This window comes from Streptomyces sp. NPDC046335, assembly GCF_055587985.1.
In genome coordinates this window covers 569338-733798 of the sequence record NZ_JBVJFF010000001.1, presented here as the reverse complement: position 1 = coordinate 733798, position 164461 = coordinate 569338, and the positions used below count along the sequence as shown (strand labels likewise).

General features: G+C 72.0%; 144 protein-coding genes, 3 tRNA genes and 3 pseudogenes (1 of these 150 cut by a window edge). 81 read left to right on the top strand and 69 right to left on the bottom strand.

Annotated features, from left to right (window positions below; translation table 11 throughout):
* Window positions 1-180 precede the first annotated feature (180 nt).
* The 5 genes from ACZ6JY_RS03260 to ACZ6JY_RS03240 form a co-directional block, all read right to left on the bottom strand.
* Window positions 181-1326, bottom strand: a complete 1146-nt coding sequence (locus ACZ6JY_RS03260; RefSeq protein WP_469191674.1) for a DUF475 domain-containing protein — start codon at window positions 1324-1326, stop codon at window positions 181-183.
* Window positions 1327-1390: 64 nt separating this feature from the next.
* Window positions 1391-1966 (bottom strand): TerD family protein, encoded by a 576-nt coding sequence (locus ACZ6JY_RS03255; RefSeq protein WP_469191672.1) that lies wholly within the window; start codon window positions 1964-1966, stop codon window positions 1391-1393.
* Window positions 1967-2097: 131 nt separating this feature from the next.
* Window positions 2098-2673 carry a TerD family protein gene (locus tag ACZ6JY_RS03250; RefSeq protein ID WP_062781869.1) on the bottom strand — a complete coding sequence of 192 codons (576 nt, stop codon included), beginning with the start codon at window positions 2671-2673 and terminating at the stop codon, window positions 2098-2100.
* A 112-nt stretch (window positions 2674-2785) separates the two neighbouring features.
* Entirely contained in the window at window positions 2786-3244 is a 459-nt protein-coding gene (locus ACZ6JY_RS03245) for a peroxiredoxin (RefSeq protein ID WP_447037177.1), read from the bottom strand.
* A 272-nt stretch (window positions 3245-3516) separates the two neighbouring features.
* On the bottom strand, window positions 3517-3948 hold the full coding sequence (locus ACZ6JY_RS03240) for a DUF3052 domain-containing protein (protein ID WP_447037180.1): 432 nt from the start codon (window positions 3946-3948) through the stop codon (window positions 3517-3519).
* 379 nt (window positions 3949-4327) lie between these two features.
* Here ACZ6JY_RS03240 and aceE point away from each other — a divergent pair, with 379 nt between their 5' ends.
* On the top strand, window positions 4328-7060 hold the full coding sequence (gene aceE, locus ACZ6JY_RS03235; RefSeq protein ID WP_469191669.1) for a pyruvate dehydrogenase (acetyl-transferring), homodimeric type: 2733 nt from the start codon (window positions 4328-4330) through the stop codon (window positions 7058-7060).
* Window positions 7061-7303: 243 nt separating this feature from the next.
* Here aceE and ACZ6JY_RS03230 read toward each other — a convergent pair.
* Window positions 7304-7528: pseudogene (locus ACZ6JY_RS03230) on the bottom strand (peptidase inhibitor family I36 protein); the annotation flags it as partial.
* Between the two features lie 81 nt (window positions 7529-7609).
* Here ACZ6JY_RS03230 and ACZ6JY_RS03225 point away from each other — a divergent pair.
* Complete coding sequence (locus ACZ6JY_RS03225; protein ID WP_469191667.1) at window positions 7610-7753, top strand: hypothetical protein; 144 nt, start codon at window positions 7610-7612, stop codon at window positions 7751-7753.
* Window positions 7754-8021: 268 nt separating this feature from the next.
* Here the strand turns inward: ACZ6JY_RS03225 and ACZ6JY_RS03220 are convergent, their stop codons facing one another.
* A complete protein-coding gene (locus ACZ6JY_RS03220) occupies window positions 8022-9632 on the bottom strand; it encodes an MFS transporter (RefSeq protein ID WP_469191665.1) in 1611 nt (536 codons plus the stop codon).
* A gap of 115 nt (window positions 9633-9747) precedes the next feature.
* Between ACZ6JY_RS03220 and ACZ6JY_RS03215 the strand changes: the two genes are divergently transcribed.
* From ACZ6JY_RS03215 to ACZ6JY_RS03185, 7 genes are all read left to right on the top strand, one after another.
* Window positions 9748-10383: a TetR/AcrR family transcriptional regulator gene (locus ACZ6JY_RS03215; protein ID WP_469191663.1), complete on the top strand. Its 636-nt coding sequence runs from the start codon at window positions 9748-9750 to the stop codon at window positions 10381-10383.
* A gap of 177 nt (window positions 10384-10560) precedes the next feature.
* Window positions 10561-11772 carry an alpha/beta hydrolase gene (locus ACZ6JY_RS03210; RefSeq protein ID WP_469191661.1) on the top strand — a complete coding sequence of 404 codons (1212 nt, stop codon included), beginning with the start codon at window positions 10561-10563 and terminating at the stop codon, window positions 11770-11772.
* Window positions 11773-11847: 75 nt separating this feature from the next.
* Window positions 11848-12723 carry a DUF4429 domain-containing protein gene (locus tag ACZ6JY_RS03205; RefSeq protein ID WP_469191659.1) on the top strand — a complete coding sequence of 292 codons (876 nt, stop codon included), beginning with the start codon at window positions 11848-11850 and terminating at the stop codon, window positions 12721-12723.
* A 115-nt stretch (window positions 12724-12838) separates the two neighbouring features.
* A complete protein-coding gene (locus ACZ6JY_RS03200) occupies window positions 12839-14206 on the top strand; it encodes a sensor histidine kinase (protein WP_469191657.1) in 1368 nt (455 codons plus the stop codon).
* Window positions 14203-14874, top strand: a complete 672-nt coding sequence (locus ACZ6JY_RS03195) for a response regulator (protein ID WP_469191655.1) — start codon at window positions 14203-14205, stop codon at window positions 14872-14874. The genes ACZ6JY_RS03200 and ACZ6JY_RS03195 overlap by 4 nt, the downstream gene beginning before the upstream one ends.
* A 156-nt stretch (window positions 14875-15030) precedes the next feature.
* Window positions 15031-16206 carry an alpha/beta hydrolase gene (locus tag ACZ6JY_RS03190; RefSeq protein ID WP_469191653.1) on the top strand — a complete coding sequence of 392 codons (1176 nt, stop codon included), beginning with the start codon at window positions 15031-15033 and terminating at the stop codon, window positions 16204-16206.
* Window positions 16203-17510 (top strand): acyltransferase family protein, encoded by a 1308-nt coding sequence (locus ACZ6JY_RS03185; RefSeq protein ID WP_469191651.1) that lies wholly within the window; start codon window positions 16203-16205, stop codon window positions 17508-17510. The genes ACZ6JY_RS03190 and ACZ6JY_RS03185 overlap by 4 nt, the downstream gene beginning before the upstream one ends.
* 53 nt (window positions 17511-17563) lie before the next feature.
* Here the strand turns inward: ACZ6JY_RS03185 and ACZ6JY_RS03180 are convergent, their stop codons facing one another.
* Both ACZ6JY_RS03180 and ACZ6JY_RS03175 read right to left on the bottom strand, forming a co-directional pair.
* Complete coding sequence (locus ACZ6JY_RS03180; protein ID WP_469191649.1) at window positions 17564-18577, bottom strand: aldo/keto reductase; 1014 nt, start codon at window positions 18575-18577, stop codon at window positions 17564-17566.
* Window positions 18578-18583: 6 nt separating this feature from the next.
* Window positions 18584-19054 carry a MerR family transcriptional regulator gene (locus tag ACZ6JY_RS03175; protein ID WP_469191647.1) on the bottom strand — a complete coding sequence of 157 codons (471 nt, stop codon included), beginning with the start codon at window positions 19052-19054 and terminating at the stop codon, window positions 18584-18586.
* A 254-nt stretch (window positions 19055-19308) separates the two neighbouring features.
* Here ACZ6JY_RS03175 and ACZ6JY_RS03170 point away from each other — a divergent pair, with 254 nt between their 5' ends.
* Entirely contained in the window at window positions 19309-20124 is an 816-nt protein-coding gene (locus ACZ6JY_RS03170; RefSeq protein ID WP_469191645.1) for a serine hydrolase domain-containing protein, read from the top strand.
* A gap of 181 nt (window positions 20125-20305) precedes the next feature.
* Here the strand turns inward: ACZ6JY_RS03170 and ACZ6JY_RS03165 are convergent, their stop codons facing one another.
* Window positions 20306-20971, bottom strand: a complete 666-nt coding sequence (locus tag ACZ6JY_RS03165; protein WP_469191643.1) for a pirin family protein — start codon at window positions 20969-20971, stop codon at window positions 20306-20308.
* Between the two features lie 488 nt (window positions 20972-21459).
* Here ACZ6JY_RS03165 and ACZ6JY_RS03160 point away from each other — a divergent pair, with 488 nt between their 5' ends.
* The 5 genes from ACZ6JY_RS03160 to fabF all read left to right on the top strand — a co-directional run bounded on the left by ACZ6JY_RS03160 (window position 21460) and on the right by fabF (window position 26375).
* Entirely contained in the window at window positions 21460-22659 is a 1200-nt protein-coding gene (locus ACZ6JY_RS03160; protein ID WP_469191931.1) for a PucR family transcriptional regulator, read from the top strand.
* Between the two features lie 95 nt (window positions 22660-22754).
* Window positions 22755-23666, top strand: a complete 912-nt coding sequence (locus ACZ6JY_RS03155) for an ACP S-malonyltransferase (protein ID WP_469191641.1) — start codon at window positions 22755-22757, stop codon at window positions 23664-23666.
* Between the two features lie 28 nt (window positions 23667-23694).
* Window positions 23695-24696 carry a beta-ketoacyl-ACP synthase 3 gene (locus ACZ6JY_RS03150; protein WP_469191639.1) on the top strand — a complete coding sequence of 334 codons (1002 nt, stop codon included), beginning with the start codon at window positions 23695-23697 and terminating at the stop codon, window positions 24694-24696.
* Window positions 24697-24793: 97 nt separating this feature from the next.
* A complete protein-coding gene (locus ACZ6JY_RS03145; RefSeq protein WP_030777934.1) occupies window positions 24794-25042 on the top strand; it encodes an acyl carrier protein in 249 nt (82 codons plus the stop codon).
* Between the two features lie 70 nt (window positions 25043-25112).
* The gene (fabF, locus tag ACZ6JY_RS03140; RefSeq protein WP_469191637.1) at window positions 25113-26375 is read left to right on the top strand and encodes a beta-ketoacyl-ACP synthase II; all 1263 of its coding nucleotides are present in this window, start codon (window positions 25113-25115) and stop codon (window positions 26373-26375) included.
* A 119-nt stretch (window positions 26376-26494) separates the two neighbouring features.
* Here the strand turns inward: fabF and ACZ6JY_RS03135 are convergent, their stop codons facing one another.
* Window positions 26495-26989, bottom strand: coding sequence for a DUF3145 domain-containing protein (locus ACZ6JY_RS03135; protein WP_469191635.1), 495 nt, complete (start codon window positions 26987-26989; stop codon window positions 26495-26497).
* Between the two features lie 343 nt (window positions 26990-27332).
* On the opposite strand from ACZ6JY_RS03135, the gene ACZ6JY_RS03130 reads away from it, so the two are divergent.
* Together ACZ6JY_RS03130 and ACZ6JY_RS03125 are read left to right on the top strand one after the other, a co-directional pair.
* Complete coding sequence (locus ACZ6JY_RS03130; RefSeq protein WP_469191929.1) at window positions 27333-28244, top strand: SGNH/GDSL hydrolase family protein; 912 nt, start codon at window positions 27333-27335, stop codon at window positions 28242-28244.
* Between the two features lie 26 nt (window positions 28245-28270).
* The gene (locus ACZ6JY_RS03125; RefSeq protein ID WP_469191633.1) at window positions 28271-29260 is read left to right on the top strand and encodes an aldose epimerase family protein; all 990 of its coding nucleotides are present in this window, start codon (window positions 28271-28273) and stop codon (window positions 29258-29260) included.
* Between the two features lie 17 nt (window positions 29261-29277).
* On the opposite strand, the gene ACZ6JY_RS03120 is transcribed toward ACZ6JY_RS03125, so the two are convergent.
* The 3 genes from ACZ6JY_RS03120 to ACZ6JY_RS03110 are packed head-to-tail and all read right to left on the bottom strand — an operon-like array spanning window position 29278 to window position 33055.
* On the bottom strand, window positions 29278-31734 hold the full coding sequence (locus ACZ6JY_RS03120; protein ID WP_469191631.1) for a beta-glucosidase: 2457 nt from the start codon (window positions 31732-31734) through the stop codon (window positions 29278-29280).
* A 46-nt stretch (window positions 31735-31780) separates the two neighbouring features.
* Window positions 31781-32176 (bottom strand): RidA family protein, encoded by a 396-nt coding sequence (locus ACZ6JY_RS03115; RefSeq protein ID WP_469191629.1) that lies wholly within the window; start codon window positions 32174-32176, stop codon window positions 31781-31783.
* Window positions 32177-32236: 60 nt separating this feature from the next.
* A complete protein-coding gene (locus ACZ6JY_RS03110; protein WP_469191627.1) occupies window positions 32237-33055 on the bottom strand; it encodes an NAD(P)-dependent oxidoreductase in 819 nt (272 codons plus the stop codon).
* A 49-nt stretch (window positions 33056-33104) separates the two neighbouring features.
* On the opposite strand from ACZ6JY_RS03110, the gene ACZ6JY_RS03105 reads away from it, so the two are divergent.
* Window positions 33105-34091, top strand: coding sequence for a LysR family transcriptional regulator (locus ACZ6JY_RS03105; RefSeq protein ID WP_469191625.1), 987 nt, complete (start codon window positions 33105-33107; stop codon window positions 34089-34091).
* Between the two features lie 66 nt (window positions 34092-34157).
* Complete coding sequence (locus ACZ6JY_RS03100; protein ID WP_469191623.1) at window positions 34158-35060, top strand: aminoglycoside phosphotransferase family protein; 903 nt, start codon at window positions 34158-34160, stop codon at window positions 35058-35060.
* Window positions 35061-35076: 16 nt separating this feature from the next.
* Here the strand turns inward: ACZ6JY_RS03100 and ACZ6JY_RS03095 are convergent, their stop codons facing one another.
* Window positions 35077-35709, bottom strand: coding sequence for a LysE family transporter (locus ACZ6JY_RS03095; protein ID WP_469191621.1), 633 nt, complete (start codon window positions 35707-35709; stop codon window positions 35077-35079).
* Between the two features lie 405 nt (window positions 35710-36114).
* Here ACZ6JY_RS03095 and ACZ6JY_RS03090 point away from each other — a divergent pair, with 405 nt between their 5' ends.
* Entirely contained in the window at window positions 36115-37353 is a 1239-nt protein-coding gene (locus ACZ6JY_RS03090; protein ID WP_469191927.1) for a pyroglutamyl-peptidase I, read from the top strand.
* 19 nt (window positions 37354-37372) lie between these two features.
* Here ACZ6JY_RS03090 and ACZ6JY_RS03085 read toward each other — a convergent pair whose 3' ends face one another.
* A complete protein-coding gene (locus ACZ6JY_RS03085) occupies window positions 37373-38191 on the bottom strand; it encodes an EI24 domain-containing protein (RefSeq protein ID WP_469191619.1) in 819 nt (272 codons plus the stop codon).
* Window positions 38192-38363: 172 nt separating this feature from the next.
* Here ACZ6JY_RS03085 and ACZ6JY_RS03080 point away from each other — a divergent pair, with 172 nt between their 5' ends.
* Window positions 38364-40943: a M14 family zinc carboxypeptidase gene (locus ACZ6JY_RS03080; RefSeq protein WP_469191617.1), complete on the top strand. Its 2580-nt coding sequence runs from the start codon at window positions 38364-38366 to the stop codon at window positions 40941-40943.
* On the top strand, window positions 40940-42100 hold the full coding sequence (locus tag ACZ6JY_RS03075) for a serine hydrolase domain-containing protein (protein WP_469191615.1): 1161 nt from the start codon (window positions 40940-40942) through the stop codon (window positions 42098-42100). Before ACZ6JY_RS03080 ends, ACZ6JY_RS03075 begins: the two co-directional genes overlap by 4 nt.
* A gap of 90 nt (window positions 42101-42190) precedes the next feature.
* On the opposite strand, the gene ACZ6JY_RS03070 is transcribed toward ACZ6JY_RS03075, so the two are convergent.
* A complete protein-coding gene (locus ACZ6JY_RS03070) occupies window positions 42191-42619 on the bottom strand; it encodes an organic hydroperoxide resistance protein (RefSeq protein ID WP_469191613.1) in 429 nt (142 codons plus the stop codon).
* A gap of 134 nt (window positions 42620-42753) precedes the next feature.
* Window positions 42754-43788 carry an NADP-dependent oxidoreductase gene (locus tag ACZ6JY_RS03065; RefSeq protein WP_469191612.1) on the bottom strand — a complete coding sequence of 345 codons (1035 nt, stop codon included), beginning with the start codon at window positions 43786-43788 and terminating at the stop codon, window positions 42754-42756.
* A 129-nt stretch (window positions 43789-43917) separates the two neighbouring features.
* Between ACZ6JY_RS03065 and ACZ6JY_RS03060 the strand changes: the two genes are divergently transcribed.
* Window positions 43918-44382, top strand: a complete 465-nt coding sequence (locus ACZ6JY_RS03060) for a MarR family winged helix-turn-helix transcriptional regulator (protein ID WP_469191610.1) — start codon at window positions 43918-43920, stop codon at window positions 44380-44382.
* Window positions 44383-44475: 93 nt separating this feature from the next.
* Here the strand turns inward: ACZ6JY_RS03060 and ACZ6JY_RS03055 are convergent, their stop codons facing one another.
* Both ACZ6JY_RS03055 and ACZ6JY_RS03050 read right to left on the bottom strand, forming a co-directional pair.
* Complete coding sequence (locus ACZ6JY_RS03055) at window positions 44476-44685, bottom strand: DUF397 domain-containing protein (protein WP_469191608.1); 210 nt, start codon at window positions 44683-44685, stop codon at window positions 44476-44478.
* 11 nt (window positions 44686-44696) lie between these two features.
* Window positions 44697-45488 (bottom strand): DUF5753 domain-containing protein, encoded by a 792-nt coding sequence (locus ACZ6JY_RS03050; RefSeq protein ID WP_469191606.1) that lies wholly within the window; start codon window positions 45486-45488, stop codon window positions 44697-44699.
* Window positions 45489-45823: 335 nt separating this feature from the next.
* On the opposite strand from ACZ6JY_RS03050, the gene ACZ6JY_RS03045 reads away from it, so the two are divergent.
* Window positions 45824-46285: an ATP-binding protein gene (locus tag ACZ6JY_RS03045; RefSeq protein WP_469191604.1), complete on the top strand. Its 462-nt coding sequence runs from the start codon at window positions 45824-45826 to the stop codon at window positions 46283-46285.
* 16 nt (window positions 46286-46301) lie between these two features.
* On the opposite strand, the gene ACZ6JY_RS03040 is transcribed toward ACZ6JY_RS03045, so the two are convergent.
* On the bottom strand, window positions 46302-47012 hold the full coding sequence (locus ACZ6JY_RS03040) for an SCO2400 family protein (RefSeq protein WP_469191602.1): 711 nt from the start codon (window positions 47010-47012) through the stop codon (window positions 46302-46304).
* A gap of 166 nt (window positions 47013-47178) precedes the next feature.
* On the opposite strand from ACZ6JY_RS03040, the gene ACZ6JY_RS03035 reads away from it, so the two are divergent.
* Complete coding sequence (locus ACZ6JY_RS03035) at window positions 47179-48048, top strand: YwqG family protein (protein ID WP_469191600.1); 870 nt, start codon at window positions 47179-47181, stop codon at window positions 48046-48048.
* Window positions 48049-48076: 28 nt separating this feature from the next.
* Here the strand turns inward: ACZ6JY_RS03035 and ACZ6JY_RS03030 are convergent, their stop codons facing one another.
* Window positions 48077-49390 carry a PucR-like N-terminal domain-containing protein gene (locus tag ACZ6JY_RS03030; RefSeq protein ID WP_469191925.1) on the bottom strand — a complete coding sequence of 438 codons (1314 nt, stop codon included), beginning with the start codon at window positions 49388-49390 and terminating at the stop codon, window positions 48077-48079.
* Window positions 49391-49426: 36 nt separating this feature from the next.
* On the bottom strand, window positions 49427-49579 hold the full coding sequence (locus ACZ6JY_RS03025) for a hypothetical protein (protein ID WP_447037225.1): 153 nt from the start codon (window positions 49577-49579) through the stop codon (window positions 49427-49429).
* A gap of 229 nt (window positions 49580-49808) precedes the next feature.
* Here ACZ6JY_RS03025 and pgfA point away from each other — a divergent pair, with 229 nt between their 5' ends.
* The 10 genes from pgfA to ACZ6JY_RS02975 all read left to right on the top strand — a co-directional run bounded on the left by pgfA (window position 49809) and on the right by ACZ6JY_RS02975 (window position 62082).
* Window positions 49809-50843: a cell envelope lipid trafficking protein PgfA gene (gene pgfA / locus ACZ6JY_RS03020; protein WP_469191598.1), complete on the top strand. Its 1035-nt coding sequence runs from the start codon at window positions 49809-49811 to the stop codon at window positions 50841-50843.
* 300 nt (window positions 50844-51143) lie between these two features.
* Entirely contained in the window at window positions 51144-52316 is a 1173-nt protein-coding gene (locus ACZ6JY_RS03015; protein ID WP_469191596.1) for a glycosyltransferase family 4 protein, read from the top strand.
* Entirely contained in the window at window positions 52317-53045 is a 729-nt protein-coding gene (locus tag ACZ6JY_RS03010) for a class I SAM-dependent methyltransferase (protein ID WP_469191594.1), read from the top strand.
* A complete protein-coding gene (locus tag ACZ6JY_RS03005) occupies window positions 53042-57394 on the top strand; it encodes an alpha-(1->3)-arabinofuranosyltransferase (protein WP_469191592.1) in 4353 nt (1450 codons plus the stop codon). The genes ACZ6JY_RS03010 and ACZ6JY_RS03005 overlap by 4 nt, the downstream gene beginning before the upstream one ends.
* Entirely contained in the window at window positions 57391-58776 is a 1386-nt protein-coding gene (locus tag ACZ6JY_RS03000; protein ID WP_469191590.1) for a condensation protein, read from the top strand. The genes ACZ6JY_RS03005 and ACZ6JY_RS03000 overlap by 4 nt, the downstream gene beginning before the upstream one ends.
* A complete protein-coding gene (locus ACZ6JY_RS02995) occupies window positions 58773-59510 on the top strand; it encodes a class I SAM-dependent methyltransferase (RefSeq protein ID WP_469191588.1) in 738 nt (245 codons plus the stop codon). Before ACZ6JY_RS03000 ends, ACZ6JY_RS02995 begins: the two co-directional genes overlap by 4 nt.
* A 17-nt stretch (window positions 59511-59527) precedes the next feature.
* Window positions 59528-60433, top strand: coding sequence for a hypothetical protein (locus tag ACZ6JY_RS02990; RefSeq protein ID WP_469191923.1), 906 nt, complete (start codon window positions 59528-59530; stop codon window positions 60431-60433).
* Window positions 60430-60660: a Trm112 family protein gene (locus tag ACZ6JY_RS02985; RefSeq protein ID WP_469191586.1), complete on the top strand. Its 231-nt coding sequence runs from the start codon at window positions 60430-60432 to the stop codon at window positions 60658-60660. The genes ACZ6JY_RS02990 and ACZ6JY_RS02985 overlap by 4 nt, the downstream gene beginning before the upstream one ends.
* Complete coding sequence (locus ACZ6JY_RS02980) at window positions 60657-61460, top strand: FkbM family methyltransferase (RefSeq protein WP_469191584.1); 804 nt, start codon at window positions 60657-60659, stop codon at window positions 61458-61460. Before ACZ6JY_RS02985 ends, ACZ6JY_RS02980 begins: the two co-directional genes overlap by 4 nt.
* On the top strand, window positions 61441-62082 hold the full coding sequence (locus ACZ6JY_RS02975) for a hypothetical protein (RefSeq protein WP_469191582.1): 642 nt from the start codon (window positions 61441-61443) through the stop codon (window positions 62080-62082). Before ACZ6JY_RS02980 ends, ACZ6JY_RS02975 begins: the two co-directional genes overlap by 20 nt.
* Here ACZ6JY_RS02975 and ACZ6JY_RS02970 read toward each other — a convergent pair.
* From ACZ6JY_RS02970 to ACZ6JY_RS02950, 5 genes are all read right to left on the bottom strand, one after another.
* Window positions 62066-62950, bottom strand: a complete 885-nt coding sequence (locus ACZ6JY_RS02970) for an ATP-grasp domain-containing protein (RefSeq protein ID WP_469191580.1) — start codon at window positions 62948-62950, stop codon at window positions 62066-62068. The genes ACZ6JY_RS02975 and ACZ6JY_RS02970 overlap by 17 nt on opposite strands.
* Before the next feature lie 121 nt (window positions 62951-63071).
* A complete protein-coding gene (locus tag ACZ6JY_RS02965) occupies window positions 63072-64139 on the bottom strand; it encodes a YeiH family protein (RefSeq protein WP_469191578.1) in 1068 nt (355 codons plus the stop codon).
* Window positions 64139-64708: a cysteine dioxygenase family protein gene (locus ACZ6JY_RS02960; RefSeq protein WP_469191576.1), complete on the bottom strand. Its 570-nt coding sequence runs from the start codon at window positions 64706-64708 to the stop codon at window positions 64139-64141. Before ACZ6JY_RS02960 ends, ACZ6JY_RS02965 begins: the two co-directional genes overlap by 1 nt.
* Before the next feature lie 116 nt (window positions 64709-64824).
* Entirely contained in the window at window positions 64825-65730 is a 906-nt protein-coding gene (locus tag ACZ6JY_RS02955) for a LysR family transcriptional regulator (protein WP_469191574.1), read from the bottom strand.
* Window positions 65731-65876: 146 nt separating this feature from the next.
* Entirely contained in the window at window positions 65877-69560 is a 3684-nt protein-coding gene (locus ACZ6JY_RS02950) for a S8 family serine peptidase (RefSeq protein WP_469191572.1), read from the bottom strand.
* A 324-nt stretch (window positions 69561-69884) separates the two neighbouring features.
* Between ACZ6JY_RS02950 and mreB the strand changes: the two genes are divergently transcribed.
* From mreB to ACZ6JY_RS02935, 3 genes are all read left to right on the top strand, one after another.
* Window positions 69885-70922, top strand: coding sequence for a rod shape-determining protein MreB (mreB, locus tag ACZ6JY_RS02945; RefSeq protein ID WP_469191570.1), 1038 nt, complete (start codon window positions 69885-69887; stop codon window positions 70920-70922).
* 113 nt (window positions 70923-71035) lie between these two features.
* The gene (locus ACZ6JY_RS02940) at window positions 71036-72628 is read left to right on the top strand and encodes a sensor histidine kinase (protein WP_469191568.1); all 1593 of its coding nucleotides are present in this window, start codon (window positions 71036-71038) and stop codon (window positions 72626-72628) included.
* A gap of 72 nt (window positions 72629-72700) precedes the next feature.
* Entirely contained in the window at window positions 72701-73441 is a 741-nt protein-coding gene (locus tag ACZ6JY_RS02935) for an SDR family NAD(P)-dependent oxidoreductase (RefSeq protein ID WP_469191566.1), read from the top strand.
* A 75-nt stretch (window positions 73442-73516) separates the two neighbouring features.
* Here ACZ6JY_RS02935 and ACZ6JY_RS02930 read toward each other — a convergent pair whose 3' ends face one another.
* The 3 genes from ACZ6JY_RS02930 to ACZ6JY_RS02920 form a co-directional block, all read right to left on the bottom strand.
* The gene (locus tag ACZ6JY_RS02930; RefSeq protein WP_469191564.1) at window positions 73517-75481 is read right to left on the bottom strand and encodes an ABC transporter permease; all 1965 of its coding nucleotides are present in this window, start codon (window positions 75479-75481) and stop codon (window positions 73517-73519) included.
* A 131-nt stretch (window positions 75482-75612) separates the two neighbouring features.
* The gene (gene modA, locus ACZ6JY_RS02925; protein ID WP_469191921.1) at window positions 75613-76407 is read right to left on the bottom strand and encodes a molybdate ABC transporter substrate-binding protein; all 795 of its coding nucleotides are present in this window, start codon (window positions 76405-76407) and stop codon (window positions 75613-75615) included.
* Between the two features lie 31 nt (window positions 76408-76438).
* Window positions 76439-76837, bottom strand: a complete 399-nt coding sequence (locus tag ACZ6JY_RS02920) for a TOBE domain-containing protein (RefSeq protein ID WP_469191562.1) — start codon at window positions 76835-76837, stop codon at window positions 76439-76441.
* A 167-nt stretch (window positions 76838-77004) separates the two neighbouring features.
* Between ACZ6JY_RS02920 and ACZ6JY_RS02915 the strand changes: the two genes are divergently transcribed.
* A complete protein-coding gene (locus tag ACZ6JY_RS02915; RefSeq protein ID WP_469191560.1) occupies window positions 77005-78135 on the top strand; it encodes a YihY/virulence factor BrkB family protein in 1131 nt (376 codons plus the stop codon).
* A gap of 96 nt (window positions 78136-78231) precedes the next feature.
* Here the strand turns inward: ACZ6JY_RS02915 and ACZ6JY_RS02910 are convergent, their stop codons facing one another.
* Window positions 78232-79566, bottom strand: coding sequence for a PucR family transcriptional regulator (locus ACZ6JY_RS02910; RefSeq protein ID WP_469191558.1), 1335 nt, complete (start codon window positions 79564-79566; stop codon window positions 78232-78234).
* Window positions 79567-79732: 166 nt separating this feature from the next.
* On the opposite strand from ACZ6JY_RS02910, the gene ACZ6JY_RS02905 reads away from it, so the two are divergent.
* Window positions 79733-80605 carry an SGNH/GDSL hydrolase family protein gene (locus ACZ6JY_RS02905; protein WP_469191556.1) on the top strand — a complete coding sequence of 291 codons (873 nt, stop codon included), beginning with the start codon at window positions 79733-79735 and terminating at the stop codon, window positions 80603-80605.
* 35 nt (window positions 80606-80640) lie between these two features.
* Complete coding sequence (locus ACZ6JY_RS02900; RefSeq protein WP_469191554.1) at window positions 80641-81513, top strand: bile acid:sodium symporter family protein; 873 nt, start codon at window positions 80641-80643, stop codon at window positions 81511-81513.
* Window positions 81514-81587: 74 nt separating this feature from the next.
* Here the strand turns inward: ACZ6JY_RS02900 and ACZ6JY_RS02895 are convergent.
* The 3 genes from ACZ6JY_RS02895 to ACZ6JY_RS02885 all read right to left on the bottom strand — a co-directional run bounded on the left by ACZ6JY_RS02895 (window position 81588) and on the right by ACZ6JY_RS02885 (window position 81987).
* A tRNA-Ile gene (locus ACZ6JY_RS02895) sits at window positions 81588-81661 on the bottom strand.
* 175 nt (window positions 81662-81836) lie between these two features.
* Window positions 81837-81909, bottom strand: a tRNA-Asn gene (locus ACZ6JY_RS02890).
* Window positions 81910-81914: 5 nt separating this feature from the next.
* A tRNA-Asn gene (locus tag ACZ6JY_RS02885) sits at window positions 81915-81987 on the bottom strand.
* 215 nt (window positions 81988-82202) lie between these two features.
* On the opposite strand from ACZ6JY_RS02885, the gene ACZ6JY_RS02880 reads away from it, so the two are divergent.
* The 4 genes from ACZ6JY_RS02880 to ACZ6JY_RS02865 all read left to right on the top strand — a co-directional run bounded on the left by ACZ6JY_RS02880 (window position 82203) and on the right by ACZ6JY_RS02865 (window position 87856).
* Window positions 82203-82502 (top strand): YtxH domain-containing protein, encoded by a 300-nt coding sequence (locus ACZ6JY_RS02880; protein WP_469191552.1) that lies wholly within the window; start codon window positions 82203-82205, stop codon window positions 82500-82502.
* A 78-nt stretch (window positions 82503-82580) separates the two neighbouring features.
* Entirely contained in the window at window positions 82581-84011 is a 1431-nt protein-coding gene (locus ACZ6JY_RS02875; protein ID WP_469191550.1) for an FGGY family carbohydrate kinase, read from the top strand.
* 189 nt (window positions 84012-84200) lie between these two features.
* Window positions 84201-85934 carry an ABC transporter ATP-binding protein gene (locus ACZ6JY_RS02870; RefSeq protein WP_469191548.1) on the top strand — a complete coding sequence of 578 codons (1734 nt, stop codon included), beginning with the start codon at window positions 84201-84203 and terminating at the stop codon, window positions 85932-85934.
* Window positions 85934-87856: an ABC transporter ATP-binding protein gene (locus ACZ6JY_RS02865; RefSeq protein WP_469191546.1), complete on the top strand. Its 1923-nt coding sequence runs from the start codon at window positions 85934-85936 to the stop codon at window positions 87854-87856. The genes ACZ6JY_RS02870 and ACZ6JY_RS02865 overlap by 1 nt, the downstream gene beginning before the upstream one ends.
* A gap of 2 nt (window positions 87857-87858) precedes the next feature.
* Here ACZ6JY_RS02865 and ACZ6JY_RS02860 read toward each other — a convergent pair whose 3' ends face one another.
* The 5 genes from ACZ6JY_RS02860 to ACZ6JY_RS02840 all read right to left on the bottom strand — a co-directional run bounded on the left by ACZ6JY_RS02860 (window position 87859) and on the right by ACZ6JY_RS02840 (window position 95063).
* Window positions 87859-89169, bottom strand: a complete 1311-nt coding sequence (locus ACZ6JY_RS02860) for an RNA polymerase sigma factor (RefSeq protein WP_469191544.1) — start codon at window positions 89167-89169, stop codon at window positions 87859-87861.
* A gap of 140 nt (window positions 89170-89309) precedes the next feature.
* Window positions 89310-91208, bottom strand: coding sequence for a DNA primase (gene dnaG / locus ACZ6JY_RS02855; RefSeq protein WP_469191542.1), 1899 nt, complete (start codon window positions 91206-91208; stop codon window positions 89310-89312).
* Between the two features lie 43 nt (window positions 91209-91251).
* Window positions 91252-92514, bottom strand: coding sequence for an NAD(P)/FAD-dependent oxidoreductase (locus ACZ6JY_RS02850; RefSeq protein WP_469191540.1), 1263 nt, complete (start codon window positions 92512-92514; stop codon window positions 91252-91254).
* 164 nt (window positions 92515-92678) lie between these two features.
* Complete coding sequence (locus ACZ6JY_RS02845; protein ID WP_469191538.1) at window positions 92679-94031, bottom strand: deoxyguanosinetriphosphate triphosphohydrolase; 1353 nt, start codon at window positions 94029-94031, stop codon at window positions 92679-92681.
* Window positions 94032-94079: 48 nt separating this feature from the next.
* Complete coding sequence (locus ACZ6JY_RS02840) at window positions 94080-95063, bottom strand: sirohydrochlorin chelatase (protein WP_469191536.1); 984 nt, start codon at window positions 95061-95063, stop codon at window positions 94080-94082.
* 287 nt (window positions 95064-95350) lie between these two features.
* Between ACZ6JY_RS02840 and ACZ6JY_RS02835 the strand changes: the two genes are divergently transcribed.
* On the top strand, window positions 95351-96151 hold the full coding sequence (locus ACZ6JY_RS02835; RefSeq protein ID WP_469191534.1) for a SanA/YdcF family protein: 801 nt from the start codon (window positions 95351-95353) through the stop codon (window positions 96149-96151).
* A gap of 221 nt (window positions 96152-96372) precedes the next feature.
* Entirely contained in the window at window positions 96373-98565 is a 2193-nt protein-coding gene (locus tag ACZ6JY_RS02830; protein WP_469191919.1) for a molybdopterin oxidoreductase family protein, read from the top strand.
* Window positions 98566-98652: 87 nt separating this feature from the next.
* On the opposite strand, the gene ACZ6JY_RS02825 is transcribed toward ACZ6JY_RS02830, so the two are convergent.
* The 3 genes and pseudogenes from ACZ6JY_RS02825 to cutA all read right to left on the bottom strand — a co-directional run bounded on the left by ACZ6JY_RS02825 (window position 98653) and on the right by cutA (window position 99936).
* Entirely contained in the window at window positions 98653-98952 is a 300-nt protein-coding gene (locus tag ACZ6JY_RS02825; protein ID WP_469191532.1) for a DUF6355 family natural product biosynthesis protein, read from the bottom strand.
* Between the two features lie 250 nt (window positions 98953-99202).
* Window positions 99203-99610 (bottom strand): annotated as a pseudogene (locus tag ACZ6JY_RS02820) (gamma-glutamylcyclotransferase family protein); the annotation flags it as partial.
* On the bottom strand, window positions 99607-99936 hold the full coding sequence (gene cutA / locus ACZ6JY_RS02815) for a divalent-cation tolerance protein CutA (protein ID WP_469191918.1): 330 nt from the start codon (window positions 99934-99936) through the stop codon (window positions 99607-99609). The pseudogene ACZ6JY_RS02820 and the gene cutA, both read right to left, overlap by 4 nt.
* A 124-nt stretch (window positions 99937-100060) precedes the next feature.
* Between cutA and ACZ6JY_RS02810 the strand changes: the two genes are divergently transcribed.
* From ACZ6JY_RS02810 to ACZ6JY_RS02800, 3 genes are all read left to right on the top strand, one after another.
* A complete protein-coding gene (locus tag ACZ6JY_RS02810) occupies window positions 100061-100858 on the top strand; it encodes an aminotransferase class IV (RefSeq protein WP_469191530.1) in 798 nt (265 codons plus the stop codon).
* Window positions 100859-101450: 592 nt separating this feature from the next.
* Window positions 101451-102002, top strand: a complete 552-nt coding sequence (locus ACZ6JY_RS02805; protein WP_469191916.1) for a hypothetical protein — start codon at window positions 101451-101453, stop codon at window positions 102000-102002.
* Window positions 102003-102264: 262 nt separating this feature from the next.
* Window positions 102265-102987 (top strand): class F sortase, encoded by a 723-nt coding sequence (locus tag ACZ6JY_RS02800; RefSeq protein ID WP_469191528.1) that lies wholly within the window; start codon window positions 102265-102267, stop codon window positions 102985-102987.
* Between the two features lie 24 nt (window positions 102988-103011).
* Here ACZ6JY_RS02800 and ACZ6JY_RS02795 read toward each other — a convergent pair whose 3' ends face one another.
* The gene (locus ACZ6JY_RS02795) at window positions 103012-103794 is read right to left on the bottom strand and encodes a sulfite exporter TauE/SafE family protein (protein WP_469191526.1); all 783 of its coding nucleotides are present in this window, start codon (window positions 103792-103794) and stop codon (window positions 103012-103014) included.
* 253 nt (window positions 103795-104047) lie between these two features.
* Between ACZ6JY_RS02795 and ACZ6JY_RS02790 the strand changes: the two genes are divergently transcribed.
* The 9 genes from ACZ6JY_RS02790 to ppdK all read left to right on the top strand — a co-directional run bounded on the left by ACZ6JY_RS02790 (window position 104048) and on the right by ppdK (window position 116455).
* Window positions 104048-105307: an NAD(P)/FAD-dependent oxidoreductase gene (locus ACZ6JY_RS02790; protein WP_469191524.1), complete on the top strand. Its 1260-nt coding sequence runs from the start codon at window positions 104048-104050 to the stop codon at window positions 105305-105307.
* 1 nt (window position 105308) lies between these two features.
* Window positions 105309-107885, top strand: a complete 2577-nt coding sequence (nirB, locus tag ACZ6JY_RS02785) for a nitrite reductase large subunit NirB (protein WP_469191522.1) — start codon at window positions 105309-105311, stop codon at window positions 107883-107885.
* Window positions 107882-108229 (top strand): nitrite reductase small subunit NirD, encoded by a 348-nt coding sequence (gene nirD / locus ACZ6JY_RS02780; protein ID WP_469191520.1) that lies wholly within the window; start codon window positions 107882-107884, stop codon window positions 108227-108229. The genes nirB and nirD overlap by 4 nt, the downstream gene beginning before the upstream one ends.
* A gap of 31 nt (window positions 108230-108260) precedes the next feature.
* The gene (locus ACZ6JY_RS02775; RefSeq protein ID WP_469191519.1) at window positions 108261-108845 is read left to right on the top strand and encodes a TetR/AcrR family transcriptional regulator; all 585 of its coding nucleotides are present in this window, start codon (window positions 108261-108263) and stop codon (window positions 108843-108845) included.
* 108 nt (window positions 108846-108953) lie between these two features.
* Window positions 108954-109736 (top strand): SDR family NAD(P)-dependent oxidoreductase, encoded by a 783-nt coding sequence (locus tag ACZ6JY_RS02770; protein ID WP_469191517.1) that lies wholly within the window; start codon window positions 108954-108956, stop codon window positions 109734-109736.
* Between the two features lie 151 nt (window positions 109737-109887).
* On the top strand, window positions 109888-111144 hold the full coding sequence (locus tag ACZ6JY_RS02765; protein WP_469191515.1) for an ABC transporter substrate-binding protein: 1257 nt from the start codon (window positions 109888-109890) through the stop codon (window positions 111142-111144).
* A gap of 71 nt (window positions 111145-111215) precedes the next feature.
* Complete coding sequence (locus ACZ6JY_RS02760) at window positions 111216-112118, top strand: carbohydrate ABC transporter permease (protein ID WP_469191513.1); 903 nt, start codon at window positions 111216-111218, stop codon at window positions 112116-112118.
* A gap of 170 nt (window positions 112119-112288) precedes the next feature.
* The gene (locus tag ACZ6JY_RS02755; RefSeq protein WP_469191914.1) at window positions 112289-113125 is read left to right on the top strand and encodes a carbohydrate ABC transporter permease; all 837 of its coding nucleotides are present in this window, start codon (window positions 112289-112291) and stop codon (window positions 113123-113125) included.
* 591 nt (window positions 113126-113716) lie between these two features.
* Complete coding sequence (gene ppdK, locus ACZ6JY_RS02750; RefSeq protein WP_469191511.1) at window positions 113717-116455, top strand: pyruvate, phosphate dikinase; 2739 nt, start codon at window positions 113717-113719, stop codon at window positions 116453-116455.
* Window positions 116456-116613: 158 nt separating this feature from the next.
* Here ppdK and ACZ6JY_RS02745 read toward each other — a convergent pair whose 3' ends face one another.
* The 7 genes from ACZ6JY_RS02745 to ACZ6JY_RS02715 all read right to left on the bottom strand — a co-directional run bounded on the left by ACZ6JY_RS02745 (window position 116614) and on the right by ACZ6JY_RS02715 (window position 123107).
* Window positions 116614-117813, bottom strand: a complete 1200-nt coding sequence (locus ACZ6JY_RS02745; RefSeq protein ID WP_469191912.1) for an NAD(P)/FAD-dependent oxidoreductase — start codon at window positions 117811-117813, stop codon at window positions 116614-116616.
* Between the two features lie 27 nt (window positions 117814-117840).
* On the bottom strand, window positions 117841-118032 hold the full coding sequence (locus tag ACZ6JY_RS02740) for a ferredoxin (RefSeq protein ID WP_469191509.1): 192 nt from the start codon (window positions 118030-118032) through the stop codon (window positions 117841-117843).
* A 26-nt stretch (window positions 118033-118058) separates the two neighbouring features.
* Window positions 118059-118928 carry a fumarylacetoacetate hydrolase family protein gene (locus tag ACZ6JY_RS02735; RefSeq protein ID WP_469191507.1) on the bottom strand — a complete coding sequence of 290 codons (870 nt, stop codon included), beginning with the start codon at window positions 118926-118928 and terminating at the stop codon, window positions 118059-118061.
* Window positions 118925-119842, bottom strand: coding sequence for a 3,4-dihydroxyphenylacetate 2,3-dioxygenase (locus tag ACZ6JY_RS02730; protein WP_469191505.1), 918 nt, complete (start codon window positions 119840-119842; stop codon window positions 118925-118927). Before ACZ6JY_RS02730 ends, ACZ6JY_RS02735 begins: the two co-directional genes overlap by 4 nt.
* Window positions 119835-121355, bottom strand: coding sequence for an aldehyde dehydrogenase family protein (locus tag ACZ6JY_RS02725; protein ID WP_469191503.1), 1521 nt, complete (start codon window positions 121353-121355; stop codon window positions 119835-119837). Before ACZ6JY_RS02725 ends, ACZ6JY_RS02730 begins: the two co-directional genes overlap by 8 nt.
* A gap of 169 nt (window positions 121356-121524) precedes the next feature.
* Window positions 121525-122103: a MarR family winged helix-turn-helix transcriptional regulator gene (locus tag ACZ6JY_RS02720; RefSeq protein WP_469191502.1), complete on the bottom strand. Its 579-nt coding sequence runs from the start codon at window positions 122101-122103 to the stop codon at window positions 121525-121527.
* Window positions 122104-122309: 206 nt separating this feature from the next.
* A complete protein-coding gene (locus ACZ6JY_RS02715; RefSeq protein ID WP_469191501.1) occupies window positions 122310-123107 on the bottom strand; it encodes an acetoacetate decarboxylase family protein in 798 nt (265 codons plus the stop codon).
* A gap of 350 nt (window positions 123108-123457) precedes the next feature.
* On the opposite strand from ACZ6JY_RS02715, the gene ACZ6JY_RS02710 reads away from it, so the two are divergent.
* Together ACZ6JY_RS02710 and ACZ6JY_RS02705 are read left to right on the top strand one after the other, a co-directional pair.
* Window positions 123458-124780: a glutamine synthetase family protein gene (locus ACZ6JY_RS02710; RefSeq protein WP_469191910.1), complete on the top strand. Its 1323-nt coding sequence runs from the start codon at window positions 123458-123460 to the stop codon at window positions 124778-124780.
* A 33-nt stretch (window positions 124781-124813) separates the two neighbouring features.
* The gene (locus ACZ6JY_RS02705; RefSeq protein WP_469191499.1) at window positions 124814-126088 is read left to right on the top strand and encodes a cytochrome P450; all 1275 of its coding nucleotides are present in this window, start codon (window positions 124814-124816) and stop codon (window positions 126086-126088) included.
* 78 nt (window positions 126089-126166) lie between these two features.
* Here the strand turns inward: ACZ6JY_RS02705 and dusB are convergent, their stop codons facing one another.
* Complete coding sequence (gene dusB, locus ACZ6JY_RS02700) at window positions 126167-127300, bottom strand: tRNA dihydrouridine synthase DusB (RefSeq protein ID WP_469191497.1); 1134 nt, start codon at window positions 127298-127300, stop codon at window positions 126167-126169.
* Between the two features lie 110 nt (window positions 127301-127410).
* Between dusB and ACZ6JY_RS02695 the strand changes: the two genes are divergently transcribed.
* Window positions 127411-128868 carry an MFS transporter gene (locus ACZ6JY_RS02695; RefSeq protein WP_469191495.1) on the top strand — a complete coding sequence of 486 codons (1458 nt, stop codon included), beginning with the start codon at window positions 127411-127413 and terminating at the stop codon, window positions 128866-128868.
* Between the two features lie 34 nt (window positions 128869-128902).
* Here the strand turns inward: ACZ6JY_RS02695 and ACZ6JY_RS02690 are convergent, their stop codons facing one another.
* Window positions 128903-129439 carry an allene oxide cyclase barrel-like domain-containing protein gene (locus ACZ6JY_RS02690; RefSeq protein WP_469191493.1) on the bottom strand — a complete coding sequence of 179 codons (537 nt, stop codon included), beginning with the start codon at window positions 129437-129439 and terminating at the stop codon, window positions 128903-128905.
* A gap of 153 nt (window positions 129440-129592) precedes the next feature.
* On the bottom strand, window positions 129593-130030 hold the full coding sequence (locus ACZ6JY_RS02685; RefSeq protein ID WP_469191491.1) for a VOC family protein: 438 nt from the start codon (window positions 130028-130030) through the stop codon (window positions 129593-129595).
* 78 nt (window positions 130031-130108) lie between these two features.
* Between ACZ6JY_RS02685 and ACZ6JY_RS02680 the strand changes: the two genes are divergently transcribed.
* Window positions 130109-130912 carry a helix-turn-helix domain-containing protein gene (locus tag ACZ6JY_RS02680; RefSeq protein ID WP_469191489.1) on the top strand — a complete coding sequence of 268 codons (804 nt, stop codon included), beginning with the start codon at window positions 130109-130111 and terminating at the stop codon, window positions 130910-130912.
* A 37-nt stretch (window positions 130913-130949) separates the two neighbouring features.
* Here the strand turns inward: ACZ6JY_RS02680 and ACZ6JY_RS02675 are convergent, their stop codons facing one another.
* On the bottom strand, window positions 130950-132332 hold the full coding sequence (locus ACZ6JY_RS02675; RefSeq protein ID WP_469191487.1) for a glycine--tRNA ligase: 1383 nt from the start codon (window positions 132330-132332) through the stop codon (window positions 130950-130952).
* A gap of 187 nt (window positions 132333-132519) precedes the next feature.
* On the opposite strand from ACZ6JY_RS02675, the gene ACZ6JY_RS02670 reads away from it, so the two are divergent.
* The 4 genes from ACZ6JY_RS02670 (at window position 132520) to ACZ6JY_RS02655 (ending at window position 135910) form a co-directional block, all read left to right on the top strand.
* Window positions 132520-133527 (top strand): metal ABC transporter substrate-binding protein, encoded by a 1008-nt coding sequence (locus ACZ6JY_RS02670; RefSeq protein ID WP_469191485.1) that lies wholly within the window; start codon window positions 132520-132522, stop codon window positions 133525-133527.
* A gap of 45 nt (window positions 133528-133572) precedes the next feature.
* Window positions 133573-134352: a metal ABC transporter ATP-binding protein gene (locus tag ACZ6JY_RS02665; protein ID WP_469191483.1), complete on the top strand. Its 780-nt coding sequence runs from the start codon at window positions 133573-133575 to the stop codon at window positions 134350-134352.
* Between the two features lie 197 nt (window positions 134353-134549).
* Window positions 134550-135437, top strand: a complete 888-nt coding sequence (locus ACZ6JY_RS02660; RefSeq protein WP_469191481.1) for a metal ABC transporter permease — start codon at window positions 134550-134552, stop codon at window positions 135435-135437.
* Between the two features lie 17 nt (window positions 135438-135454).
* A complete protein-coding gene (locus tag ACZ6JY_RS02655) occupies window positions 135455-135910 on the top strand; it encodes a Fur family transcriptional regulator (protein WP_469191908.1) in 456 nt (151 codons plus the stop codon).
* Window positions 135911-135978: 68 nt separating this feature from the next.
* On the opposite strand, the gene ACZ6JY_RS02650 is transcribed toward ACZ6JY_RS02655, so the two are convergent.
* The 4 genes from ACZ6JY_RS02650 to ACZ6JY_RS02635 form a co-directional block, all read right to left on the bottom strand.
* Window positions 135979-136800: an isoprenyl transferase gene (locus ACZ6JY_RS02650; protein WP_469191479.1), complete on the bottom strand. Its 822-nt coding sequence runs from the start codon at window positions 136798-136800 to the stop codon at window positions 135979-135981.
* A 58-nt stretch (window positions 136801-136858) separates the two neighbouring features.
* On the bottom strand, window positions 136859-137608 hold the full coding sequence (gene recO, locus ACZ6JY_RS02645; RefSeq protein ID WP_447037317.1) for a DNA repair protein RecO: 750 nt from the start codon (window positions 137606-137608) through the stop codon (window positions 136859-136861).
* 75 nt (window positions 137609-137683) lie between these two features.
* Window positions 137684-137905, bottom strand: coding sequence for a hypothetical protein (locus ACZ6JY_RS02640; RefSeq protein WP_469191477.1), 222 nt, complete (start codon window positions 137903-137905; stop codon window positions 137684-137686).
* A complete protein-coding gene (locus tag ACZ6JY_RS02635; protein ID WP_469191475.1) occupies window positions 137902-138144 on the bottom strand; it encodes a hypothetical protein in 243 nt (80 codons plus the stop codon). Before ACZ6JY_RS02635 ends, ACZ6JY_RS02640 begins: the two co-directional genes overlap by 4 nt.
* A 115-nt stretch (window positions 138145-138259) precedes the next feature.
* Here ACZ6JY_RS02635 and ACZ6JY_RS02630 point away from each other — a divergent pair, with 115 nt between their 5' ends.
* The 3 genes and pseudogenes from ACZ6JY_RS02630 (at window position 138260) to ACZ6JY_RS02620 (ending at window position 139437) form a co-directional block, all read left to right on the top strand.
* On the top strand, window positions 138260-139093 hold the full coding sequence (locus tag ACZ6JY_RS02630; RefSeq protein WP_469191473.1) for a helix-turn-helix domain-containing protein: 834 nt from the start codon (window positions 138260-138262) through the stop codon (window positions 139091-139093).
* Window positions 139075-139158 (top strand): annotated as a pseudogene (locus ACZ6JY_RS02625) (DUF397 domain-containing protein); the annotation flags it as partial. The gene ACZ6JY_RS02630 and the pseudogene ACZ6JY_RS02625, both read left to right, overlap by 19 nt.
* Window positions 139153-139437 (top strand): DUF397 domain-containing protein, encoded by a 285-nt coding sequence (locus tag ACZ6JY_RS02620; RefSeq protein WP_469191906.1) that lies wholly within the window; start codon window positions 139153-139155, stop codon window positions 139435-139437. The pseudogene ACZ6JY_RS02625 and the gene ACZ6JY_RS02620, both read left to right, overlap by 6 nt.
* Here ACZ6JY_RS02620 and ACZ6JY_RS02615 read toward each other — a convergent pair.
* From ACZ6JY_RS02615 to ACZ6JY_RS02605, 3 genes are all read right to left on the bottom strand, one after another.
* Entirely contained in the window at window positions 139424-140896 is a 1473-nt protein-coding gene (locus ACZ6JY_RS02615) for a membrane-associated oxidoreductase (protein WP_469191471.1), read from the bottom strand. The two genes, ACZ6JY_RS02620 and ACZ6JY_RS02615, sit on opposite strands and share 14 nt — an antisense overlap.
* A gap of 25 nt (window positions 140897-140921) precedes the next feature.
* Window positions 140922-141707: an isocitrate lyase/PEP mutase family protein gene (locus ACZ6JY_RS02610; RefSeq protein ID WP_469191469.1), complete on the bottom strand. Its 786-nt coding sequence runs from the start codon at window positions 141705-141707 to the stop codon at window positions 140922-140924.
* 85 nt (window positions 141708-141792) lie between these two features.
* Entirely contained in the window at window positions 141793-142284 is a 492-nt protein-coding gene (locus tag ACZ6JY_RS02605) for a cupin domain-containing protein (protein WP_469191467.1), read from the bottom strand.
* Between the two features lie 164 nt (window positions 142285-142448).
* On the opposite strand from ACZ6JY_RS02605, the gene ACZ6JY_RS02600 reads away from it, so the two are divergent.
* Window positions 142449-143357 carry a LysR family transcriptional regulator gene (locus ACZ6JY_RS02600; RefSeq protein WP_469191465.1) on the top strand — a complete coding sequence of 303 codons (909 nt, stop codon included), beginning with the start codon at window positions 142449-142451 and terminating at the stop codon, window positions 143355-143357.
* Window positions 143358-143403: 46 nt separating this feature from the next.
* Entirely contained in the window at window positions 143404-144081 is a 678-nt protein-coding gene (locus tag ACZ6JY_RS02595) for an AIM24 family protein (protein ID WP_469191463.1), read from the top strand.
* A gap of 67 nt (window positions 144082-144148) precedes the next feature.
* On the opposite strand, the gene ACZ6JY_RS02590 is transcribed toward ACZ6JY_RS02595, so the two are convergent.
* Window positions 144149-145426 carry an aspartate aminotransferase type Ic gene (locus ACZ6JY_RS02590; RefSeq protein ID WP_469191461.1) on the bottom strand — a complete coding sequence of 426 codons (1278 nt, stop codon included), beginning with the start codon at window positions 145424-145426 and terminating at the stop codon, window positions 144149-144151.
* A gap of 241 nt (window positions 145427-145667) precedes the next feature.
* Between ACZ6JY_RS02590 and ACZ6JY_RS02585 the strand changes: the two genes are divergently transcribed.
* The 5 genes from ACZ6JY_RS02585 to ACZ6JY_RS02565 are packed head-to-tail and all read left to right on the top strand — an operon-like array spanning window position 145668 to window position 152339.
* Window positions 145668-147326 (top strand): ABC transporter substrate-binding protein, encoded by a 1659-nt coding sequence (locus ACZ6JY_RS02585; protein ID WP_469191904.1) that lies wholly within the window; start codon window positions 145668-145670, stop codon window positions 147324-147326.
* Window positions 147327-147363: 37 nt separating this feature from the next.
* Entirely contained in the window at window positions 147364-148323 is a 960-nt protein-coding gene (locus ACZ6JY_RS02580; protein WP_469191459.1) for an ABC transporter permease, read from the top strand.
* A 31-nt stretch (window positions 148324-148354) separates the two neighbouring features.
* Window positions 148355-150376, top strand: a complete 2022-nt coding sequence (locus ACZ6JY_RS02575) for a dipeptide/oligopeptide/nickel ABC transporter permease/ATP-binding protein (RefSeq protein ID WP_469191457.1) — start codon at window positions 148355-148357, stop codon at window positions 150374-150376.
* Window positions 150373-151413, top strand: a complete 1041-nt coding sequence (locus ACZ6JY_RS02570; RefSeq protein ID WP_469191455.1) for an oligopeptide/dipeptide ABC transporter ATP-binding protein — start codon at window positions 150373-150375, stop codon at window positions 151411-151413. Before ACZ6JY_RS02575 ends, ACZ6JY_RS02570 begins: the two co-directional genes overlap by 4 nt.
* The gene (locus ACZ6JY_RS02565) at window positions 151410-152339 is read left to right on the top strand and encodes a dihydrodipicolinate synthase family protein (RefSeq protein WP_469191453.1); all 930 of its coding nucleotides are present in this window, start codon (window positions 151410-151412) and stop codon (window positions 152337-152339) included. The genes ACZ6JY_RS02570 and ACZ6JY_RS02565 overlap by 4 nt, the downstream gene beginning before the upstream one ends.
* 17 nt (window positions 152340-152356) lie before the next feature.
* Here the strand turns inward: ACZ6JY_RS02565 and ACZ6JY_RS02560 are convergent, their stop codons facing one another.
* From ACZ6JY_RS02560 to leuA, 5 genes are all read right to left on the bottom strand, one after another.
* Entirely contained in the window at window positions 152357-153025 is a 669-nt protein-coding gene (locus ACZ6JY_RS02560; protein ID WP_469191451.1) for a response regulator transcription factor, read from the bottom strand.
* Window positions 153022-154269: a sensor histidine kinase gene (locus ACZ6JY_RS02555; RefSeq protein ID WP_469191449.1), complete on the bottom strand. Its 1248-nt coding sequence runs from the start codon at window positions 154267-154269 to the stop codon at window positions 153022-153024. The genes ACZ6JY_RS02560 and ACZ6JY_RS02555 overlap by 4 nt, the downstream gene beginning before the upstream one ends.
* 72 nt (window positions 154270-154341) lie before the next feature.
* Window positions 154342-156432 carry an MMPL family transporter gene (locus ACZ6JY_RS02550; RefSeq protein WP_469191447.1) on the bottom strand — a complete coding sequence of 697 codons (2091 nt, stop codon included), beginning with the start codon at window positions 156430-156432 and terminating at the stop codon, window positions 154342-154344.
* Between the two features lie 158 nt (window positions 156433-156590).
* Entirely contained in the window at window positions 156591-157274 is a 684-nt protein-coding gene (locus tag ACZ6JY_RS02545; RefSeq protein ID WP_469191445.1) for a TerB family tellurite resistance protein, read from the bottom strand.
* Window positions 157275-157529: 255 nt separating this feature from the next.
* Window positions 157530-159251, bottom strand: a complete 1722-nt coding sequence (leuA, locus tag ACZ6JY_RS02540) for a 2-isopropylmalate synthase (RefSeq protein WP_469191443.1) — start codon at window positions 159249-159251, stop codon at window positions 157530-157532.
* Window positions 159252-159609: 358 nt separating this feature from the next.
* Between leuA and ACZ6JY_RS02535 the strand changes: the two genes are divergently transcribed.
* The 4 genes from ACZ6JY_RS02535 (at window position 159610) to ACZ6JY_RS02520 (ending at window position 163683) form a co-directional block, all read left to right on the top strand.
* Window positions 159610-160689 (top strand): M4 family metallopeptidase, encoded by a 1080-nt coding sequence (locus tag ACZ6JY_RS02535; protein WP_469191442.1) that lies wholly within the window; start codon window positions 159610-159612, stop codon window positions 160687-160689.
* Between the two features lie 43 nt (window positions 160690-160732).
* Window positions 160733-160999, top strand: a complete 267-nt coding sequence (locus tag ACZ6JY_RS02530; RefSeq protein ID WP_469191440.1) for a protealysin inhibitor emfourin — start codon at window positions 160733-160735, stop codon at window positions 160997-160999.
* Between the two features lie 96 nt (window positions 161000-161095).
* Window positions 161096-162448, top strand: coding sequence for a GH1 family beta-glucosidase (locus tag ACZ6JY_RS02525; RefSeq protein WP_469191438.1), 1353 nt, complete (start codon window positions 161096-161098; stop codon window positions 162446-162448).
* On the top strand, window positions 162445-163683 hold the full coding sequence (locus ACZ6JY_RS02520; protein ID WP_469191436.1) for an MFS transporter: 1239 nt from the start codon (window positions 162445-162447) through the stop codon (window positions 163681-163683). The genes ACZ6JY_RS02525 and ACZ6JY_RS02520 overlap by 4 nt, the downstream gene beginning before the upstream one ends.
* Window positions 163684-163873: 190 nt before the next feature.
* Here the strand turns inward: ACZ6JY_RS02520 and era are convergent, their stop codons facing one another.
* Window positions 163874-164461: the 3' portion of a GTPase Era gene (era, locus tag ACZ6JY_RS02515; protein ID WP_469191434.1), read on the bottom strand. 375 nt of this gene lie beyond the right edge of the window; the window shows 588 of its 963 coding nt (coding positions 376-963); the start codon falls outside the window, past its right edge; its stop codon occupies window positions 163874-163876.

Sequence of the window (164461 nt, the reverse complement as noted above, 5' to 3'; positions counted from 1 at the left end):
TCACGAGCTCCGTCACAGAAGACACCGCCCCCCCCTGTTCCTGGTTTTTCGCGGGAGGGTGGGGGTAGAGCGGAGAGGCCCTTCCTTTTCCCCCCGCCCCGCTCAGAGCGTTCCTCGCCCTGACTGTCGTCACACTCCGGAGCACGGAATCGGACAGCTCGGCGAGGGATTCGGTCAGCGTCAGACGCCGGACGACACCTCGGTCTTCTCCCCTGCTCCGGCTGCCCCTTCGGCCGCCGCCAACCTGCGGTTGCGGAGAACGGAGGAGATGAAGGACCAGGCGATCAGGATGACACCGACGGAACCGGTGATGACCTCGTGGATCTCGTACTGGATGGTGATCAGGAGGATCACGGCGAGGGCGCCGATGGCGTAGTGCGCGCCGTGCTCCAGGTAGACGTAGTCGTCGAGGGTGCCCTGGCGGACCAGGTAGACCGTGAGCGACCGGACGTACATGGCGCCGATGCCGAGGCCGAGCGCCATCAGGACGATGTCGTTCGTGACCGCGAAGGCGCCGATGACGCCGTCGAAGGAGAAGGACGCGTCGAGGACCTCAAGATAGAGGAACATGAAGAACGCGGCCTTGCCCGCCATCACGACGGCAGGAACCTTCTTGCCGGCCTTGACGGCCTCTTCCTCGGCCTCGTGCTCCCGCTCCTCCTCCTCTTCGAGTTTGTTCTCGAAGTATCCGGAGAGGCCGCCGACGATCAGATACGTGATGAGGCCGGCGATCCCGGAGATGAGGACCGTCTGCGCCTTGTCCACATGAGCGCCGCCGTGCTGGTGGGCGTGGGTGGCGAAGGTCATCGCGGTGACCATGAGCACGATCAGCGCGATGCAGACCGACAGCATGTCGACCTTGCCGAGCTTGGCGAGCGGACGCTCGATCCAGCCGAGCCACTTGATGTCCCGGTCCTCGAAGATGAAGTCGAGGAAGATCATCAACAGGAACATGCCACCGAAGGCGGCGATCGACGGGTGGGCGTCGGTGACCAGCTGCTGATACTGGTCCTTGTCGTTGAGGGCGAGGCGGACCGCCTCGATCGGGCCGGTCTTCGCACTGATGGCGACGATCACGACCGGGAAGACCAGGCGCATGCCGAAGACCGCGATCAGCACGCCGATGGTGAGGAAGATCTTCTGCCAGAAGGCACTCATCTTCTTCAGGATTCCGGCGTTGACCACCGCGTTGTCGAAGGACAGCGAGATCTCGAGGATGGACAGGATTGCCACGATGCCGAAACCTGTCCACCCCCCATAAAGCACCGCGGCCACCAGGCCGAGCGCGGTGACCGCGAACGACCAGCCGAAGGTTTTCAGAAGCACTGGCTACCCAATCGTGTGTGTACGGGCTCCCGTATAGCGGTCTCCCCCGCGCCGGTCCCCTGCTTTACGAAACGTTGACCCCGAAGTCTAGAGCGATGCCTCGCAGACCCGACGCGTACCCCTGCCCGACTGCACGGAACTTCCACTCGCCGCCATACCTGTACACCTCGCCGAAAATCATCGCGGTCTCCGTCGAGGCGTCCTCGCTCAGGTCGTAACGCGCCAGTTCCTGGCCGTCCGCCTGGTTCACCACCCGGATGAAAGCGTTGCTGACCTGGCCGAACGTCTGCCCGCGATTGTCCGCCTCATGAATCGAGACAGGGAAGATGATCTTGTCGCAGTTCACCGGAACCTTGGAGAGGTCGATCAGGACCGACTCGTCGTCGCCGTCACCCTCACCGGTGAGGTTGTCGCCGGTGTGCTCGACGGAGCCGTCCGGACTCTTCAGGTTGTTGTAGAAGATGAACCACTCGTCACCGAGGACCCGGCCCGCGTCGCACAGCAGCGCGCTGGCGTCGAGGTCGAAGGGGGCGCCGGTGGTGGAGCGCGCGTCCCAGCCGAGGCCGACGAGGATTCTGGTGAGATTCGGTGCGGCCTTGGAGAGGGAGACATTGCCTCCCTTGGCGAGTGTGACGCCCATGCTGCTGGTCCTCCCCGGTTCGAACAGGAACACGTGTCCTCATGGTGACGGGGCACGTGGTGGCGAGCACGTCCGGCGCCGCACTCGTCTGGGTGCGGCGCCGGACGACCTGGGTGAAGGGCGGGCTCGGCTCAGACGTTGACGCCGAAGTCCTGCGCGATGCCGCGCAGACCCGAGGCGTAACCCTGGCCGACCGCGCGGAACTTCCACTCGGCGCCGTGGCGGTACAGCTCGCCGAAGACCATGGCGGTCTCCGTCGAGGCGTCCTCGGAGAGGTCGTACCGCGCGATCTCGGCGCCGCCCGCCTGGTTCACGACGCGGATGAACGCGTTGCGGACCTGGCCGAACGACTGCTGGCGGGTCTCGGCGTCGTAGATCGAGACCGGGAAGACGATCTTCTCGACGTCGGCGGGGACCGCCGCGAGATCGACCTTGATCGCCTCGTCGTCGCCCTCGCCCTCACCGGTGGTGTTGTCACCGGTGTGCTCGACGGAGCCGTCGGGGCTCTTCAGGTTGTTGAAGAACACGAAGTTCTGGTCACTGCTGACCTTGCCCTCCGCGTTCGTCAGGATGGCGCTGGCGTCCAGGTCGAAGTCCGTACCGGTGGTGGTACGGACGTCCCAGCCGAGGCCGACCAGAACCGCGGTCAGGCCAGGCGCCTCCTTGCTCAGCGATACGTTGCCGCCCTTGCTGAGACTGACTCCCACGGGTCCTCCCAATTGGTGTCCAGGGGCGGGGAGCCCCAAGCGTTGCGTGTCATCGGATCAACGTGTGGATCCTAGTGACCGGTTCCCGGCCGCGAGCGAAAACGAGGCTTGCTCAGAGCGTTTCGAGCGCCTTGACGTACTCGTTCAGGTCACGGGCGTCGGGCAGTCCGTTGACGACACTCCACCGCACGACGCCCTCCTTGTCGATGACGAAGGTGCCGCGCACCGCGCAGCCCTTCTCCTCGTCGAAGACGCCGTAGGCCCGGCTGACCTCGCCGTGCGGCCAGAAGTCGGAGACCAGCGGGTACTCCAGGCCCTCCTGCTCGGCGAAGACGCGCAGGGTGTGGATGGAGTCGTTGGAGACGGCGATGAGCTGGGTGTCGTCGTTGACGAACTTCGGCAGCTCGTCACGGAGCGCGCAGAGCTCGCCGGTGCAGACGCCGGTGAACGCGAACGGGTAGAAGAGCAGCACCACGTTCTTCTCGCCGCGGAAGTCGGCGAGCCTCACGGTACGGCCGTGGTTGTCCTTGAGCTCGAATTCCGGGGCCTTGGTGCCGACCTCGATCGCCATGAGTACGCATCCCTTCGACGGAGCCCCTCGGCCGGGGCTGTTCGGGTGATACCACCCTACGTGCGCCGATCTTCGCCCATGCGGGGCGGTGGTCCGCGGTCCTTGTGAGGCGCTATGCGGCGCTATGAGGCGTTGGGAGGTGTTGGGAGGTGTCCACGCGCGCGTGAGGCCCTCACCGACGGAGTCATCGGTGAGGGCCTCACGGTGTCATCTGGTGGGATCGTCGCAGCTCGGCGCGATCCTGGAAGGCGCGCGGCTCGGCGCGAGCGTGGTCAGCGCTTCTTGGCCGCCGCCTTCGGCGTGACCAGGCGGGTGCCGCTCCAGTCCTTGCCGGCGTTCGTGCTCTTCGTCTGGGACAGGCCCGCGGTGGTGGCGGCCTCACCGATGTCGCTCGGCTCGACGTAACCGTCGCGGCCGGTCTTCGGAGTCAGCAGCAGAATCTGGCCGCCCTCCTCCATGTACGCGATGGCATCCACCAGCGCATCAGTCAGGTCCCCGTCGTCCTTACGGAACCAGAGCACCACGGCGTCAGCCACGTCGTCGTAGTCCTCGTCGACGAGCTCTGTGCCCGTGGCCTGCTCGATGGCCTCGCGGAGCTCCTGGTCGACGTCGTCGTCGTAGCCGATCTCCTGGACCACCTGGTCGGGCTGGAAACCAAGCCTTACGGCAAGGTTCGTCTCCGCGTGGTCCGCGGTCGCGCTCACGGATTGCCTCCTGATCATGTTTTTCGGAAATGCCTTCAGCCACGCGCGTGCGCGGGGCGTTGGCCGTAGTCCACACGGGCGGGGCGGATCGCGCAAGTACCCGGCCGCCGAGACCGCCGAAACGGTGACGTTCCCCGTCGTGTCGCCGCAACTGCCGCCTCATCCGTACGAGACCGAACGGCTCAGCGAAGCGGCTAGGCAGGATGGGCGTATCGTTGCGATTTGGTCGAGCCTACCGCAGGGTCGCCGGTTCAACGTCTCGGTTACCTACTCGGTTACCTATCGGTAGAGATGACGTCCGCGTTCGTCGGGTACACGATGGACAGCGGTGCAAGGCCAGGCAGAACCCAGGCGAGAGCCCCAACAGCGAAGGAACAGCGTGGCTTCCGGATCCGATCGCAACCCGATCATCATTGGCGGCCTGCCCAGCCAGGTCCCGGACTTCGATCCCGAAGAGACCCAGGAGTGGCTTGACTCGCTTGATGCCGCGGTCGACGAACGCGGACGTGAGCGGGCCCGCTACCTGATGCTCCGGCTCATCGAACGCGCACGCGAGAAGCGTGTGGCGGTTCCCGAGATGCGCAGCACGGACTACGTCAACACGATCGCCACCAAGGACGAGCCCTTCTTCCCCGGCAACGAGGAGATCGAGCGCAAGGTCCTGAACGCGACCCGCTGGAACGCCGCGGTCATGGTGTCGCGGGCCCAGCGCCCCGGCATCGGCGTCGGCGGCCACATCGCGACGTTCGCCTCCTCCGCTTCTCTCTACGACGTGGGCTTCAACCACTTCTTCCGCGGCAAGGACGAGGGCGACGGCGGCGACCAGATCTTCTTCCAGGGGCACGCCTCCCCCGGCATCTACGCCCGCGCCTTCCTCCTCGACCGGCTCTCCGAACAGCAGCTCGACGCGTTCCGTCAGGAGAAGTCCAAGGCACCGCACGGCCTGTCGTCGTACCCGCACCCGCGCCTCATGCCGGACTTCTGGGAGTTCCCGACGGTCTCCATGGGCCTCGGCCCGCTCGGCGCGATCTTCCAGGCCCGGATGAACCGCTACATGGAGGCCCGCGGCATCGCCGACACCTCCAAGTCGCACGTCTGGGCCTACCTCGGCGACGGCGAGATGGACGAGCCCGAGTCCCTCGGCCAGCTCTCCATCGCCGCCCGTGAGGGCCTGGACAACCTCACCTTCGTCGTCAACTGCAACCTCCAGCGGCTCGACGGCCCGGTGCGCGGCAACGGGAAGATCATCCAGGAGCTGGAGTCGCAGTTCCGCGGCGCCGGCTGGAACGTCATCAAACTCGTCTGGGACCGCAGCTGGGACCCGCTGCTCGCCCAGGACCGCGACGGCATCCTGGTCAACCGGCTGAACACCACCCCCGACGGACAGTTCCAGACGTACGCGACCGAGACCGGCGCCTACATCCGCGAGCACTTCTTCGGCGACGACCAGCGGCTGCGCGCCATGGTCGAGAACATGTCCGACGAGCAGATCCTGCACCTCGGCCGCGGCGGCCACGACCACAAGAAGGTCTACGCGGCCTACGCGGCGGCCAAGGCCCACAAGGGCCAGCCGACGGTGATCCTCGCCCAGACGGTCAAGGGCTGGACCCTCGGCCCGAACTTCGAGGGCCGCAACGCCACGCACCAGATGAAGAAGCTGACGGCCGCCGACCTCAAGGGCTTCCGCGACCGTCTGCACATCCCGATCCCGGACAAGCAGCTGGAGGACGGCGCCCCTCCGTACTACCACCCCGGCCGGGACTCGGAAGAGATCCAGTACATGCACGACCGCCGCAAGAGCCTCGGCGGCTACGTCCCGACCCGCGTGGTGCGCGCCAAGCCCCTGCGCCTCCCCGAGGACAAGACGTACGCGGTCGCGAAGAAGGGTTCGGGCCAGCAGTCGATCGCCACCACCATGGCGTTCGTCCGCATCCTGAAGGAACTCATGCGGGACAAGGAAATCGGCAAGCGTTTCGTGCTGATCGCTCCCGACGAGTACCGCACCTTCGGCATGGACGCCTTCTTCCCGAGCGCGAAGATCTACAACCCGCTCGGCCAGCAGTACGAAGCCGTGGACCGCGAACTGCTCCTCGCCTACAAGGAGTCCCCGACGGGCCAGATGCTGCACGACGGCATCTCCGAAGCCGGCTGCACCTCCTCTCTGATCGCCGCGGGTTCGGCCTATGCCACCCACGGCGAACCGCTCATTCCCGTGTACGTCTTCTACTCGATGTTCGGTTTCCAGCGCACCGGCGACCAGTTCTGGCAGATGGCCGACCAGCTCGCCCGCGGCTTCGTCCTCGGTGCGACGGCCGGCCGCACCACCCTGACCGGCGAGGGCCTGCAGCACGCGGACGGCCACTCACAGCTGCTCGCCTCGACCAACCCCGGCTGCGTCGCCTACGACCCGGCGTTCGGCTACGAGATCGCCCATATCGTCCAGGACGGCCTGCGCCGGATGTACGGCCCCGACAGCGAGGACGTCTTCTACTACCTCACCGTCTACAACGAGCCCATCCAGCACCCGGCCGAGCCGGCGGACGTGGACGTCGACGGCATCCTCAAGGGCATCTACCGCTTCAAGCCCGGCGAGCAGGGCGCCATTCCCGCGCAGATCCTGGCGTCCGGCGTCGCCGTGCCGTGGGCGGTCGAGGCCCAGCAGATCCTGGCATCGGAGTGGAACGTCAAGGCGGACGTCTGGTCGGCGACCTCCTGGAACGAGCTGCGCCGCGAGGCCGTGGACGTGGAGCGCCACAACTTCCTGCACCCGGAGGAGGAGCAGCGCGTCCCGTACGTGACACGGAAGCTCTCCGGTGCCGAGGGCCCGTTCGTGGCCGTCTCCGACTGGATGCGGAGCGTCCCCGACCAGATCGCCCGCTGGGTGCCCGGCACGTACCAGTCGCTCGGCGCGGACGGCTTCGGCTTCGCCGACACGCGCGGCGCTGCCCGCCGTTTCTTCCACATCGACGCCCAGTCGATCGTGGTCGGTGTGCTGACCGAACTGGCCCGTGACGGCAAGCTCGACCGCTCCGTACTGAAGCAGGCGATCGACCGCTACCAGCTCCTCGACGTCGCGGCGGCCGACCCGGGCGCGGCGGGCGGCGACGCGTAGTCATTTCCTGGCCGGAGGGTGACGGGCGTTGGGCCCGTCGCCCTCCGGCGTTCTCAGGACGGGCCGGTCGTGGTGGTCGCCCCGGCCGCCGTCTCGAGCGTCGCGCGGTCCGGCCCGCTCCGAGGCCACGTCCGGTCTCGTGAGCGAGGGTGCACGCGCGTGTTCTGTCCGAAGCCCGTCATCATCGTTCCTCGCGTCGGCCGACATCGGCCGGTTCGGGCTCTGTGTGCCGAGTACCCGCATTCAGCTCTCCCAGACTTTGAAGGCCCGGACGCGGTAAGGGGAGTCGGGAACCCAGGTGCCGCCACCCGGGTAGGTGTCGAACTCGCCCGTCTCCGCGCACTCCGTGGACTGGTAGGTGGTGACCGGTCGGCCGGTGCGGTTGGCCAGGGCCTGGGCGCCGCTCCCCGCCGGCAGCGCGATGCAGCTCTCGATGTCGATGTCGGCCAACTCGTATGTCTTCCGGGTCCCTTCGAATCCCGCCTTCTCCCAGAGGCAGAGCTCGCCTGCTCCGCAGTCCCGGAGCGTGGGTGGGGCCGGGCCAGGGCCGTGGCCGCCGCCACGGTGCTCGCGGGCGTCAGGATCACCGCGGCGAGTGCGGCGGCGGTGAGAGTGGCGGTGGCGAGAGTGGCAGTGGCGGTGGCGGTGGCGGGAATGGTCGTACGCATCTTCTTCAACCCCCGTGTGGAGTAGCTCGGTTGTCCCACTGTGGTGTGGGACGGGTCTGCCACCGTGGGTGGCTCGGTCGTCCGCGGCGTGCGGATCGCCTGCCTGAACTGTGGACCGGCCGAGCGGGGCTTCGGAAGGGCTTTAAGGGGTGCGTCACCCTGATACATGAAAGCCCCCCAGGTTTTCCCTGAGGGGCTTTCCCTGACATCCGCAGTCAGACGGCTCTCGAGGTCCGCCGGAATGCTGTGGAGGTCTGCCAGATGCTGTGGAGGTCTGCCGGATGGCGGCCGGGCTAGATGTGGCCCACGCCCGCACCGGCCTCCGCGTTGGCGCCGCGCTTGGTGAGGAACGCGACGAAGACCGCGACGACCGCGACGCCGGTGGCTACCAGACAGGCCAGGCCCATGCCCGACATGAAGGTGTCGTGCGCGACCGAGGTGATCTGCTCGACGACCGACGGCGGCGCCTTCGGCGGCACCGGTGCCAGGCCGACCTGGACGGCCTCGGCGGCCTTGTCGAGGTCGGTCTCACTGAGCGGCGGGAGCTTCGCGTCGGCCCAGTTGCCTGCCAGGTCGCTGTCGACCTTGGAGGCCATGACGGCACCGAGGACGGCCGTGCCGAGGCTGCCGCCGATCTGCATCGCGGCCTGCTGGAGGCCGCCGGCCACGCCGGAGAGCTCCATCGGCGCGTTGCCCACGATGACCTCGGTCGCGCCGACCATGACCGGGGCGAGGCCGAGGCCGAGGAGCGCGAACCAGAGCGACATCAGACCGCTGCCGGTGCCTGCCTCCAGCGTGGACATGCCGAACATGGCGATGGCCGTGAGCGCCATGCCGCCGGCCAGCGGGATGCGCGGGCCCACCTTGGTGATCATGGCTCCGGCCAGCGGCGAGCCCACGATCATCATGCAGGTGAGCGGCAGCAGGTGCAGACCGCTGTCGACGGGGCTCATGCCATGCACGTTCTGCAAGTAGAAGGTGACGAAGAAGAGGCCGCCCATGAAGGCGATGGCCATGAGCACCATCAGGACCACACCGGCGGAGAGCGCCACCGAGCGGAACAGGGCGAGCGGGATGAGCGGTTCCTTGACCTTCGACTCCCACACCGCGAAGAGCACGAAGCTCAGCACGGCCACACCGATGAACGTCCAGGTGAGGCCGTCGCCCCAGCCCCACTCGGGCGCCTTGATGAGCGCCCAGACCAGGCAGAACATGGCAGCCGAGAGCAGCACGATGCCCAGGACGTCGAAGGACTTGGGGGCGTTCTCGGCCCGGTGGTCCTTGAGGATGACCAGGCCGAGCACCAGGGCGAGGACGCCGACCGGCACGTTGATGAAGAAGACGGACTGCCAGCTGACGTGCTGGACCAGGAGACCGCCGAGGATCGGGCCGCCCGCCGTGGAGGCGCCGATCACCATGCCCCAGATGCCGATGGCCATGTTGAGCTTCTCGGCCGGGAAGGAGGCGCGCAGCAGACCGAGCGCCGCGGGCATCAGCAGGGCGCCGAACAGGCCCTGGAGCACGCGGAAGGTGACCACCAGGGCGATGCTGTCGGAGAGGCCGATGGCGGCTGATGCGGCGGCGAAGCCGACCACGCCTATCAGGAAGGTCTGGCGGTGGCCGAAGCGGTCACCCAGCTTGCCCGCGGTGATCAGCGCGACGGCGAGCGCCAGGAAGTAGCCATTGGTGATCCACTGGACCTCCGCGAAGGTGGCGCCGAGGTCCTTCTGGATGGCCGGGTTGGCGATCGCCACGATGGTGCCGTCCAGGGCGACCATCATCACGCCGATGGCGACGGAGAAGAGCGTCAGCCAGGGGTGGCCGCGGAGCCCCTTGGCCGGGGTCGGAGCGGACGCGGGCTCCGGCGCCTTGTCCGCCTGTTCGACGGTGGTCTGACTAGTCATATGACGAGATTAGTGACAGCGACTGACAGTTGACAAACCAATTCACTAGTCGGTAACTGTCACGTGGCTCACAGGTAGGCTGAGCCGCGCAAAGAGGCGAAACGAGGACCAAGGTGTGAACTCCGGACCGGGACTGCGGGAGCGCAAGAAACAGCGCACCCGGAACGCGCTCCTGCGCGCGGCGCTCGAACTCTTCACCACCAAGGGGTACGAGGAGACCACCGTCGACGAGATCGCCGAGGCGGTCGACGTGTCCCAGCGCACGTTCTTCCGGTACTTCGCGAACAAGCAGGAAGCCGTTTTCGCCGTCCAGGAGATGGTCGAGGCGCGATTCGTCGAGGCACTGCGTGAGCGCCCCGCCCACGAAGCTCCCCTTGTGGCGCTGCGCGAGGCCGTGCTGGGCGCCTGGGAGGCGATGGGGCAGTCGATCGAGGAGGTCGTCCCCGTCGAGCTGCACATGAGCACGTACCAGATGATCGAGTCGACGCCCTCCCTGCTCGCCGTCCACCTGCGCCACTCCATCGAGACCGAGGACGAGGTCGCCCGCGTCATCGCCGAGCGCGAGGGGCTGGACATGGAGACCGATCCGCGACCGCGGGTGGCGGTGGCGGCGTTCAGCGGTGTGATGCGCGTGACCGGCAGGCTGTGGGGCGCGGGCGAGGACACCAGCCTGGAGTCGATCCGCCGGCTCACCGGGGAGTATCTCGATCACCTGGGCCCCGCGCTGGCCGAGAACTGGCACTCCCGGTAGCGGTCGCAGCCGTCCGCACGGGCGCTCGAACCCCCAGGGGGAGCCTCCGAAGTCGCGCACGGAGCGTGAGCAAGCGAGGTCGCAGTGCGCCCGCTATGCCTCGATTAGGCACCTGGAAACGTGATCTGTCTCACGCGATGCACGGTATGCGTCACGATTCTCCTAGGGTGTTCCGCAGTGACTTCCTTCGACTCCTCACCCCAACTCAACGCCTGGCGCGCTCTCCTTGCGCTCGCGGTCGTGTTCGTCATGCTGGCGACGACGGGCTGGACCGCGGTGCGCAAAAACAGAGGCGGCTCATCGCCTCTGGAAGCAGCGGTCACCGCGTGGGAGCACGGGAACATCGACGGGCGCGCCCTGCCCGACGCCGACGCTCCCGTCTCCCGGCTCAACCACTTCTTCGCCTCGCTCGACAAGCGGCAGCGGTACCGGCTCGCCGCGCGTTACCCCTTGGCGGTCGGCAACATGAACGGCGCGCCCGTACAACTGCGATATCGCGCCAACCGCATCGCACTGGGGCAGGCCCGCGAGGTGGAGCGGGACCGCATGCACGACAAACGCCTTTCCCCGCTGGGGAAGCAGGAGGCCGAGCGCCGCATGAAGCGGTTCGGCGTCATGATGCACCCGGAGCGCCAGGTCTTCGCCTTCGACCCCATGGGCTCCGGCCGCATGGCGGAAGTCTTCGGAGACCTCGACAAGGCCCGCCGCGTCTCCGTTGTGGTGCCCGGCGTCGACACCAATGTGCTGACCTTCGAGCGGACCTTCCGCAAGTACTCGGCACCGGTGGGGATGGCCAAGGCGCTCTACCGCGCGGAGCACACGGCGAGCCCACGCGCGCGTACCGCCGTGATCGCCTGGGCCGACTACACCGCGCCTGTCGGCATCGGCGTGGACGCGGCCACGGCCATGCGTGCCGAGAGCGGGGCCGTGCGCCTGGACTCGATGGTGCGTGGCCTGCCCGGCCGCTCCCCGGTCGCGCTGTACTGCCACAGCTACGGCTCCGTGGTGTGCGGTGTGGCCGCGCGGACCCTGCCCGCGCGGGTGACGGACATCGCGGTCGCGGGCAGCCCCGGCATGCGGGCCGACAAGGTCTCGGAGCTGGGCACTGAGGCCCGGATCTGGGCCGCACGGGACAGCGACGACTGGATTCAGGATGTGCCGTACATGGAGGTCGGCGGGATCGGCCACGGCGCCGACCCGGTGTCGGGCGGTTTCGGGGCGCGGGTGCTGTCCGCCGCCGGCGCGAAGGGTCACACCGGCTACTTCGAGCCGGGCACGGAGAGCCTGCGCAATTTCGCCGAGATCGGCACCGGAACATATGACGGTGTCCGGTGCGCGAGTCGGGACGACGCCTGCCGGGAAGGCATTTCCGGCGCGGCAGCGGCCTGACGCGCGTAGAAATCGATGGAACAGCGGGCCGCCACAGGAGGGACGGAGGCGCGCGTGCCGCCTACGATGAGCCGCATGGGTGACGTACTGGCCGGATTTCATGCCGCCTGGGAGTTCGGGTCCGACTCCGTGCTCATCCGCTTCGAACGGGGAATCCGCACACCGAAGCTCTTCCAGGCGCTCGGTGAACGGCGTATCCCGTATGAGGCGATCGCGGCGGTGACTCTCTCCCCCGGCAAACGCGGGACCGTGGTCCTGCATGCCGTGCCGAGACCGGGCGCCGATCCACTGATGGAAGCCGCGGCCGGCCAGCTCAAGGACGGCTGCGACCCCTACCGCCTCGTGCTGCCCGCCGAGCGGGAGACGCTGGCCGAGTACTACGCGGACGAGCTGCGGGCCCAGCTCCGGCCCGACGACGGCGAGCCCGTCGACCGCTATCTGGTGGCCGCGCCCGAAGCGCCGCAACAGTTCAAGGCGTACGACGGGAAGGCGTCCTTCGACGGCAAGCAGGTCTCCTTCCGGTGGTTCTGGACGGGCGCCTCGTCGGCGAAGTGGAAGGCAGGCGACCAGAGCTTCGCCGTCTCCGACCTGACCGGCATCGAATGGCGCTCTCCCGAGCTCTTCGAGGGACACCTGCGGCTGCTGCCCCGGGACGCCTCGGCGGTGCGGCCCGGTCAGGCCGACCAGGACCCGGCGGCCGTCGTCTTCGGCCTCGGCTACGGCCCGGTCCACGAGTCGCTGCCGTTCGCGGCCTCGGTCCTCGCGGCGGTACGGACGTCCGGCCCCGCCCTGCCGCCCGACGGCGTCGGCGCCACCACGGCGGCCGTGACCCGGCGCGACCCGGCGGACATCGCGGACCGCATCCGCCACCTCGGCGAGCTGCACCAGGCAGGCCTGCTCACGGACCAGGAGTTCACGGCGAAGAAGGCCGAGCTGCTGGCGGAGCTGTGATCCGCGCGGCCACGAGTGCCGGCTGCGGAGCCGCGGTGATACCGGGGTATGAGGTGCGGTCCAGCCCCCTGGTATGACGGCACGAGGAGGGCGGGACGCCTACGCTGATCGGGCCATGAACAGCGCATCCTCGACACCTCACGACCAGAGGCCCCGCCGTCCCGCCCCGGAGCCGGACAGCCGCGGGACCGGTGTCCGACGTGCGGCGGCCGCGGTCTTCGACGGTCTGCGGACCGCGGGAGTCTCGCTCTCGACACCGGCCGTATCGACCGAGCCGCTGCTCGCCGACGCCCCCAAGCGCTGGGTGCGGCTGCTGCCCCAGGTGATCGCGTTCGGCTTCGTCGTCGTCCTGATCCCGGTCACCGTGCAGGTGCTGACGAACGACTACGGCGTGGGCGGCGGTCTTGCGGGGGCCCTGGCCGTGGCGCAGTCCGCCCCGCTGCTCCTCGCGATGACCCGGCCGCTCCCGGCCTGGTGGATCGTGATCACGGCCGACATCATCGGTGCGATCGTCACGATGTCCGCCGACGCCGGGCGCCCGGCCCCCTGGACCCCCGCGATCGTCGTGGGATACGTGGTCCTGTGCTGCGCGCTGTCCCTGCGTGAGAGCCGCCGCACGCTCCTTGGCATCTGGATGGTCACGGTCGTGTCCGGGCTGGTGCTCGGTGCGTTCAGCGGCGAGGGGAGCCAGGACACCGGCGTGCTGCTGATCGTGCTGAGCGGATCCGTGCTGCTGCTCGGCACGCTGCTGCGCGAGCGCGGCGACGCCCGGCGCCGACTCGTCGAGCAGGAGACCATCAGCGAGGCGGAGCGCGCCCAGCGCACGCTTCTGGAGGAACGTGCGCGCATCGCCCGCGAGTTGCACGACGTCGTCGCCCACCACATGTCGGTGATCACGGTCCAGGCCGACTCCGCGCCCTACCGGCTCGACGGTCTCCCCGAAGCGGCCCGCGAGGAGTTCGGCAGCATAGCGGCGAGCGCCCGCGAGTCCCTCACCGAGATGCGGCGGCTGCTCGCGGTGCTGCGCAGCGAGGGCGCGAACGGCGAGCGGTCGCCACAGCCCGGCCTCGACCGGTTGCCGCACCTGGTCGAGGCCACAGTGCGAGCCGGCATACCGATCGACATGTCACGCCCCGAGCTCGCGATCCTGACGCACCTGGCCGACGTGTCCCCGGCCGTGGACCTGTCCGCCTACCGGATCGTGCAGGAAGCCCTGTCGAACGTGATGCGCCACGCGCCGGGCGCCCGCACCAGGATCACGGTCAGTTTGGACGACCAGTACCTACTGGTCCTCGTCGTCAACGGCCCCTCCGGCGAGCCGCCCGCCCCACTGGAGGGCAGCGGTACGGGCCATGGGCTCGTCGGCATGCGCGAGCGCGTACGGTTGGTCGGCGGCACGGTCGACGCCGGGCCACTGCCCGACGGCGGCTTCCGCGTCGCCGCCCGGCTCCCCCTCCTCCCGAAGGGCTCCGGCACCGCATGACCATCCGCGTGATCATCGTCGACGACCAGAACATGGTGCGCGCGGGATTCGCCGCCCTGCTGGCCGCGCAGAGCGACATCGACGTCGTGGGCGAGGCGGCGAACGGCCAGAAGGGCATCGAGGTCAGCCGAAGCACCCACCCCGACGTGGTCCTGATGGACGTCCGCATGCCGGAGCTCGACGGACTCAGCGCCGCCCGCGCCCTGTTGGACCCGCCGCCGGGAGTGGTGCACGTGCCCAAAGTGCTCATGCTGACCACCTTCGACGTCGACGACTACGTGTACGAGGCGCTGCGCGCCGGAGCCTCCGGATTCCTCCTCAAGGACGCGCCGCCCGCCGACCTGATCTCTGCCGTACGCGTGGTGGCGTCCGGCGAGGCGCTGCTCGCCCCGTCGGTGACCCGGCGCCTGATCGCGGACTTCGCCAAGCAGCGACCCGCTCCACGCGAGTCGCTGCGGCTCAACGGTCTGACACCGCGTGAGACCGAGGTACTGGTGCTGATCGCACGCGGCCTCTCCAACCAGCAGATCGCCGAGCGCCTGGTGCTGGCCGAGCAGACGGTGAAGACCCACATCGGCCGTGTCCTCAACAAGCTGGGCCTGCGGGACCGCGCCCAGGCTGTGATCTTCGCCTATGAATCGGGCCTGGTCACGCCCGGCGAGCAGTAGCCCACCCCCTACTGAGGTAGCACTACCGGGCACCATCGAATACTCCGGTATCACCCGCGAGTTGGCTCCCCGGTGTGACGTGCCGCCGGTCACCGTCTCCCTACCTTTCGCAGCGTCAGGCCACTGGCGCCACGAAAACGGGGAGGGAGACCGGCCATGCGGCTTCGGTCATGGAAAGCTCGGAGCAAGAGGGCACTGGTCGCCGTCGCGCTGACGACGACAGCGGTGACAGGCACGGCGGGCTGGGCCCTCGGCAACGAACAGCAGCCGCTCACAGGCCCGCCTCCAGGCACGAGTTCGTGGCGCGCGGACCATTCCTGGGGTTCCCGGCTCCCGGACCCCGCGAGCACATCCCCCGCTCGGGTCGCCGCGTTCTTCGCCTCGTTGAGTGCCGCGCAGCGCGAGCAACTGGCGGCACGGCACCCGTCGGTGGTGGGCAACCTGGACGGGGCCCCCATAGCCCTTCGGTACAAGGCCAACACCCTCTCGCTCCAAGCCGAGCGAGCGCGCGAGCGGTCCCGCTCCACTGACCCCGACCTCACCGCGCAGGACCACGAACGCGCACGCGCATCGGTGGTCCGATACGACGAGTTGCTCACTCCCGGGCGGCAGATACTGGCCTTCGACCCGCGCGGGCGGGGCCAGATCGCCGAGGTGTACGGGGACTTGGCGGGCGCACGGCATGTCTCCGTCGTGGTGCCGGGCTCCGACATCGACCTGAACACCTTCGACCGCGCCAAGGACGAGTACGGCACGCCCGCGGGGATGGCCCGCTCACTGCACGCGGCGGCCGGTGACCGCACTGCCGTGGTGGCCTGGGTGGGGTACACCACCCCCGTCGGCCTCGGTCCCGACGCGGCCACGGGCCGGCTCGCCGAAGCAGGCGCACCCCGCCTGGCGCGCTTCACCCAGGGCCTGACAGCGGCAGGCACCCCCCGGCCCGCCCTCTTCTGCCACAGCTATGGCTCGGTGGTCTGCGGCCTCGCCGCGCCCCGGCTGCCCGCGAGGGACCTGGTGGTGCTCGGCTCCCCCGGTATGCGAGCGGACAGCGTGGCCGATCTGCACACCGGGGCCCGCGTCTGGGCGGCCAAGGACGACAGCGACTGGATCGGCAAGGTGCCGAACGTCGAACTGCTCGGCCTCGGCCACGGCGAGGACCCGACCGCCCCCGGCTTCGGCGCCCGGCGCGTCCCCGCCGAGCGAGCGAAGGGCCACACCGGCTACTTCGCCCCTGGCACCGACTCACTGCGGGCCTTCGCCCGCATCGCCGACCGAGACGACTCCGCCATTGAGGCCCCCATCAGCACGCGAAGCATCGGAGCACGGACATGAGCCTTCCCGTTCTCAGCGAACAGCGCGGACAGCGCGGACAGCGCGCACTGTCCGGCCTGCGTGACCTGCCGGGACTGCGTGACCTGCCGGGACTGCGTCGTCTGCACCGAGCCGCGGCCGCCATCGACGCCAAGACCCCCGCCCATCGCGACCGGGCCATCGACGGGCTGCGCGCCCTCGCACTCCTCGCCGTGCCGACAGGGCACTGGCTCCTGGGTGGATTCACCCTCGACTCCGGGGGCGCTCTGCACAACGCGAGCCCACTGTCCTCATTCGGCTTCTTCGCACCGCTCAGCTGGGTGCTGCAGATGCTCGGCATCTTCTTCCTCGTGGGCGGCCACGCCTCCGCGCTGTCCTACCGGCGGGCGGTCGCGCGCGGGGAGTCGACCGGTGGCTGGCTGCGGGGACGTGTGGCCCGGCTTGGCCGGCCGGTGCTCGGGGTGACGGCGGTCTGGGCCGCGCTGATCCCCGTGCTGCACACGGCAGGAGTGCCGGGCACGACCCTGCGCACCGCGTCCACGCTGGTCATTCAGCCCCTGTGGTTCGTGGGCGTCTACACAGTGATCACGGCTCTCACGCCTTGGTGCATACGCGCCACGAAGCGGCTGGGGGCCTGGGCCGCGCTGCCCCTGCTCGGCTCGGTCGCCCTCGTCGACTTCCTGCGCTACGGCCCGTTCGCGGACTCCATGCCCTCCTGGCTGAACCTGCTCAATCTGCTGCCGGGCTGGATGTTCGCCTACCAACTGGGCGTCGCCTGGGGTGTGAAGAGGCTGGGCAGGCGGGGCGCCTGGCTGCTGCTCCTCGGCGGCACCGCTCTCTTCGCCGCGCTGCTGCTCGCCTTCGGCTACCCCACGTCGATGGTCGGTGTCCCCGGAGAGGCCCGCACGAACTCTCATCCCCCGTCGCTGCTGGTCCTCGCCCTGGCCGCGGCGCAGAGCGGCGCCGCGATCCTGCTGCGGGACCGCATCGGCGGGCTGCTGCGCCGGCCCGCCCTGTGGGCGCCGGTCGTCGTGATCAACCTTTCGGCGATGACCATCCTGTGCTGGCACCAGACGGCGCTGCTCGCGGCGGCTGTGCCTGGCTCGTTCCTGGGGGCGGTACCGGGGCTGACCACGGGCCCCGATTCCTTCGGCTGGATAGCGGCGCGGGTGGCCTGGCTGCCGGTGCTCGCGGCACTGCTTGTACTGATAGGCCGGTACGCCCGCGGCTTCGAGGCCCCCTGGCAGCGGGCATCCCGCACCCGCCGTGCGCTGGCGGGCCTCCTGGCGGCCGGCTTCGCGGTCTTCGCGCTGGGACTGACGTGAGCACCGGGCGTGACGTGAGCGGGGCGAATCCGCGGAGCTCGGCAGCGCGGCCGTTACTCGCGGCCCGCCGAGGTGAAGCTCATGTCGGCGTAGCGGTTGCCCGAGACGCCGGCGGCGATCGGGGCCAGCAGGACGAGTTCGTCTTCGGTGAGGGTGATGCGGGTGGCCGCCGTGTTCTCCTCGACGCGGGTGCGCTTGCGAGTGCCGGGGATCGGGATGACCGGCAGACCGTGGACCGCGCTCTGCTGCTGGACCCAGGCAAGGGCGACCTGGCCGAGGCTCGCGCCGTGGGCATCGGCGACCGTGCGGACGGGGGCGAGCAGGGCGGCGTTGGCGGCGGCGTTGTCACCGGTGAAGCGGGGGTGCTGGCGGCGGAAGTCGTCCTTGTCCAGCTCCTTGTCGGCGTGGACGAAGGCGCCGGTGAGGAAGCCGCGGCCGAGCGGGGAGTAGGGGACGAGGGCCACGCCGAGGTCGGCGGCGGCGGGGACCACACCCTTCTCGATGTCACGACTGAAGAGCGACCACTCCGACTGAACGGCGGCGATGGGATGGACGGCATGGGCGGCACGCAGTTCGGGCCCTGTGACCTCGCTGAGGCCGAGGTGCTTGACCTTGCCCGCGGTGACGAGCTCGGCCATCACGCCGACCGTCTCCTCGATGGGGGCCTGTGGGTCGCGGCGGTGCATGTAATAGAGGTCGATGACGTCCGTGCCCAGGCGGCGCAGGCTGGCGTCGACGCTGGCGCGGATGTAGTCGGGGGAGTTGTCGATGCGCCGCTTGGTCGGCTCGGCCGGGTCGATGGCCAGGGCGAACTTGGTGGCGAGGACTATCTCGTCGCGGTGCGCCTTGAGGAAGGGGGCGAGGAACTTCTCGTTCTCACCCATGCCGTAGACATCGGCGGTGTCGTAGAAGGTGATGCCCAGTTCGAGGGCACGGTCGAGGGTGGCGCGGGCCTCGTCGGCGTCGGTGGGGCCATAGGCGAAGCTCATGCCCATGCAGCCGAGGCCCTGGACGCCCACCTCGGGGCCGTCGTTGCCGAGCCGTGCCTTCGCGATGTTCTGCGTCATCAGTGTTCAGGGCCTCTCCGACGCCTTGCGGGCGCCCGCGTAAGAATCGATCTTGTGGTCGAGGACGGCGAGGGTGTCCTGCAGCTCGGCAATGCGGGTGCGCACATCGCGCCGGGTCTGCTCCAGGAGGTCATGGCGCTCGGTGAAGGTGTGCTGGCCTTCGCGGACGAGTTCGGCGTAGCGGACCATGTCGGCGACGGGCATGCCGGTGAGCCGGAGCTTGCCGACGAAGGCGAGCCAGTCCAGGTCGCGGTTGCGGTAGCGGCGCTGCCCCGTGTGGGAACGGTCGATGTGCGGCATCAGGCCGATCCGCTCGTACCAGCGCAGGGTGTACGCGGTCAGGCCGGTGAAGGCGGCGACCTCGCTGATCGTGTAGTGGTCCTGGCCGATCGGACGCGGGTGTCCGGGCTCCGGGGCACAACTGTGGGCTTTGGCCCCAGTGGGGGGTGGTGCGGGCGTGGTCTCCATCACCGTCATGGCCCTCACGCTAGAACGTTGGAGTGCACTCCAAGCAAGCGGATTCGGAGGAAAAGGCGGGACGTCTCGTCCCTCGGTCGTCCGACGGTCGTCCGATCGTCCGTAGGCCAGTCGTCGGCCGGCCAGTCATCGGCCGGGCGGCTTCGCCCGGGTCGACGCCGGGTCTTCGTCCGGGGCGACGTCCGGTCGTACGGGATCCACCCGAGATCCACCCGGCAGCACCCGGGACCCGGCGAGGAATTAGGCTCGGGCGCATGCAGAGCCTGGCGTTGATCGAGAACTGGCCGGTCCCCACCGCTGCCGCCGCCGTCGTACGCGCGGACGGGACGGTGGCCGGGGCGCACGGACCGACCGACCGGCGGTTCGCCCTCGCCTCGGTCACGAAGCCGCTCGCGGCCTATGCGGCGCTCGTGGCGTACGAGGAAGGCGCGGTGGAGCTGGACGAGCCCGCGGGGCCCGAGGGGTCGACGGTACGGCACCTGCTCGCGCACACCAGCGGCCTTGCCTTCGACGAGCACCGGGTGACGTCGGCGCCGGGGGTGCGGCGGCTGTACTCCAACGCCGGGTTCGAGGTCCTCGGTGATCACATCGCCAAGGCGACGGACATCCCCTTCGGGGAGTATCTGCGCCAGGCGGTGCTCGAACCGCTGGGGATGACGGCCACCTCGCTCGAGGGGGACGGCTCGCCGGCGAAGGACGGCGTCTCGACCGTGGACGACCTGGTGCGGTTCGCGGCCGAGGTGCAGGCGCCGCGGCTGCTCGACGCGCGGACGGTGGCGGCGGCGATGACGGTGACGTATCCGGGGCTGAAGGGTGTGCTGCCGGGGTACGGACACCAGAATCCCAACGACTGGGGTCTCGGGTTCGAGATCCGGGACTCCAAGTCGCCGCACTGGACGGGGGGTACGTCGTCGCCGCGGACGTTCGGGCACTTCGGGCAGGCAGGGACGTTCCTGTGGGTCGATCCCGATGCCGGGGCCGCCTGCGTGGCGCTGACCGATCGCCCCTTCGGGCCGTGGGCCGCAGAGGTCTGGCCCCCGTTCACCGACGCGGTGCTCGCGGAACTCTGACGCGGGGCCCCTGGGTGACCGGGCCCTCTCGGGGAGACCGGCCGCTGGGGTACCCAGGTCCCTGGAGGTACCCCCAGGCCCCCGGGGAGTACCCCGGGCCTCTGGGGGTGCCCCAGACCTCTGGGATTGGCCGAACCCCCGCGCTTGATCGGCAGCTGCGTCCGCCCCCGCGGGGCCGTGCTCAGCTGCCGGTCATTTCCCAGACCAGCAGCTCCGCCGCCCCGCCGCCCGTGGCTGCCGCCGCGAGGTCCGTCTCCGATGTGACCCGGGCCGAGTCCCCCGGGGCCAGCAGTTCCTGGCCGAGGCCGGCCTCGCCGCGGAGCATGTGGACGTAGAGGTGCGGTGCGTTCGGGAGGGCGGCTCGTTCGCCGGGGGCGAGTCTCCGTACGTGGAGCAGTGCGCCCGCGCCGGGGACCGCGTAGGGGGTCGAGTCGGCTATGCCGCGCACGACCTCGTAGGACGGGTCGCCGCCGGGGGTGAGGGGGGCCAGCCACATCTGGACGAAGACGAGAGGGGCGTCGCCGTCGTTGCGCTCCACGTGGCGGACGCCGCCCGCGGCGGAGAGGTGCTGGACGTCGCCGGGGCGGACCAGGGAGGCGTGGCCCGTCGAGTCGCGGTGGGTGAGCTCGCCCTCGATGACCCAGGTCACGATCTCCGTGTGGCTGTGGGGGTGTTCGTCGAAGCCGGCGCCGGGTGCCAGACGCTCTTCGTTGCAGGCGAGGATCGCGCCGAAGCGGAGGTTGTCGGGGGCGTAGTGGGGCCCGAAGGAGAAGGCGTGCAGGGACTCGATTCCGGCCGCCGGCTCCCCGCCGCGGTACCGGTCGCCGGAGCGCCGTACTTCAATCACCTTCCTTACGTTAGCCGCGAAGTGGCCCACGGCTGCCCCGAACCCAGCCGCCGGGCACGCCCACCGCCGCCCCGAACCCAACCGCCGAGCCCCACCGGCCCGGCCCACCCCAGCCACACGCCCCGCCCCAAACCAGGCCCCGCGATGACAACCCCCGGCACCGAAACCGACCGCCGGGCACGCCCACGGCTGCCCCGAAGCCGCCCGCCGGGCCCGCCCACCGCCGCCCCGCATCCAGCCTCCGAGCCCCACCGGCCCAGCCCACCCCAGCCACACGCCCCGCCCCGCCCCGCCCGAACCCGGCCGCCGGGACCGCAACCTCCAACCCCACCCCCAAGCCGTCCCCAAGCCGCGCCCCAACCCCACCCAAACCCCCACCCCCGCACACCCCCGCCCCGATAAGGCAGTCTTGTCCCGTGCCCGAACCCTCAGCGAACGAAGCCCAGCCGGAGTCCCCGCGAGGCGTGCCGCCGGAGTCCCCGCGAGGGGTGCCGCAGGAGTCCCAGCCGGGGGCCGGCCAGGACGGCCGGACCCCGCATGCCCATACCGCGACCCTGAAGCGCCTGGAGAAGTCGTCCGGGAGTCTCGCGGCGCAGGCCATCGCGCGCATGGACGAGACGCTGTCCTGGTACCGGGCGATGCCGCCGGAGAACCGCTCCTGGATCGGCCTGGTGGCGCAGGCCGGTATCGCCGCGTTCACCGAGTGGTTCCGGCATCCGGACGCTCCCCAGGCCATCTCCACCGACGTCTTCGGCACCGCCCCCCGCGAGCTGACCAGGGCGATCACCCTGCGCCAGACGGTGGAGATGGTGCGTACGACGATCGAGGTGATGGAGTCGGCGATCGATGAGGTCGCCGCCCCGGGGGACGAGTCCATCCTCCGCGAGGCCCTCCTCGTCTACGCCCGTGAGATCGCCTTCGCCACCGCTCAGGTGTACGCGCAGGCCGCCGAGGCACGCGGTGCCTGGGACGCGCGCCTGGAGTCGCTCGTCGTCAACGCGGTGCTGTCCGGCGAGGCCGACGAGGGCGCGGTGAGCCGGGCCGCGGCGCTCGGCTGGAACTCCCCCGACCACGTCTGCGTGATCCTCGGCACCGCCCCCGACGGCGACAGCGAGCTGACCGTCGAGGCGATCCGCCGCGCCGCCCGGCACGCGAAGCTGCAAGTCCTCACCGGTGTCCTCGGCACCCGTCTCGTCGTCATCGCGGGCGGCAACGACAACCCGCTGGCCGTGGCCAAGGCGCTGATCGGCCCATATGCGGCGGGCCCCGTCGTGGCGGGCCCGATCGTCCCCGACCTGCTCGCCGCCACGCGTTCCGCGCAGGCCGCCGCCGCCGGGCTCAAGGCGTCCGCCGCCTGGCAGGACGCCCCGCGGCCCGTTCTCGCGGACGATCTGCTGCCCGAGCGCGCCATGGCGGGTGATCCGGCGGCCCGTGAGCAGTTGGTGGAGGAGATCTACAGACCGCTCGAGGAAGCGGGCTCCGCGCTTTTGGAGACGCTGAGTGTCTATCTGGAGCAGGCGAGCAGCCTCGAAGGCGCTGCCCGGATGCTTTTCGTCCACCCCAACACCGTGCGCTACCGGCTCCGACGTGTGACTGACGTCACCGGCTGGTCACCCTCGGATGTACGCTCCGCGTTCACGCTGCGGATCGCGCTGATCCTGGGGCGTCTGGCCGACAGGGATCACTAGTCCCAGCCGTTTGTCGGACCCCTACAATTCCGTCAGCCGTTCTTCGTCCCTGTCCCCACCGGCCAGTTACGCCGTCCACAAGAGAGAGTGTGAGAGTGCTCGTACTCGTCGCTCCCGGCCAAGGCGCTCAGACGCCCGGCTTCCTGACTCCCTGGCTCGACCTCCCCGGCGCCGCCGACCGTCTCGGCGCCTGGTCGGACGCCATCGGGCTCGACCTCGCCCACTACGGCACGCAGGGCGACGCGGACCAGATCCGCGACACCGCCGTGGCACAGCCGCTGCTCGTGGCCGCCGGGCTGCTCTCCGCCTCGGCACTGGGTGACATCGCGCCCGGCGCCGTCGCGGGACACAGCGTCGGCGAGATCACCGCCGCGGCGTACGCGGGTGTGCTCTCCGACGACGACGCCCTGCGTCTCGTGCGCAAGCGCGGCCTCGCCATGGCGGAGGCCGCCGCGGTCACGGAGACCGGCATGGCGGCGCTGCTCGGCGGTGACCCCGAGGTCACCACGGCGCACCTGGAGAAGCTCGGTCTGACGCCGGCGAACGTGAACGGCGCGGGCCAGATAGTGGCCGCGGGCACGAAGGAGCAGCTCGCCGCCCTGGAGGCCGACAAGCCCGAGGGTGTCCGCAAGGTCGTCGCCCTCAAGGTCGCGGGCGCCTTCCACACGCACCACATGGCCCCCGCCGTCTCGCAGCTCGAAGAGGCCGCACAGGGCGTGGCCACCGTCGACCCGAAGATCGTCTACGTCTCCAACCGTGACGGGAAGACCGTCGCCTCCGGTGCCGAAGTCATCTCCCGCCTGGTCGGTCAGGTCGCCAACCCGGTCCGCTGGGACCTGTGCATGGAGACGTTCAAGGAGCTGGGTGTCACGGCCGTCGTCGAGGTGTGCCCCGGCGGCCCCCTCACGGGTCTGGCCAAGCGCGCCCTGCCCGGCGTCAAGACGCTCGCGGTCAAGACCCCCGACGACCTCGAAGCGGCCCGCGCGCTCGTCGCCGAGCATTCCTGAGCCGACGACTGACAAGGAGCCGTAGCGCATGTCGAAGATCAAGCCCAGTCAGGGCGCCCCGTACGCGCGGATCATGGGCGTCGGCGGCTACCGGCCCACCCGTGTCGTGCCGAACGAGGTGATCCTGGAGACGATCGACTCGTCCGACGAGTGGATCCGTTCCCGCTCGGGCATCGCGACCCGGCACTGGGCCTCCGACGAGGAGACCGTGTCCGCGATGTCCGTCGAGGCGGCGGGCAAGGCGATCGCCGACGCGGGCATCACGCCCGAGCAGATCGGCGGCGTGATCGTCTCCACCGTCTCGCACTTCAAGCAGACCCCGGCGATCGCCACCGAGATCGCGGACAAGATCGGTGCGGGCAAGCCGGCCGCGTTCGACATCTCCGCGGGCTGCGCCGGATTCGGCTACGGGCTGACTCTCGCCAGGGGCATGGTCACCGACGGTTCCGCCGAGCATGTGCTGGTCATCGGCGTGGAGCGGCTGAGCGACCTCACCGATCTGAACGACCGCGCTACGGCTTTCCTCTTCGGCGACGGCGCCGGTGCCGTGATCGTCGGCCCCTCCAAGGAGCCGAAGATCGGCCCGACGGTCTGGGGCTCGGAGGGCGACAAGTCCGAGACGATCAAGCAGACGATCTCCTGGGAGGAGTACCGCGAGGGCTCCCCCGAGAAGTTCCCCGCCATCACGCAGGAGGGCCAGGCGGTGTTCCGCTGGGCCGTGTTCGAGATGGCGAAGGTCGCTCAGCAGGCGCTGGACGCGGCCGGAATTACCCCGGCCGATCTGGATGTCTTCATTCCGCACCAGGCCAACGAGCGGATCATCGACTCGATGGTGAAGACTCTGAAGCTGCCGGAGCACGTGACGGTCGCCCGTGACGTGCGCACCACCGGAAACACCTCGGCCGCCTCGATCCCGCTCGCAATGGAGCGGCTCCTGGCGACCGGCGAGGCGAAGAGCGGCGACACCGCGCTCGTCATCGGCTTCGGGGCGGGTCTCGTGTACGCCGCCACGGTCGTTACCCTCCCCTAGGCATCACGTCCGGATCATCCGATCCGTACGGCGTAACCAACCTGCCGCTGCCGCGGCGGGCGCCACACCCTCTGGATACATAAGAAGGAGCGCCAACATGGCCGCCACTCAGGAAGAGATCGTCGCCGGTCTCGCCGAGATCGTGAACGAGATCGCCGGCATCCCGGTCGAGGACGTCCAGCTGGACAAGTCCTTCACCGACGACCTGGACGTCGACTCGCTGTCCATGGTCGAGGTCGTCGTCGCCGCCGAAGAGCGCTTCGACGTCAAGATCCCGGACGACGACGTCAAGAACCTCAAGACGGTCGGCGACGCGACCAAGTACATCCTCGAGCACCAGAACTGACCGAGCTCGTGCTCAGTCGCCACCCGGCGGTGGCGCCGCTGATCCCCTCAACACCGTGGAGAATTTTCCTGTGAACTCGACCAATCGCACCGTGGTCGTCACCGGTATCGGCGCAACCACACCGCTGGGTGGCGACGCAGCGTCGACGTGGGAGGGCCTGCTCGCGGGCCGCTCCGGCGTCAGCGCTCTGGAGCAGGACTGGGCGACCGAGCTGCCCGTCCGTATCGCCGGTCAGATCGCCGTGGAGCCGGGCGAGATCCTTCCCCGGCCGCAGGCCCGCAAGCTGGACCGTTCGGCGCAGTTCGCGCTGATCGCGGCCAAGGAGGCCTGGGCGGACGCCGGCTACACCGCCAAGGCGGGCGAGGACGCCTCGGTGGACCCGCACCGTCTCGGCGCGGTCATCGCCTCCGGCATCGGCGGCGTGACCACCCTTCTGGACCAGTACGACGTGCTGAAGGAGAAGGGCGTACGCCGCGTCTCCCCGCACACCGTGCCGATGCTGATGCCCAACTCCCCGGCGGCCAACGTCGGCATCGAGCTGGGTGCCCACGCGGGCGTCCACACCCCGGTGTCGGCCTGCGCCTCGGGCGCCGAGGCCATCGGCTACGCGATCGAGATGATCCGCACCGGCCGTGCCGACGTCGTCGTCGCGGGCGGCACGGAGGCGGCGATCCACCCGCTGCCGATCGTCGCGTTCGGCAACATGATGGCGATGTCCAAGAGCAACGACGACCCGCAGGGCGCCTCGCGCCCCTACGACGCGGACCGCAACGGCTTCGTGCTCGGCGAGGGCGCCGGTGTGATCGTCCTTGAGTCCGAGGAGCACGCCAAGGCCCGCGGCGCGAAGATCTACGCGGAGGCCGTCGGCCAGGGCATCTCGGCCGACGCGCACCACATCACGCAGCCCGAGCCGTCCGGCAACGGCATCGCCGCGGCCCTGCAGAACCTGATCGACACCACCGACCTCAAGCCCGCCGAGATCGTGCACGTGAACGCGCACGCCACCTCGACGCCGCAGGGTGACGTCGCCGAGATCAAGGCGCTGCGCAAGGCGTTCGGTGACGACGTGGACCACATGGCGATCGCCAGCACCAAGTCGATGACCGGTCACCTGCTCGGCGGCGCGGGCGGCGTGGAGACCGTGGCCACGGTCCTCGCGCTGAAGAACCGCGTCGCCCCGCCGACGATCAACATCCAGAACCTCGACCCCGAGGTCGACGCGGACGTCATCCGCGACGAGGCCCGCGCGCTGCCCGAGGGCAGGATCGCGGCGCTGAACGACTCGTTCGGCTTCGGTGGTCACAACGTGGTCCTGGCGTTCAGGAGCGTGTGACCCCACTGACGAGCCCCCGTCTGACGAGCAAGGCCCGCCCGGAGACTTCCGGGCGGGCCTTCTTCGTACATACGGGGACTTACGGGGACGGGGGCGGCCGCCGGGAGCGGCGCGCGGTCTCACACGACCTGGTGCAGCCACCGCACGGGCGCGCCCTCGCCCGCGTAGCGGAACGGTTCGAGCTCGTCGTCCCAGGGCTTGCCGAGGAGTTTGGCGAGCTCGGCGGCCAGGTCGCTCTCGCCGCGCTGGGAGCGGGCCAGGGCGGCGCGCAGCCGGTCCTCGGGGATGAGGATGTCGCCGTGCAGCCCGGTGACGGCGTGGTAGATGCCGAGCTCGGGCGTGGCGCTGTACCGCTCGCCCTCGGCGCTCGGACAGGGCTCCGCCGTGACCTCGAAGCGCAGCATCTGCCAGCCGCGCAGGGCGGAGGCGAGCTTGGAGGCGGTGCCCACCGAGCCCTGCCAGGAGAATTCGGATCTCCAGGTGCCCGGCGCCGCGGGCTGCCTGATCCAGTCGAGGCTCACACGCGCGCCGAGCACGCCCGCGACGGCCCACTCGACGTGTGGGCACAGCGCGCGCGGAGCGGAGTGCACGTACAGAACTCCACGTGTCGTCACCGGGACCTCCAGTGTGGGTCGAGGTTCGCCTGTCCCGGCGGCCTCGCGCCCGTGCCGAGCAGTTTTCTCCAAATACTAGAGAAACCTGAAAAAAAGGGGACAGATGTGACGTGATGTAATTTAGCGGAACCAGAGCGGCGGGGCGTCACCGGGTGGATCACCCGCCTGTCGCCGCCGTGAGAGCAGTGGCCAGGCGGCTACGGGGCCGAGGCTACCGTGCGGCGGCGCAAGGAGTGTGACGTACCGTCGGTCCGTGGCCCGGGAAACTCCGACCTTTCACCCGGCGGGGCGCAACCCCGGGCACGCGCACGACGTCACCCAGATCGACGAAGGGGACCAGGGGATGCGGAACCGCAGGCACCGCTCACGTGCCGCCGTCGCTCTCGCGACGGCGGCTCTTCTCGGCACCGCGACGCTGACCGCGTGCGACGCGCAGGGCGGCAACTCCGCGGCCCCCGGCGGCCCGTCCGCACTCGACAAACCGTCCCCGAAACCGACGCCCTCCTGGGACACCACGCCCCGCTCGCTCGCGGCCGTCGGCGACTCCATCACCCGCGGCTTCGACGCCTGCTCGGTGCTCTCCGACTGCCCCGAGGCGTCCTGGGCGACCGGTACGGACGCGGAGGTGCGCAGCCTCGCCACGCGGCTGCTCGGCAAGGAGCGGGCCGCCTCGCACAGCTGGAACCTCGCCAAGACGGGCGCCCGAATGGCGGATCTGTCCGGCCAGGTCGAAGAGGCCGTCGCCGAGCGGCCGGAGCTGGTGACGGTGATGATGGGCGCCAACGACGCCTGCCGTTCGTCGGCCGCGTCGATGACGCCGGTCGGTGACTTCCGCGCCGACTTCACGGCCGCGATGCGCACCCTGCGCAGCTCGCTGCCGAAGACCCAGGTGTACGTGGCGTCCGTGCCGGACCTCAAGCGGCTCTGGTCCCAGGGGCGCACCAACCCGCTGGGCAAGCAGGTGTGGAAGCTGGGCATCTGCTCCTCGATGCTGGCCGACCCCGACGACCTGAACGCCGCGGCGTCCCAGCGGCGGAACTCGGTGCGGGACCGCGTGGTGGCGTACAACGAAGTACTCGAAGAGGTGTGCGAGAAGGACCGGCGCTGCCGGTACGACGGCGGGGCCGTCCACGACTACCGCTTCGACGGCGACCAGTTGAGCCACTGGGACTGGTTCCACCCCAGCAAGGACGGCCAGTCCCGCCTCGCCGCGCTCGCCCACCGGCAGATCACCTCGCGCGAACCTCTGTCCTAGGGCCCGTCCGGCGTAGGGTCGCGATCATGCGCAGCGAACTCTTCGGGACACTCCCCGACGGCACCCCTGTCCACCGCTGGACCCTGGAAAGGGGCGGAGTACGGGTGCGCGTCCTGACGTACGGCGGCATCCTGCAGACGGCGGAAGTTCCCGACCGATCCGGGCGGGTGGCGCAGGTGGCCCTGGGGTTCGAGGGGCTCGACGGGTACGTGAAGCACCCCAGCCCCTACCTCGGCGCACTGGTCGGGAGGTACGCGAACCGCATCGCGGGCGGCGCCTTCACCCTCGACGGGCGCACCCACCGGCTGGCGCGGAACAACGGCTCCAACGCCCTGCACGGCGGTGAGCGCGGCTTCGACAAGCGCGTCTGGGACGCGGAACCGGACGGCGACCACGCGGTGCGGCTCGCGCGGGTGAGCCCGGACGGCGAGGAGGGCTACCCCGGACGGCTCGCGGTCTCGGCGACGTACGCGCTGGACGCGGCGGGCGCGCTGAGCATCGCCTACGAGGCGACCACGGACGCCCCGACCGTGGTGAACCTCACCAACCACACGTACTGGAACCTCGCCGGCGCGGGCTCGGGCAGCGCGCACGGGCACGAGGTGCGGATCGCCGCCTCCCGGATCACCCCGGTCGACGGGGACCTGATCCCGACCGGGGCGTACGAGGACGTGGCGGGGACGCGGTTCGACTTCCGTACGGCACGGACCGCGGGGCCCGGATTCGACCACAACTACGTGCTGGACAAGGGCGTCACCGCCGGGCCGGTCGACGTGGCGGGGCTGCATGATCCCGCCACCGGGCGGGACCTCACCATCTCGACGACCGAGCCGGGGCTCCAGCTCTATACCGCCGACCACTTCGACGCGGAGCTGCCGTTCGCCCCGGGGGACGGCGTCGCCCTGGAGACCCAGCACTTTCCCGACTCCCCGAATCGCCCGGGGTTCCCGTCCACGGTCCTGCGGCCCGGCGAGACCTATGCGTCGCGGACGGTGTACGGCTTCTCCGTACGGTGACGCGCGCCCCGTCCCGCCTATGCCCGCAGCGTTCCGCTCAGCCGGGTGTCCGCCACTGAGCGGCCCGCCCGCACCTCGTACATGCCCGCCCGGTACGCCCACACGTCCGCCGCCTCGTCCCACGTCTCGAAGGCCCGGCGCGGGATCCCGACCGTCACCTCGACGCTCTCGCCCGGCCCCGCCTCCGCGCCCGCGAAGCCCGCGAGGCGGCGGGACGGGCGGTCCGCGTCGGGCTCGGCGGGGCCCAGGTACACCTGGACGACCTCGCGGCCCCGGCACTGCCCGGTGTTGCGGACGCGGACCGTGGCCGTGGTGCCGTCGAGGGTCAGTGACTCGTACGTCCAGTCGGTGTAGCCGAGGCCGTGCCCGAAGGGGTAGGCGGGGGTGGCGCCCGCCCTGTCCCAGGCGGGGTAGCCGATGAAGACGCCCTCGGCGTAGTCGAGTTCGCCGTCGGTCGGAGTGACCCGGGTGACGGGCGCGGCGGCGAGGTCGCCCCAGGTGGTGGGGAGACGGCCGCCGGGTTCCTCCGCGCCGAGGAGGACGTCGGCGAGGGCCGCGCCGCCCTCCTGGCCGGGGAACCAGCCGAGCAGCACCGCGGCGACGTCCTCGCGCCACGGCAGCTCAACCGGGGAGCCGGAGTTGACGACGACCACGGTGTTCGGGTTGGCGGCGGCGACCGCGCGCACCAGGTCGTCCTGGCGGCCCGGCAGCCTGAGGTCCCCGCGGTCGAAGCCCTCGGACTCGACGCGCTCGGTGGTGGCGACGACCACGACGGCGGTACCGGCGCCCCGGGCGGCCTCGACGGCTTCGGCCATCAGTTCGTCGGCGTCACGCCGCGGGCCGAGGTGGACGAGCGAGAACAGGACGCCCGGCAGCGGGGCCGCGACCCCCTTGGCGAGCGTGTGCAGCAGGGAGACCTCCACGGGTTCGTCGGCGGTGAGCGCCACCGTGCCGCGCTCGACCGGGGAGCCGAAGAACGCCTCGAACGGGTCGGCCCCGGTGCCCGTCCCCTGCACGCCGTCGAAGAGGACCCGGCCCCCGGCCGTCAGCCGGAAGGCGCCGAGGCCGCGCGTGCCGAAGGAGTGCCCGCCGCTCTCGCGCGGGGTGAACGTGCCGGTCACCTCGACGCTCGCGAGGGCCTCATGGGTGACGCCGTCGGGCAGGTCGTCGCCGATCCACTGGACCTGCCCGGAGGGGAGGCTGCCGACGCCGAGGACGTTGCCGTCGGCGTCGCGGCAGACCGCCCTGAGCCTGAAGCCGTTGCCCGCGGGGGCGAGTTCGTCGTTGGGGTCGGCCCCGACGGCGTAGGTGAGCGTCCCCTCGGGCAGGGCGGCGGTCAGGCCGTCCAGCGGGGAGACCACGTGGTCGGGGAAGACGGTGGCGGAACCGCCGCCGAGCACCCGGGCGTCACGGGCGGCGGCGCCGATGAGGGCGACCGTGCCGGTGCCGGGGGCCAGCGGGAGGGTCCCGTTCTCGTTGCGTACGAGGACGAAGGCGCGGCGGGCGATCTCGCGGGCGAGGGCTTCGCCGTCGATGTCCGCGGGGACCCGGAAGACGACCGGCTCGGCGCCTTCGAGCGCGCCGACGCGTGCGGCCAGGCGCAGGACGTTGCGCACGGCCTCGTCGAGGGTCTCCTCCGCGACCTCGCCCGCGCGCACGGCGGCGGCCAGCGGTTCGCCGTAGACGGTCCGGGGGCCCGGCATGGCGACGTCGAGGCCGCCCTCGACGCAGCCTGTGGTGGAGCGGGCGGCCATCCAGTCGGAGACGTTGCAGCCGTCGAAGCCCCACTCGCCGCGCAGGACCTCGCGCACGAGGTGGCGGTGCTCGGTCATGGTCACGCCGTTGACCTGGTTGTACGCGGTCATGATGCCCCAGGGGCGGGCGTCGGCGACGATCGCCTCGAAGGGGGCCAGGTAGAGCTCGCGCAGGGCGCGGGCGCCGACCTTGTTGTCGACGGTGAAGCGGTCGGTCTCGGCGTCGTTGGCCACGAAGTGCTTGACGGTCGTGCCGACGCCGCCGCTCTGCACGCCCTGGACGTAGCCCGTACCGATGACTCCGGTCAGGTACGGGTCCTCGCTGTACGCCTCGAAGTGGCGGCCGCCGAGCGGGGAGCGGTGGAGGTTGACGGTCGGCGCGAGGAGCACGTGCACGCCCTTGCGGCGGGCCTCCTGCGCGAGGAGCGCGCCGGCGCGGCGGGCCAGGTCCTGGTCCCAGGTGGCGGCGAGGGCGGTCGGCGATGGCAGCGCGATGGACGGGTCGTCGGCGGTCCAGCGGACCCCGCGCACGCCGACAGGACCGTCGGACATCACGAGGGACCGCAGGCCGATCTCGGGCAGGGGGTGCAGGGACCACATGTCCTTGCCGCTGAGCAGCCGGGCCTTGGCCGCCGGATCCAGCTTGCCGAGCGCGGCCTCGACGGCGGCTTCCCGCGCCCGGTCTCCCTGCGTGGCCTCGGTGGACGTGCCTGCCGCCATGACGGTGCCTCCTCGTTGAGTCCTCCCTCCATCCTGCATGGGGCCGCTACGCGGTGTCCCTACCGGCGGGTACGGCCGCGACCACCTCGACCTCGATCAGCGCCTCGGGCCTGAAGAGGCGCGGCACCTCGACGGTCGTGCTGGTGGGCGGGGTGCCGGTGAGGAACTCCCGGCGCACGGCGGCGTAGTCGGGCAGGCCGCCGATGTCCGTCAGGAACGTACGGATGTTGACGATGTCGCCGAGCCCCGCCCCGTGGGCCCGCAGCAGGCTGTCGAGGGTCTCGAACACGCGGCGGGACTGGGCGGCGAGGCCGTCGCCCTCGCCGATCTGGCCGGAGAGGTACAACAGGGCGCCGCCGCCCGGGAGTTCCACGCGGGCGACCTGGGAGTAGGGGCCCAGCGGCTGCGGGGCGGAGGCGGGGTTGTCGAGGGTTATCCGCATGCGGGTGCTCCTTGGCGGGGCGTTGAGGCCGGGGTGGCTGAAGGGGTCGGAGGGGCTCGGTCAGGTGTCGCGGTGGGCGCGGATGTGGGTGACGGCGCGGGCGATGTCCTCGTGGACGACGTCCGGGTCGGCGGCGGCCGCCTCGAAGTGACCGAGCACCGCCTCCATGGCGGGCAGCCGGGCGGACTCCGTGGCCAGCGCGATGTCCTTGACGGCGAGGTCGCTGCCGAAGTGCACGTCTTCCGCGAAGGCCCGGGCGACCGCGCCGCCGAGCGGCCCGCCGGCCAGGGCGTCCCTGGCGGTCTGCTCGGCCAGGCCGAGCGCGTCGGCGAGTTTCATGGCCTCCGCGACGAGCGCGACGCCGCCGATGACAGCGGTGTTGACGACGAGCTTGAGGGCGGCGCCGGTGCCGAGCCCGCCGGTACGGGTGACCGGGCCGAAGCGGGCAAGGACGTGCTCGACGCCCGCCGCGTCGCCGCCCGCGAGGATGCCGAGGCGCCCGGCGGCGGCCTTGTCCGTACTGCCCATGACGGGCGCGTCGACGAGTGTCACCCCGGCGGGCACCCGCTTTTCGAGCTCGCGCACGACGTCCGGGCCGACGGTCGACATCTCCGCCCAGTACGCGCCTGACCTCAGCGCGGGAAGGATGGCGTCGGCGATCTCCCGTACGGCGTCGGGTCCTGCCAGCATCGTGATGACGACATCGGCGTCACGCACGGCGTCGGCGGGGTCCGGCGCGGCCCGCGCGCCCGCCTCGACGAGGGCTTCCGCCTTGGCTGCCGTACGGTTCCACACGGTCAACGGGTGTCCTGCGGCCAGCAGGTGACGGGCCATCGGCTCGCCCATGTGGCCGAGGCCGAGGAATGCGATCTTCTCCATGTGCTCGACGCTAGGCCTGCCCACGGGGTGCGACAAGCGAATGTCTAGCATGCCTGCCATGCCGAATCCGCATACCCCACGCATGGTGGAGCCCACTCCCCCGGCCCGTCCCTCGGCCCCTTCCCCGGTGGCTCTCCCCGACCTGTCCACCGTCTGGCTGCGGACCTTCCTGGACGTGGCCCGGCACGGTTCGTTCACGGTGGCCGCGCGGGAGCTGGGGTGGACGCAGTCCGCCGTGTCGCGGCAGATCTCCGCGCTGGAGGCGGCGCTCGGCGGGGCCCCGCTCTTCGACCGGCTGCCGCGCGGGGTGCGCCCGACCGCGGAGGGCCGGACGCTGCTGCCGTACGCGGAGGAGGTCCTTGCCCGGCTGCACCGCGCGGCGGGTGAGCTGGCGGCGCTGCGGGACGCGACGGGCGGGCCGCTGCGGATCGGGGCGTTCGCGACGGCCGACGCGGGGCTCGTGCCGCGGGCGCTCGCGCGGTTCCGGTCCTGCCACCCCGGCGTGACCCTCACCCGGGAGGAGGGCCGCACGCCCGCGCTGCTCTCCCGGCTGACGGAGGGCGAACTCGACCTCGCCGTCGTCTCGACCACGGGCGGCGCACTGCCCGACGGCGCGTACAAACTCCATCACCTGCTCGACGAGGCCCTGTACGTGGCTCTGCCCGCCGGCCACGCGCTGGCGGCCGAGCCGGAGCTGCGGCTGCCGGGGCTCGCCGCCGAGGACTGGATATCCGGCAGCCCGCACATCGAGGGCACCCTCCTGCACCTGGCGCTCGGCCACGGATTCCGGCCCCGCGTGGCCCACGTCGTCGCGGAGTGGACGGCGAAACAGGGGTACGTCGCCGCGGGCCTCGGCATCGCGCTCATCCCCCAGCTAGCGGCGGAGTCGGCCCGCCCGGACATCACTCTGGTCCCCCTGCGGGACGACTCCGCGCCGGCGCGCAAGGTCTACGCGGCAACGGCGCGAGGCCGGGCGGTGCCGCCGGCGGCCACGGCGTTCCTGGCGGCCCTGCGCTCCGCCTGCCCCCGCCTTTGAACGGACCCACGGGGGCAGTGGCCGCCCGGCCACCCCGACAACTACTCCCCGAGGAGACTCCCACCCATGTCCGAGCAAGAGCAGAAGATGCACGCCGACGAGGCCGAGATGGACGAGGGGCTCGTACGGCGGCTCGTGGCCGCCCAGTTCCCCGCCTGGGCCGCGCTGTCCGTGGAGCGCGTCGGTGCGGCGGGGACGGCCAACGCCATGTACCGGCTGGGCGCGGACATGGTGGTGCGGCTGCCCCGCGTCGCCGCGTCCGCCGAGGATGTGGAGGGGGAGCACCGGTGGCTGCCGCGGCTCGCGGCGGCGTTGCCCGTCGCCGTTCCCGAGCCGCTGGGGCTGGGGAGGCCGGGCGAGGGATACCCGTACGCGTGGTCCGTCTTCCGGTGGCTGGCGGGCACCACGCCGGAGCCGGGCGTTCCGCTCGCCGGTCCCGCGCTGTTCGCCAAGGACGTCGCGGAGTTCCTGATCGCCCTGCGGGAGGTCGACCCGGCGGGGGCGCCCGCCGCCTACCGGAGCGAGCCGTTGGCGCGGCGCGACGCCCGTACGCGCGAGGTGATCGCCGGGCTGCGCGGCACCGTGGACGAGCGGGCCGCGACCGCCGTGTGGGACGCCGCCCTGCGGGCCCCGGCGTGGCGGCGGGGCGCCGTCTGGACGCACGGAGACCTCCAGCCGGGCAACGTCCTCGTCGACGGCGGCCGGCTCAGCGCCGTCATCGACTTCGGATGCATGGGCCTCGGAGATCCCGCCGTCGATCTGATCTCCGCCTGGTACGTGATGGACGGCCCGGCCCGCGACGTCTTCCGCACCGCGCTGGGCCCCGCCGCCGACGACGCCATGTGGGCGCGCGGCCGGGGCTGGGCCCTGTCGATCGCGCTGGACGAACTCGCGTACTACCGCGTGACAAACCCGAGGATGGCCCGCATAGCGGCACACGTCATCGCCCAACTGACGCACGCTGCTTAGCGACTGGCGGAGTCACTCAGGGCGCCGACAGCAGCAGGTGTGTCGCCAGGGCCGTGATCAGCGCGCTCGACGCCAGCGCCGTGAGCAGGCGGCCCCTCCTGCCCGTCAGGGCTCGGCCGAGGAGTGCGCCGCCGCCCGCGAGCAGCAACTGCCAGCTCGCGGAGGCCACCAGGGCGGCCAGGGCGAACGCCGCCTGCTCCAGGGGCGTGAGCGAGGCCGTGGCGGGGCTGCCGAGGACGAGCGCGGCGAAGTAGATCACCGTGGCGGGGTTCAGGAGGGTGATGCCGAGCAGCATGGCGTAGGCGCGGGCCGGGCCGACGGGGGTGCCGGTCCTGCCCATGGCCCGGGTGCGCCCCCGGTATTCGCGTACCGCCACGACCGCTCCCCGTACCGCCAGGGCGAGGAGGACGAGGACCGAGGCCCAGCGCAGCGGGACCAGGGCCGGTTCGAGGAGGCGGGTCAGCGAGGTGCCGCCGACGGCCGCGACGAGGGCGTAGACGCCGTCGGCGGTCGCCACGCCGAGGGCGGCGCAGGCGCCGGTCCGCAGTGAGGTGCGGGCGGTGAGGGCCACCAGGTAGGTCGCGACCCCGCCGACGGGCATGGCGATGCCGTACCCGGCGAGCAGCCCCGCGACCAGGACCGCGCTCACGCGAGGACGGAGATCGGCCCCCACGCTCGGCCGGTCCGCTGCTGGTCCCGCGCCACGGTGGCGACGGAGACGGTCAGCGGCGGAGCGGCGGTGGCCGGGCTACGGGTCATGGACGGAGCTTGGCGGCGGCAGAGCACCCCGGGCAACCGATTTACCCGGCCGGGCCGTGGGGTTGCGTCCGCCGGTGTCCCATACATGGGCGGCGAAGGCGTCCCGTGACATCGAGGACCTTGGACCCGTAGCGCTCGTCCCTGTCGTCCCGCGATACTTCCGCCACCTCACCGGTAACGGTGAACCGCTTACGGAAGGATCCGCGTGTCCCCTCGTCCTCGCGTGCTGTCTCGTCCCCCACTGCTCACCGGCTCCCGCTCCCGGATCGGCGGCGCGCTCGGCCTCGCCGTGCTGATGGCCGGGCTCGGTGTCCCGGCGCCCGCCTCCGCCGCACCGGGGGATGCCGGTGGCCGCACGGTCACCGTCGAGGAGGCGCGGCTCGACCGGGCCGCGCCCCAGGAGATCCTGCGGCGCAGCGGCTTCGACTCCCGGGCGCCGGAGTTGGCGCGTGCGCTCGGCAAGGCGCGCTCCTACGAGCAGGCGCGGCGGCTCGTCATACGGGAGGGCAGGTCGTTGTGGCGCGGGGCCGTCGACCGCGCGCAGGGGCGTGGGCCGGCCGGCGGCGATCTGAGCAGGGACGACGACCGGCCGCTCTACTGGGCGCGGCTCGGGATGACGCGGGAGCTGCGGCAGTGGGAGCCGAGCCGGTTCTCCCTGAGCGACGCGCGGCGCGCGCGCCTCATGGACTCCCTGGAGACGACGTCACGCGGGCAGGACGACGTACGGTTCGCGGAGCGCCGTCACGGCAAGGAGCGCCACCACGGCAAGGGGGTCAAGCGTGTCTTCGTGACCGGCTTCGACCCCTTCACCCTCGACCGGGACGTCCGCATCAGCAACCCGTCGGGCGCGACCGCGCTGGCCCTCGACGGCACGACGATCCGGACCGCCGAAGGACCGGCCCGGATCGAGGCCGTCACCTTCCCCGTCCGCTGGCAGGACTTCACCGACGGTGCGGTGGAGCGGGCGCTGCGTCCGGTGCTGCCCCGCGTCGATCTCTTCACCACCGTCAGCCAGGGCCGCGTGGGCCGCATCGACGTGGAGCGGACCAACGGGGCCTGGCGCGGCGGCTTCCCCGACAATGACAACGCCTCGCGCACCGAGCAGGTTCCGGTGACCGACCCCGCCTCACAGCCCCAGTGGACGACGACGACCCTCCCGTACAAGGCAATCGCGGACGCGGAGACCGGCCGTTTCCCGGTGTACGACAACACCTCGGTGACCGAGATCCCGGCGGGCGGTACCCAGCCCGTGGTGCGTCCTGACGGGCCGACCGCGGGGTCGGCCGCGCGCGCGGGCGGTGGCGGTGACTACCTGTCCAACGAGATCGCCTACCGGGCCACGCTGCTGCGGGACCGGCTCGGGCTGCGCGGCCGGCTGCCCGGCGGGCACGTCCACACGCCCGTGCTCCAGTTCGGCGCGGGGAACACGGACCCGGCGACCGGCGCGGTGACCGACCCCGAGTTCGTGCGGAACCGGCTCGACATCATCGCCCAGATGCGGAGCATCCTGCGGACGGCCGTCTCGGCGTCCTGACGGTCAGGCCCTCAGGCTCTCAGGCCGGGCGGCCGGAACCGGATCCGCCGCCCGGCCCGGGGGCGCCCTCGCCGTCACCCTGACCGCCGTTGTCGCCGTTGTTCTCGCCCAGCAGGTCCCGCGCCATCAGCGTCGCGCCCGCGACCGCGCCCGGCATCAGGAAGACGGCGACGAACGGCACCAGGAAGGCGACGGCGAGCGGCGTCCCGAAGCCCCAGGCCAGTTGCTTGCGGGAGCGCAGCAGGGCCAGGCGGTCCCGGAGTTCGACGCCGCGGCGCTGGAGGGCGACCGCGGTGAGCTCCTCGACGAGGAAGAAGCCGGTCACGCAGAAGCCGATCACCGGGATCACGGTCTGGCCGATCACCGGGATGAAGCCGAGGGCGAAGAGCAGGATGCCCCAGAGCACCGCGCGGACGACGATGCGCAGGCTGTCCCGCGCGGAGATCCACAGATCCCGCCAGAGCGGAAGCCCCGACTCGGGGGCGTGGCCCGACTCGGTGATGTCGACCTTCTCGGACAGCGACTCGTAGAAGGGCTGCCCGATCAGAAGCGTCACGGCGGTGAAGGTGAGGACGGAGAGCAGCAGCGCGAGGGCGAAGAGCAGGGCCGTCAGGAAGCCGCGGAAGAGGCCGAGCCAGGGCGACGACCAGTCGTCGGCGAACGGTGTGGCCCAGCCCACGAGGTCGGTGCCCCAGAGCGCGAGCGAGACGAGCGCCGCGGCATAGAGGACGAGCGTGATGAGGCCGGGCAACAGCCCCATTCCGTACTGCTTGCCGTGCTGGGCGACCCAGCGCTGGCCCTTCATCAGGTATCCGAAACCCACACCAAGATCGCGCATGCGGCACACCCTAGCCGTCGCAGAACGGGGGTTCGGTCGACACCGTGTGCCAGGACTGTCACAGCGGATGCCGCCCGCGCTGTGACAGGGGAGGCCTTCCGTTACGGAAGGCCCTCTTGTTGCGCGCGAGTTGAACCGGTAAGACCTCGTTATCGATCTACCGGAGGTACGCATGGGTATATCCCGGCCGACAAGACCCGTTCTGGTCACCACCGCCGCCACGGCCGGCGCGCTGCTGTTCACCACGTTCGCCCCCGGTACCGCGACCGCGGACCCGATGCCGCGCCCCGTCGTCCGCGAAGGCTCGCCGCTGGGCGCCGACCGCGCGGCCAAGGCCCCGGAGCGGGCCGCCGAACGGGCCCTCGGTGACACGGGCGCCCCGGAGTCCGACAGCGGCAAGGGCCGTGGATATCCGCGGGAGCGGAAGCTCACCGCGCCTCCGGAGAATCCGGCCGACAAGTCGATAAAACTGGGGCTCACGCCGTACCACGGCATAGCCCCCGAGCTGAACGCCCTCCAGCGCATCGGCGACCGCGTGAGCGTGGAGGTCGCGGGCCGTTCCGCCGGCGGGCACGAGCTCTACCTGGTGACCGTGACGGCGCCCGAGTCGGCGCGCGAGACGGCCCGGCAGGAGCGGATGCGCGAGCGCATCGAGAACGCGCCGTCGGCCGCCGCGAAGGACAAGGCGATCAAGGCCTCGTACAAGACGCCGGTGTTCATCAACAACAACATCCACGGCAACGAGTGGGAGGGCACCGACGCCGCCCTGAAGCTCATCGAGAAGCTGGCGAAGGCCAAGGACAAGAAGAGCCGGGACCTGCTCGCGCACAACCGCATCTACTTCAGCGTCACCACCAACCCCGACGGCCGCATCGCGGGGACCCGCGCCAACGCCAACGGCTTCGACCTCAACCGCGACTTCATCACCGCCTCGCAGCCCGAGGCCCGCGCGGTCCGGCGGATCGCCGTCGACAAGCAGCCCGCGGTCATGATCGACCTGCACGGCTATGTGAACGGCACCCTGATCGAGCCGACCACTCCCCCGCACGGCGAGAACTACGAGTACGACCTCTTCCTGAAGAACTCCTACGCCAACGCCCTCGGCATGGAGGCCGCCGTCAACGGCCTCGGCTACACCGAGGCGAAGGACGGCGTCCTGCCCGCGGTCATCCCCTTCCGCGACCAGGAGGAGGGCTGGGACGACTGGCCGCCGATCTTCACCCCGCAGTACATGCCCTTCCACGGCGCGGTCGCGACGCACACCATCGAGTTCCCGATGCAGGTGAACAACGCGGAGTACGACTCGCAGCCGGTCGCCGAGCTGCGCCGCAGGGCCGCCATCAACGTGGACATCGCGGGCGCGGCCATGCGCGCGACCCTCGACTACACCGAGAAGCACCGCACTTCGGTGATCGCCGACCAGATCGAGGTCTTCCGGCGCGGCGCGACGGGCGCCGAGCAGGTCCCGGTCTCCGAGGAGACGGTGCCCGGCGTGCCCGGAATCGGCCCCGAGGACGTGTACACCACCGAGTTCCCGCGCGCGTACGTGATCCCCTCGGGGCGCGGCCAGCGCTCGGCGACGGCCGCGGCGCGGCTCGTCGACCACCTGGTGGCCAACGACGTACGGGTGGAGCGCGCGAGCCACGGCTTCCGGCTCGGCGGGCGGACGTACGCGAAGGGCTCGTACGTCGTCGACATGCACCAGCCCAAGCGGGGCCTGGCCAATGTGATGCTGGCCGACGGGCGTGACATCAGCGACAAGGTGTCGACGATGTACGACATCTCCGGGTGGAGCCTCGGGCGGCTCTGGGGCGCGAGCGTCGACACGGTCGAGGGCGGCGGCCTGAAGGGTGTCCACGCGCGCGTGGTGCGCGCCGCGTCCGGGGTCGGCCATGTGGCGCCGCGCGGCGCCCTGCGGCTGCGGCTCGACGACCCGCGCGAGGTCGCGGCACTCAACTCGCTCCTCGCGAAGGGCGTTCCCGCGCGGGACGACGGCAAGGGCGGTGCCATCCTGCCGTCGTCCGCGCGCGGGGCCGCGATGACCGCGGCGAAGAAGTACGACGTCGCGTTCGACGCCACCAAGACCAAGGGGCGTGCCGCGCTGCACCGTACGCGGGTGGCGGCGGCCGTCACGCCGGGCGAGCTGTTCGCGCTGCGGGAGATGGGCTTCGACGTGGTGCCCGTCTCCACGGCCGTGCTCAACGCCGGCTTCGACTGGAAGCGTGCGGACGCGCTCATGGTGTCGGCCGGGCTGGACCGCGCCAAGCTCAACGCGGCGGCGAAGTCCGCGCTCGACGCGTTCCTCGCCAAGGGCGGCGGCCTCGTCGGCCGTGGCGCGACCGGCGCCGCGCTGAACTCCGACGCCGGCCTGCTCGCCGCCGAGCCCGTGGAGGGCAACGGCGACGCCAACGGCGTGGTGCGCGTGACCAACGCGGGCGGCACGATCACCGGCGGCGCCCCCGGCCACAGCTTCGTCTACTCGCCGACGTGGTTCACCGACCTCGGCCCCGGCGTGCGCGCGGAGCAGAAGTACGGCACCGGCAATCCCCTGGTCTCCGGGCACTGGCGGCCCATGGATGACGGCACCGGCGGACCCGAGGACGCCGCGGGCCGCGCCTCGGTCGTCAGCGGGTCGGCAGGGCGCGCGGACGTGGTGCTCTTCGGCACCGAACCGCTCTTCCGCGACCACCCGAAGGGGATGTTCCCGCAGGTCGGGCGGGCCCTGCTGAGCGTCGGCAAGGCGTCGTCATGACCCGTGAGAGCCGCGTGCGGGGAACGGTCGCCGAGGGGTACGAGACGGTGCGCGAGGAGTTCACCGCCGTACTGGCGGGCGAGCTGCCCGAGTACGAGGGGCAGCTCGCCGCCTACGTACGGGGACGCAAGGTCGTCGACCTGTGGGCGGGCCCGGAGGTCACCGGCGAGAGCCTGTACGGCGTCTACTCCTCCACCAAGGGCGCCGCCCACCTCGTCGTGGCCCTGCTCGTGCAGGACGGGGTCCTGGACCTCGACCGGGCGGTCGCCCACTACTGGCCGGAGTTCGCCGCCGGGGGCAAGGGCGCGGTGACCCTGCGGGAGCTGCTCGCGCACCGGGCGGGCGTCGTGGGCACCGACTCCGGCTTCTCGCCCGAGGAGGTCGCCGACGACCGGGCGATCGCCGCACGCCTGGCCCCGCAGCGCCCCTTCTGGCGCCCCGGGGCCGCCTTCGGCTACCACGCCCTGTCCGTAGGGGCACTCTCCGGAGAGGTGGTCTTCCGGGCCACCGGACAGACCCTCCAGGAGGTGTACGAGGAGCGGGTGCGCGCCCCGTACGGGCTCGGCTTCTTCCTGGGGCTGCCCGAGGAGCACGAGGGACGGTTCCGTTCCGTGCTGCCGATGGCGCCCACGCCCGATGAGGCGGCGCTGCTCGCCTCGCTGCCGCCCCAGCCGCGGAGCCTCGGCTCCATCGCCTTCAACCGCCACGGGGCCGAGCCCACCGACCTGGAGGCGCTGCCCAACTTTCGCCTCGTGCGCGCCAAGGGGCCCGCGTCGGTGGGCGGGGTGGCGTCCGCGCGGGGCCTCGCCGGGATGTACGCGGCGGCGGTCACCGGCGTCGACGGCCGGGAGGCGCTGCTGAAGGCGGACACGGTCGCCGAGTTCGGGCAGGTGCAGTCGGTGGGGCACGACCTGGCGCTCAGCGCCTTCAAGGCGTTCGCGGTCGGCTTCCAGGCGACGGCGGTGGCCGTGTATCCGTTCCTGGGCGCGGGGACCATCGGGCACAGCGGCATCGGCGGCTCCCAGGCGTTCGCCGATCCGCGCGGCGGTCTCGCCTACGGCTACACGCGACGCCGGTACGCCTTCCCCGGCGGCCCGGCCGCGGAGAACGAGCGGCTGGTCCGCGCGGTCCACGAGGCGGCACTCGCGACGGGCTGACCCACGCGCGCGTGAGGGCCGCGCCCCGGCTACGGGGTGCGGCCCTCACGTACGGAGTGCCTGCGGCCCTTACGGGCGCACGGCGTGCGGTCAGGCGACCGCGAGCTCGACCTTGATGTTGCCGCGCGTGGCGTTCGAGTAGGGGCACACCTGGTGGGCCTTCTCGATCAGGGACTGCGCGGTGGCCGCGTCCACGTTCGGGATGGAGGCGGAGATCTCGACCTCCAGGCCGAAGCCGCCGGACTCGTTCTGGCCGATGCCGACCTTGGCGGTCACGGTGGAGCCGGATATGTCGGCGTTCTCCTTGCGGGCGACCACGCCGAGGGCGCCCTGGAAGCAGGCGCTGTAGCCGGCCGCGAAGAGCTGCTCGGGGTTGGTGCCCGCGCCGCTGCCGCCCATCTCCTCCGGCGGGTTCACGACGACGTCGAGCTTGCCGTCGTCGGTGGCCACACGGCCGTCGCGGCCGTTCTCCGCGGTGGCCACGGCGGTGTACTTGACGTCGATCTTCTGGATGGACATAGCTGCTGGTTCCTCCTGAGATGTGACGTGGCGCGCGCCCACAACCACGAATTCTGGAATCAGGTTATCGGATCCCGGAATTTCAAGCCGGAAGTGTCGGCGCTGGCGCCCGTCCGCACGGAGGAGTGCCGAGTTCAGCCGAGGGAGACGATCATCTTTCCGGTGTTCTCGCCGCGGAGCATGCCGAGGAAGGCCTCCACGCCGTTCTCGACGCCCTCGACGACCGTCTCGCGGTACTTGAGCTCTCCGGAGCGGATCCAGCCGCCGACCTCGCGGACGAACTCCGGCTGGAGCGCGCTGTGGTCCTGCACGAGCATGCCCGTGAGGCGCAGGCGCTTGCCGATGACCAGGGCGAGGTTGCGCGGGGCCGGGGTCGGCTCGGTGTCGTTGTAGCCCGCGATCATGCCGCAGATGGTGACGCGGCCGTGCACGTTCAGGCGGCTGATGGCGGCCTCCAGGTGCTCGCCGCCGACGTTGTCGAAGTAGACGTCGATGCCGTCGGGGGCGGCCTCCTTGAGCTGCTCGGCGACCGGCTTGTCGTCCTTGTAGTTGAAGGCGGCGTCGAAGCCGTACTCCTCCACGAGCAGCTTGACCTTCTCGTCGGAGCCCGCCGAGCCGATGACGCGCGAGGCGCCCTTGAGCTTGGCGATCTGGCCGACCTGGCCGCCGACCGCGCCGGCCGCGCCGGAGACGAAGACGGCGTCGCCCTCCTTGAAGGAGGCCACTTCGAGCAGCCCCGCGTACGCGGTCAGGCCCGTCATGCCGAGGACGCCGAGGTAGGCGGAGAGCGGCGCGGCCTCGGGGTCCACCTTGGTGGCGTGCTGCGCGGGCACGGAGGCGTACTCGCGCCAGCCGGCGAAGTGCAGGACGTGGTCGCCCACCGCGAAGCCCTCGGCGTTCGAGGCCACGACCTCGCCGACCGCGCCGCCCTCCATGGGGCGGTCGAGCTGGAACGGCGGGACGTAGGACTTCACGTCGTTCATCCGGCCCCGCATGTACGGGTCCACGGAGAAGTGGCGGTTGCGGACCAGGACGCGGCCCTCGGCGGGGGCCTCGACGGGGACCTCGCGCAGCGCGAAGTCCTCGGGGACCGGCCAGCCCTCGGGGCGCCGCACGAGGTGCCACTCGCGGCTGACGGACGGAAGCTGCTGCTCAGGGGTGACGGACATGAGGGGGTGTCCTCCTACGACTTCGATCTTCGACGGCGGTTCACGACAGCGAACCAGATACTTCAGGTTGTGAAACAACCATGCTCCTGGATATTTCATGATGTCAAGTAACCGGGTAACCTGATGAGCATGTCGAGCAGCACAGGTACGGACTCCGGTACCCCATCTCCGCGCACCGACCCGCTGACGCTTGAGGTCGTCGAGCTGATCGGCACGGTCGTGGGGCGCTACCACGAGGAGTACGAGGAGGCCGCGGCCGGGCACTCGCTGACCGGCGCGCAGGCGCGGGTCCTCGGGCTGCTCTCCCTGGAGCCGATGCCGATGCGCCGCATCGCCCAGAAGCTGAAGTGCGAGCCGTCGAACATCACGGGCATCGTCGACCGCCTGGAGGCCCGCGGCCTGGTGGAGCGGCGGCCCGACCCGGCCGACCGCCGCGTGAAGCTGGCGGCGCCCACGGCCGAGGGCAAGGTGGTGGCACGGGGCCTGCGCGACTCCCTGAACTTCGCCCGCGAACCACTGGGCCGCCTCTCCCACGAGGAGCGGGAGACGCTGCGGGGGCTGCTGCGGAGGATGCTGGGCGAGGGCCACCTGTGACTTGCAGGGAAGTCCCACACCCTCTCGCCCCGAGCTGGGCTTTCTCTCCCCCAGGTCGAGATTTTCCTGCAATCCCCGGTTGAGGGCGAGTCCTCAGCGGGATCGGCGGGTGGGTGTGACGTGGCCGTCTTTGAGCGCGGTCAGGAGGGCGTGGAGTTGCGGTGCGCCTGTGGTGAGGGCCGTGGCGGGGGCGTCGCTTTCGCGGAGGTGTATCGCTGTCGTCGTGACGGCGAGTTCGACGCAGTTGTCGCCGTCGCCTCCGCCGGAGTATGTCGACTTCTGCCAGTTGAGAGCGTTGGGCACGGTGGCACCTTTCACAGTTCGTGGATGATGCGGGTGATCAAGTCCCGCGACGCCTCGGGGGTGAGCGCGCTGTCCGCGACCCGTGCGTAGCGCGCCTGGTACCGCGTCATTCTTGCCTCGCCATCGAGGAATTGCGCGCCATGCGCGGTGTCGATCTGCACCGTATCCAGCTGATGGACCGGACCGTGCGCATACAGCATCGAGTACCCCGCGCCGGCGAAGTCCTCGCTGGTGAAAGGTACGACGCACACGGTCACGTGGTCCGATTCGGAACGGTCGAGGATGTGCTCCAACTGCGCGCGGGCCGTTTTGCGGCCGCCAACCCTGATGCGCAGTGCGGCCTCGTGGATCACCGCTTCGTACGGGGTCGGGGATGTGCCCGAGATGACTTGCTGACGTGCCGTGCGGAAGGCCACGTGGGCTTCCTGCCCCTCGCTGGGCCGGGCCGGCAACACGTACCGGAATGCGGCCCGCATGTGGTCCTCGGTCTGCAACAGGCCAGGGATGTGCGCTACTTCGAAGGTCTGGAGCCTGGAGGCATGATGCTCCAGTTCTGCCAGGTCAAGGCCGGTGGGTGCGACAACCCCGCGGTACTTCTCCCACCAGCCTTTGCCGCGCTCCAAGGACATGGCGACCAACGCGTCAACGTAAGCACCGTCTTGGCAGGCACAGTGCGCGGCCAGTTGACGGATTCGTTCCTCGCTGATGCCACTGCGCCCAGTCTCCACGGCGCTCTGCTGCATCGGATTCGAGCCGAGCAGCGCGGCCGCCGCGCGGGCCGTGACTCCCGCGCGTTCGCGCATCTTGCGCAGCTCGCTTCCCAGACGCTCCTGCCGGGCGGTGGGGGAACTCCTTGGCGGCATTGGCACTTACTCCCAGGTTGATCGGCTGAACGAGTATGCCGCGCCCGCTGCGGGCGAGTCACCGGAAAGAGGGGAAGAGGCGTCATTACCTTGTGCCGTCACTACGTTACGCCTTACCTTCAGTGGCGTACTCGGCACTCTGAGTGAGGGCAGCCTGTGCTGCCCCGAACTCAGCCAAGCCCCACGCCAGTTGGAAGCGCACTCGCGGCGCGTGAGTCGCGGGCATTGCCACCTGCCGGCGGCGCACCCCACACCCCTGACGGAGTTGACCTGCCATGCCCAAAACCATCCCCGCCGCCCCGCTCGCCCCCGCCTGGCCCCCCGACCCCCAGGTCGCCCCGTACACGTACACCCTCTTCTGTCCGCCCCTGGAGACCTCTCCCCGCATCGCCCGCGACTTCGTCGCTTCCGTCCTTCGCTCCCGGCGGCTCGACGGTCTCGTCGACTCCGCCGCCCTCTGCACGTCCGAACTGGTCACCAACGCCTGCGTGCACGCCGTGGGCGCGGGGTCGCTGGTGTGGCTCTTCGTCGAGGCGTCGGGCGTGCGCGTCACCGTGTACGACGGGGCGTCCGACGAACTGCCGGTCATGCGCGAGGGCTACGACGCCGAGTCCGGGCGTGGACTCTGGCTCGTCGATGCCATGAGTGGGGGGCGCTGGGGGAGCGGGCCCGGGGCGCCCTTCGGGGGTGGGGGCGCCGGCGCGGGCAAGGGGGTCTGGTTCGAACTGCGGACGTGAGAGCCGTGGGCTCGGCTCAGGTGCACCACCACAGGAAGCGGTCGCAGTCCCTCGTCGGGGTCGGCTCCGGGGTCGGGGTGGGCCTCGGGGCCTCGGTGACGGGCGGGGCCGCGGTCGGACGTGGTGTGTCCGGGGTGTCCGCCGCCGGGGGCGCGGTCGTCGAGGGGCGCTCCGGCTGCCCGTCGCTCGCCTCCTCGTCCTCCCCGGGCCCGTCCTCACCGCTCTCGCGGTCCTTCTTCGCCTTTCTCCTCTTCTCCGCGGCCTTCGCCTGCTCGCTCCCGGCCGCCGAGGCCGTCCCCGTGGCCGCCGCCTTCCCGGCCGACGCACTGCCGCCCGGCGCCGCGGTGCCCGGCGCGGACGCGCTCTCGCCCGCGTCGTCGTCCGGGGCGGACGCGGCCGTGGGCTGCTCCGACGGGCCCTCGGTGCCCAGTTCGGCGAGGCTCAGGCCGCCGGCCGCGAGCGCGAGGCCCGCGGTGACGAGGAGGAGCTTGCGGCGCCTGCGCCGGTGTGCGGCGCGACCGCGCCCCCCGCGGCGGGCCCGACCCCCGGCCCGGCCCCCGGCCCTGCCTCCGCGGGGCGACTCCTCGTCGTACGCGCCGCCTTGGGCATCAAGCTCCTCGGCGGCGAGGGACTGCGTGTACTCCCGGTCCGTTTCGGCCGGGGTTCCGCACCCCGGGCAGGCGAGGGCTCCGTTGAGGTGCCTGCGGCACGGGTGGCAGTAGTCCATGAGGCTTGGAGGCTAGGCGCCGCCCGGGTGACAGCGGAAGCCGCCACTGTGAAAGTTGTGTGCGGAATGAACAACTCCGGCGTGGCCGCCTTGTCGGGCGCTCCCCCGCGGCCTCGCCGGGCGGTCGCCGACGGCGTTGTCAGTGGCAGGAGGCATGATTCAAGACATGACGCAGAACTCCTCCGGCGAGTTGTACGCCCTCGCGCACGAGCACCTCCCCTCCGACGTGGCCGAGCGGTGGCTCGGGCTGCTGCGGCCCGGCATCCGGCTCGCCGCGGCGGGTGGGGACGAGGCCGTGGTGGGGCAGTTGGGCGGTGAGCCCCGGCTTCCGGACGCCGTGGAGTGGCCGGAGTGGGAGGGGCATGGCCCGCTGTCGTTCATCGCCTCGGTGGACTGCGCGGCCCTGCCCGCGGGCGCCCTCGACGTGCCGTTCCCCGCGTCCGGCACGCTGGCCTTCTTCTACTACGACGGCCAACTGGACGGGGACGACGAGGCGTTCGTGGAGGTGGACGATCCGGAGACATGGGCGGGCGCCCGGGTCATATACGTACCGGCGGGAGCATCGACCGCCCGCCTCGACACACCGCGCGAACTGGAGGCCTACTCCCACGTGCCGCTCGCCGCGCGCGTGGAGCTGACGGTGGCGGAGCCCACGCATCCGCAGATCCAGGAGGTCCTCGCGCCGGACGCGGAGGCCTTCCAGGACTACGAACACCCGGTGTGCGACGAGAAGTTCGTCGACGCCCTGTGGAATTACGACGACGAGGCGGTCCACCAGCTCGGCGGCACACCGCAGTCGGTGCAGGGCCCCGTCGAGCTGGAGGTCGCCCGCGCCGCCCTCGGCCCGGGGACGGACTGGCACGACCCCCGGCTCGCCGAGGAGATGCGGGAGTGGGTGCTTCTTGCCCAATTCGACTCGGACGACACGGCGGACATGATGTGGGGCGACGGCGGCTGCCTCTACTGGCTCATACGCAGGGACGACCTGGCCGACCTCCGCTTCGACCAGGCCATGTTCACCTGGCAGTGCTGCTGACGGGCCCCCGGAGCCGGAGGCACCAGTCCTAGGCCCGCCCCAGCTGTCCCCTCAGCCTGCGGGCCCGCAGCACCAGTTCGAGCTCGAAGCGGCGGTCCGGGTCGTCCACCTCGTCGCCCCACAGTTCCCTTATCTGGCGCAGGCGGTAGCGGACCGTCTGGGGGTGGACGCCGAGCCTCGCCGCGACCTCCGGGGCGCCGCCGCGCGTCTCCAGCCAGGCGAGGAGGGTCTCGGCGAGGCGGCGGCCGTGGGCGGGCCCGCAGTGGTTCAGGGGCGCGAGGCAGCGGCGGGCCAGGTCCTCGATGAGCTCCTCGGGCTGGAGCAGCACCAGCGCTTCGGTGTGCTCCGTGCAGTGCAGGACCTCCCCGGCGGGCAGCAGCCCCCGCTCCATGAGCCGTACGGCGGCCTCGGCCCAGCGCAGCGACTTCGCGGCGTCGGCGAGCGGCACGGGCGGGCCGATGGCTCCCGCCCAGCCGGTCATGGCGCGGCGCAGCAGTTCGGGGCGGCCCGCGGCCTCGGGGTCGGGCACGACCATGCGGGGCTGTTCGGCCTCCATGTCGAGCAGGACGCCCTCGCCGACGGCCGGGGCGACGGCCTCCCTGGCCGGGCGGAGCAGCACACCCACCGCGACGCGTTCGGGAAGCTGCCAGCCGACGCGGGCGGCCCGTTCGCCGAGGCCGTTGCCGAGCGTGGCGGCGCCCCGCCCGGAGGAGCGTCCCGAGCCACGGTCGCCGTAGGGCGCGGAGCCGCCGGTCTCGGGGCGCCGCTCCGAGAGCAGCAGCTCCATGAGCTTGCGCTGGAGCCGCAGCCGTTCGCCCGCCTCGCGGGCCGCGGCCTCGGCGTAGCCGCGTACGGACTGGTCGACGAGGCCGTCGAGGTACTCGAAGCCGGACTCGGCGAGTTCGTACATGGCGGGGGGCGGGATGTCTATCTGCTGGCCGATCTCGGCCAGGCGGCGCCAGGCGAGCCGCACGCCGAGGCGGTAGATCGCCTGGAGCGAGTCGAGGCTGCGGCCGTGCAGGCCCTCGCCGCGGCCGAATTCCTGGAAGACCTCCAGGTGATAGCGCGGCCTGCCCTCCTGCGACGCCAGTTGCTGGACGAAGCCCTCCAGGGCGCGGCGGATGCCCACCAGCGCCATCGGCTCGCCCGAGTCGTCGAGGACGACGGGGAGGCCGGGGTACTCGGCGCGGATCTCGCGCAGGATGTCCTGGGCGAGCGAGGGCACCTCCTCCAGGGCCAGGGCGGCGAACCTCCGCACCTGGCGGGGCGGCACGTCACGCCAGGCGGAGCGCGACCCCGACGAGCCCTGGCCGCCGGGGGCGGGCGCGGCTCGGGAGGCCACGTCAGTGGGGTGGGTATCGGTGGGGGCCACGGTCGCTCACTGACCCCGCTCAGGGGTCTCGTAGTGGACCAGCGGCGTATTGGGCTGGTCCGGGGTGGCGTCGAGGAGCGCGACGATGCCGAGGGCCGCGCCCACGGCGAGCAGCGCCCCGGCGGCGGCGGTGAGCGAAGCGGCGAGCAGTCGGTGCATTACAAGGGCCAGCCTCTCTGTCGGAGGTCGTCCCCACCCAGGTCACCCGGGAGGCCACGGCCGTACATCCTCGGCCGTGAAGTCCCGGTCACACAGTCCCTGCCGGCCCCGCCCGGCAGGTGCTCAGTGTTTGGTACGCATTGACACCTAGTCAAGGGTGCGCTTACGTTCCCGGCCCATAACGTACGGCTCGGTAACACTTCTCCCGCCCATAGCCCAGGAGTGCCCCATGCGCCGCCCCACCTCGCCATTCTCACTGATCCTCCTAGGTCTCGGCGCGTTTCTTCTGGTCCTGGCACCGTTGCTCGCCTGGTACGTGGAGCCACGCGCGAAGCGCACACCCACTGATATCGATACGATCACCGTCTTCAAGGGCACCGGAAGCTATTTCGACACCAAGAAGGTCAAAACGGTCCGCGACAAGGGCCTCACGATCACCCGGCAGGTGCGCGGTGACGTCGCGGACAGCGAGAAGCACGGGCGCGCCATCTGGGACGTGGTGACCTCCGTCGACCCGGACAGTTCGCTGCCGGCCGCCGACCCGCACGACTCGCTCCAGTGGACGCAGGAGCGCTGGGTGACCGACCGGAAGACGAACCTGCCGGTGCACTGCTGCGGCGAGAAGCCGAACTTCGAGGGCGAGGCGTACCTGAAGTTCCCCTTCGACGTGGAGAAGCGGTCCTACCGCTGGTGGGACAACACGCTGGGGGCGACGGTGCCGCTCACCTACCGGGGCACGAAGAAGATCCAGGGCTACGAGGGCTACCGGTTCACGGCCACGGTGAAGGCCACCAAGACCGGCACGCGCCAGGTGCCCGGGCTGCTGGTCGGGCAGCCGAAGAAGAGCCAGGTGATCGCCGACGAGTACTACGCCAACCACGGCATCGAGCTCGTCGCGGACCAGCGGACCGGCCGGATCATCTACGCCGCCATCGGGCCGCGCAAGACACTGCGGGCGCCTGGCTCGGACAAGGACGCGACGGTACTGCTCGACAGCGACCGCATCGCGTTCGACACGGCCACGCAGAAAGCGCAGGTCAAGCTCGCCAAGGACGACAGCGACCGCCTGAAGCTGGTCGGCGGGACGCTGCCGGTGGCGGCGGGGGCGCTCGGCGCGGTGCTCGCGGTGGCCGGGATCGTCCTGGTCGTCCGGGGGCGCAGGGACGACGGCGCGAACGGCCCCGGCAGCGGGGACGGATCGGCGGAGCCGGGGAGTCCGAATCCTGATACGTCCCGAAGCCCCCTGCAGTCCACCACGATGTGATGAGACGTCAGCCCTGAATGGCCCCGAAATTGTCACTTCGGTGAGTAGCCGCGCGGTGCCGCTCGGCGAAAACTGACCACCCCACCCGAGCACAGTCCCCGCACCACCCGAGCACAGCCCCCGCACCACCCGAGCACAGGCCGGGCACGACACGTCCGCGGGACGACCCCACCGCCCGCGGCCCGGCCGCCGCTCCACCCCGCAGCACCCCCGTAGCAGGACCCCCCGCAGAACCCAGCAGGACCGTTCCGCCGACCCGACCCCCCACAGTTCCGCACCCTGAGACGAGTTGGAGCACGCATGCCCCAGCACGTACCGTCGTCGCTGCGCACGGCCGCCCCACGCCGCGCGGAGCGGCTTCCGGCGCCTCCCCCACAGCCGCGCCGGATCGTCTTCCTCGCCCACCGCGACCTCGGCAACCCGGCCGCGGGCGGCTCCGAACTGCTCGTCGACCGGCTGGCCGACGGGCTCAGCAACCTGGGCCACCAGGTCACGCTGCTCTGCGGCGGCCCCGCCGCCCACCGCGACTACCGCGTGGTGTCCGCGGGCGGCGACCTCGGTCACTACCTGCGGGCGCGCTCGGCGTTCACCCGGCAGGTGGGCGACTGCGATCTGCTCGTCGAGGTCTGCAACGGCATGCCGTACCTGGCGCCGCTGTGGCACAGGGGACCCACCCTGTGCCTGGTCAACCACGTCCACACCGACCTCTGGGGGATGCGCTTCCAGGGGGCGCTCGCCCCCGCGGCCAGGCTCGGCCGGAGACTGGAGCACTGGGCGCTCTCCGGCGCCCAGCGCGGCAATCTCCTGGTGGCCGTCTCGCCGTCGACGGCCACCGCGCTGCGCGCCATCGGCGTGGAGCGCGACCGCATACGCATCGTGCACAACGGCGTCGAGGAGCCGGGCCCGCTGCACGCCCGCTCCGACGAACCGCTGTTCCTGGCGATGGGACGCCTCGTCGAGTACAAGCGGATCGGTCTGCTGCTCCGCCTGTGGGAGCGCGTCAGACCCGTCACGGGCGGCCGGCTCGTGATCGTGGGCGACGGTCCCGAACGCGCCCGCCTGGAGCGGATGGCCGGCCCCGGCGTCGAATTCAGGGGGCATGTCTCCGAGGCGGAGAAGCACCGCCTGCTGTGCGAGGCCTGGATGCTGCTCCACCCCTCCGCCGTGGAGGGCTGGGGCCTGGTCATCACCGAGGCCGCGACCCGTTCCACTCCCTCGGTCGGCTTCGACGTCCCCGGGGTCCGCGACTCCATCGAGGACGGGGTGACCGGCCTCCTCGCCCGCGGCGAGAGCTCCTTCGCCGCGGCCTGGTGCACCCTCGCACTCAGCGCGGAGCGCCGCAGAGCCCTCGGCAAGGCCGCGGGCGAGCGGGCCACGCAGTTCCGCTGGGGCAACACGGTCCACCAGTTCCAGGCAGTGGCGGCCGAGGCCGTCGCCGCGCATCTGGAGCCCGAGTCACCCCAGAGGCCCTGAGTGAAAGACCCCTCTCTGCGCCGTTCCGCCACGCTCTTCAGGGCCTTCCTGCGCGAGCAGCAGGAGCCCGAGCGCTGCTACACACTCCTCGCCAGGGACGCCGCCGACCAGGTCGAGGCGTACGGCCCCGTGAAGGACCGCGTCGTCGTCGACATCGGCGGCGGGGGCGGCTACTTCACCGAGGAGTTCCGGCGGCGCGGCGCACAGAGCCATCTCTTCGAGCCGGATCTCGCGGAGATGACGGCATCGGGCACCAAGCCGCCGGAGGGCTCGGTCCTGGCCGACGGCTATCTGCTGCCGCTGGCGGACGGCGTCGCCGACGTCACGTTCTCCTCGAACGTCCTTGAGCACGTCGACGACCCGCAGACGTTCCTCAGCGAGATGGTCAGGGTCACCAGGCCCGGCGGCCTCATCTATGTCTCCTTCACCAACTGGCTCTCCCCCTGGGGCGGTCACGAGTGGGCGCCCTGGCACTACCTGGGCGCCGACCGGGCCCGCGCCCGCTATGAACGGCGTACGGGAAGAGCCGCGAAACACAAGCTCGGCGAGAACCTCTTCGCACACCACGTCGGCACGACCCTGCGCCAGGTGCGGGCCCGCGACGACGTGGACGTGGTGACGGCGCGCTCGCGCTACTGGCCGTTCCTGGCCGGGGCGATCACCAAGGTGCCGGGTGTGCGCGAGGTCGCGACCTGGAATCTCCTTCTCATCCTCAGGCGGTGTCCATGACCACGGTCCAGGCCCCACCCCCGGCGGCCGTACGGCCCACGACCGATGCCCCTGAACCCTCGCGGGGGCCGCGCTCGCGGCGCTGGCTGCTGGGGTTCTGGGCCGTGGCGTTCGTACTGCTCCTCGCGGTGAAACCCGGGCGCATGACGTTCGACACCAAGCTCGGTGTCGCCGTCGACCCCTGGCAGTTCCTCTCCGACCTGGGCCAGCTCTGGCACGACCGGGGCGGCTTCGGAGGCATCCAGGACCAGTACGTCGGCTACGCGTTCCCGATGCTGCCGTTCTACGGGCTCGCCAAGCTCGTGCAGCTCCCGGTCTGGGTGGCGGAGCGGCTCTGGTTCTCGCTGATCCTGGCGGTCGCGTTCTGGGGTGCCCTGCGGCTCGCCGAGCGCCTGGGCATCGGCAGCCGCCCGAGCCGGCTGCTCGGCGCGGTGGTGTACGCCCTGTGGCCGACGTTCACCGTGGTCCTCGGCTCCACGTCGGCGGCGGCGCTGCCCGGCGCCTTCCTGCCGTGGGTGCTGCTGCCGCTGACGAACCAGCGGATCAGCGCACGCCTGGCCGCGTGCCGTTCGGTGCTGATCATCCCGTTCATGGGCGGGGTGAACGCGGCGGCGACGCTCGCCTCGCTGCTGCCCGTGGGCCTCTATCTGCTCTCCCGGCCGAACGGCCCGCGCAAGCGGAAGCTGATCACCTGGTGGGTGCCCGGCGTCATCCTGGCCACCGCCTGGTGGGTCGTACCGCTGCTCATGCTCGGCATCTACGGCGAGAACTTCCTGCCCTACGTGGAGGACTCGGCCACCACCACCGGCACCATGTCGGCGACCGAGACCCTGCGCGGCGCCGGCAACTGGGTGGCCTACCTGCACTTCGGCGAGGCCTGGCTGCCCGCCGGATGGACGGTGGCGACCTCCGTCATGGCCGTCGTCTGCTCGGCGCTCGCCGCCGCCGTCGGCCTCGCGGGCCTCGCGCGGCGCGATCTGCCGGAGCGGCGCTGGCTGGTCCTGACGGTCCTCTCGGTCGTCCTGATCACCCTCGCCGGGTACGGCGGCGCGTTCGGAGCCCCCTTCCACGGCACCGTCCAGTCCTGGCTGGACGGCGGGCTCGTCCCCTTCCGCAACATCTACAAGTTCCAGACGGGCCTCGCCCTCGCCCTGGTCCTCGGCCTGACGCACCTGGTGGGCGTGGCCTCACAGGCGCGCGGCGCCCGGCGGGTACGGGGCAGACGGTACGCGCCGCTCATCGCGGCGGTCCTCGTCCTGCCCGGCCTCGCCCTGCCCTATGTCAACGGCTCGATCCTCCAGCCGGGTTCGTTCCAGAAGCTGCCCACCTACTGGCAGGCGACGGCCGACTGGCTGGAGAAGTACTCGCCCGACTCGCGCGCCCTGGTCGTGCCCGCGACCGCGCACGGCATCTACACCTGGGGCTCCCCCATCGACCAGCCCCTCGACGTGCTCGCCGACTCCCGCTGGGCGCAGCGCGACTACGTGCCGTTCGGCACGCCGGGCAACCGGCGCGCGATGGACGCCGTCGAGCAGGCGCTGCGGACCGGCGCCGAGGTGCCGGGGCTGCGCGACTACGTGACGCGGGCCGGCCTGTACTACGTCGTCGTACGCAACGACCTCGACCCCGACCAGGTCGGCAACGTGCCGACCGCGACGGTCAAGCGCACCCTGGAGGAGTCCGGCTTCCGCCGCGTCACGGGCTTCGGCCCGCAGACCACCGGCGGCATCATCGCCAACGACACCCCCGTGCAGGTGGAGGGCCTCTACCCGCGCCAGCGCGCCGTGGAGGTCTACGCCCCCGACACCGGCGCCGAGCGGCCAGGACAGGCCGGCCTGAAGCCCGTCTCCAACACCGCGGTGGTCAGCGGCGGCCCCGAGTCGCTGCTTCCGCTCTCCGCCGATCCTCGGATGCGGGACCGTCCCGCCGTGCTGACCGGCGACAACCACCCGGGCGTAGGGACTCCGGGCCTGCAAGCGGTCGGTGACGGCCTGCGCCGCGCAGACACCCGCTTCGGCCTGGTCAACTCCAACACCTCGTACACCTACGGCCGCGACGAGAAGAACGCGCCCGACGCGCTCCAGAACCCGGGCGAGAAGCCGCACCAGATCCTGCCGAGCGACGGCGTCGAGCACCAGACGACGGCGGAGCTGCGCGGCGCCAGGTCGGTCACGGCGTCCAGCTACGGCAACTGGCTCTTCCACCTGCCGCAGTACGACCCGGTGAACGCCTTCGACGGGAACCCGGCCACGGCCTGGGCCGAGGGCAACGCCGGTTCGGCGGACGGCGAGTGGATCAGGGCCGAGTTCAACGCGAAGATCGACGTGCCGTCGTCCTTCCGCGTCACCCCGCTGCCGCAGGACGGCGTGCGGGCCGCGCCCACCCGCGTCCGGGTGGAGACGGAGCACGGCAGCGTCACCAGCCCGCTCCGGACCGACGGCGAGCCGCAGCGCGTCAAGGCCGCGGCGGGCGAGACGGACTTCATCAAGATCACGATCCTGGACACCCAGGTGGCACGCCCCGGCCTGACGGGCGCGGGCTTCTCGGAGATCTCGATCCCGGGGGTACGGGTCACCCGGCTCCTCCAGCTCCCCACCGACGCGGAGAAGACCACCGAAGCGAAGGCGACCACGTACTCCCTGCACCGCACCTCCGACCCCGGCGCCTTCTCTCAGGTGGACACCGAGTCGGGCCTGCACCGCCGGTTCACGACGACGGCCGACGGCGAGTACGAGGTGAAGGCGAGCGCGGTGGCCTTGCCAGGACGTGAGCTCGACGAGCTGCTCTACAAGGTGGCTCCCGAGCAGGAGCAGCAGATCATCGCGACCGCCGACTCCACCGCGAAGCTCGGCAGCGGTCTCTCGCCGCGCAACCTCACCGACGGCGACCTGACCACGGCCTGGGTCGCGGGCGACGAGAACCGGCCCGTCATCCGCCTCAAGTGGCCGGACAAGCAGCCGGTGGGCGAGATCGTGCTGCCCGCGGCGGGCGGCCTGTCCACCCGGCCGCAGAAGATCGAGATCAGCTCGCCGGACGGCGCGGCGACCGCGGGCGTCGACGAGAACGGCAACGCCCGCTTCGCCCCGATCACCACGGACCAGATGGACATCACCATCACGGAGACGGCGCCCCTGACGGTCCACAACCCGGTGGCGGACGCCGACCTCCAGCTCCCCGTGGGGCTCACCGAGGTCTATGTCCCGGCGCTCGACACGTACCGCACGAAGCAGCCCGACCCGACGGAGCGCTTCTCGCTCCCCTGCGGCCAGGGCCCGGTCATGTCGATCGACGGCGAGCTGTACGAGTCGAGCGCGAAGGGCACGGTCCGCGACCTCACCGACCGCCGCCCGATCGAGATCAGCCTCTGCCGGCTCGGCGAGAAGGACACCACGGTCGAGCTGGAAGCCGGTGCGCACAGCGTCGAGACCGGCGACGCGGGCCCCCTGGCCGTCATGGACGCGTCCCTCACCCGGGGCACGCCGGGCAGCGTCGACGAGGCCGCGCGTGAGCTGAAGGTCAAGGACTGGCTCGGCGACCGCCGTGAGCTGGCGGTCGGCGCGGGAGCGGCCTCGTACCTCACCACGTACGAGAACGTGAACGACGGCTGGAAGGCGACCCTGAACGGCAAGGAGCTCACCTCGCTGCGGCTCGACGGCTGGCAGCAGGGCTGGCTCGTGCCCGAGGGCGAGGGCGGCACGGTGAAGCTCACCTACGAGCCGTCGACGGTCTACGAGATCGGTCTCATCCTGGCCGGTGTCGGCGTGCTCCTCCTGATCGGGCTCGCCGTCCTCTGGCGCCGCGAGACCGACCCGGACGCCGCGGCGCCCGCGCCGCCCGCCCCCGGCCTGATCCTCGGCACGGTGGCGCTGACCCTGGTGGCGGCGGTCATCGCGGGCCCGTTCGCCCTGCTCGTGCCCGCGCTGGCGCTCCTCGCCCGGTGGCGGCACGCGCTGCTCGTGCCGATCGCGTTCGTCGCGATGGCGGGAGCGGGCATCGTGGCGGCGACGGGCGCGGGCGGTGCGGGCGCCGCTTCGGACGAGGGCGCGTTCGGCCACACGGCCCAACTGCTCGCGCTGATCGCCCTGTTCGCGGCCCTGGTCTCCGTACAGGAGCGGGCGGCACGTCAGCCGGATGTCGACGACACGCTGGTGTACGGGCCCGGCGCGGGCCCCGCGCCCCAGCCGCCCGCCCAGCCTCCGACGCCCCCGCTGCCGCACCGCAAGCGCGGTCCGGGCGAGCCGCAGGTTCCGGTGGGCCCGGAGGCGGGCCCCACGGTCTCGGCCCGCGGCCCCGCCGCGGGACCACCGGCCGAAGGCCCGCACACCCCGGGGGGAGACACGCAGCGATGACCGCACTTGAGCACCCGGCCCGGCGCGCGGGCGGTTCCGGACGGCCGCCCGGACGCGTGCCGTTCCCCGTAGTCGACGAGGTCTCCCGGCACTGCCTCCAGGAGGAGGAGCCGGAGACCGTGCACATCGAGGTGCACCTGCCGGGCACCCCGGATCCGGCCCGGCTGAAGGCCGCGTTCCACGAGGCCCTGCGCCGCCACCCCCGCATCCTGATGCGGGAGGCGCGCGGCCCCTGGTACCGCCGCCGCTACGAGTGGGAGCTGACGGCGGAGGCGGACATGGAGGTGGTGGCCTTCCCGCCGGGCGGGCCGGACGCCCTGAAGCACGCCCGCGAACGCGCCCTCGCCGAAGCTCCGCCGCTGACGGCCTCGCCGCCGATCCGCCTGGAGGTGCTGCCCGCGGAGGACCCGCCGACGGATTCGGCCGGGGCGGTCGCGGACGGCGGCTCGGTCCTCCTGCTCACCATCAATCACACTGCCCTCGACGGCCCCGCCTGCCTCCGCGTCCTCGCCACGGCCGCCGAGATCTACGGCGGCGGGGACAACTCCCCCACCGCGCCCCCGACCCGGCAGCCGGAGGGCGCGGGCTCCGCCGCCGGGCCGCCGCCGGACACCGCGTCGGGCTGGGCGCCACCGGCCCGGGTCAGCAAGGGCGCGCCCGAGCCGTCGCCGGGCAACGGCATGCTCATCGCCGAGCTGCCCGTGCCGCGCAGGCCCAAGGGCTCCGCGTTCACCGTGAACGACCAGCTCATGGTGGCGACCGCGCTGATGATCGCGCACTGGAACCGCGAACACGGGGCCCGGCCGAAGCCGCTGCGCATCACCATGCCGGTGGACGACAGGCCGCGCGACGCGAGCATGCCGATCGGCAACGGCACCCGCCTGGTCGAGGTGCCCTTCGGCGCGGGCGAACTGGCCGGCCGCGACTGGACCCCTGAGGCCATCCGCGGTCTGCTGTGCCGCACCTCCGAGCGCACCCGCGCGCTCAAGGCCATGGCGCGCCCGCAACTGGGCCACGGGGCCGCGCTGCTGACCGCGCCCGTGCTCCCGGTCACGTTCCGGGCGGCCATCACACGCGGGCTGCGCAGGGCCGCCGCGCCCTGGACGTCGACGACGCTCCTGAGCAACATCGGCCGCATCCCGTACGCCCTGGACTTCGGTGACGCCGGCCGGGCGCACGCCGTGTGGTTCTCCGCGCCCGCCCGGCTGCCGCGCGGTCTCACCGTGACCACCGCGTCGACCGCGGGCCGGCTGCACCTCGCCCTGCGCTGGTCGAAGACGCTGCTCAGCCACGGCGACGGCGCGCATCTGCGGGATCTGTTCGAGCACTACCTCCATGCGACGGAGCACACGGAGGCCGACGGGAACGGGAGGCACCGGTGACCACCGCGACGACCAAACCCCCGGCCGGGCTGCGCGACTTCTACGAGGACCCGGCCGTCCCCGTGGCCTCCGGCGACGCCCGCAGCCTCCGCCAGGCCCGCATCCTCGCCGCCGCGCTCGGCCCCGCCACGTCCGGCGCCGCCACGGTCCTCGACGTCGGCTGCGGCGACGGCACGGCCGCGGCGACCGCCGCGCCGCTGCTCGCGGGCCACCGGGTGATCGGCGTCGACTGGTCACAGGACGCCCTGAAGCGCGCCCACGCCCACCTGCCCGACGTCGTACGGGGCGAACTGACGGGCGGCGGCCTGCCGTTCGCGGCCGGGTCCGCCGACGCCGTGCTGTTCAGCGAGGTCATCGAGCACCTGGTGGACCCGGACAGCGCGCTCGACGAACTGCGCAGAGTCCTCAGGCCGGGCGGGCACCTGATGCTGTCCACCCCCAACCTCGCCGCCTGGTACAACCGCGGCCTGCTCCTCGCGGGCGTACAGCCGGTCTTCTCCGAGGTCAGCCTGCGCGGCATCCACGGCCGCCCCGGCACCGAGGTCGTGGGCCACCTGCGGCTCTACACCGCCCGCGCCCTGCGGGAGTTCGTCGCGGCGAGCGGCTTCGAGGTGGTCCGCCTCTCCGGAGCGCCCTTCCACGGCGTGCCGCGCCCGCTGCGCGCCCTGGACCGGCTCGCCTGCGCGGTGCCGAGCGCCTCGTCGATCCTGCTGCTGCACGCCCGAAGGACTTGAGTCCCATGTGGTGGGGTGTGGCCGCGGCGCTGCTCGCGAACGTGCTCTACAGCACCGGGTTCGTCCTGGAGAAACGGGCGCTGACGGCCATGCCGTCCGTCAGCGTCCGCAACCCGGCCCGGCTGCTCAGGCAGGTGCTCGGCAGCCCGCTGTGGATCGGCGGCTCGCTGGCGCTCGCGGCCGGGTTCGGCGCCCAGCTCGCCGTGTACCGGACGCTGCCGATCGCCGCCGCGCAAGGCATCTTCGTCTCGGGCCTCGTCCTGCTGCTGCTCCTGTCCTCCGCCCTGCTCGGCGAGGAGACCTCGGGGCGCGAGCGGTACGCGGTCGGCGCGATCCTCCTGGCGCTGCTCATGGTGGTCCTGTCGCTGAGCGAGGACAGCGACACGGTCGGCCGCGGGGCGCCCGCGCCCCTGGTCCTCACCGTCTGCCTGCCGTCGCTCGCCGCGGGCCTGTGGCTCTACAGCTCGGCGGAGCGCCGCGCGAAGCACCGCCACCGCATGCCGACGGCGGGCGTGGAGTACGGCGTCGCGGTGGGGCTCCTGTACGGCGTGAGCTCGCTGGCCATCAAGGGCGTCTCCAGCCATCTGACCACGCAGGGGCTCGGCGGCGCCGTCGTCGACCTGCTGCGCTCGCCGTACCCGTATCTGCTCATGTTCACCGGGGCGTTCGGCCTGATCATGTCGCAGGCCGCGCTTCAGCGCTGCCGGGCCTCGCTGATCGTCCCGGTCTGCACGACGGTGACGTCGCTGTTCACGGCGGTGCTCGGGACGCTGGCCTTCGGCGAGGCGCTGCCGCACGAGCCGGTGCGGCTCGCCCTGCGGATCGCGGGCACGGTGCTCGCGGTGACCGTCCTGCTGGCCATGCCGAAGCACGACGGCACCCCCTCCCACCCCTCACCCCCCAAGGAGCTGACGAGCGGATGAACCCCGACGACCCACTGCTGAGGATCCTCGCCTGTCCGCTGGACAAGGGCCCGCTGCACCTGCTCGCCCAGGAGGAGCCGCTCGTGCCGCAGGAGGCGCTCTACAACCCGCGCCTGCGCCGCAGGTACCCGGTCATCGACGGCATACCGCAGCTGCTGCCCTCCTCCGGCGAACAGGTCACCGAGGACGAGCACGAGCAGCTCCTCAAGCGGACGTCCCACTCATGACGCTGGCCGCCCGTCTGGCACCCTTCGTGCCCGACCGGCTCATCGCCTCCCTGGCCCGGCTCGTCTACCCCCGCTTCGAGCCCGAGCTGGCCCGGCTCGGCGACCTCTGTCCGCCGGACTGCGTCACGGCCGTGGACGTCGGCGGCTGGTACGGGCCCTGGTCGGGCCGCCTGGCCTCGCGGGCGCGGCACGTGGTGACCGTGGAGCCGGTGCCGCGCCTGGCCCGGCTGCTCGCCGCGAGCACCCCGCGCAACGTCCGCGTCGTGCAGGGCGCGGCCACGGACCGGCCGGGCACGGCACGGCTCTGGCTGCCGGCCGGGGACCGGGGCGAGCGGGGCGTGTCCTCGCTGATCCGCCGGGACATCCACGCCCGCGCCCTCGACGTGCCGTGCCTGACGCTCGACGGGCTCGGGCTGCGGGACGTGCACTTCGTCAAGATCGATGTGGACGGCAACGAGCTGCCGGTGCTGCGGGGCGCGCGCGAGCTGATCGCCAGGGACCGCCCTGCGCTCTTCATCGAGCTGGAGGCCCGCATCCAGCCGATCGGGCCGATCGTGGAGCTGCTCACCCGCGAGCACGGCTACCGGGGCTGGGTCCTGCCGCACGACACCTGGCTGCCGCTCGCCGCCTTCGACCTGGAGGCCCACCAGTCGGACACGTCGTACGTGGTGACGCAGGGCCTGCTGCGCCGGGTGCTCACCCCGCGCCGCCCCCGCTACGTCAACTCGGTCCTCTTCCTCCCCGAAGGCCGCCGCCCGGGATCCCGCGCGGTGCGCGACGATGGGGCACATGCCCGCTAGGTCCACTCCGCCGCCCGCCCCGTTCACCCCGCTGGACTTCCAGCTCGTCCTGCTGCGCCGCATGGCCGACCACAACCCGGACCTCGTGGAGCGCGCACGGCACGACCTTGGCGTCTCCATCGCGGAGATGCGCGAGGCCAACCGCCGCTGGCAGGCGATGTCCCGGGGGCGCGGCGGCGCGCGCGGCGCCCGCTCCCGCTACCGCTCGGTCCTCGGCGCCCCCGAGTCGACCGTCCGGCGCACCATCGGCGACCTGGAGTGCGAGGCCCTGCTCTGGCCGGTGCCGCTCTGGCCCGACCTGCGCTTCGAGGTGCTGCTCGCGCCGAACGGGGCGGTGTGGAACGAGTGGCTGGTGCGCGCGCCGGGGGTGCCGGGCCCTGGACTCCGTACGATCGCCGACCTCACGCCGTGGTCCTGCACGGTCGACGAGGCGGCCCGCGCCTTCGCCCCCGCCCGGCCCATGGAGGGGACGGCGCCGACGCGGTGGCGCCTTGCCTTCACCGCGCCGGAGGCGGAGGGCACGGACGGCGCGCGGCGGCGCTGCGTGGCGGAGTTCACGTGGGGGCTGCTCCAGCGGGTGGAGTTCCCCGACGGGGGCCCCGCGCTCACACCGCGGCCTTGAGGATCCCCTCCACGACGCGGTGCAGTGAGCCGGGGTGCAGGGCGAGGAAGAGGTTGGGCTCGACGAGCTCCAGCTCCATGACGCGCGGGCCGTCCTCGGGGCCGTCCCCGTCGACGATGTCCACGCGCGCGTAGAGCAGCTCGGGCAGGCCCGGCACGGCCGCGAGCGCCCGCGCGGCGACGTCCAGCTCGGCGGCCGAGGGCTCCCAGGGGCGCAGGTCGGGGTGGGGCATCTTGTCGGCGTCGTAGGCCGTGCCGGGCGCGAGGACCGCGCCCTTCCGTATCGCGTGCAGGAACTCCCCGCCGATGAAGACGAGGGCGCGCTCCCCGGTGACGTCGATCCGCCGCACGAAGGGCTGCACCATGGCGGTGAAGCCCTCGTCGTGCATACGGGCGATGTGGGCGAGGGCCGCCTCGCGCTCATCGGCGCGGTAACGGCCGACGTAGCGCGCCCCGGCCCCGGAGGCCGGCTTGACGACGAACTCGCCGTCGCCGGAGGGCAGTACCGCGCTCTCCCCCGGAGCGAAGTAGGCCGTCGGCACGGTGGGGACGCCCGCCGCCGCCAGCTCGCCCAGGTACCGCTTGTCGGTGTTCCACCGCACGACCTCGGCGGGGTTGGCGAGCCGCGTGAGCTTCGAGCACCGCTCGGCCCACGCCACGTACTCCTCGGTGCGCCAGCTGTAGTCCCACGTCGACCTGATCACCGCGAGGTCGAAGCCGGCCCAGTCGACGTCCGGGTCGTCCCACCCCACGACGCGGACATCGGCGTCGGAGTCCGCCTCGGCGAGGGCCCGCGCGAGGACCGGCAGGTCGTGGTCGTAGTCCGGCTGCGGGCGTCGGGTCACGAGCGCGATGCGGGGGCTTGCCACGGGGGACTCCTCTAGCTCTGACAGGTGCACCCGTACGCCCATGCGTGCGTACGAGGATTCGCCCCGCAGGCTAACAAGCGCCCCACGCGCCCCCGCGCCTCGCGTCACGCGCCCCCGCGCCTCACGTCAGCAGCACACCCGCGTACGAGATCCCCGCGATGACGCCCCACGAGACGAGGCCCAGCGCGGCGACCCGGCCGCCCGTGCGGGTCAGGGAGGGCAGGTCGACCGCGCTGCCCAGGCCGAAGAGCGCGGCGGCGAGTACCAGTTCCTGCGCGGTCTGCGCCGCGTCGAGCGCGCCGCCCGGCAGCAGCCCCGTGGTGCGCAGCAGGACCATGGCGAGGAATCCGGCGACGAACAGCGGCACGAGGGGCGGGCGCTTGGCCGCCTTGCCGTCCCCGTCCGGCTTCGCCGCCGAGCGTGCCCGTGCCCGTACCGACAGGGCGACCGCCGCGACGAGCGGCGCGAGCAGCGCCACCCGCATCAGCTTGACCAGGACCGCGTCGCCGAGCGCCCCCGCGCCCGCGGTCTGCGCGGTCGCCACGACCTGCCCCACGTCGTGCACGCTCGCCCCGACCCAGCGCCCGAACTCCGCGTCGCTGAGGCCGAGGGGGTGCTGGAGCAGCGGCAGTACGGCTATGGCGAGCGTCCCGCAGAGCGTCACCAGGGCCACCGAGGTGGCGGTGTCCCGCTCGTCGCTCTCGGAGACCTCGCTGACGGCACCGATCGCCGAGGCGCCGCAGATCGAGTAGCCGGTGGCGATCAGCAGCGGCTGGTCGCCGCGCAGGCCCATGCGGCGCCCCAGCCACCAAGTGCCGAAGAAGGTGACGGCGACCACGCACAGCACCATCACGACCGAGGCCCAGCCGAGCCCCAGCACATCGTCGAGGCTCAGCTTCAGGCCGAGCAGCACGACGCCGGCCCGCATGAGCCGCTTCCCGGCGAACGTGAGCCCCGCCTTGCCGGGCCCGCGTACGTAGGAGTGCGCGGCGCCGGGCAGATGGGCGGCCACGATGCCGAGGACCACGGCGACGGTGAGCATCGGGACGCCGGGCACGAGCCGGTGCACGCCCCAGGCGACGGCCACTCCGAGGGCGGCGAGCCCGAGTCCCGGCAGCTTGCCGTGCGGGCGGCCGGGGGCGGCGGGTATCGCGGCACGGGACTTGGCGCGTTCTCCGAGCAGCGCCATTACCGGTCGGCCGGCAGTTCGTACACCCGGCGGACGCTGCTGCCCAGGCGGGCGATGTCGGCACCGTAGATGTGGATCGATATCGCGCGGGTGCCGCAGGCGTTCCACACCCGGTGGATGTCTCCGGGCGGCGCGAAGCCGCAGACGGAGCCCAGCGGGTTCACGACGTCCTCGGTGGCGACGAGCCGCGCCGCGCCGCCGTTCCCGGCGGCGGGCACGAGGCGGTAGCGCCGCTCCTGCTCCTCGCCCTCGTGCACGCCCGTGACGCACCACGACACGTGGTCGTGGACGGAGGTCCGCTGTCCCGGCAGCCAGACCAGGGCCACGACGGAGAAGCTGCCGTCGTGCTCGGCGTGCAGGACGTGCTGGCGGTAGCGCTCGGGGTCGCCCTCGCACTGCTCGCCGGTGAGCAGATCGGCCGCCCCGAGGTGCGGGGCGAGCCGCTCACCGACCAGGTACGCGGTCAGGTCGGGAGGCAGGCCGCGCCCGACCGCCTCGCGCACGTCGGCGACGAGGGTGTCGAGGCGCTCTGTGGTCCGGGCGGCCCGGTACGCGGTCGAGGTGGTCATACGGGCAGCGTGGCGCCGCCCGATCCATCACGTCCAACGACAGTTCTTTGGCATCCCTGCAACTTCCGCTTATGGCTGACGCGCCGGCGCGGAGGCCGGCAGGCGGGCCGCGGGCGTCAGCAGCCGACGCGGTTGGCGGCCACCGTCCTCAGCTCGTCGAGGACCAGGGCCGTGGCGGGGATGCGGAGGTGGTCCTTGAGGACGTACGCCGACACCTGGCGCCGCGAGGCGGGATCGAGTGCGCGTCCGGTCACCTTGCGGTGGCAGAGGAAGTTCAGGACGAGCCCCGGCATCATCGCGACGCCGAGCCCCTCGGCGACCAGGCTCTGCACGACGAGGTTGTCGTCGGTGGTGAAGGCGATGTCGGGCGCGAAGCCCAGTTCGGCGCACTCGTGCAGGAAGTTGGCCCGGCAGCGCGGGCACCCGGCTATCCACCGCTCCTCCGCCAGCTCGGCGAGCTTGACCGAACGCCGGCGCGCCATGGGGTGCCCCGCGGGCAGCAGCACGGTGAGCTGGTCCTCCATGAGCGGGATCTCCACCAGCTCGTCCGGCACGTCCTCGTGCAGCCCGGGATAGGTGAAGGCGAGGGTGATGTCGCACTCGCCGCGCACCACGCGCCGCAGCGACTCCGGCGGCTCGTCCTCCAGGAGCTCGACGCGCACTCCGGGATGGCCGGAGGCGAGGCGGGCCAGGGCCTCCGGGATGAGGGTCGCGTTGGCGCTGGGGAAGGCGCAGACCCGCACCCGTCCCGAGCGCAGCCGCGTGATCGCGTTCATCTGCTGCTGGGCCGCGGAGATGTCGTCCAGGATGATCCCGGCGTGCCTGGAGAGCGCCTCGCCCGCCTCCGTCAGCCGCATGCGGCGGCCGACGCGGGTGAACAGCGGCGTGCCGACGGAACGCTCCAGGGCCTTCATCTGCTGGGTGATCGCGGGCTGCGTGTAGCCGAGGGAGCGAGCGGCCGCCGAGTACGACCCGGCTCTGACCACTTCGTGGAACGTCTTGATGTGCCGTGAATCGAACACCGCTGAATCATAAGCAGATATTGGGATGACCCAACAAGGTCCGGGGCGGGGGGGGGGGGGGGGGGGGGGGGGAGGAGCCCCCACCCCCCCCCCCCCCCCCCCCCCCCCCCCCCCCCCCCCCCCCCCCCCCCCCCCGGACCGTCCCCCTACCGCACGCCCACCGCCCGTACGATCTCCTGCTTCACGCTCCCGCCCCGGTCGTCCCCGGCGGAAGCCCTCAGTGAGATGGACCCGGCATCGGCGGGAATCTTCAGCTTCGCCTCCCAGGACGTCTTTCTGCCGTCCCGGTCCAGTGCCACGTCCCGCCAGGTCCTGCCCTCGTCGTACGAGACGGCCAGCTCGGCCGCGCCGATGGTGCCGGTCCCCGCCGCCCCCTTCACGTACTCGGCGAAGATCCCGACCGGAACGGTCCGCCCGCCCCGCACCTCGCCCGCGAGGTCCGTGTCCACGTCGAACCCGAGGTTCAGCAGCGGAAGGTAGGTCCTGCGGTCGTCCGGAGTCTCCTTGGACCGGAAGGTCCACTCCGAGTGCCCCTTGGTCGCGAGCTCCCACCGCTCAGGATCGAGCGTCGTGTCGGTCACGACCTTGTACGTGTGCTCGCCGGGGTCCGCGTCCCACACGTACAGCCCCGAACTCGTCCGCCGGTCGACGCTGGTCCCGTCCACGAAGACCTCACTGGTCTGCGTCATGGAGGGCTCGTTCCACACGTCACCGAACCCGGTGTGGTCGGGCCCGGAATCGCCCCAGCCGGGCACGTTGAACTCCAGGTCGTTGCCCCTGCGGGTCTGCCCCCAGCCGAGCCCGGTACCGAGCCAGGGGTGCAGCACCGGCTTGAACCAGTCGAGCCCGACGCGCTTGCCGCCCTGGTAGGCGACGAGGCCGCTCCGCTGCTCCAGCGCCCCCGGCCCGGTGGACACCGACTCGTGCCAGAGCTGGCCCGCCCCGGTGGAGACGTACTCGGTGCGCTCGGCCGGGTAGGCGATCCGCTCCTGGAAGCCGATGCCGACGGGGAAGGTGTCGGTGATGGAGTACCGGAATCCCCCGCCCTCGGCGGGCTTCACCGCGTGATAGCGGGTGTCGAGGACCCCGATGTCCCGCTTCTTCGGCTCGAAGACGAGATCCTTCGGGACGGCACCCTCATGTCCCTCGGAGAGGTCGTAGACGTAGGGAGTGTGCACGGTGCCCGTGCTCGTGATCCTCCGGCCCGCCTCGGCGGCGGCGACGAGCCGCGCCCCGTCGGCGGCGTCGACGGAGGCGATCTGAAGCGGCCGGCCGGCGTTGTCGTCCGTGCCGAACCAGGCGCTGAGCCGCCCCGGCCTGTCGTCCGTCACGAACAGCGCCTTCGCGCCCGCGTCCTGCGCGGCCTGCCCCAACCGCTCCGGGGACACCGCGTCGCCGCGCCGGACGACGACGGCCTTGCCGCGCACGTCCTTGCCCTCGTAGGCGGCCGGGGTCCCGTCGCCCGCGTCCACGAGACGCCACGCGTGCCGCCCCCCGGCGATGGTCCCGCCGGGCTGGGCGACGGCCTCGCGCAGGCCCTTCACGTCCACGGCGGGCTTCCCGAGCCGCCAGACGGTGCGGTACTCGAAGCTGCCCTCGGTGACCTTCTCGGTGGGCGCGGCGAAGATGCCGTCGTACTTCACGGGCACCTGGACGGCGCCCATCAGGTCGGCGCCGCCGGCCTTCCTGTCGTACTCCATCAGCAACTGCCTGGTCTCGGTGCGCCGCCCGACGTCGGCCCTGATCTCGCGCAGCTTCCGTCCGTCGAGGGTGATCTCGCGGTCCCGGTCGAGGCTGATCTGCGGGTCGGCGAGGAAGCCTAGGCCGAGGGAGTCCCGGCCCGCGCTGCCGCGCACGTCGAGGAAGGACGTCACGGCGTACGAGCCCGGCTTCAGGCGCAGCTTCAGGGTGCCGGAGTCGCCGACGGTGGCCGGCACGGGGTCCGTGCCCCCGGCGAGCTGCTGCACCACCAGGTCGGCGGCGGTCGCCGCGCCGTCACGGTCCTTCACATGGACGGTGAGCGTGTACCGCTCCTCCTCCTTGACCAGGCCGAACGCGGTACGCGCGACCTCCTTGCCGCCCGCGCTCGCGACGACCGCGCCGCTGGTGCCGCCGACCGGAGCCTTCGAACCGTCCCCGGTCGCGGTGGTCGAGGCGGTGCCGTGCGCGGGGACCGTGAGGGTGGAGTCGGCGAGCGTGACGACACCGTCGGCGGCGCCGCGCGCGGCCAGCTCCAGCTCCACGTCCTTACCGGTGGAGTTGGTGTAGGTGAGGGTCCGGACGGCCGGCTCATTGGCGTCGTAGGGCCACCCGTAGAACCCGAAGTCGGCGCTGCCGGTCGCGGTGACCTCCGCCTCGACGGCGCCGGGCACGCTCAGCCGTCCGGCCCCCAGCGCGTACACGGAGGCGTCGAGCCGCTCGGAGCCGGACATCAGGGCGTCCTTGAGCCGGCCGCCCGTCCAGTCGGGGTGCCGCTCGGCCAGCAGGGCGGCGGCGCCCGCGACGTGCGGGGTCGCCATCGACGTACCGCTCATCTCGGTGTAGAAGCCCTCGCCGCCGGTGAGTTGGGAGCGGGCCGCGAGGATGTCGACGCCGGGCGCGGACAGGTCGGGCTTGAGGGCGTGGTCTCCGGCGCGCGGCCCCTGGCTCGTGAAGTACGCGGCCTCGTCGGCGGAGTCGACGGCGCCGACGGTCAGCGCGGAGTCGGCGGCGCCGGGCGAGCCGATGGACGAGGGGGCCCCGGTGTTGCCCGCGGCGATGACGAAGAGGGCGCCGGTCTCCTTCGAGAGGGAGTTCACGGCGGCGGACATGGGGTCGGTGCCGTCGCTCGCCTCGTCGGAGCCGAGGCTCATCGACACGATCTTGGCGCCGACGTCCTTCGCGGCCCACTCCATCCCGGCGACGATCTCCGACTCGCTGCCGAAGCCCTCGTCGCTGAGCACCTTGCCGACGGCGAGGTCCGCGCCGGGCGCGACGCCCTTCTCCTTCTCCCCCTCCGACGCGGCGCCGCTGCCGCCGACGGTGGAGGCCACGTGGGTGCCGTGCCCGTTGCGGTCGGCGACGCCCTCGCCCGCGATGAAGCTCTTGCTCGGGCCGACGCGCCCCTTGAGGTCGGGGTGATCGGCGTCGTACCCGGTGTCGAGGACGGCGACCTTCACGCCCTTCCCCGTGAGGCCCGCCTCCCAGGCCTTCGGGGTGCCGATCTGTTCGTTGCTCCGCGCCATGTCGGCCTCGACGCGCCCGTCGAGCCAGACCTTGTCGACGCCGGACGCCTTGTCGGTCACGGACCGCCACAGAGTGGTGGGCCGCTCGGCGGTGACGGCGACCCCCGAGACGCTGGGCAGGGCCCGCACCTTCTCGGCGCCGCGCGGCACTTCGTGGGCCCCGCGCGCCTTCTTCCCATAGGTCACGATGAGCGGAAGCGGCGGGCCCGCGGCGCCGGCCTTTCCGGCGTACCCCTGCCGGATCAGCCCGGTGACGTCGAACAGCCGCTCGTCCAGTGCTCCTGAGCGGAGGTAGGGCCGCGCCTCGTCCGGTACGACGGTGACGTGCCCGCCGGATATCCGGCTCCGCACGGCTCCGCTCGCGCCGGCGGGCCGCTCGACGGTGACGGTCTGCCTGCCGCCGGGCAGCGGGGTGACGGTGACCCGGTCGCCGGTGACGAGGGTGACGGTGTGGGCGGCGCGTGCCGTGCGCTGCTGCGGGGCGTCGGCCGCGGGTCCTTCGGCCGCGGGACCCTCGGCGACGCTCTGCCCGGCGGGAAGCAGGGCGAACGCGAGACCGAGGACGGCCGCGCGCCCGGCTCTTCGCCGTGCGGGGGCTCTGGTCATGGGGGTGCCTCTCTTCGTCTGCCCCGGGCGGGGGTGGTGCCCGAGTGCTGCGAAGAGTGTCAGGGAGCCTGCGTGACACGGGAGTTGACGGTATGTGGCGGAAAGCCGCCAGGGCGACTACCCGCCAGCGGCGACAGGGCGGCGGACCCGGGCCCGAGACTCCCGTACCCGCGGCTTCGGGCGGCCCCCGGGGCGCGATTCACCCGTCCGGCGGCACCCCGCCCGGCTCACCTTGACGCGCGCCCCTCCCGCAGGCACCGCACGATGCGAGACAGGGCCCGCGTTCGGCGGCCCGTACGGTCCGCGCTCTCGGGAGGATCTGCCATGACCGTCAGTCTGGAGCAGTTGCGCCGCTGCCACGTCGCCGTCGACATGGGGGCCGCGAGGACCCGGGTGTTCGTGAAGGGTGCCGGTCTCGTCGTCGACGAGCCGAGCGCCGCCGCGGTCAACACGCGGACGGGCGCGCTCATCGCGGTCGGCCGCTTCGCCGAGGAGATGACGGGCCGCACGCCCGATTACATCCGCGTGGTCCGCCCCGTGTCCGGCGGCACCGTCGTCGACATCGACATGGCCCAGCGGATGCTGCGCCACCTGATCGGCGAGAAGCTCCGCCGTGCCCTGCGCCGCAAGCCCCGGCTGCGCGCCGCCGTCTGCACCCCGCACGACGCGGACCCGCTGTCCCGGCGCGCGGCGGTCGAGACGATGGTCGGGCTCGGCGCCCGCCGGGTCGAACTGGTGGACACCCTCATCGCGGCGGCGGTCGGCTGCGGGCTGCCCGTCGAGCAGCCCGAGGCGACGATGATCCTCGTCTGCGGCGCCGCCTCGACGCAGGTCGCGGTCCTCTCCCTCGGCGCGATCGTGACCGCCGAGCGCGTCCCGGTCGGCGGCGAGGCCCTCGACAACGCGATCGTGCAGCACCTGCGCCAGCAGTACCAGCTGATGCTGCCCCAGCAGTCCGTACGCCCCCTCCACCTCGCCCTGCGCGGCAACGGCATCACCCAGGACGGCCCGGAGTCCACGGAGATCCACGGCAGGGACGTCGTGACCGGCCTGGCCCGCTCGGTCCACGTCGACACCGCCGCCGTCCGCCAGGCCCTGCACACCCCGCTCATCGCCGTGCTCGACGGCATCGGCCAGGTGCTGCGGGACTGCCCGCCGGAGCTGGTCGCCGACCTGGTGGACCGCGGGATGACGATGGTCGGCGGCAGCGCGCTGTTGCCGGGCCTGGACACGATGCTGCGGGAAGCGACGGGCATGCCCGTACGCATCGCGGAGCGGCCGGACACCTGCGCCGTGCTCGGCCTGGGTGCGATGCTGGAGGGCAAGATCCAGCCGCTGGTCCTTGACCCGCTGTCCGGCTGACCCGCGCGGACCGGGTGGCTCCGCGCACTTGGTGGACCGGGGGGACGGATGCACCGGGTGGACGGGCGCACCTCTCGACTCTCGATCGACTCTCGACGGAGTACGTGACGCAGATGCCCGAAGGAGCCGACACCCCACTGTCCTCGATGCCGCTGCTCGACGCGGTCCTCAGCGTCGGCACGGACCTCGAACTGCGCACCACGCTCCAGCACGTCGTGGACAGCGCGGCCCGGCTGACCGGCGCGGCGCACGGCACCCTCGGCACCACCGGGCCGGCGCACGAGAACCCGGCCGAGCTGTTCGTCGCGGGCGGGCCCAGCGGTGGCGGGCCCAGCGGTGGCGGGGCCGGCGGTGGCGGGGCCGGCGGTGACGTGCCGCCGGTGCGGGGCGAGGCCGGGGGCGACGTCATCCGCGTACCGATCCACGTGCACGACGAGCCGTTCGGCGACCTCGTGCTGACCGGCAAGGCGGACGGGCCGTTCACCGAGGAGGACCGGCAGCTCCTCAGAATCCTGGCGAGCCAGGCAGGCATCGCGATCGGCAACGCCCGGCTGTTCGAGGCAGCCCGGCGGCGCGAGCGCTGGATCGAGGGGGCGGCGGCGGTCACCACGGCGCTGCTCACCGGCGAGGCGGCGGCCGACGCGCTGATGACGGTCGCGGACCGGGCGAGGATTCTCGCGGACGCGGCGGCGGGCGTGGTCCTCCAGCCCACGGAGGCGGGCGGCATGCGGATCGTCGCCGCCTCCACGGACGGCGCGCCCCACGGCTGGGGTGCGTCGGCCCGCGAACGCCCCGCGGGACCCCCGGGGGCCGGCCCCGGGCAGGGTCCCCCGCACCACGACGACGGTCGCAACGACGGTCACGACGAGCTCATCGGCACCACCATCGAACCCGGCAGCGCGGTCCTGACCCAACTGCTCGGCGGCGAACCGGTGTTCATCGACGACTCCGCGACCGACCCCCGGATGACGACCCACGTACGCGTCCGCTTCGGACCCAGCATGATGCTGCCGCTCCAGGCGGGCGGACGGCTCATCGGCACGCTCGCGCTGCCCCGCAGACGCGGCGCGCCCGCCTACACCGCGGCCGAACGGCTGCTCGCCACCCAGTTCGCCTCGCAGGCCGCCCTCGCCCTCGTCCACGCCGACGCCCAGCAGGGCCGGCAGCGTCTCGCCGTCTTCGAGGACCGCGACCGCATCGCGCGCGACCTGCACGACCTCGTCGTCCAGCGGCTCTTCGCCACCGGCATGATGCTGGAGTCGACGCGCCGCCGGGCCGCTTCGACCGAGGTGGAGTCCACGCTCGACCGCGCCGTGGACGAGCTGGAGTCGACCATCCAGGAGGTCCGCACGGCGATCTTCGCCCTCCAGCAGCCGCCCGCCGAGGCGCCCACCACCTTCCGCGGCAAGGTCCTGCGCGAGACGGCGGGCGCCGCGGCGGTCCTCGGCGTCCAGCCGTCGGTGCACTTCGGCGGGGCCGTCGACGCCCGGGTCACCCGGCCCGCGGCCGGCCACCTCCTCGCCGCGCTGCGCCGCGCCCTGGCCGCCACGTCACGCCGGACCGGCGTCACGCGGGTCGACGTGGCGGTCGACGCGCGGGCGACGCTGCCCGACGGGCGGGAGTGCGTACGCCTGACGGTGTACGACGACGGGGACACGGACGGCGTGGAGGCGGGCACCACGGTGACCTGGCAGGCACCGCTCTGAGGGGTGCCTGCCTGGGGTGCCTGCCAGGGGCGCCGAGGGGAGCCCCGGAGCTCCGTGGCAGGATCCCGCGGCATGAGCAACGAACCGTCGGATCGTCCTGTCGCCCTGGTCACCGGCTCCACGTCCGGCATCGGCGAGGCCGTCGCGCGCAGACTGGCGGCGGACGGCACCCGGGTCGTGGTGCACTCGCGGCGCAGCACGGACGCGGGCGAGGCGCTCGCGGCGGAGCTGGGCGGGGCGTACGTGCGGGCGGACCTGGCGGTGGAGGACGAGGCCCGCGGCCTGGTCGAGGCGGCGCTCGAACGGTACGGGCGCCTCGACGTCCTGGTGAACAACGCGGGCATCAGCTGGCCCATCCCCCACGACGACCTGGCCGCGGCGACGCCCGCCGACTGGCGCCGGCTCCTTGAGGTCAACCTGATCGCCCCCTGGGTGCTGTGCACGACGGCCCTGCCGGCGCTGCGCCGGTCCCCGGCGGGCGGCAGCATCGTGAACATCACCAGCCATGCCGGGGTGCGCCCCAAGGGCTCGTCGGTGCCGTACGCGGCGAGCAAGGCCGCGCTGAACCACGTGACCCGGCTCCTCGCCGCCGCCCTCGGCCCCGAGGTGCGGGTCAACGCGGTGGCACCTGGCCTCGTGGACACACCGATGACAAAGGACTGGGCACAGGCACACGAGCTGTGGCGAACCCGCTCCCCCATGCACCGCCCGGCCCAACCGTCAGACGTGGCAGACCTGGTGACCTCGGTCCTTGCCAGCACGTACCTGACGGGCGAGGTCATCATGCTCGACGGCGGACTGAACCTGACGTGAGGGGGCGGGGGGCGGCTTGGCGGGGTGGCGGCGTGAGGGCGCGGCGGCGTGGCGGCCGCACGTCTAAGCGTCCCCTCAGAGCGTCACCACCGACACCTCCGTCGCCTTCACGCTCGTCCATACCTCGGCCCCGTCCACCAGCCCCAGTTCCACCGCCGCCTGCGGGGTGATCTCGGCGACCAGGTCGGGGGCCTCGCCCGAAGTGACCAGGACGCGCAGGCGGCTCCCCGCGGTGGTGATCTCCCGTACGGTGCCGTGCCAGACGTTGCGCGGGCTGCCCTCGGGCCGCTCGCGGTGGACGGAGACCGCCTCGGGGGCGATGACGGCGAGCGCCCGCGTCCCCGCGGCCGGCGGATCGGCGACGACCAGGCGTCCCCGCCCCGCGAGGGCGAGCGTGCCGTCCTCGTCGGCGGTGCCCGGCCAGGCGTTGCGGCCGAGCATCCGCGCCACCCAGGGCGAGCGGGGATGCCGGGTGACCTCGGCCGGCGGCGCGTCCTGCAACGTACGCCCTTCGTCGAGTACGAGGACCCGGTCGGCCAGCGACACGGCCTCCACGGGGTCGTGCGTGACGATGAGGCAGACCCCGCCGAAGCCGTCGAGGTGCCGCCGCAGGGTGTGGCGCACATGGGCGCGGGTGGTCTGGTCGAGGGCGGCGAGCGGCTCGTCGAGGAGCAGCAGCCGCGGCCGGGCCGCCAGCGCGCGGGCCAGCGCGACGCGTTGCGCCTGGCCGCCGGAGAGCTGGGCGGGCCTGCGGTGCGCGAGGTCGCCGACGCCGAGCCGGTCGAGCCACCGCTGTGCGTCACGGCGGGCCTCGCCGCGCCGGACACCCTGGGCGCGCAGCCCGTACGCGGTGTTGCCAAGGGCGTTCAGATGCGGGAAGAGCGCGCCTTCCTGCGGCACCCAGGCGACGCGCCGGCGGTGCGGCGGCAGCGCGCTGACATCGCGTTCGCCGAGCCGCAGCCGTGCGTGGGCGCGTGGCGTGAGGCCGAGCAGGGCGCGCAGGAGCGTGGTCTTGCCGGCGCCGTTGGGCCCGACGACGGCGATGGTGGTGCCGGGTTCCGCGTCGAGGGTCAGCTCGTTGTGGCCGGTGACGTCGGCGTGCAGGGACCACTTCTCGGCGGGCACGGGCAAGTGCGCGGGCTCGGGCTCGGGCTCGGCCTCCCGGCCCGCAGTCGGCGGGGCTTCGTCTGCCGAGGCGTGGGGTTCGTCGACGCGCGGCGGCCGCACCCGTACCGCCGCCCCCGCGGACCACCGCCCCCGCAGCCCGATCAGCACGGTCATCGCGATGGCGAGCAGGAGCAGCGAGAGGGAGGTCGCGGCCTCCGGTGAGTCCTGGAGCAGCAGGTACACCTGGAGCGGCAGCGTCTGCGTGGTGCCGGGGAGGTTGCCCGCGAAGGTGATCGTCGCGCCGAACTCGCCGAGGGCCCGCGCCCAGGTCAGCGCGGCCCCCGCGACGAGCCCGGGGGTCACCATCGGCATCGTGACGGTGAGGAACACCCGTACCGGCGAGGCCCCGAGCGAGGCCGCCGTCTCCTCGAAGCCGGGCCGGAGGCCGCCGAGCGCCCCCTCCAGGCTGATGACCAGGAACGGCATCGCCACGAACGTCGCCGCGATCACCGCTCCCGAGGTGTGGAACGGCAGCACGATCCCGAAGGTGTTCTCCAGCCAGGGGCCGAGCAGTCCGCGCCGCCCGAAGCCGAGGAGGAGCGCGACGCCGCCGACGGTCGGCGGCAGCACCATCGGGAGGAGTACGAGGGACCGCACGACCGCCTTGCCGGGGAAGTCGACGCGGGCGAGCAGCCAGGCCAGCGGCACCCCGAGCAGCAGGGAGAGCCCGAGCGCCCAGAAGGAGACGAGCAGGGACAGCTTCAGGGCCTGGATGACGCCGGGCCGGGACAGATGCGTGCCGAGGTCGCCCCACTCGGTACGGGCGAGGATGCCGACGAGCGGCATCAGCAGGAACGCGATCGCGAGCAGCGCGGGGAGCGCCAGGGCGAGCGGGGCCCGGGTGCGGCCCGGCGTACGGGTGCGACCCGGCATACGAGTACGAGTACGGGTACGGCTGCGGGTGCTCAGGCGACTCATCGGCGGTCCTGGTTCGGGAGGTGACGCGGTGTCGACCGGGCGCCCGTCGCGGGGAGGCATCGGGCGCCCGGAAGCTGATGGCCCGGTTACGGCTTCTGGAAACCGCCGTCCCGCAGGATCTTCTGCGCCTCGGGGCCGCTGAGCCACTTCACGAACGCGGCGGCGGCCTCCGCGTTCCCCGAGCCCTTGAGGGTGGCGGCGGGGTAGGAGGCCACGGCGTTCTGGGCGTCCGGGATCTCGACGGCGTCGACCTTGTCGGGCGCGGTGGCGGCGTCCGTGCTGTAGACGATGCCCGCGTCGGCCTCGCCGAGCTCGACCTTGCTGAGCACGGAGCGGACGTTCGCCTCCTTCGAGACGGGCTTCACGTCGATCTTCTGCCGGTCGAGGACCTGCTTGGCGTACCGCCCGACCGGCACGGTGTCATCGGCGAGAACGACCTTGAGCCCGCTGTCGGCGAGGTCCTTGAGCTCCTTGACCTTGTCCGGGTTGCCCGCGCGGGTGGCGATGACGAGCCGGTTCCTGGCGATGACCGTCGGCTCGCCGGTGTCCGACTTCAGGCCGTCCATCGTCCTGGTGTCGGCGGTGACGAGAACGTCGGCGGGCGCGCCCTGCTCGACCTGCGCGGCGAGTTCCTGGGAACCGGCCGCGGAGACGGTGATGTCGGTGCCGGGGTGCTCCTTCTCGTACGCCTTCTCTGCGGTGGCGAAGACGTCGGTGAGGGAGGAGGCGGCGAGGACGGTGAGCTTCACGTCCTTGTCGCCACCGGCGTTCGTGCTCCCGCCGTCGTCGCTGCCGCAGGCGGCGAGTGGCACGAGCAGCGCGGCGGTGACGACCGCGGCGGCGGCACGGCGACGGACGGGAGCGGCGTACTTCGGGAACATCACGGGGCGGGGCTCCTGGTTCGAGTGGTACTCAGGCGCGGTCGATGTGGACGCTGGTGGACTTGACCCGGGCGGTGGCCTGCATGCCGACCTCCAGGCCGAGTTCCTCCACCGCCTCGCGGGTCAGCAGCGAGACCAGGCGGTGCGGACCCGCCTGGATCTCCACCTGGGCGGCCACGTCACCGAGCTTCACGGCGGTGACGATGCCGGGAAAGGCGTTACGGGCGGAGGTGTACGAGACGTCGTCCTCGCCCGTGCCGCCGCTCTGCGCGACCTCGACGGAGAAGGCGGCCAGATCCCGCCCGTCGATGAGCCGCCGCCCGCCCTCGTCGCGATGCGTGGCGACCCGTCCGGCGTCCGCCCAGCGGCGGGCGGTATCGGGACTGACCCCGAGCAGACGCGCGGCCTGCCCAATCGTGTAGGACTGCATGTGCGACAAGATAAGCCCGTTTGCCTGGCATCTGAAATACTTGATGCGATTCTCCATGGCAGATACGGCACCCCCTGGAGAATCGTCCAACCCCTTGGGCGCCGGCCGGCGAAAGGCCGGAGGGCACGGCAGGATTACCTCGGCCCGAACGGCCAACTCGCCCCCGCATGGCACTCTTCGACAAGCACGACCGCGCCCAGGAAACCGACCGGCACCACGCGCCGGACCCTCGCCCCGCCCCTGATCCCGACCCCGCACGCGAGGGCACACGCGAGGGCGTACGCGAAGGCACCCGCGAAGGCGAAGGCCACGCCGGACCGGGCCCCGAGGTCGAGCGGGCCGCGCCCGACGAGCCCACCGACCTGCCCGCCCACTCCTGGTGGACGGTCCTGCGGCGCACCGGCAGGGAGTTCATGGACGACGACCTGCCCGACCGGGCCGCCGCCCTCACGTACTACGGCGTGCTGTCGCTCTTCCCCGCGCTGCTCGTCCTGGTCTCCCTCCTCGGCGTGATCGGCAAGAAGGCCACCGACTCGGTCCTCGACAACCTGTCGACACTGGCGCCGGGCGCCGTACGCGACCTGCTGAGCGACGCCGTGCGCCAGCTGGAGGGCAGCGGCGGCACCAGCGGCGTCGTGGCGATCGCGGGCCTGCTGCTCGCGGTCTGGTCGGCCTCCGGTTACGTGGCCGCCTTCATCCGCGCCTCCAACACCGTCTACGACCTCCCCGAAGGCCGCCCGGTGTGGAAGCTGACCCCGCTGCGCGTCGGCCTGACGCTGGCCCTGATGGTGCTGCTCGCCGCCAGCGCGCTCATCGTGGTCTTCACGGGGCCGCTGGCCGAGCGGGCGGGCGACGCCATAGGCGTCGGCGACGAGGCGGTCACCGCATGGTCCATCGCGAAGTGGCCCGTCCTGCTCGTCCTCGTGATGCTGATGATCGCGCTGCTGTTCTGGCGCGCCCCCAACGTCCACGGCCCCGGCTTCCGCTGGCTGAGCCCCGGCAGCGTACTGGCGGTCCTGCTGTGGCTGCTCGCCTCCGGCGGCTTCGCGCTGTACGTCGCGGGCTTCGCCTCGTACAACAAGACGTACGGGGCGCTCGCGGGCGTGGTGATCTTCCTGGTCTGGCTCTGGCTGTCGAACCTGGCGATCCTGCTCGGCCTGGAATTCGACGCGGAACTGGCCCGCCAGCGCGCGATCTCCGGCGGCATGCCGGCCGACGAGGAGCCCTACGTGGAGCCGAGGGACACCCGCAAATGGCCCCGCAGCCAGCAGGATCGCTCCGGCCGGCTCAGGGCCTGACCTGCGGCTGACTCGCAGGACGACGTGCCCCGTCGCGGGGCCGCCGGCACGCGACGGTCGCGCCGGAGAGCGCCGGGGAACTGGGCGCCGTGCGCCTCATCCCCCGCATGCCTCCGACCGCTGGACGCGCGCCGTCGCGTGGTCTTCCCGGACAGTGCGGCAGGTCAGCGCCGCGTGCAGCGTGGGCAGGTCCGTGGGGCGGGTGGCGTCGAGGCCGGTCAGGCCGGTGATCTTGCGGAGCCGGTAGAGCACGGTGTTGGGGTGGACGTTGAGGACCCTGGCCGTGGCGCGCCGGTCCAGGCCATGGCGCAGGAACGCCGTCAGCGTCAGCAGGAGATCGGCGTGGGCGTCCAGCGGTTCGAGGAGGCCGGAGACGTGGGCGCGGGCGGGTCCTGGCCGTGAGAGCTGGTACTCCAGGGCCAGGTCCTCCAGCCGGTACAGGCCCGGCGGGCGTGCGGAGGCGGTGGCGATGTGGGCCAGTTCGGTGGCGATGGGACACGTGCGGGCGACGTCGCCGGGCAGAGCCGGGACGGCTGTGGCAAGGATGGTGGCGCCCGCGGCGCGTTGCAGGCGGGTCAGGAGCTGTGAGGTGTCGTCCCAGTGGGCCGGGGTGAGTGCGGAGGGTTCCGTGTCGCAGGCCAGGAGTACCAGGCCGCCGTCGGTGGCCAGTGAGGTGAGGGCTGTGCCGCGGGTGTGGAGGGCGAGTTCGGTGCGCAGGCGCCTGAGCTTGCGCTGGGCCGCGGCGTTCGTGTCGACGCCGGGCGCGTGCTCATCGGCGTGCGGCCCCACGGCCAGTGCGAGGACCAGGTAGCCGGGCGGGAGGGTGAGCCCCGCCTCCCTGGCCGCCGCCTCGTCGACCCGCCCTTCGCGCAGGGCGGTCAGCAGGAGTTGGCGGGCGCCGTGCCGTTCACCGACGGTGGTCTGCATCTGTTGCAGGTAGCCGGCCGTGACGGCGGTGGTGACGTGCTGGAGGTACTCCAGCAGCAGGCTGTGTATCGCGGTGATGGCCGGGAGGTCCTCGGGGCGGGCCGCCGCGGCGATCTCGTCCGAGCAGAGGCGGGCCCCGAGGAAGTAGGCGGAGACGATGGCCTCGGCCGGCAGCCCCTCCTCCGCCCGGCGCGTGGCCGAACTGGTCAGTTGAGCGAGCTGCTCGGGGCCTGGCATGGAGCCGCTCGCCAGCACCTGCGCGAAGTCGCCGATGCCGCGGCGGATCATGCGCGCCACATCGCCGGAGAGCTGTTCACCGGGCAGCTTCCGGTAGACCGGGAGCTCCGCGGTCAGCCGCTCGAGGACCGCCGCCTCCAGCCGGTGGACGGATCCGAGCAGGTACCGCCGCACGCTCTCGCCACTGACACCGCTCTCGCCGCCGATACCCCTCTCGCCGCCGACGCCGATGCCGCCGCCCATCGTGCCGCTGTTGTACACGGACACAAATCACCTCTCGGAACGCTGTTCCCCGGACCGGAACCACGGAGAGCGTGAGCCGTCATGATGTATCGCACCACAAACTTACCAGCCGGTAAACAGGGCTGACCTCCCCCTGGGCCCCGGCCTCCGGGTGCGTTCACGCGCCCTCATTGAGCTGAAGGAGCCGCACGTGAACCTCAGCCTGCGAACCGCGCTGGCCGCCGCCGTGGCCGCGACGGCCATGGCGACGACCCTCGTCGCCCCGGCTGCCGCGGAGAGCGCCGAACCCATCGACTACGTGGCCCTGGGCGACTCGTTCGCCGCCGCCCCGCTCGTGCCGCCGACCGACCCCTCGAACCTGCTGTGCCTGCGTTCCCTGGCCGACTACCCGCACATCGCGGCCAAGGCGATGGGCGCCACACTCACCGACGTCAGCTGTTCCGGCGCGACCGCCGACCACTTCACCGCCCGCCAGCACCCGAGGACCGAACCCCAATTCGACGCCCTCACCGAGGACACCGACGTCGTCAGCATCACCATCGGCGGCAACGACACCGGACTGGTCTCCACCGCCCTGGGATGCGTCAACCTGCTGCCCAAGCCCATCGGCAGGAGCTGCGCCGCCACGAACACCAAGGACGGCGTCGACACCGTGAAGGCGAGCATCGACGCCTGGGCGCCGAAGTTCGCCACTGCCCTGAACCAGGTCCGGCAGCGCGCACCGCACGCCAAGGTGTTCGTCATCGGCTACGGCAACTACATCCGCTCCGGCGGCTGCTTCCCCACCCAGCCCATCTGGGACGTCGACGCGACCTACATCCAGGGCGCGGTCGACCACCTCAGCGCCGCACTGCGGACGACGGCCCGGCAGAACGGCGCGACGTTCGTGGACACCTACTCCCTCGGCATAGGCCACGACGCGTGCGCGGCGCCCGCCGACCGCTACACCGAGGGCCTCATCCCGACCCACGTCGCCGCCCCGCTCCACCCCAACGCGAACGGCTCCAAGGTCATCGGAAGGGCCGTCGCCTCCGCGGTCCTCTCCACCACTCGCACCGGCTGATCCCACGCGCCCGGGGCTGAGCACGAAGGACACCGATGAACGACTCGGCACTCATCACCACCGGCCTGCCGATCGCCCTGGCGATCATCATGTTCGGCCTCGGGCTGTCCCTGACCACCGACGATTTCAGGCGGGTCACCCGGACACCGAGGGCGGTGGCCGTCGCGCTGGTGCTCCAGGTGCTGGTGCTCCCGCTCGTGGCGTTCGGGCTGGTCAAGATATTCGACCTCGACCCCTTGCTCGCCGTCGGCGTGATGCTGCTGGCCGCTTCTCCGGGCGGGACCACGGCCAACCTGTTCAGCCACCTCTTCCGCGGAGACGTGGCCCTCAACATCACGCTGACCGCGATCAACTCGGTGCTCGCCGCCATCACCATCCCGGTCATCACCAACCTCGCCATCGACCATTTCGACGCCCAGGGCGACCTCGGCCTACAGCTCGGCAAGGTGGTGCAGGTGACCGCGATCGTGCTCGTCCCGGTCGGAATCGGCATGGCGGTCCGCCGGCGCTCCGCCGCCTTCGCCGCACGCGCCGACCGCTCGGTCCGGATCTTCTCCATCGCCGTGCTGGTGATCGTTTCGGTCGGTGCCCTGCTGGGTGAGCGGGAGAATCTGGCCGACTACACGCGGCAGGCCGGAGTGGTGACCGGCATCTTCTGCCTCCTGAGCCTCACCCTGGGCTACGGCGGCGCCCGGCTGCTCCGTCTGGACAAGCGCCAGGCGATAGCCAGCTCCATGGAGGTCGGTATCCACAACACGACCGTGGCGCTCACCATCGCGCTCAGCGTCCTGGACAGCACCGAGGTCGCGATCCCCAGCGCCGTCTACTCGGTCCTCATGTACGTCCTCGCGACCGCCTTCGGCTACGCGATCACCCGACGGCACTCGGACGCCGACAGACATCGCTGACCGCGGTCCGGCTGTGTATGCCCCCGAAAGACGCGTTCCCCCAGATCAGAACGATTCTGCCAGGAGTCGCTGGGTGGGGCGGGTGGGACTCGAACCCACGGCCGACGGATTATGAGTCCGCTGCTCTAACCGGCTGAGCTACCGCCCCTAACGGCGCGTCGCGCACATTTGTGCGCGCCGTCTGCCGCAGCATAGCCGCTCATACGATCTCCTGCTTCGGATGGTCGGCATAGCTCGACCATGAGGACCGCCGGGCCGCCCGCATGGTTCCACCAGGCACGAAAAAGACCCCTGAGGGGCATCTCAGGGGTCTTTCCGTACAGCTCTCCCGACTGGACTCGAACCAGTAACCTGCCGGTTAACAGCCGGCTGCTCTGCCAATTGAGCTACAGGAGACCGAGCTCCCCCGACTGGACTCGAACCAGTAACCTGCCGGTTAACAGCCGGCTGCTCTGCCAATTGAGCTACAGGGGATCGTCTCGTGTGCATCGAACGCACCGGCCTGGGAACTCTCCGGGCGGCGGACGTCCGCTGCGACACATACATTAGCGCAAGCAGGGGGGTGCTCCGCCAATCGGTATCCCTCGGCCGGTCAGCGGACGAGAGACTGACGAGCGAGCGACGAGCGACGAGCGAGCGACAGACGTGCGACAGACGTGCGACGCCGACGCAAGGAAAGGGTGGCTGCCATGCGATACCGGCTCACATTCGTGGTGGGACTGGCCCTCGGGTACGTGCTCGGAACCCGGGCCGGACGTGAGCGCTACGAGCAACTGAAGAAGTCGGCCCGCGAGATCTCGCAGAACCCGGCCGTGCGCAACACGGTCGAGTCGGCGACCCAGCAGGGCCGTGAGGTCGCGGGCAAGGCGTTCAGCACCGTCTCCGACCGGGTCGGGGACCGGATGCCCGACTCGGTGGCCGAGCGGGTGCGCTCGCTGCGCGAGAAGGGCCAGGGCGCCGAGGACGACTGGGGTACGAGCAACACCTAGCACCGGGCGGGACCGCCGGAGTGCCCGGCGGGACCGCTGGGGTCGGGTCCCGTTCGGCGGTGCGGCAGAATTCCAGGCATGGGGATAGTCGCAGGGTTGGACAGCTCACCGGATTCCACGCGCATCGTGGTCTGTGACACGGACACGGGCGCCGTACTCAAGCAGGGCTACGCCCGGCATCCGCAGGAGAGCGCCGAGGGCGGCGGGCGGCCGGTCGACATCGATCCGCAGGCCTGGCTGCTCTCCCTCGGCGAGGCCGCGGGCGGCGGGCTGCTCGAAGGCGTGCAGGCGATCGGCGTCTGCGCGCAGCAGAACGCGCTCGTGCCGCTCGACGGCCACGGCAACACCGTGCGCCCCGCGCTCGTCGGCAACGACCGGCGGGCGCAGGTGGCCGCCGTCGATCTGATCGACGGGCTCGGCGGCCGCGAGGCCTGGGCGCAGGCCGTCGGGTGCGTACCGCAGGCCGCGCAGCCGGTGACGAAGCTGCGCTGGCTGGCGCGGACGGAGCCGGAGGCGGCGCGCCACGTGGCCGCCCTCATGCAGGCCCCCGACTGGCTGGTGTGGCAGCTCCTCGGCAGGCCGTCCCGGCGCACGACCGACCGCGGCGGGGCCTCCGGCACCGGTTACTGGTCGGCGGCGACCGGCTCGTACCGCTCCGACCTCGTCGAACTGGCCCTCGGGCACCAGGCGATGCTGCCCGAGGTGATCGGCCCCGCCGAGCCCGCGGGGACGACGCCCGAGGGGCTGCTGATCTCGGCGGGTACCGGTGAGACCATGGCCGCGGCCTTCGGGCTCGGGGTGCGCCAGGGTGACGCCGTGGTGTCGCTCGGGGCCTCGGGGTCGGTGATGACGGTGCACCACGAGGCGCTGGCCGACGCGAGCGGGATGATCACCGCCCTCGCGGACGCCACCGGGCTGCATCTGCCGGTGGTCCACACGATGAACGCCGTACGGGTGCTGCGCGGCACCGCCGAGATGCTCGGCGTGACGGACCTCGACGAGCTGTCCGCGCTCGCCCTGAAGTCGACGCCGGGCGCCCACGGGCTCGTACTCCTGCCGTATCTGGAGGGCGAGCGCACGCCCCAGTTGCCGCACGCCGCGGGGACGCTGACCGGGCTGCGGCGCGAGTCGATGAAGCCCGAGCACCTGGCGCGGGCCGCCTTCGAGGGCATGCTCTGCGGGCTCGGTGACGCGCTCGACGTGCTGCGGGGGCGCGGCGTGGAGGTCCGGCGGGTCTTCCTGCTCGGTGCCGCCGCCGAGCTGCCGGCCGTGCAGGCGGCGGCGCCGATGCTCTTCGGCACGCAGGTCGTCGTGCCGCAGCCCGCGGAGTACGCCGCGATCGGTGCCGCGCGTCAGGCCGCGTGGGCGCTCTCCGGGCAGCTCCCGCACTGGCAGGGCGCCGCGGCGCAGATCTTCGAGCCGGGCGAGGAGCTCGCCGTGGGCCAGGCCGTGCGACAGCAGTACGCGACCGTACGGGAGCAGACCCACCCCGGAGCGTTCTCCGCCTGAACCCCGGCCACTACGGGCACTCCCGGCACCCGAGTACGGCCGGAAGATCCTTCAGTCGGCCCACTTCTTTACCCGGGCTGATTTTTGACCCGGTCATGGGTTAATCGGTTGCACCCGGACGGGTCGGGTGGCGCAGGATAGGGGCGACCTCGCCAACTTGCCGCCACCCGACCCCTCGAGAGACCGAGCGTGCTCATAAGACTCCTGCGGACATACCTGCGTCCGTACAAGAAACCGATCGCCCTGCTGGTGCTCCTGCAGTTCCTGCAGACCTGCGCCTCGCTCTACCTCCCCACCCTCAACGCCGACATCATCGACAACGGTGTCGTCCAGGGGGACACGGGTTACATCCTCGGCTTCGGCGGCATCATGATCGCCGTCACCGTCGTGCAGATGATCTGCAATATCGGCGCCGTCTACTACGGCGCGCGGACCGCCTCCGCCCTCGGGCGCGACGTGCGGGCCGCCGTGTTCGACCGCGTGCAGTCGTTCTCCGCGCGCGAGGTGGGCAAGTTCGGCGCCCCGACGCTGATCACGCGGACCACCAACGACGTCCAGCAGGTGCAGATGCTGGTCCTGATGTCGTTCACGCTGATGGTCTCCGCGCCCATCATGTGCGTCGGCGGCATCGTGATGGCACTCGGCCAGGACGTGCCGCTCTCCGGCATCCTCGTCGCCGTCGTACCCGTGCTCGGCATCAGCGTCAGCCTGATCGTGCGGCGGCTGCGCCCGCTGTTCCGCACCATGCAGGAGCGGCTCGACACGGTGAACCGCGTGCTGCGCGAGCAGATCACCGGCAACCGCGTCATCCGCGCCTTCGTCCGCGACGCCTACGAGAAGGACCGCTTCCGCGGGGCCAACGCCGACCTGACCGAGGTCTCGCTCGGCACCGGCAAACTGCTCGCGCTGATGTTCCCGATCGTCATGACCGTCGTGAACATCTCCTCCATCGCGGTGGTGTGGTTCGGCGCCCACCGCATCGACGACGGCGGCATGCAGATCGGCGCGCTCACCGCGTTCCTCGCCTATCTCATGCAGATCGTGATGTCCGTGATGATGGCCACCTTCATGTTCATGATGGTGCCCCGCGCGGAGGTCTGCGCCGAGCGCATCGAGGAGGTCCTGGACACCGAGAGCAGCGTGGTGCCCCCGGCCGCCCCGGTCCGTGAACTGCGCAGCCACGGCCATCTGGAGCTCCGGTCCGCGGGCTTCCGCTACCCGGGCGCCGAGGAGCCCGTGCTGAAGGCCGTCGACCTCGTGGCGCGGCCCGGCGAGACCACCGCCGTGATCGGCTCGACCGGCAGCGGCAAGTCGACGCTGCTCAGCCTCGTGCCGCGGCTCATCGACGCCACCGACGGGCAGGTCCTCGTCGGCGGCGTGGACGTGGGCACCGTCGAGCCCGCGCTGCTCGCGAAGACCGTCAGCCTCGTCCCGCAGAAGCCGTACCTCTTCGCGGGCACGGTCGCCACCAACCTCCGCTACGGCAACCCGGACGCCACCGACGACGAGCTCTGGCACGCCCTGGAGGTCGCGCAGGCCAAGGAGTTCGTGCAGGGCCTGGAGGAGGGGCTCGACGCGCCGATCTCGCAGGGCGGCACCAATGTCTCCGGCGGCCAGCGCCAGCGCCTGTCCATCGCGCGCACGCTGGTGCAGCGCCCGGAGATCTACCTCTTCGACGACTCGTTCTCCGCCCTCGACTACGCCACCGACGCGGCGCTGCGCGGCGCCCTGTCCGAGGAGACGGCCGAGGCGACCGTCGTCATCGTCGCCCAGCGCGTCTCCACCATCAGGGACGCCGACCGCATCGTGGTCCTCGACGAGGGCCGCGTCGTGGGCACGGGCCGCCACCACGAGCTGATGGAGAGCAACGAGACCTACCGGGAGATCGTGCTCTCCCAGCTGACGGAAGCGGAGGCCGCGTAATGCCCCCTGGCGTGGGTGGACCGATGATGGGCCCGGACTCCCGGTCCATGGACTTCAAGAACTCCGGCAAGCGGCTGCTCGGGCAGTTCAAGCCGGAGCGCACCACGATGTACGGGATGCTCGCGGCCGTGGTCCTGAGCGTCGCGCTCTCCGTGGTCGGCCCGAAGATCCTCGGCAAGGCGACCGACCTGCTCTTCGCGGGCATCGTCGGCCGTGACATGCCCGACGACCTGACGAAGGAACAGGTCATCGAGGGCATGCGCGACAAGGGTGACGACGGCGTGGCCGACATGCTCACCGGCGTCGACTTCACGCCGGGCGCGGGCATCGACTTCGGCGCGGTCGGCGAGGTCCTGCTGCTCGCGCTCGGCACGTTCCTCGTCGCGGGCCTGCTGATGGCCGTCGGCACGCAGCTCTCCAACATCGCCATCAACAGGACCGTCTTCCGGATGCGCGGCGAGGTCCAGGCGAAGCTGTCGCGGCTCCCGCTGTCGTACTTCGACAAGCGGCAGCGCGGCGAGGTCCTGAGCCGCGCCACGAACGACCTCGACAACATCAACCAGACGCTCCAGCAGACGATGGGCCAGCTCGTCAACTCGCTGCTGACCATCATCGGCGTACTCGTGATGATGTTCTGGGTGTCGCCGCTGCTCGCGCTGGTGGCGCTGGTCACCGTGCCGCTGTCGTTCTTCGTGGCGACGAAGGTCGGCAAGCGGTCGCAGCCGCAGTTCGTGCAGCAGTGGAAGACCACCGGCAAGCTGAACGCGCACATCGAGGAGATGTACACCGGGCACGCCCTGGTGAAGGTGTTCGGCCGGCAGGAGGAGTCCGCGAAGGCGTTCGCCGAGCAGAACGACGAGCTGTACGAGGCCGGGTTCAAGGCGCAGTTCAACAGCGGTGTCATGCAGCCGCTGATGTTCTTCGTCTCCAACCTGAACTACGTCATGGTCGCCGTGGTCGGCGGGCTCAGGGTCGCGTCCGGCTCGCTCTCCATCGGCGACGTGCAGGCGTTCATCCAGTACTCGCGGCAGTTCTCGATGCCGCTCACCCAGGTCGCCTCGATGGCAAACCTCGTGCAGTCCGGTGTCGCGTCGGCCGAGCGGGTCTTCGAGATCCTCGACGCCGAGGAGCAGGAGGCCGACCCGGTACCGGGCGAGCGCCCCGACCACCTGCGCGGCCGGGTCGGGATGGAGCACGTGTCCTTCCGCTACGACAAGGACAAGCCGCTCATCGAGGACCTGTCGCTGGCCGTGGAGCCCGGCCACACGGTCGCCATCGTCGGACCGACGGGCGCGGGCAAGACCACGCTGGTCAACCTGCTCATGCGGTTCTACGAGGTCACCGGCGGGCGCATCACCCTGGACGGCGTCGACATCGCGCGGATGTCGCGCGACGAACTGCGCTCCGGGGTCGGCATGGTGCTCCAGGACACCTGGCTGTTCGGCGGCACCATCGCGGAGAACATCGCGTACGGCGCGCCGAAGGACGTCACGCGCGAGCAGATAGAGGAGGCGGCGCGCGCCGCCCACGCCGACCGTTTCGTGCGGACGCTGCCCGAGGGGTACGACACCGTCATCGACGACGACGGCACGGGGGTGAGCGCGGGCGAGAAGCAGCTCATCACCATCGCCAGGGCGTTCTTGTCCGATCCGGTGATCCTGGTCCTCGACGAGGCGACCAGCTCCGTCGACACCCGGACGGAAGTGCTGATCCAGAAGGCCATGGCCCGGCTCGCGCACGGACGCACGTCCTTCGTCATCGCGCACCGGCTCTCGACGATCCGTGACGCGGACACGATCCTGGTCATGGAGAACGGGTCCATCGTCGAGCAGGGCACGCACGACGCGCTCCTGGCCGCCGACGGGGCGTACGCCCGGCTGTACGCGGCGCAGTTCGCGCAGGCGGTGGCGGAGGTGGACTGAGGTCAGTCCAGGTAGCCCCGCAGCTGGTCCGCGAAGGCGTGGTCCCGCAGCTTGTTGAGGGTCTTCGACTCGATCTGGCGGATGCGTTCGCGTGTCACGCCGAAGATGCGGCCGATCTCCTCCAGGGTGCGGGGCCTGCCGTCCGCGAGGCCGTAGCGGAGCTGTACGACCTTGCGTTCGCGTTCGCCGAGGGTGGAGAGGACGGCCTCCAGGTGCTCCCTGAGCAGGAGGAACGCCGCCGACTCCACGGGGGACGTCGCGTCGCCGTCCTCGATGAGGTCACCGAGCGCGACGTCGTCCTCCTCCCCCACAGGGGCGTGCAGCGAGACCGGCTCCTGCGCGAGGCGGAGCACCTCGCTGACGCGCTCGGGCAGCAGGTCGAGGTGGGCGGCCACTTCCTCGGGCGTGGGTTCGTACCCGCGCTCCTGGAGCATCCGCCGCTGGACGCGCACGACGCGGTTGATGAGCTCCACCACGTGTACGGGCACCCGGATCGTGCGGGCCTGGTCCGCGAGCGCGCGGGACATGGCCTGGCGGATCCACCAGGTGGCGTACGTGGAGAACTTGTACCCCCGGGCGTAGTCGAACTTCTCGACGGCCCTGATCAGGCCGAGGTTGCCCTCCTGGACGAGGTCGAGCATGGTCAGGCCGCGGCCCACGTAGCGCTTGGCGACGGAGACGACCAGGCGCAGGTTCGCCTCGATGAGGCGGCGCTTGGCCATGCGGCCCATGACGACCAGCTTGTCGAGGTCCAGGGCGAGCTGCGAGTCCAGGTCAGGGGCGTTGACCAGCTTCTCCTCGGCGAAGAGGCCGGCCTCCACACCGCGGGCGAGTTCGACCTCCTCCGCCGCGGTGAGCAGCGGGATCCGGCCGATCTCGCGCAGGTACTGGCGGAACAGGTCGGACGAGGGACCGCCCGTGTCGGCGCGGCCACGGGGGACGGGCACGTCGACGATCTCGGGTTCGAGGGCGTCGGGGGCGTCCCGCGGCTCCGCCGCCTCGGCGGCCTCCGCCGCCTCGGGAGCTTCGGTCGTGTCCCGCGGCGGGGCGGATTCCGGGTGCCGAGCGGCTCGGTTCTGCGCCGGCACCGCCTCCAGGACGTCCGCGTCCGCGTCAGTGCGCGCGGCGGTGTCGGTCTGGGTGAGGGTCTGGGTCTGCACGGGGGCGACCTCCAGGGTGATCGCAGCTGAGGCGTGCGGCAACGGAAGAGGGACGACGGCCTTGCCGCTGTCCGTCCCGGACACGATGTGTGGAACCGCGGGGGTGTCGGGCCCGCTGTGTGCGGGCCGGCCGCGCTCCGAGGACTCAGGCACCGGAACCCAGTGTGGGGCACGACACACGGCCGCCACGAGGGGCGTGCGGGGACTTTCTGAGTCCGGTCCGTGACCGCGTGGTTACCCGCCGGGTAACCCGTGAGCGGGGGTCACACTTCCGAAGTGCGCCGGCTTCTCGGTTAAAGCGCGCCGGCTCCGCGGTCGCGCAGGGCCTGGGCGTACTGCTGGAGGACCCACAATTCGTTCTGCACGGCGATCAGTTGCTGGGGGTCGCCGCCCGCGCCGAGCCGGGCGAGGCTGCCCTGGACGTCCCGGATGCGGCGGTCGACGGCGCGCAGCCGCACCTGGACGAGCTGCATGCCCGCGTAGATCTCGTCGACGGTCTTGCGCATGATGGCCTCGACGGCGAGCTCGGTGACCATGCGGCGCACCGTGTCGTCGGGCGCCGCGTCGAGGACCCGCGCGAGGTAGTCCTGCGGCTCGGCGATGCCCGCCTCGGCGCCGCCCGCCTCCTCGACGCACTGGCGCACCGCGGCGTAGGGCGGGGCGGTGAACTCGTCCGCCCCGTACGCGTCGAAGGCCGGGGAGACCAGCTCCGGGCGCTGGAGGGCCAGCTTGAGCAGCTCACGCTCCGTGCGGTGGGCGGGGCTGCGCAGGGTGAGGGCGGGGCCGCTGGGCGCGGGCGGGCCCTGTGCGTACGTCTGCTGGGGCCTGCCCTGCGGCTGGGCGGGGCCCCTGCCGCCGCGGTCGCGGGCCCAACGGGCGAGCTGGGACACGCGCTTGACGACGAACTGCGTGTCGAGGATGCCGAGCATGCCCGCGAGCTGGACGGCCACCTCGTGCTGCGCGCCGCTGTTCTTGATGCGGGCCACGACGGGCCCCGCCTCGTCCAGGGCGGCGGCACGGCCCGCGGGGGTCTCCAGGTCGTACCGGCCGACGATCTGGCGCAGGGCGAACTCGAAGAGCGGCGTGCGCGGCTCGACGAGGTCGGCGACCGCCTCGTCGCCCTTGGCCAGGCGCAGGTCGCAGGGGTCCATGCCGTCGGGCGCGATGGCGATGTAGGTCTCGGCGGCGAACTTCTGGTCGTCCTCGAAGGCGCGCAGGGCGGCCTTCTGGCCCGCCGCGTCACCGTCGAAGGTGAAGATCACCCGGGCGCTTCCGTTGTCCATCAGGAGGCGGCGGAGGATCTTGATGTGGTCGCCGCCGAAGGCCGTGCCGCAGGTCGCGATGGCGGTCGTGACGCCCGCGAGGTGGCAGGCCATGACGTCCGTGTACCCCTCGACGACGACCGCGCGGGACGTCTTCGCGATCTCCTTCTTGGCCAGGTCGACGCCGTACAGGACCTGGCCCTTCTTGTAGATCGGCGTCTCGGGCGTGTTGAGGTACTTCGGGCCGTTGTCGTCGTCGCGCAGCTTGCGGGCGCCGAAGCCGACGACCTCGCCGCCGATGTCGCGGATCGGCCACATCAGACGGCCGCGGAAGCGGTCGATGGGGCCGCGGCGTCCCTCCTGGGAGATGCCGGAGAGGGTCAGTTCCTTGTCGGTGAAGCCCTTGCCGCGCAGGAAGCGGGTGAGGTGGTCCCAGCCCGCGGGGCTGTACCCGACGCCGAAGTGCGCCGCCGCGGCCTGGTCGAAGCCGCGCTCGGCGAGGAACTTCCGGCCGATCTCGGCCTCGGGGCTCTCCAGCTGTTCCACGTAGAACTGGGCGGCCACCTTGTGGGCCTCCACCAGGCGGATGCGCTCGCCGCGCTGGTGGCTGGGGTTGTACCCGCCCTCCTCGTACCGCAGGGTGATGCCCGCCTTGGCGGCGAGGCGCTCGACCGTCTCCGAGAAGGTGAGGTGGTCGATCTTCATCACGAAGGCGATCGTGTCGCCGCCTTCCTGGCAGCCGAAGCAGTGGAAGAGACCCTTGCTCGGGCTGACCTGGAAGGACGGGGACTTCTCGTCGTGGAAGGGGCACAGGCCCTTGAGGTTTCCGCCGCCGGCGTTGCGCAGCTGGAGATAGTCGGAGACCACGGCGTCGATCGGGACCGCGTCCCGAACCGCCTTCACGTCCTCGTCATTGATCCTGCCTGCCACGTAGGAATACTACGGCCCGCCTGTGACACTCCCGCCCGGACCGTCACGCGATCAGCGACGCCAGGGGGGTGCCGGGGTCCGCGAGGGCGTTCAGGTCGGGCCGTGCGCCGGAGTGGATCAGCTTCTGGACGGTCTCCGTGACGTCCCACACATTGACGTTCATCCCGGCGAGCACCCGGCCCTCGCGCAGCCAGAAGGCGATGAACTCCCGCTTGCCCGCGTCGCCGCGCACCACCACCTGGTCGTACGAGCCCGGGGGCGCCCACCCCGAGTACTCCAGGCCCACGTCGTACTGGTCGGAGAAGAAGTAGGGCACCCGGTCGTACGCGACGTCCCGGCCGAGCATCGCGCGGGCCGCGGCGGGGCCGCCGTTCAGGGCGTTCGCCCAGTGCTCCACGCGCAGCCTGGTGCCGAAGAGGGGGTGCTCGGTGGCCGCCACGTCGCCCGCCGCGAAGATGTCGGGGTCGGAGGTGCGGAACGAGCCGTCGACCGCGATGCCGCCACCCTCCGCGCGCTCGGCCAGGGCGAGGCCAGCGGCCTCGGCGAGGGCCGTGCGGGGGGCCGCGCCGATCGCGGCGAGGACGTCGTGCGCGGGGTGCTCCTCGCCGTCGTCCGTACGGGCCGCGAGGACCATGCCGTCCTGGCCGACGATCTCGGTGAGGCTCGCGCCGAAGTGGAAGCGGACGCCGTGCTCGGCGTGCAGATCGGCGAACACCTGGCCCACCTCGGGACCGAGGACGGCGTGCAGCGGCGTGGCCTCGCGCTCGACGACGGTCACCTCGGCGCCGTACTCCCTGGCGGCCGCCGCGATCTCCAGGCCGATCCAGCCGGCCCCCGCGATCACCAGGTGGCCGTTGTCGCGGCCGAGGGCGGTGAGGACCTGCCGGAGGCGGTCGGCGTGGGCGAGGCGGCGCAGGTGGTGCACGCCCGCGAGGCCCGTCCCGGGGACGTCGAGGCGCCGCGGCTCGGCTCCGGTGGCGAGCAGCAGCTTGTCGTAGTGGATGACCGTGCCGTCGCCCAGGCGCACGCTCCGCGCCTCGCGGTCGACGGCGACCACGGGCTGCCCCAGGTGCAGCTCGACGTCGGCCTGCGCGTACCACCCCGGTTCGTGGACGAAGACGCTGTCGCGCTCCTCCTTGCCGAGGAGGTAGCCCTTGGACAGGGGCGGGCGCTCGTAGGGGTGGTCACGCTCGTCGCCGACGAGGATCACCCGGCCGGTGAAACCCTCGGAACGGAGTGTCTCGGCCGCCTTGGCGCCGGCCAGACCTCCTCCCACAATGACGAACGTCTGATGCGCGTCGACCACTTGATGCCTCCTCGCCGGGGGACCGGGGTGTACCCGGTGAAAACTGTCTGAACGCCGGAACGCTGTCTGACATGCCAGAGGAGCGTCCCGCACAGAGTGTGATGGGGGAAGGGGGCGTGAGCCCTGGTGGCCACATTCCGTCACACCCCGTGGTCACTCCTTGATCACTGACCGTGGCCGCCCAGGTGTCTCGACGTCATCCGGACGTGCAGCGCGCGGGCCGCCGCGTCGGTCAGTGACGCGATCTGGTCGACGACCACGCGCTGCGCCGCGCGGTCGTCGGACGCCGCCTCGTACAGCGCGCGGAACTGCGGGTCGAGCCCGTCGGGCGCGCGCGTCATCAGCGCGTCGGCCAGCTCGGCGACCACGATGCGCTGGTCCGCGCGGAGCCGCTCCTGCGCGGGGCGCTGCATCACATAGCGGTCGGCGACGGCCTTGAGCACCGCGCACTCGTGCCGCGCCTCGCGGGGGACCACGAGCTCGGCGGCGTACCTCGTGAGGGGCCCCGCGCCGTACCTCACGCGCGTGGCGGCCTCCGCGGCCAGGCAGAAGCGGCCGATGAGCTGGCTGGTGGCGTCCTTCAGGCGGCCCTGCGCGACGGCCGTACCGTCATACCCGTGCGGCCACCACTCCTGCTCCAGGAGGCGGTCGAGGGCGTGGGCGAGCTCTTCGGGGTCGGTGTCCTCGGGGACGTACCGCCCGATCGCCACGGCGTAGACGTCCTGCCGCTCGGGCTCGGCGTGCAGCGCGTTCGGGTCGATGTGCCCGGCGTGCAGGCCGTCCTCGAAGTCGTGGACCGAGTACGCCACGTCGTCCGCCCAGTCCATGATCTGCGCCTCGAAGCAGATGCGCTGCCCGGGGGCCTCCTTGCGGACCCAGTCGAAGACCGGCCGGTCGTCCTCGTAGACCCCGAACTTCGAGGAGTCCGGGTCGCTGGGGTGGCCGCCGCGCGACCAGGGGTACTTGGTGGCGGCGTCGAGGGAGGCCCGGGTGAGGTTCAGGCCGACGCTGACGAGGTCGCCGGTGGTCCCGGAGCGGACGAAGCGCTTCGGCTCGATGCGGGTGAGGAGCCGCAGCGACTGGGCGTTGCCCTCGAAGCCGCCGCAGTCGGCCGCCACCTCGTTCAGCGCCTGCTCGCCGTTGTGTCCGAAGGGCGGGTGGCCGAGGTCGTGCGAGAGGCAGGCGGTCTCCACCAGGTCGGGGTCGCTGCCCAGGGCGGCGCCCAGCTCGCGGCCGACCTGCGCGCACTCCAGGGAGTGCGTCAGACGCGTACGGGCGCTGGCGTCCCAGGCCTGATTGCGCGTGCCGGGGGTGACGACCTGGGTCTTGCCCGCGAGGCGGCGCAGCGCGGAGGAGTGCAGCACGCGCGCGCGGTCGCGCTGGAAGGCCGTGCGTCCCGGACGCTTGTCGGGCTCGGCGGCCCACCGCTCGACGGCGGCCTCGTCATACGCCTCGTAGGCGGCCTCGTCGCACGCCTCGTGGGCGTCGTCTCGCGCGTTCGGTGCTGTGCCTTCCATGCGTCGACAGTAAACGCAAGCAGTGACAAAGGGGGTTCTGGCCCGTCGTCAGACGGCGGTCAGGCGGCGCTGTTCGGCCACCGGCGGGGCCCCGCACGCCTGGTCGTAACGGTGCAGTACGAGGCGGGCGAGGGCCGGGTGGGCGCCGAGCGGAGCCGCCGCGATCCAGGGCGCCGCGCCCGCGCTCTGGGCGGCGAAGCGGCCGGGGGCGGTGAAGTAGGCGGCCACGGCGGTTTGGGTCCTGCCCCGCGCGTCCAGGGCCGCGAGCGCCTCCGGCACGGTACGGGCGCAGGCCGCGGTGGGCGCGGCGTATGCGGGGACCACGGGGACGCGGAGCCGTTCGGCGAGCAGCCCGGCCGCGGCTTCGGTGTCCGCGCCCGACTCGGGGTCCCGGGAGCCCGCCGCGGCGAGGACGACGGCATGGCGGCGGCGCGCGGCCCTGCCGAGCGGTCGCGGGGGCCAGCCTGCTTCGACGAGCCGGGTGTGCAGGGCCTCGGCGAGCAGCGGGTGCGGGCCGAGCGGGGCGGCGGCGCGGGTGTCCACGTGGGGCGCGCCCGCGGCGGCCGCCGGGATGTCGCGTTTGACGTGCTGGCCTCGGCCGAGGAGCAGCGGCACGAGCACGGCACGGCCGCTCGCGTGCGCGGCGAGGGTGTCGGTGAGCAGCGGCTCGTTCAACTCGATGTGGCCCAGGCGCACGGCGAGACCGGGGCGCTGCTCGCGGACCCGCTCGGCGAGGTCCTTCACCGTGGCGAGGGCGCGGGGGTCACGGCTGCCGTGGGCGACAAGGACGAGCGTGGGGGCGGGGCGGGATGGCGTGCGAGGTTCGGTGCGGGGTGCGGTGCGGCGCCTGCCGTCGGGGGCGACGAGGCGGAGGCGGCTGCCGAGCCGGCTGTTGATGCGGTCCATGAGTTGCGCCGTGCTGTCGAGGTGAACGTCGGGGCGGGTGTCCTGGCCGATGTCGGGGCGAACGTCGGGGCCGATGTCCCGGTGCGTGCTGCCGGGGTCGTCGCGCGGTGGGTTCGACGGCGTCATGGACCGAGGATGGCCGGGGCACGTTGCGGTCGCGTTGCGCGCCGGTGACGGCTCTTTTCGCGGGGCTCACGGGCGGGGCGGGGCGCGGCTCACGGGCGGGGCAGGGCGGGGCTCACGGGCGGGGCGGGGCGGGGCTCACGGGCGGGGCGGGCCGGGCGTCAGGGGTGGGTCAGGGTTGTTTCAGGGCGGCGTCCGGGTCGCGGGCCGCTGACTCCGTCGGCGGGGTCGCCTACGGTTGTGGCAGTGATCGGATCGGGGGAGATCCGGCGGGCACGGGGGCGGATCGCATGGAACGGTCGAGGTGGGGACGGCGGTTGAGGCCGCCGGGTGAGGACGACGGGCAGGGCGGTTCGGCGCCGGGGCGCCTCGCGGCGCTGCGGGCCGCGGTGTCGCGGAGGGTTGCCGCCCGGCCCCGGTGGCTGCGGCTGCGGCTGCCGCGCACGAGACGGGGGCAGCGCAGGGCCGTGCGGGCGGTGGTGGTGCTGTGCGTGCTCGCGCTGACGCCGATGACGTGGCTGTTCGTGACGACGGACGGCGAGATCGGGACGGTCGCGGACGCGCCGAAGGCACGGGTCGCGGTGGTCTTCGGCGCCGGGCTGTGGAAGGGCGAGCCCTCGCCCTATCTGGCCCACCGCCTGGACGCGGCGGCGGAGCTGTACCGCGCGGGCCGGATAGAGGTCGTCCTCGTCACGGGCGACAACAGCCGAGAGGAGTACGACGAGCCGGACGCGATGCGGGCCTATCTGAAGAAGCACGGAGTGCCGGGACGGCGGATCGTGAGTGACTACGCCGGCTTCGACACCTGGGACTCCTGCGTCCGCGCCAAGAAGATCTTCGGCGTGGACCGGGCGGTGCTGATCAGCCAGGGCTTCCACATACGCAGGGCGGTCGCGCTGTGCGACGCGGCGGGCGTCTCGTCGTACGGCGTCGGGGTGGACGCCGACCACGACGCGACCTGGTACTACGGCGGCTCCCGGGAGGTCTTCGCGGCGGGCAAGGCCGCGCTCGACGCGGTGTTCCGGCCCGACCCGCATTTCCTGGGTCCGCGGGAGCCGGGCGTGGAGCGCGCGTTGGCCTCGCGGCGCTGACAGCCTCTGGTCCTCACAGTGGGGGGCGGGCACGGCTGAGGTCGGCTTACCGCGTGCGTAACGCGACCGAGCGGAGGCGCGTAACAAGGTCGGCGCAGGCTGGCGGCATGCACTCCACGGCGACACCCCCGGCAACCGCGACACCGGCGGACCCTGCGGCTTCGGCGGCCACGGCGGCGGCGGCTTCGGCGGAGCCTGCGGCCACGGCGGCCGGAACGGCCATGGCGGGGGTGACGGCGACGCACTGCCCGTACTGCGCGTTGCAGTGCGGGATGGGTCTGGCGGTGAGTCCCGGAGGGGCCGTGGAGGTCAGGGAGCGCGCGGGCTTCCCGGTGAACAGGGGCGCCCTGTGCGGCAAGGGGCGTACGGCACCGGCCGTGCTCTCCTCCCGGGTGCGCCTGACCGAGCCCCTGATGCGGGACCCCGCCACAGGCGAGCTCGCGCCGGCCACCTGGGAGGAGGCTCTGGACCGGATCGCCGGCGAACTGTCCCGCACGCGTACGGAACACGGCGCGGACGCCTGCGGGGTGTTCGGCGGCGGTGGGCTGACCAACGAAAAGGCGTACGCGCTGGGCAAGTTCGCGCGGGTGGCGCTCGGGACGTCGCAGATCGACTACAACGGACGGTTCTGCATGTCGTCGGCCGCGGCGGCCGGGCAGCGGGCGTTCGGGCTCGACCGGGGACTGCCGTTCCCGCTGGAGGACATTCCCCGCACCGGGTGCGTGATCCTCGTCGGGTCGAACCTCGCGGAGACGATGCCGCCCGCGTTGCGGTACCTGACCGAGCTGCGGGAGAACGGCGGCACCCTGATCGTCGTGGACCCCCGGCGGACACGGACCGCGGAACAGGCCGATCTGCACCTGGCGCCGCGCCCCGGCACGGACCTCGCGCTCGCGCTCGGTCTGCTGCACCTGATCGTGGCGGAGGGCCGTACGGACGAGGCGTTCATCGCGGAGCGCACCAGCGGATGGGAGGAGGCGCGGGCGGCGGCGATGGCGCACTGGCCCGAGCACGTCGAGCGGATCACCGGCGTGCCCGTGCCGCAACTGCGGGACGCCGCACGGCTCTTCTGCGGCGCCGAGACCTCGATGGTGCTCACCGCGCGCGGCCCCGAGCAGCAGTCCAAGGGCACGGACACCGTCGGGGCGTGGATCAACCTGTGCCTGGCCACGGGGCGCGCCGGGCGGCCGTTCTCCGGGTACGGCTGCCTGACCGGGCAGGGCAACGGCCAGGGCGGGCGGGAGCACGGGCAGAAGGCGGACCAGCTGCCCGGGTACCGCAAGCTGACCGACCCGGCGGCGCGGGCCCATGTGGCGAAGGTCTGGGGTGTGACGCCCGAGTCGCTGCCGGGGCCCGGCAGGTCGGCGTACGAACTGCTCGACGCGCTCGGCGGCGACATCAAGTCGCTGCTCCTGATGGGCTCCAACCCGGTCGTGTCGGCGCCGAGGGCGGCGCATGTGGAGGAGCGGCTGCGTTCGCTCGGCTTCCTCGCGGTGGCCGACGTGGTGCTGTCGGAGACGGCCGAGCTGGCGGACGTGGTGCTGCCGGTGACGCAGTGGGCCGAGGAGACCGGCACGGTGACGAACTTGGAGGGCCGGGTCCTGCTGCGGCGCCGCGCGGTGTCCGCGCCGGCCGGGGTCCGCAGCGACCTGGAGGTCCTGCACGGCCTCTCGGCACGGCTCGGGCACGGGAAGGGTTTCCCCGCCGAACCGGAGGAGGTCTTCGAGGAGTTGCGCCGGGCGAGCGCGGGCGGACCGGCGGACTACTCGGGAATCACCTATGAGCGGCTGACGGAGAACGAGGGAGAGGGCCTGTTCTGGCCGTGCCCCGCGAAGACCGCGGCGGACGGGGAGGATGGGGAAGGTGGGGAAGGCGGGGAGGACGGGGAGGATTCGGAGGACCCGGCGGACCCGGCGGACGGGGGCGGGAGCGGGGTGCCGCATCCCGGGACGCGGCGGCTGTTCCTGGACCGGTTCGCCACTGAGGACGGGCGGGCGCGGTTCGTGCCGGTGATGCACCGGGCCGCGGCCGAGGAGCCGGACGCGGAGTATCCCGTGCTGCTCACCACGGGGCGGGTGCTCTCGCAGTATCAGTCGGGGGCGCAGACCCGGCGGGTCGACGAGCTCAACTCCGCCGCGCCGGGGCCCTTCGTCGAGCTGCACCCGCGGCTCGCGGCACGCCTTCGGATCGAGGACGGCGAGCCGGTCGCCGTGGTGTCGCGGCGTGGCCGCGCGGTCGCCCCGGCGCGGGTCACGTCGTCGATCCGCTCCGACACGGTGTTCATGCCGTTCCACTGGCCGGGCGAGGGGCGGGCCAACTCCCTGACGAACCCGGCCCTTGACCCGGTGTCACGGATGCCGGAGTTCAAGGTGTGCGCGGTGCGACTCGAACCGGCTGAGGCCCCTACGGATTGATCCCCCGCGGCACGGTCGAGCGGGCCCGGGGTGTCGTACTCCCGGGCCCGCTGCCGACCAAGTGAAGGACGGGGGTTCAGACAGACGTCAGCAGGTGCGGCCGACGTACCAGGCGCCGTCCACGTCCCCGGCCTCTCCGATCCAGGTGACGCCTGGGCCGACGCACCTGGTGCTGTTGGGACCCCAGTCGTCGATCTCGATCACGATCCGCGAGCCGTCGCTCGTGCAGTGGTTGTAGTAGGCGTCACTGGACGTCTCGTAGAACCCGCAGGGGTTCTTGACGGCGGTCGGCGATGCCGAGGCGGCGGAGGCCGTCGCCGTCAGGGACATCCCGAGGGTGAGGGTCACGGCTCCGAGGAGAGCCGGCAGGGAACGGCGAACTCGCATGAGGCGACTCCTTGTTGAGGACATGGTGCGGGGCACCGACGTGTGCACCGATCGACGCACACGGAGAGCGTCGCTCCGGCCACTCTGGGTAGTCGCGCGAAGTAGTCCGGAAGAGTGGTGGAGATCATCAGATCGGGTGCGTCGGCGTTTGAGCTGCGGAATCAGCCTTGCGGGTGGGCAGTTGCGTGGGTGGCGCGAGTGCCGTGTGTGCCGTGTGTGCCTCGGTGGAGGTGGCGGTGGCGGTGGCGGACCAGTCGCCTCCCCTGATCAGCGTTCCCGAGGCGCGGAGCCGCTCGGCCACGCGTGGTGCCGCCACGTAGACCCAGGCGGGAGCCGTGGTGCCGTCGGCGGTGCGGGTGACCTCGCGCACGACGCGCTCGTACAGGTTGCGGGGGTCGCCCGGCGCGTACTCCTCAAGGAGGTCCAGGGCGGCGAGCAGTGGGTCGTGCGCGGAGGGCGCGGCGGTGACCAGTTCGCCGCGGATGGGGCCGGATTCGACGTCCTCCACGGCGTACGGGTAGCCGGGGCCCGCGTACAGGGCCGCGCCCGGCAGCACGGCCGGTTCCTCGGTGGTCACGCGGCCCAGGAGGTGGGCGGCGTGGTTGGGTTCCCCCGGGCGCAGGGTGCCGTACACGAAGAAGGGCAGCCGGGGGGTCATCCGGCGGTCTCCCGCGCCACCCACTCCAGGTAGGCCGCGCTCCCCCGCACCACGGGTGTGGCGATGATCTCCGGGGTGTCGTAGTCGTGGGCTTCGGTGAGCCAGGCCTCCAGGGCGTCGTAGCGCGCGGCGGTCGTCTTGAGCAGGACCTGCCACTCCTGGGCGGTCTCGACGGCGCCTTCCCACCGGTACACGGAGGTGACGGGGCCGGTGATCTGCGCACAGGCCGCGACCCGCGCCCGTACCGCACCGCTCGCCAGGTCCCGGGCCTTGTCCTCCGCGTCCGTGGTGGTCAGCACGGTCAGCGCGGCCGGTTCGGGCGGCATGGCCGGTACGGGCGGTACGGTCGGCATGGCCGGTTCGATCAGGTCGTCAGCGTCCATACCGAGATTGTGCACAGGGGGTTCCCGGGCGGGAAACGGCGGCCCGGGTGTCTCGTAGCGTGGCCTCATGACAACCTCCGCGCTGGTGCAGCGCATTGAGATCGACGGCCGGCCAGCCACCGCCGCCGGGCTGCTCTGGCCGGCCCTCGCCAACCCCGGGCACTTCACCGCGATGCAGGTCAGAGGCGGCAAGGTGCGCGGCATGGACCGGCATCTGGCGCGGCTGGACGCGGCGACGCGCGAGCTGTTCGGCGAGGCTCTGGAGGGGGAGCGGGTGCGCGGGCTCGTCCGGCACATCCTGCGTGACGACATCGAGGACGCCTCCGTACGCGTACACGTCCACGCCCCGGAAGGTAAGCCGTCCGTGATGATCACCGTGCGGCCGCCGACCGTGCTCGCGCCGACCATGGAGGGCCGGGCGCAGTCCCTGCTTTCGGTGCCGTACCAGCGGCCCTTCGCCCACATCAAGCACCTGGGCGGCTTCGGCCAGGCGCACCACGGCGAACTGGCCCGGCGGGCGGGGTACGACGGCGCGCTGCTCACCGGTCCCGACGGGGAGATCAGCGAGGGCGCCGTCACGAACATCGGCTTCTTCGACGGGGCGAGCGTCGTCTGGCCGGACGCGCCGCACCTGTCCGGCATCACGATGCAGCTCGTCGAGGCGGGCCTGCCGGCCGCCGGGGTCCCCACCCGGCACGCCCGCGTCACCCTCACGGACCTGCCGTCGTACGCGGCGGCCTTCGTCACCAACGCGTGGGGGGTCAGTCCGGTGCGGCGGATCGACGACATGGCGTACGGAGTCGACGAGAAACTGATGGCAACGGTGGCCGGGGTCTACGAGGAGGTCCCTTGGGACACGGTCTGACCACACCACACCACACCACACCGCACGGCGCCCTCGCGCCGAGAACCGCGATGCCCGCAGAGCCCGTGCGCCACATGAGGACAAACCAGGCGCGGAGCCAAGTAGACAGCCCGCGCGCCGCTTGAGGACAAACCAGGCGTGGAGCCAGGTAGACAGCCCGCGCGCCGCTTGAGGACAAACCAGGCGTGGAGCCAGGTAGACAGCCCGTCCGGCGTTTGAGGACGAGCGCGGCGCAGCCCGCGACGGGCCGAGCCAAGACGCCGAGCCAGACGCAGCCCGCGACGGGCCGAGCCAAGAACGCCGGGCCGGGGCGCGGAGCCACGCAGGGAACCGCCCCCGCCCGGCAGGGCCAGGTCACCCATTCACAGCCGCCGCTCACGGTCTTCGAAGTCGGGCCACGGTAACGCCCGTGACCTGCTGGAACGCTTCCGGCGAGGCGTCGGGAACCGCCCCGGCCCAGGCTTTCCCGCAGCCCACCGGGAGGCGCGCGCCGCCGAGTGCCACTTACCTCGGAGGAGTAGGGCTCGACCGACGCAGCGGCACTTGGGGGTGTCGCGGGGCGCGCCCACGCGGAGGCCTCGGAGGAACGAGCATCATGCGCATCGCCCGTCTGCTGACCGGTACCGCCCTCGCCGCGGCAGCCGGCGCCCTGGCCGGGCCCGCCTCCGCGGCGGCCGGCGGAGACCTCGTGATCACCCCGGCGACCGTCACCCCGGGCTCCACCGTCACCGTGCACACCACCGCCTGCGGCTCCGGCGGCACCGCGGCGGGCGACGCCAGCGCGGTGGGCGCCGGCAGGTTCACGCTGGCGCCGGGCGGCGGCCCCGGAGAGGCGGCCGGCCGCTTCGAGGTGCCGCCCTCCGCGCAGCCCGGCACCTACGAGATCGCCGCGAAGTGCTCCGGCGCGGGCGGCTCCGGGGTGAAGAACAGGCGGATCGCGGCAGATCTGGTGGTGACGGTCACCTCCACCGCGGCCGCGGGCGAGCGGCATCAGCCGCAGCCGAGGGGACACGTGAAGACGGGGGTCGGCGGCGCACTCGGCCCCGACCCCGTGCAGACCGCGGCGGGCGTGGCGGCACTGGCCGTCGCCGCCGCGGGCGGTACCTGGCTCCTGCATCGCCGGGCGAGAGGCGACAGGATCTGACGGACGCCCTCCGCTGTCCACCGGTACCGCCGCCTACGCCCCCTCCCCGCCCCTGTCCCCTCGCGGGCGGGGAGGGGGACGAGGCTCCTCCCCCCCCGGCTCCCCCGTCTCCACCGGCTCCCCCGTCTCCACCGGCTCCCCCGCTCCCCCGGCCTCACCCCACACCCCAGTCCTCGCCCGACCCACCCCAGCCCTCGCCCGACATCCCAGTCCTCGCCCCACCCCCCCCAAGTCCTCGCCCACACCCCCAAGGGGACGCCATATGCGCCGTACACGTCGCGCGTCAGGAACGCGTGGAAGGACCGGCAACGCACTCATAGCGACCGTCAGCGCCGTGGCGCTGTGCTCCGGCGCGTGGCTGCTGAGCAGCGGCGCCGAACCGCGCCCGCCGCAGCCGTCCGCCGCGCAGGCGGCGTCGTACCGGCCGGGACACCACGATGCCGACGCCGGGCGCGATGCCGACGCCCGCCAGGATGCCAGCGCCCGGCACGACGCCGACGCCCCGCACGACCCCGGCTCCGCGGCCCTCCCCCCGTCCCCGCCGGACCGCCTGCGCATCCCCGCGATCGGCGTCGACACGCCGCTGATGGGCCTCGGCCTGACCCGCCAGGGCAGCCTCGACGTGCCGCCGCCGGAGCGGAAGAACCTCGCCGGCTGGTACGAGGCGGGCACCACGCCCGGCGAGCGCGGCACCGCCGTCGTCGCGGGCCACGTCGACAACAAGGAGGGCCCGGCCGTCTTCTACGAGCTGGGCGCGCTGCGCCGGGGCACCACCATCGAGGTGGAGCGCAGGGACGGCAGCGTGGCCGTCTTCACGGTCGACGCGAACGAGGTGTACGACGCCGACGCCTTCCCCGACGACAAGGTGTACGGAGCCGCGCCCCGGCCCGAGCTACGGGTCATCACCTGCGGCGGCAGGTACTCGAAGGAGACCGGCTATCAGGGCAACGTGGTGGTCTTCGCACACCTCACCGAGGTCCGCTGAGATCAGGCGACCATCAGGCGACCATCAGGCGACCCACTGCTCGTACGCCATCTTCACCACGAGGCCGAGGACAGTGGTCAGCAGCACGATCCGGACGAAGCCGCTGCCCTTCTTGAGTGCCGTGCGGGCGCCGAACATGCCGCCCGCGAGGTTGAAGACGGCCATCAGCGCGGCGAGTTTCCACATGACCGCGTCCTGCCAGGCGAACATCGCGAGGGCCCCCGCGTTGGTGCAGCAGTTGACGATCTTGGCGGTGGCCGAGGCGGCGACCAGGTCGAGGTGGAGCACGGCGGTCAGGGCGAGGACGAGGAAGGTGCCGGTGCCGGGGCCGATCAGGCCGTCGTAGAAGCCGATGCCGAGCCCCGCGAGGCCGATCGCGGCGAGGATCCGCTTCGGCGAAGCGGGCTCCGCCGGGGGCGCGGTGCCGAAGGCGGGCCGCAGGATCACGAAGGCGCCCACGGCGACCAGCACCACCATGATGATGGGCTTCAGCACCTCGGTGCTCATCCCGGCCGCGAAGAAGGCGCCGCCCACCGACCCGGCGAGCGCGGCGAGGCCGATCCGTACGGCGGTCGGCACGTCGACGCGGGTCTTCCTGACGTACGTCACGGCGGCGCCCGTGGTGCCGACGATCGCCACGGCCTTGTTGGTGCCGAGGGCGTGCGCGGCCGGGGTCCCCGCGGGCAGCCCGAGCAGCAGGGCGGGGAGCAGCAGCAGTCCCCCGCCGCCGACCACGGCGTCGATCCAGCCCGCCGCGAGGGCGGCGACACAGAGGACGACGACGGTGGTCAGCGATATGTCAGGCATGATCGCGACCTTATGGACGGGATGGGTGCAACGTCCACGGATACGGGTGTTAGTTGAGGTACTTCTGAGGTCACCGCCAAGCCCCGCGCACCAAACCGCAACGCCCCGCCGACGGCACCCCGCCGACGACACCCGCCCCGGCGCCCGCGGCCGGCACCCTCACACCCCCGCCGGGCCAAGGCTGAGGACAGCGATCCCCCCGGGAAACACTCGGGCCCCGTCCGGGTAACACCCGCCGCGCACGCTGAGTGCCATGACACCCAAGGCAGTGGTGATCGGCGCGGGTCTGGCCGGCGCCCGCGTGGCGAACCGCCTCGGTACCGACACGGTACTGATCGGCGACGAGGCCCACGCCCCGTACAACCGCGTCCTCCTGGCGGAGGTCCTGGCGGGCCGTTACGGCGCGGAGCTGACCACCCTGCCGAGCCCCGGCGCCACCCTGCTCCGCACCCGCGCCACACACATCGACCGCGCCGAGCGTCAGGTCCACTGCGAGGACGGCACCGTCGTCCCCTACGGCACCCTGATCCTGGCGACCGGCTCCAACCCCGTACTGCCGCCGCTGCGCGGCCTGTTCGCCCCCGGCGCCGGCGAGCTGCCCGGCGGCGTCCACGCCTTCCGCACGATGGACGACTGCCTCGCGCTCTCCGCCGCCGTCGAGCCCGGCGTCCGCGTCGTCGTCATCGGCGGCGGGCTGCTCGGCGTATCGGCGGCGAGGGCGCTGGCCCACCGGGGCGCGCAGGTCGTCCTCACCCAGCAGGCCGAGCGGCTCATGGAGCGCCAGCTCGACCCGGCCTCCTCCGAGCTGGTGTGGGCGCACCTCACCGGCCTCGGCGTCGAGGTGCACACGGAGTGCCGGGTACGCGGCGTCGCCGTCACCGACGGGTCGGTGCGCGGGGTGGAGCTCGCCGACGGCTACGCGCTGGAGACCGATCTGACCGTCCTGGCCTGCGGCGTGCGCCCCCGTACCGGTCTGGCGCAGGCCGCGGGACTCGACGTACGCAAGGGGATCGTCGTGGACGACCTGCTGCGGACGTCCGACCCGCACATCAGGGCGGTCGGCGACTGCGCGGAGCACGCGGGCCGCGTCTACGGTCTGGCGACCCCGGCGCTCGAACAGGCCGACGCGCTCGCCGACGCCCTCACCGAAGGCCCCACCGCGCGCCCCTACACGGGCAGCCGCATGCTGACCCGGCTCACCCTCGCGGGTCCGGGCCCCCTCGACCTCGCCGCGTTCGGCGACCCCGAGCCGCGCCCCGACGACGACGTCATCCAGCTCGCCGACGCCACCCGCGGCACCTACCGCAAGGTCGTCGTCCGCGGCGACCGCCTGGTCGGCGGCGTCCTGCTCGGTGACCTCGCGTCGGTGGGCGCGCTCGCCCGCGCCTGGGAGGCCGACGACGTCCTGCCCGAGGACGAAAGCCCCCTGCTCCACCTGCTCGCCCACCCCCAGCCCCAGCCCCATGCTCTCGATCCCGTTCGTGCGGGGCAGACCCCCATCGGAGGCCGCTGACATGCCGAAGCCCCAGCCGAACCCCGCCCCCTCCCCGCAAGGCCGCCCCGCCATCGTGCTCGTCGGCCACGGCATGGTCGGACAGCGCTTCCTGGAGGCCGCCGTCGAGCGCGGGCTCGCGGCGAGCCACCGGATCGTGGTGCTGTGCGAGGAGCCGCGCCCCGCCTACGACCGGGTGCAGCTCACCTCGTACTTCTCGGGCCGCACGCCCGACGAACTCTCGCTCACCGACCGGCAGTTCCTCGACGAGCACGGCATCGAGCTGTACGTGGACGAGCCCGCCGAGAGCTTCGACCGGCGGGCCAGGACCGTCACGGCACGCTCCGGCCGGGTCTTCCCGTACGACACGCTCGTGCTCGCCACGGGCTCCTACCCGTTCGTGCCGCCCGTGCCGGGCAAGGACGCGACGGGCTGCTTCGTGTACCGCACCATCGAGGACCTGCTCGCCATCGAGGAGTACGCGAAGCAGCGCGCCACGACCGGCGCGGTGGTCGGCGGCGGGCTGCTCGGCCTGGAGGCGGCGGGCGCGCTGCGCGGCCTCGGACTTGCCACGCACGTGGTGGAGTTCGCGCCGCGCCTCATGCCGGTACAGGTCGACGAGGGCGGCGGCCAGGCGCTGCTCCGCACCATCACCGGCATGGGCCTGACCGTCCACACGGGCACCGGCACGCAGGAGATCGTGACGGACGACGACGGCGCCGTGCGCGGCATGAGGCTGTCCGACGGGAGCGAACTCGCCACCGACCTGGTGGTGTTCTCCGCGGGGGTCCGGCCGCGCGACCAGCTCGCCCGCGAGCACGGCCTCGCCGTCGGCGAGCGCGGCGGCATCACCGTCGACGAGCGGTGCCGCACCAGTGACCCCGACGTGTACGCGATCGGCGAGTGCGCGCAGGCGGCGGACGGCCGGGTGTACGGCCTGGTCGCGCCCGGCTACGAGATGGCGCAGACGGCCGCCGCCGCCATCGCGGCCGACCAGGGGGCGAGCTTCACGGGCGCCGATCTCTCCACCAAGCTCAAGCTCCTCGGCGTCGACGTCGCCTCCTTCGGCGACGCCCACGGCACGGCGGAGGGCTGCCTCGACGTCGTCTACGCCGACTCGCGCTCGGGCACGTACAAGAAGCTGGTGATGGGCGCGGGCGGCGAGCTGCTCGGCGGGGTGCTCGTCGGCGACGCGGAGGCGTACGGGCTGCTGCGCCCGCTCACCGGGACCGTGCCGCCGGTGCCCGCGGAGCAACTGGTGCTGCCCGCGGGAACGGGCGCCCCCGCCGCGCTCGGCCCGGAGGCGCTGCCGGGCTCCGCGGTGGTCTGCAACTGCCACAACGTCACCAAGGACCAGATCCAGGCGTGCGCCACGCTGCCCGAGGTGAAGAAGTGCACCAAGGCGGGGACGGGCTGCGGGAGCTGCGTGAAGCTGATCGGCCGGCTCCTCCCCCAGACCGGCGACAAGGGCCTGTGCGGCTGCTTCGGCCAGACCCGCCAGGAGCTGTACGAGATCGTGCGCGCCCTGCGGCTGACCACGTTCCGCGAGCTGCTCGACGGGCACGGCCGCACCGGGGCGCGCGGCGGCGAGGGCTGCGAGGTCTGCAAGCCGACGGTCGGTTCGATCATCGCCTCGCTGGCCCCGACGATCGGCGCCGAGGGCCACGTCCTCGACGGCGAGCAGGCCGCGCTCCAGGACACCAACGACCACTTCCTCGCCAACCTCCAGAAGAACGGCTCCTACTCGGTGGTGCCGCGCATCCCGGGCGGCGAGATCACCCCCGAGAAGCTCATCGTCATCGGCGAGGTGGCGCGCGACTTCGGCCTCTACACGAAGATCACCGGAGGTCAGCGCATCGACCTCTTCGGGGCCCGCGTCGAGCAGCTCCCGATGATCTGGACGCGCCTGGTGGACGCGGGCTTCGAGTCGGGCCACGCGTACGGCAAGGCGCTGCGGACCGTGAAGTCCTGCGTCGGGCAGACCTGGTGCCGCTACGGCGTGCAGGACTCCGTGCGCATGGCCATCGACCTGGAGCTGCGCTACCGCGGCCTGCGCGCCCCGCACAAGCTGAAGTCGGCGGTCTCCGGCTGCGCCCGCGAGTGCGCCGAGGCCCAGTCCAAGGACTTCGGCGTGATCGCCACGGCGAGCGGCTGGAACCTGTACGTGGGCGGCAACGGCGGCGCCACCCCGCGCCACGCCGACCTGCTCGCGCAGGACCTGGACGACGCGGAACTGGTCCGGCTCATCGACCGGTTCCTGATGTTCTACATCCGCACCGCCGACCGCCTGGAGCGCACCGCGGCCTGGCTGGAGCGGATCGACGGCGGCCTCGACCACGTGCGCGACGTCGTCGTCCACGACTCCCTCGGCATCTGCGCCGAGCTGGAGGCGCTCATGGCCGACCACGTCACGCACTACCGCGACGAGTGGGCCGACACCCTCGACGACCCGGAGCGGCTCGCCCGCTTCGTGTCCTTCGTGAACGCGCCCGGCGTGCCCGACCCGACGGTCGGCTTCGTCCCGGAGCGCGACCAGATCAAGCCGGACCTGCCGCTGCTGGCCATCGGCCGGCGCCCCCTGGAAGGAGCCTCCCGATGAACGCCCCGGTGAACGCCTCGATGAACGTGCAACTTCAGCTCTCCGACGACTGGTACGAGGTCTGCGAGCGCGCGCGGCTCACGCCGGGGCGTGGCCTGGCGGCGCTGCTGCCCGACGGCCGCCAGGCCGCGCTGTTCCTGGACCGCGAGGGCCGCGCGTACGCGATCGACAACCGGGACCCGTTCACGGGCGCCGCGGTGCTCTCCCGGGGTCTGCTCGGCACGGCGGACGGCCGCCCGTTCGTCGCGTCGCCGCTCCTGAAGCAGCGGTTCGACCTGGAGACGGGGCGGTGCCTGGACGACGACGAGGTGGCGGTGGAGACCCATCCGGTGCGCATTACTTGACCGTTCGTTCCAGAAAACGTAGCGTTCCCTCGTGGCCAGGACCAAGGAATTCGATCCGGACGCCGCGCTCCAGTCGGCCCTAGAGCTGTTCTGGCGGCGTGGCTACGAGGCGACGTCCATGGCGGACATCGTCGAGGCGCTCGGCATCGGCCGGGCCAGTGTCTACGCGACGTTCGGCAACAAGCACGACCTGTACCTGAAGGCCCTGGAGCGGTACGCGCAGAACCAGGACCCGCGCCTGCTCACCGACCTGTCACGGCCGGGCCCCGCCCTGCCCGCGGTGCGCGAGGTGGTGCGCCGCTTCGGCCGCGAGGCCGCCTCCGGCGAGGGCGCCCGCCGCGGCTGCTTCGTCACCAACACCGCGGCCGAGCTGGGCCCCCACGACGACGCGGCGGCACGCCACGTCGAGCGGAGCTGGGAGCACCTGGAAACCCTCCTCCACTCCGCCCTGGAGCGCGCGCGGGCCCAGGGCGAGCTGCCGGAGGGCCGCGATCCGCTGGCGCTGGCCCGCATGCTGCTCGTCCTGATGCAGGGCCTGCGCGTGGTCGGCAAGGCGTCCTCGGACCCGGCCCGCGTACGGGACGCGGTGGAGCAGGCGCTCGCGCTCCTGGACTGACCTCCCGATCACCCCCTGCCCCGTCCGGCCCGTCCTTCGCCATGTCCCGATACCCGCCCTTCACCATGTCCCGATAATTGACCGAACGGTCAAGAAAAGAGAGACGACATGCTCGCAGCAACCACGCCCCGTACCCGCTTCGCCGGCCGCACGGCCCTCGTCACCGGCGGCGGCTCCGGCCTCGGCCGCGCCATCGCGCTCGCCTTCGCCGCGGAGGGCGCGAACGTGGTCGTGGCCGGACGTACCGAGGCTCCCCTCAAGGAGACCGTGGGCCTCATCGAGGAAGCCGGCGCCGCCGCGCTCGCCGTCACCGCCGACGTGTCCCGCTCGGCCGACCTCGCCGCCCTGGTCACCGCCACCGTGGAGCGCTTCGGCTCGCTCGACGTGGCCGTCAACAACGCGGGCGTCCTGCGCGCCGGGCAGCCGGTCGCCGAACTGCCCGAGGCGGACTGGCGCACCATGCTCGACATCAACGTCACCGGCGTCCTCCTCGCCCTCCAGGCCGAGGTGGGACAGATGCGCACGCAGGCCGCGGGCGGCGCCATCGTGAACATCGGCTCCACCATCGGCGCACACACCAGCGTGCCCGGCACCGCCGCCTACGGGGCGACCAAGGCGGCGGTCTCCGCGCTGAGCCGTGCGGCGGCCGCCGAGCACATCAGGGACGGGGTCCGCATCAACACCGTGAGCCCCGGCTCCTCCGACACCACCATGTCGTTCCTGCCCGGCGAGACCGAGGCGGGACGGGCCGCCCGGATGAAGGAGCGGTCGCCGCTCGGCCGCGTGTCCAGCACGGTCGAGGTCGCCGCCGCCGTGCTGTACCTGGCGTCCGACGAGTCCGCCTCCGTGGTCGGCGCGGACCTGCTGATCGACGGGGGCGCCGCCGCGTGACGTGGCGCGGCCGCCTGCCGTGGCGCGGCTCCCGTAGCCGCGGCCGCGGCCGACACTCGGCCGCAACACCCCTGTCGTAATCCCCGCGCATGGTTGATCGTTGGGCCGACGTGTTGTGAGGCCCCGACCGCACGCAGGGAGATGAACCAGCATGACCATCAGCCGAAGGACACTGCTCGGTACCGGCGCGGCTCTCGGACTGCTCACGGCCTGCGGGTCCAACACCGGGCGCGGCGGCGGGGGTTCGGGCGGCAGCGGTCCACGCCTCGCGCAGTGGTACCACCAGTACGGCGAGGCGGGCACCGAGCAGGCCGTGAAGCGGTACGCCGCCGCGTACGGGAAGGCGGACGTAGAGGTCCAGTGGCGGCCGGGGAACTACGACGAGCAGACCGCGGCGGCCCTGCTCACCGACTCCGGGCCCGACGTCTTCGAGGTCAACGGCCCGTCCCTGGACCAGATCCGCCAGGGCCAGGTCGTCGACCTCACGGACCTCTTCGACGGCGTGAGGGACGACTTCAACCCGGCGGTGCTCGCCCCGAAGACGTACGACGGGAAGATCTGGGCGATCCCCCAGGTGGTCGACATGCACCTGCTCTACTACCGCAAGAGCCTCCTCGACGAGGCGGGCGTGCGTCCGCCGAAGAGCCTGGACGAACTGGTCGACGCGGCGAAGGCGCTGACCACGAAGGACGTGAAGGGCCTCTTCCTCGGCAACGACGGCGGCGCGGGCGCCCTCGGCGTCACCCCCCTGCACGCGGCGGGCCTCTCCTCCGTCACGGAGGACGGCGACGTCGGCTTCGACGATCCGGCCGCCGCCAGGACCCTGGGCAAGCTCCACGAGCTGTACGCCGACAAGTCGCTGCTGCTCGGCGCGCCCGCCGACTGGTCGGACCCCTCGGCGTTCACCCAGGAGCTGACCGCCATGCAGTGGTGCGGCCTCTGGGCGCTGCCCGCGGTCCAGAAGGAGCTGGGCGACGACTTCGGGGTCCTGCCGTTCCCCGCCGACGGCGCCGGTGGCGGGCCCTCGCTGCCGGTCGGCGCGTACGGCGCGGCGGTGAGCGCCCGCAGCGAGCACCGGAAGGAGGGCAAGGCGTTCCTGAAGTGGCTGTGGATCGACAAGGCCGAGTACCAGGAGGACTTCGCGCTCTCCTACGGCTTCCACATCCCCGCCAGGGTGTCCCTCGCCAAGAAGGCCGGCAAGCTGAAGGACGGCCCCGCGGCCGACGCCGTGCGCTACTCCACCGAGTACGGCTACGCGGAGCCCCTGCTGTGGACGCCCGCGTCCCGTACCGCGTACCAGGACGCGCTGAGCCGCGTCATCAAGTCCGGCGCGGACCCGGCGAACGAGCTGAGGTCCGTCGTCCGCAAGGTCCGGGCGGAACTGGCCCGCGCCAAGAAGAAGCCGTGAGGGCGGGCACTCGGCGAGTGCCGAAGGCAGACTCCCGGCGAACCGCGAGGGGAGGCTCTCGGCGAGCGAGCGTGTTCGGGACGCAGAACCGGACCCTCTGGTTCTGGCTGTTCGTCGGCCCGTTCGCGCTCGGCCTGGTCCTCTTCACGTACGTACCACTCGCCTGGAGCGTCTACCTCAGCTTCTTCGATGCCCACAACACGGTCTCGCCCGATGACTTCGTCGGCTTCGACAACTACGCGTCGCTGCTGCGGAACGACGCGTTCACCGACAGTCTCGTCACCTTCGCGGTCTTCTCCGCGTTCATCGTGCCGACGACCTTCGTGCTGTCGCTCGCGCTCGCGCTGATGGTCAACCGGCTCCGCCGGGCACAGGCGTTCTTCCGCTCCGTCTTCTTCCTGCCCGCCGCGTGCAGCTACGTCGTCGCGGCCCTCGTCTGGAAGCTGTCGATCTTCAACGGGGTGCGGTTCGGGCTCGCCAACACCGTCCTCGGCTGGTTCGGCGCCGACCAGACCGCCTGGCTCTCGACCACGGAACCGCCCTGGTACTGGCTGGTCATCGTCACCGTACGGCTCTGGCTCCAGGCCGGCTTCTACATGATCCTCTTCCTCGCGGGGCTCCAGCGGATCTCGCCCACCCTCTACGAGGCCGCGGCGGTGGACGGAGCGCGGCCCGGCTGGCAGGTCCTGCGCCACATCACCCTGCCGCAGCTCCGCGCGACCTCGGTCGCCGTCACGCTGCTGCTCGTCATCAACGCCTTCCAGGCCTTCGACGAGTTCTACAACCTGCTCTCGGACTCGGGCGGCTATCCGCCCTACGCCCGCCCGCCGCTCGTCTACCTCTACTACACCGCCCTCGGCCAGGAGCAGAACCTCGGCCTCGGCAGCGCGGGCGCGGTGATCCTCGCCCTGATCATCGCGGTCGTGACGGTCGGCCAGGCCAAGTGGTTCGGCCTCGGCAGGAAGGAGGACTGACCGCCATGCCCGAGCCCAAGGCCCCCGGGCCCCATGGCGCACCCGCCCCCGGGCGGCGCCCTCGGAACCCCGGCGGCGCACTCGCTCCCCGGCGGCGCACTCGCGACCGGGGCGCGCCCACCTCCCGGCGGCACCTCCGCGACCCCGGCGTGCCCGCCCCCCGGCGCCCCCTGGACGACGCCATGGTCCGCGTCGGCCGCGCCCTGCGCGCCGCCCTGCTCATCGCCCTCGCCCTCCTCTTCCTGATCCCCTTCTACCTGCTCCTGCGCAACGGCCTCGCGTCCGAGGACGAGATCACCTCCCCCGACTGGACGTTCTTCCCCTCGACGCTGCGCTTCTCGAACCTGTCGGAGCTCTTCGACGACCCGACGGTGCCGATGGCGCACGCCCTGCTCAACTCGACGCTGATCGCGGTCGCGACGACCCTCGGCACCCTGCTCCTCGCCTCACTCGCCGGATACGGCCTCGCGCGCATCCCGTACCGCCACGCCGACAAGGTCTTCTACGCGATCCTCGGCACGATGATGGTCCCGGCGGCCGTCACGTTCGTGCCGAGCTTCGTCCTGGTCTCGTCGCTCGGCTGGGTGTCGACCCTGCGCGGATTGATCGTGCCGACCCTGTTCTCGGCCTTCGCGTGCTTCATCTTCCGGCAGTACTTCCTGGGCTTCCCCCGGGAGCTGGAGGACGCCGCCCGCGTGGACGGGCTCGGCTACTGGCGCACGTACTGGCGGGTGGTCGTCCCCAACTCCCGCCCCGTCTTCGCGGCCGTCGGCACGATCGTCTTCATCGGCGCCTGGAACTCCTTCCTCTGGCCCCTGGTGATCGGCCAGGACCGCGAGGCATGGACGGTCCAGGTGGCCCTGGCCACCTTCACCACCTCCCAGGTGATCCGCCTGCACGAGCTGTTCATCGCGGCAGCGGTCTCGATCCTGCCGCTCCTCGTGGTGTTCCTCTTCTTCCAGCGGTGGATCGTGGCGGGGGTGGAACGATCGGGAATCGACGACTGAACGGCCTGGCCAGGGGCCTGACGACCCCTCCGCCGGCGCGCCCCCGGGCCGGCACTCAAGCCCGTCCGCTTCCCGGCCGCCGAACAGGCCGCCGAACAGGCCGCCGAACATCTGGCCGGAATCCTCCACCCGTCGGCAGCGCCGGGCCGTCGTGTCCGTGGGGACGTGTCCCGTTCACCGGCACGGGGTGTCCATCGCCGCGCCCAGGGGCGTCCGGATGCTGACATCCGGCCCCTTCAAACGGCGTGATTCTCGCCACCCCTGATAAGGGTGGCGCTCAGATGAGCGAGTGGGCGGCGGCTGCACTTCTCCAAGGGGTGGCACTCAGTGCCACTGCTCGATCATTCACGACGTGAACTCACATCTGAGAATCTCGCGCTCATGTGAGCATTTCCCAGGGTCTACGGGGGTTGAGTCTTCAGGAGTTGAATGCATGCCGCCAGCATTCGCTACCCCTCGGTCACTTTCGATCTGGCGGCGGACGGGTGGTTACGGCCGCATGACGCGCAAGTGGACGTACCCAGGTGCCTTCGATCTGGGTATGTTCCTCGCCGTCAGGGCAGCCACCGAGTCCTCGAGGAGCCGAGACCCGTGTCGGAAAACAAAGATCCCCACGTAGCTCACACGAGTGAGGGCGTTAAGTTCGTTTACGACTTCACCGAAGGCAACAGGGACCTCAAGGACCTCCTCGGCGGCAAGGGCGCGAACCTCGCCGAGATGACCAACCTCGGGCTGCCCGTCCCTCCGGGCTTCACCATCACCACCGAGGCGTGCAAGACGTACCTCGACAGCGGCGAGGAGCCGGCTCCGCTGCGGGACGAGGTGAGTGCGCACCTCGACGCCCTTGAGCAGAAGATGGGCAAGAAGCTGGGTCAGGCCGACGACCCGCTGCTCGTCTCCGTCCGCTCGGGCGCCAAGTTCTCGATGCCCGGCATGATGGACACCGTCCTGAACATCGGGCTCTCCGACAAGTCCGTCACCGGCCTCGCCAAGCAGTCCGGCGACGACCGCTTCGCGTGGGACTCCTACCGCCGGCTCATCCAGATGTTCGGCAAGACCGTCCTCGGCGTCGACGGCGACCTCTTCGAGGACGCGCTGGAGAAGGCCAAGGAGGCGAAGAAGGTCTCGGTCGACACCGATCTGGAGGCCGCCGACCTGAAGAAGCTGGTCACGCGGTTCAAGAAGATCGTCAAGACCGAGGCCGGCCGGGACTTCCCGCAGGACCCGCGCGAGCAGATGGACCTCGCGATCCGCTCGGTCTTCGAGTCGTGGAACACCGACCGCGCCAAGCTCTACCGCCGCCAGGAGCGCATCCCCGGCGACCTGGGCACGGCCGTCAACATCTGCTCGATGGTCTTCGGCAACCTCGGCCCCGACTCCGGCACGGGCGTCGCGTTCACCCGCGACCCGGCCAGCGGCCACCAGGGCGTGTACGGCGACTACCTCCAGAACGCGCAGGGCGAGGACGTCGTGGCGGGCATCCGCAACACCGTCCCCCTCGCCGATCTGGAGCAGATCGACAAGAAGTCGTACGACCAGCTCATGCAGATCATGGAGACGCTGGAGACGCACTACAAGGATCTGTGCGACATCGAGTTCACCATTGAGCGCGGTCAGCTCTGGATGCTCCAGACCCGCGTCGGCAAGCGCACCGCCGGTGCCGCCTTCCGCATCGCGACGCAGCTCGTGGACCAGGGGCTCATCGACGAGGCCGAGGCGCTCCAGCGCGTCAACGGCGCCCAGCTCGCGCAGCTCATGTTCCCCCGTTTCGACGAGGGCGCGAAGGTCGAGCAGCTCGGCCGGGGCATCGCCGCGTCACCCGGTGCCGCGGTCGGCAAGGCCGTCTTCGACTCGTACACCGCGATCAAGTGGTCGCGTTCGGGCGAGAAGGTCATCCTGATCCGCCGCGAGACCAACCCCGACGACCTGGACGGCATGATCGCCGCCGAGGGCATCCTGACCTCGCGCGGCGGCAAGACCTCGCACGCGGCGGTCGTGGCGCGCGGCATGGGCAAGACCTGTGTCTGCGGCGCCGAGGAGCTGGAGGTCGACACCAAGCGGCGCTGCCTCACCGCGCCGGGCGGCGTGGTCGTCCAGGAGGGCGACACCGTCTCCATCGACGGCTCGACCGGCAAGGTGTACCTCGGTGAGGTGCCCGTCGTGCCCTCGCCCGTCGTCGAGTACTTCGAGGGCCGCATGCACGCGGGCGCCGACGACGCCGACGAGCTGGTCGCCGCCGTGCACCGCGTCATGGCGTACGCGGACCGGGTGCGGCGCCTGCGGGTGCGCGCCAACGCGGACAACGCCGAGGACGCGCTGCGGGCGCGCCGCTTCGGGGCGCAGGGCATCGGCCTGTGCCGCACCGAGCACATGTTCCTCGGTGAGCGCCGCGAGATGGTCGAGCGCCTCATCCTCGCCGACGCGGACGACGAGCGCGAGGACGCGCTGAAGGAGCTTCTGCCGCTCCAGAAGCGGGATTTCGTGGAGCTGTTCGAGGCGATGGACGGCCTGCCCGTCACCGTCCGGCTCCTCGACCCGCCGCTGCACGAGTTCCTGCCCGACATCACCGAGCTGTCGGTGCGCGTGGCGCTCGCCGAGTCCCGCAAGGACCCCAACGAGAACGACCTGCGCCTGCTCCAGGCCGTGCACCGGCTGCACGAGCAGAACCCGATGCTGGGTCTGCGCGGCGTCCGTCTCGGGCTCGTCATCCCCGGTCTGTTCACCATGCAGGTGCGGGCCATCGCGGAGGCCGCAGCCGAGCGGAAGAACGCCAAGGGCGACCCGCGCGTGGAGATCATGATTCCGCTCGTCGGCACGGTCCAGGAGCTGGAGATCGTCCGCGAGGAGGCCGAGCAGGTCATCGCGGAGGTCCAGGAGACGACCGGCGTCGAGCTGAAGCTCGCGCTCGGCACGATGATCGAGCTGCCGCGGGCCGCGCTGACGGCCGACCAGATCGCGGAGGCCGCGGAGTTCTTCTCCTTCGGCACGAACGACCTCACGCAGACCGTCTGGGGCTTCTCCCGCGACGACGTGGAGGCGAGCTTCTTCACGGCGTACCTGGAGAAGGGCATCTTCGGTGTCTCCCCGTTCGAGACGATCGACAGGGACGGCGTCGGCCGGCTCGTGCGGGACGCGGTCAAGGCCGGCCGCGCGACCCGTCCGGACCTGAAGCTGGGCGTCTGCGGCGAGCACGGCGGTGACCCGGAGTCGGTGCACTTCTTCCACGAGGTGGGCCTGGACTACGTCTCCTGCTCACCGTTCCGCATCCCGGTGGCCCGGCTCGAAGCGGGCCGCGCCGCCTCGCACTCCACGGGCAGCGACCACCGGTAGGCGCCTGCCCGAAGACCCCGGGACCGCCGCCGTGTCCCCGACCCTCAACCGATGCGGCGGCGGTTCCGGTCCAGAGCCTGTGGCTCGCCTCATGAAGGGGCGGCACCCGTGCGGGGGTGCCGCCCTTTCGCATGCCCCGCGCGCGTGCCCGGGCCGGGTCAGGTCACCGGCTCGGGCAGCGTCATGAGGGCGGCCCGGTGGCGGCCTGCCGCGGCGGCGGCCCCGGGTCCGCCGAGGGCGGCGACGCCGATGAGCCGCGGGCCCCGGTGGTACGCGTACAGCAGGTCGCCGTCCACCGAGTCCGGGTCGCCCGCGAGGAGCTCGCAGCGGTCGGCGAGGGCGGGGTGCCCGAAGGACTGGAGCCGCAGCTCGAACTGGTCGCTCCAGAAGGACGGCAGCGGCGCGCAGGGCGCCGGGTCGCGGACGGTGCCGGTGAGCCCGGCGACCAAGGTGCGGGCCGCGTGGCGCGCGGTGTCGCCGGGCACCGACCAGTGCTCGACGCGGTGCGGCTCGGGGCCGTAGCGGGGGTTGGGGAAGCGGGCCACGTCGCCGACGGCCACCGCGTGCGGGAGGCCGCCGATGCGCAGATGGGCGTCGCACAGGATGCCGTCGGTGAGGTCGATCCCCTCGGTGGCGGCCAGCCACTCGGTGTTGGGCAGCGAGCCCACGGCCTCCACGAGCACGTCGGCGGCGGCCTCCGTGCCGTCGTCGAGCACCGCCCCCGCCGGGGTCAGCGCGGTGACGAGGCGGCCCATGCGGAACCGCACGCCCCGCGCCTCGTGCCGCAGCCGCAGGGCCCGCGCGAGGTCCGTGCCGAGGGCGAGGACCATGGGCTGCGCCTCCGGGGCGACGACGGTCACCGCACAGCCCGCGGTGCGCGCGGTGGCCGCCACCTCGCAGCCGATGAAGCCGGAGCCGATGACCAGTACCCGGGCGCCCGCCGTCAGCCGGGCGGCCAGCGCCGCCGAGTCCTCCAGGGTGCGGACGACGTGCCGGGGCGGGCCACCGGGCAGCGGGAGCCGCCGGGGCCGCACCCCCGTGGCGGCCACCAGACCCCCGTAGGGAAGGACCGTGCCGTCCGCCAGCGTCAGGGTGCGTGCCCGGAGGTCGGCGGCGGTGACCGCCGTGCCCAGGCGCCACTCGGCGTCGGCGACGCTCGGCCGGCGGCGCAGCTCCGTGGCGCTCGCGTGCGCGCGGCCCGCGAGCACGTCCTTGGTCAGCGGGGGGCGGTTGTACGGGAGGTGGGGTTCGTCGCCGTAGAGCGTGATGCCGCCGCGCCACCCGGCGGCGCGGAGCTGCTCGGCGGCGCGCAGGCCGCCGAGCGACGCCCCCACGACGGCGATGCCCTGTGTCCCCATGGCGGCGGTGCCCTGGGCCGCCACGGTTCAGCCCTCGACCCGGATGGCCTGCAACGGACAGACGTCGGCGGCTTCCTCGGCGTCGTCGCGCAGCGATCCGTCCGGCGACGCGACGTAGGAGAGGTGGCCGTCGTCGTCGAGCCGGAAGACGTCCGGCGCGGCGAAGACGCACTGCCCGTGGTTCTGGCAGACATCCATGTCGACGGTGACCTTGAGCACGTGAACTCCTCTGCTGCGGCGGGTACTCAGCGGCGCGGCGCGCGGATGCCCCGGAACTCCCAGTCGCCGCCGAGTGCCGTGGAGAGGACCTCCTCGGACGCGGTGGGCTGGGCGCCGACGTCGGCGCGTACGGCCGTCGGCCCGGTGACGATGTGGTTGGTGAGGCGCCCGAGCCCCTCGGCCTCGACCTCGACGACGTCGCCGGGCCGGACCGGGCGGGAGCCCGCGGGTGTGCCGGAGAGCAGGACGTCGCCGGGTTCCAGGGTGATCGTGCGGGCGATGTCGGCGACGAGGTAGTGCATGTCCCACTGCATCTCGTCGGTGGAACCGTCCTGCGCGAGCCGTCCGTTGACGTACGTCCGCAGGTACTTGCCGCGGAAGTCCCAGCCGGTGACGAGTCCGGGCCCGAGCGGGCAGAGCGTGTCGGAGCCCTTGACGCGCAGCATCGAACCGGCGTCGGTGTCGCGGAAGTCGTGCAGGCCGTAGTCGTTGGCGACGGTGAAGCCCGCGATGTACGGACCGGCTTCCGCGGGGGCGATGTTGCGGCAGGTGCGGCCGATGACGATGCCGATCTCGCCCTCGTAGTTGAGGTAACGGCAGCCCTCGGGCCGTACGACGGCGCCGCCGTGGCTGTTGAGCGCGGAGACCGGCTTGTGGAAGTAGGTGGGCGCGGGCGGCAGGCTCGCGCCGAACTCGGCGACCCTGCTGCGGTGGTTGAGGTGGACGGCGATCACCTTGGAGGGGCGGACGGGCGGCAGGTGGTGCGCCTCGGCGGCCTGCACGCGGCGCCCGTCGTGGGCGATCAGCTCGTCGCCTTCCCGTACGACCTGCACGGCCGCCCCGTCGAGCAGAATCCTGCGGTACTCGGTGGTGGCCGTGTTCTCCGTGGTGGTCATGCGGCGCCCTCACCCCGCTCACGGGTGCTGCCGGTCCAGCCGTCGGCCGGGCGGTCGAACCACAGGTGCACCTGCCCGGTGCCGATGGAGTTCTCGTACGCGCTGTAGGCGCGCCCCGGGGCGGTGCACCGGTCCTCGCCGAGGGCGCCGATCATCATCAGGTAGTGGCTGAAGCGCGCCTCGGGCCGGTACGTGAGGAACTCCGGCATGGTGGCGAGGACCCGCGCGTGGTCGCCGGCCTCGAACCAGGCGATGCGGCGCTCGTCGGCGGCGCGCGCCTCGGGCGTGCGGATGTGGGCGGGGTCGCTCGCCTCGTGGGCGCGCAGCTCGCGCAGCGGCCAGAAGGTGTGGGACAGGGCCCCGGAGGCGATGAGGAGGACCCTGCGGCCGGGGAGGGACGCGATGCCGTCGGCGAGCGCGCGGCCGAGCCGCAGGTGGTCCTCCACGTCACCGGTCTGACAGACCCCGATCGAGATCCACTTCTTGTCGGGGAGGCCGGCGCCCAGGTACGTCCACAGGTTGATCGTGGCGTAGTACACGGGCAGGAAGGGATCGTCGACCGGGGTGATCCAGGTGCCGTGACGGTCGGCGAAACCGGCGACGGCGTGGGCGAGTTTGGGGTCCCCCGGATAGTCGTACGGCATGCGGCACATGCCGCGCGGCAGCTCTTCGGAGGTGAAGAGCCCGGCGCGGCGCGGGTGCGAGGTGACGACGAACTCGACGGTGGTCGCCCAGTGCGAGTCGAGGACGACCACGGTGTCGTAGTCGAGGGTCTCGAAGACGTCGTGGCGCAGTCCGCGCAGGCCGGGGACGAGGCTGGTCTCGCGGCCTTCGTTGAGCTCCTTGCGGGTCTCCTCGGGCAGCACGATGGTCGGCACGTGGGCGAGGAGGCCCGCCCCGACGATCTCACCCATGGCGGGCCTCCTCCCCTGCCCCCGGCGCGGTCACGGTGTTCTTCAGGTCGCAGTAGAAGTCGAAGGACCAGTCGCCGCCCTCGCGCCCGACGCCGGACTGCCGGGAGCCGCCGAAGGGCGCGGAGAGGTCGCGCACGAAGAAGCAGTTGACCCAGACCGTGCCGGCGACGAGCCGCGCGGCGATCCGGCGGGCGCGCTCGCGGTCGCCGGTGGCCAGGGTGGCGGCGAGGCCGAAGCGGGTGCCGTTGGCGAGCCGCACGGCCTCGTCCTCGTCGCCGTCGGGGAAGGTCTGGAGGGTGAGGACGGGCCCGAAGACCTCTTCCTGGACGATCTCGGAGTCCTGTGCGACGCCGGTGAGGAGGGTGGGGAGGTAGTAGGTCCCGCCCAGGCCGGTGTTGCGGCCGCCGCCGATGACGGGCGTGGCGCCCGCCGCGAGGGCGCGGCGCACGAAGCCGTCGACGCGCTCCACGTGCCGGGGGTGGATGGAGGGCCCGATGTCGGTGGCCTCGTCGCGCGGATCTCCCTGGGTCAACTTCGTCACCCGGTCAAGAAAGTGACCGAGGAACGCTTCGCGTGCGGACTCCTCCACGAGGAGCCGGGTGGCGGCGAGGCAGACCTGCCCCGCGTTGTCGTACTGCTCGACGGCGAGGTCCGCCGCCAGGTCCAGGTCCGCGTCGGCGAAGACGAGCAGCGGCGATTTCCCGCCCAGCTCGAAGCCGCACGGCGTGAGGTGCGCGGCGGCGGCCCGCGCGATGCGGCGCGCGGTGGGCACGGAGCCGGTGAAGCTGACGCGGCGTACGTCGGGGTCGGCGACCAGGGGCGCCCCGGCCTCCTCTCCGTACCCCTGTACGAGGTTGAAGACGCCGGGCGGCAGTCCCGCCTCGTGCGTGATGTCGGCGAAGAGGGAGGCGGTCAGCGGTGTCCACTCGGCGGGCTTGAGCACCACGGTGGAGCCCGCGGCGAGCGCGGGCGCGATCTTCCAGCTCGCCAGCATCAGCGGCGCGTTCCACGGCGTGATGAGTACGGCGGGGCCCGCCGGGTCCCAGGTCACGTGGTTGGTGTGGCCGCGGGTGTCGAAGTCGGGGTGGGCCAGGGCGAGGAGGCGGTCGGCGAAGTAGCGGAGGTTGTGGGCGACGCGGGGCATGACGCCGCGGCGGTGCGAGCGCAGCAGGGCGCCGTTGTCGGCGGTCTCCACGCGGGCGAGGTCCTCGGCCATGGCGTCGACCCCGTCGGCCATGGCGTGCAGCAGCCGGGCGCGCTCGGCGGGCGGCGTCGCGGCCCAGCCGGGGAACGCGTCGCGCGCGGCGGCCACGGCCGCGCGGGCCTCCGGGGCGCCGCCGCGGACGATCTCGGCGAGGGGGGCGCCGTCGATGGGCGAGTGGGTCGTGAAACTGGGGGCCGCGGTGGCCTCGGGGTCGGCCGAGGCGATGCGGGCGCCGCCTATCCAGTGGCGGGTGTCGACGGGTACGCCGGCGACGGTGGCCGTCGGCAGCGGAACCTCTGGAAGAGCCATCGCGACCTCCAGTTCGTTTGACCCCAAACAACATAGGAGGGGCGGGCGACGGGGTCAACCCCTCGCTACGGGCGCGCAGTTGGCCGGCCGTTCGCGACCGGACGCCTCCCCCACTCGCGCCGCGCCTTGACCGCGGCTCCCCCGGTCGCCTCACCCAGCGCTACGCCGCTCAGGCCTCCGTCCGCGCCCGGCGGCCGCTCCTGCGCGGGGCGGGCTCCGCGCCGTCCAGGAGTTCGAGCCTGCGCTCCTCGCCCTTATCCTCGGTCCGTACGACGATCTTGCGGAGCAGGTCGGCGAGCGTGCGGCACTCCGCGTCGGTCAGCCCCTCGGTGACGAAGGCCTCCTCGGCGTTGAACGCGGGGAAGACCTCGCCCATCAGCCGCTCCCCCTCGTCCGTGAGCCGCAGCAGCGCCAGCCGCCCGTCGTCGGGGTGGCCGCGGCGCTCCATGAGGCCACGGCCCGCCAGCGTGCGGGCCACCCCGGTGAGCGTGCCCTTGGAGATGCCCGCCTCCTCGGCGACGTACCGCGTCTCCATCTCGCCCCAGATCCAGACGACATAGAGCACGACGAACGACGTCCACGTCAGTTCGGCGCCGCGCAGCACGGAGTTCTCGAAGTGCTGCCGGACGGCCGACGCCGCGCGGTAGATGTTCGCCACGGCGGCCATCCGGTCGTGCTCGACGGGCGTCCCGCCGAGCTTGTCCCGGACCGCCTTCTCGGTCTCACGGATGGAGCGATGGCCCGTCACGTACGTGTCTCCTCGTTCCCGCGGTGCGCGTGGTGCGCGTGGTGCGCGTGGTGCCGGCAAGTGTTCGTACGGGCTCAAACGCTAGCGCGTCCCCCGCCGGACAGCCCTGCGGGGGCGCCGGCCGAAACCGGCGCCCCCGCCCCCCGTGCGCTCCCGCTGGTCCTGAAATCCCCGCTGCCCCTGAAGTCCCCTGTCCTGGAGTCCCCCTAGCCCCGAAGCCCCCGCTCCAGCACGGTCCCGCCGTTCCAGACGACGCCCACCTGCCGGTAGTACGCACCGATCGGCTCCTCCACCGCGAGGGCGGCCAGCTCCTCCGTGGGCGATGGGAAGAGGCGCAGCTCCGCATCGCCCGACCACGCCTGGCCGCCCTCGAAGGCGGCGGCGCCTGACTCGATCAGTTCGTCCAGGGCGAGGCCCTTGCCGTCGATGGCCGGGAGCGTGCGGTGGTGCGCCATCGGGTGGCCGTTGACAAAGCCGTTGTTCGCGGACGGCTCGCGCAGGGTCACCACCGCCTGGGCCAGCCTGCGGTCGGCGGCGGCGAGCGTGGCGCCGAAGGCCGCGCCCGCCTCGACGCGCGGGGCGGGGCCGAAGGGGTGCGGCCGGGTCATCTGGATGGAGCCGAGCTTCTTGGGGTAGCCCTGGTGGTTGCCGCGGGCGATGGCGAAGTCCTTGTCGACCCAGATGTAGACGCACCGCGAGTAGGTCCGCCCCCGGTACGCGCACCTCACGACCGCGAAGCACTCCTTGTACTGGGCCCGTACGGGGTCGAGCAGTTCGGCCCCGCTCTCGCCGCAGGACTGCCAGTCGGCCCAGATCAGCGCGACCGCCCCGGGATCGCTCTCCGCGGGCTCCAGCGGCTCGGGCAGCAGCTCCCGCACCCGCGCGGGGTCGGTGCGGTACTCGACGGTGAGCAGGTCGCCCGAGTAGTGCCAGGGCGGCGCGGGCACCACGGAGGACCGCCCGGTCGCCGTCCTGGGCGGGAAGAATCCTCGGACCTCGGTCATCGCGCGGGCTCCTTCGACTGCCGTCCCACTGCCGCCATGCGCCTTTCGTTTGACCCCGTACGATATGCCCGTCGAGCCGTTCTGTCACGGGGTGGGCCACGACTCGATCGCCGCAACTACCCGCAACAGAGCCGGAGTTCGCGAGAGGCGGGCGCCGCACACCCTCTTGCGCGCACCCCCGCGCCTGCCTACCGTTTGAATTCAAACGACAACCCTCGGCACGCAGGCAGTGCCCCCGTCCCGATCCACCCCTCAGAAAGGCTGGGACACGGGTGAGTGAAGCGAACGGACCACCACGAGGGCAGGGCGGACCGGCGGACCAGGGGGACGTCGGGCAGGTCGTACGGGCGCTGCGCGAGCGCGGCACCGACGTCGTCCGCGTCGTCTACCCCGACCTCATCGGCGCCGACCGGGGCCGTGACGTCCTCGTCGGGCACCTGCCGAGCGCCTGCGGGCACGGTCTCGCCTTCTGCCGTGCCGTCTACCACACCACCCCCGGCGGCGACGTCGTCCCCGTCGCGGGCGGGCTCGACGCCGGGCTCCCCGACGTCTGCGTCTACCCCGACCTCAGCACCCTTCAGCCGCTGCCCTGGGAGCCCGGCGTCGCCTGGTGCCTGGGCGACACCCTCGACCCCCTCACCGGCGAACCGGCCCCGGAGTCGCCGCGCGCCCTGCTGCGCCGGGTGCTCGACGCCGCGGCGCAGTGGGCCGGAGCGGCGGGCCTCACCGCGGTCGTCGGCCCCGAGCTGGAGTACTTCCTCTGCGAGGCCGACCCCGCCGCCGCGTCGGGCTGGGTCCCGTACGGCGGTGCCACCGGCAACGTCTACAGCGCGGGCAGGCGCGGCGACCCCGACGGGCATCTCCTGCGCACCCTGCGGCTCCTTGACGGCCTCGGCATCGGCGTGATCGCGGGGAACCACGAGTTCGACGGCGGGCAGTTCGAGATCAACCTCGACCACTCCGAGGCCCTGGACGCCGCCGACCGCGCGTTCCGCTTCAAGGCCGCCGTCAAGGAGACGGCCCGCCGCGAGGGGCGCCTCGCGACCTTCATGGCCAAGCCGTTCACCACCGGCGGCGGCTCCGGCTTCCACCTGCACATCTCGCTGACCGACGCCGCCGGGCGCAATGTCTTCGACGACCCCGCCGACCCCATGGGCCTCTCGGACACCGCGCGGCACGCCATCGCCGGTGTCCTCGCGCACGCCCCCGCGCTCACCGCGCTGCTCAACCCCACCGTCAACTCCTACAAGCGCTTCGGCCCCGACACCCTCGCCCCCTGGCTGATCGACTGGGGGCTCGACAACCGCAGCGCGATGGTCCGCGTCCCGCCCGAGCGCGGCGCGGGCACCCGCCTGGAGCTGCGCCTCGGCGACGCCTCCGCCAACCCCTACCTCGCCGTCGCCGGAGCCCTGGCCGCCCTGCTCCTCGGCCTGCGCGAGGGCCTCGACCCGCCCGCCCCGCTCCAGGGCTACGGCTACGACGAGACCACCGCGCCCCGCCTGCCCGCCACCCTCGCCGCGGCCCTCGACTCCCTGGAGGCCGACGAGGCGCTCACCGGGCTGCTCGGCGCGGGCTTCACCGGGGCCTTCCTCACGTACAAGCGCGACGAACTCGAACGCTTCCAGCGGGCCGTCACCGACTGGGAGTTCACGGAGTACGCCTTCCTCAACTGACCGCACCCCGAGCGCCTGCGAAGGAGTACGTCCATGCGTACGGTCACGGGCCCCGCGCCCCTCACCCTCGACGACGTCGACCTCGCCGACAACGACCGCTTCACCGACGCCACGCTGCCCTGGCGGATGTTCGACGTGCTGCGACGCGAGGACCCCGTCCACTGGCAGCCCGAACCCGCCCCCAACTCCGGCTTCTGGGCGGTCACCCGGCACGCGGACATCGTGCGCGTCGACCGCGACCCCGAGACGTTCACCTCGGAGCGGTTCACCAACCTCGAAGAGGTCGACGAGGACCACATCGCGCTGCGCCGCTCACTCCTGGAGACCGACGGCCTGCGGCACCGCGCGATGCGGCTGATCCTCCAGAAGCGGTTCACGCCGCGGGCCGTCGCGACGTACGAGACGTTCCTGCGCGGCCTGACCGGGCGCACCCTGGACGCGGCCCTGCCCAAGGGCCGCTTCGACTTCGTCAAGGAGATCTCCGCGGACTTCCCGATCAACGTCCTGGCGCGCATGCTCGACGTGCCGCGGGAGGACACCCAGCAGCTCATCGACTGGGGCAACCGCATCATCGGCAACACTGACCCCGACTACGCCGACGTCCTCCTGGAGAGCACCGAGAGCGAGCAGTACCGCGACCTGCCCTTCCGCTCCCCCGCCGCCCTCGAAGTCTTCGCGTACGGGAGGGAACTGGCCGCGCGGCGCCGGGGAGGAGACGGCGACGACCTGGTCAGCACCCTGGTCAACAGCTCGCCCAAGGACGGTGTGCCGCTCTCCGCCACCGACTTCGACAACTACTTCCTGCTGCTCGTCGTCGCCGGCAACGAGACGACCCGGCACGCCATCTCGCACTCCATGCTCGCCCTGATCGAGCACCCCGAGGAGCGCGCCAAGCTCGTCGCCGACCCCTCGCTCATCCCCGGGGCCGTCGAGGAGTGCCTGCGCTGGGCCTCGCCCGTCTACCACTTCCGGCGCACGGCCACGCGGGACGTCGTCCTCGGCGGTCAGCGGATCAGGGAGGGGGACAAGGTGGTGCTCTGGTTCGCCTCCGGCAACCGGGACGAGGCCGTCTTCCCCGACCCCTACCGCTTCGACGTCACCCGGCGGGACGTCGACCACGTGACCTTCGGCAAGGGGAGCCCGCATTTCTGCCTCGGGAACGCGCTGGCGCGTCTGGAGATGCGGGTCATGTTCGAGGAGCTGCTGCCGCGTATCGCCGACATCCGCCTGGCCGGCGAGGTCCGCCGCGTACGGTCCAACTTCGTCAACGGGATCAAGGAACTTCCCGTCACGGTGACGCCGGCGTAGCGCTTCCGCCGGATTCACGTCGTCCGCGGGCCGTATGTGGCTGGTCGCGCAGTTCCCCGCGCCCCTTCAGGGCGCTCTTCAGCCGCCCGACGTGTCCAGCTCGGCGTCCTCGCTGATGCCCGCGCAGTCGTACGGGTCCTTCAGCCAGCCGTCCGGGAGGACCACGCGGTTGTTGCCCGACGTACGGCCGCGGGGGCCGTCGGCGCCCGTGGGCCACGGCTGGTCGAGGTCCAGTTCGCCGAGGCCGTCCTCCAGCTCGGCGAGCGACGACGTGATCGCCAGGCGCTTGCGCATCTCCGAGCCGACCGCGAAGCCCTTGAGGTACCACGCCACGTGCTTGCGGAAGTCGATGACGCCCCGTGCCTCGTCGCCGATCCACTCGCCGAGGAGCGTGGCGTGGCGCAGCATGACGGCGGAGACCTCGCGCAGGTCGGGGGCCTTGGGCGCGCCCGTGCCCTCGAAGGCCGCCACCAGGTCGCCGAAGAGCCAGGGGCGGCCGAGGCAGCCGCGGCCCACGACGACGCCGTCGCAGCCGGTCTCGTTCATCATGCGGACCGCGTCCGCCGCCGACCAGATGTCGCCGTTGCCGAGCACCGGGATCTCCGGCACGTGCTCCTTGAGGCGCGCGATGGCGTCCCAGTCGGCCGTGCCGCCGTAGTGCTGCGCGGCCGTCCTGCCGTGCAGGGCGATCGCGGTGACGCCCTCCTCGACCGCGATGCGGCCCGCGTCGAGGAAGGTGATGTGCTCGTCGTTGATGCCCTTGCGCATCTTCATGGTGACGGGGAGGTCCCCGGCGCCGCTGACGGCCTCGCGGAGGATCGCTCGAAGCAGCGGGCGCTTGTACGGGAGCGCGGAGCCGCCGCCCTTGCGGGTCACCTTGGGGACGGGGCAGCCGAAGTTCAGGTCGATGTGGTCGGCGAGGTCCTCTTCCGCGATCATGCGGACGGCCTTGCCGACGGTCGCCGGGTCGACGCCGTACAGCTGGATGGACCGCGGCTTCTCGGTCTCGTCGAAGTGGACGAGCTGCATGGTCTTCTCGTTGCGCTCGACCAGGGCGCGCGTCGTGATCATCTCGCTGACGAAGAGGCCCTTGCCGCCGGAGAACTCCCGGCACAGCGTCCGGAACGGCGCGTTCGTGATGCCCGCCATGGGGGCGAGCACGACGGGCGGCCGGACGGTGTGCGGGCCGATCGACAGGGGCTTGGACGGCATGGGGAGCTCTCCGGGACGGACGACGGGACCCTCTATTGTCCCTCACTCCGGGGACCGGTCGTCGCCCGGCGGTCGGGCCGCGTCTCCCGCGGCGGGCTACCGTCGAATACATGCCCGATGAACTTACCCACCGCGGACGCATGGTCGTCCTCGCGATCTGCTGCATGAGCCTGCTGATCGTCAGTCTCGACAACACCGTCCTGAACGTCGCCCTGCCGACCATGAAGCGGGAGTTCGACGCCAGCGTCTCGGGCATGCAGTGGACCATCGACGCGTACACGCTCGTCCTCGCCGCGCTGCTCATGCTCGCGGGCTCGACCGCCGACCGCGTCGGCCGCCGCAAGGTCTTCAAGGCGGGCCTGGTGATCTTCACCGTCGGCTCGGTGCTCTGTTCGCTCGCGCCGAACCTGCCCTGCCTCGTGGCGTTCCGCATGGTCCAGGCGGTGGGCGGTTCGATGCTCAACCCCGTGGCGATGTCGATCATCACCAACACGTTCACCGAGCCGCGCGAGCGGGCCAGGGCCATCGGCGTCTGGGGCGGTGTCGTGGGCATCTCCATGGCGGCCGGCCCCATCGTGGGCGGCCTGCTCGTGGACTCCGTCGGCTGGCGCTCGATCTTCTGGATCAACCTGCCGGTCGGCCTCGCCGCGCTCTTCCTGACCATGCGGTACGTGCCCGAGTCCCGCGCCCCGAAGCCGCGCCGCCCCGACCCCGTCGGGCAGCTCCTGGTCATCGTGCTGCTCGGCGCGCTGACGTACGCGATCATCGAGGCGCCCAGCGCCGGCTGGACCTCGCCGCTGATCCTCGCCTTCGCCGGAGCGGCACTGCTCGGCCTGACCGGGCTCGTCCTCTACGAGCCGCGCCGCGCGGAACCCCTCATCGACCTGCGCTTCTTCCGGTCGGCGCCGTTCAGCGGGGCCACGGTGATCGCGGTCTGCGCCTTCGCGTCGCTCGGCGGCTTCCTCTTCCTCTCGACGCTCTACCTCCAGGACGTCCGCGGCCTCGACGCGCTGCACGCCGGGCTGTGGATGCTGCCGATGGCGGCCATGACCCTGGTCTGCGCGCCGCTGTCCGGGCGGCTCGTGGGCAGCCGCGGGCCGCGGCTCCCCCTGCTGATCGCGGGGGTCGCGATGACGGCCTCCGGCGTGCTGTTCGCGGCGTTCGAGGCGGAGAACGCGGGCGTCACGCGCTTCGTCGGCTACGTCCTCTTCGGCCTCGGCTTCGGTTTCGTCAACGCCCCGATCACCAACACCGCGGTCGCCGGGATGCCGCGCGCCCAGGCGGGCGTGGCCGCCGCTGTGGCCTCCACGAGCCGCCAGATCGGCCAGACGCTCGGCGTCGCGGTGATCGGCGCGGTCCTGGCCTCGGGCGTCGCCTCGTCCTCGTACGCGCGGGACTTCACCGGGGCCAGCCGCCCCGCCTGGTGGATTCTCGTGGCCTGCGGTCTCGCCGTGCTCGTCGTCGGCCTCCTGACCAGCGGCCGCTGGGCGCGCGCCACGGCGGAGCGGACGGCGGAACGGCTGGCGGACGACGACGGCCACGGGGTGACGGCCGCCGCCCGGAGGTAGCCGTGCCGCCGTGCCCGCACGTCCGGTGCCTCCGTCAGTGCAGGATCTCGACGCGCATCCTCTCCTTCGGCGTGGCGATGTCCCAGTAGCGGACAGTGCCCCGGGCGTCCTTGTAGGCGCCCGTGCCGCCGGTGATGGCCATGTCGAGCGGACTCTCGCGGTCCGTCAGCAGCGACTGCATCGTCAGCGAGCCGCGCTCCAGTTCCAGCGTGATCACGGCCTGGGACGTGGCCTTCCTGCCGTCGAGGTAGACGATCTGAGACGTCCCGGCCCCGACCCCGACTTCGCGGCCGTTCTCCACGGCAGTGCCGCAGTAGACGCTCATGTCGCCCAGGCTCGGCCCCGCCTCGCCGAGATCGACGGCCTTGTACTCAAGGTCCTTGATCTGGAGTTCGATGACCTCGACGCGGCCCTTCTTCGAGGCGTCGGCCTTCGCGGTACCGGCCTCCGCGGTGTCGGTCTTCGCGGTACCGGCACCCGCGCTGCCCACCGCGAGGACGCCGACCGCGGCGGTGGCCAGCGACAGGGTGGCGCATCTCATGAGCATGGTTCGAGCCCTGCTGTTCCCCATGGCGGAATCTCCTCGTGGCGATCTGCGTGCGAACAACTCGACGCTATGGCGCCCGAGTTGAGGCGTCCAAGACCAGCACCGCCATGAGCTCATCGCCCCGAGGACATGAGTCCTCCGCCGACAGGTCCCCCCTGCGGGACCGCTCCCCCTCCCCTACAGCCCCTCCTCCGTCGGCCGGTGCTCCACGTATTCGATGACCGTGCCGTCCCGGTGGCGTGCCGTGAAGCCCGAGCCGGTCGGGACCTTGATCAGCGGCTCCGTGATCTCCGCGCCTTCCGCGGCCAGGCGGTCCAGGTAGGTCCGCGCCGAGTCGACGAGCAGTGTGCCGTGCGTCGCGCGGAAGGGGGCCAGGGTCTCCTCCGTGCCCTCGATGAGGAGGAAGGCGCCGACCGCCGCGAGGGCGAGCCGCTTCTCCGGATACGAGAACCACATGTCCCGTTCCGTGCCGAGCAGCCGTTCGTACGAGGCGGCCAGGGCGTCCAGGGTGCCGGGACCCGTGTAGACGCGGATGAAGGGGCGGGGCTCGGCGAGGCCGGAGGAGTCGTTCCGGCGGCGCCACATCGTGGGGGTGGTGCTGGTTGTCTCGGTCATGGGTGAAGCCTGCGCCGTGCCGGACGGGCCGGCCAGACAGGCGTCTGTAGGGGTGACCGCGGGTCATAGGCTGGGCGGATGGAGGCTTCGACGGCGGCCACGGCCGCACGGCAGCGACTCGGCGGGTTCCTGCGGGCCCACCGCGAGCGGCTCGCGCCCGGCGACGTGGGGCTGCCCGTGACCGCCCGGCGCCGTACGCCAGGCCTGCGCCGCGAAGAGGTCGCCGCTCTCTCGGGCGTCTCCGTGGCCTGGTACACCTGGCTGGAGCAGGGCCGCGTGGACACCTCGCGGCAGGTCCTCGACGCGGTCGCCCGCACCCTGCGCCTCGATGCGGCCGCCCACCGGCACGCCCTGGCCCTCGCCGGATTCGCCTTCGCCGCGGAGGGACGGACCACCTCGTACGTCCCCGGACTCCGCGCCATCCTGGACGGCTGGCCCGACAGCCCGGCTCTGCTCCTCGGCCCGGCCCTGGACGTGCTCGCCTGGAACCGTGCGTACACCGCCGTATGGCCCGACCCCGCGGACGTCCCCGAGGAGCGGCGGAATCTGCTTCTGCTGCTCGTCGGCGACGAGCAGCACCAGCGGGTGCTGCCCGGCTGGGAGCCCGTGGCCATGGATCTCCACCGGCACGTGCGCACGCGTGCGGACCACCGCCCGCTGGACGAGGGCTTCGGGCGGCTCGCCGGCCGACTGCGGTCCGCTCGGCCGGACCTTCAGGAGTGGTGGGCCTGCCGCTCCGTCGGCGACTTCGCCCCGCGCACGGTCGAGATCACCCCGCGGGACGAAGGACCGCCGAGGCCGTACGAGATGACGCTGCTGCTCACCCCGCAGCCGCAGGACGCGGCGATCCTCGTACAGACGCGGAAGCCCCCGGTCCCATGACCGGGACCGGGGGCTTCCGCGTGGAGCTACAGGCGTGTCAGCAGCCCACGAGGCGGGTGGCGAGGTAGCCCTCGATCTGGTCGAGGGAGACCCGCTCCTGCTTCATGGTGTCGCGCTCGCGCACCGTGACGGCGTTGTCGTCGAGGGTGTCGAAGTCGACGGTGACGCAGTACGGGGTGCCGATCTCGTCCTGGCGGCGGTAGCGGCGGCCGATGGCGCCCGCGTCGTCGAACTCGATGTTCCAGTTCTGCCGGAGCGCGGTGGCCAGGCCCTTGGCCTTCGGCGAAAGCTCCGGGTTGCGGGAGAGCGGCAGGACCGCGACCTTCACCGGGGCGATGCGGTGGTCGAAGCGCATGACCGTGCGCTTCTCCAGCTTGCCCTTGGCGTTGGGCGCCTCGTCCTCGATGTAGGAGTCGAGGAGGAAGGCGAGCATCGTGCGGCCGACACCGGCCGCGGGCTCGATGACGTACGGCGTCCAGCGCTCGCCGGCTTCCTGGTCGAAGTACGACAGGTCCTGGCCGGAGGCCTTGGAGTGCGCGGTCAGGTCGTAGTCGGTGCGGTTGGCGACGCCTTCCAGCTCGCCCCACTCGCTGCCGCCGAACTGGAAGCGGTACTCGATGTCAGCGGTGCGCTTGGAGTAGTGGGAGAGCTTCTCCTTCGGGTGCTCGAACCACCGCATGTTCTCCTCGCGCAGGCCCAGGCCGGTGTACCAGTTCCAGCGCTGCTCCATCCAGTATTCCTGCCACTGCTCGTCCTCGCCCGGCTTGACGAAGAACTCCATCTCCATCTGCTCGAACTCGCGGGTGCGGAAGATGAAGTTGCCGGGCGTGATCTCGTTGCGGAAGGACTTGCCCATCTGCGCGATGCCGAAGGGCGGCTTGCGGCGCGAGGTCTGCTGCACCTGGCCGAAGTTGGTGAAGATGCCCTGCGCGGTCTCGGGCCGCAGGTAGGCGACGGAGCCGCTGTCCTGGGTCGGGCCGAGGTGCGTGGCGAGCATGCCGGAGAACTGCTTGGGCTCGGTGAACTGGCCCTTCGTACCGCAGTTGGGGCAGTTGACGTCCGCGAGGCCGTTGGCCGGCGGACGGTTGTGCTTGGCCTCGTAGGCCTCTTCCAGGTGGTCGGCGCGGTGGCGCTTGTGACAGGAGAGGCATTCGGTGAGCGGGTCGGAGAAGGTCGCGACATGGCCGGAGGCCTGCCAGACCTCGCTCGCCAGGATCACCGACGAGTCGATGCCGACGACGTCCTCGCGCGCGGTGACCATGTAACGCCACCACTGGCGCTTGAGGTTCTCCTTGAGCTCGACGCCGAGCGGCCCGTAGTCCCAGGCGGCGCGCTGACCGCCGTAGATCTCACTGCAGGGGAAAACGAAGCCACGGCGCTTGCTCAGGCTGACGATGGTGTCGATCTTGTCGGCGGCCACGGTGCTCTTCTCATGACGACGGCGGGGCGAAGCCTTCACTGCCGGAGGCAGCGGCTTCGGGAGCGAATGCTTCAGGTTACCGGCGGCCCGACCCCCCTAATCAAATCGGTTCCGGTATGACCCTCTTACCGCACCCCCGAGGGGGCTTTGTTGACAATCGTTTCCACATTTGTTGAAAATGAGTGTCATGAACGTACGACGACGCCTGATATCCACCGCCGCCCTCGCCTCCGCCACCGCGCTCGGCCTCACGGCCCTGACCGCGTGCTCGACCTCCGCCGCGGACGACAAGGACGGCAAGCTCGACGTGGTGGCGTCGTTCTACCCCATGCAGTACCTCGCGGAGCAGATCGGCGGCGACCACGTCTCCGTCACCAACCTCACCGACGCCGGCCAGGAGCCGCACGACCTCGACGTCTCCGCCAAGCAGCGCGGCCAGCTGGAGGAGTCCGACGTCGCCCTGTACCTGAAGGGCCTCCAGCCCGCCGTCGACGACGCGATCGGCCAGTCCGGCATCGAGACCAAGGTCGACGCCGCCTCCCTGACCAGCATGGAGAAGCACGGCGACGAGGTCGAGGGGCACGGCGACGAGCACGCCGACGAGCACGGCCACGAGGAAGAGGAAGGCCACGAGGGCCACGACCACGGCCACTCCCACGAGGGCGCCGACCCGCACATCTGGCTCGACCCGGTGAAGTACGCCGAGGTCGCCGAGGGCGTCGGCAAGGCCCTGGAGAAGGCCGACCCGGACCACGCGAAGACGTACGAGAAGAACACCGCGAAGCTCGTGAAGAAGCTCGGCGTCCTCGACAAGTCCTTCAAGGACGGCCTGAAGGCCGGCGACACGAAGTCCCCGAGGGTCTTCATCACCACCCACGCCGCCTTCGGCTACCTCGCCGAGCGCTACGGCCTGACCGAGGAGGCCATCAGCGGCCTCGACCCCGAGGGCGAGCCCAGCGCCAAGCGCGTCAAGGACCTCCAGAAGATGGCGAAGGAGGACGGCGTCACCACCGTCTTCTACGAGACGCTCGTCAGCGACAAGACCGCGAAGACCCTGGCGAAGGACGCCGGCCTGAAGACTGATGTACTCGACCCGATCGAGGGCATCACCAAGGGCAAGTCCAAGGGCGACGACTACATCGAGGTCATGGAGTCCAACCTGAAGGCCCTCCAGAAGGCCCTCGGCACCAACTGACCGGCACCAGATGATCCACCTTCCGCGGCTACGGAGGCACGCGCCATGACCAAGTCCGACCAGGGCGAAGCCGTCATATCCCTGCGCAAGGTGACGGCCGAGCTCGGCTCGCGCCCCGTACTGCGCGGCATCGACCTCCAGGTGGGCCGCGGCGAGGTCGTCGCCCTGCTCGGCGCCAACGGCTCGGGCAAGTCCACCGCCGTACGCACGGTCATAGGCCAGGTCCCCGTCAGCGGCGGCGAGGTGGAGATCTTCGGCACCCCGCGGCGCCGCTTCCGCGACTGGGCCCGCGTCGGGTACGTCCCGCAGCGCACCACGGCCGCCGGCGGCGTGCCCGCCACGATCAGCGAGGTCGTCACCTCCGGGCGGCTCTCGCGCGCCCGCTTCGGCATCCTCGGCAAGGCCGACCGCGCCGCCGTGGCCGGCGCCATCGATCTGGTGGGCCTCGCCGACCGCGCCAAGGACTCCGTCGACGCGCTCTCCGGCGGCCAGCACCAGCGGGTCCTGATCGCACGCGCCCTGGCCTCCGAGCCCGAGCTGCTGATCATGGACGAGCCGATGGCGGGCGTCGACCTGGCCAGCCAGGAAGTCCTCGCGGCCACGCTGCGCCAGCAGGTCGCCATGGGCACCTCGGTCCTCCTCGTCCTGCACGAGCTGGGCCCCCTCGAACCGCTGATCGACCGCGCCGTGGTCCTGCGCGACGGCTGCGTGATGCACGACGGGCCGCCCCCGCGCGCGCTCGGCCAGCACGCGCTGCCCGGCCACGACCACGTCCACCCGCACACCGCCGACGCGGAACCGGTCCGTACCGGCCTGCTCACCTAGGGCCTGTCGTTGGGATCATCTCGGCGTCGCGGGCCCTGGCACGCACATCTGCGGCGTTGTCGTCGGTTGCCAACGCTCCGCGTTGTCGCCCTCCTCCGCCTTGCAGCTGCACGCACCAGACCCCGCTCCGGCCAGGCTCAAAGGCAGCGCCCTTACAGCCGACCTGATCCAAACGACAGACCCTAAGGACCACGGCGATGGAAATCCTCGAATACGCCTTCATGCAGCGGGCGCTGCTCGCGGCCGTCCTGGTCGGCATCACCGCCCCCGCCGTCGGCATCTACCTCGTCCAGCGCCGCCAGGCCCTGATGGGCGACGGCATCGGCCACGTGGCGATGACGGGCGTCGGCCTCGGCTTCCTGCTCTCCACGTCCCCGGTGTGGATGGCCACGGCGGTCGCGATCGTCGGTGCCGTGATCATGGAGCTGATCCGCTGGTACGGCAAGACGCGGGGCGACATCGCGCTCGCGATGCTGTTCTACGGCGGCATGGCGGGCGGCGTGATGTTCATCAACCTCGCGCCCGGCGGCTCGAACGCCAACCTCCAGTCGTACCTCTTCGGCTCGCTCTCGACGGTCTCCGAGGAGGACGTGACGGCGATCTGCCTCCTGGCCGCCTTTGTGGTCCTGGTCACGGTGGGCCTGCGGCGCCAGCTCTTCGCGGTCAGCCAGGACGAGGAGTTCGCCCGCGTGACGGGCCTGCCGGTGCGGGCCCTGAACCTGCTCACCGCCATCACCGCGGCGGTCACCGTCACCGTCGCCATGCGGGTCGTGGGCCTGCTCCTGGTCTCCGCGCTGATGGTGGTGCCGGTGGCCGCGGCCCAGCAGCTCACCCGGAGCTTCGCGGCGACGTTCGCGGTCTCGGTGGCGATCGGCGTGTCCGTGACCATCGGCGGCACGGCGACCTCGTACTACCAGGACGTGCCGCCCGGCGCGACGATCGTGCTGCTCACCATCGGCGTCTTCATCGCCCTCACCGTGCTCGCGACACCGCTCGCCCGGCGCAGGGCCCGTGCGGCGGCGGCCGCGGCGGACGCCGACCCCGCGGAGTGCGCGGTTCCCGCCCAGCCGGTGGCCAAGGCCTGACCCCGGGCGCGGGCGACCTGGCACAATGGCCCGGCAGGCCCAGACCAGAGCGCAGACGCGAGGAGACAACCGTGGGAGCCCCGGTTCGAGGCAGGTCCACCCGCCAGCGTGCGGCAGTGGCCGCGGCACTCGACGACGTGGACGAGTTCCGCAGTGCGCAGGAGCTGCACGACATGCTCAAGCACAAGGGCGACTCGGTGGGGCTGACCACGGTCTACCGCACGCTCCAGTCGCTGGCCGACGCCGGTGAGGTCGACGCCCTGCGCACCAGCGAGGGCGAGACGGTCTACCGCCGTTGCTCGACCGGCGAGCACCACCACCACCTGGTCTGCCGCGTCTGCGGCAAGGCCGTGGAGGTCGAGGGCCCGGCGGTGGAGTCGTGGGCCGAGGCGATCGCCACGGAGCACGGCTTCGTGAACGTGGCGCACACCGTGGAGATCTTCGGCACGTGCGAGGAGTGCGCACGGAAGTAGCCGGACGTACGCGCGAAGGGGCCCGCACCGCCACGACGGCGGTGCGGGCCCCTTCGCCTACGTCCCGGCTAGCTGTTCGCGATCTGCTCCTCGTTGGGGATCGCACCGCCGAAGCGGCGGTCACGCCCGGCGTATTCGAGACAGGCTCGCCACAGGTCGCGGCGGTCGAAGTCGGGCCACAGCACGTCCTGGAAGACCATCTCGGCATAGCTGGACTGCCAGATCAGGTAGTTGGAGGTGCGCTGCTCGCCGCTGGGCCGCAGGAAGAGGTCGACGTCCGGCATGTCCGGGTAGTACATGTACTTCGCGAACGTCTTCTCGTTCACCTTGGACGGGTCGAGCTTGCCCGCGGCGACGTCGCGGGCGATGGCCTGCGCGGCGTCGGCGATCTCGGCACGGCCGCCGTAGTTGACGCAGAAGTACAGGGTCATCGCGTCGTTGTCGACGGTCTGCTCCTGGGCGATCTGGAGCTCCTGGACGACGGACTTCCACATCTTGGGCATCCGGCCGACCCAGCGGATGCGGATGCCGAGCTCGTTCATCTCGTCGCGGCGGCGGCGGATGACGTCACGGTTGAAGTTCATGAGGAAGCGCACCTCGTCGGGCGAGCGCTTCCAGTTCTCGGTGGAGAAGGCGTACAGGGAGAGATTCTTGACGCCCATCTCCAGGCACCCCTTGAGCACGTCCAGAACCACCCCCTCGCCCACCTTGTGCCCCTCGGTGCGCGGCAGCCCCCGCTCCTTGGCCCAGCGGCCGTTGCCGTCCATCACGCAGGCCACGTGCTTCGGTACGAGCTCGCCGGGGATCTTCGGCGGTCTGGCTCCCGAGGGGTGCGGCTCGGGGACCTTGTACTCACGGCGGGACCGTCCGAGGATTCCGCGTCGTGCCATGGGGGGCTCTCTCCTACCTAGCTGATCTCTGTACGTGCATACGTGAGGTGCTCACGGGCTAGCTCTTCTCCACATACCGCAGGGAGCGCAGTCCGCGCTCCATGTGCCAGTGCAGATAGGCGGAAACAAGCCCGCTGCCCTCCCTGGCGTGCCGCGCCTCGCACGCGTCCGCCGTCTCCCAGTCACCGGTGAGCAGCGCGCCGAGCAGGGTGAGGGTCTCCGCAGAGGGTACGACGCTGCCGGGCACCCGGCAGTCGACGCAGACGGAGCCGCCGGCGGCGACGGAGAAGAACCGGTTCGGCCCCGGGAGCCCGCATCTCGCGCAGTCGGTGAAACTGGGCGCGTAGCCGTTCACGGCCAGGGAGCGCAGCAGAAAGGCGTCAAGGACGAGATGCGGCGCGTGCTCCCCCCGCGACAGCACCCGCAGGGCCCCCACGAGCAGCAGATACTGCTGCACCGCGGGCTCGCCCTCGTGGTCGGTGAACCGCTCGGCGGTCTCCAGCATGGCCGTCCCGGCCGTATACCGGGCGTAGTCCGTGACGACCCCGCTGCCGTAGGGAGCGATGGTCTCGCTCTGCGTGCAGAGCGGCAGCCCCCGCCCGACCAGCTCGCTCCCCCGGGCGAAGAACTGCACGTCGACGTGGGAGAACGGTTCGAGCCGCGCCCCGAACTTCGACTTCGTCCGCCGCACCCCGCGCGCCACTGCGCGTACGCGCCCGTGACCGCGCGTGAGCAACGTGATGATCCGGTCCGCCTCACCCAGCTTCTGGGTGCGCAGCACGATGCCGTCGTCGCGGAACAGACTCATGAAGCCATTCTCGCGCACGCCGCCGACACCCGGGTCCAGGGTTCCGCACGGCGGCACGACGGCCCCGCGGTCAGGTCAGGACACCTCGCCCCGGCTCCGCGCGTTCGCGTACGCCGTCGCCGCGCTCAGCCGCTCCGCCTGCGTCGCGGTGCGCACCGCCTCCGGAGTGCAGTCCCACTCGCAGCCCCCGCCGTACGGGCGCAGCTGTACGTACGGACCCTCGTGGCCCATCACCCTGCCGATACGCCCGCTCCGGGTGTCGACCACGTAGGAGCCGACGGGAAGGTACAGAGTCATGGGGTCGCCTCCTTGGCACCACCGACACGCAGGGCCGCGACCAGGCGGGCCGCGGCATCGACGGAACAACCGCCGAATTCGATCCGCGGACACGGGGCTTCCCTCGCGATCGTCGCCGGATCGATCCGCAGGGACGGCAGCGTAATTCCCGCACGGGCGAGTGCGGCGCGCAATTCCCTCAATGTTTCCTCCGCCTGTTCGACGCAGACGACTGCGTGCCCCTTTGATTCCGACTTCACGTGACTCCCCTTCGCTTCCGCATTTCACTCTTCGCACCCCTACGGTGACGCACTGCACCTAGACTCGGCAGCATTCTGCCCTCTACAACTACGGGGCAGCGAAAGGCGGTTGGCCATGGCCAATGGTTCACGGCAGGCGGCGTGGGAGTTCTTCGGAGCGGAGCTGAAACGGCGCCGCGAGGAGGCCGGCCTCACCCAGTCCGCACTGGGGATGCGGGTTTTCGTCTCCGGGGGTTACATCGGCCAATTCGAACAGGCGATTCGTAAGCCGCAGTTGGATGTGGCCCAGCGGATCGATGAGGTCCTACAAACCGGGGGTTTTTTCGAACGCCTCTGTCGGAGCCTGATCGACGACAAGCGGTACGCGGATTACTTCGCGGCGGTGGTGGAGCTTGAGGCACTCGCGACGCGCATCTGTGAGTTCGCGCCGACGCTGGTGCCGGGCCTGCTCCAGACCGCCGCGTACGCCCGCGCGGTCACCCTCGCGGCGAACCCGTTCGTCACGGACGAGTACGTACAGGACATCGTGGGCGCCCGCCTCGAACGGGCGGGCATCCTCAAGGACGCGACGCGCCCCGAGTACTGGGTGACCCTGCACGAGAACGTGCTGTACATCCCGGTGGGCGGGCCCGCGGCGATGGCCGAGCAGTTGGATCACGTGGCGTGGCTTATGCGGGAGCGGCATGTGTTGGTCATGGTGCTCCCATATACGGCGGGAGCACATGCCTCGATGACCGGGGATCTGCGCATCATGGCGTTCGACGACGCGCCTCCGGTCGCCTATACAGAGACGTCGTTTTCGGGAACCCTCGTCGACGAACCGGTAGTGGTGCGGCGCACGCACCGAGCATACGATCTGCTCAGGGCCGCCGCGCTGTCGCCGGAGGCGTCCCTCGCCCTGATCGAATCGGCGGCTGAGGACTACAGACGATGCATCAGTACGACCTGAGCAGCGCCCGCTGGCGCAAGAGCAGCCACAGTAACGGCGAAGGCGGCAACTGCGTCGAGGTGGCCCACGACTTCCCAGGCGCCGCCCGCTGGCGAAAGAGCACGTACAGCAACGGCCAGGGCGGCGACTGCGTGGAGGTGGGCCACGACTTCCCGGGCGCCGCCCGCTGGCGAAAGAGCACATACAGCGGCGGCGACAGCGGGGAATGCGTCGAGGTGGCCGACGGCATCCCCGGGGTCGTCCCCGTACGGGACAGCAAGGTTCCGCAGGGCCCCGCCCTGGTCATCGGTGGGACCGCCTGGCAGGCCTTCGTGACCGGGGTCCGCGAGGCTACTGGCGGCTGATCGTCCGCGTGATGCCCGCGGCGATGGTCGTCGCCAGGGTCCAGCCCAGGACGATCAGGGCGTACGCCAGCCACTGGTACGCGCCCCGCGAGGCGTACGCCTGCTCCTGCCCGAAGGAGACGATCGGCAGCAGCAGATCAAGCGTGTAGAAGACGGGGTTGAAGTCAGGGGCCTCCCCCTGCTTCAGCGCCGCCGGCTCCCGCACGGCGTACGTCACCGACCCGGCCAGCAGCAGCGACAGCAGCCACACCGCCGCCCGCGTCGGCCGGAAGCCGTAGCCGACGGTCACGTCCTGGAGGTGGCCCCAGGCCCTGGCGTACCAGGGCAGGGTGGCGCGCTGGCGGCGCTGCTTGGCGAGCTGGACGGTACGGGCGGCGGCGTCATCGCCCACGTGCCGGTACGCGGCGGTGAGCTGCTCGTACGCGAACGGCACGTAGCCGTCGGTGTCCCGCTCCAGGACCTCAAGACGCCGCTCGACGGGTTCGCTGGGGCCGATCCTGGTGTACGTGAGGCCGTCGAGCCGCACCTCGTCGGGCCAGGTGTCCTGGGCCACGTACAGAAAGCCGAGCTGGGCGCCGCGCAGCTCGACCGTGCCCTCGATGCGTGGGGTCCTGTCCAGCCACAGGGCCCCCGCCGAGAGGGAGCTGGCACGCAGGGCGGTGCCACCCGGGTTCACGAGGGACGCCTCCTCCAGGTCGACCCCGCTGGATATCCGGGCACCCCGCAGATCGATCAGGCCTCGCGCGGCAAGGCGCGCGGCGTGCAGCTCCGAGCCCACCGCGAGGTGCCTCGCCCGGAGGGCGGCTCCGCCCGGATTACTGAGGACCGCGTCATTGAAGTCGACACGCCCCGAGACGGTCGCCCCTTCGAGACGGACCACGCCATGCGCGATGAACCCCCGGTCGGCCCGGACGTCGTCCTCGACGGTGACGTGATTCAGCGCAAGGACGGGCTCGTCCAGGTTCACGCCCCGCTCCCCCAGGTGCGCCCCGTACAAGGTCACCCCTCCGGCGATCCGCGCCCCGCCGAGCCGGACGGGCCTCAGGACCCGGCAGTCGGGCATGCGGAGCGAGCCGTCGACCCGTAGAGCGATGGCGTGCAGGCCCGGCAGATGACAGCGACTGAGGCTCAGTTGCCGCAACTGCGCCCTGTACAGCTCGGGCACGTCCTCGAAGAGGCAGGCCTTCAGGTGGATCGGCGCGGCGATCTCCGCGTACTGGAGGTCGAGCGGTCCGCTGATGCGCGCCCCGGTCACCCGGAGGACCGACGTGTTCCCCTCCGTGGCGGCCCCGCCCAACAACAACGCCCGCAGCACCTCCGCCCGCACGGTCCGCGCGGGACCCCAGTCCGCGTCGGGCCCGGGGGCGTCGTCGGGCCCCTCCCGGAAGTCGACGTCCCGCCCGCGCGGAAACGCCTCCCAAACCCGCCGCTCGGCGCCCGTCAGCTCGCTGATCTCCACCGCCGCGATGCTGGTCCGCGGCCGGTCAACTGTCAACCAGGGCCTGCGTCTGCGCGTACGAGGGGATGTCGCCGGAGAGCGGCAGGCCGCCCGCCACCGCTTCGGCCGCCGCCACGGCGGCCCCGAGCGCCGCGCGGAACAGCAGCGACCCGCAGCTCACCCGCCGCACGCCCGCCGCCGCGAGGGCGGCCGGCGAGGGGCCGCCGGGCGAGTGGAGGATGTTGAGCGGGGCGTCGAAGGCGGCCGCCACGGCGGCGATGGCCGCCACGTCCCGCAGCCCCGGCACGAAAAGACCGTCCGCGCTCGCCCGGCAGTACGCCGCGAGGCGAGCCTCCGTCTCCGCCACCGGCGCACCCGGCAGCCAGTACGTGTCCGTCCGGGCGTTGACGAACAGCCGCTCCCCGACCGCCTCCTTCACCGCCCGCAGGATCTCGGCCTGCTCCCCCGCGTCCCGCAGCGTGCCGTCCGCGCGGCCGTCCTCGATGTTGACGCCGACGGCGCCCGCCTCGGCCAGCTCCACGGCGAGGGCGGCCACTTCCTCGGGCCGGTCGCTGAAGCCGCCCTCCACATCGACGCTGACCAGGGCGTCGAGCCGGGACAGGGACCGGGCGAGCCGGACGGTCTCCGCCCGCGTGCCGCCCACCCCGTCCGGCACCCCGGCGGCCGCCGCCACCCCGAGGCTGGTCGTCCCGACCGCCCGGAACCCGGCCCCGGCGAACGCGGCGGCCGACGCGTGATCCCAGGCGTTGGGCAGCAACAGGGGCGCACCGGCCCGGTGCAGGTCGCGGAACTCCTCGTACCGAAGTGTCATGCCACGACCGTATGCGGCCGACACTTCGGCCACTGCCGAAGCGTCAGGCTCGATGCGTCAGGCTCGATGCGTCAGGCTCGATGCGTCAGCGCCACGGCTTCGGCGTCGGCACGAAATGCACGTCGTACTCGTCCTGCCGCGCCAGCAGGCTCTCGAACCGCTCCTGGCCGTGCTGGATACGCCCCAGCGCCCGGAAGTAGTCGAAGCGCTCGACGCCCGGCGTGAGCACCGCGAGCAGCTCCGCCGTGGAGCCGGGCGCCGCGCCGAACGCGTGCGGCATGCGGGGCGGCACGACGACGAGGCCGCCCGCGTCCACGGTGAAGGACTCCCCGTCGAGCAGGAAGTCGACGGCACCTCCGACCACGTAGAACAGCTCGTGCGACAGCGCGTGGAAGTGCGGGCGGGCCCCGTCGGCACCGACGCCGAGCGTGAGTACGTTGGCGCCGAGCGCGCCACCCGTCCCGCTCGCGTCGGCGAGCAGCCGAAACCCCCCGCCACGCGGCAGCGGAACCCGCTCGGCGTCGTCGGCGTAGGTGATGAGATGCGGAAAAGTGCCGGTGCCGGTGCTTGTGACCATGGGTTTCTCTGCCTCCAGGTGGGACTTTTGTGCGGTCGACTTATCCGCCGGGCCGTCACCTCATTCGAACCCGGGAAGAGGGGGGGTGCCAGGGGCAGTTGGTGTGCACAGTGATCTGTGGTCGTGATGTATACGGGAGTGGGCACGGGCGGGGGGGGCGGGGCGTGGAGTTGCGGCAGTTGGAGTACTTCGTGGCGGTCGCGGAGGAGTCGGGCTTCGCCCGTGCGGCCGAGCGGCTCGGTGTCGTGCAGTCGGCGGTGAGCCAGCAGGTGCGGCGCCTTGAGCGGGGGTGGGGTGTGAAGCTCTTCGAGCGGACGACGCGGCGGGTGCGGCTCTCCGCGGCCGGTGAGCGGCTGCTGCCCGAGGCGCGGGCCGTCCTCGCGGCGGCGGGGCGGGCCCGGCAGGTCGCCGCGGGCGTGGCGGGCGGCGCCGATGGCGTGCTGCGGCTCGGGCAGGTGCAGGGGCCGGGGACGCGGATGTACGACGTGCTGGACGCCCTGGCGGAGGTCGCGCCGGGGCTGAGGGTCACGCTGCGCAGGCTGCCGCCCGCCCGGCGGCTCGCGGCCGTGCGGACGGGCGAGCTGGACGCCGCTTTCGTCCGGGCCTCGCACGCGGCCCCCGGGCTCGAACTGCTGCCGGTGTGGCGCGACCCGCTGTACGTGGCGCTGCCGCACGGCCACCCGCTGGCCGCCGAACCCGTCCTGGAACTCGGCAGGCTCGCCCGGTCGGGGCTGCCCCTGCGGCTCGCGCCGCGCGAGAGCAATCCGCCCTTCCACGACCTGGTCACCGGGGCGCTGCGCGAGGCGGGGCCCGAACAGCCGCCGGTGGGGCCGCCGTTCACGACGCTCCAGGAGACGCTGACGGCGATCGGGGCGGCGGCCGACGCGGGCGGCGGGGCGTCGTGGACCGTGTTCTACGAGGTGACTGCCCTGCCCTCGCTGCCCCGCGTCGCGGTGCGGCCCCTGGCCGGGCTCTCGGTCGCCACCTGCCTCGCCGTCCTGCCGGGCCCGCCGGACCCGGCCCTGCGGCAGCTGATACTGGTCACCTCGGCGAGGACCACGGAAGCGGAGTGATGAGGTCCTGCTTCCACGCGGGCAGGTCGTCGATCAGTATGTGCCCATGAAGAGTGATCTGTTCTCCAGTGACCACATGGCGCAGCCGGCGCACATGCCCGGCATGAGCATGCAGAACGCCAAGTCCATCAAGTACGCGGTGAACGGCGAGATGTTCGCGCGGCAGGGCGCGATGATCGCCTACCGGGGCAACCTCCAGTTCGAGCGCAAGGGGCAGGGCGTCGGCGGCATGCTCAAGCGTGCCGTGACCGGTGAGGGGCTGCCGGTGATGGCCGTGCGCGGCCAGGGCGAGGCGTGGTTCGCGCACGAGGCGCAGAGCTGCTTCATCGTCGACGTCGAGCCCGGTGACGTCCTGACCATCAACGGCCGCAACGTGCTCTGCTTCGACGCCTCCCTGTCGTACGAGATCAAGACCGTGAAGGGGGCCGGTATGACCGGTGGCGGGCTGTTCAACAGCGTCTTCACCGGCCAGGGCCGCCTCGGTCTGATGTGCGAGGGAAATCCGCTGGTCATCCCCGTCTCCCACCAGCAGCCCGTGTACGTCGACACGGACGCGGTGGTCGGCTGGACCGCCGACCTCACCACGTCCCTGCACCGCTCGCAGTCGTTCGGCTCAATGATCCGCGGCGGCTCCGGCGAGGCCGTGCAGCTGATGCTCCAGGGCGAGGGCTACGTCATCGTGCGGCCCAGCGAGGTGACGCCGCAGAAGCCTCAGCAGCACTGATCCGCGGCGAGACACCGAGCGGCGCCCGCGCCCGCCGGGGCCGCCCCCGCCTACCGGGCTCCCCCGCCTACCGGGCCGCCTGCTTCTCCAGGCCGGCCAGGCGGACGCAGACCGTGAGGCCGTGGATGGCCTGCTCAAGCTCGGCGAGGCCCGGGTAGCTGGGGGCGACGCGGATGACGGCGTCGCGCGGGTCGTCGCCGTAGGGGTGGGTGGCGCCGGCCGGGGTCAGCACGATGCCCGCCTCGGCGGCGCGCTTCACGACGTCCTTGGCGCAGCCGTCCGGGACGGTGAGGGTCACGAAGTAGCCGCCCTTGGGCGCGGTCCAGGTCGCGAGGCCTGTGGAGCCCAGCTCGGCGTCCAGGATGCGGGCGACCGCCTCGAACTTGGGCTGGAGCAGCGCGCGCTGCCGCTCCATGTGGGCCCGTACGCCGTCGGCGTCGCGCAGGAACATCACGTGGCGGAGCTGGTTGACCTTGTCGGGGCCGATCGACCGCTTGGCGTTCTTGGCGAGGATCCACTTCACGTTCTCGGGCGACGAGCCGAAGAAGGCGACGCCCGCGCCGGCCGCGGTGATCTTCGAGGTGGAGCCGAAGACGAAGGCGCGGTCGGGGTGGCCCGCGTCGGCGCAGGCGCCGAGGATGTCGGCGATCTCGGTGGGCTCGTCGGTGAGATGGTGGACGGCGTAGGCGTTGTCCCAGAAGATCCGGAAGTCGGGGGCGGCGGTCTCCATGCGGGCCAGGCGGGCGACCGTGTCGTCGCTGTACGAGACGCCGTCGGGGTTGCTGTACTTCGGCACGCACCAGATGCCCTTGACGGCCGGGTTCTCGGCGACGAGCCGCTCGACCTCGTCCATGTCCGGGCCCTCGGCCGTCATCGGCACGGGGATCATGTCGATGCCGAAGCGCTCACAGAGGCCGAAGTGCCGGTCGTAGCCGGGCACGGGGCACAGGAACGCGATGCGCTCCTGGTCCACCCACCGCGACGTCGCGCCCGGCACCTCGCTGAGCAGGGCGTGGACGATGCAGTCGTGCATCAGCTCCAGGCTGGAGTTGCCGAGGGCGAGGAGCTGGGCGACCGGCACCTGGAGCAGGTCGGCGAAGATCTCGCGCAGCTCGGGCAGCCCCTGGAGGCCGCCGTAGTTGCGTACGTCGGTGCCGTCGGCGGCGGCGTGGCGCCCGCCGGGCAGGCTCAGCAGGTCCTCGCTGAGGTCGAGCTGCTCCGGGGCGGGCTTGCCGCGGGTGAGGTCGAGGGAGAGCCCGCGCCCGGCGAGCTCCTCGTAGTCCTCGCGGGCCCGCTCCAGCAGGCCGGCCAGGGCCGGGGCGTCGGGGCTGAGCTCGGTGGTCATGGTGTCGCCTCTCGCAGGTGCCGCTTCGGGGGTGGGGTGCCGCCTGCCGAGAATACAAAGGTGGACGGCGGGCGGTGCGGGCGTTTCACAGGGTGACCCTGCGACGGCACCCGCTCGACACCTTGTGCGACACCGTGTGTGAGCCCTTGACCGGCCCTCTCCGCGCTCCTATGGTCGCCACGCCCCCCATGACGTAGGACGTGGGACCTCTTCCGGCAGGCAGGGAGACACTGTGAGCGATCTGACCCCCCGGAGCGCGTCGCGGCACGGCACGCGGCCGCCGGGACCTCCACCCGCACCGGACCGCAGATCCTTCCTCAGATACGGCGGGGCGCTCGGCACGGCCGCCGCCCTGAGCGGCACACTCGCGGCCTGCTCCTCGGGCCCGGAGTCCACCAACGAGACCGGGGGCGGCGGGCAGGGCGGCGACTCCACGCTCACCGCCGTCATCGGCTACGGCAACGACGGGAGCTGGGACCCGACCCAGACGGCGTCCGCCTTCGCCATGGCCGGGAACGAACACATCTACGAGGGACTGCTCGGCACCGACCCGATCACCCGCGAGCCGTACGCGGCGCTCGCCACGGAGGTCCCGAACGACCTCAGGGCGACCACGTGGAAGTTCTCCCTGCGGCCGGGCGCCACCTGGCACGACGGGAAGCCCGTCACCGCCGACGACGTCGTGTTCGTCTTCGACCGCATCCTCGACCCGAAGACCCAGACGCTGGCCAAGGGCTTCTTCGAGAGCTGGCTGAAGGAGGTCAGGAAGACCGGGGCCACCAGCGTGGAGCTCGCCTTGAAGTTCCCCTTCCCCGACGGCGCCGCCCGGCTCTCCCTCGCCAAGATCATGCCGAAGCACGTCTTCGGGAAGCCCGGCGCCTGGGACGACGCCACCAAGGGCACGGCGGTGGGCTCGGGCCCGTACCGCATGACCGCGCACCACCCGAAGTCGAACACCACCTTCGAGGCCTTCGCGGACTACAACGGCCCCCGCAAGGCCGCCTTCAAGAAGATGAACTGGCTGACCATCGTGGACGCCGCACCCCGCGTCGCGAAGATCTCCGGCGGCAGCGCGGACGCGGAGATCGCCGACAACATCCCGTACGCCAACATCGGACAGCTCACCAAGGGCGGCCTCACCGTCGAGGGCGGCGCCGGGATGAACAACCTCTTCCTGCTCTTCAACACCGCGCACAAGCCGTTCGACGACGTACGCGTGCGGCAGGCGCTGCACTACGCCATCGACCGCGAGAAGATGATCGAGGCCGCGCTCAGGGGCCACGGCAAGGCGTCGACGTCCTTCCTCAACGAGTCGAACCCCTCCTACCGCCCCGCGGGGACCGTCTACGGCTACGACCTGGCGAAGGCGAGGAAGCTCCTCAAGGCGGCCGGGGCCGGCAAGCTGAGCGTCAACCTCATGGCGGTCAACGTGAGCTGGATCGTCGACTGCCTGCCCACGATCAAGGACGGCTGGGAGAAGCTCGGCGTCGAGGTCACCCTCGACCCTCAGGAGACCACCGCCGTCTTCACCAAGCTGGACCAGAAGAAGGACTTCCAGATCGTCGCGGCGGCGTCCAACCCCAACCAGTTCGGCCTCGACGCCGATCTGATCATGCGCTACAACTACGGCCCCGAGAACGTCTGGATGGGCTACGCGCGCTGGGCGGGGAACTCCACCGCCAAGCGGCTCTTCAAAGACATGGACCGGGCCACCCGCGAGCCGGAGGCCACCAAGAAGCGGGTCATGATCCAGGACTACATCGACACGGTCGCCGAGCAGGCCGTGCTCTACCCGGTCGTGCACAACGAACTCATGACGGCCTGGGACCCGAAGAAGATCAGCGGCGTCCAGGCCCAGCCCTACCCGGGAATCAACCTGCTGAAGGCCAAGTGGGCCTGAACGGGCTCCGGTTCAACGAAGCTCAGGAGCCGCACGCGTGACCGCTGTCCTCAGGATTCTGGCCCGCCGCATCGCCCTGCTCGTCCCCCTGCTGCTCGGCATCGTCCTCTTCGTCTTCCTCGTCATGCGCTTCTCGGACGTCGACCCGGCCTCCGCGTTCTTCCAGGGCGCCAACCCCACCCCCGAGCAACTGCACCAGTTCCGCGAGGAGAACGGACTGCTCGATCCGCTGCCGGCCCGCTACATCGCCTTTGTAGGGGACCTGCTCCAGGGCGACATGGGCATCAGCGTCCTCAACCGCTCCCCCGTGCTCGACCAGGTCATGACCGCCCTGCCGCTCACCATGCAGCTCACCTTCCTGGGGCTCGGCATCGCCGTGGTGCTCTCGCTCACCCTCGGCGTGGCGGCGGCCATCCACCGCGACAGGCTGCCGGACCAGCTCATCCGCGTCGTCTCCCTGACCGGCGTCGCCGCGCCCGGCTTCTGGCTGGCGCTGCTGATGATCCAGTACCTCGCCGTCGACCTGGGCTGGTTCCCGACCGGCGGCTACATCAACCCCGCCGACTCCTTCACCGGCTGGCTGAAGACCATGACCCTGCCCGCCTTCGCGCTCTCCCTGCCGGTGGCGGCGGGCCTCACCCGCATCATCCGCACGGCCGTGGTCGAGGAACTGGACAAGGACTACGTCCGCACCGCCATCGGCAACGGCCTGCCCCCGGTGGTCGTCGTCGGCCGCAACGTGCTCCGCAACGCCCTCATCAACCCGCTCACCGTGCTCGGCCTGCGCGTGGGCTATCTGCTCGGCGGCGCCGTCGTCATCGAGACGATCTTCTCGCTGCCGGGCATGGGGAAGCTGATGATCGACGCCGTGAAGAACGGCGACCCGGCCGTCGTCCAGGGCGTCGTCATCACCACCGCCGTCGGCTTCGTCGTCGTGAACCTCGTCATCGACGTCCTCCACCTGCTGGTCAATCCCCGTCTGAGGGGCACCGCCTGATGGCCGCGCCGCACGCAAAAGAGGCCCGCTGATGTACTCCACGCGCAAAACGCTGACCGAGCGCCTCTCGGTGCCCGGCCTCCGCATCCGGTCGCTGCGGAACCTCCCCGTCCCCTCCCGCGTCGCCGTCGGCGTCGTCGGCCTCGTGGTCCTCGTCGCCCTCTTCGCGCCACTCATCGCCCCGCACGACCCGCTCGACCAGCAGCCCCAGACCGGCGGCACCGGACGCCCCTCGGCCGACCACTGGATGGGCCAGGACAGCCTCGGCCGCGACATCCTCAGCAGGCTCATGTACGGGGCGCGCTGGTCGCTCGCCATCGGCCTGGGCGCCACGCTGCTCGCCCTGATCGTCGGCGCGGTCATCGGCGCGGTCGCCGCGACCTCCCGCAAGGCCGTCGACGAGACGATGATGCGCTGCCTCGACGTCGTCATGGCCTTCCCCGGCATCGCGCTCGCCGCCGTCCTCGTGGCGGTCTTCGGCGGCGGCATCACCGTACTGATCTGCGCCATCGCGTTCCTCTTCACCCCGCCGATCGCCCGCGTCGTACGGGCCAACGTCCTCGACCAGTACGGCGAGGACTACGTGAGAGCCGAACGCGTCATCGGCGCGCGCACCCCGCACATCCTCGTCCGCCACGTCGCCGTGAACTGCGCGGCGCCCATCCTGGTCTTCTGCACGGTGCAGGTCGCCGAGGCCATCGTCTTCGAGGCCTCGCTCTCCTTCATCGGCGCGGGCGTCCGGCCGCCCGACCCGTCCTGGGGCAGCGTCATCGCCGACGGCAAGAACATGGTCCTGATCGGCGGCTGGTGGGCGACGGTCTTCCCCGGCCTGCTGATGCTGATCACGGTCCTCGCCCTGAACGTCCTCTCCGAGGGCGTCTCGGACGCCTGGGCGGCGCCGTCGGCACGGGCCGTCCCCGGCAAGGCCCGCCGCGACGACCCCCTCGAAGCCCCGGAGCCGGGCAGCGGCGAGGTCCTCGCGCTGCCGGGCCTCACCGAGGCGGCGGCCCGCCTGCGCGCCCGGGCCCGCCCGCTCCCGACGGCGGCGCCCGTGCTCTCCGTCGAAGACCTGCGCATCTCGTTCCCCGAACGCCACGGCGGGGTCGACATCGTCGACGGCATCAGCTTCGCCGTACGCCCCGGCGAAGTCCTCGGCGTGGTCGGCGAATCGGGCTGCGGCAAGTCGCTCACGGCCCTGACGGTGATGGGCCTGGAGCCGAGGGGCGCCCACGTCCGGGGCAGCGTCACCTTCGACGGCCGGGAGCTGACCGGCCTGCCCATGCGCTCCCGCCGCCGGCTCCTCGGCCACGACATGGCGATGATCTACCAGGACGCCCTGTCGTCCCTGAACCCGGCGATGACCGTCCGCGCCCAGCTCAAACAGGTCGTACGCAGAGGAGGCCGCCGCTCGGCCCACGAACTCCTCACCCTCGTCGGCCTCGACCCGGAACGCACCCTGCGCAGCTACCCCCACGAACTCTCCGGCGGCCAGCGCCAGCGCGTCCTGATCGCCATGGCCCTCTCCCGCGACCCGAAGCTGATCGTCGCCGACGAACCCACCACCGCCCTCGACGTCACCGTCCAGGCCCAGATCATCCAGCTCCTGCTGCGCCTGCGCGAGGAACTGGGCTTCGCGCTGATCCTCGTCTCGCACGACCTGGCCCTCGTCGCCGACGTCACCGACCGGGTGGTGGTGATGTACGGCGGCCAGATCGTGGAGACGGGCGTGACGGCGGACCTGGTGGAGTCCCCGTCCCACCACTACACGCGGGGCCTGCTCGGCTCGGTCCTCTCCCTGGAGTCGGCGGCCCAGCGCCTCACCCAGATCAAGGGCGTGGTCCCGTCCCCGGCGGACTTCCCGGCAGGCTGCCGCTTCGCGGGCAGGTGCCCGCTGGCGAGCGAGGTGTGCCGCGACATGACACCGGTCCTCATGGGCGCCAAGGCCCACGCAACGGCCTGCCACCACCCAGCCCCGGGAGGGCAGCCCCGAAGGGGCGCCCTCAGGGGCGCGGGGAACGGCGCGACCAGCCCCCACGGAGGGCAAGCCGAATGACAACCGAACTCGTCAAGCTGGACGCAGTCCACGTCGTACACAAGGCAAGGACCGGCGGCCTCCTGACCCGCGACAAGGTCCATGCCCTGACAGCGGCGACCCTCACGATCGCCCGAGGCGAAACGGTCGGCGTCGTCGGCGAGTCCGGCTGCGGCAAGACCACCCTGGCGCAGACCCTCGTAGGCATCCAGAAGCCGTCCACCGGCACGGTGACATTCCAGGGCGAGGACCTCTGGACCATGCGACCGGCCGCCCGCCGCAGGGCTGTCGGAACCGGCGCGGGCATGATCTTCCAGGACCCCTCGACCGCCCTGAACCGCAGACTCCCCGTACGCCAGATCCTCCGCGACCCGCTGGACGTACACAAGCGGGGCACCCCTGCCCAACGGAACGAGCGAGTACGGGAGTTGATGGACCTGGTGGGGCTCCCGCCGGGCCTCGCCGACGGGCTGCCCGGCCGGCTCAGCGGCGGCCAGCGGCAGCGCGTGGCCATCGCCCGCGCCCTGGCCCTGGAGCCCGGCCTGATCGTGGCCGACGAGCCGACCAGCGCCCTGGACGTCTCCGTGCGCGCCCAGATCCTCAACCTCCTCCTGGACCTCAAGGAGCGCCTGGGCCTGGCCCTGGTCTTCGTGTCGCACGACATCCAGACCGTACGCAGGATGAGCGACCGCGTGGTCACCATGTACCTGGGGCGGATCGTCGAGGAGTCACCGGCCGCCGAGATCCCGGAGCGCGCCCGGCACCCGTACACGCGCGCCCTGTTCTCCGCGACGCCGGGCCTGCTGGACCCCATCGACCCGATCCCGCTGGTGGGCCCCGTGCCCTCGGCGACCCGGCCGCCGAGCGGCTGCCCGTTCCGTACGCGCTGCTGGAAGGCGGACGAGGCGTGCGCCGCCGCCATGCCGGACGCCGAGGAGGCGGGCCCCGCGCACACGTTCCGCTGCCACCACCCCGTAGCGGAAGGCGAGTCGACCCACGAGCTCGTCTCCCAGGCCGCCGCCACGGCCCCCGTACCAGCCACCAGGGAGCGCCCATGACTCTGCCGGCCCCGCTCAGCGGTGTCGTACCGCCCGTCTGCACGCCCCTGACACCGGAGCACGAGGTGGACACGGCCTCGCTCGTCCGGCTCGTGGACCACCTGGTCGCGGGCGGTGTCGACGGCCTCTTCGTGCTCGGCTCGACCTCGGAGGTCGCCTACCTCACCGACCGGCAGCGGGCGCTGGTGCTCGACACGGTCGTCCGTCACGTGGCCGGGCAGCTCCCCGTGCTCGCGGGCGCCATCGACATGACCACGCCCCGCGTCCTCGACCACGTCCGTGTGCTCACCGAGGCGGGCGCGGACGCCGCCGTGGTCACCGCGCCCTTCTACACGCGCACGCACCCCGCCGAGGTGACGCGCCACTTCCGGCTGGTCGCCCGGGGCTCCGGGGTGCCGGTCATCGCGTACGACCTGCCGGTGGCGGTGCACACGAAGCTGGGCGCGGGGGCGGTCCTCGCGCTGGCCGCCGACGGGGTGCTCGCGGGCCTGAAGGACTCCAGCGGCGACGAGGGCGGCTTCCGCGAGGTCGTCGTGGGGAAGCGGGGCCTGCCCGGCGGCTTCAGCGCCCTGACCGGCTCCGAGCTGACGGCCGACTCGGCGCTGGCCATGGGCGCGGACGGGGTGGTGCCCGGCCTCGGGAACGTCGACCCCGAGGGGTACGTACGCCTCTACCGGGCCGCCCGCGACGGCGACTGGCCGGGGGCGCGGGCCGAACAGGAGCGGCTGTGCGCCCTCTTCGGCATGGTGACGGCGGGCGACCCGGCCCGCATGGGCGGCAGCTCGGCGGCGCTCGGCGCCTTCAAGGCGGCCCTGCACCACCGCGGCGTCATCGCCTGCCCGGCCACGGCGGCCCCGCAGACCCCCCTCTCCCGGGAGGAGACGAAGACGGTGGCCAAGCACCTGGCGGCGGCGGGCCTGCTGTAGGGGCCGTCGCACCGCCCTCAGCCTCCCGGCTCGACCAGGCCCGACTCATAGGCCACGATGACCAGTTGGGCGCGGTCACGGGCGCCCAGTTTGCCCATGATGCGGCTCACGTGGGTCTTCGCCGTCAGCGGGCTGAGGGCCAGCGTTTCGGCGATCTCCGTGTTGTTCAGGCCGCGGGCCACCAACGCGAGGACCTGGCGCTCGCGGTCCGAGAGGCCGTCGGGTCCGCCGTCCGCGGTGAGGGCCGCCGTGTCCGGCGCGCGCAGCACGCGGGCGATGAGCCGCGCGGTGGGGCCCGGCGAGAGAAGCGCGTCACCGGCCGCTACCGTGCGGATGGCGTCCAGGAGTTCGGCGGGCCTGGTGTCCTTGACCAGGAAGCCGGAGGCGCCCGCGCGGAGCGCCTCGACGACGTGTTCGTCGGTGTCGTACGTCGTCAGCATGAGGACCTTCACGCCCGCCAGGTCCTCGTCGGCGGCGAGCAGCCGCGTCGCCTCGATGCCGTCGAGGTCGGGCATGCGGATGTCCATGACGACGAGGTCGGCCCGCTCGGAGCGGGCCAGGGCGACGGCCGCGCGTCCGGTGCCCGCCTGGCCCACGACCTCCATGTCGGGCGCCGACTCCACCAGCATCGCGAACGCGGCGCACACCAGCGTCTGGTCGTCGGCGAGCAGCACGCGGATCGTCATGTGAGGCCTCCCAGAGCGGCGGGTGCGAGGGGCAGTACCGCCGAGACCATGAAACCCCCCTCGGCCCGCGGGCCCGCCTCCAGGGTGCCGCCCACCGTACGGGCCCGCTCCCGCATGCCGATGAGCCCGAACCCCGGGGCGTGCGTGCCCTCTTGGGCGCCGGCGCCGATGCCGTCGTCCGTCACCGTCACGGCGAGGGCGGCGTCGCGCGTACGTACGTCCACGCGCACGGTCGGGCCGGGGCCCGCGTGCCGCACGGCGTTGGTGAGCGCCTCCTGCACGATGCGGTACGCGGCGGCGCCCACGGCGGGCGGGGCTTCGCGCGGGTCGACGGTGAGCTCGACGCGGGCCCCGGAGGTGCGGGCGGCCTCGGCGAGGTCGGGGAGGCCGTCGAGGCCGGGCAGCGGGCCCCTGGCCTCCTGCCTGCCGTCGTCGGTGCCCGACCGCAGTACCTCCAGCGTGGCGCGGAGTTCACCGCGGGCCGCGCGGCACGTGCCGGCCACGTCGTCCAGGGCCTTGGCGACGGCCGCGCGGTCGAGGCGGTCCGGGTCGGCGGTGAGGACGTGGGCGGCGACGGAGGTCTGGACGCCGATGAGGGTGATGCTGTGCGCGAGCAGGTCGTGCAGGTCGCGGGCGACCCGCAGCCGTTCCTCGGCGACCCGGCGGCGGGCCTCCTCCTCGCGGGTGCGCTCGGCGCGTTCGGCGCGCTCGACGACGGAGGCGATGTACTGGCGGTTGACGCGTACGTAGACGCCGATCACCAGGAACGCCACGATCCAGCCGGTGACGCGCAGCGCGTTGCGGCCCTCGGCGAGGCCCTGGCCGAACTTCACCGTCAGCATCAGGCCGATGACGGCGGAGCCGATGAGGGCGGTGCGCGGCGGTCTGCCGGTCACGGCGATCGTGTAGAGGCCGAGCATGGCGACGGCCATGGGCGCGGTGTGGTTGTAGTTCATCCCGTGGTACGGCGCGAGGGCGGCGACCAGGCAGGCGAAGGCGAGCAGCGGGGCACGGCGGCGCCACACCATCGGCACGTGCGCGGTGAGCAGGAGCGCCCAGCCGAGGGCGTCGAGCGAGCGGCCGTCGGACCGTTCGGCACCGATGATCGCGGCGGTCGCCGCCGCGGCGGCGGCGAGCAGCGCGTCGGCGCGCAGTGTCCGGCCCTGGCTGACGGGCCGTCGGCCAGGGCCGGGGAACCCGGCGATGCGGAAGGCCCTCCTGTCCGGGCTTCGGGTGGCGTCCACCGTTCCATCCTCCGTCAGGGGGGCGCCGCTCCGGCAGGGAGAGGCGCCCCGGAAATGTACGACGAGCGGGCCCTAAGGGACGCGGGTGGGCTCGCGCTCCGGCTTCTCGGCGGGTGTGGGCGGTGCCTTCGAGAGCGGTCCCGGCCACCACACCTTCCTGCCGAGCGCCACGCTCGCGCTCGTGACCAGGTACGTACGTACCAGGAAGGTGTCGAGGAGCACGCCGACCGCGATGACGAAGCCCAGTTCGACGAGCTGGACGAGCGGCATGTTGGTGAGCACGGCGAACGTCGCCGCGAGCACGAGGCCCGCGGAGGCGACGACTCCGCCGGTGGTGCGCAGTGCGGTGAGCGCGGCCGGCCCCGGTTCGGCCCCGATCAGGCACTCTTCGCGCATGCGGTGCATCAGGAAGATCCCGTAGTCGACCCCGAGCGCGACGAGGAAGACGAAGGAGAGCAGGCCGAGTCCCGGATCGGTGCCTTCGAAGCCGAGGAGCGGCTCGAAGACGAGTCCCGCGATGCCGAGCGAGGCGCCCCAGACGGCGACCACCGCGGCGAGGAGCAGCAGCGGCGCGACCAGGCTGCGCAGCAGCACGACGAGGATGAGGAGCACGGCGAGGAGCACGAGCGGCACGACGATGTCGCGGTCGCGGTCGTTGGTCTCCTTCAGGTCGAGCTGCTGGGCGCTGGCACCTCCGACGTAGGCCCCGTCGAGGTGCTCGCGCAGAGCCTCGATGGTGGCGGTCTCCCCCGCCGACTCGGGTGCGGACGTCGCGGTCACGGAGATCTCGACCCAGTCGTTGCCGCTGCGCCCCCGCTCGGCGGCGTCGACGCCCTCGGTCTTCCGGATCTCGCCGAGGGCCTGTTCCGCGCGGTCGGCCGGGGCCATGACGGTGATCGGCCGGGTGCTCCGCTCGGGGTAGGCGGCGGCGAGGGTCTCCATGGCCGTCACCGACTCGGGGGTCTTGGTGAAGGAGTCCTCCTGCTTGAGGGCGCCCGGCAGGTTGAGCGTGCCGAGGGCGAGCGCCCCGAGGAGCACGGCGCCGCTCGCGAGGACGGTCAGCGGCCTGCGCCCCGCGGAGCCGCCCATCGCGGCGAAGACGCTGCGCCGCTGCTTGGGCGTGCTGCCGAAGGCGGGCACGAGCGGCCAGAACACACGCCGGCCGAGCAGCACGAGGACGGCGGGCAGCAGCGTCAGCATCGTCACGAGCGCGCAGAGCACGCCGACGGCGCCGAGCGGGCCCATGCCGCGGCTGCTGTTGAGGTCGGCGGCGAGCAGGCAGAGCAGGCCCGCGGCGACGGTCCCCGAGGAGGCGAGCACGGCGGGCCCGCAGCCGCGCAGGGCGGCGGCCATGGCGTCGTGGGGGCGCTCGATGCGGCGCAGCTCCTCGCGGTAGCGGGAGACGAGGAGCAGGGCGTAGTCGGTGCCCGCGCCGAAGACGAGGATGGTCATGACGCCGGAGCTCTGTCCGGTGACGGAGGTGTCGAAGCCCTGGTTGAGCCCGTAGGCGACGGCCATCGCGAGGTAGTCGGCGACGCCCGCGACGGCGAGCGGCACGAGCCAGAGGAACGGGCTGCGGTAGATGAGGATGAGCAGGATCGCGACGACGGCCGCGGTGGTGTAGAGCAGGGGCCCGCCGAGGGAGTCGTAGACCTTGCCCGCGTCGGTGCCCAGCGCGCTGGGCCCGCCGACGTCGACGCTCAGCCCGTTCCCGCCGCGGGCGGTGTCGCGTATGTCGTCGACGAGGGCGTCCCGCTTCTCCTCGTCCTGTCCCGGCTCGGTGCTGACGACCGGGTACATCAGGGTGGTGCCGTCCTTGGAGGGCACGCCCTCGGGTTCGGCCACGAGCCGGTGGTCCTCGGCGATGCGGTCGACCTGCTCGCCGGCGGTCGTGCGGTCGGCGGCGCTCAGCCCGCCGTCCCGGTGATACACGAGCACGAGCTCGGTGGCCTCGCCGCCGGGCAACTGGTCCTGCATCCGGGCGACTTCGGTGGATCCGGCGCTGGCCGGCAGATAGTCGACCGCCCGGTCCTTCTGGACGTCGGCGAGCTTCGCCGCGAAGGGCGAGGCGAGCGCGAGCAGGACGATCCACAGCCCCAGGAAGACCCAGGGCACGGCTCGCCTCCGCCGTGGCGGGGCATCGGTGGTCAGTGCGGCCCCCATGACGGGCCTCCTTCGGCAGGGGTGACGTGTCGGGGTCAACCCTGCCGGGGCGCGCGCCCCGATCCGTCCGGCGCGAGGCCGAGTCGGGGGGTACGCCGCGGGGAGGCGGGGGGCGGTGGTTACTCCCGGGGGAGTACGGGACGCCCCTCTCAGGAAGCTCAGGAAGGCGTGCGCGCCGCCACCAGGAGGCGCGTCACGTCCTCCGAGCAGATCGTCAGCGCGCAGCCCGCCGTGGTGAGGACGTCGCGTTCGGCCGGGGTGTAGGGGCCGTCCGCCAGGGCGATGCGGGCGCCCTGGAGGAGCAGGGCCTCGCGGCCCGCCGGGGCCAGATGGGGGGCGAGGGGGCCGAGGGCCTCATGGAGCTCTATGGCGAGACCGGGGCCGCAGTCGGGCTCGGTGGCGCGGCCCGTGTCGGCGGCCAGCGCCTCGACGAGGGCGACGAGCCGCTCCTCGGTGCAGTCGTCGTGGCCCGCGGCGTGCAGGGTGGCGACGGCCGAGTCGAGCGTGGGGCGCGATCCGGTGCCGCCGGTCGACAGGACGGCGAGGACCACGGTGTGCACGGCGTCGCGGAGCATCGCGGAGAGCCGGGTGGTGGTCGGGTGGTCGAGGACGTCGGGGTCGAAGAGGTCCTGGCAGGCGGCGCACCGGATGACGGGCCCCACGCTGCCGCGCGGCAGCACCGGCAGGCCGAGCAGGACGAAGCGGCGCCGTCCCGTGAGCCGCTGGTAGTTGCGGTCGCCGCCGCAGGCGGGACAGAAGAACTCGCCGTCGCCGATGGCGTCCCAGGCGGTGTTCATGCCGATCAGGCGCCTGCGCAGCGCCCTCCCACGCGATACGGGCATGGCGAGGACGCGTGCTTTCCTGCCGTTTCGTTCCCGATCCAGCACCACGCACCTCCGTAACTCCCCCATGACCTGATGGACATGAAGGTGCCCCGACCGACTCCATTGCCGCGTTGGCGTGATGTTAGCCACATTGTTGATGTGACGTCAGCACCTCGCACAGGAGAGCGAGGAGGACGTGGCCGGGAGACGACGCCGCCCCGCCCGCGGAACGGCGGGCGGGGCGGCGTACGGAGTGGCGAAATCAGGGCGTGGTCAGCGGGCCGCGCGGTTGACCGCGGAGACCACGGCCTTGAGCGAGGCACGCGTCGTGTTGGCGTCGATGCCGATGCCCCACAGCACCTTCTCGCCGATCGCGCACTCGATGTACGAGGCGGCCTGCGCGGACGCGCCCTCGCTCATCGTGTGCTCCTGGTAGTCCAGCAGCCGTACGTCGATGCCGATGCCCTGGAGCGCGTCGAAGAACGCGGAGATCGGTCCGTTGCCGGTGCCGGTCAGGACGGTGTCCGCGCCGTCCAGCGTGGCCTCGACGGTGAGGGTGTCGGCGCCGTCGGTGCCGGTCGTCGTCTGGCCGTTCTTGACCTGAATACGACCCCAGGGGTTCTCGGGGTTGGGCAGGTACTCGTCCTGGAAGACGCTCCAGATCGCGCCGGGCGTGACCTCGCCGCCCTCGGCGTCGGTCTTCGTCTGGATGATCCGGGAGAACTCGATCTGCATGCGGCGCGGCAGGTCCAGCTTGTGGTCGTTCTGCAGGACGTACGCGATGCCGCCCTTGCCGGACTGCGAGTTGACGCGGATGACCGCCTCGTAGGACCGGCCGACGTCCTTGGGGTCGATGGGCAGGTACGGCACGGCCCACTCGATGTCGTCGACCGTCTTGCCCGCTGCCGCCGCCCGGGACTCCATCGCGTCGAAGCCCTTCTTGATGGCGTCCTGGTGGGAGCCGGAGAAGGCGGTGTAGACGAGGTCGCCCGCGTAGGGGTGGCGGGGGTGGACCTCCATCTGGTTGCAGTACTCGTACACGCGGCGGACCTCGTCGATGTCCGAGAAGTCGATCTGCGGGTCGACGCCCTGGCTGAAGAGGTTCATGCCCAGGGTGACCAGGTCGACGTTGCCAGTGCGCTCGCCCTGGCCGAACAGGCAGCCCTCGACGCGGTCGCCGCCTGCCATCACGGCCAGCTCGGCGGCGGCGACGGCGGTGCCGCGGTCGTTGTGCGGGTGGATGGAGAGGCAGATGAACTCGCGCCGGGACAGGTTGCGGGACATCCACTCGAAGCGGTCCGCGTGGGTGGAGGCCGTGGAGCGCTCCACCGTGGCGGGCAGGTTCAGGATGATCTCGCGCTCGGCGTCGGGCTGCCAGACGTCCATGACGCCCTCGCAGACCTCCAGGGCGAAGTCCAGCTCGGTGTCGGTGAAGATCTCGGGGCTGTACTGGTAGCCGAAGGTCGTGCGGTCGTCGAGCAGCTTGTCGGCGTACTCCATGACCAGGCGCGTGCCGTCCACGGCGATCTGCTTCACGGCGTCGCGCGAGCCGCGGAAGACGACGTCGCGCCAGACGGGCGCGGTCGCGTTGTACAGGTGGACGGTGGCGCGCCGGGCGCCCTTCAGGGACTCCACCGTGCGCTCGATCAGCTCTTCGCGGGCCTGGGTCAGGACGGAGATCGTCACGTCCTCGGGGATCGCGTCCTCGTCCTCGATGATCGACCGCACGAAGTCGAAGTCAGTCTGGCCCGAGGAGGGGAAGCCGACCTCGATCTCCTTGTAGCCCATGCGTACCAGCAGGTCGAACATGGCGCGCTTGCGCGCGGGGGACATCGGGTCGATCAGCGCCTGGTTGCCGTCGCGCAGGTCGGTGGAGAGCCAGCGGGGGGCGACGGTGATCCGCTTGTCCGGCCACGTGCGGTCGGGGATGTCGACCTGCTCGTACTGCCCGTACTTGTGGATCGGCAGGGACGTGGGGCGCTGGAAGTTCGGCATGTGCGGGGCTCCTCGGAAGTGTCCTGAAGGACGGCCGACGGTCTTAGCGCAACGCCGAACTCCGCGGGGAGGGGGTCGGCCTTGTCTACAGGCCCTCGCCGCGGCAGCTAAGGAGAAGCAGCCCGAATCGCATGATGCACCGCAGCCTAGCCGAGCCGCACTCCGTGCGCGGACCCGTATCAGTATGCGGGACCCGGGGTCGATGCTCACCCAAAAGGTGTCATATCCCACTCTGTAGCCCCGTGACCCAAAAGACGCCGTACCGCACTCCGGGCCGTTTCCGGACCCGTATACCTCTATTTCATCAATCATGGTGGCAGCTAGTGACAGCGGCATGACCCAGTGCCACATTGCCGCCATGACCACCAACCCAACGGGTTTCGAGCCCGTCTTCTGCACGATCGTGCCGCCCCACGTCCTGGACACCCTCGCCCAGAGCCAGGACCCCGCGCTCGCCGCCCCCGCCCGCCGCTCCCTGGAGCGCGACGCCATCGAGCGCACCCGCCGCCGGCTGACCACCGTCATCGGCGCGCCCGCCGCGGCCCCGCCGCCCAAGGAAGCAGCCTCGGACAAGCCCCGCCGCACGGTCTACGACGCCAGGCACCGCACCGAGCTGCCGGGCCGCAAGGTCCGCGCCGAGGGCGACAAGCCCGGCAAGGACGCCACCGTCAACCGCGCGTACGCGGGGCTCGGCGCCACCTTCGAGCTGTTCCAGAAGTCGTACGCCCGCAACTCCATCGACGGCGGCGGGCTGCCGCTGAACGCGACCGTGCACTACTCCGAGGACTACAACAACGCCTTCTGGAACGGCGAGCAGATGGTGTTCGGCGACGGTGACGGCGAGATCTTCCTCGACTTCACCATCCCCGTGGACGTCATCGGCCACGAGCTGACCCACGGCGTCACGCAGTACACGGCGAACCTCACGTACTTCGGCCAGCCGGGCGCCCTGAACGAGTCGATGTCGGACGTCTTCGGCTCGATGATCAAGCAGTACACGCTCGGCCAGACGTCCGCCGACGCCGACTGGCTGATCGGGGCGGGCCTGCTCGCCCCGCGCGTCACCGGCAAGGCGCTGCGCTCCATGAAGGAGCCGGGCACCGCCTACGACGACGACGTGCTCGGCAAGGACCCGCAGCCCGCCGACATGGACAACTACGTGCGGACGGGCCGCGACAACGGCGGCGTGCACATCAACTCCGGCATCCCGAACCGCGCGTTCTTCCTCGTCGCCGACGCGCTCGGCGGGCACTCCTGGGAGCGGGCAGGGGAGATCTGGTACGCCGTCCTGACCGGCGGCGAGCTCGCGCAGGACGCGTCCTTTCAGGACTTCGCGAAGCTGACGGTCACCGCCGCCCGCCAGAAGTTCGGTGACGGGGACGAGCTCAAGGCCGTCGTCGACGCGTGGTCCACCGTGAAGGTGCCCACGAACGACTGACGGTCCGCTGGTCGCCGCTCGCCCGGTGGAGTAGACAGGACCCATGCGTATCCAGGTGAAGCGGACCGGAGGATTCGCGGGCATCGACCGGCATGCCGAGGTGGACACCTCGCTGCTGGCCGATGCCCCGGACTGGCACGCCCTGGCCGAAGAGGCCGTGGCCGAGGGCAGGAGCACACCGCCGATAGGGGTGCCCGACGGCTTCAGCTACACCCTCACGGTGGACGGGCGGACGGTGTACTGCTCGGACCCCCGGCTCACGGAGCCGCAGCGCAAGCTGATCTCCCGGGTGCTGAAGGAAGGCGCGTAGCGAGCCAAGAGAGACGCGTAGCGAACCTGAGAATTGTTCACCTTTTCCGTGCACGCCCATTGACGCGCGTACCGGGCGGTACGGAAGATCCCGCCCATGGCAGCGACTGCGGCGACACCCCGGTTCCCCCGCGACTTCCTGTGGGGCGTGTCCACATCGGCCCATCAGATCGAGGGTGCCGCCGACGAGCGGGGCCCGTCGGTGTGGGACGCCTTCACCGCCGTGCCGGGACACGTGAAGGACGGCACGACCGCCGCCGTCGCCTGTGACCACTACCACCGCTACCGCGAGGACGTGGCGCTCGTCGGCGGCCTCGGCGTGGACGCCTACCGGTTCTCGGTCTCCTGGCCGCGCGTGCTGCCCGACGGGGCGGGCGCGGTCAGCGCGGCGGGCCTCGACTTCTACGACCGCCTCGTCGACGAACTGTGCGCCCGGGGCGTGCGCCCCGTCCCCACGCTGTTCCACTGGGACACCCCCCTGGCCCTCCAGGAAGCGGGCGGCTGGCTGCGGCGCGCGACCGCCGAGCGCTTCGCCGAGTACGCGGCGGTGGTCTGCGCCCGCATCGGCGACCGCGTCCCGAAGTGGATCACCCTCAACGAACCGGCGGAACACACCCTGCTCGGCCACGCCCTGGGCCTGCACGCCCCCGGCAAGGCCCTGCTCTTCGACGCGCTGCCCGCCGCCCACCACCAGCTCCTCGCCCACGGCCTGGCGGTACGCGCGCTGCGCGCGGCGGGCGCCCGTGACATCGGCATCGCCAACTCGCACGGCCCCACCTGGCCCGCGTCGGCCGCCGAGGAGGACACGGCCGCCGCCGACTTCTACGACGTACTCCTCAACCGCCTCTTCGCCGACCCGCTGCTCATCGGCCGCTACCCCGAAGGCCTCGGCGAGCTGATGCCGGCGGCGGACCTCGCGGCGGACCTGAAGGTCATCGCGGAACCGCTCGACTGGTACGGGATCAACTTCTACCAGCCGACGAAGGTGGGCGCCCCACTCCCCGGGGGCACGGCCGCCGAGTTCTCCGGCGTCACGCTCCCGCCCGGACTCCCCTTCTCGCCGCGGCCGATCGAGGGGTACCCGGTCACGGACTTCGGCTGGCCCGTCGTCCCCGAGGCGCTCACCGAACTGCTCACCGGCTTCCGCGACCGCTACGGCGACCGGCTCCCGCCCCTGGTCGTCACCGAGAACGGCTGCTCGTACGAGGGCATCGACGACCAGGAGCGGATCGCCTACCTGGACAGCCATCTGCGGGCCCTGCACCGGGCCGTCGAAGCGGGCATCGACGTGCGCGGCTACTTCGTCTGGTCGCTGCTCGACAACTTCGAGTGGGCGGAGGGCCACCGGCAGCGCTTCGGCCTCGTCCACGTCGATCACTCCACCCAGGAGCGCACCCCGAAGGCGTCGTACCACTGGCTGCGCGAGGTCCTGCGGGCGCAGCGGGCATGACCGCCGGCGCGCTGGCGGAGCCGGCCGAACGGGTCGGGCGGAGCTGGACCATGGCCCTGTCCACGGCGAACGGCGCGATCTGGGTGGGCTGGTACGGGCCGCTCCAGATCCTGCTCGCCGTGCAGGCGCAGGACCTGGCCCCCGCGGGCACGTCGAAGGAGACCGTCCTCGCCTGGGTGACGGGCGTGGGGGCCGTCGTCTCGCTCGCCGCGAACCCGCTCTTCGGCGCGCTGTCGGACCGCACCACCTCCCGCCTCGGACGGCGCACGCCGTGGATCGTGGCGGGCACGGCGGGCGGCGCCGCCGCGCTCATGCTGCTCTCCGCCGCGGGCTCGGTGTGGTGGATGGCGGCCGGCTGGTGCCTGGTCCAGCTCACGCTGAACGCCGCCTTCGCCGCGGTCACCGCGGCCGTCCCCGACCGGGTGCCGCGTGCGCAGCGGGGCTCGGTCGGCGGCCGGCTCGGGGCGGCGCAACTGCTCGGCGTGGTCGTCGGGACGGGGCTCGCGACGGCCGTGGGCGGGACGGTCGCGGGGTACGCGGCGTGCGCGGCGTTCACCGTGGCGGGCGTGCTGCCGTACGTCGTGTTCCATCGCGACCTGCGGCTGCCGGTCGCGGACCGGCCGCCGTGGGAGCCGCGGGCCTTCCTTGCGGGGTTCTGGCTGAGCCCGCGCCGCCACCCGGATCTGGCCTGGGCGTGGCTGACCCGCTTCCTGATCAACGTCAGCAACTCCGTGGTGCTGCTCTATCTCCTGTACTTCCTGCGGGACGGGCTGCGCCGCGCAGACCCGGAGGGCGGCGTGCTGATCCTGACGGCCGTGAACGGCGTGACGATGCTCGCCACCGTCGTGGTGGGCGGCGTCTGGTCGGACCGGGTGGGGCGGCGCAAGCCCTTCGTGATCTGGTCGGGCACGCTGATGGCCGTGGCGACGGGGCTGCTCGCCCTGTGGCAGACGTGGCCGGGCGCGGTCGTGGCCGCGGCGCTGCTCGGCGTCGGCTTCGGCGTCTTCACCTCGGTGGACTTCGCTTTGATGACGGACGTGCTGCCGAAGGCCATGGACCGCGGCAAGGACCTCGGCCTCGTCAACATCGCCAACTCGCTGCCCCAGGTGGCGGCCCCGGCCATCGCCGCGCCGATCGTGACGTACCTCGGCGGCTACCGCGTGCTCTACCTGACGGCGGCGGTGATCGGCCTTGCGGGGGCGGCGCTCGTGACGCGGATCAGGGGCGTGGAATGAGCGCATGGGCGAAGGGGCGTGGGGCGTGGGGCGTGATGCCCGAAAGGGCGGCCGTCGTGCCCGAATGGGGAACTTCTGATGCCCGATCGGGAATGCGGGGGCGCCCGGAACGGTTGCCGCTGACATCCGGCCCGAGCCGGAGGGACGGCGGCGCAGCGGCGGGACGGGGGTCCACCGCTGCGCCTCGCCGTCAGAAGCCCAGCTTGCGGAGCTGGCGCGGGTCCCGCTGCCAGTCCTTGGCGACCTTGACGTGCAGGTCGAGGAAGACGGGCGTGCCGAGCAGCGCCTCGATCTGCTTGCGCGACCTGATGCCGACGTCCTTGAGCCGCTTGCCCTTGGGGCCGATGATGATGCCCTTCTGGCTGGGCCGCTCGATGTAGACGAACGCGTGGATGTCCAGCAGCGGCTTGTCCGCGGGCCGGTCCTCGCGCGGCAGCATCTCCTCGACGACGACGGCGATGGAGTGCGGCAGTTCGTCCCGTACGCCTTCGAGCGCGGCTTCGCGGATCAGCTCGGCCACCATGACCTGCTCGGGCTCGTCCGTGAGGTCGCCCTCGGGGTAGAGCGCCGGGCCCTCGGGCAGCAGCGGCACGATCAGGTCGGCGAGCAGCCCGACCTGCTGGTCGCCGACCGCCGACACCGGGACGATCTCCGCCCACTCGAAGCCGAGCTCCGTGCCGAGCTGGTCGATGGCGATGAGCTGCTCGGCGAGCGTCTTGCTGTCGACGAGGTCGGTCTTGGTGACGATCGCGATCTTCGGCGTCTTCTTGATGGAGGC

Coding starts and splice junctions, on each gene's coding strand:
- ACZ6JY_RS02770 (WP_469191517.1), top strand. CDS start 108,954: ATGCTCGCAGCAACCACGCCCCGTACCCGCTTCGCCGGCCGCACGGCC.
- ACZ6JY_RS02765 (WP_469191515.1), top strand. CDS start 109,888: ATGACCATCAGCCGAAGGACACTGCTCGGTACCGGCGCGGCTCTCGGA.
- ACZ6JY_RS03085 (WP_469191619.1), bottom strand. CDS start 38,191: ATGCGCGATCTTGGTGTGGGTTTCGGATACCTGATGAAGGGCCAGCGC.
- ACZ6JY_RS03100 (WP_469191623.1), top strand. CDS start 34,158: ATGTCCGAGCAAGAGCAGAAGATGCACGCCGACGAGGCCGAGATGGAC.
- ACZ6JY_RS02595 (WP_469191463.1), top strand. CDS start 143,404: ATGAAGAGTGATCTGTTCTCCAGTGACCACATGGCGCAGCCGGCGCAC.
- ACZ6JY_RS03150 (WP_469191639.1), top strand. CDS start 23,695: ATGTCGAAGATCAAGCCCAGTCAGGGCGCCCCGTACGCGCGGATCATG.
- ACZ6JY_RS02560 (WP_469191451.1), bottom strand. CDS start 153,025: ATGACGATCCGCGTGCTGCTCGCCGACGACCAGACGCTGGTGTGCGCC.
- ACZ6JY_RS02690 (WP_469191493.1), bottom strand. CDS start 129,439: ATGGGGAACAGCAGGGCTCGAACCATGCTCATGAGATGCGCCACCCTG.
- ACZ6JY_RS02605 (WP_469191467.1), bottom strand. CDS start 142,284: ATGGTCACAAGCACCGGCACCGGCACTTTTCCGCATCTCATCACCTAC.
- leuA (WP_469191443.1), bottom strand. CDS start 159,251: ATGCCGAACTTCCAGCGCCCCACGTCCCTGCCGATCCACAAGTACGGG.
- ACZ6JY_RS02930 (WP_469191564.1), bottom strand. CDS start 75,481: ATGCCGGGTCGCACCCGTACGCCGGGCCGCACCCGGGCCCCGCTCGCC.
- ACZ6JY_RS03195 (WP_469191655.1), top strand. CDS start 14,203: ATGACCATCCGCGTGATCATCGTCGACGACCAGAACATGGTGCGCGCG.
- ACZ6JY_RS02715 (WP_469191501.1), bottom strand. CDS start 123,107: ATGACCGAGGTCCGAGGATTCTTCCCGCCCAGGACGGCGACCGGGCGG.
- ACZ6JY_RS02950 (WP_469191572.1), bottom strand. CDS start 69,560: ATGACCAGAGCCCCCGCACGGCGAAGAGCCGGGCGCGCGGCCGTCCTC.
- ACZ6JY_RS02880 (WP_469191552.1), top strand. CDS start 82,203: ATGCGATACCGGCTCACATTCGTGGTGGGACTGGCCCTCGGGTACGTG.
- cutA (WP_469191918.1), bottom strand. CDS start 99,936: ATGCCGCCCGAACCGGCCGCGCTGACCGTGCTGACCACCACGGACGCG.
- ACZ6JY_RS02735 (WP_469191507.1), bottom strand. CDS start 118,928: ATGACCACCACGGAGAACACGGCCACCACCGAGTACCGCAGGATTCTG.
- ACZ6JY_RS02530 (WP_469191440.1), top strand. CDS start 160,733: ATGCGTATCCAGGTGAAGCGGACCGGAGGATTCGCGGGCATCGACCGG.
- ACZ6JY_RS03035 (WP_469191600.1), top strand. CDS start 47,179: ATGACGCAGAACTCCTCCGGCGAGTTGTACGCCCTCGCGCACGAGCAC.
- ACZ6JY_RS03120 (WP_469191631.1), bottom strand. CDS start 31,734: ATGGCGGCAGGCACGTCCACCGAGGCCACGCAGGGAGACCGGGCGCGG.
- ACZ6JY_RS02550 (WP_469191447.1), bottom strand. CDS start 156,432: ATGGGGGCCGCACTGACCACCGATGCCCCGCCACGGCGGAGGCGAGCC.
- ACZ6JY_RS02920 (WP_469191562.1), bottom strand. CDS start 76,837: ATGCAGTCCTACACGATTGGGCAGGCCGCGCGTCTGCTCGGGGTCAGT.
- ACZ6JY_RS03180 (WP_469191649.1), bottom strand. CDS start 18,577: ATGACGCAGAACATCGCGAAGGCACGGCTCGGCAACGACGGCCCCGAG.
- ACZ6JY_RS02985 (WP_469191586.1), top strand. CDS start 60,430: ATGAACCCCGACGACCCACTGCTGAGGATCCTCGCCTGTCCGCTGGAC.
- ACZ6JY_RS03060 (WP_469191610.1), top strand. CDS start 43,918: ATGTCGAGCAGCACAGGTACGGACTCCGGTACCCCATCTCCGCGCACC.
- ACZ6JY_RS02830 (WP_469191919.1), top strand. CDS start 96,373: ATGGCGGGGGTGACGGCGACGCACTGCCCGTACTGCGCGTTGCAGTGC.
- ACZ6JY_RS02900 (WP_469191554.1), top strand. CDS start 80,641: ATGAACGACTCGGCACTCATCACCACCGGCCTGCCGATCGCCCTGGCG.
- ACZ6JY_RS03045 (WP_469191604.1), top strand. CDS start 45,824: ATGCCCAAAACCATCCCCGCCGCCCCGCTCGCCCCCGCCTGGCCCCCC.
- ACZ6JY_RS03200 (WP_469191657.1), top strand. CDS start 12,839: ATGAACAGCGCATCCTCGACACCTCACGACCAGAGGCCCCGCCGTCCC.
- ACZ6JY_RS03190 (WP_469191653.1), top strand. CDS start 15,031: ATGCGGCTTCGGTCATGGAAAGCTCGGAGCAAGAGGGCACTGGTCGCC.
- ACZ6JY_RS02525 (WP_469191438.1), top strand. CDS start 161,096: ATGGCAGCGACTGCGGCGACACCCCGGTTCCCCCGCGACTTCCTGTGG.
- ACZ6JY_RS02660 (WP_469191481.1), top strand. CDS start 134,550: ATGGAAATCCTCGAATACGCCTTCATGCAGCGGGCGCTGCTCGCGGCC.
- ACZ6JY_RS03025 (WP_447037225.1), bottom strand. CDS start 49,579: ATGCACCGACTGCTCGCCGCTTCGCTCACCGCCGCCGCCGGGGCGCTG.
- ACZ6JY_RS02570 (WP_469191455.1), top strand. CDS start 150,373: ATGACAACCGAACTCGTCAAGCTGGACGCAGTCCACGTCGTACACAAG.
- ACZ6JY_RS02575 (WP_469191457.1), top strand. CDS start 148,355: ATGTACTCCACGCGCAAAACGCTGACCGAGCGCCTCTCGGTGCCCGGC.
- ACZ6JY_RS02685 (WP_469191491.1), bottom strand. CDS start 130,030: ATGACCGAGACAACCAGCACCACCCCCACGATGTGGCGCCGCCGGAAC.
- ACZ6JY_RS02940 (WP_469191568.1), top strand. CDS start 71,036: ATGCCCGAAGGAGCCGACACCCCACTGTCCTCGATGCCGCTGCTCGAC.
- recO (WP_447037317.1), bottom strand. CDS start 137,608: ATGAGTCTGTTCCGCGACGACGGCATCGTGCTGCGCACCCAGAAGCTG.
- nirB (WP_469191522.1), top strand. CDS start 105,309: ATGCCGAAGCCCCAGCCGAACCCCGCCCCCTCCCCGCAAGGCCGCCCC.
- ACZ6JY_RS03130 (WP_469191929.1), top strand. CDS start 27,333: ATGCGGAACCGCAGGCACCGCTCACGTGCCGCCGTCGCTCTCGCGACG.
- ACZ6JY_RS02975 (WP_469191582.1), top strand. CDS start 61,441: ATGGGGCACATGCCCGCTAGGTCCACTCCGCCGCCCGCCCCGTTCACC.
- dusB (WP_469191497.1), bottom strand. CDS start 127,300: ATGCCGTCCAAGCCCCTGTCGATCGGCCCGCACACCGTCCGGCCGCCC.
- ACZ6JY_RS03245 (WP_447037177.1), bottom strand. CDS start 3,244: ATGGCGATCGAGGTCGGCACCAAGGCCCCGGAATTCGAGCTCAAGGAC.
- pgfA (WP_469191598.1), top strand. CDS start 49,809: ATGCGCCGCCCCACCTCGCCATTCTCACTGATCCTCCTAGGTCTCGGC.
- ACZ6JY_RS02665 (WP_469191483.1), top strand. CDS start 133,573: ATGACCAAGTCCGACCAGGGCGAAGCCGTCATATCCCTGCGCAAGGTG.
- mreB (WP_469191570.1), top strand. CDS start 69,885: ATGACCGTCAGTCTGGAGCAGTTGCGCCGCTGCCACGTCGCCGTCGAC.
- ACZ6JY_RS02725 (WP_469191503.1), bottom strand. CDS start 121,355: ATGGCTCTTCCAGAGGTTCCGCTGCCGACGGCCACCGTCGCCGGCGTA.
- ACZ6JY_RS03115 (WP_469191629.1), bottom strand. CDS start 32,176: ATGCGGATAACCCTCGACAACCCCGCCTCCGCCCCGCAGCCGCTGGGC.
- ACZ6JY_RS02915 (WP_469191560.1), top strand. CDS start 77,005: ATGGCACTCTTCGACAAGCACGACCGCGCCCAGGAAACCGACCGGCAC.
- ACZ6JY_RS02695 (WP_469191495.1), top strand. CDS start 127,411: ATGCCCGATGAACTTACCCACCGCGGACGCATGGTCGTCCTCGCGATC.
- ACZ6JY_RS02590 (WP_469191461.1), bottom strand. CDS start 145,426: ATGACCACCGAGCTCAGCCCCGACGCCCCGGCCCTGGCCGGCCTGCTG.
- ACZ6JY_RS03050 (WP_469191606.1), bottom strand. CDS start 45,488: ATGCGCGAACGCGCGGGAGTCACGGCCCGCGCGGCGGCCGCGCTGCTC.
- ACZ6JY_RS03070 (WP_469191613.1), bottom strand. CDS start 42,619: ATGTCCATCCAGAAGATCGACGTCAAGTACACCGCCGTGGCCACCGCG.
- ACZ6JY_RS02845 (WP_469191538.1), bottom strand. CDS start 94,031: ATGGAAGGCACAGCACCGAACGCGCGAGACGACGCCCACGAGGCGTGC.
- ACZ6JY_RS02960 (WP_469191576.1), bottom strand. CDS start 64,708: ATGACCACCTCGACCGCGTACCGGGCCGCCCGGACCACAGAGCGCCTC.
- ACZ6JY_RS03080 (WP_469191617.1), top strand. CDS start 38,364: ATGGGTATATCCCGGCCGACAAGACCCGTTCTGGTCACCACCGCCGCC.
- ACZ6JY_RS02800 (WP_469191528.1), top strand. CDS start 102,265: ATGCGCCGTACACGTCGCGCGTCAGGAACGCGTGGAAGGACCGGCAAC.
- nirD (WP_469191520.1), top strand. CDS start 107,882: ATGAACGCCCCGGTGAACGCCTCGATGAACGTGCAACTTCAGCTCTCC.
- ACZ6JY_RS02545 (WP_469191445.1), bottom strand. CDS start 157,274: ATGCCCGTATCGCGTGGGAGGGCGCTGCGCAGGCGCCTGATCGGCATG.
- ACZ6JY_RS02980 (WP_469191584.1), top strand. CDS start 60,657: ATGACGCTGGCCGCCCGTCTGGCACCCTTCGTGCCCGACCGGCTCATC.
- ACZ6JY_RS03255 (WP_469191672.1), bottom strand. CDS start 1,966: ATGGGCGTCACACTCGCCAAGGGAGGCAATGTCTCCCTCTCCAAGGCC.
- ACZ6JY_RS02790 (WP_469191524.1), top strand. CDS start 104,048: ATGACACCCAAGGCAGTGGTGATCGGCGCGGGTCTGGCCGGCGCCCGC.
- ACZ6JY_RS03110 (WP_469191627.1), bottom strand. CDS start 33,055: ATGGAGAAGATCGCATTCCTCGGCCTCGGCCACATGGGCGAGCCGATG.
- ACZ6JY_RS03205 (WP_469191659.1), top strand. CDS start 11,848: ATGGGTGACGTACTGGCCGGATTTCATGCCGCCTGGGAGTTCGGGTCC.
- ACZ6JY_RS02965 (WP_469191578.1), bottom strand. CDS start 64,139: ATGGCGCTGCTCGGAGAACGCGCCAAGTCCCGTGCCGCGATACCCGCC.
- ACZ6JY_RS02935 (WP_469191566.1), top strand. CDS start 72,701: ATGAGCAACGAACCGTCGGATCGTCCTGTCGCCCTGGTCACCGGCTCC.
- ACZ6JY_RS03220 (WP_469191665.1), bottom strand. CDS start 9,632: ATGACTAGTCAGACCACCGTCGAACAGGCGGACAAGGCGCCGGAGCCC.
- ACZ6JY_RS02565 (WP_469191453.1), top strand. CDS start 151,410: ATGACTCTGCCGGCCCCGCTCAGCGGTGTCGTACCGCCCGTCTGCACG.
- ACZ6JY_RS03170 (WP_469191645.1), top strand. CDS start 19,309: ATGCAGAGCCTGGCGTTGATCGAGAACTGGCCGGTCCCCACCGCTGCC.
- ACZ6JY_RS02650 (WP_469191479.1), bottom strand. CDS start 136,800: ATGGCACGACGCGGAATCCTCGGACGGTCCCGCCGTGAGTACAAGGTC.
- ACZ6JY_RS02680 (WP_469191489.1), top strand. CDS start 130,109: ATGGAGGCTTCGACGGCGGCCACGGCCGCACGGCAGCGACTCGGCGGG.
- ACZ6JY_RS02630 (WP_469191473.1), top strand. CDS start 138,260: ATGGCCAATGGTTCACGGCAGGCGGCGTGGGAGTTCTTCGGAGCGGAG.
- ACZ6JY_RS03105 (WP_469191625.1), top strand. CDS start 33,105: ATGCCTGCCATGCCGAATCCGCATACCCCACGCATGGTGGAGCCCACT.
- ACZ6JY_RS03005 (WP_469191592.1), top strand. CDS start 53,042: ATGACCACGGTCCAGGCCCCACCCCCGGCGGCCGTACGGCCCACGACC.
- ACZ6JY_RS03075 (WP_469191615.1), top strand. CDS start 40,940: ATGACCCGTGAGAGCCGCGTGCGGGGAACGGTCGCCGAGGGGTACGAG.
- ACZ6JY_RS02535 (WP_469191442.1), top strand. CDS start 159,610: ATGACCACCAACCCAACGGGTTTCGAGCCCGTCTTCTGCACGATCGTG.
- ACZ6JY_RS02835 (WP_469191534.1), top strand. CDS start 95,351: ATGGAACGGTCGAGGTGGGGACGGCGGTTGAGGCCGCCGGGTGAGGAC.
- ACZ6JY_RS02730 (WP_469191505.1), bottom strand. CDS start 119,842: ATGGGTGAGATCGTCGGGGCGGGCCTCCTCGCCCACGTGCCGACCATC.
- ACZ6JY_RS03185 (WP_469191651.1), top strand. CDS start 16,203: ATGAGCCTTCCCGTTCTCAGCGAACAGCGCGGACAGCGCGGACAGCGC.
- ACZ6JY_RS02875 (WP_469191550.1), top strand. CDS start 82,581: ATGGGGATAGTCGCAGGGTTGGACAGCTCACCGGATTCCACGCGCATC.
- ACZ6JY_RS02810 (WP_469191530.1), top strand. CDS start 100,061: ATGACAACCTCCGCGCTGGTGCAGCGCATTGAGATCGACGGCCGGCCA.
- ACZ6JY_RS02610 (WP_469191469.1), bottom strand. CDS start 141,707: ATGACACTTCGGTACGAGGAGTTCCGCGACCTGCACCGGGCCGGTGCG.
- ACZ6JY_RS02640 (WP_469191477.1), bottom strand. CDS start 137,905: ATGACTCTGTACCTTCCCGTCGGCTCCTACGTGGTCGACACCCGGAGC.
- ACZ6JY_RS03040 (WP_469191602.1), bottom strand. CDS start 47,012: ATGGACTACTGCCACCCGTGCCGCAGGCACCTCAACGGAGCCCTCGCC.
- ACZ6JY_RS02705 (WP_469191499.1), top strand. CDS start 124,814: ATGCGTACGGTCACGGGCCCCGCGCCCCTCACCCTCGACGACGTCGAC.
- ACZ6JY_RS02795 (WP_469191526.1), bottom strand. CDS start 103,794: ATGCCTGACATATCGCTGACCACCGTCGTCGTCCTCTGTGTCGCCGCC.
- ACZ6JY_RS02865 (WP_469191546.1), top strand. CDS start 85,934: ATGCCCCCTGGCGTGGGTGGACCGATGATGGGCCCGGACTCCCGGTCC.
- ACZ6JY_RS02745 (WP_469191912.1), bottom strand. CDS start 117,813: ATGGGGACACAGGGCATCGCCGTCGTGGGGGCGTCGCTCGGCGGCCTG.
- ACZ6JY_RS03090 (WP_469191927.1), top strand. CDS start 36,115: ATGGCCGGGCTCGGTGTCCCGGCGCCCGCCTCCGCCGCACCGGGGGAT.
- ACZ6JY_RS02520 (WP_469191436.1), top strand. CDS start 162,445: ATGACCGCCGGCGCGCTGGCGGAGCCGGCCGAACGGGTCGGGCGGAGC.
- modA (WP_469191921.1), bottom strand. CDS start 76,407: ATGTTCCCGAAGTACGCCGCTCCCGTCCGTCGCCGTGCCGCCGCCGCG.
- ACZ6JY_RS02670 (WP_469191485.1), top strand. CDS start 132,520: ATGAACGTACGACGACGCCTGATATCCACCGCCGCCCTCGCCTCCGCC.
- ACZ6JY_RS02825 (WP_469191532.1), bottom strand. CDS start 98,952: ATGCGAGTTCGCCGTTCCCTGCCGGCTCTCCTCGGAGCCGTGACCCTC.
- ACZ6JY_RS03015 (WP_469191596.1), top strand. CDS start 51,144: ATGCCCCAGCACGTACCGTCGTCGCTGCGCACGGCCGCCCCACGCCGC.
- ACZ6JY_RS03175 (WP_469191647.1), bottom strand. CDS start 19,054: ATGACGGTGATGGAGACCACGCCCGCACCACCCCCCACTGGGGCCAAA.
- ACZ6JY_RS02840 (WP_469191536.1), bottom strand. CDS start 95,063: ATGACGCCGTCGAACCCACCGCGCGACGACCCCGGCAGCACGCACCGG.
- ACZ6JY_RS03125 (WP_469191633.1), top strand. CDS start 28,271: ATGCGCAGCGAACTCTTCGGGACACTCCCCGACGGCACCCCTGTCCAC.
- ACZ6JY_RS03065 (WP_469191612.1), bottom strand. CDS start 43,788: ATGTCCGTCACCCCTGAGCAGCAGCTTCCGTCCGTCAGCCGCGAGTGG.
- ACZ6JY_RS03000 (WP_469191590.1), top strand. CDS start 57,391: ATGACCGCACTTGAGCACCCGGCCCGGCGCGCGGGCGGTTCCGGACGG.
- ACZ6JY_RS03145 (WP_030777934.1), top strand. CDS start 24,794: ATGGCCGCCACTCAGGAAGAGATCGTCGCCGGTCTCGCCGAGATCGTG.